This is a genomic window from Ochrobactrum sp. RH2CCR150, assembly GCA_014138095.1.
In the GTDB taxonomy this organism is placed as follows: domain Bacteria; phylum Pseudomonadota; class Alphaproteobacteria; order Rhizobiales; family Rhizobiaceae; genus Brucella; species Brucella gambitense.
In genome coordinates this window covers 1-173940 of record JACGXE010000009.1, presented here as the reverse complement: position 1 = coordinate 173940, position 173940 = coordinate 1, and the positions used below count along the sequence as shown (strand labels likewise).

Genomic DNA, 173940 nt, shown 5'->3' with positions numbered 1-173940 from the left:
CACCGGCAGAGATCTTCCGTCAGAAACTTGTCGCAAACAGACATCGATATGAATAAACTCTAACTCTAAAAGTCGCGGTTCAGCATGAACTCACACCGCAAAGTTGAAGTGTCCTGTTTCTGCAAAGTTGGAATGTCACACTCCCCGGGCCTGAATGATGCCTGGGAGATTGCAGATGGGATTGATAGCGATGAGCGAGCGGGATCTGCAGCGGATCGAGACTTTGTCGAAGGTGGTTGCCGGCCGGATGACCACGGTGTCAGCGGCGCATGTGCTTGACCTGAGCGAGCGCCAGGTGCGCCGGCTGCTGGAGCGTATACGGACTGGCGGCGCGGCTTCGATCCGGCACAAGGCAATCGGTCGGCCGTCGAACAACCGGATCAGCGACGGGGTTCGCGATTATGCAATGACGCTGGTTCGCGAACGTTATGCGGATTTCGGGCCGACGTTGGCCACGGAGAAGTTGGCTGAGCGCGATGGCTTGCGGGTGTCACGCGAGACGGTGCGCGGTTGGATGTCCGAGGCCGGACTGTGGCTGTCGCGCAAGCAGCGTCGGACGTTTCATCAGCCGCGGTTGCGGCGAGAAGCCTATGGCGAACTGGTGCAAATCGACGGCTCGGAACATCGCTGGTTCGAGGATCGCGGACCGTCTTGCTCTCTGCTGGTATTTGTCGACGATGCGACCGGTCGGTTGATGCAGTTGCGCTTCGTGCGTTCCGAAAGTGCCTTCACCTACTTCGAGGCATTGGAGCTTTATCTCAAGTGTCATGGCGCTCCGGTTGCCTTCTATTCGGATAAGCATTCAGTGTTCCGGGTGGCGAAGAAGGATGCCAGAGGTGGTCAGGGCATGACCCAGTTCGGGCGTGCACTCTGCGAGCTAAACATCGAGATTCTCTGTGCAAATTCCAGTCAGGCCAAGGGTCGGGTTGAGCGGATGAACCGGACGCTGCAGGATCGCCTGGTCAAGGAGCTCAGGCTTTCTGGCATCGACAGCATGGAGGCGGGCAATGCGTTCTTGCCGGGCTTCATAGAGGAATACAACGCGCGTTTTGCAATCGTCCCTGCCCGTTCCGACGATCTGCATCGGCCGCTGAATTTGGCGCAGGATCGGTTGACTGACATCCTGTGCAAGCGCGAGCAGCGCTATGTTGGATCGCAGCTTACCTTTTCGTTTGAGCGCAAGCGGATCATGCTGGAGGAGTCCACGGTGACGCGTGGCCTGGTTGGCCGCTATGTCGAGACCTATACCTATGCGGATGGTCGGCTGGATGTGCGATGGAAGGGACATTCCCTGCCCTATCAGGTGTTCGATAAGGACCAGCGGGTGACACATGCGGCGATCACCGAGAACAAGCGGTTGGGTGATGTTCTGGCCTATATCAAGGAGCGCCAGGAGCAGCAGGACAAGCCGAAGGTGAAGAGCAGCAGTGACAAGAATGGCTACGTCAAACGGGCTCGCGGACCGGGCCGGCGGAAGGATTTCATGAACGATCCGGCAGTAATCGCACAGCGCCAGAAAGCACTGTCGCGACGGCAAGCTGCGGAGTGAGGCGTCTCAAAGCTAAAGCCGAAGAGGTGTGTCAGTCACCCGCCCCGGCCAGCCCTTGCAACCCGGACCAGCCGGTCAGGCCGGGGCTGAGCGCCGTGCCAGAAAGCCTCACGCGGACATTTCTACTTTGCAAATCGGCAGACATTCTAACCCTGTCGCCACAATGCGTAGGCTTAGGGTGGGTTCTAGCTTGAAGCTCGACTTGTGGTGGTTTCAACAAGCGAGTAACTGCAAACGACATCGATATGCGACCTACTTCAAATCGGTGTTATCGAACGACGTCGGATCGATCGCATACCAGCGGTTAGCTTGAGCTGTTCTCTCTCATTATGATAAAAGCTCTCCGCCAGCCCTTCTCGCCATCGTTTTGGAAAATTCTGGTCAAAGTGCCTGTCGAACAGCGTTAAAAGCAGTGTTGCCGCCAGAAGGATGCCCAGAATCCAGACATAGGTGTTCAGATGGCCAGCCCGATTGAGACGACCGATTAGGTCATCCCATCCAGTCCCGGCCTTGGTATGCACCAAGATACGCAGACCGGCATCAAACCATGGATAGGTAAAATCGGCGATTTCAGCGCGGTTTTCCGTGATTGTGAGATTGGTGACAGCTGCATCAATCTTGCCTTCCGAAACGGCCTTCATGAGGTCGCTGTAGTTCGGGTATTCCACATAATGCGACGTAATATCGAGACGCGCGGCGATGTTTTGCCAGATATCAATCGCCATGCCGGAATAGCCATTGCCTTCATTATTCACGAAGGGTTCGCTGACATAGACGCCAACTTGCACCGGCTTTGATGGTTCGGTCGGCCCTTGCGCATTAGCGACTCGCGAAAAAGCCGATAGAAACGTAATAAAAATGAGAACGGATAAAATCTTATATTTCAAATTATAAACTAATAACAAAAACATATTCCCATCCGATTATAAATTCGACTGGTAATCGGATAATATGATTACAGATTTACATTTATATATCAACTATACTGTATAAATTTAAGCATTACCTCATAATGCACGTTGAAGAATTGCCGCTGCCTCGGTGTTTTTGGCAACGGAAATGCACCCTGCCCGTATGGCTGCTCATGCAGTCGATCTCATCAACGATTGACAAATTCTGCGCTTGATTAAAATCATTCCCTCATTGCCCGCATCGTGAGAATGACTGAAACGTGTTTGGAGCGTGGAACGGTCTAAGACCAAAGCAGCATGTAATCGTCGTGTACATGTTGTATGACCCAACACGGGTTCCAGCACTCGCGTTTTTGACCAGTTCCTGGTCATAACGCTCATCAAACGGGCATTCCCGGCCCGCTGGCTGGATGGGATAGAAGGTAGAGTATAGATGTTGGAAGCACGCATTCGAAACGCTTCGCTGCGAGACAAGATTATTACCCCGGAACAGGCGGCCAGCCTCATTAAGGATGGCATGATCGTCGGCATGAGTGGCTTTACCCGCGCCGGCGACGCCAAGGCCGTTCCAGTTGCAATGGCGGCTCGTGCGGCAACCGATCCTTTTCAGATCACCCTTATTACCGGGGCTTCGCTGGGACACGACGTCGACAAGATCCTGACGGAAGCCCATGTTCTCGCACGCCGTATGCCGTTTCAGGTTGACCGCACGCTGCGTTCCGCGATCAATCGCGGCGAGGTCATGTTTATCGACCAGCATCTGTCCGAAACGGTCGAGCAGCTGCGTTCCAAACAGATCGGCCCGATCGATTACGCAGTCGTGGAGGCGCTGGCGATCACCGAAAGTGGCGGTATCATCCCAACCACCTCGGTCGGCAATTCGGCAAGCTTTGCTATTCTGGCCGATAAGGTGATCGTCGAGGTCAATCTCAACCACCCGATGGCGCTGGAAGGCCTGCACGACATCTATATTCCAACCAAGCGCCCTACCCGCGATCCGATCCCGGTTACGGCCTGCGACAGCCGTGTTGGCCTGCCTTACATTCCGATCCCGGTCGAAAAGATCGTCGGTATCGTCATCACGCAGGAGAATGACAGCGCTTCGACAGTCGAACCCGCCGATAGCGAAACCATCGCTATTGCTGGCCATCTGATTGATTTCCTGAAGGACGAAGTGGCGCATGGACGCCTCGATCTCACGCTCAATCCTCTTCAGGCCGGTATTGGCACCATCGCAAACGCTGTGCTCAATGGCTTTGCCGATAGCCCCTTCCACAATCTGCGCATGTATAGCGAAGTGCTGCAGGACAGCACTTTTGAGCTTTTCGACGCTGGAAAGCTGGATTACGCCTCTGGCGCTTCGATCACGCTCAGCCCGGCAGTTGGCGAACGCGTCTTCAACAATATCGACCGCTATCGCGACAAGCTGATCCTGCGCCCGCAGGAAATCAGCAATCACCCGGAAGTCATCCGTCGCCTTGGTATCATCGGCATCAACACGGCGCTTGAATTCGACATTTATGGCAATGTGAATTCTACCCATGTCGACGGCACGCATATGATGAACGGTATTGGCGGTTCAGGCGATTTCGCGCGTAATGCTTATATCTCGATCTTCGTCAGCAAATCGGAAGCCAAGAACGGCGCCATTTCGTCTATCGTGCCGATGGTCACTCATGTGGACCACACGGAACACGACGTCGATATTCTGGTGACCGAACAGGGCCTTGCCGATCTGCGCGGCCTCGCCCCGCGGGAACGTGCCCGTGTCATCATCGACAATTGCGCTCATCCGGATTATCGCGACCAGCTTAATGATTATTTCGAGCGCGCCTGTGCGCGTGGCGGTCACACACCGCACCTTCTGGAAGAAGCCTTCAGCTGGCATACACGCCGTCGCGAGAGCGGCAGCATGCTGCAGGGATAATATCCCCGCCTGTGGTGGCTGGCGTTCAAAACCGGCCACCAGTCACCCTGCCCGCTTGCAGATCGAGCGGAACCTTCTCCAAGTCAAAACGTTAATCGGCATATCGTTTTCTAACTGGAAACGATCATGCTGCGGTAGAACTGGGAATCTTGCCCCACGTTTTCCGTATAATGTTAGTCTGGCGTTCTGGAGGAGCGGCCGTCGGACATAAAGAACACCAGTGCCGTTCCTGGAAGGTTCAGAAAAGCTATGTCCATCCTCATCAGCCTTCTGATAACAATTCTTGTTATCTTCCTCGTGCTTTATCTCATCAACATGCTTCCGCTTGATGCGAAGGTGAAGCAGATCGCTCAAGTTATTGTGATCATCATCGGCATCATCTCGCTTTTGAAATATCTCGCCGTTTTCTGACGATCGTCGCGCATCGGTTGCGAGCGGCTTGCGTGAGCGCTCGTAATTGAAAAATATCCAAAAATTATGCACTTGTCGCAAGACAACACTCTCGACGTGAGACGAGTTCTTTCGGAGCGTTATGGCCATCTGCGCGCTTCGAAAAGCTCGTCTCCGTCGCCCATAGGCGGTTGTTTCCGGCTTTCCCTTATGTTAGCCATTGCAACTATCGGTTTGATTATTCGAAAATCCCGATATTCGCCCAATCCCCCCAAAGTATAATTTGCTTGATCAGTCTTAGGCTATAAAACCCTAAATTGTGTCTTTCGGGAAACTGTTCGTGGAAAAGTTGCAATTATACAGTTTGGCACCTTTTCCTTACGGGCGGATGCTTTTATAAGCCCTCCAGTTAATTGCTCCCTTAACGTAAGGTTTCGTGTGACAATTAAATAATCCTGATCCAGGGACGGGGAGTTAGGAAATGAAAGCAGCGCTATGGAAAGCAGGAGTGATAACTCTTTCTGTTGTGTTGTTTTCTGTGTCCCTCACCTGGATGATTGCTGCCCTCTCTGGTGAACGGCCGGGCATTGTCGCGCTGGCGCTGAGTTCCGGCATTCCCATTGCCACGGCCTTCCCGTCGCTCGCCTATATTTTCCGGCAGCATAACAAGCTGAAAGACGCCTATAACCAGCTTGAAAAGGCTCATGTCGAATTGCAGGCTCGGGCGCGCGTGGATCACATGACGGGATTGCTCAATCGCGAAGCGCTGTTCGACGCCATGAAAATCATCAGATCGCGTATTGAAACCGGTGTACTGATGGTCATCGACGCCGACCACTTCAAGGCTATCAACGATACATTCGGCCATAGCGCTGGCGATCGCGCATTGAAGCTGATCGCATTTGCCTTGCAGAATGTGACACGCAAGGGCGATCTGGTCGGGCGTATCGGTGGCGAGGAATTTTGCGTCTTCTTGCCGGGTGCCAGTAGTGAAACGGGTGTGCGCGTAGCGCAGCGCATCCGCACCGAAGTGGAAGGCACGCCCTTTAACTCGACAGAATATCAGGTCTATCCGCTGACGATCAGCATCGGCGTGGCATCTGCTCCAAAGACCGAGAGCAATTCGCAAGTGATGAGCCGTGCCGACCGCTGCCTTTATCAGGCCAAGCAGCGCGGGCGCAATTGCGTGGTTCTGGACGAAGAAAGCGCCCGACTGGCGGGCGCTTCCGTTGTTTCCATCACCAATGGCCGGGAAATGGCACGCGGCTAATTTATGCTGATCGTTAGTCTACCCACGGCGTGACTTCTTCCTCAGACCACCCGACCGGAACAAAGCCCATTTTCTGATAGAGCTGCAATGCGCGCGGACTGTCCAGCGTATTGGTATGGATGGTAACCTTCTGCGGTCCATGAGCCCAGGCGGCGGAAATTGCTTCGCTGAGGAAGAACTTGCCCAGCCCCCGCCCCTGAAAATCGGCCATCAGACCGAAATAGAGGATTTCAGCCGTTTCCGGCATCGCTGTCAGATCCAGTTCCACAAAGCCAGCGGGATTGCCATCCGCGTAAAGCACGTGGATTGCACTCGTATCCGCGTGGATAATGCTGGCCACTTCCGCATCGCTTTGCACCCGGCGCATCATCCAGTGATGCTGCCGACCGACCTGCTCATAAAGATAGCGATAGAAATGCACTGGCATGTCGCTGGCCCGCATGATGGCGAGCCTCACGCCAGACGGAACCGGCACGGAAAGCGACGGTCGCGTCTGCATTTCCAGATGCGTAATGCGGGCTGTAAGTTTGTCGACCATGATCAGTCGGCTTCGCCCGTCACCACCGGCGTATCCTGCCTGCTGCCCCATTCGCTCCAGGAACCGTCATAGAGCCGGTTATCCTTATGGCCGAGCGAGGCCAGCGCAAGCATGATGACCGCCGCTGTGACGCCGGAACCGCAGCTTGTGACGACTGGCTTGGCGAGATCGACGCCTGCCTTGTCGAAAATCGCACGCAGACTATCCAGATCTCTCAGCTCGCCATTCTCCGATAGCGTGCCGACAGGAACGTTGCGCGCGCCCGGCATGTGACCGGAACGCATGCCCGCACGCGGTTCGGCATCCCGTCCGGTAAATCGTCCGGCGGCCCGCGCATCGGCAACCTGCGCGCGACGCTCATCGACGATCTCCCGCATTTCCGGGAAAGCAACAACGCCAGCCTGATCGAAAGCAGGCGTGAATAGCGAGGCTGCAATCTTCGTCGGCTCGCCGGTCACGGGATAACCTGCTGCTTTCCATCCGTCGAAGCCGCCATCAAGAACGAATACATTCTTGGCGCCCATCACGCGGAACATCCACCAGACGCGCGGTGCGGCGAATATGCCGGGGCCGTCATAGACGATGATCGTCTCGTCGGCGGTGATGCCCATCGCGCCGACATGCTGCGCGAAGAGTTCCGGCGATGGCAAAGTGTGAGGGAGACCGGAGTCCTTGTCGGCGATCACATCCTGATCGAAGAAGACCGCGCCCGGAATATGCGCTGCATGATATTCCTCCAGGCCGTTGCGACCCGCGGCGGGCAGATACCAGGACGCATCTACAATCGCTACTCCCGGTTGTCCGACGCGTTCTTTCAGCCAGTCGCGTGAAACGACAAATGCGCTCTTCTCAGCCATGATCATGCTCCTCAAATGCTCAAGCTTCTGGCAAGGCGCCGAAACGAATGCGGAAACGGCGGTTTTCCTTGCCCTTCTTCTCGATCTTGCCAATGTGAATTTCGCCCACTTCCTGCGTTTCGGACACATGGGTGCCGCCGCATGGCTGGGAATCCACCGAACCATTTTCACCAATCGCAACAAGCCGAATGCGGCCAAGCCCGACGGGCGGACGAACATTCTTCGATTTCACAATATCGGGGTTGGCGAGGAATTCTTCATCGCTGATCCAGTTGATCGAAACAGGATCATTGGCTTTGACCAGCTCCATGATCTTTTCGGTCACGAATTCCTTCGTATAGGTCGGATCTGGCAGATCAAAGTCGACACGGCTTTCATCTTCGCCGACTGCCGCACCGGTGATCGGGAACGGACAGGCGACGGACAAAAGATGACAGGCAGTGTGCATACGCATCAGCTTATAGCGGCGCGGCCAATCAATATGCAGAACGAGCGTTTCACCGACTGTTGGTGCTGCCTGCCCTTCGGCTGGCATATGGACGATTTCATTCTTGGTTTCACCGGTAACGGTGGCTGCGATTTCGATCCGCGATCCATCGGCGCGCTCAAAAAAACCGATATCCCCCGGCTGTCCGCCGGAGGTCGCGTAGAAATTTGTCTGGTCGAGAATAATACCGCCAGTCTCGGTAATGGCGAGAACCTTGCCCTCCGCCGTTGAAAGATAGGAATCTTCACGGAAAAGCGCATCGGTCTCATAGGCCATTGTTTTATTCCTCGAATGGGATGTCTATTTCGGTTATGGTTTCCAGCCAGCCCGGCACCGGCAGGTTCTTGCCGCGCAGGAAGGATGGATTGAACATTTTCGACTGGTAACGATTACCATAGTCGCAAAGCACCGTCACAATTGTGTGGCCCGGACCGAGATCTTTTGCAAGCCGGATCGCACCGGCAATATTGATGCCGGAAGAGCCGCCGAGGCAAAGCCCCTCATTCTCCACGAGATCGAACACGACATCGAGCGCATCGGCATCCGCAATGCGATAGGAGAAATCAGGCGTAAACCCTTCCAGATTGGCCGTTATACGCCCCTGCCCGATGCCCTCCGTGATCGAATCGCCTTCCGATTTCAATTCGCCGGTCGTGTAATAGGAATAGAGCGCCGCACCATAGGGGTCAGCGAGCCCGATCTTGATATCAGGATTGTGATCCTTCAGGCCGAAAGCAGTCCCGACGAGTGTGCCGCCTGATCCGACCGCCGCCACGAAACCGTCGACCTTGCCGTTGGTATCGCGCCAGATCTCAGGCGCAGTGGTTTCGATATGCGCCTGACGATTGATCGGGTTATCGAACTGGTTGGCCCAGATCGCGCCATTCGGCTCGGTTTTGGCAAGCTGTTCAGCCAGCCGCCCCGACAGGCGCACATAGTTGTTGGGATTGCGATAAGGCGCAGCCGGAACTTCGATCAGTTCTGCACCCAGCAGACGCAGCGCATCCTTCTTTTCCTGGCTTTGCGTTTCCGGAATGACGATCACCGTGCGATAGCCGAGCGCCTTGGCGACGAGGGTCAGGCCGATGCCGGTATTGCCTGCCGTGCCCTCAACGATGACACCGCCCGGACGAAGCAAGCCGCGTTTCTCTGCATCACGGATAATATAAAGCGCTGCACGATCCTTGACCGACTGTCCCGGATTGAGGAATTCAGCCTTGCCGTAAATCTCGCAACCGGTGATTTCGGAAGCCTTCTTGAGACGAATCAATGGCGTGTTACCAATTGCGTCTAGAACCGATTGGAGCATAGCTTCCATCCTTCATCTTTGGCCGAGCTGTTTGCCCGGAAAGTATGAGGAACTGCCCTGCCCTTCAAGGAAGGATGGAATAATTTTCCACGCCAACCGGCAAACTCAATCCACAAAATGTCTGTTCAAAAGAAAAAGCCGCCCGAAATTGGCGGCTTTTGTAAAAGATGTTCCGAAAACGGTTATGCAGCGCGCTGTCCACCGCCGCCATTACCGTTACGGCGCTTGCGACGAAATGGACGCTTTGCCTTCGGTGCGGCTTCGCCAGTCGCATTGGCATGGCCACTTGCGGAAGCGTGGTTGCCTGCACGATGTTCGCCCGGCTTCTGCGCTGGACGACGATGCTGCTGCGGCGACGGACCCTTGCGATGCTGCGTCTTCTGCGGCTTGTCCTCACCCACAATCGAAATGCGCGGCGCTGCTGCTGGTGCCGGTGCAAGCTTGACCGGAGCATCCTTGATCGGAAGCTTGGTGCGGGTCACGCGTTCCACTGCGCGCAGCTTCGAGTCTTCGGTCGCCTGATCGTACAGGGTGATCGAAGCGCCGCTGGCGCCATTGCGCCCCGTGCGGCCGATACGGTGTACGTAAGTTTCCGGCTCGTCCGGGAGGTCGTAGTTGACCACATGGCTGATGCCGGGAACATCGATACCGCGCGCGGCAATATCGGTTGCAACCAGAATGCGCAACGTGCCATCGCGGAAGCCGTTCAGCGCGCGCTGGCGGGCATTCTGCGACTTGTTGCCGTGAATGGCAGCAACGTCGAACTTGTCACGTTCAAGGTGGCGCACGACCGCATCGGCACCATGCTTGGTGCGGGTGAAGACGATAACCGAACGCATGTTCTTATCCGCCAGCAGAGCCGACAGAAGACGACGCTTTTCCTTGGTCGGCACAGGATGCACAACCTGGGTGATTTCGGCAGCCGTGGTGCCCTGCGGTGCAACTTCCACACGAACCGGATCACGAAGCAGGCTGCCTGCGAGCGCTGCAATTTCCTTCGGCATGGTTGCGGAGAAAAGTGCGGTCTGACGGTCGGCATGGGTTGCCTTCGCAATACGCTTCACATCATTGATGAAACCCATGTCGAGCATGCGATCGGCTTCATCGAGCACCAGCCAGCGGGTCTGCGACAGGTCAACCAGACCGTCTCGCATCAGATCCGTCAGACGGCCCGGCGTTGCAATCAGTACGTCAATGCCGGGCGCGATACGCTTGATCTGCGTCAGCTTCGATACGCCACCAAGCACGAGCGCGGTCGAGATATGCGCGGTCTTGGAAACGTTGCGGATCGTCTGTTCGATCTGGACGGCCAGTTCGCGGGTCGGCGCCAGAACAAGCGCGCGCGCTGTCTTCGGACGGCGCTTGTCGCCAAGACCGATGATCTTTTGCAGGATCGGCAGGCTGAAAGCAGCAGTCTTGCCCGAGCCGGTCTGCGCAATACCGAGAATGTCCTTGCCTTCCAGCTGCGGCGGGATCGCCTGCGTCTGGATCGGCTTCGGTTCGGTCATGCCAGCAGCTTCTACGCCCTTGAGCAAAACGCCGGTGACGCCAAGAGCGGCAAAGCCGCCCGTATTTTCATTTGTCAATTCAATCTCTTTCGGCGGCACCGCACATCTGCGGTCCGCTTTCAATGCCGGGAAAGCGCAACTTGCCCGAGCCAAATCCGTATTTATGATAACGACGGGACGCCGGGAAAACCCCTGGCGACTTGCGCAGCCGTGCCCGAGCAGATCTCAGGTCCCCTCCGCTACCAGACCATTCCGGAAGACAGAGGTGTGACGCAACAAGTCCAATGCCGGGAAAGCCGACATCTAACGTCGGCCCATGCGCCTGCCGCCCATATGGGGTGGTTTTGCCAAAAAAGCAAATGTTTTCGCTTTAGACTTCAGTTCAAATGATGAAATCAGCCAGAACCTGATTGTCTGTAATGTCCTGATAAGCCCAGCCGGCCTCGCCGAACTTCTTTTCCAGAAGTTTGAAGTTGGCGGCATCCTTCGTTTCAATGCCGATCAGCACCGAGCCGAAATTGCGGGCGGATTTCTTCAGATACTCGAAGCGCGCGATGTCATCTTCCGGCCCCAGTAGATCGAGGAACGAGCGCAATGCGCCCGGACGCTGCGGGAAGCGGAAAATGAAGTATTTCTTCAGGCCCTCAAAGCGCAGTGCCCTTTCGCGGACATCCGGCAAACGCTCGAAATCAAAATTGCCGCCCGAAACGACAATCACGATACGCTTGCCCTTGAGTTCGCTTTTCTTGAAATCCTTCAGCGCATCAATGCCCAATGCGCCCGCTGGCTCCAGCACGACGCCTTCAATATTGAGCATTTCAATGATCGTGGCGCAGAGCCGGTTTTCCGGAACCGTTATGACAGACTTTGCGTCAAAGCCTTTGAGAAGCTTGAAGTTTTCCTTGCCAATCTCGGCAACTGCCGCCCCGTCAACGAAATTATCGACATGGGCAAGCTTGATGCGCTTTCCCGCTTCCAGACTGCCTTTCAGGCTGGCCGCACCCTTCGGTTCGACAAAGCGAAACGCGGTTTTCCAGCCAAGATCGGAAATATACTGCGTCACACCGCCGGAAAGCCCGCCGCCGCCAACCGGCAGCAGAACCAGATCCGGCTTCTTGCCCTCCGGCAATTGCCGTTCGATTTCCAGCGCGACAGTCGCCTGACCTTCCACAATACCCGGATGGTCGAAGGGCGGCACCATGACGCCCTTGTTGCTGGCCGCAAATTCCTGCGACGCAGCATAGCAGACGTCAAAAATATCGCCGATGAGCTTGATTTCGATGAATTCACCGCCAAAAGCGCGGGTCTTGTCGATTTTCTGCTGCGGCGTGGTCACCGGCATGAAAACAACGCCCTTGCGACCAAAATGGCGGCAGACGAAAGCAAAACCCTGCGCGTGGTTGCCTGCCGAAGCGCAGACAAACACGACATTCTCGTCGGTTGTCTTGACGGCCTTGGAGATAAAATTGAAAGCGCCACGAATCTTGTAGGACCGCACCGGCGTCAGATCTTCGCGCTTCAACCAAATCTCTGCGCCATATTTGCGGGAGAGATAGTCGTTGAGCTGCAATTGTGTTTCGGGGAAAAGCGCACGCATTGCCTTTTCGGCCTGAGCCACGGATTTGACGAAGGCGGTCATACTGAAACTCTCTTCATTCCTACTCGGTGTTCACATCGCTATACGGATTTGCCAATGCAAACAAGGATGAAGGGAAATGCCAACCTACCCCACGTAGTAAACAGTGACGATCTTGCGGTCTCCGAAGACCACCAGCGGACCGTCATTCAGCAGTTCGAACAGCACGGCTTCGTTCAGTGGAAGCGGGATTGTTATTTCTTCGAGGTAAAGCGCGTGGCACGAAATAGAGCGCTCTCTCTGTAATTCGCGCTGCATCAAACGTAGCGCGGCCTCGGCTTCTGGCCGCTGGTCCTGACGGAAAAATCCGCCGCACCAATCCTGAACATGATCATAGGTGATTGTGTAATAGGTTACAGTGTCTGTCATACCGGTCACCCCCCCCAAAGCACTCTCGCGGTACGCCCCCGCATTGTGCCCTTCGATCTTTGGTGATCAGGGTGTTAGTAACCGCACTGCGACGGCCTCACGACCTTTGGCTTCAGAGAAGCTTGGACATACGTCGCAAGCACCCTGACCATAAAGGACGAAGGTTCGGCGCCTTTCGGTGACGCCAACCACGCAGTGATAAAGGGGTTACTAAGCCCCAGACCGCCGCGTAGCGGTCCAGCTCTAGGCGTAAATCATTCCTGACAGCTTGTCATATCCAAAATTCGTCAGCTGACAGGCTTTTGCGGAAATAGTGGCATCTGGCGCGAACCGATCAAAATCATGGCCGGGAAAACGCGCCGATCATACCGCTTTTCTATTTTAGAACATAAGGATATTCGATAATTCAGCTGTAATTGCTGACAAGCTTTCTGTCTTGAAATCAACGCGCAAATCATGACATAGAAATCCTGTCGCTGCGGTCGTGGCGAAACTGGTATACGCAACGGACTTAAAATCCGTCGCCTTTTAGGCTTGCGGGTTCAAGTCCCGCCGACCGCACCACAATTTTTCATACAAAAGCCGCCGTGTTTTCCCGGCGGCTTTTGTTTTGATGGAATGTCGTCAGCCGTGCAGTTTGGCGGTGATTTCAGCGACACGCTTGCCCTGAAAACGTGCGCCTTCCAGTTCCTGTGCCGATGGCTGGCGTGAACCGTCGCCGTCTGCCGTCGTCGTCATGCCGTAAGGCGCGCCGCCGCGCACCACATCATTGCCCATCTGCCCCTGATAGGCATAGGAAAGCGGCACAATGATCATACCGTGATGCTGCAACTGCCACTGCGCCGAAATCAACGCCAGTTCCGCGCCGCCATGCTGCGTCGCCGTTGAAACCATCACAGAGCCGACCTTGTTGAGCAGCGCACCCTTGGCCCACAGACCACCGGTCTGGTCGAGAAAATTCTTCATCTGCGCGGCCATCATGCCGTAGCGGGTCGCAGTACCCAATATAATAGCATCATATTCGACCAGATCGTTCGGCGATGCGATCGGTGCGTCCTGATCGACCTTATAATGCGAGGCCTTAGCGACATCGAGCGGAACCAGTTCGGGCACCCGCTTGATCGTGACTTCCGTGCCGCCTTCGCGCGCACCTTCTGCCGCAGCCTTGGCCATCTGCTCCATATGCCCGTAGGACGAATAGTACAGCACCAGAACCTTTACCATCTGACGTCTCCGTTTTCGGTTTTGCGGAACCCCTTTTCCGCATTCACTCAACTAGAGAGCATTTTCATTTTGGGAAGATGACCGATCGGAGGAACATTTTGTCTTTTGCGACAAACCGGTTGCGGCGGGGTGCCCCTGAGGCTTAACTGTCGCCAGATTGAAATGGAGTCTGGGCATGACCGACACTTCGCAGCAGGCCGTCAGGGCTGCAATGCTCGCCATTGGCGACGAACTTCTCTCCGGACGCACCAAGGACAAGAACATCGGGCATCTGGCCGATCTGCTGACCGCCGTGGGCATCGATCTCAAGGAAGTACGCATCGTGCCCGACGAGGAAGACGCCATTGTCGCCGCGCTCAATGCCCTGCGTCCGAATTTTGATTATGTCTTTACCTCGGGTGGAATTGGCCCGACCCATGACGACATCACTGCCGACGCCGTATCGAAAGCCTTCGGCGTGCCCTGCATCTATGATGAAAAGGCCATGAAGCTTCTTGGCGACAATTATGCGCGGCGCGGTCTGGAATTTACCGATTCACGCAAGCGCATGGCCCGTATGCCGGAAGGGTCGGAACATATCGACAATCCGGTTTCTTCCGCGCCGGGCTTCCACATCGGCAATGTCTATGTGATGGCGGGCGTTCCGTCCGTTTTTCAGGCCATGCTCGACAATGTGATCCCAACCTTGCGGACCGGCCGCAAGCTCTTGTCGCGCGCTGTGCTCTGTCCGTTCGGTGAAGGCGTGATCGGCGCGCCGCTGGCTGAAATCCAGAAGCAGAACCCCGATACCATTATCGGTTCCTATCCGAAGTTCGAAAGCGGGCGCTTCAGCACCGAGCTTGTGGTGCGCGGCAGCGACCCACAGAAAATTGATGCGGCGGCTGCCGAAATCGAAGCGATGATTGCCAGGCTGGTGGCGTCCGGCGCAAGCTGACCAAACCGACATTTCGAAAACACGTCCTTTAAGTTTTGCAACCTTTTGCCAGCGCAACTCGTTGCATTCTATGCTAAAATGGAAACACAGCTGGAAGGAGATCGGTCATGACCTACAAAACGGTGGTTGCCTATTCCCGGAGCGAGGCCGAGCTGAAGCGGGTTCTGTCCGCCATCGCGCTTTTGATGCGAAAAGTGCCCGATCTTCATGTCATCGGCCTCTACTCCATCCCCTCTCCTATCGTTTATGCCGATCCCAACGGGTTCATTGATCCCGGCATGTTCGAACTGCACGACAAGCAGCACAAGGAACTGTCTGAACGGCTGAAACACGTCTTTGAAGAAGAGATGCGTCGTCAGGATGCGCATTTCGAATTTCGTATCACACGCTCCGAAACCGGCACCGCTGCCGATGGCGTTCTGACCTCGTGCCTTGGTGCGGAATTGCTGGTTGCGGGCCAGCCGGACCCCGACGATCCGGCCACCAATGACGAAACCGCCGACACTATTGTCTTCAATTCAAGCTGCCCGGTTCTGCTCGTGCCTTATGCGCCTGTGATGCGGCCAGTGTCGCTTGACCGGATTGTTGTCGCCTTTAACGGCAAGAGAGAAGCGGCTCGCGCTGCATTCGATGCCTTGCCCCTGATGAAACAGGCCGGCCGTACTGAAATCGTCTGGGTCGATCCGCCAGAAGCCGAAGGCGAGGACGAAGCGCTGGCGGGTACCGAACTGGCTGAATCGATTGCCCGCCACGGCATTGAAGTGAATGTCACGCCGCTCGGCGCGAATGGACGCTATGCGCAGGATGCGCTGCGCGAACATATCATCGCGGAGCGCGCCGATTTGCTTGTCATGGGGGCCTATAGCCATTCGCGTCTGCGCGAGCTGGTTTTCGGCGGCGTGACCCGCTCAATGCTCAATGAACTTCCCGTTCTGACACTATTTTCACGGTGACATGTCCGCTCATTTCGAGCGGACAATTATCCCCAATTCGTCACATCAGGCGTCTTCAAGCCATAACGGACTTGCAAGATCGGTGTTTTTGCGGTTATCAGCACTACCCGGCGCTGACTGTGCCGGGTTGAAGAAACCTTTTCATCGTGTTGCAGCCTCTCTTGTGGTGGCGCAGATGGCGAAACAAAGGTCTACACAGTTCAGCGCGCTTGACGGTGGTCATCGCGCATTTTTGGTTTAGCCAGTCTGTGGGCCACAGCCCACGGACTGTTCCATGGAGCGTTTCGATGTCCTTGCCCGATAAAGCCTTTCCAGTATCCTGGGATCAGTTCCACCGCGATGCCCGCGCGCTTGCCTGGCGCATTTCCGGCATGGGGCACGATTGGCGTGCAATCGTCGCGATTACGCGCGGCGGTCTGGTGCCAGCGGCCATTATTTGCCGTGAACTCGGCATCCGCCTTATCGAAACCGTCTGCATTGCTTCCTATCACGACTACACGTCGCAGGGCGAAATGCAGATCCTCAAGGGCATCGGCGAACAGCTTCTGGAAAATGGCGGCGAAGGCGTGATCGTCGTCGACGACCTCACCGATACCGGCAAGACGGCCGCTATCGTCCGCGAGATGATGCCGAAGGCGCATTTTGCAACGGTTTATGCCAAGCCCAAAGGCCGTCCGCTGGTCGACACCTTTGTGACCGAAGTATCGCAGGACACCTGGATCTATTTCCCCTGGGATATGGGCTACACCTATCTCGAGCCGATTGCAGGCGACAAGCGCGGATAAACTCTACTTCATCGCGCTCCAAGACATTCTCAATGCCAGCCCTAACCGGCTGGCATTTTTATTTGGCGCAATTGTTCTGCGTATGAAGCCAGCAGCAAGGCGAGACTTTCCTCAAAGATGGTGCTGCCCAAACGAGCATTTAAAACGAAAATAAACGAAAATGAAAAAAGGGATATTTCTGCCGTAATCGCGTGCTATAAGAAAATGGTCGAAATGGCGCTCAAAGTGATCAGGTTCGGCGTTAAGAAATGACGCCCTCTCCCTGTATTTGAATAGTTTCTTTAAAATGAAGGACTTTTTTGTCCTTTTGTAAGGTGTGCTGCGCATTTGAGCAGTTGTTATTTTGACGAATCATTCCATTTTAAGGAAAAGAGGGAATTTCGCAGTGAAGACGGCAGCCAAACAACTTATTGCAACGGAAAAGCGTATTCTTACGCCTTCTGGCCGTTTGCAGCAGGTTGCGGCCCTCGTCTATCGTCGCGAAATGGGCGCTCTTCAGGTTCTTGTCATCACGAGCCGTGGTACAGGCCGCTGGATCATCCCCAAGGGTTGGCCGCAAGTCGGTCGCACGCTCGCTGAAACGGCATTGCGCGAAGCCTTCGAAGAAGCAGGCATACGCGGTGATGTCACTCCAGAACCTGTCGGCAACTTCAATTATTGCAAAATGGATATGCCGCCCGAGCGGATCAATCAGTTTTCGGTCGCAGTTTATGCCGTCCGTTTCACCGGCCAGGAAAAGAGCTGGCCGGAGCGGGATCAGCGCATCTGCGAATGGGTATGCCCGGAGGAGGCCGCAAGGCGCGTCGAAGAGACCGAACTGAAGCAGATTCTTCTTCACTTTGGTGATTCGGGTATGAGGGTCGCCGCTGAATAGCGGCACCATTTCTCCATTATCGCTGCATTTCTGCGCTCGCTCGGCTTAACCGTAGCGTTTCCAGCGGCGATTCCGCCTATAGGGCCTCGCAATCGCCGCCACCACTGCTCCCTGAGCGCAATTCAAAGCATCCAGTGCAAGGCTTTGATTGCCCATTGCGGACCGATTTTGTCTGTCATCTCGCGCTTTTTGCTCAGATCTTTCATCAAAACGTGGTTCGATCCCACTGTTTTTGCGCAATAATTGCCCTCAATGAATGGTTAAAAAGGGGTAAAAGCGTTTTAGCCGGCTTCATTCGCAAAAGCGTCTCTTCTCCCCGTTATCCACATTACCCCCCAGCGCCTCACGCACAATATCTAGCGTTAGACGCCTTACAACAAACCAATGCTTGACGCTCGCAGCCGAGTCGTTTTTTATGAACTTATCGTTGCGTAAGTGGCGTGACCGGGCGTCTGAATTGCCGGTCTTTCTTTCAGGTTAGTCAAGTTCTGGAACGGGCGTTGCGCTTACTCAGCGTAGAATTCGCTCCGGGCTTCGTCGTGCCCGATTTCCGGGCCGGACCACCTTCGGAGAAGCAGATGCAGCCACATGACGAAAGAGCGTTAACACTAGATTTAGTATTTGCGCTCATGCTTCTTACAAGATAGAGTATTTTTCGATCTGCTGATTTGTTGGTTTGCAATGCCCCTGACAAGGATAGCTCTGGCTGCCTTGGGGTGTTTTGTTATGCGCCGGATGCAGCAGAAACAGAATTCGGGATCCCGGTTATATGCCGGAATCCTCACCAAGAGGCCCTTCCTCGCAGAAGAGCTTTCAGACAGAGACGCGGTACAGACAGCAAGTGGCGGGCCATGGTGGAAACTCACCCTTGGCGCTACTATATATAGAACGTTTGGATGGAAAAGATGAAGATCGAACGCCGTTTCACGAAAGAGAATCAGTCGGCCTATGCGGACATCGCGTTTCGGACTGCGACCAGCGAGATCAAAAATCCCGATGGATCCATCGTATTCCGCCTGGAAAACATCAATGTACCGGCTCAGTTCAGTCAGGTTGCAGCAGACATTCTTGCGCAGAAATATTTCCGCAAGGCTGGCGTGCCTGCCCATCTGAAGAAAGTCGAAGAAAACAACGTCCCGTCGTGGCTTTGGCGCTCGGTCGCCGATGAAGATGCGCTGGCATCGCTGCCGCAGGACGAGCGTTATGGCTCCGAAATGGATGCCTGTCAGGTTTTTGACCGTCTTGCCGGCACCTGGACCTACTGGGGCTGGAAGGGCGGCTATTTCGGCTCGGAAGACGACGCCCTCGCCTTCCGTGACGAGCTTGCCTATATGCTCGCCACCCAGCGCGTTGCTCCGAACAGCCCACAATGGTTCAACACGGGCCTGCATTGGGCTTATGGCATCGACGGTCCCGGCCAGGGCCATTTCTACGTTGACTGGCAGACCGGCAAGCTGACCAAATCCAAGTCGTCCTACGAACACCCGCAGCCGCATGCCTGCTTCATCCAGTCCGTCGCTGACGATCTGGTCAATGAAGGCGGCATCATGGACCTGTGGGTTCGCGAAGCGCGCCTGTTCAAATACGGCTCCGGCACGGGTTCCAACTTCAGCCATCTGCGCGGCGAAGGCGAAAAGCTTTCCGGCGGCGGCAAGTCTTCTGGCCTGATGAGCTTCCTCAAGATCGGCGACCGCGCTGCGGGTGCCATCAAGTCGGGCGGCACGACCCGTCGCGCTGCAAAGATGGTCGTTGTCGACATCGACCATCCGGATATCGAAGAATATATCGACTGGAAGGTGAAGGAAGAGCAGAAGGTCGCTTCGCTCGTCACCGGTTCCAAGATCGTCAAGCAGCATCTGGCTGCAATCATGAAGGCTTGCGTCAACTGCGAAGCCGACAATGATGATTGCTTCGATCCGTCGAAGAACCCTGCCCTGAAGCGCGAAATCAAGGCAGCCAAGAAGAACCAGGTTCCTGAAAACTACGTCAAGCGTGTGATCCAGTTTGCACGTCAGGGCTATACCGACATTCAGTTCAAGACCTATGACACGGACTGGGATTCGGAAGCCTATCTCACGGTTTCAGGCCAGAACTCGAACAACTCCGTCTCGCTGAAGGACGAATTCCTGCGCGCCGTCGAAAACGACAGCGACTGGAACCTGACCGCACGCAAGGACGGCAAGGTCATGAAGACCTTGAAGGCGCGCGATCTTTGGGAAAAGATCGGTTATGCCGCATGGGCGTCCGCTGATCCGGGTCTGCACTACAACACGACCATGAACGACTGGCACACCTGCCCGGTCGCCGGTCCGATCCGTGCCTCCAACCCGTGCTCGGAATATATGTTCCTTGACGACACGGCTTGTAATCTGGCGTCGATCAACCTGCTCACCTATCGCAACAAGGACGGTTCGTTCGATATTGCGGCTTACGAGCACACGGCACGCCTGTGGACCATCGTTCTCGAAATTTCGGTGATGATGGCGCAGTTCCCATCCAAGGAAATCGCCCGCCTCTCCTACGAATACCGCACGCTCGGCCTTGGCTATGCCAATATTGGCGGCCTGCTGATGACCTCCGGTATCCCATATGACTCGGATGAAGGCCGCGCCATCTGCGGTGCATTGACCGCAATCATGACCGGTATTGCCTACGCAACCTCCGCCGAGATGGCGAAGGAACTGGGCACCTTCCCAAGCTATGAGCCGAATGCGGAACATATGCTGCGCGTCATGCGCAACCATCGTCTGGCCGCCCATGGTGAGACTGAAGGTTATGAAGGCCTCGCCGTCAATCCGGTGGCGCTGATTGCTGAAGACTGCCCGGATCAGGACCTGATCACCCATGCCCGTGCGGCCTGGGACAAGGCGCTGGAACTCGGTGAAAAGCACGGCTACCGCAACGCCCAGTCGACGGTTATCGCGCCAACCGGTACGATCGGCCTCGTCATGGATTGCGACACGACCGGCATCGAGCCTGACTTTGCACTCGTAAAGTTCAAGAAGCTGGCCGGTGGCGGTTACTTCAAGATCATCAACCGCGCCGTGCCGGAAGCACTCCGCACGCTCGGCTACTCGGAAAGCCAGATCGCCGAAATCGAAGCCTATGCTGTCGGTCACGGCAACATCAATCAGGCTCCGGGCGTCAATCCTTCGTCGCTGCGCGGCAAAGGCTTCACCGATGAGAAGATCGAAGCTCTGAATGCAGCGCTCAAGAGCGCCTTCGATATCAAGTTCGCTTTCAACAAGTGGACGCTGGGCGAAGATTTCTGCAAGGACGTGCTGAAGCTCACCGACGAACAGCTGAACGATTTCTCGTTTGAAATGCTGCCAGCACTGGGCTTCTCCAAGAAGGACATCGAAGCTGCCAACATCCATGTTTGCGGCGCGATGACCCTCGAAGGCGCACCATTCCTCAAGGAAGAAGATTACGCAGTGTTCGATTGCGCCAATCCGTGCGGCAAGATCGGCAAGCGTTACCTGTCGGTGGATAGCCACATCCGCATGATGGCTGCTGCACAGCCATTCATTTCGGGCGCGATCTCCAAGACGATCAATATGCCGAACGATGCGACCGTCGAAGACTGCAAAAACGCCTACATGCTGTCCTGGAAGCTGGCTCTGAAGGCCAATGCGCTTTACCGCGACGGTTCCAAGCTTTCGCAGCCGCTCAACGCCGCGCTGATCTCGGACGATGAAGACGAAGATGATGCAATCGAAGCGCTGATCGAAGCACCGGCCGCAGCCCGCGCCGTTCAGGTGACGGAACGCATCGTCGAGAAGGTCATCGAGAAGATCGTGCACGAGCGCGAAAAGCTTCCAAACCGCCGTCAGGGCTACACCCAGAAGGCAGTTGTCGGCGGACACAAGGTCTATCTGCGCACCGGCGAGTTCGGTGACGGACGCCTCGGCGAAATCTTCATCGATATGCACAAGGAAGGCGCCGCTTTCCGTGCGATGATGAACAACTTCGCCATCGCTGTCTCGCTCGGCCTGCAATATGGCGTACCGCTGGAAGAATATGTGGAGGCATTCACCTTCACTAAGTTCGAACCGGCTGGCATCGTCATCGGCAATGACGCAATCAAGACCGCAACGTCGATCATCGACTATGTGTTCCGCGAACTGGCTGTGTCCTATCTGGGCCGCAACGACCTCGCCCATGTCGACACGAGCGATTTCTCGAACACGGCGCTCGGCAAGGGTATCCAGGAAGGCAAGACCAACCTGGTTTCGACCGGCTGGACGCGCGGCTACAAGCCGACGCTGGTGACCAACACGACACCGGGCAGCGAAGCCAAGGGATCGTCGGCATCGGCGCCGCAGGCATCGAATGTCACGACCTTGAAGTCTAGTGCCACTCCGGCTGGCCGCCCGGCGACCATCGGTCTGGTGACGGAAGGTGCAACGGCTTTCAAGCGTGAGTTCGAAGAACAGACCGCTCCGGTTCAGCAGCAGGAAACCTCGGCTGCAACCGAACTGTTCTCCGACAAGGCTGCTGCCGATGCCGCTTCGGCCCGTGCTGAAAGCGCCACCTCGGCAAAGAAGATCGAAGCCGACCGTCGCATCAAGTCGATGATGCAGGGTTACACCGGCGATAGCTGCACGGAGTGCCAGAACTTCACGATGGTGCGTAACGGCACCTGCCTCAAGTGCGACACCTGCGGTGCGACGAGCGGCTGCAGCTGATCGAATGACGGCAAGAAACCGCCGAGCATTGCGAAATGATAAAAGAGCGCCCCTCGGGGCGCTCTTTCTGTTTGTGATGAAGGGAAACTGCCCGTACGTTCTGCTGTAAAAGCAATGCCATATGTTTTGTGAGTTTCGCTGCGGATAAGGGTTTCAAACGCGCGACTTGTGGGCATACTGGTCTTCAATAATTTGTCGGCTCACTTCGCGGGTCGGCCACTCCCAATCCGGCTCTGTGAGGACGCGATGAAAGCGATTGTCATCCACGCTGCAAAGGACTTGCGTATTGACGAGTGTGAGCCAGAGACGCCCGGCCCCGGTGAGGTTGAAATCCGTCTCGCCGTTGGCGGCATTTGCGGCTCGGACCTGCATTACTATAATCATGGCGGCTTCGGCACCGTGCGCGTCAAGGAACCGATGATCCTCGGGCACGAGGTTTCCGGACATATCGCGGCGCTTGGCGAAGGTGTTTCCGGGCTGGCCATCGGCGATCTTGTCGCCATATCACCGTCGCGTCCTTGCGGTCACTGCGAATATTGCCTCAAAGGACTGCCCAATCACTGCTTCAATATGCGCTTTTACGGATCGGCGATGCCCTTTCCGCATATACAAGGCGCGTTCCGGGAGCAGCTCGTCGCACAGGCGAGCCAGTGTGTTAAGGCCGATGGCCTCAACGCGGGTGAAGCGGCAATGGCTGAACCGCTCGCGGTCACGCTGCATGCGACACGCCGCGCAGGCGAGATATTGGGCAAGCGCGTGCTGGTGACCGGATGCGGCCCGATCGGTACGCTGTCGATCCTGTCGGCCCGTCGCGCAGGCGCGGCGGAGATCGTCGCTGCGGATATTTCCGGGCCAGCGCTGGATTTTGCGCGCAAGGTTGGTGCGGATCGCACGATCAATCTTTCGCAGAACCCGGAAGGGTTGGCCGAATTCAGCCAGAACAAAGGTTCGTTCGATATATTGTATGAGTGTTCCGGCGCAGCATCCGCCCTTGTGGCAGGCATTCACGCCGTGAGACCACGCGGTATCATCGTCCAACTCGGCGTTGGCGGCGAGATGAACCTGCCGATCAACACGATAACAGCCAAGGAACTCGATCTGCGTGGTTCCTTCCGCTTTCACGAAGAATTTGCACTGGCCGTAAAGCTCATGCAGGACGGGTTGATCGACGTTAAACCGCTCATCACGCAGACACTACCGCTGGCCGAAGCGCTGAGGGCCTTCGATATTGCGTCGGATAAAACGCAATCTATGAAAACCCAGATCGCATTCAGCTAAGCAATTTCAAGAAAAGTGCGCGGCGGATTCCATCGCTTCGTTCTAACCGAATAGCTCCGGGAGAAGATATGAGCGTCCAACTTTTTGATCTGACAGGCAAACGCGCGCTTGTGACCGGCTCGTCGCAAGGGATCGGCTATGCGTTGGCAAAGGGTCTCGCCAACGCTGGGGCTGACGTCATTCTCAACGGTCGCGATGCGGCCAAGCTGAAGGCGGCAGCCGAAAGCCTCGGCGTGAAGCACACACTGGCCTTCGATGCGACGGACCATGAAGCAGTTCGCGCCGCCATAGACGGGTTCGAAGCGGATTTCGGTCCCATCGACATTCTCGTTAACAATGCGGGCATGCAGCATCGCACCCCGCTGGAAGACTTTCCAGCCGATGCCTTTGAACGCTTATTCAGAGCCAACGTCTCCACAGTGTTCAATGTGGGACAGGCTGTCGCCAGACATATGATCAAACGCGGCACAGGCAAAATCATCAACATTGCCAGCGTCCAGACGGCCCTCGCCAGACCGGGTATAGCTCCCTATACCGCCACCAAAGGCGCGGTTGGCAATCTCACCAAAGGCATGGCCACCGACTGGGCGAAATACGGTTTGCAATGCAACGCCATTGCGCCGGGATATTTCGATACGCCACTGAACGCCGCCCTTGTTTCCGATCCGACTTTTTCGAGCTGGCTTGAAAAGCGGACGCCTGCGGGGCGCTGGGGCAAGGTCGATGAACTTGTCGGCGCCTGCATTTTCCTTGCGTCCAATGCCTCGTCTTTCGTCAACGGCCATGTGCTCTATGTCGATGGCGGCATAACCGCCTCTCTTTGAAGTTCAGCGACTGTAGCAATCCGCATTCAGATGCCAGTCCGTGGACAATTCGACCGGATCGGCATCACCTAAAAATACTCTCAGCGGTTGATTTAAGAGCCACGTCGCCTTATTTCGCAATAGATCTCGATGATACAATCATCAAAACTGTGGCAGTCGTTGAACGGCAACCATCAACACTCGCGAAAACACGTCTCGGGAAAATCTATTGTCGGAATTCTTTATTGCACATCCGTGGGCGGAGACGCTGACGGCTCTTGGGGGATTGTTTCTCTCTGCATTCGTCGCAAATTTTTTGATCAAGGCGATCCTGCTCAAGCTGCTTGACCGGATTGTTCAGAAGACCCCATTCGGTCAGGATGAAGAGCTGAAACAGCACAGCGTCATCAGCCGTCTGGCCAATATCATTCCTGCCTTGATCATTTCTTCCGGCATTGTGGCAATCCCGGGACTGCCGGAGACGGCAATCACCATTATTCGCAATGTTGCAATCGCCTTCATCATTCTGACACTGGCGCTGGCAGTGAACTCGGCATTCGGTGTCGTGGACACGCTTTATCATCGCCGTCCTGAAGCGCGTTATCGGCCCATCAAGGGCTACATTCAGGTTACCAAGCTGGCGGTCTATATCATCGCCGCGGTCCTCATCATCGCAACCCTGCTTGATAAGTCGCCGGTTATTCTGCTTTCCGGTGTCGGTGCAATGGCTGCCGTGCTGATCCTCGTTTTTCAGGACACGCTGCTCTCACTGGTCGCCAGTATGCAGATCGCCTCCTCCAACATGGTTCGCGTGGGAGACTGGATCGAGATGAAGAACCTCGATGCCAATGGCGATGTGACGGAAATCGCGCTTTATACGGTCAAGGTGCAGAACTTCGACAAAACAATCACCACCATTCCGATCCGCAAGCTCATCACCGAACCGATGAAGAACTATCGCGGCATGCAGGAATCAGGTGGCCGACGCATCAAGCGCGCGCTTTACATCGATCAGAACTCAATCCGTTTCCTCTCCGACGATGAGCGTGCAGGCATGGCTTCGGTCGACTGGCTCGCCGATTACCTGCCCAAAAAGGCCAAGGAAATCGCCGAATGGAACAATAGACTGGGCGACCGCGCCAAAAATCCCGTCAACACGCGCCGTTTCACCAATATCGGCACGTTCCGCGCCTATGTGGAGAACTATCTGCGCAATCACTCCGGTGTTCATAAAGGCATGACGCTGCTCGTGCGCCAGATGGACCCGACCCCGGAAGGATTGCCTCTGGAAATCTACTGCTTCGCTAACACCACGGTCTGGGCTTCGTTCGAGCAGATACAGTCCGATATTTTTGACCACCTCTATGCGGTGCTGCCGGAATTCGGCCTGAGCGCCTTCCAGAACCCGAGCGGCAAGGATTTCAGTAAGTTGGTGCTGGCTGACTGACGGCCTAACGAAGCGCTTCTATGATCTGCGCATCGAGGTTTTGAACGCTATAGCCGGAACGGTTAGGTGTCAGCCCGAGACGCACCACAGCCAGATGCATGGACGGGACGATCATGACGGTTTGCCCGTCATGGCCGGACATCCAGAACGCATCATCGGGGATGCCGCCCTCGCCCGCTTTGGCCCCGCTTGCGCGCAACCAGACCTGCGCTGAACCGTAGCGCCCATCAGAGGCTGATGACGGTTTGCGCATAAACGATACGAAATCCGCTGGCAGAAGCTGTTTGCCGTCTATTCTACCTCCGTCCGCCAGAAATGCACCCAGCTTGGCCCAATCGCGTGCGGTGGCATACATATAGGATGAGCCCGCAAAAACCCCGGACGCGTCGGTTTCCAACATGGCGCTGGTCATGCCGAGCGGTTCGAACAGAGCGATGCGCGGATAGACGAGTGCTTCATTGCGATTGTCGAAACTGTACATAAAAAGCTTGGACAGAATATTCGCCGTACCGCTGGAATAGCTGAATTTCGTTCCCGGTTGCGCCTCCAGCGGAAGCGAAGCCGCAAATCCAGCCATATCTTTTTCGAGAAACAGCATACGCGTAACATCCGCCACCGTTCCGTAATTCTCGTTGAACCGCAGCCCGCTTTCCATGGCCATCAGATTGGCAACGGTAATCTTGGTGCGTTCGTCGTCCTGCCATTCCGGCAGAAGATTGCTTTTAGCCAAATCCATCCGACCTTCAGCGATGCGCATCCCGATCAGTGTCGCCATAACGGATTTGGTCATCGACCAGCCAAGGAGCGGTGTATCTGCGCTGAAGCCCTCACCATAGGTTTCGGCGACCAGCTGACCATTATGGATGACGGCAACGGCGCGCATGCCAGAGCCCGTCAGTTCCTTGTCTTCGATAACGTTCTGTACTTTGGTAGAAATTGCGATGTCCAGCGGTGGCATCGCCGCTGATGCGGCTTCATCGCTGGCGATACTGCGACTATCGGTCGATTGAATATTTGCGCATCCCTGACCGGAAAGGAACACGGCCTTGCTTGGCGCGAAGAAACCGAAAATCCGAACTGTTACAGTATGGGAACTGTCGTCCACAGCGACATTGAGGAATTTCAGGAGCGGATTTCCGGGCGCCTGGACGTCATCGGCGAGAACCGCCTCGGCATCTCTTTTGGCGATAAAGACATTGGAGCAGACGATCTTGGCCGCGTAACCCGTGCCGACCCGCAAAAGCTCCGGTGGACTGAAACCGAGCCATACTGCCGCGCCGACAAGCAGCAGAACGACCAAACCAACAGCCGACTGTAGAAATCGCTTTAAAAACTTCGACATGAAATACCGTTTTCTCTCAGAGCAAGCCCCGCATCTGGCTTCGGGAATACGGACTTGCAAAAAATACGTTGGACGACGATATATGTTGCCGCGTAATCAGGATTGCTTCTGATTTTTCTCCAGCAGGATGCCAGACAGAATTTCGATTTGCTGCTGCTGCTTCTCGATCAGCCCTCTGAGTTCGTTTGAGCGCAACTGATCGAATTTTTCATGCAAAGCCATGATTTCAATCTCGGCCTTCAAATTCACTTCATAGTCGTGCGACGCATCCAGCCGGTCTTTAGCCGCCTGCCGGTTCTGGCTCATCATGATGATCGGCGCCTGGACTGCCGCCAGCATGGAAAGGACCAGATTGAGAAAAATATACGGGTAAGGGTCAAACGCTTTCGCAGCCAGCAGGCTGTTGAACGCCACCCAAGCCGCGAGAATGACACCAAAGACAATGATAAACGTCCACGAGCCGCCAAACTCGGCGACCTTATCGGCCAGACGCTGTCCGGTAGTCCGCTTTTCGTCGAAGGATTCGTTGATATCTTGCGCGATTGTCTGCCGATCGGCCAATCGCTTAAGAACGGACTTTTCTCGGGCGGTTAACGTCTCTGGAGACCTTCCCAGATAACGCAACACCCTATCGAGAACTTCCTGACGAAACTTGCTGGCTTTATCGTCGGTTTCCGACATGTCGATCTCCGAGTCTGATCACACTGATCGCATGTTTCAGTGAAACGGAGATACAGTCAATTACCGACGTTTTGCATAATCACGATGTTCGACGGGCCACATAAAAAGGGGCGCTCACGCGCCCCCTATCATTTATCGATTGGAACTGCCCGGGCCGTTCCATCGGCCGCCGTGATGCCGGTAATGCCCGCGATAGTAATCGCGCTTGTAATGACGATGCGATTGCCAGCGGTGATCCCTGTAGTGACGACGATCGGATCGCCAATGGTCCCGCCTGTGGTAATTGCGCTTCTTCCAGTGCTTGTGCGAATGGTAACCGCGATGATCGCGCACCTGTTCCACATTGGAGGTTACGCCGGGCTTTGCGAGATTGGCCACCGGCGCAGCGGAAGCTGCTCCCGCGCCGACCAATAAGCCAACGCCAACAATTCCGGCAACAAGTCCACTAAAGAGCTTCATTTCCTGTACTCCTCTTGATGGAAGTATCATGAAACTTAGCGCATGAACTCAAAATGAACAGATACGACTTTTCAAACATCTGTGATCAACTTAATATATTTGCAAATATTATTCAAAAGATTTTTATTGTTATAATAATTAGTTACCGTGACGGCAAAGCCGGGAAATACCCAGCAAATATTCGTTACAAATCTTCGATTGAGATAAACGTGGCCCACTGTAAATTCATCTTCGGCGGCCCAAGCAACCGCCCGACTGGAAGACACACCAGTCCGTTAAATTGCGTGTTGCCCCAATAGCGCGCAATTGACATGGGAGACGCCACGCTGCCCTTGTTGAGCGTCTCCCACTCCTTCTTCTCGATGCAACCTGAGCGGGTTCATTTTTCTGCCGCCTTTATGCAATCATCTCCATGCGCGCTTCGTTGCATCAGCGGTGAAGCGCACCCCGGCGTCATTATGCACCAAACACAAACGTCGGGGTTTCTCCCTTTGGTTTTCCTCCATTCCAATAGCAGCCCTACAGGTTTCGCCTCGAATGGTGAACTATCCGGCTATTCGCGCGTTACCCCTCTGTCCCCAAAACGTAAAACGGAGGAAATCCCGATGGACTGGAACCGTGTTGAAGGAAACTGGAAACAGGTTAAAGGCAAGATCCAGGAACAATGGGGCAAGCTGACCGACGATGATCTGGATCAGATCAGCGGTCGCCGTGAACAGCTTGAAGGCAAGATTCAAGAACGGTATGGCGTAGCCAAAGACCGTGCCAAATCCGAAATTGACGACTGGTATAGTCGCCAACAATGGTTGTCCTGAACAAAACCCCGCTCTGGCGGGGTTTTTCTTATCTATTCGACACTCTCGAACGTTCATCTTTTCAGCCACTCGACTTGTGCTTGCGACTCAGTTTTTATCCCGCTCAAATTGCTTTAGCTTTTGACTAAGTACGAGGGAAACCATGCGGGGATTTATAGTCGCAGCGCTTTTGCTTGCTTCGGCTTCTGTAGCCAGTGCAGCTGAGAAGCCAATCGATTCATATTATGCGCGCCTCAGCGCTGCCGATCATTTCAACTCTTCCGGTGAGCGGCTGACCACGGCGGCGGCTATCATTCGTCAGGATCGAGCGAATGTTTACGTCTACGGCAAGTGTGATTCCGACGACGATCTGGATGATTATTTCAGCAGCAAAGCCAACCGGGCACGCCTCGAGCGGATGGTTGCCAATGGCAGCTTCTACGGACGTGCCGAGCATGACATTTTGAACGGCACACCTTTGATTTATGTCGAGATTTTTGACGACAGCGTTGTTGTGTCGGTCAAAGGCGACTGACCTTTAACGTCATTGCCGGTCCAAATTGTGCCAGCAACAATTCGTTACAAATCTGCAATTGCGCTCTTTGGCGCGCGGAATATCGTTTCCAACGGGCCGCTCCAAATGGCCCGTTGCGTATTTCGTTGAACTGGTACGCATCTATAGGGAGACGTGGCATGCCCTTGCCGCGCCTCCCTTTTTACACGGTAGCGCGCAATCTGCTCGCGTTAGACGCTTGAGCCCATGCTGCTTTCCCGATATCCAATAGTCCTGACTGTTCCAGTTTGATCTGCTTCGTAGGGGTATGAAATGTCGCGGAAACTGAATGTTGCTTGTGCATTGGCGCTTCCCGCGCTGGCATCCTGCACGGCGTCGCCTTCAGCCAGCGTCAATCCGCCCAAGCCGCCAGTCGACGCCACGCCGATTATCGGCACGTGGTGCAGCAATAATGACAAGCGCTACACGATATCCCGGGAGCGCTTCGACGCCCGTGACATGCAGTGCACGGTGATGAAGCTCGACAACTACAAGGGAACGTTCACGCTCAATCTGGTTTGCGGCGCCGACGCCCAACAGGTCAGCGAGAATGTGACGATCACACCGATCGCCGATGCTCTTGAGATCGTCTTCCTGTCGAAAGGTGTTCGCCACACCCGTGTAAACCGCTGCGGACCTTCACCCTCGGCAGCGGTTGTCGCTCCTGTGCAATCCGATCCGGCTCCAGTCGTTCCACCCGTACAGTAAGCGCACCTCCGGATATATCTCCGGTTTTCTCTATCGCTCTGATGCCCGAAAAGCCTCGTCTGTTGCGTCGGCTTTCCGATTCACTGTGACTGGCACTTTTGGCTTGCGTTTTTGCGCGCATGCACTCCGTAGCCGACATCACCACACCAACACACAAAAAATGTCGGAACGATCCTGAAATCAGACCGTTAGGACTATGAACACTCAATGCAGAAAGGAGAGTAGTTATGTTTAGAACGACACTTCTGACGGCAGCGTGTGCACTGTTGATTAGTGCCCCAGCTCTGGCGCAGACGGCGGCTCCCTCCGCCACCACTCCCGGCACAGACGCACCAGCTCAACAGGACTTGCCTGTTTCTACCAAGAATATGTTCGGTGCTTCTCCCTCGCCTGATACGAGCAAAATCGGTTTTGTTGAGCCGAAGGACGGGGAAGTCCTGGTTTCGAGCTTCATTGGCCGCAGCGTTTATGAAAGTGACGCCAATGACGCCAAATCCATCGGCAAGCTGAACGATCTGATCGTCAGCGCTGACGGTTCTGTTGTGGCCGCAGTGATCGGTGTGGGCGGCTTTCTCGGCGTTGGTGAAAAAGATGTCGCCGTTAGTCCCGACGTGTTGCAACTGGCGACCCGTAGTGACGGAAACACGTGGCTGGTTCTCAGCGCCACCAAGGATGAGCTAACGGCAGCGCCTGCATTTGACCGCTCCAAGATGTTCACCAATGGTGTAGCCGATCCCAATGCGGCTAAGGAAAGCGACGCGCCATCTGGCGGTGAAACCACAGCACCAGCAACGCCCGCCCCGGCACAGTAAACCTACCGGAGCGAATCTCGCCCATAAAGGACGATTCTGATAGTCGCGGTCCCGTTCTCCTGCAGATTCGGGGCCGCATTCTTTGGGCAATGAGCACGCGTTTGCGAAACGTTCCGTAAATTAGCCGGCAATGTATTTATAATGACCTTAAACACGCGTCTTTATAGCTTTGGCCACTCGATACGGCTTGCGTCTGACGACAAACACGCTACCAGTCTCATGATAAGCGAAAGCGACGATAGTTTTCTTCAGGCGAGAGCCGCGCTTTCATCCACTCAGCTCAATCGGAGGCATCGCCAATGAAGAAAGCTATTTTCATCTGTATCGCGGCATTATCAGTCAGTGGCTTCACTGCCACCAGCACAGTTATGGCTGCAACATCCCCCAAACAGCGCGCCGCCGAAATCAAGGCGGTCGTAGACGCGGTCTCTCGCGAATTACCCAAGAACCCGATCAACACGGTCATGTACATCCGTGCAAATAATTTCGAGGTTCTCGCAGGCACCTGCACTGTGCGGGCGCATATCGTCTCGTCCAAAACTACCGATTCAGGCAAGCCAGACAGGATTAAAGTCCGCCTCAACCGGCAACGGTGCGCTCGATAAGGCCGTCCGACTTATCCGCAAGATTGCTTATTGTTAATGCGGCTCATTATGGCGAATTATTCTCATCCGTGAGATAATATCAGCCATGAGAGCAAGAGCGCTGACATGGACCCGGCATACTGCTCTGATTGCGGTCAGGGTTATGTGTCTTATTGTGCCGATTTTGGTCGCCCTCGCCGCGCTAATGCTCATTACCCGATATGATGACGACAGAAATATCGTGACGAATACGGGCGTTCCAGGCGCCACGGCACCGACGGGCAACTAAACGCGTGCAGAAACGTATTGGCGCACCTTTGCGCATGACAACGACATGAATTCAAAAGAGATTTGGAATGGTGGGCGCGACAGGGATTGAACCTGTGACCCCTCCCGTGTGAAGGGAGTGCTCTACCGCTGAGCTACGCGCCCTTAGAGCTGCAATGTGCTCAATCAAGGTGACGCGGATATACGGTCCCGCTCGGGGCAAAGTCAAGCACCCGCCACCTCATTTCCCAAATTGATTTTCGCACGTAAATCGGTTCGGCAAGCATCAACGAAAATGGCCGCTATCGAACGATAACGGCCATGTCCAAGACTTGAAAATCTGTACTGTCACCGAACGCCAGAGGCCGAGCGTCGATCAGAGCGCCGCCAGTCGCGAAGCCGCAGTTTTATCGGAAGCCTTCTGCATGCCTGAGTCGCGGTCATAGACGTCGCCGTAGTAACGAATCTGTCCATTTGCGTCCGGCCATGCCGTGAAGTAGGAAATATAGACCGGCACTGGCTCCGGCACCTTGATGCCGCGCTCGTTCTTGCCGAAATATTTCTCCAGATCGCCGACCGGCTTGCCGAGTACGGCTGCGGCCATGTCGCGCGGACGTTCCAGACGAATACAGCCATGACTCAGCGCGCGCATGTCGCGGCTGAAATAGGACTTTGCCGGTGTGTCATGCATGTAGATATCATGTTCGTTCGGGAACAGGATCTTCAGCTCGCCCAGTGCGTTATCGAGGCTCGGCTTCTGACGGATGCCGACATGTGCCTTGCCCGCAGCCACGGCGCTCCAGTTGACGGCACTTGCCGAAACCTTCTTGCCGCCGACATAGACTTCATAGCCATTTCGGTCGAGATAGCTCGTATCGCGCATGACCTTGGGCAGCATTTCGTTCAGAATAATCGAACGCGGCACACCCCAGGAGGGGTTGAAAACAACCGTCTGCACCTTGTTGTAGAAGAAATAGGTCTGATGGGTCGGCGAGCCGATCACCACATTCATACCCAGCTTTTCCTGACCACCTTCGAAATATTCAGCGCGGTATGCGGGTTGGTTGACCATTACATAGCGCGTGCCGAAATCATGCGGCAGCCAGCGCAGACGTTCCATCGAATAGAGAATGCGGTCACGCTTCACCGATGATTGCTCACCCTGCAACGCAGAAACCGTGTTTCGCCCGATGACACCATCTGGCGCACTGCCCGAGAGCTTCTGGTAGTCCTTGATCGCGGAAACCAGTTCCGGATCGTAAAGGCTCGTATCGGCATGAGCCTGCAAAACGTCGCGGTGCTTTTCCAGATAGTCGGCAGGCGCATGTTTGGTGATCAGCGCCACGATCTTGGCCAGCTGGTCGCTGGTATCGCCCGGACGAATGGCGCCATCGAGAGAGACACGAACGGTTTGACCCGTCGGCGCTTCCGTCTCGGACAAAGCCTGTTTCAAAGCCGTATACTGCGCATTATCCGGCTGGAACCCGTGCAGATAGGCGGACGGATCGGCTTCGCCAGCCAGTCTGGCCAGCACGGCTTTCGGATCGACGCGATCACGCGGCAGATCGTGGAAACCACTCAGACGGTCGGCGATCACGCGCCCCTCGCCCGCATCCATTGCATAGCGCAGCGCGCGAGCCGACATGCGAACTTCAAACTCGGCCAGCTTCTGCTGGCGTTCTTCGTTCTGCGCCGGATCGAAATTGTCCGAGGGGATCGTCACCGCATATTCATCGGCATTGAGACCATCTTCGCCAGCGCGTGCAAAGAAGGCTGCAACGGCCTTGGCCCGATCCAGCACCTTGCCGTCAGCCGACCACATGAAAGAACGGTTGGTCGAATAATAAGAAACAATCGCTTCCGCGATTGGCTTTTCAGCCTTCACATCGACGGACTTCAAATAATCCATCGCGGCGTCGAAAGCACGATTGCCGGCCGTTTCGCTCGCATCAGGCGTCTTATCCACGCGGATCGGGGACATGCCCGATGTCAGCGGATCAACAATGGCGGCTGGCGCGGTTGCAGCCGTAACCTGCATGTCGAGTGCCGTGAAATCGATCTTGATCAGCGCTTCCGGCTTGTAATCATAGATTTCCGGCCCCTTGACCGTCACGCGCTGTGCAGGCGGAACGATGCGTGTTGGTGCCGTTGGCGCTGCCGCAGCTGTACTCGGAGCCACGACGGCAGGCGGAAGCGGAGCGACAGGCTGCGCGGCCTGCTGGCGGCGCTGCTGGAAAAGCTCGAAAAGTGAATTCGCTGCCTGCGCCTGCGTGACCGGGAACAAGGCTGATGCAGCCAGAGCCAGTACCATCGCATTGCGGACATAAGACCCGCTCGTGCGAATTTTCTTTGCATCCATCTGCGCGCGCCGAGAAAACTGCATTTCAACCGCCAAAGTTAGCATGTCCGCCAAAAGGCGAATCCGTCTCAATCATTTCGCGTAGATTTTATGAATCTCGTATAGAAAGTTTTAACGCTAATGCCACTTCTTTCAATTTCTTGCTTTTAATTAATCACAAAACTTTGAGGGAGACGTATTAAAGCAACATGTGGCCTGCAACAGATGGTCCCGTGTTTACCCCATTGCGCAATGTGCCGCAGTGGCTTCCGCCTCTCATCGCGCTAAAAGCCCCTCAGAATTTATCCCGGCTGCTGCCCAGCAATCCGGGTTCTGAGCAACATAACGTGCAGGCTGGCGATCTTGCGATTGCCAACCAGTGCGGCAGGCAAGCAAGCGAGGTACCACGATGGCAGAAGCAAGCGCCGCCGATCTCTTTCCTCTTGGTGAAGACACCACCCCTTACCGCAAACTGACCTCCGACCATGTTTCGGTCGATACGTTCAAAGGTCAGGAAATCCTGACCGTCGAACCGGAAGGGCTCCGTCTTCTTTCCGAAGCGGCGTTTGCCGACATCAACCATTTGCTGCGCCCGGGTCATCTCCAGCAGCTTGCAAAGATCATGGAAGACCCGGAAGCGACCGACAATGATCGCTTTGTGGCCTATGACCTTCTGAAAAACGCCAATATCGCTGCAGGCGGCGTTCTGCCGATGTGTCAGGATACCGGCACTGCGATTATTATGGGCAAGAAGGGCCGTCGCGTCTGGACCGAAGGCGGCGATGCCGATGCGCTCGGCAGCGGTGTGCTCGATGCCTATAACAAAAAGAACCTGCGCTATTCGCAGCTCGCGCCGCTGTCGATGTTCGAGGAAAAGAACACCAAGAACAATCTGCCAGCGCAGATCGACATCTATGAAGAAGGCGAAGACGCCTACAAGTTCCTGTTCGTGGCAAAAGGCGGGGGGTCGGCCAACAAGACGTTCCTGTATCAGGGCACGCCTTCGCTTTTGACCCATGACCGGATGATCGACTTCCTCAAGGACAAGATTCTCAGCCTCGGCACAGCCGCCTGCCCGCCTTACCATCTGGCAATTGTCATCGGCGGCACATCGGCCGAGATGAATCTCAAGACCGTCAAGCTAGCCTCGACGCGCTATCTCGACAGCCTGCCGACGGAAGGTTCGGAAACCGGCCATGCTTTCCGCGATCTGGAAATGGAAGCTGAAATCCACAAGCTGACCCAGTCGCTGGGTGTCGGCGCGCAGTTCGGCGGCAAATATTTCTGCCATGACGTGCGCGTCATCCGTCTGCCGCGCCACGGCGCATCGCTGCCAATCGGAATCGGCGTTTCTTGCTCAGCAGACCGTCAGGCCAAGGGCAAAATCACCAAGGAAGGCATTTTTCTGGAGCAGCTGGAGACCAATCCGGCGCAATACATGCCGGATATCGACGAAGAAAAGCTGTCGTCGCATGTGGTGAAGATTGATCTCAACCAGCCCATGGCCGAGATCCTGAAAGAACTGTCCAAGCACCCCGTCAAGACGCAGCTTTCGCTGACTGGACCGATCATCGTCGCCCGTGATCTCGCGCATGCGAAAATTCGCGAGCGTCTGGAAAACGGCGAATCCATGCCGGATTATTTCAAGGACCATCCGGTCTATTACGCTGGTCCCGCCAAGACGCCTGCCGGTTATGCATCGGGTTCGTTCGGCCCAACCACGGCTGGCCGCATGGATTCCTATGTCGACCAGTTCCAGTCCTTCGGCGGCTCCATGGTGATGCTCGCCAAGGGCAACCGTTCGCGTCAGGTTCGCGAAGCCTGTGGAAGCCATGGCGGTTTCTATCTCGGCTCCATCGGTGGCCCGGCTGCCCGTCTGGCGCAGGACTGCATCAAGAAAGTCGAAGTGGTCGAATATCCGGAACTGGGCATGGAAGCCATCTGGCGGATCGAAGTGGAAGATTTCCCGGCCTTCATCGTCATTGACGACAAGGGCAATGACTTCTTCAAGGAACTCAATCTGGGCTGATCATTGCCCGATTGATACCCGACACGATAAAAGGGCGGCTTTCAAAGCCGCCCTTTCTGTATCAGGCATTTGCTCCGCCGTCGGCGGTCAGCGTGGCACCCGTAACGAAGCGTGACTCAGGCCCGGCCAGCCACGTCACCAGATTTGCAATATCATCCGGCGAGCCATAGCTGCCCGTCGCGATACGCTCCAGCTGCGGACCAGAGTGGTCGCCGCCAGCGGGGTTCATATCCGTATTGGTGGACCCGGGCTGCACGACATTCACCGTAACACCTTTGGGACCGAAATCGCGGGCAAGCCCCTTTGTCAGACCAATCAATGCCGACTTGCTGGCTGCGTAGAGACTGATACCCGGCCAAGCGACAAGGTCTGCCAGATTGGAGCCGATGGTGACAATCCGCCCACCCTCGCCCAGATGCGGTGCAGCAGCCGATATGGCTGCAAACACTGCGCGAAAATTGACCGCCATGACCTCATCGAAATCCGCAAGCGTCACCTGATCCAGCGGAGCGGCTTTCCAGATGCCAGCACTGTTCACTAGAATGTCCAGTCGTCCAAGCTCTTTCACCGTCGCTTCAATCGCGGCGGCAATCTCATCCGCATTGCGATTGTCCGCCTTATACGCGATGGCCCGACCGCCTTCGGCAGTGATCGCCGATACGATTGCGTCGGCTTTTTCCTTTGAGCTTACATAGGTGATTGCAACACTTGCACCGTCTTTTGCCAATCGCCGCGCAATCGCGGCACCGATACCGCGGCTACCACCGGTTACAAAGGCCACTTTCCCATTCAAAGGCTTTCCAGACATGAAGGCATCCTTTCTGTATCGATTGATACATAATAGGTGTCAGGCTTGCCGAATACCGTCAAGAGGTTTATTTAACGATCAATACAAAAAGGAGATTGGCGTGTCGGAACGCGGAAGACCTCGCAACTTTGACCGGGAACAGGCATTGCGCGCAGCAATGTATGTTTTCTGGGAAAAGGGCTTTGACGGCGCATCGCTTTCGGACCTGACAGCCGCGATGGGCATCAACGCGCCCAGCCTTTATGCCGCCTTCGGGAGCAAGGAAGGGCTGTATATGGATGCCCTGTCGCTCTATTCGAACGAAGTGGGCACGGATATCTGGACGCAATTGGAAGAAACGCCAGACGTGAAGCTGGCATTCGAGCGCTTTTTGATGGCGAGCGCCGAGACTTTCTCGGTCACCGACAAGCCGCGTGGATGCCTGATCGCACTGGACGCACTTAACCGCACCCAGTCCAGCCAGAATGTCTGCAATGTTCTGAAAGAGCGCCGCAACAACAATATTGAGGTGCTGCGCACCCGCCTTCAGCGCAGTATCGAGGAAGGTTCCCTGCCCGCAACCATCGACGCAGGTGCTATCGCCACGTTTTACGCGACGGTGCAGAACGGCATGTCCATCCTTGCGCGCGACGGTGGCAGCGCTGAAAGTCTGATCGCCGCAGCGCATGGCGCAATGGCGGCATGGGACAGACTGACTGCCGCCTGACCGGTTGCGGTCCCTATGCCACAGCCCGCAAAGGCACGGGGCCGCTCACATAATCTGCAATTTTGTCGGCCACATCCGTGCTGGCAATGATCCGCCGATGCCCGAGGCCGTCAGCCCAGTGAAGCCGGACATGAGACCCCGCTTTGGCAGCCATTTCTGCACAACACGCTGGAACTTCCTTGTCGTCGCGCGCATGAATAACCAGTGTCGGGATCGCCAGTCGGCGCAGATGCACATCGGTATCGAAATCATGGATCGGACGCGCGGCAATTTGCTGAACAGTGTCCTTCATGGCCTGACGCACATCAGCGTTCAGGCGAAGTACCTTTCCGAACCCTTCGAAAACACCATTCATGGAATGCGGTGACGCAATCGTGACCAGCTTGGCGGGACGTCGCTCGCGATAGCAGCCAAGCGGCCCGGCAGCTGCGTTGACGACAACCGCGCCGCCAAAGGAATGCCCGACCATGGCGTAGAACGGCCCATATTGACGCCATGCGGCATCCACTGCGGCGATCGCCCGGATGAAATCGAGCTCGCGTCCAGCCGAAGCGCCGTGTCCCGGCAAATCAAGGGCGACCACCCGCTCGCCGCGCGCGACCAGCGCACTGATAATGGCCATCATATCCGCGCTACGCGAACCCCAGCCGTGCACCACAAGAGATGTGCGGGCATTGTGCCGGTCCACACGAGCGGGCTCGAAGAGATAGGTTGCCACGACACCTCGATCGATAATCAGATCGAGCCTTTTGGCCTTGAGCAACTCTTCACTCGTCTGCTGCAGCTTTTCCGCATAGGCTTTTGTCCTCGGCTTGCGGCTGGGCGTGCGGCAGAAAATCTTGAATGCCGCGCGACCGGCGCGTTCCGGCGCGATGTGTCCGAGCATAGCCAGACCGAATCGCGTAACCTGAAGAGATAACGTCGCCATAGCGGGGCCTCAATCATGTTCAATCCTGAACAAATAATTGTACAAGAATGAACAAAATGCAAGACAAGATACAAAAGCTGCCGTGGGATAATCCGCGCTTCAAGAACTGGATTGCTGTTGCGAGAGCCGGCAAAGCGGTTGAACGTGCGCTGGCGCAGGGGCTGGCGTCGTTCGATCTGAAGATTGCTGACCTCGATGTGTTGATGAATATTTATCGCCATCCGGGCGAATCGCAGCACGATCTCGCCCGCAGAATTCTCGTTGGACGCTCCAACATCACGATGTTGCTGCCGAAGCTGGAGAATCGCGGATTGCTGATGCGCACCGGCGACGCGACCGACAAGCGCATCATCCGCCTGACCCTCACACAGGATGGCGAGAAACTGCTCAGCGAAGCGCTGGCGGTCTATGGCGAGTTGATCGACCGCGTCATGGCGCATTCCACCACATCGCAATGCAACGCCATGGGCGACATGATGCGGCGCATCGCGGAAATGCTGGAGAAAGAGTGACGCGTGTGATTAGCGGTCGCGCTTGAGCCCTTTTTCGGCCAGTTCATCGAGATAGGTTTGCCAAAGCGTCTCTTTCTCGGTGCCGAGCTTATGCAGATAAGTCCATGAAAACAGGCCGGTATCATGCATATCGTCAAAGGTGATGCGGACCGCGTAATTGCCTACCGGCTCAACCTTGATGATCTCGACATTGCGCTTGCCGCCGACCGTGATGCGCTGTTCGGGCGAATGGCCCTGCACTTCCGCCGATGGAGAAAGTACACGCAATAATTCGGCGGTCAGTTCAAAACGTTCGCCGCTGTCAAAAGCCACCGTCAGCAATTTGCGGTCGCTGGAAACGCGCAGTTCAGTCGGCCAGACGTCGCTCATTGCTGTTCTCCATACAAATATCGCTCCGCAATCGTCGAAGTCTGCTTGTGATAGGCTGCATGACAGAATACCGCAAGTATGTTGAAACTGCTTCAGCGCTGCAAAACTGGACAAGACGAAGCGGAAGTCCTATCTCATATGAGCAGGAGGATACTGCGTCGTACCTTATGGAAACAATGGCTTCACAGATGAGAACCTTGCAGGCACAGTCCTTTGTTTCTCCGACCGGACCGATGATCGATCCTTTCGGGCGGGCGGTCGATTATTTGCGCGTTTCGGTGACAGACCGCTGCGATTTCCGCTGCACCTATTGCATGGCGGAACACATGACCTTTCTTCCCAAGAAGGATCTGCTGACGCTGGAAGAGCTGGAACGGCTCTGCACTGTGTTTATCGACAGGGGCGTGCGCAAGCTGCGCCTGACTGGCGGTGAACCGCTGGTGCGCAAGAACATCATGCATCTGATCCGTGGGCTTTCGCGCCATCTGGTATCCGGTGCGCTGCAAGAACTGACGCTGACCACCAATGGCTCGCAACTTTCGCGTTTTGCCGGAGAGCTGGCCGACTGCGGCATCAAGCGCATCAATGTCTCGCTCGACACACTCAACCCTGACAAGTTTCACGAGATTACACGCTGGGGCGACTTGGCCCGTGTGCTTGAGGGTATAGATGCCGCCCAGAAGGCCGGTATCCGCGTGAAGATCAACGCAGTTGCGCTGAAAGATTTCAACGAATTCGAAATCCCGGACCTCATCCGCTGGGCCCATGGCCGCGATATGGATATGACGCTCATCGAAACCATGCCGATGGGTGAAATTGAATTCGACCGCACTGACCAGTATCTGCCGCTGTCGCAACTGCGCAGCGACCTTTCAAGCCAGTTCACGATGAACGATATCCCGTATCGAACGGGCGGCCCCGCCCGCTATGTGACGATAGAGGAAACCGGTGGACGTCTCGGCTTCATCACACCTTTGACGCATAATTTCTGCGAAAGCTGCAACCGTGTTCGCCTCACCTGTACCGGCATGCTCTATATGTGCCTCGGCCAGAATGATGATGCCGATCTGCGCAAGGCGCTACGCGAGAACGACAGTGATGTTTTCCTGAGCCAGGCTATCGATGAGGCTATTTCTCGCAAGCCCAAGGGCCATGATTTCATCATCGATCGCGATCATAACCGGCCAGCCGTAGCACGTCATATGAGCCTTACGGGCGGATAAAAATCCGTTTATACTTTTGAGTGAAGGCAATCACAAATAATTGTCGCGAAATACACTTGAACACGGTATTGGATTCTAAACTGGATTCTATACCGTGCTGCAGTCAGAGAATTTCCGCGCAAGTATTTATATGCTTCTCGCCATGGGTGTTTTCACCATCGGGGACAGCATCACCAAATTCCTTCTCGCGGAAATGAACAGCGGTCAGTACATGCTGATCCGCGGCGTTTTTGCGACCGTGATGATCGGCTTTCTGGCCTGGCGTCATGGTGCGCTGCGTAAGCTTTCTCTGGAGCGGATGACTGTCCTGCGTGTGCTGGGCGAAGTGGTCGCGACAATTACTTACATTGTCTCGCTGGGACATCTTTCTCAGGCCTTCTGTTCAGCCGTGTTTCAGGCAACACCTTTGGTAGTAACGCTGGGAGCCGCAATATTCCTCAAGGAAAAAGTCGGCTGGCGGCGCTGGGCCTGTATTCTGGTCGGCTTCGTCGGCGTCCTGATTATTATTCGTCCCGGTTCAGCCGGCGCGGCAGGTTTCGGCGCAATCGCCGTATTGCTGGCGAGCGTCGGTTTTGCGGCGATGCGGGACATTGCGACGCGTCGCGTACCGGCCCATGTGCCGACGCTCTATCTCTCCACGCTCACTGCTTGTGCGATTGCAATCACCGGCGGCGTGCTGACTGTCCCCATGGGCGGATGGCAGCCTATCGGGCTTATTCCCGTTGCGGCCATGTTCGTTGCTGCCGTGCTGTTGCTGATCGGATATCACTTCATCATTCTGGCCATGCGTGAGGGCGAAGTGTCCTTCGTCTCTCCATTCCGCTATTCCAGCCTGCTCTGGGCGATAGGATTGAGCATAGCAGTCTTTGGCGAAGCGCCGGATAGCTATACAATCATTGGCTCTGTCATGGTCGTCGGAAGCGGCATCTACATGGTCTATCGCGAAAACGCGCTGAAGAAGCGCGAAAAGAACAAAAGCACCCTTGCTTCAATTCCAACCGGTCTCGGGCCGAAATAATGGTCGATCAGCCAGATATCACCGGTGCTATCATTGCTGGCGGATTGTCGAGCCGGATGCGCGAAGGTGGAATAGCGGGAGACAAGTTCCTGCAGGCTCTGGGTTCCCGTTCCATTATCGCCGAGGTTGCCGAACGCTTGAAACCGCAGGTCGGAGCGCTTTTCATCAACGCCAATGGCGACCCGTCACGGCTGGCCAACCTCGACCTGGACGTCATTGCGGATATCCCCGCAGCACATGGCGGTCCTCTACCCGGCATTCTCACCGCGCTCACGCACGCAAAAAATTCGACATGGCTGCTGACCGCAGCTGCCGACACCCCATTTCTGCCTGCGGATCTCGGCGAGCAGCTCCTCGAACGCCAAAGACAGACCGGCGGCGACATCGTTCTTGCGAGCTCAGCCGGGCATGTTCACCCAATCTTTGGCCTGTGGCGGACGCAACTGGCGGATCGGCTAAAGGACTGGCTTTCGACGGCTGAGAAAGCCAGCGTTCTGGCATTTGCACGCGATGTTGATTTCGAAACAGTAGACTTTCCGCTTGTAACGACGAAGGATCGCTCGGAAACCTATGATCCATTCTTCAACATCAACCGGCCCGACGATCTCGTCGAAGCCCGGCGATTGAGCCGACTGAACGGAGCCATGTCATGACGCACAAGCTTTTTGGCATTACAGGCTGGAAAAACTCCGGCAAGACCACCCTGACCGAAAAGCTCGTGCGCTGCCTGACAGAACGGGGCTTCCGCATCGCGACGATCAAGCATGCGCATCATAATTTTGATATCGATATCGAAGGCACCGACTCCTGGCGGCATCGCAAGGCCGGCGCGGCTGAAGTTGCCATAGTGTCGGAGCGCCGCTTCGCCATCATGCATGAAAATCTCGACGGCCCAGAAATCTCGCTGCAAGACATCGCGGACAAGCTCGCGCCCTGTGATCTGATTCTCGTTGAAGGCTATAAGCGGGAGCCGCACAAGAAAATCGAACTCCGCCGAACAGGCAGTCATGACGGTCCGCCTCTCGCCGAAAACGACCCAAGCATCGTCGCCATTGCAACCGATTATCCCCAACAGGGTTCAAGCCTGCCGGTCTTCGATATCAATATGGTCGATGAAATTGCCGATTTCATCCAAAATGAAATGGCGCTTTGAGCAATTCCCTACCACTTTCCGCCAAAACGTCAGCTTTCACTATTTTGACATAGGTTTCGGCGGAATACGCTGTGAATTCCACAATAATTATACGCAAAATTATTACGCAAGCCATCTTGCCTTCCGGTGAAAAGTGGTGGGAATATCGTCACCGGATTGGAGGGCGGCGGCGAACATGCGAAAATATATTGCGCAGCCTCTGTTGAACCATCTATTGGTAGCGGCGGGAGGATCGACTATCGATCACTAATCCTCAATTTTAAATTGCAATTGCACGACAAATGGCTGACCAGAACAATAATCAGGGAAGCAGCCAGAGTAAACGAGAGGACTAAATATGCGCGTATTGAAGCGTATCGTAGTAGCAGCTTCGGTTGCCACCATTGCAACCGTGGCGGGCGGCCTGGCAATCGGCGCCGCAAATGCCCAGGAGCCTTTAAAGCTCACCATCGCCACTGAAGGCGCATATCCCCCCTTCAATTTCATCAAGCCGGACGGCACCCTTTCGGGCTTTGACGTCGATATCGCGAAAGCGCTTTGCGATGAAATGAAGGCTCAATGTACCTTCATCACCCAGGAATGGGACGGCGCAATTCCGGCGCTTCAGGCTGGCAAGTTCGATGCCTTCATCGCGTCCATGTCCATCACTGATGAACGCAAGAAGCAGGTCGATTTCTCGGGCAAATATTACAATACGCCTCCGGGCATCGTCGCTCCGAAGGATAGCGACATCAAGGGTGTGACCAAGGAAGATCTCGCTGGCAAGACGATCGGCGTTCAGGTTTCCACCACCCACGCGAATTACTCGGAAAAGACTTTTACCGACAGCACCATCAAGGCCTACCCGACGGCTGAGGAATACCGCCTCGATCTGGCCAATGGCCGTCTCGATGCCGCCAATGACGACAGCGTGACGCTGGGCGAATGGCTGAAGACGCCGGATGGCGCATGCTGCAAGATGGTCGGCACTTTCCCGCCGGTTGTTGAAATTCACGGCCCCGGCGCTGGCGTTGCCTTCAAGAAGGGCCGTCCGGAACTGGTTGAAAAGTTCAACGCAGCCATCAAGGCGATCCGTGCGAACGGAAAGTACAAGGAAATCAACGATAAGTACTTTGAGTTCGACGCTTACGGCGCCGAGAACTAAGTTTCCTTGAAGACGTATGCGCCGGTTTGTGACACACAAACCGGCGCACATCATTTATGGCGGACAGTTCGGTAGAAGCGCTCGAAACAGAGACCGCCGGATGAGTATCTGCCCAGAAAAAAGAAAAAGGCGATGGAACATTACGCCACTTTATTGAGTTTCGGCCCCGAAGGTTGGTCGAGAAGTATCGCCTGGGGGCTTCTGGTTACAGTCACCCTTGCAATCGCTACCCTGCCCGTGGGCCTCGTTCTTGGATTTCTGGTTGCTTTGGGGAAGCAATCGACCGAACCGTCAATCAGACTGGCTTCGAATATCTACACGACCATCTTCCGTGGTCTTCCAGAACTTCTGACCCTGTTCCTGGTTTATTTCGGCGCCTCTCTCGGCTTGCAGAAACTCCTGGCACTGTTTGGCATCAATGCCAATGTCGAAATCAATGCCTTCGCCGCGGGTATGGTGGCGCTCGGTTTCGTTTTCTCATCCTATTCGAGTGAGGTCTTCCTCTCCGCTTTCCGCGCCATTCCGCGCGGGCAGTATGAAGGCGGATATGCGGTCGGGCTGTCGCACTGGCAGACCATGCGCAAGGTCATCCTGCCGCAATTGATCCGCATCGCCCTGCCGGGCCTTGCAAATCTGTGGCTGGTGCTGCTGAAAGACACCTCGCTGGTATCGGTGATCACGCTGTCCGACATCATGCGGCAGACATCCATTGCAGCGCGCGTAACCAAGGAGCCTTTCCTGTTCTTTGGCGTTGCCTGCCTGCTCTATCTCGCTCTCGCGATCATCTCGTCCTATTTCATCAACCGTATTGCCCAATGGGCTGATGCGGGCAGCAACCGGTCGCGGGGTGCATGATCATGAGCGAAGCTGTCACACAAAGCAGTGCTGCCGTCATAGCGCCGCCGCCCGTCGTCCGCCAATGGACCCGCGCACGCGTTGCAGGCCATATCTTCGTCGGCATCTGGGCTTTGCTCTTTGCGGGGCTGGCCATTTATCTCTACAATGTCTGGCGGATCGATCTCTTCGAGACTTATGGACCGCGCTATTGGTCCGGCCTTCTGATCACGCTGAAGCTCGTCGTCGTGTCGATCCTTGTCGGCGCTGCGCTTTCGATCCCGATTGCCGCCGCACGCATGTCGAACAACCGCTGGCTGAAAGCCATTGCCTTCGGCTATGTCTATTTCTTCCGCGGCACACCGCTTCTGGCGCAAACCTTCCTGATCTATTACGGTTTCGGCACCTTCCGGCCTTTCCTGGAAAGCATCGGCCTGTGGGTATTTTTCCGTGATGCATGGAATTGCGCCATTCTCGCCTTCTCGCTCAATACGGCTGCCTATCAGGCTGAAATCCTGCGCGGCGCGATCCAGAGCGTTGCCATGGGCCAATGGGAAGGTGCAGCAGCACTTGGCATTTCCAAGCGCGTGACGTTCTGGAAAGTCATTCTTCCACAGGCGCTGATCGTTGCCCTGCGTCCATACGGCAATGAAATCATTCTGATGATTAAGGGTTCGGCCATCGTTGCCATCATCACGGTTCTCGACCTGATGGGTGAAACGCGCCGCGCCTATTCCCGCACCTTCGATTTCCAGACCTATCTCTGGGCGGCAGTGATCTACCTGCTGATCGTGGAAGTGCTACGACACATCTGGGATTATCTCGAACGGAAGCTGACACGGCATCTTGTTCGCTGATTTAACCAGATCGACCTGAATTTAGCCCTCGGCAGCCTTGCAGCTTCCGGGGGCTATCTGTTTAATCAACAAGTGCATTCGCCGCTCGGCGGGATGCATCCAATTCCTGAAGCATAGCAATGGGCAGTATCATGCTGAAAATCTGGGGCCGCACCAATTCCACCAACGTCAAGAAAGCGCTCTGGATAGCGCAGGAACTTGGCCTTGATTACGAACAGTTCGATGTTGGCGGCCAGTTTGGCGGGCTTGACGACCCGGCCTTCCTCGCACGCAATCCCAACGGTCTTATCCCGCTTGTCGAAGACGGCGAGACCGTGCTGTGGGAATCAAATGTCATCACGCGCTATCTGGCCGCCACCTACGGCAAGGACAGCCTCTGGATCGAGAATCCGGCCAGGCGCGCGCAGGCCGAAAAGTGGATGGATTGGGCCTCCACCACGCTCTACACCGACTTCAGCAATGTCATGAAGCATATGATCCGCCTGCCGGAAGACAAGCGTGACCCGGCAATCCTGCAACGCGGTCTCGACGGCCTTGCCCGTTCCATGAAGATTGCCAATGACGGTCTAGGTCAAGCGCCATGGTTCTCCGGAGAAGAGTTTGGTATCGGCGACATTCCGGTTGGCTGCTATGCCTATGCCTGGTTCGAGTTCTCCATCGAACGCCCCTCGCTTCCACAGCTGGAAAACTGGTATGAGCGCCTGAAACTGCGCCCTGCCTACCGTTCGGCTGTGATGACACCCCTCACCTGATCATACGGTCCAAAACTATCCAGAGGAATGAACGAATGACGACCACTGCAAAAGTAGCCTTTCTTGGGCTTGGCGTGATGGGCTATCCAATGGCTGGACACCTGAAGAACAAGGGTGGCCACGACGTTACGGTCTATAATCGCACGACGGCAAAGGCTGAAAAATGGGCGAAGGAATTTGGCGGCAGCTTCGCCGCTACGCCTGCTGAAGCCGTGCGCGATGCCGATTATGTATTCGCCTGTGTCGGCAACGACGACGATCTGCGTTCTGTCACCATCGGTCCGGATGGCGCTTTTTCGACGATGAAAAAGGATGCGATCTTCATCGACAACACGACGGCCTCCGCCGAAGTCGCGCGTGAGCTTTCGGAAGAAGCGCAAAAGCGTGGAATTCATTTCATCGATGCGCCCGTATCCGGCGGTCAGGCCGGAGCGGAAAACGGTGTGCTGACCGTGATGGTCGGTTCCAGCGAACCCGTCTTCGAGCGCGCCAAGCCGATTATCGATGCCTATGCACGCTCCGTCGGCCTTATGGGTCCGGTCGGTTCGGGACAACTTGCCAAGATGGTGAACCAGATTTGCATTGCCGGTCTCGTTCAGGGATTGGCCGAGGGCATTCATTTCGGCAAGAAGGCCGGGCTCGACATTGAAAAGCTCATCGCGGTCATTTCCAAGGGCGCTGCCGGTTCCTGGCAGATGGAAAACCGCTCTGGCACGATGAACCAGGGCAAATATGATTTCGGCTTTGCCGTCGACTGGATGCGCAAGGATTTGGGCATCTGCCTTGACGAAGCAGACCGCAATGGCGCGCTTCTGCCCGTCACGGCGCTTGTCGACCAGTTTTACAAGGAAGTGCAGAAAATCGGCGGCAATCGCTGGGATACGTCCTCTCTGCTGGCGCGGCTGGAACAGAAGTGAACAAAAACTGAGTTATGTTTCAAAAAGAAGCCCGGCATCCGCCGGGCTTTTTGCTGATTTACAGTTTCAGAACTTGACCATCGCCGTGAGCGAGAGACCGCTGACGAAATCGTCGTCGAGCACGCCCTCGGAACCCAGCAGGCTGCGCTCACCATCGGCAAGCGCAGTATCAACCTTTCCTGAGACCAGCCAACCCGCGGCGCCCGCCAGACGAAACTCGACTTGGTCACTTGGCTTGTAACCGGCGCCAAGGCCGAACAGCCAGAGATCCGTCTGCGTGGTGAGGCCCGTGCTGGTGCCGCGATCCCAGGTTAAAGTCCCGTCGAGAGACCAATGGTCATTGAACGTGTGAGCAACACCGCCCCTTAAAGTCCAGCCGTCCTGATAATAAAGGTTCAGGCTGGTAACTCTGGTGCCGATAGGGAGAACTTCACTGTCAGCGGCGACAAAATCAACCGACGTCACGCTTGACCAATCCATCCATTCGACCGAGCCAAAGGCCATCCAGCCGGGTGTTATACCCGTCTGAAACTTGAATTCGACCGATTGAGGCGTTGCAATGTCACTGCTCACATCAATCGGTTCGCCGCGTCCGGTAACCGGATTCAAAGCGAGATTATCAACGATGCCTTCAAGGCCATACCTGACCTCAGATTGATAAACGATGCTCGCGCGGATGGCATATTCAGGAATTTCATAGGCAGCGCCAATGCGCCAGCCAAATGAATGGTCATCTGCATCCAGAGAAGCGGCGCGAAATGGGCTTCCGGGAATGCCGTCAGGATTGCGGGAAAAATGCGGGATCATCCTGGTCTGCTGGCCGCGCAGTTCCTGATAGCTGACGCCACCGAGAATGCGGAAATAGCCCATCGCGCCCGTATCAAACCGATAGGAACAGTTCACACCGTAATCGTTCGACGTGATTTTCTGTTCTATCGAGGTGTAAGAATGAACCGTTTCAATGCCCGCAGATGTGTTGATGCCCCATGGCTGGCGATATTGCGCAGCACAGGCAAGATCGTTGGTCAGATCGAACTTGGCAGAAATCTTTGGCACCCAATAGCCCTTCGCCTCTTGGATACCCTTTTCGAATGGGCGACCTGTCACCGGGTTGATACCGTCATTCGTGCCGTTGGCGGCCGGGCCGCCGATTTTCGTCAATCGACGTTGTGGCGCGACATACATAGCCGAAGTATCGACCGCATTCCCCTGTTCGAACAGAATATCAAAATCCTGCGAACTGGTCTCGAAAGCGCCGGCGTAAGCGACACTTGCGCTCCCGATCAGGACCGCCGCGATACCTCCAATTTTCAAGCCATATCCGCCCATAAATCTCCCCCCAAGATAGCAATGGCATCAACGTTGACGCAAAAGTAAAACGGGAAGAAACAGGCCTGCAATATCCAACCAATTGCGGGTTAATTGTGCGATCAGAGCACTACAGAGCAAGTTGGCTGCGCGACAGAATTCCGATAACTCAGGGTCAGAATTTCGCCAAATCAGCCTTTATAGGCTTGAATTCGCTTGTTGCGAAAACGCGACAGCGTCCTTGAACACCTGCAAGACGAATTCGATTATTTTAGGCACTTCAAGAATTAATATTTACCCGAACACATCACGCAAAAAAGCCCGGCAGCGAGAACTGCCGGGCTGATACATAAAGGGCCGGAGCATTGGTTAAGATGCTCAGGCCCTTGATTTGTATTTGATCAGTTCGATCAGAACTTGACCTTTGCCGTCAGCGAGAGACCGCCGACGAAATCGTTGCCGAAGGTGCCCTTCGAACCAAGCAGGCTACGCTCGCCATTGACGACCGTGTCGTCAATCTCGCCCGAAGTCAGCCAACCAGCAGCGCCAGCCAGACGAACTTCAAACTGATCGTTCGGCTTGTAGTTCGTGCCGAGGCCAAACAGCCAGATGTCGGTCTGCGAGGTCAGGCCCGTGCTCGTACCGCGATCCCAGGTCACAGTTCCAGCAACAGACCACTGGTCGTTGAGCTTGTGGCCAACACCGCCGCTGACAGTCCAGCCATCCTGATAATAAAGGTTCAAACTGGTGACCTTGGTACCGGTTGGAAGAACCTTGCTATCCGAAGCGACGAAATTGACCGCCTCGATGCTGGACCAATCGGTCCACTTGACCGAACCAAAAGCGAGCCAATCTGGCGCGATACCGGTCTGGAACTTGAACTCAACCGATTGCGGGGTCGAAACGTCGCTACCCACATTGATTGGAATGCTCTGTCCAGTGAACGGATTCAGAACCAGATTATCAACCGTGCCTTCCAGCTCGTAGTTGATTTTGGACTGATAAACGACGCTGGCGCGAACAGCGTATTCGGGAATTTCGTAGGCTGCACCAATACGCCAGCCAAAAGCATGGTCGTCTACGTCCAGCGAGCCAACGCGAAATGGACCTGCCGGGATGCCGTAAGGATTACCCTGAGGCAAGCCCGGGATCATCTTGGTCTGTTCGCCGTGCAATTCCTGATAGCTCACGCCACCGAGAAGACGGAAATAGCCCTTTTCGCCTGCTGCAAAACGATAAGAACAGTTCAGGCCGTAGTCGTTCGACGAGATTTTCTGTTCAATAGCGGTGTAAGAACGGACCGTATCGATGCCGACATCCGTGCTGATGCCCCATGGCTGGCGATATTGCGCAGCGCAGGCAAGGTCGGTGGTCAGATCGAACTTCGCCGACAGTTTCGGCACCCAGTAGCTCTTAGCCTCATCAACGCTGGTCTCAAAAGGACGACCAGTCACAGGATTGATACCACCCGTCATACCGCTGATGGCAGAGCCGCGGATATCTTTCAGCTTACGTTGCGGAGCGACAAAGGTGCCGGACGCATCGACAGCATTTCCCTGTTCAAACAGAATATCGAAATCCTGCGAGCTGCGTTCAAAACCACCCGCATGAGCGACAACCGCGCTCCCGAGCAGTACCGCCGCAATTCCCCCTATTTTTAAGCCGCGTCCGCTCATAAATGTCCTCCCAGATAGCAACGGCATTAACGTTGACGCAAACGTAAAACAGGATGAAATAGACCTGCAATATCCAATCATTCGCGGGCCAGTTGCTTGCTCAGAGCAGCCACATCAAAAATGCCTAAAATGCGTTGGGTTTTTATGTCTGCCGGAAATATTCCGACAAAGAACGGCCAGAAATTCGCCCAAATTGCCGCTTTTGGGTCCAGATTTCGGCCTTGTTGCGAATACGCAACAATATCAAAAAACAATCGAAACGCCGGTTCGATTGGCTTCCGGGCCCCTCCAAACACAACTTTTCCGGGATCAATTACAAAAAACACCCGGCAGTGTGCACTGCCGGGTGTATGATTCGCGACGAGCCTTACGTTAAGGAATAGGTCAAATCAACCCGCGTCACGGATACGTGACTCTGCCGTTGCAACGCGCTCCGCAGCTTCCTTCAGCTCTACCAGACGTTCGCGTTCGGCTTCCACGACCTCTTCCTTGGCGTTGGCAACGAACTTCTCGTTCGACAATTTCTTTTCAATCCGGTCGATATCAGCAGCAATCTTGCCAGCTTCCTTGGCCAGACGTGCCGATTCAGCCTTGAGATCGATCAGCTTGCCGAGCGGAATGCAGATCGTCGCCTCGCCGAGCAGCATCTGGGCGGCACCTTTCGGAGCCTGCTCTTCGAAGGCCACGCTTTCGACACGGGCCAGACGCTTGATCGCGGCATCGTGACGTTCAAAGCGCTCAGTGGTCGTTGCATTGGCCTCGAGAACGACGACCGGCGCTACGGCACCAGCCGGAACGTTCATTTCCGCACGCACCGAACGGATGCCCGTAACGAGATCGACCAGCCAGTTGATATCGGCAGCCGCTTCTTCATCCGCGAAAGAAAGCTCCGGCCAATCAGCCAATGCCAGAACCGTGTCGCGCGTCTTGCCTTCGCCAGCCGTCAGTGTCCAGAGTTCTTCCGTCATGAACGGCATGAACGGATGCAGCATCTTGTAGATCTGATCCAGACAATAAGCAGCCGTTGCCTGTGCTTCGGCCTTTGCCGCTTCATCGTCGCCCATGAAGATCGGCTTGAGCAGCTCCAGATACCAGTCGCAGAACTGGTTCCAGACAAAGCGATAGGCTGCGCCCGCCGCTTCATTGAAGCGGTAATTGGCAATGCCCTCAGTAACGGCGCGCGTCGCCTTGGTCAGCTCGGTCAGGATCCAGCGATTAACCGCAAGCTTTGCGTTCTCCGGACGGAAATCCGCATCGAGCTTCACGCCATTCATCTGCGCAAAGCGCGTCGCATTCCAGAGCTTGGTGCCGAAATTTCGATAGCCTGCAATACGCGCCGGGTCGAGCTTAACGTCACGGCCCTGCGCAGCCATGATGGCCAGCGTGAAGCGCAGCGCATCGGCGCCATATTCGTCCATCAGTTCCAGAGGATCGATCACATTGCCCTTGGACTTCGACATTTTCGCGCCGTGCTTGTCACGAACAAGCGCGTGCAGATAGACCGTATGGAACGGGATTTCCTCCATGAAATGGAGGCCCATCATCATCATGCGGGCAACCCAGAAGAACAGAATGTCGAAACCGGTCACCAGAACACTGGTCGGGTAATAGGTTGCTAGTTCCGGGGTCTTGTCAGGCCAGCCGAGCGTCGAGAACGGCCACAGGCCCGACGAGAACCACGTGTCCAGAACGTCGGTATCGCGCTCCAGAGCAACGTCTTCGCCGTAATGCGCCTTGGCTGCTGCCTTGGCTTCAGCTTCGCTCTTTTCGACAAAGCACTTGCCATCCGGGCCGTACCAAGCCGGAATCTGGTGTCCCCACCAGAGCTGACGCGAAACACACCAAGGCTGGATGTTTTCCATCCAGTCGAAATAGGTCTTTTCCCAGTTCTTTGGTACGATCTGCGTGCGACCGTCGCGAACGGCAGCCATGGCAGGCTTCGCCATTTCGGCTGCATTCACATACCACTGGTCGGTTAGATATGGCTCGATCGGCACACCGCCGCGATCACCATGCGGAACGGCATGAGTGTGATCCTCAATCTTTTCCAGATAGCCACGCTCGTCCATCAGCTCTACGATGCGCTTGCGAACGGCGAAACGGTCCTGCCCGTCCAGCTCGGCAATCAGAGCCTTCAATTCCGGCGTCAGCTGGAGGCCTTCAAGGAAGTCGATATTGTCCTTGAGCGTAACAGCCGCTTCCGGCGTCAGAATATTGATCGCGCGCAGATCGTTGCGCTTACCAACTTCAAAGTCGTTGAAGTCATGGGCAGGCGTGATCTTGACCGCACCGGATCCGGCTTCAGGATCAGCGTAATCATCGGCAACAATCGGGATATGACGGCCAACAAGCGGCAGAACGACATCGTTGCCGACCAGAGCGTGATAGCGCTCATCCTTTGGATTGACCGCAACCCCGGTATCGCCCAGCATGGTTTCAGGACGGGTCGTTGCAACAACGATGTAGGTATGCGGGTCTTCTGAATCGAATGGTACGTTTTCCAGCGGATAACGGAAGTGCCAGAGGTGGCCTTTCGTCTCGCGGGATTCGACTTCAATGTCGGAGATTGCCGTCAGCAGCTTCGGATCCCAGTTGACCAGACGCTTGTCGCGATAGATCAAGCCCTGCTTATAAAGAGAGACGAAAACTTCCAGAACGGCGCGCGACAGGCCTTCATCCATGGTGAAGCGCTCGCGCGACCAATCGCACGACGCGCCAAGGCGACGCAGCTGATTAGAGATCATGCCGCCGGATTCGGATTTCCACTGCCAGATGCGCTCGATGAACTTCTCACGGCCCATGACGTGACGGTTCGGCTCCTGTCGTTCAGCAAGCTGACGCTCGACAACCATCTGGGTTGCAATACCGGCATGGTCCATGCCCGGCTGCCACAGCACGTTCTTGCCGCGCATGCGTTCAAAACGAACCATGATGTCCTGGATCGTGTTGTTGAGCGCGTGGCCCATGTGCAGCGATCCGGTGACATTCGGCGGAGGAATGACCACGGCAAAAGGATCGGCTCCTGGCTTCGCTCCTGCTCCCGCTTTAAATGCCCCAGCTTCTTCCCAGCGTTCGGCAATTTTCGGCTCTATGGCCGCGGCGTCATAAGTCTTCTCAAGCATGGAATTATCCGGTCTTTTTGCGCAATGAAAGGATTGAGCGCTCAATAACAACAAACGGGTGATAAATCACTTTAAAAGTGAAAACCCGCCTGCAAGACAGACGGGCTTTTGAACTCAAAGGCCGTTTTATTCAGGCAACACGTCGATTATCGGTCGCCACGCACCACTCGTTCGATTTCTTCACGAACAAGCCGCTCGACGAGTGTCGGCAGATTGTTGTCGAGCCAGTCCTGCAACATGGGACGCAGAATCTCGGCAGCGATATCATCGAACGAACGACGCGGTTCCCCACGCACGACATGGCTCAAATCCTGAAAAGCCGCGGCCACCTGGCGTTCTGCAACCTGTGACAGAATATGGGGAGCCACGGACGCATTTGCCAGTGGTTCAGGCGCAGCCGCTACCGGAGCCGCAGGTTCTGCCGGCGCTTCTAAAGCTGGCTCCACAACCGGTTCAACATGCGCCTCCATAGGTTCGTCCAGATCGGGTTCGAGCAGCTCGTCGATGGCTTCAGCGATTCCGTCCTCAAGCGAACGATCCAGCGCTTCCAGCGAGTTGTCCTCAGCAGCAGCTTCGGGCGCGGTTGCGGCAGGCGCCGCCTGCATCACTTCAGCGGCGCGTCGGTCATCGTTTTGCGCGTCGAGGACGATGTCATCTTCTTCCTCTTCGATTTCCGGTTCCAATGCGGGAGAAGTTTTCACCGGCTCATCAATCGGCCCGCGCAATACTGCTTCATCCTTCAGAATATCGCGCATCATGGCAGGCTTTTCAGCCGGTCTCGATACGGGGGCTTTCGCAGCAGGCTGTTCCTGCGCAGGCTCTGGGCGGCGAAATTCCGCCACCTCGCCGCGCAACGGGAAATTCGCCGTCGTGGACACAGGGTGGCGGCTAACATCGCTGTCTTCGATAATGCGTCGGATGGAAGCGAGAATCTCTTCCATGGACGGTTCGCGTGATGCGCTGGATGTCTGTGCCATAGCTGTCCATCTTCCCTATTTCAGAATAGAGCAATGCGCGCCTGCAAGGTCGCACATAGTTCTCCTTCTCTGTGTGGTGCAGCTGGTTTCGCGCGGAAAACCTTCCGCAACCTCCAACGCTGCATCCCGCAAAGGACAGAGAATCAATGAATTAAGGGTACCGGACGTTCGGTGATTTGAGAATCCCTGCAAGAACGCCGCGCAATTCAACCCACAGCTTTATCATTTTGTTAAGATTTGCGCGCAGCCATCAACGAATCGCCGCCAAACAAAAACGGCGCCCGAAGGCGCCGTTCAAACTGTAATTCTCGTTGTTTAGCGACCATCCGGTGTACGCAGACCGAACCACTTGTCCTTGACGGCATCGTAGTGTTCTTCAGGCTTATATTCAGCAACCTGAAGCCCCATCTGCTTGGAAGTCATGCGACCCGTCGCATTGAGAAGCGCATAGCTGGCGACAACCACATCATGCTCCGACTGGACCAGAGTGATTTCGGCAGCGGTCAGATCGTTCTGCGCGTTCAACACGTCCAGCGTGGTGCGCTGGCCGACCTTGCGCTCTTCGATAACGCCATCCAGTGCGAGCTGGGCCGCGGCGATACCATCGCGATTTGCCTTGACCGATGCGCGGGCAGCTTCAAGCTGCGACCATGCCGAACCAATGGCTTCACGAACCTGATCGCGAACGACATCAACTTCAATGCGGGCCTGACCAAGCTGTTCCTTGGACTGGCGAATCTGCGCAGAGGTACGCCCGCCAGTATAGATCGGAATGGTCACGCCAATACCGACCGATGCGGAATTGCCATCACCAACCGTCGAACCGGCATAGGTATCCAGACGGCTGGCGCCAGCCGACAGGCCAACGGTCGGCAGCATTGCACCTTCCTTAGCCTTCACATTGTAGCCAGCGGCGTTCACAGCATATTGCGTTGCGAGAATGCCCGGATGTCCAGCCTGTGCGACAGCAAAAGCTTCGTTTGGCGACTTGGGCAGGTTCTTCGCGGCAGCAGCAGCGGCAAGCCTGTCTGGCTGTGCACCGACGATGCGAACATAGGTCGCTTCAGCCGACTTGACGTTGGCGCGGGCGCTATTCAGTTCCGCGACAGCCGTGGAACGGCTGGCTTCTGCCTGCGCAACGTCGGTACGTGTACCTTCACCAACATCCAGACGTGCACGGGCTGCGCGAACCTGTTCGTTCATCGCAGCCAGATTCTTCTCGCGAAGAACTGCTATCTGGCGATTCTGATACACGCCCATATAGGCAGCAACAGCGCTATAAAGCGTGTTCTGCTCGTCATTGCGCATATTTTCGCGCTGGGCGTAAACCTGCGTTTCCGCTGCGGCGACATTGTTCTTGGTCTGAAAACCATCGAACAGCATCTGGTTCAGCTGGATACCGACCGTACCGCTGGTGCGGTAGCCGCTTGTTGGCGCGCGGCTGCGGCTTGCATCGTAGCTACCGGTAATCTGCGGACGGTAATTCGACTTGGCGATAGCCACGTTCTCGTCCTGAACGCGCACACCTGCGCGGGAAGAATTAAGCGTGGCGTTATTCTTATAAGCCTTGACCAGAGCACCGGAGAGGTTTTCAGACAAGGCGGACTGCCCCGATAAAACGGTGCCGGCCAACAATGCTGCCGCTGCGACCAGTCCTTTGTACGTTTTGAACACCGGGTACCTCATCTTAAGAACAGCCAAATTCAGTAAATCGAACCAATCAGTTCGGGCAACCTTAAATAACCTTTAAAATCGGTTATTTCCATCGCCCCGCCCAGAGCATGCACAAAGAAATTCCGCAGCGTTGCAGAATTGTACCAATCCCGGAAATTAGAATTCGAACTGCGGAATCCGCTCGAATCCCGGAAGTGGACGCACCGCAGTGTTGAACGCAATTCGTCCCGATGCAACACCATTTTCTTTAAAGTAAATCCGGGCAACAGAGGCGTTTCCGCGACCTTCGACGGCGACAAGGCGTCCGCCTTCCTTCAGCTGTTTGAACAATGCGTCCGGAACGAAATCCACACCACCCTCTATCATGATCACATCGTAAGGTGCTTCCGAAGGATAGCCTGCGTGCATGTCGCCAGAAACAATCACAACATTGTCATAGCCGAGTTCGGCAAGACGCGCGGTTGCAGCGGCAGAAAGCGCAGAATCACTCTCAAGGCCGATCACCGAACCGGCGAGATGCGAGAGGATGGCCGAGGAATAGCCAGTGCCGCAGCCGATATCGAGCACAACATCGTTCTTGTTCACGCGGGCAAGCTGGATAAGCTTTGCGAAAGGCGACGGCTCCATGAGATAGCGCGGAGCGCCACCTTCGGCTTCAAGCGGCTGGTCTTCGTCAATATAGGCAACAGCCTGACGGACGGTCGGTACGAAGGCTTCCCGCGGAACGGCCAGGAAAGCGTCGATAACCGCCAGATCGGTTACGTCCGTCGTACGGATCTGATTGTCGACCATCTTTGTGCGAAGATCCTGGAAATCGGCTGCCATAGCCCTCAACCCTTCATTATCGCGTAACGCGATGTTTCATATCACAAAGCACTCTGCAGCGTTGGTCCAAACCTCGCTGCGAGTGCACCATAAACGAGATTTGCCGTTGATGTGGCAAAAATCGCCGGTCCAGTCAATGAAACAGCTGCGAAACACCCGCATTTGCGGCACTTGAACTCACCGGAAATAAGCTTTGCGACCCGGCTTCCGTTACGGAATGAAAATGCCGGAAAGCTAGGCTTCCCGGCACGTACATCCTGCTTTGCATTGGTGCAAGCACCCGCAAAATCACATTATTGAGCGTTTGCAGCGGGATAACCCGCCGCCGCCAGCGCGGAAACGACCGCATCGCGGGACGCCTTGCCGCCGAACTCGACTTCCTTGGCGTCGAGATCTATTTCAATCGGCGCTGTGGCATCGAGCTTACGCAGAGCAGCAGTCACACTGTCGGCGCAGCCGCCGCATTTCATCTTGGGAATAATCAATTTCATCACGAGTAACGCTCCACACTTGATATGCACATCTTATGCACCTTGCCATCGTGGTAAGGTCAAGCATGAAAACGCGATTGCTGAACAGCGATTGTTATCCCCGTTGTTATGGGGCTTCGCAGGCTTCTGGCACGCTCTTTTCAAGCTCCAGTTCCGATTTGCTCAACGAGCCGGTCATGATCTCAATCGGCTTGAATGGCGGCTCTTCCTGCATGGCGGGATTGGTGAGGTGAATCGTATAGCAACCGCCGAAGACTTCTTTCTTGCCATCATTGCTCTCGGCTTCAATCGCCAGTGGCTGGCTCCAGTAGATCTGGCCAGCGCCCGGATCCGGCTCGGTCTTGCGCAACGCGACTTTTACGCTCTTGGTATTTTCATAGCCCTTCACGAAGGTCTTGAAGTCGGGTTCCCGTCCCTCTTCCGAGTAATAACCGTAAGCGCGCGTATATTCCTTGCGGTTGATCGCATTATAATAGGATTCAATCAGCGCCTGCGGCGAGGATCTGTCATCGCGATATTCCGGGACGGTAACGCCATTGGCGGCATCCTGTGTCTGTTCAGACGGCTTTGTCTCTTCTACAGGCGCTTTTGTTTCCGCAGCCTGATCCTTTTTCTCGGCTTCAGGCTTTTTCTGCGCTGTCGGTTCAGCGCTTTCCTTGGCGGCAGGCTTTGGTGCTTCCTGTGCATAAGCATGCGGGAGGGCAACGGACAGGCCGAGCGCGCCCACCAGAACAGCCAGCCTCAGAGATTTCATCCGATCAGTCGACATTCATACCTCCTCTTTCCCCAATACCTGCCAGCCGGACACTCGGCCTGCGCTCTCGATTTGGTGTCTTGCGGTAATGATGTTACAACACTAACTATAGTGAAAACGTGGCAGCGAGGTTTGAAACTCGCTGGTTTCACACGAGATTGGTTGATTCTCGCCCGTGAAGCCACAGCCTCAAGGCCACTGCATAGCACCGGAAGAGAAGAACCATGGGCCGTTTCGCAGTCATGACGCTAACCGAAGCCGCAGCAAATCGCGTTCGCGAGATTGTTGAGTCGCGCGAAGGCGCACTGGGCATTCGTGTGGGCGTGAAAAAAGGCGGCTGCGCAGGCATGGAATATACCATCGATGTCGCCAGCGAAGCGAAAGCCGGTGATGATGTTGCCGAGAAAGATGGCGCCAAGGTCTTTATCGCCCCGGAAGCTGTTCTTTTCCTGCTCGGAACCCAGATGGATTTCGAAGTGACGACGCTCCGCACCGGTTTCGTGTTCAATAACCCGAACCAGACCTCGGCCTGTGGCTGCGGTGAATCGGTTGAACTAACCCCTGCCTCCGCAGAAAGCCTCCGCCAGATGCAGGGTGCGGCCTGACCTGATCCACGAGGATAGTCTTCCGAAGGAATCTCCCCAATGGATGACGAAACCCTCCGCGATTTGTTGCAGGATTTCGGTCCGATCAGCATCCGCCGCATGTTCGGCGGCAAAGGCATTTATCATCAGGGGGTGATTTTCGCGCTTGTCGTTCGCGACGAACTACTTTTCAAAGCCGACGAAATGACCATTCCGCGTTTTATCGACGCCGGATCGGTGCAATGGACCTATGAAGGGCGCAAAGGCGGCGACCCTATCGGTATGCCCTATTGGAGCGTGCCGAGCGAAGCCTTCGATGATCCTGAGATCATGACCGAATGGGCCCGCCTCGCCTATGAAGCGGCTCTGCGCAGCGGCCAGTCCAAGCCCCAAAAGAAATCGGCCGCGAAGCGTTCCCCCACGGCCGAATCATAATTCTAAAACTGCTTTCCGCTTACATGCCCGTCGGAATGAGCATGAAAGCAGGAATGTCGTTGCCGAAACCAACCGGCGATGGACCATCATCGTCGCGATCACGGCGGCGCTTATGCTGGTCGTGCTGCGGCTTGCCACGACGTTCGTCGTTGGAAGCACGGATCGCATCGCGGCGGTCGTGGGTTTCAATAACGGGCTGCGGCTGTTCCGCCGGATCGAGCGCTTCGGTCGAAGCTACCTTTTCCTTTGGCTTATCCATGCTCTTGTCCCGCCCCTTGTCTTTGCCCTTGCTATCTCTCTGCGATTCCTTGCCCTTGCCCCGCGCATTCTTGCCCTTACGTGGCTGATCGTCAGCCTCGTCGGACGGTGCCAGCGTGGACAGATCGCCATCGACCCATTCAATCTTCTCGCCGATCATGTTTTCAATCGCGGCAAGATATTTTGTGTCCGATGGCGTGACGATGGTGAACGCCTTGCCGGAGCGGCCAGCGCGACCCGTACGGCCAATGCGGTGGACATAGTCTTCCGAATGGATCGGAACATCGAAATTGAAGACATGGCTGACGTCAGGAATGTCGAGACCGCGTGCTGCCACGTCAGAAGCGACCAGCAGTTGCAGCTTGCCTTCCTTGAAGTTGGCCAACATCGTCATGCGGGCGCGCTGATCCATATCGCCGTGCAAAGCACCGGCGTTGAACTCATGGCGCACCAGCGAACGGAACAGTTCCGACACATCCTTCTTGCGATTGCAGAAGATGATTGCGTTCTTGAGCGTGTCGCCTTCAGCGCGGATGAGATCGCGCAGTGCAGCGCGCTTGTCCCAATCCTTCTTGCTCGACTTAACCAGTCGCTGCGTCACGGTCTTGGCCGTGGACGAAGCCTTGGCCACTTCGATACGCGCTGGCGAATGCAGGAACTGCTCAGTGAGCTTGGTGATTTCCGGCGGCATGGTCGCCGAGAAGAACAGCGTCTGGCGGGTGAACGGGATCAGCTTGCAGATGCGTTCGATATCCGGAATGAAGCCCATATCGAGCATACGGTCGGCTTCATCGATAACCAGAATTTCAACGCCGGTCAAAAGCAGCTTGCCGCGTTCGAAATGGTCGAGAAGACGGCCCGGCGTGGCGATCAGAACGTCAGCGCCGCGCTCCAGCTTGCGCTCCTGTTCGTCGAACGAAACGCCACCGATCAGCAGAGCGACATTGAGGCGATGATTAACGCCGTATTTGACGAAATTCTCTTCGACCTGCGCTGCAAGTTCACGCGTCGGCTCAAGAATGAGCGTGCGCGGCATGCGGGCGCGAGCCCGGCCCTTTTCCAGCAGCGTCAGCATCGGCAGAACGAAAGAAGCCGTCTTGCCCGTTCCCGTCTGGGCGATACCAAGCACATCCTTGCGCTCGAGCGCGGGCGGAATGGCGCCTGCCTGAATGGGTGTAGGCGCGGTGTATCCTGCCGCTTCTACAGCAGCAAGCACTTTCGGGGAAAGACCGAGTTCGGCAAATGTCGTCAATGGAGGCGCAGCTCTCTGGTTCGGAAACGTGTTCCGCCCATCCTGTCATTGCAGCCGCGTCATCGGGCGCAGGGACCAAAGCAGAAAAGGCGTCTGCAACGCATCTAGCGTTTTCTTGCAGCATCGCCTACGTCCGCAGCGTGCAAAAGTCAACCAAAATACCAACATCCGATATCAAATTGCTTTGATAATCCTGATCAAAACGACAAACCGCTCCAATCAACGTCTTTTCTAGTCGAATTAAATCAAATTGATGACAATTAGAGAAGTGTCGCGCACGATAGTTTGACAACTTTGCTTACGCGTAATCTTACCCGAAAACCTGTCAAGTTTTCAGATCAATGGCGGAATTGTTCTGTCAGAATTCTTTCGTCCCAGGAGTGGTTCTTGTCGAACAGAATAGCCACCTGGCTATTCGGTGCCTCACGCACCGTAACCGACGTCACGGATTTGACCTCGTTATTATCGGCAACGGCATTGACCGGGCGCTTTTCGGTTTCAAGCAGATCCATGCGAACCGTCACGTGCTTGGGTAACAATGCGCCACCCCAGCGCCGCGGACGGAAGGGACTGACCGGCGTCAGTGCCAGAAGCGGCGCTTCCAGCGGCAGGATCGGCCCCTGCGCCGAGAGATTATAAGCTGTCGAACCGGCAGGCGTCGCGACCATCACGCCGTCGCAGACCAATTCTTCCAGCCGGACTTTACCATCGATGGTTATGCGCACCTTCGCCGCCTGATAGGACTGGCGGAACAATGAGACTTCATTGATTGCAAGCGCTTCGACCGGAACCGAATTTTCGGTCTCCGCGATCATGACGAGCGGGCGGATCGTCTCCATTTGCGCTGCCAGAATGCGTTCGGGCAGATTCTCGACGCTGAACTCGTTCATCAAAAAGCCCACGGACCCGCGATTCATGCCATAGATCGGCGTGCCGGTATTCATAAAGTCGCGCAACGCCTGCAGCATCGTGCCATCACCGCCGAGCGCAACGATGATGTCGGCATCTTCGCCCGAGACGTGCCCATAGCGGTTCACAAGTTCTTTCTGGGCCGCAAGTGATTCTTCGGTCCCGGATGAAAGAAAATGAAGCGCGAGTGATTTCTCGTTCATGTCTACCGTCTCGCTCCCCAGCCCAACCCTGATAAGTTTGCCACGTCTCATCGCGGTCTATTGGCTATCACATGAAAAACCCTGTTGCCATGACCTGTTTGCGAAGAATTTTCGTTTTACAGACGCGTCATTTATGCTAATCGAGCGCTAGCCGCACAGCGGAAGCGATTTGCAACCAAAAGCGGTTCGATACACACTGTATCGGGAGTGCCCTTATAGCTCAGTTGGTAGAGCACCTGATTTGTAATCAGGGGGTCGGGAGTTCGAGTCTCTCTGGGGGCACCACAAATTCAATGGCTGGAGCGATATCGCTCGCCGCTTTCACTTTCTAGATCCCTGCTTTTCCAGTAGTTCAAAAACTGTTCCCGGTTGATATATCTGATATTTGTTCGAATTGATGGACAAGGGAAATACGCACACTTTTGAAGCAACACTTAGTTTATTTATCGAATTTCAAAATTCTCGAAATATCCATCCAGAAACATTCATTTACAATTCAGCCCTAAACGGGACAATCTATAGATGTATTATTGATTTACTGAAATCAATGAGGATACTGATTATGAAGAAACTCTTTGCCGCAGCAATCACACTTTCCTTTCTTTCCGCTCCCACTGCATTTGCTGCCCAAAGCCACATTTCCCCGGACCTCGTCCATCAGGTCAAGGTGATCAAAAAAGCCAAGGCAAAGAAGCCAGCCCCCAAAAGACACGTGAAGAAGCCTGTCAGAAAGCCCGTTAAGAAACCGATCCGGCATTAAAACACGCGCTTTCTGAATGGAAATGAAAGTTTCCAGCGTGTTTTGCAGCAAAATCTCATCGATTCCTTTCGGGTCGATGAGATTTTGCATCCGTCGCTTCCGCATGAGCAAATGACGAAGAAAACTGTGGCGTAAGCCCCGGTGAACCGACTTAGTTTCCCTTGCCGCCGCGATAGATATTTACGCCGAGTTCGCGGATTTTCTTGCGCAGTGTATTGCGGTTGAGGCCAAGCAGGTCGGCGGCCTTGATCTGGTTGCCGCGCGTTGCTGTCAGGCAGGCCAGGATCAGCGGATATTCAAGCTCAGCCAGCACGCGATGATAAAGCCCCGGAGGCGGCAGATCAGCACCGAACGAAGCGAAATAACGCTGCATGTTCTGCTCAACCGCTTGCGAGATCGTGATGTTTTCCGCATCGCCCGTCACCGCCGGAATGCTGTCGGGCTTCGACATTTCCGCCTTCAGCTCGGTTTCGATGATTTCCGGCGAAATCTCTTCCTGCGGATAAAGCGCGGCCAGCCTGCGCACCAGATTTTCAAGTTCGCGCACATTGCCCGGCCACGGATAGCGGCGCATCATGTCGAGACCGGCATTGGTGATGCGCTTTTCCGGCAAGCCCTCTTCAGCGGCGCGCTTGAAGAAATGACGCACCAGATCGGGTACATCCTCGCTGCGTTCACGTAGCGGCGGCAGGCGCAACGGCACCACATTCAGGCGATAATAAAGGTCTTCGCGGAACAGACCCTGCGCGATCAGCTGACGCAAATCCTTGTTGGTCGCCGCCACAATGCGCACGTCCGTCTTGATGGGTGTGCGTCCGCCAACCGTCATATATTCGCCCTGCTGCAACACGCGAAGCAGGCGGGTTTGCGCTTCCATCGGCATATCGCCGATTTCATCGAGGAAAAGCGTGCCGCCATTGGCCTGCTCGAAACGACCGCTCGAGCGATTCTGCGCGCCGGTGAAAGCGCCCTTCTCGTGACCGAACAGCTCCGATTCGATCAGATCACGCGGAATGGCGGCCATATTGATCGCAACAAACGGTCCCTTACGGCGGCGGCCATATTCATGCAGCGCGCGTGCGACCAGCTCCTTGCCGGTGCCGGATTCGCCCGTCACCATCATGGTGAGGTCCGTCTGCATCATGCGCGCTAGAACGCGGTAGATTTCCTGCATGGCAGGCGACCGACCGACAAGCGGCATATTCTCGCCGGGTTCGTCGTGAAGCGTGGCAATCGGCTTATGTTTCGGTTCTGACAAAGCGCGACCGACAATATTGATCAGTTCCGTCAGATCGAACGGTTTCGGCAGATATTCATAAGCGCCCGCTTCCGAAGCGCGAATGGCCGTCATGAAAGTGTTTTGTGCGCTCATCACCACGATGGGCAGATCGGGCCGCATTTTCTTGATGCGTGGCAGAAGGTCAAAGGCGTTTTCATCCGGCATCATGACGTCAGTGATCACCAGGTCGCCATCGCCAGCCGCCACCCAACGCCACAAGGACGCGGCATTCGACGTCACCCGCACATCATAACCGGCCCGGGAGAGTGCCTGATTGAGCACAGTGCGGATCGCCGCATCGTCATCCGCCACCAATACGGTTCCCGTCGGGCGTCCTGCTATCATGCGTCGTCTCCGGTATAATCAGTCGTGAATTTGCTTGCCCGGGAAGCAACATCCGAGCTTTTCCAGGCAGGCATCAGAATGCGGAAAGTAGTGCGCGACGGATGGCTGTCGCATTCGATGATGCCGCCATGATCGCCGATGATTTTTGCCACCAGTGCCAGTCCAAGGCCTGAGCCGTTGGTTTTGGTCGTCACAAACGGATCGAAGAGATGCGGCAGCATATCCTGTGGCACGCCCGGCCCATTGTCGTGTACGCAGAATTCCAGCGGCAGCGCCACACGGTCGCGCGCACCGGGCACCTGAAGACGGATACCCGGACGGTAAGCCGTCGAGAGAAGGATTTCTCCGTGATCGCGGTCGCCAATGGCTTCCGCTGCGTTCTTCACCAGATTGAGAAACACCTGCACAAGCTGATCGCGATTGGCGAAAACCGGCGGCAGCGATGGATCATAATCTTCCGAGAAGCGGATATGCCGGGCAAAGCCATTACGGGCAACGGCCTTCACATGGTCCAGAACCGCGTGAATATTCACGGCTGTGCGTTCAATGGGGCGCTCGTCAGAAAAAACCTCCATCCGGTCTACGAGAGACACGATACGGTCGGTTTCATCGGTGATGAGCCGCGCCAGTGCGCGATCCTCATCGCCAACCACCTGTTCGAGCAATTGCGCTGCGCCGCGAATACCCGATAGCGGGTTCTTGATCTCGTGTGCGAGCATCGAGGCAAGGCCGGTAACAGAACGCGCAGCACCGCGATGGGTCATCTGGCGGTCAATCTTTTCCGCCATGGTCTTTTCCTTGAAGAGGATGACCACAGCACCCGGCATTTCAACGACGGGCGCGACATATAGATCGACGATGCGTTCAGCACCAAGACGCGGTGAGGAAATATCAACGCGATATTCATTGACCGGCATTTGGCTGGCACGAACCTGATCGATGAGAGCCAGAAGCGGGCTGCCAAATGGCAGAAAACTCTCCAGCCGGTTGCGCGCCAATATGGATGAACCCGAGCGGAAAAACTGCTCGCCGTCCAGATTGGCATAGACAATGTGATTGTCAGGCCCCACCATAATGACCGGCTGGCTGATCGCATCCAGAATAACTGAAGGGATGCTGCCCTTTTCTTCTCTTTCGCGCATCAGGCGACCTTTCTGAACGCCGATTTCAACTCTGGCGCATCCGTCGTCCGTGCCGCGAAAATCCGGCGCAGCGCTTCAACAACCTTTGTGGGATCGGTCAGCGTCATCACTTCCGCCTTATCCGCAGAGGTCAAAGCCTCTCCGGCATGACGATCCAGATACCAGCCAAGATGCTTGCGCGCATGGCGAATACCCGTTTTGCTACCATAATGGTTGAGCATGTCTTCGTAATGCATTATAATATAATCGATAATCTTTGTTTCGGATTGCGATGACAGCGCACTGCCCGCAATCACTCCCGGCAGCCATGGCTGTCCATAGGTGGCCCGTCCGACCATCACCGCATCAGCACCGGACCGGCGACAAATCTCTTCGGCGTCTTCACGCGATGTCACATCGCCATTGGCGACGAGCGGAATTTTCACTGCATCGCGCACGGCGCGAATGGCGTCCCAGTCGGCATGGCCTTCATAGAATTGGCAGCGTGTGCGCCCATGCACGGTGACCATTGCAATACCGGCATCTTCGGCACGCTTGGCCAGTTCCGGCGCATTGATGCTGTTTTCGTCCCAGCCAAGCCGCATCTTCAGTGTGACCGGCACCTTGACGGCAGCCACTGTCGCCTCGACAAGCGTCATGGCATGATCCAGATCGCGCATCAACGCAGACCCGGAATAGCCTCCCGTCACCTTCTTGGCGGGGCAACCCATATTGATATCGATGATATCCGCACCCTCGCCTTCAGCGATCCTGGCCGCCTCGCCCATCCAGTGCGCTTCACGCCCGGCAAGCTGAACAACATGCGTTCCCAGACCTTCGCCCGACAGGCGCAGCAGACTTTCCTTGTGACGATTGCAGAGTTCTGCGCTGGCGACCATTTCCGAAACGACCATTCCCGCTCCGGCAGCAGCAGCGCGCTTGCGAAACGGCAAATCGGAGACGCCAGACATCGGCGCCAGAAAAACGCGATTCTTGAGCACCACGCCACGGATATCCAAGGGCTGATCGATAGAAGTCACAAACAAATGCCTATTTCATGTGCATGATGCATAACGCACACACTTTAATCAGTTCGTCTTTTGAACGCAAGGAAAAGCACGCAGATAGCATTGCATTTTGCGCCATTTGAGGAATACGCTTTAACTTATTGTTTTTATGCGTATCTTTACTCCGAAAGCGGTCTTCGCTTTTGGGAAGCATGCTTCTGGAATATGCAATAAATCAATTGCCGTCTGGCATTTGTCGATGCAAGGCATTATTCGGCTTCCAAGCGACCAACTTTGGCAAAGGCGAAGATCATTTCGAAAACAGCAGCGGTCATTGTGGCAGCCGGCCGGGGCGAACGGGCGGGGCAAAGCGTCGAAGGGCCGAAGCAATATCGGCGCATCGGCGGCGAAGCCGTGCTCGCGCGGACGTTGCGCGCCTTTATCGACTGCACTCTGGTCGACAAGATCGTCGTCGTCATTCATCCGGATGATCACCTGCTTTATGAACGCGCAGTTCCAGAAAGCAACGAAGATATAATCGTCGTGACGGGCGGCCCGACACGGCAGGAATCCACACGGCTGGGGCTACTCGCCCTCAAGGACCACGCGCCGCATTATGTGATGATCCATGACGGTGTGCGCCCTTTCATCACGCAGGGACTGCTTGAACGGATCGTCGGTAATCTGACACCGGAGGAAGGCGTCCTTCCCGCGCTGGCCGTTTCAGATACGTTGAAGCAATCGGCCATTGACGGAACGGTCAAAACCACAGTTCCTCGCGCTGGCCTGTTCGCGGCACAAACTCCGCAGACATTTCCCTATGCGCCGATTCTCGACGCACATGAGAAAGCCTTCGCCATCCGTCGCACGGATTTCACCGACGATGCCGCCATCGCCGAATGGCAGGGCCTCGCCGTGCGCATCATCGAAGGCTCAGCCGACAACACAAAGCTTACCTGGGCAAAGGACATCGAAATGGCAGACAAGCGCCTGCGGCAGGACCATGCCGCCTTTCCGGATATTCGCACGGGCAATGGCTATGATGTACATTCCTTCGAGCCGGGCGATCACGTCACGCTCTGCGGCGTGAAAATCCCGCATGAAGCAAAGCTCAATGGCCATTCAGACGCCGATGTGGCGCTTCACGCCCTCACCGACGCTCTGCTCGCCACGCGCGGCGCTGGCGATATTGGCACGCATTTCCCGCCATCGGACCCGCAATGGAAGGGCGCAGCCTCGCGCATCTTCATCGAGCACGCAGCCAAGATCGTTCGCGAGGCTGGCGGGCGCATCGCCAATGTGGATGTGACGCTGATCAGCGAAGCGCCGAAAGTCGGGCCACATCGCGCCGCCATGACGGAAGCGCTCTGCGATATGCTCGGCATTGCCGCCGACCGTGTGTCGATCAAGGCCACGACCAACGAAAAGCTCGGTTTTGTCGGTCGCCGCGAAGGCATCGCCGCCATTGCGACGGCGACCGTCATTTATCCCGGTGAGGTGCCGGAATGAGCGAACTCGTCGCAGAGAAAGAAGCAATCGCAGTGCTGGAAGCCTGCCGCAAGGCTGGTCTGATGATTGCGACCGCGGAATCCTGCACTGGCGGCCTGATTGCCGGCGCTTTGACCGACATTGCCGGTTCGTCCGATGTCGTGGATCGCGGCTTCGTCACCTATTCCAATGAGTCCAAGAACGAAATGATCGGCGTGCCGATGGATCTGATCGGTCAGGTCGGCGCTGTATCGAAGGAAGTGGCGATTGCCATGGCCGAAGGCGCGCTGAAGCATTCGCGTGCAGGCATCAGCATTGCGGTGACCGGTGTTGCGGGACCCGGCGGCGGCTCGGACGAAAAGCCTGTTGGACTTGTCCATATCGCCTCCGCGCGCAACGGCCATCCAACCCTGCACCGCGAATGCCGTTTCGGCCCAAAAAGCCGGGCGCAAATTCGCCATGAGACGGTTCTTGCCGCGCTGGAACTGGTGCTGACAAATTTGCGGGAAGCATAACGCCAACGCATGTACTTTCCGCACTGCCGCCCTATCCTCTGCTTATCAGTTCAAGATGAGGAACATGGGCAATGCGTTTCAAAGGCAAGGTGGCTATCGTAACGGGCGGGGCAAGCGGTATTGGGGAAGCGACGGTCCGGGCTTTTATACGTGAAGGCGCGAATGTCGTCATTGCCGATTATGCCGATCACGGCCAGCAACTGGCCGACGAGCTCGCCGGAGCACACCAGCAGGCCATTTTCATCAAGACAGACGTGACAAAAACCAAAGCTGTTCAGGAACTAATTGCCCGAACAGTGGAAAATTACGGTCGTCTCGACATCATGTTCGCCAATGCGGGTATTGCAGCGGATGGACCGATCGATGAGCTTGACGAAAGCAGCTGGCAAAAGACCATCGACATCAATCTGACGGGCGTTTACCTATGCGATAAATACGCAATCGACCAGATGCGTTCGCAAGGCGGCGGCGTTATCGTCAATTGCGGATCGATCCACAGCCATGTCGGCAAGTCGGGCGTGACGGCCTATGCAGCGGCAAAAGGCGGCGTGAAGCTGCTCACCCAGACGCTGGCTATCGATTACGGCACACAGAATATCCGCGTGAATGCCGTCTGCCCCGGCTATATCGATACGCCGCTTCTGAAAGATGTTCCCGATGACAAAAAGGACGCTCTGGTTGCCCTGCACCCGATGGGTCGCCTTGGCCGTGCTGAGGAAGTGGCAAGCGCCGTTCTGTTCCTCGCCAGCGACGAGGCCTCATTCATCACCGGATCGTCATTGATGGTGGATGGAGGCTATACGGCGCAGTAAGCGCCGTTTGATTACAGACCGTAAATTTTGTCGGCGCGTTTTTCGAAGGCTTCAGAGAATTTCTTGAAGGCCAGATCAAACATCGTGCCCATCAGCAGGCCGAGTGTGCGACTTTTGAATTCATAATCGATGAAGAATTCGACGTCGCAATAGGCCGCGTCCTCGACAGGTTTGAACGTCCAGCGATTATCGAGATAGCGGAACGGGCCGTCGAGATACTTGACGTCGATGACGTTCTCGTCCGGCTTCAGCAGCACCTGACTCGTGAAAGTCTCGCGGATCAGCTTGTAGCCGACCGTCATGTCGGCAATCAGCAAGGCCTTGCCGTCGCGCTCCTTGCGGGAGCGGATCGACAAGGCTTCGCACATTGGCAGAAATTCCGGATATTTCTCGACATCCGCCACGAGCGCGAACATCTGATCGGCCCGGTGATGCACCCGTCTGACGGTCGTAAACTGCGGCATGTTTTACGATGCCCGGTTGGCAATCTGCGCTTCGCGGGCCGACTTCAGCTTTGCAAAATCGTCGCCAGCATGATGCGAAGAACGCGTCAGAGGGCTGGAGGCAACCAGCAGGAAGCCCTTGGTCTTGCCGATGGTTTCGAACGACTTGAATTCGTCCGGCGTCACGAAGCGAATGACCGGATGGTGCTTGCGGGTCGGCTGCAGATACTGACCGATGGTCATGAAATCCACGTCAGCCGAACGAAGATCGTCCATCAGCTGCAAGATTTCATTCCGCTCTTCGCCAAGGCCAACCATGATACCGGACTTAGTGAAAATGGTCGGATCGAGTTCCTTGACACGCTGCAACAGGCGGATCGAGTGGAAATAACGTGCACCGGGACGAACCTTAAGGTAGCGCGACGGCACAGTTTCCAGATTGTGATTGAACACGTCCGGGCGAGCCTTGACCACAACTTCCAGCGCGCCTTCCTTGCGCAGGAAGTCCGGCGTCAGAATTTCGATGGTCGTTGCAGGCGCAGCCGCACGGATAGCAAGAATGACGTCGGCAAAATGCTGTGCGCCGCCATCAGCCAGATCGTCGCGATCCACCGAGGTGATAACCACATGGGTCAGACCCATCTGTTTGACAGCCTTGGCGACATTTTCCGGCTCATTTGGATCAAGCGGCGTCGGGATGCCGGTCGAGACGTTGCAGAACGCGCAGGCGCGCGTGCAGATTTCGCCCATGATCATGAAAGTGGCGTGCTTCTTTTCCCAGCACTCGCCGATATTGGGGCAGCCAGCTTCTTCACAGACGGTCACGAGCTTGTTGGAACGCACGATTTCGCGCGTTTCATTATAGCCGCGCGAGACCGGAGCCTTGACGCGAATCCAGTCGGGCTTCTTCAGGACTTCATTGTCCGGGCGGTGCGCCTTTTCCGGGTGCCGCAGACGTCCGCTCTGGTTGACCGTATTGAGAACTGTAACCATGCTGTTTCCTGCCTATCCGGAGCATGTTCCCGAAAGAATGTGGAACGCTCCTTAATTCGGTCCGGTCCTAAGCCCTGACCAAAGACCTGTCAACTTGGACCATTTGCTACTCATCGCCGCGCGGCCATGCCAAGAGCCCTGAAAACCAGAGCCCAGATCAGGCCAAAGACCAAGCCGCCGACGCCAAGCGCCAAAGTGAGCGTCCAGACACCGTACCAGCCAGCGAGAGCCAATCCGTTGACCGATATGGTGTTACCGCCGAGAAGACTCAAGACGCCGGCTACAAATCCCAGCGCCAGACCGATAACGGTACACCATTTTATGATCGGCCAGGCGGCACGCCGCCATGGCCCTCCATTTTCGATCAGCGGAATAGGCGTCTCCTATTTGCTTTAAGGGTATTCCCCGCATAACCTTATTCGAAAAGTCTGCAACTTTTCGGGATTATGCGTTCAGCACACGTCCATAAGCGTCGAGTACGCTTTCCTTCATCATCTCCGAAAGGGTCGGATGAGGGAAGACCGAATGCATCAGCTCTTCTTCGGTAGTCTCAAGGTTCATGGCAATCACGAAGCCCTGGATAAGCTCGGTGACTTCCGCGCCAACCATATGCGCACCCAGAAGCTGGCCGGTCTTCTTGTCGAAGATCGTCTTGACCAGACCCTGATCCTCACCGAGAGCAATCGCCTTGCCGTTGGCCGTGAAGGAATAACGACCGACACGAATGTCGAAACCCTGTTCCTTGGCCTTGGCTTCCGTCAGGCCAACCGAAGCAACCTGCGGATTGCAATAGGTGCAGCCCGGAATCTTGCCCTTGTCGAGCGAATGTACATTCGGGAGGCCTGCGATCTTTTCAACGCAGATCGTGCCTTCATGCTCGGCTTTGTGGGCCAGCATTGGCGGACCGGCGACGTCGCCAATAGCGTAGATGCCTTCGACATTGGTCTTGCCATAACCGTCGATGACGATGCAGCCGCGATCCGTCTTCACGCCGAGCGCTTCAAGGCCGAGATTCTCAATATTGCCCTGAACGCCGACAGCTGAAATCATCCGGTCGACAGTCAGCTTTTGCACCTTGCCGTCCTTGGTTTCGATAGAAGCCGTGACGTTGTTGCCGCCCTTCTCCACTTTCGCAACCTTGGCGTCGGTGATGATCTTGAGGCCGCGCTTTTCAAGCTGCTTGCGGGCGATGGCGGAGATTTCTGCATCTTCCACCGGCATGATCTGCGGCATCACTTCCACAACCGTCACATCGACGCCCATGTCGTGATAGAACGATGCAAATTCGATGCCGATTGCGCCCGAACCCATGACCAGCATCGACTTTGGAAGGTCTTGCGGCACCATGGCTTCGAAATAGGTCCAGATCAGCTTGCCGTCTGGCTCGATACCCGGCAGCGCACGCGGACGCGCACCGGTCGCGACGATAATGTGTTTGGCCTTGTAGCTGCCCTCGCCCAGCACGCCCTTCGGCACCGGATTCTGCGGCAGCATTGGCTGCTTCGACGTCTTGCCGACGGTGATTTCGGCGGGATTGGAGCCAGAAGCGCCCTTAACAAGCTTGGCTTCGCCCCAGATCACGTCGATCTTGTTCTTCTTCATAAGGAAGGCGACGCCGCCGTTGAGACGCGCCGAAACGCCGCGCGAACGCTGCACTACAGCTTTCACGTCCGGCGTGATGGTGCCTTCCAGCTTCAGACCGTAGTCCTTGGCATGTTCACCGAAATGCAGGATTTCCGCCGAACGCAGCAGCGCCTTGGTCGGAATGCAGCCCCAGTTGAGGCAGATGCCGCCCAGATGCTCGCGCTCGACGATTGCCGTCTTGAGGCCCAGCTGTGCAGCACGGATCGCGGTTACGTAACCGCCCGGTCCCGATCCAATAACAATAACGTCGTAAATGTCGGCCATAGTTCTTGCCCTTATTCCTGAAAGCGGAAAGGCCGCGCCTGTCTTCGTATCTTCTGCAAAGACAGGCGCGGCTTCAATTCCATCAGACCAGCATGCCCATCGGATTTTCGATGTGGCGCTTGAAGGCCTGCGCCAGTTCGGCGGCAAGAGCGCCATCGACTGCGCGGTGATCGGTGGAAAGCGTGACCGACATGACTGTCGCCACTTTCATCTCGCCCTTCTTCACCACGACGCGTTCTTCACCTGCGCCGATTGCGAAAATGGTCGCATGCGGCGGGTTGATGATGGCGGCAAAATCCTTGACGCCGAACATGCCGAGGTTGGAAACCGAGGTCGAACCACCCTGATATTCCTCTGGCTTCAGCTTGCGATCACGCGCGCGTTTGGCCAGATCTTTCATCTCGTTGGAGATGGCGGAAAGCGTCTTGTTTTCCGCATGGCGGACGATTGGCGTAATCAGGCCGCCCGAAATGGAGACGGCAACGCCGACATCCGAACGCTTGTGCTTGATCATGCCGCCTTCGGTCCAGGAAACATTGGCTTCCGGAATATCGCGAAGCGCCAGAGCTGTCGCCTTGATGATCATGTCGTTGACAGAGAGCTTGTAGGCCGGAACCTCGCCCTTCTCGGTCTTGACCAGCGGCGAAGCCGCATTGATCTGCGCGCGAAGCGCCAGAAGCGCATCGAGTTCGCAATCGATCGTCAGGTAGAAATGCGGAACGGTCTGCTTCGATTCCACCAGACGGCGAGCAATGGTCTTGCGCATGCCGTCATGCGGCACGATTTCGTAAGAACCTTCCTCGAACAGCTTGAGAACGGCATCGTCCGACATCGGCTTGGCAGCGGGAGCGCTGGCAGCAGCCTGCGGCGCAGCAGCAGCTGCTTTAGCACCGCCCGACTGAATAGCGGATTCCACATCGCGCTGAACGACACGTCCATGAGGACCGGTACCCTTCACGGCAGCGATATCGACGCCGGCGTCCTTGGCGATACGGCGGGCCAGCGGCGAAGCGAAAACGCGTTCGCCCTTCGCAGGTGCCTGTGCGGGCGCAGCGGCTGCCGGAGCAGGCGCTGCAGCAGGTGCAGCGTCCTTCTTGGCCTCGGCCTTTGGCTCTTCCTTCGGAGCCTCGGCTTTTGCTTCCGCCTTGGGTGCGGCAACGCCGCCGCCCTTTGCTGCTTCCGCGACGTCTTCGCCATCAGCGGCCAGAATAGCGATCAGCGCGTTGACCTTGACGCCTTCGGTGCCAGCCGGAACAACCAGCTTTGCAACGGTGCCTTCGTCAACAGCCTCGACTTCCATCGTGGCCTTGTCGGTTTCGATCTCGGCAATCACATCGCCGGACGTAACCTTGTCGCCTTCCTTAACCAGCCATTTCGACAGGTTGCCTTCTTCCATCGTGGGAGAAAGCGCTGGCATGGTGATATTGATCGGCATGTCCAGACCCTTTCGTTAAGCGGAGTAGGTCACGGCTTTCACCGCTTCCACGACTTCGGCCACATTCGGCAGCGCCAGCTTTTCGAGATTTGCGGCGTAAGGCATCGGAACGTCCTTGCCCGCAATGGTCAGGATCGGCGCATCGAGATAATCGAAGGCCTGCTGCATCACGCGGGTGGCGATTTCGGTACCAACGGACGACTGCGGATAGCCTTCTTCAACGGTGACGAGGCGACCGGTCTTCTTGACCGATTCCACAACCGTCGGAATATCCATTGGACGAATGGTGCGCAGATCGATGACTTCAACATCGATGCCCTGTGCAGCAAGCTCTTCAGCAGCCTTGACCGCATAGGTCATGCCGATGCCGAACGAAACGATGGTCGCGTCCTTGCCCTGCTTGTGAATGCGGGCCTTGCCAATCGGCAGAACGAAATCATCCAGCTTCGGCACTTCGAAATGATGACCGTAGAGGATTTCGTTTTCGAGGAAGATGACCGGGTTCGGATCGCGGATTGCAGCCTTGAGAAGCCCCTTCGCATCGGCAGCCGAGTAAGGCATGACGACCTTGAGGCCCGGAATCTGGCTGTACCATGCGGCATAGCACTGCGAATGCTGCGCAGCGACGCGTGCAGCAGCGCCCGAAGGACCGCGGAACACCATCGGAGCGCCCATCTGGCCGCCCGACATGTAAAGCGTCTTGGCAGCCGAATTCACGATCTGGTCAATCGCCTGCATGGCGAAGTTGAAGGTCATGAATTCAACGATTGGCTTGAGGCCAGCCATAGCAGCGCCGACGCCCACACCGGCAAAGCCATGCTCGGTAATCGGCGTATCGACAACACGGCGCGGGCCGAATTCGTCGAGAAGACCCTGGGTGATCTTGTAAGCGCCCTGATATTCGGCAACTTCTTCACCCATGATGAAGACGTTTTCGTCACGGCGCATTTCTTCGGCCATGGCGTCGCGCAGTGCTTCACGCACGGTCATCGAAACCATTTCCGTGCCAGCCGGAATATCCGGATCGGACGCGACTTCAACCTTCGGCGCAGCAGGAACGCTGGCAGCTGGCTTGTCTTCAGCCTTCGGAGCTTCCTTGACTTCTTCTTTCGGCGCTTCAGCCTTGGCAGCCGGAGCCGAACCGATATCGGAAGCGCTTTCACCGTCGCCGAGTAGCACAGCAATCGGCGTATTGACCTTCACGCCTTCGGTGCCTTCTGCGATCAGGATCTTGCCGATGACGCCTTCATCAACGGCTTCGACTTCCATCGTCGCCTTGTCGGTCTCGATCTCGGCAATCACGTCACCGGACGTAACCTTGTCGCCTTCCTTTTTCACCCACTTGGAAAGCGTGCCTTCTTCCATGGTCGGAGAAAGGGCGGGCATGAGAATTTCTACGGGCATGACAACACCTTTCCCGAATTAGAGCAGAATATCCGTGTAGAGCTCGGAAACATCCGGCTCCGGATCGTTTTGAGCGAAATCGGCCGAATCAGCGACGATGTCGCGGACTTCCTTGTCGATTTCCTTCAGCTCTTCTTCGGTGGCCCAGTTCTTTTCAATCAGGCGCTGTTTGACCTGCTCGATTGGATCATGCTCCGAACGCATCTTCTGCACTTCGTCCTTCGAGCGATACTTCGCAGGATCGGACATGGAGTGACCGCGATAGCGATAGGTTTCCATTTCGAGAATCAGCGGACCCTTGCCGGAACGCGTCCATTCGGCAGCAAGTGCGGCAGCCGCAGCAACGGCGCGAACATCCATGCCGTCGACCTTGATGCCCGGAACGTTGAACGAAACGCCGCGCTTGGAGAAATCCGTTTCAGCGGAAGAACGCGAAACCGAGGTGCCCATGGCGTAACGGTTGTTTTCGATGACGTAGATCACCGGAAGCTTCCACAGCGATGCCATGTTGAAGGCTTCATAGACCTGGCCCTGATTGGCAGCGCCATCGCCGAAATAGGTGACGGAGATGTTGTCATTGCCGCGATACTTGTTCGCAAAGGCAAGACCGGTACCAAGTGGAACCTGAGCGCCGACGATACCGTGACCGCCGTAAAAGCCCTTTTCCTTGGAGAACATGTGCATGGAGCCGCCCTTGCCCTTGGAGTAGCCTCCACGGCGTCCGGTCAGCTCGGCCATAACGCCGCGCGCTTCCATGCCTGTTGCCAGCATGTGACCATGATCGCGATAGGACGTGATGATCTGATCACCTTCCTTCAGCGCGGTCTGCATACCAACGACGACAGCTTCCTGTCCGATATAGAGATGGCAGAAGCCACCAATGAAGCCCATGCCATAAAGCTGACCGGCTTTTTCTTCGAAACGCCGGATCATCAGCATCTCGCGATAGGCGTGCAGCTCCTGCTCCTTGGTGAAATTTACAGGCGCAGGTGCCTTGGGGGTAGTGACGGAAGACGTCTGCGTTTTGCCAGCAGGCGCCCTTTTAGCCCTCGGTGCCATATCTCGCTCCCTAAGATTGTCGTTATATTGTGACGTTATACGGGCATATTACAAGATACAATATGCACCCAGAGCATAGCTGCTATGCTACCAAGCCCTTAAAAACATATCACAAAAAGACAATTAACCGGAATTCAGTTAATTCGATCTGTCTTCCCGAGAGGTAATAATTGTCACTTCATCGGGATGGGAGAGATTAAGCGCCCTGCGCGCCTGCTCGTCAAGCATATCCTTTTCAATGGATCCGTCACGCAGAAGCCCGACGCGCTTTTCGAGTGCGGCGCGTTCACCGCTGATTTTTTCCAGTTGCTTGGTGAGGGATGCTTTTTGCTCTTCGAGCTGGATGCGGGAGTACAGGCCAAATTCGCCATGATAGGCGTGGAAGCCGAAATAGCTGAGATACGCAGCCGTCAGGATGGGCAGAATAAAGCGCCCACGGATCGATTTACGTTTCTGCTTGGTCCACATTGCGGCTTCCTTCCCGGATGTTTTTGACGGTAGCGAATCTCAAGCTGTAACCGCCAATCCGAATTCCACCATGAAGCATTATTTTGCTTAACAGAGCTTTACCGCAGCCATATGTCAGGGAAAGATTAACCCTATTTTTGTGAAACTGATTGGGTGTTCACAAGGCGGTGTATTTCTAGAATTTCACCCTTAAAAAGAGAAATCGGCAATCATGATCAATCCCTGATTGCCGATTTGTTCGTTGTCGGACGTTCAAACGATCACACGTCGAGAATCGTTGAGAACCCACCCATGATCATCCGCTTGCCGTCAAAGGGCATCTCGCTGCCCATCGCAGCCATACGCGGATCGCTCATCATCTTCTGATTGGCAGCATCCCGCGTGGCCTTGTCGGGATATTCGAACCAGGAGAAAACCACCTCCTCGTCGTCCGTCGCCTGCACGGCGCGGCGGAAGTCGGTCACCTTGCCATCGGGGACATCGTCACCCCACGCCTCGACCATACGCGTGACACCAAACTCTTTGAACAGTTCGGCAGCAGTCGCCGCATGTTTGCGATAGATTTCCTTATTCGCCTTCGGAACGGCAACGACGAAACCTTCAATATAAGCCATTTTCTCTCTCCCTTTGATTTCCCCCCTACGGCTCGGGTCAATACGGGATTGAGCCGCTCCATGTTCGCCATATTGCTCCCCATTCAGGGCCAGCGCATGGCAAAGACAATAACATTGATATCAATATAATTGGGCAGAGTCAAAACCGGGACTGGATGACATGTCGATACGGCCTCAAGGGCAACGAAAAAAGGCGGGCACAGGGCCCGCCTTTCATCAAAAGCTTGCGTTCGATTAAAGGAACTTCAGCGCGCTGCGGCCTGCATAACGAGCCTGCTTGCCGAGTTCTTCTTCAATGCGGATAAGCTGGTTGTACTTTGCCGTACGGTCCGAACGGGCCAGCGAGCCGGTCTTGATCTGGCCGCAATTCGTGGCAACTGCGAGATCGGCAATGGTCGAATCTTCGGTTTCGCCCGAACGGTGCGACATGACGGCAGTGTAGCCAGCCTTATGTGCGGTTTCGACGGCATCGAGCGTTTCCGACAGCGAGCCGATCTGGTTGACCTTCACGAGGATCGAATTGGCAACGCCCATGCGGATACCGTCGCGCAGACGGGCCGAGTTGGTGACGAACAGATCGTCGCCAACCAGCTGGCACTTATTGCCAACGAGGTCGGTCAGGTACTTCCAGCCTTCCCAGTCGTCTTCAGCCATGCCGTCTTCAATGCTCACGATCGGATAATCGGCAACGAGCTTGGCCAGATACTTGGCCTGCGCCTTCGGATCGCGGGTCTTGCGTTCGCCTTCATAGACGTAATTGCCGTCCTTGAAGAATTCGGTCGATGCACAATCGAGGCCGATGGCAATGTCTTCACCCGGCTTGAAACCGGCCTTCTCAATCGATTCCATAACGAAATCGAGTGCAGCCTGGGCGCTCTTGAGATTCGGAGCAAAGCCGCCTTCATCGCCGACATTGGTGTTGTGGCCAGCGTCCTTAAGGCGCTTCTTCAGCGTGTGGAAGACTTCCGAGCCATAACGCACGGCTTCACGGATCGACGATGCGCCAACCGGCAGAATCATGAATTCCTGAAAGTCGATTGGATTGTCGGCATGTGCGCCGCCATTGATGATGTTCATCATCGGCACTGGCAGAACATGCGCATTCGCACCGCCAACATAGCGATAAAGCGGCAGGCCGGTTGCCTGAGCGGCAGCCTTCGCAACAGCCAGCGACACGCCGAGAATGGCGTTGGCGCCAAGATTACCCTTGTTGGCAGTGCCGTCGAGGTCAATCAGCGTCTGGTCGATGAGCAGCTGGCTTTCAGCGTCGAGGCCTGCAATAGCGTCGAATATCTTGCCATTCACGGCTTCAACAGCCTTTTCTACGCCCTTGCCAAGATAGCGGCTGCCGCCATCGCGCAGCTCTACGGCCTCATGGGCGCCGGTCGATGCGCCGGATGGAACAGCGGCACGGCCAAAAGAGCCATCTTCAAGCACTACGTCCACTTCGACGGTCGGGTTGCCGCGGCTGTCAAGAATTTCGCGGCCGACGATGTCGATAATTGCAGTCATAGGAGCCAGTCCTTCCCTATAGATCGCTCCGCTTATCCGCGAAGCTGCTGAACAAATCCGATGTGGGCACATCCTTAGCGAAACAAAAGGCGGAGGAAAATCCCCCGCCTTTCACAATTCGCCAGGTATTTTAATGACCCTTGGCAATCCGGTCGAACGCCACAAGCTTTTCCAGCAATGCCGGCATCTTGTCGATCGGCACCATGTTGGGGCCGTCCGACGGTGCATTGTCGGGGTCCTGATGGGTTTCGATGAAGAGACCGGCCACGCCGACAGCCACTGCTGCGCGGGCCAGTGTTTCAACGAATTCGCGCTGTCCGCCTGACGAACCGCCCTGCCCGCCCGGCTGCTGCACCGAATGGGTCGCATCAAACACCACAGGCGCGCCAAGGCCAGCCATGATCGGCAGCGAACGCATGTCGGAAACCAGCGTATTATAGCCGAAAGACGCGCCACGCTCGGTTGCGAGCACATTTGGATTGCCGCTTTCAGTGATCTTGGCCAGAACATTCTTCATGTCCCAGGGCGCCAGAAACTGGCCCTTCTTGACATTGACCACGCGGCCAGTCTTCGCGGCAGCGATCAGCAGATCGGTCTGGCGGCAAAGGAAGGCTGGGATCTGGAGCACATCAACAACCGGTGCGACGGCAGCGCATTGTTCTTCGGTGTGAATATCGGTCAAAACCGGAAAGCCGAATTCCTTCTTCAGATCGGTAAAGACTTCCAGCGCCTTTTCGAGACCGATACCGCGCTCTGCTTTCAGCGAGGTGCGGTTGGCCTTGTCGAAGCTGGACTTGTAGACGAGACCGATACCCAGCTTGTCGGTGATTTCCTTCAGGCGGCCTGCCATGTCGAAGGCATGCTCCCGCGTTTCCATCTGGCATGGGCCAGCGATCAGTGCGAAACGCGCGCTGTTGGAGAAGGTAACATTACCGACTTTGACAGAGGAATTGGCGGTCGTCATTTACTCAACACCTTCAAATACGAACAACGTACCCTGGCCTTTAGCCGGAGAAACGATGATACGGCCATCTCTTTTCAGAAACGTGACACCATTGCGGTCAAGAAGCTGCTCAGCTGAGACAAGCGAAGCAACCGTGAATACCAGTCCTGCAAGCCGCAAGCCGCGGCCATGAAGTTCTGGCAACCATCCAAAGCTCTGTTCAAACTGTTTGGAGGGAACAATCTCTATATCGGCATTACCGGCAGTGATTTCCAGAGAACCACCGTCATGCTTGCGCGCAGGCGCATGAAACACACCTTGCAGCAATTCCGAAAATTCTGCCGGATTTTCCTCGCAGATCAGGATTTTGCGCAGGCCGGTGACGCCATTCTCATGCGCAATCAGATGCGACCGATCCGTTTTCGGATAGGCCAACCGCTGGCAGCAGAAGAAAAATGCATCGGGAGCGCGCAAATCCGCAGCAAAAGCCAGACGGAAACTCGCGATCTCGCGCTTGCCTTCGCGGCTGAGAAACGCGCGGGAAAACTCGACCATACGGCCACCGGAAACGCCACGCCGTTTGAACTCGGCATGGTCGGCACGTGCATCATCGGTCTTGAAGGCTATTCCTGAAAAGCCGTCCTGTCCGCTACGGAAGCGGTAGGCCTGATCGCGGAGAATGAAACTATTCGAGCGACGGGCGGCGGCCACATAAAGCGGCTCGCGGTCGACGGCCAGCATTTCCAGATAGGTGTCGTCAGCAAAAAAGCTGCACACATTGGCGGTACCGAATGGATGCTGGGCATTCGGGGCCACGGTAAATCCCAAAAGGGAAAGTCTCGCGCGCGCTTCGTCCAATTGTTCAACCGGCAGAACCAGATGGTCAACCGAACGAGCGTTGCGCGCGAGATCACTATTCATGCATCAAACCAGACGGCTTTGTTCAATCGCCGCTTCGATGAACGAAGCGAAGAGCGGATGCGGTTCGAACGGACGGGACTTCAGTTCCGGATGGTACTGAACGCCGATGAACCATGGATGGTCCGGATATTCGACGGTTTCAGGCAGCACGCCATCCGGCGACATGCCTGCGAAATTCAGGCCAGCCTCTTCGAGACGCGCCTTATAGTCGACATTGACTTCGTAGCGGTGACGATGACGCTCGAAAATATCAGTCGAACCGTAGATTTCCGCAATCTTGGAACCCGGAGCAAGAGCCGCCTCATACGCGCCAAGACGCATCGTGCCACCAAGATCGCCCGCTGCTGCGCGCTTCTCGAGCATGTTGCCCTTGAGCCATTCGGTCATCAGACCGACAACCGGCTCCTTGGTCGGGCCGAATTCGGTCGAAGACGCGTTTTCGATGCCAACCAGATTACGCGCTGCCTCGATGCAGGCCATCTGCATGCCGAAGCAAATGCCGAAATACGGAACCTTCCGCTCACGAGCAAACTTCGCCGCGAGAATCTTGCCCTCTGCGCCACGCTCGCCAAAGCCACCCGGCACCAGAATGCCGTGTACCTTTTCAAGATGCGGAGCCGGATCTTCACTTTCAAAGACTTCGGCTTCGATCCAGTCGAGATTGACCTTCACCTTATTGGCGAGGCCACCGTGATAAAGTGCTTCGATCAGCGACTTATACGCGTCCTTCAGACCCGTATACTTGCCGACGATAGCGATGGTGACTTCGCCTTCCGGATTGTGCAGGCGATGGGAAACTTCTTCCCAGCGATCCATACGCGGCTTTGGAGCCGGGTCGATACCGAATGCCGAAAGGACTTCCGAATCGAGACCTTCCTTGTGGTAAGCAATCGGCACATCATAGATCGTTGCCACGTCGAGCGCCTGGATAACGGCGCTTTCACGCACATTACAGAACAGCGACAGCTTGCGACGTTCGGATTCCGGAATTTCACGATCCGCACGCACCAGAAGAATATCCGGAGCAATACCGATGGACCGCAGTTCCTTGACCGAATGCTGCGTCGGCTTGGTCTTGAGTTCGCCCGCCGCCGGAATATACGGCATCAGCGTGAGATGGATGTAAACCGCTGCTCCGCGCGGCAATTCATTGCCTAGCTGACGGATCGCTTCGAGGAACGGCATGGCTTCGATATCGCCAACAGTGCCGCCGATTTCGCACAGAACGAAATCATAATCCTCGTTGCCTTCAAGAACAAAGTTCTTGATCTCGTCGGTAACGTGCGGAATGACCTGAACCGTCGCGCCGAGATAGTCGCCGCGGCGTTCTTTTTCGATGATGTTACGGTAGATGCGACCGGTGGTGATATTGTCCTGCTTGTTGGCAGGACGACCGGTGAACCGCTCGTAATGACCGAGATCGAGGTCGGTTTCGGCACCATCGTCAGTGACGAACACCTCACCATGCTGGTAAGGCGACATCGTGCCGGGATCGACGTTCAAATAAGGGTCGAGTTTACGGATACGCACGCGGTAACCGCGTGCCTGAAGGAGTGCAGCCAGTGCTGCAGCAGCTATGCCTTTTCCAAGGGAAGAAACCACGCCGCCAGTGATGAAAACATATCGCGCCATGGGCTTATCTCGTTAGACTTTCTTAATTGATTCCGCCACAAAAAAATGCGCCTCAAAGTGATTTTTCACCGAAGCGATGCGGTAATCGTTGTTGAACACAGACATGTCACCCCAAAACGGAACGTTTGGAGAGCGACACGAGACCCTCAGCGTATTCCACGAATGTGAACGCCATACGCTGAACATGACCGGAGCACGACCTCCGGAGCGAATACGTAGTAACGTCTTAATGGCCCCTGCCCGACATTTCCATGCCGAAGCCCGAAATCCACAGATAAGGCCTCAACTGAGACGCAGCCATGGATAGAATGGCCAAAGAAAAGCCGGGCCCAAAAGCCCGGCCATTTTTCAGATCGTCAATATGGATCAGAGAACGACGACTTCGGTGCCGAGACCGACGCGCTCATAAAGATCCATGACGTCTTCATTGATCATGCGGAAGCAGCCGTTCGAAGCGGAGCTGCCGATAGTCCATGGCTGAACCGTGCCGTGAATACGGATATAGGTGTCCTTGTTACCCTGGAACAGATACATGGCGCGCGAACCCAGCGGATTGCCCGGGCCGCCATCCATGCCGTTCTTGAAGCGACCGTAATGGCCCGGATCACGCTCGACCATTTCCTTGGTCGGGATCCAGCGCGGCCATTCACGCTTGGCGTTGACGGTAGCGGAGCCCTTGAATTCCAGACCCTGCTTGCCGACTGCAATGCCATAGCGGCGCGCTGTCGTGGAAGTTTCCACATAATAGAGGAAGCGCTGCTTCGGGTCGATCACGATTGTGCCCGGCTTGTAGCCCGTGAAGGCCACTTCCTGCGCGCGGAACTTGGGATCGATATTGTACTTGTTGGCCTTTACACCGGCATTGCCGTTGGAAGCGCTCTTTTTCTTCTTCTTCGGCTTGTCCGGATTGGCCTTGGCGTCGCTGGAAAGCGCAACCTGCTGCACGTTAGCGGCAGCGGCTTCATTCAACTGCGCCTCGGCACCGACCGGCGAAGCGGCAAAAGCCGGCGCGGAAACTCCAACGCAAAGGCTCGCAATGCCAGCCATAAGAATACGACGTGAAAACATGATCAGTTCCCGAAAATCCAAGCACAAGCGGAAAATAGCCACCGCAGCTTTGCGGCCAAGCTTTCGCTTTCCATACTGTAAACGCAGGTCCGACTCAATTCGTTGCAACGGTTGTGCAATGCGATTCGTGAAAGCCTATTGCCTGCTTGCAACACTTTGCAATTTGACGGTTAACAAAAAGAAAACCGGCCCAGTGGGCCGGCTTCACAATCACTTGAATAGAAAGCTCTTTTTACTGTGAGCTCGGAACCGGGTTGGCCGGAGCTTCCGGCGTAGCCGGTGCCTGCGGTGCGGTGGTTCCCGTCGGAGCAGCTGGAGCAGCGCCCGGTGCAGCAGGTGCAGTCCCATTCGTGTCGGTGCGCGAAGACTCACCACCAAGCTGATTGAGAATGCCGCCGCCAGCGCCGTTGCCGCCTGCCGGAGCAGTCTGGCTGCCGGATGCAGCGGGAATACGGTTCAGAATGTCGGTCGGGCGTTCGCCGTAACGCGCCATGATGCCGAGAACCAGCGACGTCGCGAAAAAGCCGATTGCCAGAATGGCAGTCGTACGGGTGAGCGCATTGGCGGCACCCCGCGCCGTCATGAAGCCAGAACCGCCGCCGATGCCAAGGCCGCCGCCTTCAGAGCGCTGGATAAGCACAACGCCGACAAGCGCCAGCACGATCAACAAATGAATGACAATGAGTACGGTTTGCATGGGTAACGGTCTTTACGTCCCTGAACTAAAGCAGTTCCAGGACACATCACATGACCATGTCCAGACTGCACGATAGAATAGATGCGGCTCTTTACACGCTATTGCGTGATAATCCAAGCCCCGCCGCCCAAGTTAGAAGCACGGCAGGGCAAGGCACCGCTTAAAGGTTGCGATAGGTCTCGCATATGGCGAGGAAGTCGGTCGCCTTCAAGCTCGCACCGCCAACAAGCGCACCGTCGACATCGGCGATCCCGAGCAGTTCGGTGGAGTTGGAAGGCTTGACCGAGCCGCCATACAGAAGACGCAGATGTGCACCCTTTGCGCCGAAACGCTCGGTCAGTTGCTCGCGCATGAAGGCATGGGCGGCGCGGACATCCTGCACCGTCGGTGTCAGGCCCGTGCCGATCGCCCATACAGGCTCATAAGCAATAATGGTGTTTTCGGCGGTCAGACCATCCGGCAGGGAACTTGCAAGCTGCGAGCCGATGACTTCCAGTGTGCGTTCCGACTTGCGTTCATCAGCAGTTTCGCCGACGCAAACGATCGTTATAAGACCGGCTGCCCAAGCGGCTTCGGTCTTTGCCTTCACAACATTGTTGGTTTCGCTGTGATCGGTGCGGCGTTCTGAGTGGCCGATAATGACATGGGTTGCGCCTGCTTCCTTCAGCATTTCAGCCGAAATATCACCGGTATGTGCGCCGGAAACCTTGAAGTGGCTGTCCTGTCCGCCGAGGCCGACCGTGGTTTCGCCAGAGAGTGTTTCGGCAGCGCGTGACAACAAAGTGGCAGGTACGCAGATCACCGCATCGAGTTTTCTGCCGAAATCGGAGCTCAAACCGGCTGCAATCGCGCGCAGTTCGGTGAGAGATTCTCCCGTGCCATTCATCTTCCAGTTGCCAGCGACCAACGGACGGATACCCGGAGTCATTGCGTTCTCCTCGCCTTTCATGAGCATAATCCGACCGGAGTGAAACGAGGATCGATAAGATTATGCGTCGAACTGAACATTCAGAGCGTCGATCCGATCTATTCGGATCGAAACACGCTCTAAACGGCAGGCGCTTCCAGCGAATAACGCATGGCTGCGCCGAATTTTGCCACTGACTAAGCATATTCGTGTCGCAATGCAAATGTTCTTGGTTGCAGAGCCTCAATGAGACCTTGCATATGGGGCTTGCTTGGGGTTATCCCCTGAACGGTTCAATTCAATGACTGGCTCAACTCAACCAAAGCCGAGCTTTATTTCATAATCGAAGGGTTTCCCATGCTCGACAGCCTGCGCTCTGCCTCTCGCTCCTGGATCTCCAAGCTTCTGCTTGGTGTGCTCGTCCTGAGCTTCGGCGTCTGGGGTATTGCGGATGTTTTCCGCGGTGGCATGACAGGTAACGCCGCGCTGACAGCAGGCGACTCCGAAGTCAGTGCAACTGACTACCGCTTCGCTTATGAACAGCAGGTGATGCGTCTTTCGCAGCAGTTCCGCCAGCGGCTGACGCGTGAACAGGCGAAATCCATCGGCGTTGAAAATCAGGTTCTGGCGCAGCTCGCAGCCGGCGTTGTGCTCGACGAAGGCGCACGCAACATGCAGCTCGGCCTGTCGAAGGACGGTATCGCCCGTCTGACGGCGGAAGACCCGGCATTCCAGGACGCCAGCGGCAACTTCAACCGCGCGCAGTTTGATGCGGTTTTGCGCCAGTCCGGCATTCGCGCGCAGGATTATCTCGATAATCGCGCTAAGGTTGCCCGTCGCCAGCAGATGGTCGAAGCAGCGACCGACGGCATCAAGATGCCTGACGCCATGCTCAAGGCACTGGCGCTTTATCAGGGCGAAAGCCGCAGCGTCGACTACATCACCATTCCTGTGGAAAAAGCGGACGCGATCCCTGCCCCGTCGGATGACGCCCTCAAGGCCTATTTCGATGCGCATAAGGATGAGTACAAGGCGCCTGAGTACCGCAAGATCAGCTACGTCAAGCTGGAGCCTGCCGACATTGCCGATCCGGCAGCCGTGACGCAGGAAGAAATCAACGAATATTACGAGAAGAACAAGGCGCGCTACGGCACGATCGAACAGCGCACCATCGAGCAACTGAGCTTTGCGGATGAAGCCGCGGCCAATGCAGCGCAGGAAAAGATTGCCGCTGGCGCAAGCTTCCTCGACATCGGCAAGGAACAGGGCAAGACCGAAGACGATCTCAAGCTCGGCACTTTCGAGAAAAGCGCTATTCCTGACCAGACCATCGCCGACGCAGCCTTTGCGCTCGCCGAAAACGGCGTAAGCCCTGTCGTCAAGGGTGGTTTTGGCCCGGTCATTCTGCGCGTTACCAAGATCGACCCGGCACATGTCAAGCCGCTCTCGGAAGTCGAAGCAGAAATCCGTACGACCCTTGCCAACAACATCGCGGCAAGCAGCATCAGCGGCATCCACGATTCCTACGAGCAGCAGCGCTCCGATGGTGCGTCGATGGCCGATGTCGCCAAGGGCCTCAGCCTCAAGACCGTCACCGTCGATGCAGTCGATGCCGAAGGCAATGATCCATCTGGCAACCCGGTTGAATTGCCGAACGGACAGGCGCTTCTGGCCGCCGCTTTCCAGGCGGAACAGGGCTTTGACAATGACGCACTGACCATGGGCAATGTCGGCTATCTCTGGTACCAGATCGACGGCACGACCCCTGCCCGCGACCGCACCCTCGACGAAGTCAAGGACAAGGTTGTGGCCGCCTGGAAGGGTGAGGAAGCTGTCAAGCGCCTCAATCAGCGTCTGGAAGACCTGAAGAAGCGTCTCGATGGCGGTGCGACGCTTGATGCGATTGCATCTGAGCTTGGCCTTGAAAAGCAGACCAAGCGTGGCGTCACCCGCTCGACAAACGACGCCGATATCGGCTCGGCTGCGGCAGCGCAGATTTTCCGTGGTCCGGACGGTTTCACCGGCACGGCGGCAGCGCCTTCCGATGATGCACAGATTCTCTTCAAGGTGACGGAAGTGACCGAGCCTGCAAGTGCTGGTCCGGACGCGATTCCTGAACAGCAGCGCAACTATCTGGCAACCGCCCTTTCCGACGATGTGCTGGAACAGATGGTTGGCGAGCTGCAGAAGCAGTATCCGGTTAAGATCAACCAGACCGTCATCAACAATGCACTTGCGTTCTAGGTTCTGCTGAACAGCTGAACGCGAGAATTCACATAAACAAGCGGCAGAAAGAAAATGGCTGATCTGAAACCATACATCGCGAAAGCGGCCTCCGGCGAACCACTGAGCCAAGAGGATTCCAAGGCCGCGTTCGACATCATGATGTCCGGTCAGGCAACGCCTTCGCAGATCGGCGGCTTTCTGATGGCTTTGCGCGTGCGCGGCGAAACCGTGCCGGAAATTGTCGGCGCGGTCGCTTCCATGCGGTCGCGCATGCTGCCTGTCGTCGCCCCGGCGAACGCCATCGACATTGTCGGCACCGGTGGCGATCAGTCCGGTTCCTATAATGTTTCGTCCTGCTCAGCCTTCGTCGTGGCTGGCGCTGGCGTTCCGGTTGCCAAGCATGGCAACCGCGCGCTTTCCTCACGCTCTGGTGCTGCAGACACGTTGGCGGCACTTGGTGTCAATATTGAAGCCGATGCGGAAACAATCGGCCGTAGCGCCCGTGAAGCCGGTCTCGGCTTCATGTTCGCGCCGATGCACCATTCCGCCATGCGCCATGTTGGCCCTTCCCGCGTGGAACTTGGAACCCGCACGATCTTCAACATACTCGGCCCGCTCGCCAATCCGGCAAGCGTGAAGCGCCAGCTTTTGGGCGTATTCGCGGCCCAATGGGTTGAGCCTCTGGCGCATGTGCTCAATGAACTCGGCATGGAGGCTGTCTGGGTCGTCTACGGCGACGGCCTTGATGAGATGACCACCGCTGGCACCACGCAGATCGCTGCGCTTGAAAACGGCACCGTCCGCACATTCACGATCACGCCTGAGGAAGTCGGTTTGCGCCGTTGCAAGCCGGAAGAGCTGAAGGGTGGCGATGCTGCGGAGAACGCCAAGGCGCTGATCGCCGTTCTGGAAGGGGCCAAGAACGCCTATCGAGATATCGTTCTTCTCAATTCCGCTGCCGCGCTTGTGATCGCGGGCAAGGCCGAGGATCTGAAGGATGGCATCGCACAGGCTGCCCATTCCATCGATAGCGGCGCGGCATTGGCCGTTTTGCAAAAAGTAATCGCTGTCTCAAACGACAAGACAGTTTAGAGGGAAGCGCACCATGTCCACCGACATTCTCCGTAAGATCGAAGTCTATAAGCGCGAGGAAATCGCTGCTGCCAAGGCGCGTCACACGGTTGAAGACCTGAAGGCGCGCGCCAAGGATCAGGCCGCACCACGCGGTTTTCTCAAGGCGCTGGAAGCCAAGCGCGCAGCCGATAAATTCGCACTGATTGCTGAAATTAAGAAAGCCAGCCCGTCCAAGGGTCTGATCCGCCCGGATTTCGACCCGCCAGCGCTGGCAAAGGCTTATGAAGATGGCGGCGCTGCATGCCTTTCAGTTCTGACCGACACGCCATCCTTTCAGGGTGCGCCGGAATTCCTGATGGCAGCGCGTGCTGCGTGCGACCTGCCCGCTTTGCGCAAGGATTTCCTGTTCGATACCTATCAGGTCTATGAAGCGCGCAGCTGGGGTGCAGACTGCATTCTGATTATCCTCGCAAGCGTCGACGACGATCTGGCCAAGGCGCTGGAAGAAACCGCGTTCGAACTCGGCATGGATGCGCTCATTGAAGTGCACGACGAAGCCGAAATGGAACGCGCGCTCAAGCTTTCCTCGCGCCTGTTGGGCGTCAACAATCGCAATCTGCGCACGTTTGAGGTCAGCCTGACCGTTTCCGAACGTCTGTCGAAAATGGCCCCTGCCGACCGTCTGCTGGTTGGTGAAAGCGGCATCTTTACCCACGATGACTGCCTGCGTCTGGAAAAATCCGGCATCGGCACGTTCCTCATCGGCGAAAGCCTGATGCGCAAGGACGATGTGGCCGCTGCCACGCGCGAGCTTCTGACCGGCAAGGCGTAATGTCATGACCTCGGACGCGGCCAAGCTCACCCATCTCGATCAGTCTGGCGCTGCCAATATGGTGGATGTCGGCTCCAAGGACGAGACGGAGCGGCAGGCCGTTGCCGAAGGCAGCGTGACCATGAAACCGGAAACGCTGGCGCTCATTCTGGCGGGTGATGCAGCCAAAGGCGATGTAATCGGCACGGCGCGTCTTGCAGGCATCATGGCTGCGAAAAAGACCGCCGACCTCATCCCGCTTTGCCACCCGCTGATGCTGACGAAGGTTGCGGTGGATATTGCACCGGACCACGCGCTGCCGGGCTTGCGCGTTCGTGCGCTTGCCAAGTTGAAAGGCCGCACCGGCGTTGAAATGGAAGCGCTGACGGCTGTTTCCGTGACGTGCCTGACGATCTATGACATGGCCAAGGCTGTCGATCGCCATATGGAAATCGGCAATATTCGCGTTGTGGAAAAGAGCGGTGGCAAGTCTGGCGACTGGAAGGCCTGAAGCGGCCTCACAAAACTGAGTTCGAGAGGAAATACGATGTCCCTTCTCCCGGTCGAAGATGCTCTGGCGCGTATACTCTCCTCCGCAGAACCCCATGGCCTTGAAACTCTTACGCTGAATGAAGCTGGCGGGCGCGTCGTTGCCCACGCCGTCGAGGCCCGTTTCCTGCAGCCGCCTTTCGACTGCTCGGCCATGGATGGCTATGCTCTGATTGTGCCGGCGGAAATCGCCTATCCCCTGCAATTGAGCATTATCGGTGAATCCGCTGCTGGCAAGCGTTTCGAAGGCTCCCTGCTATCCGGACAGGCCGTGCGCATTTTCACCGGCGCGCCGATACCTGAAGCCGCTGATACGATTGTCATTCAGGAACATACCGAACGTTCCGGCGATCAACTCACCATTCTGGAAGGCATAGAACCCGGACGTCATATCCGCCGAGCCGGTCTCGATTTTGCTCCGGGCAAGACTGTCATACCGGTCGGTCGCGAACTGGACGCACCCGCCCTGTCACTGGCTGCTGCAAGCGGCAACCCAACGCTCGACGTGTTTTGCAAGCCGCGTGTCTCCATATTGGCGACCGGCGACGAGCTCGTGCCACCCGGAGTCGAGCCCGGACCGGACCAGATTGTCGCCTCAAACAGCGTCGGCATTGCCGACATCGTGCGCCGCGCTGGCGGCCACTCCGAAGATATGGGCATCATTCCGGACGATCCAGCACAGATTGAATCGGCTATTGCCAACGCTTTGAACAGTGGAATCGATGTACTGGTGACCATCGGCGGCGCATCGGTCGGTGATCGCGATTACGTGCATGGCGCTTTACGCAATTGCGGCGTCGATCTGGATTTCTGGAAAATCGCCATGCGTCCCGGAAAGCCACTCATGTACGGGCGTAAGACGGTCGACGGTAAAACCGTTCACGTGATCGGGCTGCCGGGAAACCCGGTTTCAAGCCTTGTCTGCAGCCTTGTTTTTCTCCGCCCGCTCATCGCGAAGCTTGCAGGTACCGATCTGACGGCGGATATCCGCCCTGCAAAGCTCGGTCAGCCGATGCCTGCCAATGACCATCGGCGCGATTTTGTGCGTGCCACAGTCGAATCACAAAGCGATGGAACACTGCTGGCGACACCGTTTCCAGTACAGGATTCGTCCATGCTGACAGCCCTCGTCGGCTCCAATGCATTGCTCATTCGTGACGAAAATGCCCCGGCAGCAGATGAAGGTAGTTCGTGTCGCGTACTCATGCTACGTTAAAACCGAGCTGTGTGAACGCTTGTGCTTCTTAGAATCGGCACGAAGCAAGCGCTGTAATGAATTGAAATAAAAACACTTCATTGAATGGTAGGCGACGCGTTAGCCCGCCCTGTGAACATTCCGGCAACAAGCTGCCAGCCCGTTAATCATTTTAAAACCATTGCAGAACAAGACTGGAACATATAGTGTTCGTTCTGGTTTTGTTTTTCTCGATTCTTATCTGGCCGGAGGGTGTCGCGCATGTTGACCCGTAAGCAGCACGAGCTTCTGCTGTTCATTCATGACCGTCTGAAAGAAACAGGTATTCCGCCCTCTTTTGACGAAATGAAGGAAGCGCTCGACCTTGCTTCCAAGTCGGGCATTCATCGACTGATTACCGCTCTGGAAGAACGCGGCTTTATTCGCAGGCTGCCGAACCGTGCACGCGCGCTGGAAGTACTGCGTCTGCCGGATTCAATTGCACCAGGACTGAACGCGCAGAAGAAATTTGCGCCGAGCGTCATCGAAGGCAGTCTGGGCAAAGCGCCTCCTGCACCCATACAGCCATTACGCTCTGCGCCTGTTGCGACCAATGATGATGTGTCTGCAACCGTATCGGTTCCGGTCATGGGGCGCATCGCCGCCGGTGTGCCGATCTCAGCCATCCAGAGCCAGACGCATTCGCTCAGCCTCCCCCCGGAGATGATCGGTGCTGGCGAACATTATGCGCTCGAGGTCAAGGGCGACTCGATGATCGAAGCCGGGATTTTCGACGGCGATACAGTGATCATCAAACGCGGTGATATTGCCAATCCGGGTGAAATCGTCGTCGCACTGGTTGATGATGAAGAAGCGACCTTGAAGCGTTTCCGCCGCAAGGGCGCATCAATTGCACTTGAAGCCGCAAATCCCGCCTATGAAACACGTATTTTTGGCCCAGACCGCGTTCGCGTGCAGGGCAAGCTGGTCGGACTGATCCGCCGGTATTGACCGTTAGGCCAGAAAAGGATGCCGCTTTCGGGCTGAATGCTTGAGCTGTCGGCTTCCACCGCCGACTGACCGGATCGCAAAGCGCTCAGCTCAATATCGTCATTCACATTTGCCCGGCTCCTGAGCGTCAGCAGCCGGGCATTGTGTTTCTGGCTTTTGCGCAGGTTGTTTCTTCTTATATTCCCGGTCGCGCAAGCCACGTGCCGCGCGTGAATAGAGCCGGAACAGATGCCACGGACGCCGTGGCTCGTTGATGGCGAAGGCTAGCCTGTCGTCATAACGGGGATCGGCAAAATTGTGCCGCTGAGGCGTGCTGTCGTTTGCCGACGTCAGACCGCCAGCGAGAGCCGTGACGGAAGTGCTGGCCGGGTCTTTCTTATCGCCCAGCCTCATTTCAACGGTGCCCCGCAATGCCAGATCACGGCGGTTGATGACGATCTTCTTCTGATGCGCACATCCCGGTGTTTTTCCGGCTATCGCGAGGATAACGATATCGCCGACATCGCAGGCGACATCCTGAACGGCAGGATCAGCCGTATAGGCGAGTACACGCCCATCACGCAGCGTGATCGTGCATATTTCGTCTTCGCAGATAAAGCCGTCTGTCGCGATTTCCCGCATCCTGTCTTTTGCATGCTGCGGTATCAGAAATTGCGTTGCGAGATAGGCGGTTTTCCAGTTGTCGACTGTGAACTTCGACGGTCTGTCGCGGTTCATAGCAAAACGCCCATCGGTCAGACGAACGCCAACCAGCTTTGCATCTTCCGAGATCACCACATCCGGGAATGGCTCATGCAGGAAAGCGATAAATCCCGCTAAAACAAATGGTAGTGCCAGAATCTTGAGTCGCGTTGTGAACAATACCGCGATCACGAGTGCTATGGTCCAGAGGGCTAGAGCCACGACCGGCATTGCTCCGGGGTTACCATCAGGCGACCAGGACGCGATGACGCCCGCAAGAGCGCGGACGATCCAGATACCGGCTCCGGCGATTGTCAGAGGCAGCCAGTCAAGGCCGAGCGGCATCAGCACGAGGCCCAGAACCGAGAATGGCATCACCAAAGTTGCGATTACCGGATCGGCCAGCACATTGCCCATGAGCCCGAACGGTGCGGTATTGTTGAAATGATAGGCGGCGAATATACCGCTCGAAATTCCGGCTACCAATGATGTTCCGGCAGCAGCAACGGCTGATTTGACGAACTTCGTTGGCAAACCACCCGTTGGCGAAGCCGCGCGCCGATCCACGCCCTGCGATTGTTTGGGCTTACGCATCCCCCACCAGGCATAACCGGCAATCAGCGCGGCCGTTGCCGAATAGGACATCTGAAAACTCGGCCCGAGTATTTCATGCGGCGAAATCGCTATGGTCACCATGCCCGCGATTGCCACATTGCGCATGCTGAGTGCCGCGCGGTCGAACAGCAAAGCGCTGAGCATGACGGCAATCATCATAAAGCTGCGCTGCGCTGCAACATCCGCGCCAGACATGGCGAGATAGAATGCGCAAGCCAGCAAGGACAGGAAGGCGGCGTATTTCTTGACCGGGTGCCGAACACTGAAAGCCGGGAAGAGCGCAAAGGCAGACCGAAGCGCAAACATGACGACACCTGCCGCCAGCGCCATATGCAGGCCAGAGATGGAGAGAATATGCGCCAGACCCGCCTTGCGCAGGTCGTCATTGGTTTCCTCGCTGATGCCGCCGCGCGTACCGGCAATCAATGCGGCAGTGACATTGCCGTCTTCCCCGCCGATCACTTCTTCGACCCGTTCCGAAACACGCACACGGAGCAAGGCAATCCATTCGCTGATTTCGGCCACAAGGCTTGTCAGTGGCAGAACGTTTGTTGTCTTTGGGTTCCCCAGAAAAAAGCCGTTTGCTCCAATACCGTTGAAATAGGCATGAAAGGAGAAGTCATAATTGCCGGGGCGAACCGGGCCTGACGGCACCCGCAGCCGCGCAAAACCGGTTAAACCACCGCCAATCGATGTATCCGCTGGTATATCGCGGGCATTAATCCGAATGCGTGTCGGTGAAAAGCGCAGTGTTGGGCGTTCTGTTGTCAGCAAATCAAGTGTGATGCGCCAGCTTCCATTATCCTGCGCATCCAGCGCGACAACCCGGCCAGTAACACGCGTTGATACATCGGAACCGAGCATTGGTGTCGCCATGCGTTCGGTTTCCCACTTTCCGCTGGCAAGCCCCAATTGGAAAGCAAGCGCGAGCGTCAGCACCTGCCCGGCAAAAAAGTGCTTCCGCGCCAGTATGCGAACAATTGCCAGCCCAGCCAGCAGGGCCAGAATGGGCGTCCAATCCGGCTCGAAGGAGAAGGTGAAATAGACCACTGCGCCCAAGCCGCTGAAAATCGGAATGAGCAGGAAGAAAATTCCACGCGCCGTTTCGAGTTGGATAGCTTCCGCGAAAGCCGCGGGAGTGTTTCTCGCAGCATCGGCGACGGTGTCGCGCCAACCGGTTGGTTTAGCGTCAGGCGGTTGGTCCTCATTATCATGATCGGCAGGAACGGTTGCAGGTTCGGGCCAAGGTTCGGGGAGATAAGAGCGCGTCAGGCCATCGGGCAGGCTTTTGACAAGCGCCCGCTCATTGGCCTCATCCGAGGCCTTGGCCATATCACCTAAGCGCGTCATGCCCCCGCCTGACTGCAAAAAAGGTCTTTTTGTCGAAATACCCCAAAAGAACAATGCCGCAAGGAGCCGAAACAAACGCGAAGCCCTTGCGCGTACTGCTGCCTATGCTACATGAACGCCAGTCGAAATCGAGAGGCTTTCGTTATAGAAATCCTCGTTCTCGCTCTTTGGAAGCGAGTATCAGAATTCAGTTTTGCGCCCCTGCCCCGGCAATTGCCGCTGTCTTGACGGGCGCGCAATAAAGTGGAGCTACCATGTCGAAACCGGTCGTCACCCGTTTTGCCCCTTCGCCCACGGGTTATCTTCATATCGGCGGTGCCCGTACGGCCCTGTTCAACTGGCTCTATGCCAAGCACACGGGCGGCAAGATGCTGCTGCGTATCGAAGACACCGACCGTGAACGTTCCACCGATGCCGCCACCGCCGCCATTCTTGACGGCCTGACATGGCTTGGCCTCGACTGGGAAGGCGATGCGATCTCGCAGTTCGAGCGCGCACCGCGTCACCGCGAAGTCGCCGAAGAACTCGTCGCTCTAGGCAAAGCCTATTACTGCTACACGACGCCGGAAGAGCTGGAAGAAATGCGCGAAAAGGCACGTGCCGAAGGCCGCCCGCCGCGTTATGATGGTCGCTGGCGCGACCGCGATCCGTCCGAAGCGCCTGCAGGCGTAAAGCCGGTCATTCGCATCAAGGCGCCGCAGGAAGGCGAAACCCTCGTGCGCGACGCCGTACAGGGCGATGTGCGCTTCCCCAACAAGGATCTCGATGATTTCATCATTCTGCGCTCCGACGGCACACCGACCTACATGCACGCGGTTGTCGTTGACGATCACGACATGGGCGTCACGCACATTATTCGCGGTGACGATCATTTGACGAATGCAGCCCGCCAGACCGTGATCTATGACGCCATGGGCTGGGATGTGCCGCAGATGTCGCATATCCCGCTGATCCATGGTGCGGATGGTGCAAAGCTTTCCAAGCGTCATGGCGCTCTCGGCGTGGATGCCTATCGCGCTATGGGCTACCTACCCGCAGCGCTCCGCAATTATCTCGTGCGCCTTGGCTGGAGCCATGGCGACGACGAAATCATGTCGACTGAGCAGATGATCGAATGGTTCGACGTGACGGACATCAACAAAGGCGCTGCCCGTTTCGACTTCCAGAAGCTCGAAGCGATCAACGGCCTTTACATGCGTGGCAGCGACGACAAAGCCCTGTTCGACGCTTTGATTGCAGTTCTGCCGGAAATCGAAGGCGGCAAGGAACTGGCTGCAGCGCTTGATGACAAGCGCAGCGCTCAGCTCCTCGCGGCAATGTCCGGTCTGAAGGACCGCGCCAAAACGCTCGTTGAACTTGCAGATGGCGCGAAATTTATATTTGCTGCCCGCCCACTCGATCTCGACGAAAAAGCCGCCTCGCTGCTTAACGAAGAAGGCCGTGCCGTTTTGAAGTCCGTGCTGCCGGATCTGGAAGCTGCCGAAGAGTGGACCATTGAATCACTGGATGCGGTGGTTCGCGCCCATGCAGAGAAAACCGGACTGAAACTGGGTAAGATCGCGCAACCACTGCGTGCCGCCCTGACCGGTCGCGCTACCTCGCCGGGCGTCTTTGATGTGCTTTTTGTACTGGGTCGCGACGAGTCTTTGGGCCGTATTCGCGATCAAATCGGTTAAGGTGCTATCATTCACGCTGACGTGACATAGCTCGCTTAAATAGTTCAAATTTCGCATTGCATCGCGGACGGTTTGGGATAGTTTGGCGATCAAAATCGTAGCCGTAATGCGTTGAAAATCGGGCATCCCGACATTTTGGGACGCCCGCCAAGAGATACAGACAAGTTATAGCAGCGAATGCAATACTGCCGCCAACGGCGGCAAAGTGGACATGAAAGGAAACATGATGTCAGCTAAGACAGCCAGCTTTACTCTCGACGGCAATACGTTCGATCTGCCTGTGCGACAAGGCACTGTCGGGCCGGACGTCGTCGACATCGGTCCGCTTTACAAGAATTCGCATGCGTTCACTTACGATCCGGGTTTCACGTCGACTGCTTCTTGCGAATCCAAGATCACCTATATCGATGGCGACGAAGGCACCCTGCTCTATCGCGGCTATCCGATCGACCAGCTTGCCGAGCACGGCGATTTCCTCGAAACCTGTTATCTGCTGCTTTACGGTGAACTGCCGACTGCAACCCAGAAGTCCGATTTCGATTATCGCGTGACCCGTCACACGATGATCCACGAACAGATGACGAAGTTCTTCACCGGCTTCCGTCGCGATGCGCATCCAATGGCCGTTATGGTCGGTTGCGTTGGCGCCATGTCCGCCTTCTACCACGACTCGACCGACATCACCGATCCGCATCAGCGCATGGTCGCCTCGATCCGCCTGATCGCCAAGGTGCCGACGCTTGCTGCAATGGCCTATAAGTACCATATCGGCCAGCCGTTCATGTACCCGAAGAACGATCTCGATTTCGCATCGAACTTCCTGCACATGTGCTTTGGCGTTCCTTGCGAAGATTATAAGGTCAATCCGGTTTTGGCCCGCGCCATGGACCGCATCTTCATCCTGCACGCTGATCACGAACAGAATGCCTCGACCTCGACCGTGCGTCTTGCCGGTTCGTCGGGCGCCAACCCGTTCGCTTGTATCGCAGCTGGTGTTGCCTGCCTCTGGGGTCCTGCCCATGGCGGCGCAAACGAAGCAGCGCTCAACATGCTGGCCGAAATCGGCTCGGTGGATCGCATTCCTGAGTTTGTCGCTCGCGCCAAGGACAAGAATGATCCGTTCCGTCTGATGGGCTTCGGTCACCGCGTCTACAAGAACTACGATCCGCGCGCCAAGATCATGCAGAAGACCTGCCATGAAGTTCTGGGCGAACTGGGCATCAAGGACGATCCGTTGCTCGACGTTGCAATGGAACTGGAAAAGATCGCCCTGACGGATGAGTACTTCATCGAGAAGAAGCTCTATCCGAATATCGACTTCTACTCCGGTATCACGCTGAAGGCTCTCGGCTTCCCGACCGAAATGTTCACCGTTCTCTTTGCACTCGCCCGCACCGTCGGCTGGGTCGCACAGTGGAAGGAAATGATCGAAGATCCGCAGCAGAAGATCGGCCGTCCGCGCCAGCTCTACACGGGCGCGACGGAACGCGACTACGTGCCGGTTGCAAAGCGCAAGTAAGCGCTGCAAAGGCTGAAAACAAAAACCCCGGTTGCCAATGGCGACCGGGGTTTCTTTTTGATCTCGGAACAGTTCTGTTTCAACGGAACCGCCATAACGGCTCCAGTCGAACAGTTTAGCCCTTGCGGCCTTTCTCAATGACATCCAGCAGAACGCGCGCGCCGATCTCGCCGGAAGGTCGCTCCGTCGACATGACCGAAGCCACGGCGTCAAAGCCGTCCAGCTGCGCCTGACGCGCCGAGCCGGGATGCATCAGACGCTCCAGACTACGGGCCAGCATTCCAGGGCGCACAAATTCATTGAAGAACTCCGGCACCACCGGTTCATCAGCGATGATATTGGGCAGCGCAGCGCTCCAAATGGTGATCTTCGGCATCAGGAACTTACGCGCAAACCAATCCGCCTTGTAGGAAAGCACACTTGGAATGCGCGATAGCGCCAGTTCCAGCGACACCGTTCCGGAAGCGGCAAGCGCGGCATCAGCTCGCGCAAAGGCCTTCCACTTCTCTTCGTCTCCGACGACGATCAGCGGCTTTACCGTCCAGTCGCGCGAAAGATCGCGCACCATGGCCTCGATACGCGGCAAGGTCGGCAGTATGACCTCGAGCTTTTCCACACGCGATGCAAGTTGGTCGACCGCTTTACCGAAGGGTTCCATCAGCATCTGGATCTCGGTGCGGCGCGAGCCGGGCAGTAAAAGCAAAGTATGTTTGCCGGCTTCCGACCTTCTCGGTTCCAGCGCCAGCTGTGCAGCGCGCGTATCGAGTATCGGCGCATAGCTCGACAGGCGATGCCCGACATAGGTCGACTGAGGGCCGTTCAGCCGCTCCATCACGTCAACCTCGAACGGCAACACCGTGAGCACATGGTCGATATAGGCGCGCATCGCACGAGCACGCTGCGGACGCCACGCCCAGACACTTGGGGCGATATATTTGACAATCGGGATGGAAGGATCGGCTGCCCTGATCTTTTTCGCCACCCGATGGGTGAAATCCGGACTGTCGATCAGAAGAACGCAATCCGGCTTCTCCGCCACGATCTGACGCGCTGTCTGACGGATGCGCAATACCAGTCCCGGCAGGTTCTTGATGATAGCGCCCAGCCCCATCAAAGCAATTTCATGCGGATCGAAAAAGGTCTTCAGGCCACGCGTGGCCAGATGGTCGCCGCCCACCCCGACAAGATCAACCAGCCTGTCAGTCTGCTGACGCAGGGCGTCAATCAGATCTGCCCCCAGAAGATCGCCGGATTCTTCACCGGCCACGATTGCTATTTTCAATGGCCGGCTGGTGTTGCTCACCCTTAAGTGTCCTTCCCGTCCCGACTGATCGTCTCTATGAAGAGGCCGCATTCATTGGCGGCCGCTATTGTCTCGCCGAAGCCTAGAATAAATGTACGTCCTGCCTCAACCGCAATTCCTGCGAGACCGGCGCGTTTGGCCTTGTTCACGGTGGAAATACCAATGGCTGGCAAATCCGCCCGTTCGTCCTGTCGAGGTTTGGCCATTTTCACAAGGACGCCGCCGCGTTTGGGAATACGCCCAGCTTCCCGCAGCTCTCCGACACGCTCGATCATCTGGTCGGTGCCTTCCGCGCCTTCCAGCGCCACGACACGACCGCCAACGGCTATTGCACCCTGCCCGACATCGAGATCACCGAGTCGCAAAGCTGACTCCATAGCCAGCTTAATATTTGCGGCTTCGCGCGCGTCCGGTTCAGCTTTGGTGATAATGCGAGCAGGCGAAGGAGACAGGAGATCGGGCACCACTTCATGCGCGCCGACCACCTTGAAGCCAAATGATTCGAGAAGACCGATGAAAGCGCGCAGCAGCGCATCGTCGCCCTGCCCGAGCGCCCGAAATACATGCGGAACGGCCCGCAACGTCGGCCAGTCGAGCTTCAGGTCACTGAGATGCGGTCTACTCCGCACACCGCCCGCAAGAACGACCCGCGAAACGCCAGCCGCCTTCATAGACCGAATCAACTTTGCAAACTCGACAACCGAAATTTCCTGGTGCTCGTAATTATAGAGCGCCCGGTCTGCTTCTTCACGCAGAGGAACTAGAAATGGCGGAGTGCCTGCTGATTGTAGCGCTTCGGCCACGACAACGGGCAACAAGCCGTTGCCCGCAATAATGCCGACACGCCCGCCCGCCAGAGACGGACGCAATAGTGTGTCAGCTTTCGTCGCTGTCATGCCCGGCCCCGCCATGAACCGCATCAAGCGGCGGCGTGCAATAGGCGCGCTTTGTATCGACATTGATGAAGTCGATCATGTCGATGACAGCCGGAGAGTTTGGAATTGCTTCCAGCACATCGATAGCGCGTTCACGAATCGGCTTGGTACGATCAAACAGCATGCGCACGGCATGACGCAGATTGTGGATTTCCTTACGCTCCATGCCAGAACGCTTCATGCCGATAATGTTGAGACCGCCCAGATGTGCGTGAACGCCGATGGCCATGCCGTAAGGTATCAAATCGCTCACCACCGCAGCCATGCCGCCAACAAAAGCATGATGGCCAACGCGGACAAACTGGTGCACGGCCGCACCGCCGCCCAGAATGGCGTGGTGTCCGATGGTCGTATGACCGCCGATCATAACATTGTTCGAAAAGGTGACGTAATCGCCGATATCGCAATCATGCGCCACGTGGGCATAAGCGAGGAAGGAACAGTTATCGCCAACCGTGGTATAGCCGCGTGCGCTGTCGGATCCGCGATGCATGGTGACACCTTCGCGGATGAGGCAATTCGTGCCGATCGTCAGCGTGGTGGGGCCACCCTTGTGCTTATTGTTCTGCGGGTCACAACCGAGAACAGCGTGCGGATAGACCTTCGCGCCCGCGCCAAGCGTGGTCGCGTCCGTGACAACCACATGGCTCATCAGAACGGAATTGTCGCCAATGACGGCGCCCGATTGAATATGACAGAAGGGGCCGACAGACACACCCTGGCCCAGTTCCACACCCGGCTCAACAAGAGCGGTGGGGTGAATGATTGTTTCTTTCATTGTAATGCTCACTGGCTTTCTTCACCGGCATTAATCATTGCCGCGACTTCCGCTTCAGCAACTTTCACACCATCAACCTCAGCCACGCATTCATATTTCGAAATATTGGCGCGCTGTTTGACTTTCTTGACATGCAAAAGAAGACGGTCCCCCGGAACGACCGGGCGGCGGAACTTCGCATTGTCGATGGTCATGAAATAGACAACGCCCGGGCGACCGGTTTTGCGCTGAAGCAACGAAATAGCACCGGCAGTCTGGGCCATAGCCTCAATGATCAATACACCTGGCATGATCGGCTTTTCCGGAAAATGTCCGGCAAAATGCGGCTCATTGATCGTGACATTCTTGATGCCTGTCGCCGAACGATCACCGTCGATATCAACGATTCGATCAATCAGCAGAAAAGGATATCGATGCGGCAGTACAGCCAAAAGATCCTGAATATCCGCCGCTTCGAGCTTCGTCTGTTCCGTATCACTCATCTGAGGATTGCTCCTTTCTTGATTGCCCGATGCTGCGAATGTTCGCGATATCGCGGAACCACTGCTTGATAGGACGTGCGGGAAGCCCCCCCCAACGCTCTCCATCGGGTATATCGTTCATAACGCCGCTCGCAGCTGCAATCTGCACGCCCGAGCCGATGATCAGGTGATCCGCAAGACCGACGCGACCACCAAGCATGGTCCCGTCGCCGATCACACAGCTTCCGGAAATGCCGCAATGCGCGGCAATAAGACAAAAACGACCGATGCGCACATTATGCGCAATCTGGACGAGATTATCGATCTTGGAGCCCTCGCCGATGACCGTGTCGCTCAGCGATCCACGATCAACGGTGGTATTGGCTCCAATTTCCACATTGTCCTGTATAATGACACGGCCAATCTGCGGGACTTTCTCAAGTCCGGCAGCGCCGGGCACATAACCGAATCCGTCCTGTCCGATGCGAACACCTGGATGCAACAACACACGATTGCCGATAAAGGCGCATTGGATCGTCACGCCAGGCGCGACATAGCTGTCGCGTCCAATCTGGCAGTTTTCACCGATCACAGCCGTCGCGGCAATCAACGTACCCGAACCGACAGTAACGCCCTTGCCTACAACGGCACCCGCTTCAATCGTTGCGCCATCTTCGATATGCGCCGATGGATGAATGAACGCTTGCGGAGAAACGCCCGTTTCGCCGAACCAGCTTTCAAGCTTGGCTGACGTTGGAAACAACATGCGTCCGACAGCGGAAAAATCGCGATGCGGGTTACGGGTAATCAGGGCAGCCATATGCGAAGGCACGCTTGGAGCAACGTCTTCCTTGCAAAAAACACCAGCAGCCTTGATTCCGGCCAACGCCTCGGCGTTCTTCTTACCTTCCACGAAGATAAGCGCCCCCTCTCCGGCATCCTTCATGGAAGCCAGGCGCTCAACAGAACGCGGTGCAAGCTTCGGGTCACGAAGTCTTGCACCGGTGAAATCAGCCACGTCGCCAATCGTGAGTTCACGAGAAGGCGAGAAAAAGACAGGATCTGCCATCAGTACACTTTCTCTCCCGGGGCGTAGCCGCCCCGGGGAAAGGCAAATCGGTTAGAACTTGGTCGAAACACCGAAGTTGAAGTTCTGAACCTTATCGGTATCAGCCTTCGCGACCGGGAATGCGTAGTCGAAGCGGAGCGGACCAAACGGCGAAGCCCACATCAGGCTGAGACCGACCGAAGCGCGAAGCTTCTTGTCGTCGCCGAGGACAGGCTGGCCACCCAACTCATCCGCACCGCCGTAGAGCATTGCCGCATCCGCGAAGAATGCACCACGAATGCCAAGGCTTTCAGGCACGACAGGCATCGGGAACTGCACTTCGGCAGTACCGTTGATATAGGTCGTACCACCCATCCAGTAACGCTGACCGCTAGCCGAATCCTGGTAACGACCAATGCCGTTGAACTTGAAGCCGCGAATGATGTCCGAATTGTTCTTGAACAGATCGAAAATACGGACGCCGTCGCTACCAAATTCATGGATATAACCACCGCCGAGACCCAGCATACCGACGATATCGGCTTCTTGAGCAAGCGTCTTATAGTAGTTACCCTTGAAGGTCGTCTTCATGAACTTCGCATCGCCGCCAAGGCCTGCGAATTCCTGCGTGAACTTGCCGTAGAGGCCGTCATGCGGGTTCTTCATGTCGTCAATGGAGTTATATGTCAGCGAGTAGCTGACAGACGAACGAAGCCATGGGCTATTCTCGGACGCTTCAACCAGAGCCGGAGCGTAGTAACCATCGATGTTATCGCGGAACAGGTCATACTTTTCCTGAACCAGGTTATACGCGAGGCCGACCGAGAAATTCTCGGTAATCGGAAGACCGAAACGAATCGTTCCACCGGTCTGCTCGACATCGTAGTCGTCGTTCACGCGATAGCTGCGACGGAAAATATCGAAGCCCGCCGACATACGGTAACCGAGGAAATAAGGTTCCGTGAAGGACAATCCGTAGTTACGCATATCGTCCTGACCGGCGCCGGCGCTAAGACGAATATACTGGCCGCGACCGAGGAAGTTACGCTCAGTGATCGCACCTTCAACAGACGCGCCCGGCGTTTCGCCGCCCGTGGTGTAGCCACCACCGATGGAGAATTCACCCGTCGATTTTTCAACAACGTCGACAACCAGAATCACCTGATCCGGCTCGGAGCCCGGCGCCGTCGAGATATTTACGGTCTGGAAGAAGTCCAGAGCTTCAAGGCGACGCTTGGCGCGCTGCACCATGACCTGATTGAAGGCATCGCCTTCGTTCATGTCGAACTCGCGACGGATCACGTAATCGCGGGTCTTGTCGTTGCCGCGGATTTCAATGCGCTGAATGTAAGCGCGCGGACCCTGATCAACGCTATAGACAACCGAAATCGTGCGATTTTCGAAGTTACGATCGCCGCGCGGCTCAACCTTGGCAAAAGCATAACCGCTACCGGCAACGCTTTCGGTTACAGCCAGAACGGAATCTTCAACTTCCTTGGCGCTGTAGGCGCGACCCGAACGGGTCTTCACAAGACCGCCGAGCGCGTTGGTATCAACGCCGTCAACGGTGCTTTCGACGCTCACATCACCGAAGGTATAACGCTGACCTTCATCGACCGTAATCGTGATCGTGTATTCGTTGGTGGACGGATCGAGAACCGCATTCGACGAAACGACGCGGAAATCGGCATAGCCACGATTGTAATAGAAGCGACGCAGCGATTCTTCGTCAGCCTGCAAACGACCTTCGTCGTAAACGTCGTTACGGGTCAGCCACGACAGCGGGTTCGAACGCTTGGTGGAAATGACATCGCGCAGACGACGACCGCTATAGGCCTGATTGCCGACGAATTCGATATTTTCAATCTTGGTGCGCGAGCCTTCGTTGACTTCATAGACAACGTTGACGCGACCCTGACCGAGATCGACGGTGCGTGCATTCACGGTCGCATCGCTGCGTCCGATATGCGCATAGGCAGCCTTAATAGCTTCCTTATCCGATTCCATCGTCGCCGCATCGTAAGGAGAACGCGGCTTGAGCTGAACGGCGCGCGTCAGGTCAGGATCCTTGATCTTCTTATTGCCCTGGAACAGGACATTGTTGACCACGGAACGCTCGCTCACGGTCACGACAAGCGTGCTGCCGGACTGATTGATGCGAACATCCGAAAACAGGCCCATGGCGAACAGACGCTTCACCGCGGCATCGATATCAGCGCTGGTGAAGGCTTTGCCTGGACGAATGTCGATGTTGTCACGAATGGACTGTGCATCAACACGCGTATTGCCGCGAACGTCGATACGGCTCACAACGGCAGCTTCCGCGACATTCACGGATGCCAGCGAGAGCGCTGCAGTACCCGAAGCCACTAGAGCCACCGACATGGCGAGCGCGGACGCGGCGCCAAAGAATTTAGAACTTGCCGTCATAGGCTTTCCGAACCTTCGTTTTCTGTCCCCGGGACGATTAACCCAGAAAAATGCGTACAGATACAACCGTATTATCCGGTTTTTCCATACAAGCAAGCGTTGCGGTTAAATTCTGTTTACTTAGGCAACAAGCGTGGCATCCGTGCCACGCGAATTGTGAGTTATGGTAAACAGATTGCTTAGCTTTTCCGGTCGTCGCTCCCAATGTTCACTTCTGTTTAACACCTTGCCCGGCCTCCGTCGGACAAAGCGTCGCCTCACTGCAGTCAGCTTAACCGGACAAGCCGGTCTAGCCAATAAACCCCAAGATCGTCATCCCCCAAGATTTCAATTCCTAGGACCGCTGCCTGAGACAGTCGGCAATTGATCTAGCAGGCAAAGAGGTCGTTGAAAAGTACGAACCCCATAAATCCCATCACAAGAAGGAATCCGATGCGGTAGAAAATCTCCTGCGCTCCCGGTGACACCGGGCTCCCCTTGATTGCTTCCACAGCGTAGAAAACCAGGTGCCCGCCATCCAGCGGCGGCAGGGGAAACAGGTTCAAAAGCCCGATCCCGATGGAGAGCATAGCCGTCAATTGTATCAACCAGTCGAAGCCGGCACTTGCCGCCTTGCTCGCCATATTGGCGATTTTGACCGGTCCACCCAGTTGGCACTTATCCTCTCGGCCAAAAGCGAAACGTGTGAAAAACTCACCCGTACGGCTGATGATGAAGCCGGTCTCCATCACCGCCTGCCCCACTGATTCGAGCGGGCCGTATTCAATACGGCGGAAATTGCCGACCGCTTCCGTGGTTTCCACGCCAATCGCGCCGAGCTTCACCTTGTTGCCGAGCGGATCTACGCGCTCGACCGTCGCGGGCGTTGCCTTGAGATCAACCATCTTGCCGCCGCGCTCAACGGTGAAGTCGAGCGTATCGCCTGCCCGGCCCGAAACGATGCGCTGCACATCGGCAAAAGTGGTGATCTTCTCTCCCTCGACGCTGATAAAGCGATCACCGGGTTCGAAACCCGCTGCGGCTGCGGGGCTGTTAGGCTGTACGCCAGCAATCAGCGGATCAGCGATCTGGCGTCCGTAGAGTGCAAAGAAAACGCTGAAAATGACAATCGTCAGAATAATATTGAAGGCAGGACCGGCGAAAACCGTTGCCGCACGCTTCCACACTGGTTGCGTATGAAACGCACGCTTGCGGTCTTCTTCGCTCAGCGCATTGTTATCCACACCGACAGGCGAACTGGTTTCGCTTTCATCGCCGATGAACTTCACATAGCCGCCAAGCGGAATCGCAGAAAGCTTCCAGCGCGTGCCACGACGATCCGTAAAGCCGAGCAGTTCCGGCCCGAAGCCGATTGAAAAGGCCTGTGCACCGATGCCGCACCATCGTGCGACAAGATAATGCCCCATCTCATGCACGAAAACGACGACTGTAAGAACGAAAAGGAACGGTACGATTGTCCCGACAAGCAGGCTTTCACCGCCGAAGAAAAAGGCCAGAGCCTCCTGCAAATCACTACTCCTTACAAATCACCCGTTGATCGACTGCGCCCTCAACCGGCGCGTCGATCCTCGTACTCTACGAATCGTTGGCCGCTTAGAAACTGAAGAAGATTGCAGATGGCACATCCGGCTCTGCAATCACGGCACCAAAGAGGTATAGAAGTGCAGCGGCGGCGACAAGCCCGTCGACGCGATCAAGCACCCCGCCATGACCCGGCAGAAGACGCCCCGAATCTTTCGCACCGAACTGACGCTTCACCCAGGATTCGGCCAGATCGCCGATTTGGGAAACGATGGAAAGCAACAAAGCCAGAAGCGGGACAATCAGGCTGCCCGGTGTTGCCACCAGTGAAGCGACCAGAATGCCGCCTGCAACAGCCGCCGCAGCACCGCCAATGGCGCCAGACCACGTCTTGTTAGGGGAAAAACGCGGCGCCAGCTTCGGGCCGCCCAAGGCGCGGCCATTGAAATAGGCCGCAATGTCCGTGGACCACACGACGGCGAACAGAAAGACGATGGCCGTGAAGCCAAAAGGCTCGTCACCACGCAGCAGCGACAGCGATATTGCCGAAAACCCGGCATAGAAAAGCCCGGCTGCGGGCCAGGCCCGACCGGTTTTCCACTGGGTGGCAAGAAGAATCAGTGTTCCAAGTAGAAGCGTACCGATGGTCAGCAGGGCACTGCGATCCAGAATCAAAAGAACGCTCGTCAGAACCAGCCAAGCCCAACCGAACATCCGGGAAAACGAGCTTTGACGCGGAGCACTCAGTGCTGTCCATTCGTAGAACATCGCCAGACCGATAGCGATTGCGAAAAGCGTGAAACCCAACCCGCCTAGCCAGGTCAGCCATAAGGCCGCTGCGCCGAGTACGATGGCGGTGAGAATACGGGTTTGCAGATTGGACATTGAGACCTTTCGGCTTGCGCTGCGTCAGGGCATGCGATGCGATGGAACACGGCAACAGAGAAGCATGGCAGCAAAACGATCAGTCATGACATCTATTGCCCGATAGCCCGGCTGCCCTCTTCACAATCTTCGAGGCTGGTTTCAAGATTGCTCCGCGCCTCGACACCACCAAAGCGACGTTCGCGCTGGCGGAACACTTCATAGGCAGCATCAAGATCCGCGGGACGGAAATCCGGCCAGTGCCCCGGCGTAAACAGGAATTCCGCATAGGCAGCCTGCCAAAGCAGAAAATTCGACAGGCGCATCTCACCGCTGGTACGGATGATAAGGTCCGGGTCGGGCATGGAAGCCGTATCGAGATTGGCTGAGATCAGCTCGGCGGAAATCGACGACGGATCCAGAAGACCGGCAGCGACATCGCGCGCCAGGCTCTTGACTGCGCGGACGATCTCGTCGCGTGAACCGTAATTGAAGGCAATCACCAGATTGAGGCCGGTGTTGCGGCGGGTCAGGGCTTCCGCCTCGGTAAGAAGACCACGAATATCGTCGGTCAGCCCTTCCCGCTCACCAATAATGCTGACCTTCACATTATTCCGATGAAGGTCGGCAAGGTCGCGGCGAATGAACAGCTTGAGCAGACCGAGCAGGTCATTGACCTCACCGCTCGGCCGCGACCAGTTTTCGGAAGAAAACGCAAAAAGCGTGAGATAGCCAAGACCGCGGTCACCTGCCGCCCGCACCGTTTCGCGCAAAGCCTCAACGCCAGCACGATGCCCGGCGCTGCGTGGCAGGCCACGCGCCTTCGCCCAACGGCCATTGCCATCCATAATAATGGCGATGTGGCGCGGATCGGACATTCCTGGCTCTCCCTATACGATAATCACACAGGTCCTAGACCTGCATGATTTCGCCTTCCTTGACGGCAACGACCTTATCCATTTCAGCAATGGTGTCGTCGGTCAGCTTCTGCACTTTTTCGGACAGAACGCGGCTGTCATCCTGACTGATGTCGCCGTCCTTCTCCAGCTTTTTCAGCGTGTCCATGCCATCGCGGCGCACGTGACGTGCGGCGATACGGCCCTGCTCGGCATATTGATGCGCGATCTTGACCAGTTCCTTACGGCGCTGTTCGTTCAGCTCCGGAAGCGGAATACGCAGCGTCATGCCGTCGGTAATCGGGTTGAGGCCCAGACCGGAATCACGGATAGCGCGTTCGACAGCGCCAACCATGCTTTTGTCCCAGACGGAAACCGAAAGCATGCGCGATTCAGGAACAGTGATATTGGCAACCTGATTGATCGGCATCGTCGCGCCATAGGCTTCGATGGTGATCGGCTCAAGCAGGCTTGCGGAAGCACGACCGGTGCGAAGACCGTTCAGATCGTGCTTCAAAGAATTGACTGCGCCTTCCATGCGGCGTTTCAGGTCGTTGATGTCAAAAGCATCACTCATGCATATTCTCCTTCGATACGCAGCAAGACATGTGAACGATCATCGTTGATCAATTGTCGGAAACGATCGTGCAACGTCCCTTGCCTTGCAGAATTTCGGCCAAGCCGCCGTTTTCATGGATGGAATAGACTATTATCGGAATGTTGTTCTCGCGCGCAAGGGCGACGGCAGCCGTATCCATGACAGCCAGGCCGCGATCGAGAACTTCCTTGTGGGTGAGTGTGTCGAAACGTGTCGCGGTCGGGTCCTTTTTCGGATCAGCCGAATAGATGCCGTCAACCTGCGTGCCCTTCAACAGCGCATCTGCTTCGATTTCCGCCGCGCGCAACGCAGCAGCAGAGTCGGTCGTGAAGAACGGATTACCGGTACCGCCCGCGAAAATCACCACTTTGCCCTCGTCCATATAGGCCGTAGCCTGACGCTGCGAGAAGCTCTCGCAGATTTCAGGCATTGCTATGGCGGAGAGAACAACGGCATCGACGCCGATCTTGTGCAGCGAGGTGCGCAGCGCCAGTGAATTGATCACTGTCGCCAACATGCCCATATGGTCGCCGGTCACGCGGTCGCCGCCCTTGGAAGCCACCGCTACGCCGCGAAAAATATTTCCGCCGCCGATCACCACGCCGACTTCGATGCCCAGCAGGCGCGCCTGCTTGATATCGTTAGCGATCCGGTCTGCAACGGATACATCAATGCCGAAACCCTGACTGCCCATCAATGCCTCGCCCGAGGCTTTCAAAAGGACACGCTTGTAGGCGGGCTTGCCGGACATGGAATGCTCTCCGCTGATCGAAATAAAGTGATTGTGTTGGGTTCCGATACACGAAGGGCACCGCGTTGTCACGCGATGCCCTTCATAATCAAAAGCCTTTTCAGGCTAAAGCCTGTTCTGAAAGCAGAAAGTCGCTTTCAGAGGAAGAAAGAGCTGATTAGCCCTTGGCAGCAGCAGCGACTTCAGCAGCGAAATCGCTTTCTTCCTTTTCGATGCCTTCGCCGAGAGCGACGCGGGCAAAGCCGACGATCTTAGCCGGTGCGCCAATGGTCTTTTCAGCTTCCTTGAGGGCAGCTGCAACCGTCAGGTCCGGATTGATGACGAAAGCCTGCGAAAGAAGAACAACTTCTTCGTAGAACTTGCGCATACGGCCTTCGATCATCTTTTCGATGATGTTGTCCGGCTTGCCGGATTCACGAGCCTGCTCGATGAAGATCGACTTTTCGCGTTCAGCGGCAGCCGGATCAACGTCTTCAGCGGTCAGCGCGAGCGGGTTGATAGCGGCAACGTGCATGGCAACCTGACGGCCGAATGCGTTTGCAGCTTCTGCATCGCCAGCGGTTTCGATAGCAACCAGAACGCCGAGCTTGCCGAGACCGTCAGCAACGCCGTTGTGGATGTAGGTTGCAACGGTACCCTGCGAAACGCTGAGGGCAGCCGAACGACGGAAGCTGATGTTTTCGCCGATGGTTGCAACTGCGTCCTTGGCAGTTTCGGTGACGGACTTGCCGTCGACATTGGCGTTGGCCACAGCTTCGGTCGAACCGTCGGTTGCCAGAGCAGCCTGGGCGATCTTGCGAACCAGATCCTGGAAAGCGTCGTTGCGGGCAACGAAGTCGGTTTCGGAGTTGACTTCAACGACAACAGCCTTGTTGCCGGAAGATGCAACGCCAACCAGACCTTCAGCAGCCGTACGGCCAGCCTTCTTGTCGGCCTTTGCAATGCCCTTGGCGCGCAGCCAATCGACAGCGGCTTCGATGTCGCCATTGGTTTCTGCAAGAGCTGCCTTGCAGTCCATCATGCCAGCGCCGGTCAGTTCGCGGAGTTCTTTAACCTGAGATGCGGAAATGCTCATTGTGTCGCCTTTCACGAAAGCGAAGGCACACCGAATGGGTGTGCCAACTTTGAACCGGCGCCATTTTGACGTAGCGTGTTTTGCCCGAAAATCGTTAAACGTGCTTCGGAATCACGCATCTGCGCCGGAATGAAACGAGATTATCCATCCGCCTCTATCAGAGATATGACGGATGGATGAAATCATGCGCTGATTAAGCGCCTTCAGCCGGAGCTTCGAGAGCTGGCTCAACCGGAGCTTCAGCCTGCGCACCGATGTCGATGCCCATTGCGCCCTGCTGGCGAGCAATACCGTCGAGAGCAGCGCGTGCAATCAAATCGCAATAGAGCGAGATAGCGCGTGCGGCGTCGTCGTTGCCCGGGATCGGGTAGTCGATCTGGTCCGGATCGCAGTTCGAATCGATCACGGCAACAACCGGAATGCCAAGACGCTTGGCTTCCTGGATAGCAATTGCTTCCTTGTTGGTGTCGATGATGAAGATCAGGTCAGGAACCGAACCCATATCCTTGATGCCGCCGAGTGCGCGGTCAAGCTTTTCACGCTCACGCTGAAGGTTCAGAAGTTCCTTCTTGGTGAAGCCCTGGCCTTCGCCGGCCAGAAGTTCGTCGAGCTTGCGCAGACGCTGGATCGAGTTGGAGATCGTCTTCCAGTTGGTCATCATGCCGCCGAGCCAGCGGGCGTTGACGTAGTACTGAGCCGAACGGTTTGCTGCATCGGCGATGATGTCCGAAGCCTGACGCTTCGTGCCGACGAACAGAACGCGACCGCCGCGAGCAACGGTGTCCGAAACGATCTTCAGCGCGTTGTGCAGCAGAGGAACGGTCTGGGACAGGTCCATGATGTGGATGTTGTTACGAGCGCCATAGATGAAAGGCGCCATCTTCGGGTTCCAGCGGTGGGTCTGGTGGCCGAAGTGAACACCAGCTTCCAGAAGCTGGCGCATGCTGAAATCAGGCAATGCCATCTTTATTTTCCTTTTCCGGTTTAACCTCCACGGGCTGAGGCGATTGCTCGCCACCGGAGGTTCTTGCCGGATTTCTCCCGACAAAAGCCCAATCCCGTGTGTGGAATAGGCGCGCTGTTAACCGATCGCGCCATGAATTGCAAGTCGTTTGGCCAATATACCTCAATCCGTCCGCAGGGTGAAAGCGTTTCAGCGCCCGCGCCCGATTACAGGCTTATATAAGCATCCGAAGGCAGAAATTCTACGGAAAAGAAACGCCGAGTAAAGACATCAGCAATGCAAAGAATATCTTTTTCATATAAAACCCAAAAAGAATAATAAAAAAGGCTACAATGCTGAGCATTGTAGCCTCAATATAAATATATGTCAATTTACATTTATTATTTGCAGCTGGCCTTCTGATCAGCTTTGTCGAATACATCGAGTTTTACAAGCTTGCCGCGCATGGCAAAGTCACCATAGTCCATAGTGAGATCGCGCGTGATACCATTGCGGTAAAGCTTGAAGTTGATGCGGTAGATTGGCAGTCCGTCCTGCTTTTCCTTGTCATCGAAATAGGCAATCGTCACAGGCCAGACCGGATCCTTGGAAAATTTGCCCATGAACTTGGTTTCGTCATCGGCTGGATTCTGCCCTTTGCCGACGACTACCGTGGTGGCGACCACGCGGTCGGCATCTTCAGACGCATCGAAAAGTGATGTCTGATAGAACTTCGCGCCTGCTTCCGCCTTGCCGATCAGCTCTTCCATATGCTGGGTCGGAAACTGCGTTGCACGCAGATCGATCTTGTTTTCCTTGGGCTTCGAAAGCTCTACAACTGTCTTGCCGCCTTCAAGCTTGGCATCGCCGCGCACTTCCTTGACAAGATCCTTGTCAACGAAGGTCTTGTTGACGAAACGAAAGCTTTTGCCGTCATTACCTTCAAACGTTGTCGTCTGCTGATCGGTCACGCGCTGCGGTTGTTCTTCCATGTCGATCCGGGTCACGAAACGGAAGTTGGTCGTATAGCCTTCGCAGGCTGAGCCGTTGAACTCGTAAACCATGCGCCCGGTCAGGCCGCTGATTCCGGACTTTTCGTCGGCGCGGTCCAGCGTCAGATCGTAAACGGCGCGGTGTGGCACCAGCGTTACCGTCGAAGCCGCTTGGGCTACGCTCGCAAGTCCAGCCCACAAACAGGCAGCGGTTCCACTTGCAGCTACAGCAACCTTAAAACCCGGCTTCAAAAAACGCATACATGAATCTCCCGATGAGTTGACAAGCATGATAAAAAAACTCGTGGCGGAAGCGAGGCAAAAAACGCACCCTTCCCAAAAGCTTCACCGATTCTGCCTATAGGTTGACGGAGAAGTCCCTTTGCAAGCAAGGATTAATGCAATGACCGACACGATCGAAAGCCGCCTGAAAAATCTGGGTATATCCCTGCCGGTAGCGGCTGCACCTGCCGCAAACTATGTCCCCTTTGCTGAAACAGGCTCGCTTTTGCTCACTTCGGGCCAGTTGCCGCTGGAAAATGGCAAGCTTGTGCACACTGGTCAGGTTGGCGACAAACTGACGGTTGCCCATGGTCAGGTCGCAGCGCGCGCTTGCGCCGTGAACATTCTCGCACAGGCCAAGGCCGCACTCGGTGATCTCGAGAAGATCAAGCGGATCGTGAAGATCACCGTTTTCGTCTCGTCGACGGCCGATTTCGTTGAACAGCATCTCGTCGCCAATGGCGCGTCGGATCTGCTCGTCGCCGTTCTGGGCGATGCAGGCAAACATGCGCGCTCCGCTGTCGGCGTCGCCAGCCTGCCGCTCAACGCACCGGTTGAAGTCGAAGCGATTATCGAGGTTGCATAATGTCCTCCATCGAATGGCTCGCAAAGCGCCCAATAGCGCATCGCGGATTGCATGATCAGAACAAGACCCGTTGGGAAAACACGCTCGCTGCCTTTGAAGCTGCCGCCAAAGCTGGCTTTGCGATCGAATGCGACGTGCATCTGACGAAAGACGGCGGTGTGGTCGTTTTCCATGACGACGACCTGCAACGCCTTGCTGGTCGCGAGGGCCGCATTAGCGACCTTACGCTGGCGGAAGCAACCGCGCTTCATGTCGGCGGCACCGAGGAGCAAGTTCCGACGCTTCGGCAAATGCTTGATCTGGTCGATGGCCGTGTTCCACTGGTGATCGAGCTGAAAGGCATCGAAGGTCGTGACGATGGGCTGGTCGCAGCCGTTGCGCGTGAACTCGCCGGATACAAGGGCGAAGCCGCCATCATGTCGTTCGACCATCACCTGATCCGCCGCTTTGCAAGCGATGCGCCGGGCATTCCGGGCGGATTGACTGCGGAAGGCACGCGCATACAGGATTTCGAAGCGCATTTCTCCATGCTCGCGCATGGCATTTCCTTCGTGTCCTATAATGTGCACCATCTGCCGAACCCGTTTGTCACCTTCGTGCGGGAAAAGCTGCACATGCCGGTGATCAGCTGGACCGTCCGTGACCGCGAAATGCAGAAGCACAGCGAACTCAATGTCGAGCAGATAACGTTCGAAGGGTTCGATCCCCGCGCACTGGTCGCCTGACAACAAAGGAATTGCGGTGAACGACGAAGATCCGCACAGTGAAGAAAGCTTTGTTCTTCGCATCGTTGAAAATATCAGCGAATTTACAGAAGACGAGTGGAGCAGTCTTGCCGGGGCTTCCCGGCAGGATGCGCACTATAATCCTTTTACCACCCGCGCTTTTCTGTCCGCGCTGGAAGAGTCGGGTTCCGTTTCTCGAAAATCGGGCTGGCTACCGCGCCATCTACGCCTCGAAAACAATCGGGGCGAATTGCTCGGCGTCGTGCCGAACTATCTCAAGGGCCACAGCCAGGGCGAATATGTGTTCGATCACGGCTGGGCTGATGCATTTGAACGCGCAGGCGGGCGTTACTACCCGAAGTTTCAAGCCGCAATCCCCTTCACGCCTGCAACCGGGCCCCGTCTGCTCAACCACATCGCCTATGACGGCGAAGCTGTGCGGCTGGCGCTGGCAGGCGGTTTACGGGAGCTGACGGATCAGGCAGGCGTATCTTCAGCCCATGTGACCTTTGCCCTGCCCGACGAAATTGCAGCGCTTGAACGCGCAGGCTTCCTCCATCGGACCGATCAGCAGTTTCATTTTATAAACAATGGCTTTGCCAATTATGATGACTTCCTGAGTGAGCTTGTTTCGCGCAAACGCAAAGCGCTCAAAAAGGAACGTCGCGAAGCGCTGTCAGACGGCATTGAAATAGAGTGGCTGACCGGAAGCGATCTGACGGAAGCAGTCTGGGACGATTTCTTTGCTTTCTATATGGATACAGGCAGCCGCAAATGGGGCCGCCCCTATCTCAACCGCAAGTTCTATTCGCTGATCGGCCAGACCATGGCCGAGGATATTCTGCTGGTCATGGCAAAGCGTGCTGGCCGCTATATCGCAGGGGCCATCAATTTCATCGGTGGCGACAGGCTGTTCGGCAGGCACTGGGGCTGTATCGAGGATCATCCCTTCCTGCATTTCGAGGTCTGCTACCATCAGGCCATCGATTTCGCCATTGAGCGCAAGCTGCGCGTGGTGGAAGCAGGCGCGCAAGGCGAACACAAGCTCGCGCGCGGCTATGTACCTGTCACCACCCATTCCGCGCATTATATCGCCAATGAAAGTTTTAGGGATGCCGTGAGTGACTATCTCGACCGGGAACGGCGCGAGGTTGAACAAATTCACGAGGCGCTGGAGGAACACACACCTTATCGCCACGAAGACTGACCCAACGAAGCTTGCCTAAATGCGCTCCATGCGGTCAGATTTGGCAAATTCCAGCATTGGAGAGAATCGCATGTCTGCCACCTATGACGACAACAACATCTTCGCAAAAATCCTGCGCGGTGAAATTCCGTCCACCCGCGTCTACGAAACCGACGATGTCGTCGCCTTCATGGATGTCATGCCGCAGGGCACCGGCCATACGCTGGTCGTGCCGAAAGCACCGTCGCGCAATCTGCTCGACGCCAAGCCCGAGACGCTGGCTGTTGTCATCGGAACGGTGCAGAAAATCGCTCAGGCTGTGAAGAAGGCCTTCAATGCCGATGGCGTCACTGTCATGCAGTTCAACGAACCGGCTTCCGGCCAAACCGTCTACCATCTGCATTTTCATGTCATTCCGCGTTTTGAAGGCGTCGCTCTCAAGCCACATACCGGTCAGATGGAAGACCCCGCCGTTCTTTCAGCAAATGCTGAGAAAATCCGCGCAGCGCTCTGATAAGACTCTTTTTAAAGCGTGAGCAACCCGGTAACCAGCAGGATTTCCGCGACCGCGATACCGACGAGCAACCGCTTGCCGGCCATCAGATAAGCGGCAAATCCTGCACCAGCGGCTCCAACCCGTAACCAGATCGGCGAATCAGCAAGAGCGCCGTTCGGATAAAGAATAAGCTGCGCAATCACGCCTGCGACCAGCGCCGTTGCAACACAGCGCACCAGTACGAGAAGCTCGGAATCCTCGCGCACCCGCCCGCCAACGATCACGCCCATGACCCGAAAGATATAGGTTGGCAGCGATCCCGCCAGAATGATGAAGACGAACGGCCACCACCAGCTGTCGAAACTGTTCCAGTTCATCGTGCCTCCTCCTTCGCCAAGCTGCGCTTCCTATGGAAGCCGAAGGCGATCAGGCCACCGACAATGCCCGTGCACAGCAAATCATATCCAGGCGCAATCTGGTGAAAGACCGGAAACAACAGCAGACCGGACGCCATCGCGACCTGTCCTGCCCGTTCGCGCGCCGACCGCCAGAGCGAGGTCAGAAAATACATCGGCGTGAGCAGGAAAAGTGCAGCAAACACAACCGGCGGAAACGAAGACGACAGCATATAGACAATCGCCACCACCAGTGCGTTGGTTCCAACCAGAACCGAGCCGATCCCGGCGAAATAGCTGGTGCGCATGTCGCGCGGGATGTTGCGCAACTCTTCCATTGCCATGACCCATGCCGTGACCGCCACGAAATGGCACAGCGCCGCCAATGTCAGCTTGCGCGTCTTCGGTCCTTTGAGTTCAGGCAGGAGCGCCACCACCATCGGCATAAGCCGCACCGACGACAGGCCGACTGCAAGCGCGGCGGCGGGTAGCGACACGCCTGCACTGATGGCGCCGATCAGCACGACCTTGGCCGGAAGCGCCCAGATGGTCAGTGTCATGAACACCGCCTGCCCGACGGAGATACCGCTTTCAATGGCAAGTCCCGCAAAGCCGACGAACGAACTCATCAGCAATATGGCAGGAATACTGAAAATGCGCCCGCAACCACGCAAGAACCAGCGCAGATGCTGGCCGCTATGCGCTGAAATCACGTCCTGTTGGGGAGATTGATCGGGAAGTTGAGTCGCTGGCATGAAGTCACGTTAGAATGCATACCGAAAAGTGTGAAATGGTTTTCGGGTAACAAGGTGCGTTAAAACAAAATTCTAACGCGATAAGCGCCACTTCAAGAAAGACCACCTTCAGACGCCTGCCGCTTTTCGAGACGAATGTAATCCGGCCCAACGGTCTTATCGTTCCCCCACCCCATGCTCCGATAGAAGCCGGCTGCTCGCGTTGACGCTCCTGTCTCAAGCCAAATCAGTGCGTGACGCTTGAACAGTTCTTGCTCTGCGATTTGCACCAACCGCTTTCCGATGCCTTTACCTTCATGGCCCGGAAGAACGAATGCCGCAAAAAGCGAACCTTCAGCGTTATCAATCATCGAAAAACCGACAATCTCATTGTCGTATAGAGCGACCCAACAGCAAAGAGACGCCAGAATCATTTCTGAGACGCTTGCTTCCGTAATCCCCATACCGGCCATTTGCTCTACAGACAGATGGTTTTCTCTTACCGAAGTTCTGACATGCGTTATGCGCGGCATATCAGACGGCGTGGCCGGTCGAATTATGAACTGCATATTCCCCCCATAAACAAAAACGGCCCCTCCGAAGAGGGGCCGTTTATCAGGCTTTACTTCTTGCGCGGTACTTTCGGTACCGAGGACTTGGCAGCCGAAGCTTTCGGCGCCGCCTTGGCGGCTGACTTAGGAGCTGGTTCGTCCTTACCGGCGAGAACCTTTTCCTTTTCAGCCTTCTTCGGAGCGGCCTTCCGACGAGGAGAAATCTTCTTCTCCGCCGGAATGTCCTTCTTCGGCTTCACAGGCTGCTCGGCAACTGATTCCAGCGACAGGTCGGTCTTGCCGTCTGCCTTGGTGATCACATCGACGCGCACTGTACCGCCATGCTTGAGCTTTCCGAACAGAACTTCATCGGCCAATGGCTTCTTGATGTGCTCCTGAATAACACGTCCAAGCGGACGGGCACCCATGCGCTCATCATAGCCCTTGTCGGCAAGCCATGCGATTGCGCCTTCGGTCAGTTCGAAGGTGACGCCGCGTTCGGCAAGCTGTGCTTCGAGTTGAAGAACGAACTTCTGCACAACCTGATGAATAACCGGAACCGGCAGCGGACCGAACGGAATGATCGCATCGAGACGGTTGCGGAATTCCGGCGTAAACAGCCGGTTGATCGCTTCCATATCGTCGCCTTCACGCCGCGTGGAGCCGAAACCAATTGCCGCCCTGGCCATATCCGACGCACCGGCATTGGTGGTCATGATCAGGATCACATTGCGGAAATCGATCTTCTTACCGTTATGGTCAGTCAGCGAGCCATGATCCATGACCTGCAAGAGAATGTTGTAGAGGTCCGGATGCGCCTTCTCGATTTCATCAAGCAGCAGCACGCAATGCGGATGCTGGTCGACGCCATCGGTCAGAAGACCGCCCTGGTCGAAACCGACATAGCCGGGAGGCGCGCCGATGAGCCGCGAAACCGTATGGCGCTCCATATATTCCGACATGTCGAAACGCAGAAGCTCCACACCGAGCGAAGCGGCAAGCTGCTTGGCAACTTCCGTCTTACCGACGCCGGTTGGGCCGGAAAACAGATAGGAGCCGATTGGCTTGTCCGGTTCGCGCAGACCCGCACGGGCCAGCTTGATCGAGGCCGACAGCGCTTCGATAGCAAGATCCTGACCATAGACGACACGCTTCAGTTCCGCATCGAGATGCGACAGGACCAGTTCGTCATCCTTCGAGACAGACTTCGGCGGAATGCGGGCCATCGTCGCGATGGTCGCTTCGATTTCCTTCACACCGATGGTCTTCTTGCGCTTGTTCTCCGGCAACAGCATCTGGCTGGCACCGGTTTCGTCGATCACATCGATTGCCTTATCGGGCAGCTTGCGATCCGAAATATAGCGCGCGGACAATTCCACCGCCGACTTGATGGCGTCGACCGTGTATTTGACCTTGTGGAAATCCTCGAAGTAAGGCTTCAGCCCCTTCATGATTTCAATCGCATCCGGGATCGACGGTTCATTGACGTCGATCTTCTGGAAGCGACGTACAAGGGCCCGATCCTTCTCGAAGAACTGGCGATATTCCTTATAAGTCGTCGACCCGATGCAACGGATCGCGCCGGAAGAAAGCGCAGGCTTGAGCAGGTTTGATGCATCCATCGCACCGCCCGAAGTCGCACCGGCTCCGATGACCGTATGAATTTCGTCGATGAACAGAACCGCGCCCGGAAACTCTTCGAGTTCCTTCACGACCTGCTTCAGACGTTCTTCAAAGTCACCGCGATAACGCGTTCCGGCCAGAAGCGTGCCCATGTCGAGCGAGAAAATCGTCGCATCGGCGAGTGCTTCGGGAACCTGTCCTTCCACGATACGCTTTGCGAGACCCTCGGCAATGGCCGTCTTGCCGACGCCGGGATCACCCACATAAAGCGGGTTGTTCTTCGAGCGGCGGCACAGGACCTGAATCGTCCGGCTGATTTCGCTGTCGCGACCGATCAGCGGATCGATACGACCGGCCTTGGCTTTATCATTGAGGTTGACGCAGTAAGCGGACAAGGCGTCCTGCTTCTTCTTCGGTCCCTCTTCCTGCTCCACGCCGGGGCGTTGCTCTTCGCTCGGATTTTCAGCGCCCCGTGGCGAACGGGTTTCGCCGCTCTGAGGACGTTTGGAAATGCCATGCGAAATATAGTTCACGGCGTCGTAACGGGTCATCTGCTGTTCCTGAAGGAAGTAGGCAGCATGGCTTTCCCGTTCCGCAAAGATGGCGACGAGCACATTAGCACCCGTGACTTCTTCGCGATTCGAAGATTGGACGTGAATAACGGCGCGCTGGATTACGCGCTGGAAGGCGGCCGTCGGTTTGGAATCCTCGTCATAGCCGGTGACGAGATTATCGAGTTCGCGGTCGATATAATCGGTAACGACGCGCTTGAGGTGGTCCAGATCGACGTTGCAGGCGCGCATCACTGCGCCCGCATCCTGATCGTCGATCAGGGCAAGCAAAAGATGTTCGAGCGTAGCATATTCGTGATGCCGCTCGTTTGCGATTGTCAGGGCTTGATGCAGTGCCCTTTCAAGGCTGGGAGAGAACGATGGCATATGACCTCACTTTTTCTCCATCACGCATTGCAGCGGATGCTGATTCTGGCGGGCAAAATCCATGACCTGGCTCACTTTGGTCTCGGCGACTTCGTATGTAAATACACCGCATTCACCAACACCGTGATTGTGAACATGCAGCATGATACGCGTGGCATCATCAAGGCTTTTTTGGAAAAAACGCTGCAGGACATGTACGACGAACTCCATGGGGGTGTAGTCGTCGTTTAGAAGCAGGACACGGTAGAGGCTGGGCTTCTTGGTTTTAGGCTGCGTGCGCGTGACCACAACGGTGCCGTTGTCCGGCCCGTTCCCGCCATCGGTCTTGCTTTGCATGATTGTATTGAAATGCCTCATGAAACCTGTACCCAAATGCCCATCTGCCGACCCCGCCCTGCGTCAATATGTAGGTCTTTTCCTGCTGATTTTAAGCCCTTCAGTAGCACTTGCAACCGAGACTTATTACCAGCGACCCCCTTGACACAACTAATATAGGTCAAGGCCCGGATTGCTAACGCTTTCTGCAAAAAACCGCTCCCGCATTTTGTCCGAACGGGTTCCTTTCAGACGCACAACCGTCTTCATAAATGCGTGATCAAAGGTGGGACCGAGACCGGGCGACCAAAAAATTTTCGGATAATTATGAACGACACACTTACCATAAACGGATTAGTAACGCTGATGACATTAGGGTGGATGAATTAGATCGCTGTGTGCCTTTTGTGCCGCAGCATAAAAGTTCCGGCAAGGCCAGCTCATAGGCCAGCATTCAGATAGGTCATCATCGTGCGTTTGGCATTCAGTAAAGTCGCATATGCCCTGAAAAAAGCGGCGCAAGCTACGCTCCTTCTCGCGACCGTGACGGGCTGTTCGACAGCCTCCACCACGATACCGGCTATTGCCGCAAGCGACAGGTATGCTGCAATCGTCGTCGATGCGAACACGGGCAAGACGCTTTTTGCCGCGAATGCCGATGCGCAGCGTTATCCCGCTTCGCTTACCAAGATGATGACGCTTTATATGCTGTTTGAGGCCATGCAGGCCGGGCGCATCAACCGCGATACGCCGATTCCCGTGTCAGCCTATGCCCGCGCGCGTCCACCAACAAAGATCGGCTTCCGCCCCGGCCAGACCATTCGCGCCGAAGATGCGGCGCTCGCCATGGTCACCAAATCCGCCAATGACGCGGCCACCGCAGTCGGCGAATATATCGGCGGCTCTGAAGAGCGCTTTGCCCAGATGATGACCGCCAAGGCGCGTCGTCTCGGCATGCGCAACACCACATTCCGCAACGCATCCGGCCTTCCGAACATGGCGCAGCATTCCACTGCTCGCGACATGGCGATTCTCGGCATCGCGCTTCGTCAGCATTTCCCGCGTGAATTCGGCTATTTCTCGCGTCGCAGCTTCGTTTACCGCGGTCAGACCATCAACGGTCACAACCGCCTGCTCGGTCGCATTGAAGGCGTGGACGGTATCAAGACCGGCTATACCAATGCTTCCGGCTACAACCTCGTTTCGTCGGTCAATCTTGATGGCCGCCGCATCGTCGCCGTTGTCATGGGCGGCAATACCGGTGCAAGCCGTGATGCCCACATGGCGCAGCTGATCAACAAATATCTGCCGCAGGCCAAACGTGGCCGCAGCACCGACGCCCTCATTGCCGCGACGAATGACGTGCCGCAAACCGTTGCCGCCGTCGATCTGCCAAAGGCGAGACATGCGCCTGTCCCAGTTGCACGCGTAGAAACGGTCAATGACACGATCAATAACGAATCCGGTGAAGGCGATGCGGATCAGCCGCAGGTGCTGGCTCTGGCCGCTCCGACCGCCCGTCCGGCAGCTCTTGCCGCACAGGCAGCCGTTCGCCCGACGCCAAAGGCCTCTATCCCATCGGGAACGTTGCAGGCCCAAGCGCAGGCTCAGGCATCGCAGCAGGATGTTGACCCGGTTACGACCGCTTCGGCGCCATCCGCTGGCGGCTGGGCCATCCAGATTGGTTCGCTGCCGAGCGAAGGTCAGGCCCGCGACATGCTTGCCAAGGCTTCCTCGTCTGTCGGTGGCGCGCTGCGCAGTGCATCGCCCTACACGGAAACCTTCAGCAAGGGTAACGCCACCTACTACCGTGCCCGTTTCGTCGGCTTCAATTCGAAGCAGGCCGCTTGGGATGCTTGCGCATCTCTCAAGAAGAAGAGCTTCGGCTGCTATGCCGTCGCTAACTGATCAAGCGCGAGGGGACTTTCGCCCCTCGCAACAGCTTCAAACCCGAATTTTGTAAAGCGTAGAGGGTTTCGAGATGTCCAATATGAAAGACACTTACGTACAACCGCCGCTGAAGACCGTCTGGTCTCATGAAGAAAACCGTGCGCCTGCACTGGGCGGGCTGTTCTCGGTGCAGACACTCAAGCAAGCCGCATTGCGGATTGCCGATGTGCGCCGCGGCACCGGGTTTCAAACCCGCGATCTCGTCGGCCTGCTGGTCAGCCACGCAGCCCGCAACAAACGCCTTTCCCAGCCACGCGCACGGATGCGCATGACGCTGCCTGTCAATTCCAACACGATCACCGTTCGCGTGACGATCGAGAACTGACTAGAACCGAGCTGCACAACAAAAAACCCGCCGATTGGCGGGCTTTTTGTTTTAAAAGACATTCAAATCAGAGAAGTCCAAGCGCGGCCAGTTCCTGACGCAGCTCTGCGGGGAGTGCCGCCCTGCCCGATTTTCCGGCTGCTTCATCACGCGGCACTTCATTGTCGCTCAGATAACGCCAACCCTGAAAGGCGCGGCGCGGTTGCCATTCCGTCGGAACGATCTTCGATTCCAGCACGAAATGGCAGCGGCTGATGCCTGCTTCATCCGTAAAGGGTCGGACATCCAGCAGTCTCTGGCGGCACTGGATATTGCCCTTGATGACCCAATAGAGCGAACCGCCTTCAAGCAGTTCATCAATGCGCTTCGGCACCATCCGCGTCGTGTGGGTCTGTTCGGGCACGAGCCCAGCGCCCCGCTGTTCAGCGAGGCGGAAATCGATCCAGGCTGCGAGATCTTCGATACTATCGCAACCAACACAAAGCTTGACGAGATTGAGAGCCATGGAAGCGGTTTAGCCAAGGGACGCGACCGCTTCAAGCAAGAAGAATCGTGTTCTCCTAAAGTTGAGTACTCAGCAGGCCACCACATTGACGGCAAGACCGCCCTGACTGGTTTCCTTATAGCGCTCGCTCATGTCATGGCCGGTCTGGCGCATGGTTTCGATGCAGGCATCCAGCGGCACAAAATGCTTGCCGTCACCCTTTACTGCCAGCGACGCGGCGGTCACGGCCTTCACGGCGCCCAGCGCATTGCGTTCGATGCAAGGCACCTGAACCAGCCCGGCGACCGGATCGCAGGTCATGCCAAGATGATGCTCCAGCGCGATTTCAGCGGCATTTTCGATCTGTTCAGGCGAACCACCGAGAACAGCGGCAAATCCGGCTGCTGCCATTGCCGATGCCGAACCCACCTCGCCCTGACACCCGACCTCCGCGCCGGAAATTGATGCATTGTGCTTGATGACGCCGCCAATAGCTGCCGATGTCAGCAGAAAATCGCGAATACCCTTCTGGTCGGCATCGTCGTGGAAATGCAGATAATAGCGCAGCACTGCCGGGACCACGCCCGCAGCACCATTGGTCGGCGCCGTCACCACTCTGCCGCCCGAGGCGTTTTCCTCGTTGACCGCCATGGCATAAACCGACAGCCAGTCATTGGCGAGCAGCGGATTGCTGCGATTGTTGCGCCAGTCATCCTGGAGCTTGTCGTGGATATGCCGAGCACGACGACGAACGCCGAGCCCGCCGGGCATAATGCCTTCACGACTCAGGCCGCGCTCGATGCAGCCGCGCATGGCACCCCAGACGCGATCCAGACCTGCGTCGAGTTCATCGCGCGACATATGCACTTCTTCATTTGCGCGCTTCATTTCAGCAATCGACAGCCCGCTATCATGGGCCATGACCAGCATCTCGGCGGCATTGCGGAAAGGATAAGGCACATCAGCCTTGTCATCCTGCTTCGCTCCGCTGCGCTGGACGCGGCTCAGCTCTTCCTCGGTGACGACGAAACCGCCGCCAATGGAAAAGTAAGCACGGCGTAACAGGAGATTGTCATCGCGGTCATAGGCGGAGAATGCCATGCCATTGGCATGACCGGGAAGCGGTGTCTTGCGATCGAGAACAAGATCGACCGCTGGATCGAACTGATAGGCCGGATGGCCTTCCGGCTGCACTTGCTTGCTCGCCAGAACCTTCTCGACTTCCGTATCCATGATATCGGGGTCAATCGTGTCGGGCAGAAAGCCACAAAGGCCAAGAATGACTGCGCGGTCGGTCGCATGACCAACGCCGGTATAGGCCAGCGAACCGTGCAGGCTCGCTTTCAGGCGAACGATCCTGGAATGCGCAGGCCGAGGCCAGTTGCCGTTGATGATCTCATTGAGAAACATCCGGGCGGCCGTCATGGGCCCCATCGTATGGGAACTGGAAGGCCCAATACCAATCTTGAAGAGATCGAAAACCGACAGAAACATTCCACACCTTCTACAGCCCGCCGACATTCGAGGACTGACCAAGCTTTGACCGTAACACTGGCCCTGTCAGGACTGCTGTATGCGCAAACGAATACAGCACGCGTTTCGGTACATTCATATCAGATAGTGTAGGAAAGGAATAACGCAAACCGATTGCCGAAATGCGGCATCAATTTTCCGGAATGCGTAGCTCTGTTTCCGCGCTGCTTACAGATCTTTCGGATCCGCAGCGCCTTATCGATCAGACAGAGAAGAGGTAGGCCATGAGAATGATAGCGGCGAGCCCAATGACTGCCCAGAGCGTAACGCCCCAGCAGGATTTTTGAACGGTTTCGTCCATGGAACTTTTCATAACCCTATTGTGTAACGGTCCGGATAACAGTGGTTTTGATCACGGCACTGTTACCAATCATATAGCTACGTGAAGCGCGAAAAGCAACGGCGAAAAGCGGCTGAAATGAGGCAGCCTGTTCAAACTGCCAGCCCCGCACTTCCAAAATATATTTTCAATCAAAAGCTTACCAAATTTTTTCGTTAACAAAACCTTTATAGTGGCGGCAGAATTGCGGCATCAGGGTTGCGGCAGCAACATATCTGTCTTCCCTGTAAAACGATAAGCGGCCAGCCCCACCCACTCCCGCATCGCCACGCTGAAGCGCGACAGGGCATCATTGGGTGACTCCAGATAGATGGAGAACTTCTCGTTGAGGCGCGTCTTGTAATCGACCGGCCATGCGATCACGTCGAAACCGGCCTTGCGAAAACAGCCGACAGAACGCGGCATGTGATAAGCGGAGGTCACCAGCAACCACTTTTCACCCGGCTTGGGCTGGGCCAGCTCTTTCGAAAACACCGCATTTTCAACTGTGTTGCGCGACTTGTTCTCGTAAATATAGCGATCCCCGAAGAAACTAAGATCATTCAAAAGCGCGCGAGTCGTGTCGGCTTCGCTGCTGGATTCTTCGAAAAATGCGCCCTCGCCGCCAGAAACAATAACCTTTGCATTCGGATAAAGCCGCGCAAGCCGCATGGTCTCGACGATACGGTCGGCGGCGCTGTTCAACTCAAATCCCGGTCGTCCCGCATTGATGTCACCGTTCATGTAACCGCCCAGAACGACAATGCCGTCGACATGCTCTGGCAAAGCAGCTTTGGGGAAACGATCTTCCAGCGGCGCGAGAAACAAAGCGCCGAGCGTCGTGAAAGCGCTGACAAACAAAATGAGCGCAGCCGCTCCCAACGCAGCCAGGCCGGTTTTGCGAAAACCGACCAGAACAGTCACCACGCCAAGCAAAACGAACAAGAAAATGATCGTAAGTGGTTGAAAGAAAAGCCAGAAAAGTTTTGAAAAACTATAGAACACTATGAAGCCCCAAGCGAACCAATCAACACGGGATCGAATCCCGCCTATCGCAATACTATAGAATTGGGCTCAGGCTGTGTTAGAGATTTGCGAGGAATCGGAGCCGGAAAGCACCATGCAGAACACTGCCGAAGCAGAAACCACACCTGCCAGCCCTCGCGCCTCGCTGGGGCGTCTCGGACGCATCGATATAGCGCGCGGCATCGCGCTGATCGCCATGGCGATCTATCATTTTGGCTGGGATCTGGAGTTTTTCGGCTATATGGCCCCGGCAACCACCGCACAAGGTGGCTGGAAACTGTTTGCGCGCTGCATTGCCTCCAGCTTCCTGTTTCTTGTCGGTTTCAGCCTCGTTCTGGCCCACGGTCGCGGCATACGCTGGCGTTCGATGGGCATACGCCTGGCGCAGATCGTGGTCGCCGCGGCGGCTATTACCGGCGTCACCTATCTGATGTCGCCGGAGAGCTTCATCTTTTTCGGCATTCTTCACCAGATCGCATTGGCAAGCGTTCTCGGCCTGCTTTTCCTGCGTCTGCCGTGGATTGTGACACTGATCGCGGCGGCCTTGGTCATCGCAGCGCCCTATTTTGCCCGCGCCGATATCTTCAATCATCCCGCACTGGCTTTTGTCGGACTTTCGACTGTCACAGTGCGCTCCAACGACTATGTGCCGCTGTTTCCGTGGTTTGGCGCTGTGCTGGTGGGGATCGCGGCGGCGCGTATTGCAGAGCGCTACAATTTGCTGGCGTTGCTTGCCGGAGGTATCAAGCCCGTTTTCCTGCAAAAGCCGCTCACCTTTATCGGCAGGCACAGCCTTGCATTCTACCTCATTCACCAGCCGGTGCTCATTTCACTGGTTTACGTGTTTGTGCAGATTGCGCCGCCTGCCCGACCAGCGCCCAGAGAAGCCTTCACGCAGTCCTGCGTGGCAGCCTGTTCGCAAACAGGCAGCGAAGCACTTTGCAAGGAATTCTGCGGCTGCGTTGTAAGTGAACTCGACAAGGCGCAATTGTTCGACGATGTGTTTACCGGCAAGGCCGATCAGCAGAACAACAGCACGGTGCGGGAAATCGCGAATATGTGTTCACCGGTTCCCGATACGCAACCAGAATAAGCGGCGTCAGTGTCTGAATCCAAAAGCGGCAGGCCGTGGCGAAAATGGTGATTTCGAGAACCGGAGCGCAGCGTACTTTTGGGTATGTGAGCACCGGGAGCGCAGAAATTGCCATTTGCAGACCGGCATGGCGACTTTTGGATCAGACACGTCAGGTGCTGACGCCGAGTTCCGCTAGCCGCTCGATGCAAGCTTCTTCGATCTGATCCAGTTCGCCGACCGTCTCGTCGATATCGCGGCGCTTCTGGCGCAGGTCGTCGCGCTTTTCTTCAACGCGCTTCATCAAAAGCTTGAGCTGGCCCGTTTCGCCGGGCGGCTCGCGATACATCTGGATGATCTCGTGAATCTCGGCGATGGAGAAACCCAGACGCTTGCCACGCAAAATCTGCTTGAGAAGGTGGCGGTCCGACGGGCGGAACAAGCGGGTACGGCCACGCCGAACAGGCGCAATCAGTCCTTCGTCCTCATAAAAACGCAGGGTGCGGGTCGATATCCCGAATTCCCGCGTCAGCTCCGTAATCGTATAATATTCGCGCACCACAGCAATCACGCCTCAACCTTAAGTGATTGAATGTTGTGCAACTGCATTTACGTAAAAGTCAACATCAATCCGTCACATACTAAAATATTGGCATTCTTTTAGGAGCCGCAAACTTGGGCTTATAAAAGACGGAAATCAGTGAGAACACGCGAAAATTGACAGAAAAGGCGCATTAAAACAGCAATATAGCGCTGTATCGGTTGGGCGATCTTGCCATGATATTGCCGATTATGCGTTATAGCGACATCACGAAACAAGTATGACGGCAATTTATGCGGCGCTCGGTAAAATACACATTAATCGGACTCATCGTCATCGCAATCGGCGGTGCGGTTCCATTTGCGGTCGAGCCGATCGTCGTCAAGATCGGCGAAGGGTCGATTCGCCAACTCGCGCAGGATGGCAAATTCTGCAAAACAGACACGTGCGACGACGGCATCCAATATGTGACGGGCTTTCTGGAAACCAATTATGGCCTCTCGCCGCACGATGTTAAATGGTGTATGGGCGTCGATGTCATCGCGCATTACGAATTGCCGTTCGGCAACGGTCTCAAAAAATCCGTTACAGACCGTATGTATGCCCGATGCGGAGATCCCAAGCAGGACGAACCTGATGAGGGAGATCACAGCGAAGAATAGAGCCGGATAGAGGACATAGTTTCATGAAGCGTCTGTTGCGCATTGTTGCCTGGCTTGTCCTCGTCTTCATCCTCATTGTCACGGTCGGCCCAATCAACTTGCGCCCGATCAGTGGTGAGCCCGCGAATGTGGAGCGGTTCGGAGCATTCTTTGTCGTGGGTGCACTTTTTTCCCTCGCCTACCCCCGTCATTGGCTATCGGTCCTGTTACTGACCGTTGGCTGCGCAGGCGCATTCGAGCTTTTGCAGCGTCTGGCGCCCGGGCGTCACGGGGAAATTGCGGATTTTCTGTTCAAGGCTGCCGGCGCCGTCTGCGGAACGACTGTAGGCTATTTTCTAAGCCTGCTTATCCCATCCCGCAAATCGTAATCGATCAGGCAACCGACATCAGGCTCAGCCGGTCGCGCGCGGTCTGGCGCATGAATTCCTGATGGATTGAACGCAGCAACGCGAACAGATCGTCATTTGCTGCCAATTGTCTGCTTTTACCAGCGGTTTCAAGCATCAGGGCGGAGACTTCCACTGGGCCAAACTTGCTGCGTCCGCTGGCAACAGCGCGCCACGCCTCTATGGCTGCGATCAGCGCGGCGTGGGTCGCATCACCCAGCCCGGCTGAACGCAACAGCGCAACCAGCGCCGCAGGGCGTCCATGCGAAATGATCGAGCAGATACGGTCTTCATCCAAATCAGACAGCGATGCCATCAGAGCCGCGAACAGGTCGATACGACCGCCCGCGACAACGCGAATGATGAAAGTGGTCGTCACCTCGCCGCGCAGACGCAGATGCTCCACCACGGCAGGTAACTCCTGTTGCGAGCAGGCTTCGGCAATGTCGATGGAGGCACGCATGGCGGCATCGCCAACCAGCTTCGCAGCGCGGCGCTCGCCCAGAAGACGATTGACCAGCGGCATTTCTTTCAAGGCATCGCCAACCTTCACCACCAGCAAGTGACGGCAATCGGCGGGCAGTTGCGGATGCGCCAGTAGCGCCTCACGCACATGGGGTTCATGTCCGCAACGCTCTGCGATCCGACGAAACGACAGCGGCACAATCCGCGCGCAACCGTTGCGAAGCAGTTCGGCAACCGATTCGAATGTGCCGACTTCGGCAATGGCAGCGGCAAGTGCGATGGAAACATGCGGGCGGGCAGCGACCAGCAACTGGATCAGCGGCGCACCGAAGGAAACACGGTCGATAAGGTCCGCCTCGCTCAAAAGCGGCGAGCGGGCGATTATATAGCCCGCCACTTCCGGCTGATCGGCAGCGAGCGCCGTAACGATGTGCAACGGGGAATGCGCACTGGTGGACAGAACATCGGCCATGGCGATACGCACTTTGGGCGACGGGTCATCCAGCATCAGCGTCAGGCTTGCTTCGGCAAAAGCGCGTGATTGCGGCGGTTCCTGCTGGTCAATGCAGCATTGCGCAAGCGCTGCGGCTTTGACGATACGTGCTGAAACCGGCTCGCTTCGGCTGATAGGCGCACCATTCTCGATATACATTCTGGCCCCGCTCCAGACAGTTCATGTATTCGAAATTGGTAAATTAAAATGGTTTATGATCCGTTTACCATAAGCCCCCCACAGCTCTGAAATGGAATGGAACCGAACGGCCTTCCGCACGTTTTCCTTGCATCAATCAACGGAGACGACAAATGGCCGAAGACAAGACCACCAACGATGTCCAGCAGGCTTTGGAAAAGCAGATCGCCGATATGCGCGGTGAGTTGAAACGTCTTTCCCGTACGCTTGCCTCCCAATCCGGAGAATTCCGGGAGCGTGCGGAAGACGCAATGGATGACGTATCGGGTCGGCTGCGGCACACGGCGCAGGCTGTTCGTGACCGCGGACAAGTTGTGGCGGAAACGATACGTGAGAACCCCGGAACGGCGACCACGCTGTTCGGGACAGCCGGCATTCTCGGCATTCTGATCGGCGTGGCCATCGGATGTGCGATTTCGGATCGCCGCTGAGTATATTCTGAGACGTTTGGAACGGTTTTCGGAATATGCGTTAAAGCAAGCCGATTGAAGCCGGTTTAAGGAAGGCCCGCGCCGCCCCCTCGCGCGGGCCTTCTTGTATCTATTTCCCTTTACGCCTGCTCGGCTGGCTGGTAGTGCAGCCGCATCGGCAATCTTGCCACCGGTCGCAGCCTACCCGGTCAAAACAAGGACAAGAGCCAAGCAGCAATGCTTGAGCTGCGCGCATAAGCGCGAAACTGGCTGCGCCGTAACCTGACGAAAGGCGCTTAAATGTCAGAAAATACAATATATTCCGGCCTTACCCAGCTGGGTTCGACCACCGGCGTACCAACCTCGCCCGAAGAAGCAGTTCTCGAGAAAGTCGCCAATTCGCAGCATGGCACGCGCTATTGCGTGCGCTTTACCGCGCCGGAATTCACCTCGCTCTGCCCCATGACCGGCCAACCGGATTTCGCCCATCTGATGATCGACTATGTGCCGGACCGCTGGCTGGTGGAAAGCAAATCGCTCAAGCTCTTCCTGTTTTCATTCCGCAATCACGGTGCTTTCCATGAAGATTGCACTGTGACCATCGGCAAGCGTCTGGTCGATCTGCTACAACCGGAATGGCTGCGCATCGGCGGATACTGGTATCCGCGCGGCGGTATCCCGATTGACGTGTTTTACCAGACCGGCGCAGCACCGCAGGATGTGTGGATCCCGGAACAGAATGTGCCAAATTATCGAGGAAGGGGATAATGGAGGCCTCGCCCTGGGTTTGAACCAAGGACAGGGGAGTTTGCAGGCTCCCTGCGTTGCATTCCGCCACGAGGCCATTACCGATCGCTACTAGAAGATAGAACTTGCTGACCGGTTAATAGTTGCAACCATACCCGATTAATCTCGCGAGAATGTGAAACCCTTGGGTGTACGCAAGGACAACAGCCGGTAACCGCTCTATTGTTCTGCGTTGCGCCCGTACCTATTATCTTGTCAGCCTACAGCGCCTGTCCAATTTCGGGAAAACACCATGAAACGACCCGGTATCTTCATCTCCCTCACACTGCTATCCGGCATCATCCTTACGGGCTGCGGCGGCGCGGGGAAAGCCGCCATGGATACGGGCAAGAGTTTTGATCGATTCGCCTGTATGTCTCGCAACTTCAAGGGAGAGCCGCCCTGCCCGCAGCCGGATCAGGCTCCGCCCAAGGCTCAATAGTTCCTGAGCCTGAAACAAAAGACGAAAAACCAGAAAAGGAGGCCCCCAATGGCTATTGAACCGCAAGATGTGCTCAAATTCTGGTTTTCAGCCAAGATGCGTGAAAACTGGTTCACGAAAAGCGATGCTATCGACGAAGAGATTCGCGAGAAATTTGCGGCAGCCTATGAAGACGCACGTGCTGGCAAGCTCGAATCCTGGAAACAACAGCCGGAAAGCGCACTGGCCCTGACCATTCTGTTCGACCAGTTCCCGCGCAATATGTTCCGCGGTTCGTCCCGCTCCTTCGAGAGCGACGGTCTGGCGCTGGATGTGGCCATGCAGGCGCTTGACCACGATTTCGACCGGCAGCTTTCCGCCGATGAGCGGCAGTTCTTCTACCTGCCCTTCATGCACAGCGAAAATCTGGACAACCAGCGCCGCTGCGTGGATCTTTATGAAAAGCTCGGCGACCAATATTCGCTCGGCTTTGCCCGCGAACACCACAATATCATCGAGCAGTTCGGACGTTTCCCGCACCGCAACAAGGTGCTAGGTCGCAGCACGACGGAAGACGAAGCCGATTTCCTCAAGAAACATACCGGTTTCTAAAGCACATCCCGAAAAGTGTGAAACGGTTTTCGGATAAGATGTGCGTTAAAACAAATGGATAGGGTATTTCTGGTTTCAATTGAAACCAGAAATACCCTATCTACATCAGCCGGTAAGGCAGGATACCACGGCGGTCGTGATCGACCGCCAACCTGCTTTTGAGCGGCGGCACGGCGCGCTGCACACATTCCGCACGGTCGCAAATCCGGCATGAAACGCCAATGGGGTCGAAGGCTGACCGCGCCGTGATATCAAGACCATCCGCATAGACGAAATCATGCGCATAGCCCACTTCGCAGCCAAGCGCGATGGCATAGCGCCGCTGCGGGGCGTTGAAACCACCCTCGCTCTTCGTCAGTTCCGTCGCCACGCAGAGATAGCGTGCGCCATCTGGTGTTTCGGCCAACTGGCGGATAATCCGTCCCGGCATTTCAAAGGCCTGATGCACATTCCAGAGCGGACAGGCAGCACCATAGCGCGCAAACTGCAGCTTGGCGGCACTGTGCCGCTTGGTGATATTGCCTGCGCGGTCGATGCGGGCGAAAAACACAGGAATGCCGCGCTGGCCCGAGCGCTGCAAAGTGCTGAGACGATGCGCGACCTGCTCCAGACTGGTCCCAAAACGCGACGCCAGCAGTTCAAGATCGTGGCGCAGCTCTTTCGCTGCCGCGAGGAAAGTCTGGTAAGGCATGACCAGCGCGCCCGCGAAATAATTCCGCAGGCCGATTTTGCAGATCTCGACCGCTTCGACCGAGCGGAAATCGGCGCGTCGTGCTATCGCATTGACCAGATCTTCCATTTCAAGTTCGGCAATCTGAAACGCAATCTGGAAATGCCGTGTGGAAGCTGGCGAATAGGGATTGAGATAGAGAACCCGCGCCACCGGATCGAAGCGGCGCAGAACCGCCTCGTCGGAGCCAGCTCTCGCCAGCCGCACCCGATGCCGTTCTTCCATATATTGCGGTAGGGCTACGCCGATATCCCGTCCGGGAATATCCAGCTGTTCTGCAAGCTTTTCTGCTGCAACATCAATCTCATGCACATAATTGTCGATAAAATGAAAGAAGTCGCGCACTTCCTCATAAGGCGCAGGCTCCGCTATCGATGGCGCGCGCCCCAGCTGATGATCAAGGCTGGCAAGCTGCTCGCTATTGCGCCGATAAGCCTGATGGCACGCGATCAGAGCATGGGCCAGACCCGGCGCATTCTGGGTGATGAGCTTCAGCTCCTGAAGGTTCGGCTTGTAGTTGTCGAATACAGGATCGGCCAGCGCCTCGGAAACCGCCGATAACAGCCGGTCATCATCGCCAAGCGAAATCGCGCCGATATCAATCTGGTAGTTTTCTGCCAGCGCCAGCAGGACAGCCGCCGAAACCGGACGCTGGTTATTCTCGATCTGGTTCAGATAACTCGTTGAAATACCGAGACGTTCAGCAAAAGCCGACTGGGTCGCCTTATGCTGCTCGCGGATTTCGCGTATCTTCCTGCCGACATAGAGCTTCTTAGGTGCCATTTTCGCAATTTCGCATTTTGCTATTTGCAAATTTATAACTTACACAATCGCACCTTTTCAAGCTTTTCTCGACGGCTCACAAGCGCTTTAAGCATTTCAGAAAACGCATATAAAAATGCCTGTCATTTCAGTTTCATAACCGACTTTCGAAGGCCGCAATAATGCAGGAACTCCTAGAACAGCTCGAAGCCCGCCGCGCCGAAGCGCGTCTTGGCGGTGGCCAGCGCCGTATCGACGCCCAGCACGCCAAAGGCAAACTGACCGCACGTGAACGCATCGACGTGCTTCTCGACGAAGGATCGTTCGAGGAGTTCGACATGTATGTCACACATCGCTGTACCGATTTCGGCATGGCGGAGCAGAAAGTGGCAGGCGATGGCGTTGTCACCGGCTGGGGTACAATCAATGGCCGTCAGGTCTACGTGTTCAGTCAGGATTTCACCGTTCTCGGCGGCTCGCTGTCGGAAACCCATGCCCAGAAGATCTGCAAGATCATGGATATGGCGATGAAGAACGGCGCACCAGTCATCGGCCTCAACGATTCCGGCGGTGCACGCATTCAGGAAGGCGTCGCTTCGCTGGCCGGTTATGCCGATGTGTTCAAGCGCAATGCCGATGCTTCCGGCGTCATTCCGCAGATTTCGGTCATCATGGGCCCGTGCGCTGGCGGCGCGGTCTATTCCCCGGCCATGACGGACTTCATCTTCATGGTGCGCGACTCTTCCTACATGTTCGTCACCGGCCCGGATGTGGTGAAGACCGTCACGAACGAGATCGTCACGGCGGAAGAACTGGGCGGCGCGCGCACGCATACTGCCAAGTCGTCGGTCGCTGACGGCGCTTATGAGAATGACATCGAAGCGCTGGAACAGGTGCGCATCCTGTTCGACTTCCTGCCGCTCAACAATCGCGACAAGCCGCCGGTTCGCCCGGTCCATGACGATCCGTCGCGGCTGGAAATGCGGCTCGATACGCTGATCCCCGACAGCGCGACCAAGCCTTACGACATGAAGGAACTGATCCTCGCTCTGGCCGACGAAGGCGAGTTCTTCGAAATTCAGGAAGCCTTCGCCAAGAATATCATTACCGGCTTCCTGCGTATTGAGGGCCAGACTGTCGGCGTCGTCGCCAACCAGCCCATGGTGCTGGCAGGCTGCCTCGACATCGATTCCTCGCGCAAGGCAGCGCGCTTCGTGCGCTTCTGCGATGCTTTCTCAATACCGCTCCTGACCCTTGTGGACGTACCGGGCTTTCTGCCGGGCACGGCGCAGGAATATGGCGGCGTCATCAAGCACGGCGCAAAACTGCTGTTCGCCTATAGCCAGGCGACGGTGCCGATGGTCACGCTCATCACGCGCAAGGCCTATGGCGGCGCTTATGACGTGATGGCCTCCAAACATATCGGCGCGGATATCAACTATGCCTGGCCGACGGCGGAAATCGCCGTGATGGGCGCCAAGGGCGCAACGGAAATTCTCTACCGTTCGGAGTTGAGCGACCCGGAAAAGATCGCCGCGCGCACGAAGGAATATGAGGCGCGTTTCGCCAATCCGTTCGTGGCTGCCGAACGCGGCTTCATCGACGAGGTGATCATGCCGCATTCCTCGCGCCGCCGCATTGCACGCGCTTTTGCCAGCCTGCGCAACAAGCAGCAGAGCACGCCTTGGAAAAAGCACGACACCATTCCGCTGTGATCCGGTTCAGTTGAGTAGATAAAATGATCAAGAAAATCCTCATTGCCAATCGCGGCGAAATTGCCTGCCGTGTGATCAAGACCGCAAAGAAGATGGGCATTGCGACCGTGGCGGTTTATTCCGATGCCGACCGCAATGCGCTGCATGTGAAAATGGCCGACGAGGCCGTTCATATCGGCCCGGCACCTTCCAACCAGTCTTATATCGTCATCGACAAGATTCTGGATGCGATCAAGGCGACCGGTGCGGATGCCGTGCATCCGGGCTACGGCTTTCTGTCGGAAAACCCACGCTTTGCCGAAGCGCTGAAGGCAGCCAATGTCACCTTCATTGGACCGCCGGTGAACGCCATCGACGCGATGGGCGACAAGATCACCTCCAAGAAACTGGCCGCCGAAGCGGGCGTATCCACCGTGCCGGGCCATATGGGTCTGATCGAGAATGCCGATGAAGCGGTGAAGATCGCAAGCATGATCGGCTATCCGGTGATGATCAAGGCCTCTGCCGGTGGTGGCGGCAAGGGTATGCGTATTGCGTGGAACGACGAGGAAGCCCGCGAAGGCTTTCAACTGTCGCGCAACGAAGCCAAAGCCTCCTTCGGCGACGACCGCATTTTCATCGAAAAATTCGTCACCCAGCCGCGCCATATCGAAATTCAGGTGCTCGGCGACCAGCACGGCAACGTCGTCTATCTTGGCGAACGCGAATGCTCGATCCAACGCCGAAATCAGAAGGTGATCGAGGAAGCGCCCTCACCTTTTCTCGACGAAGCCACCCGCAAGGCCATGGGTGAACAAGCCGTCGCGCTTGCCAAGGCAGTTGGATATTACTCCGCCGGTACGGTTGAGTTCATCGTCGATGGCAGCCGCAATTTCTATTTCCTTGAAATGAATACCCGTTTGCAGGTGGAGCATCCGGTGACGGAACTCATCACCGGCATCGATCTCGTGGAAGAAATGATCCGCGTCGCCGCAGGCGAAAAACTGCGCTTCGGTCAGGCCGATGTGAAGCTCAATGGCTGGGCCATGGAAAGCCGTCTCTATGCGGAAGACCCGTATCGCAACTTCCTGCCATCGATCGGTCGCCTGACGCGCTACCGGCCGCCTGTGGAAGGTCGTCGCGAAGACGGAACGGTTATCCGCAACGATACCGGCGTATTCGAGGGCGGCGAAATCTCGATGTACTACGATCCGATGATCGCCAAGCTTTGCAGCTGGGGTCCGGATCGCCTTGCCGCAATCGACGCCATGGGCAATGCGCTCGACGCATTTGAAGTTGAAGGTATCGGCCATAATCTGCCGTTCCTGTCTGCCGTCATGGATCACCAGCGCTTTAGAGCCGGTGCGCTGACCACGGCTTTCATCGCCGAAGAATATCCAGATGGCTTCGCTGGCGTTACACCGTCGGAAGACGACGCACGCCTGCTGGCTGCTGTTGCGGCCCATATCAACCGCACCGTCGTCACCCGTGATGCACAGATTTCCGGTCGTATTTCCGGTCAGGACGTTAAGCCGGGTAATGACTGGGTTGTGAAGATTGGTGATCATCTGGTGCCCGTCCGCCTTGCGGATGGCGAAGGCGGCGCAACGGTGAACTTCGCCGATGGCGGCGACCTCACCATTGCCAGCGACTGGCACCCCGGCAGCCAGCTGGCCACATTCACGGTCGGCGGCAAGCCGGTCAGCGTGAAGGTTGCTCGTGCGGGTTCCGGCTGGCGTCTGCGCTGGCGCGGCATGGACCTGACAGCGCATGTGCGCAAGCCCCGCGTCGCCGAGTTGGCAAAGCTGATGCCGGTCAAGCTGCCGCCGGATACGTCGAAAATGCTGCTCTGCCCGATGCCGGGCGTCATTACCTCGATTCTGGCCGAGGAAGGCGCTACGGTGGAAGCCGGGCAGCCGCTTGCAACAGTCGAAGCCATGAAGATGGAAAACGTGCTGCGCGCAGAGCGCCGCGCCACCGTCAAGCGCATTGCCGTCAAGGCTGGAGAGAGCCTTGCCGTCGATGAACTGATCATGGAATTCGAGTGATTTTGGAGATGGCGCTTCGCGCCTCCTCAAGCCGTAGTTTCCTCATCCAGAGGAGCGCCCGCAGGGTGCGTCTCGAAGGATGGGGAAGCCGGACAGGATCAATATACTGACGAACTGGACCCTCGCCCTTCGAGGGTCGCTACGCTCCCACTTCAGGGTGAGGGCAGGATGGGATGGAGAATAAGCCAATGACGCAGAAAACCCGCGCGGATTGGGAAGCGTTGGCCGAGAAGGAACTGAAGCGTCCGACGAATAGCCTTGTCTGGCATACGCCGGAAGGCATTGACGTGAAGCCGCTCTACACGGCGGACGATCTGCAAAATGTCGACCATCTGGACAGCCTGCCGGGCATCGAGCCTTTCGTTCGTGGCCCCCGCGCCACCATGTATGCAGGGCGTCCGTGGACCATCCGCCAATATGCAGGTTTCTCCACCGCCGAAGCATCCAACGCCTTTTACCGCAAGGCGCTTGCCGCCGGGCAGCAAGGCGTTTCGGTTGCCTTCGACCTTGCCACCCATCGCGGCTATGACAGCGACCATCCGCGTGTGGTGGGCGATGTTGGCAAGGCGGGCGTAGCCATCGACTCGGTCGAGGACATGAAAATCCTCTTCGATGGCATTCCGCTTGAAAAAGTTTCGGTGTCGATGACCATGAATGGCGCGGTTATTCCTATCCTCGCCAATTTCATTGTCGCTGGCGAAGAACAGGGTGTGTCGCGCGATCTGCTTTCCGGCACCATCCAGAACGATATTCTCAAGGAGTTCATGGTCCGCAATACCTATATTTATCCGCCGGAACCCTCCATGCGGATTATTGCGGACATCATCGCCTATACCGCGACGGAAATGCCGAAATTCAATTCGATTTCCATCTCCGGCTATCACATGCAGGAAGCTGGTGCGACGTTGGTGCAGGAGCTGGCCTTCACGCTGGCCGACGGGCGCGAATATGTGCGTGCCGCGCTGCAAAAGGGCTTGAATGTCGACGACTTCGCGGGCCGCCTGTCGTTCTTCTTTGCCATTGGCATGAACTTCTTCATGGAAATCGCCAAGCTGCGTGCAGCCCGCCTGCTCTGGACGCGCATCATGAAGGAGTTCGAGCCGAGAAAGCCGGGCTCACTGATGCTGCGCACCCATTGCCAGACGTCCGGTGTATCGTTGCAGGAACAGGACCCCTACAACAATGTCGTGCGCACGGCATTCGAGGCTATGTCGGCAGCGCTGGGCGGCACGCAGTCACTGCACACCAACGCCTTCGACGAAGCCATTGCCTTGCCTACGGAGTTTTCGGCACGTATCGCCCGCAACACGCAGCTCATTCTCCAGAATGAGACCGGTGTGACGAAAGTGGTCGATCCGCTGGCGGGCTCCTACTACATCGAAAGCCTGACCAATGAACTGGCGGAAAAGGCCTGGGCGTTGATTGAGGAAGTTGAAGCTCTGGGTGGCATGACCAAGGCCGTTGAAAGTGGCCTGCCGAAGCGCCTGATCGAAGAAGCTGCCACCCGGCGGCAGGCGGCAGTCGACAAGGGCGAGGAAGTGATCGTCGGCGTCAACAAGTTCCGACTGGAACAGGAAGACGAGATCGACATTCTGGAAATCGACAATACCGCCGTGCGCCAGTCGCAGATTGCCCGCATCGAGCGTATCCGCCAGACCCGTGACAAGGCCAAGGTGGAAGCCGCTCTTGCCGAACTCGAGAAAATCGCGACCAGCGGTGAAGGCAATCTTCTTGCCGCTGCTGTGGAAGCTTCCCGCGCTCGCGCCACGGTCGGAGAAATCTCCGACGCCATGCGTCGCGCCTTTGGCGATCATGCCGCCGAGCCGAAAGTCATCCGCAAGGTCTATGGCGACGCCTATAAGGACGAGCCGGAATATCAGACGCTGGTATCGCGGCTGGAAGAATTCTCCCAGCATAGCGGTGCAAAGCCCAAGGTGATGGTCGCCAAGCTTGGACAGGACGGACATGACCGCGGCGCGAAGATCATCGCCTCGGCCTTCGGCGATATCGGTTTCGACGTTTTGGCCGGGCCCTTGTTCCAGACACCCGATGAAGCAGCCGACATGGCGATCAAGTCGAAGGTGCATGTCATTGGCGTGTCGTCTCTTGCCGCTGGTCACAAAACCCTGCTGCCGCAGCTTGTCGAAACGCTGAAGGCAAAGGGCGCTGAAAATATCGTCGTGGTCTGCGGAGGCGTGGTGCCACGTCAGGATTATCAGTATCTTTTCGACCACGGTGTGGCCGCTGTATTCGGCCCCGGCTCGAATGTGCTGGACTGCGCCCGCGCTGTTCTGGACATTCTGGAAGGCAAGCGTCGTAATCTCTGATTTTTTCAATAATTCAAAGAGTTATAAAAAAGAAGAGATTCAATTTCTCAACACGAAAAGCCGGAGCAAATGCTTCGGCTTTTCTGTTTTCATCATCTCAGGATTTCGGATCGGCGGATGCGGGTATTGCGGAACTGGTCACGGATACCGGATCGCTCGCGGGGAACGTATCCTCCAGCCCTTCGTCCAACTGGCGTTCCAGTTCCGCCCGGTCACCTGCACGCCTTGCGCTTGGGCGCGTCAGCAACCGGTCCGGCTCGATCCCGCACTCCATGGCTGCCACGCCAAGCGCCGCCCCAAGCCTGACCGCTGCACGACGAATGGCATCGTCACGCCTCAATTCTGCCCCGGTTTCATTCTCGAAAATCACGGACACTTTTTCATCACCCTCAGCGATAAACTCGACTGTGTAGAGCTTAAAACCACCAATCGAACCGATACGAGTTTCAACGATTTCCATGTGCTGATCTCCGCGCTTATCTCCAGAAGAGATAACGGGAAGTCATCGTGATAGTTCCATGGCTGAGAATGGAGCGGGCATTGTAAAAAGAACGACATAAAAACTTAAATCACGCTCTTTCCGGTCCAGAAGGCAGGCCTATATCCCTATTGGGATTTTACGGGAACTGCTCTTTTAAGGAAAGGATATCCCATGGCCGTCAGCAGAAAGGATCAGGCGCGTGCGCTCAATGCAGACGAGAAGGAGCTGGTGGAAAAAACCCAGCATCCGCATTTGCAGGAAGTGTCTGATGAAGAACTGGCGCAGCTGGCAAAACTGATCCGCGAACGCCGCCAGAAGGCACGCGATCAGGCCAACCAGCGCCGCCGCGAAATGCGCGGCAAATCGGCCGCCCGCGGCGCTACCGCTTCAAAGCGTGATGATGGCTCCCACCTCAAGGTCGCCGTTCTCGCAACGGCTGTGGCCCGTATCAATGGCGAAGTCGAACGCCGTGAACAGATGGCCGCTGCTGACGATCTGATCGCTAACGCCCAGAAGGCGCTTGCAGCAAAGCTCGCCAGCGAAAGAAAGGGCAAGACCTTCAATACGCGTCACGCACATCTGGGCATGCGCAATGTTCCGAACGAAAAATCCAGCACTTTCACACGAACTGCGGATCGCGGACGCAACCGCAAGACTGCCAGCGTGCGGCAGGCGAAGAAAGACGCCCGCTAACGCGCCGCACATGAAATCACGCGCGCCTGAAACACAGAAAATTCGTTAAAACAAACAGTTATAGCGAAAACCTGATTCAATCTGACAAGATATTATCAGAGCATTTCCAGCGCCACTTTTCGTGAAGGTGGTGCAAAAGCCTGATCAAGACGCGTCAATTGCTCTCCGGAAAGCCGCAGATCTGCGGCTTTTCTATTGTCCTGAATGTGGTGCAGGTTCGACGATTTCGGAATGGCTATGACATTGCCTTTGCGCATAGTCCACGCCAGCGCGACAGCTGCAGGGGTAACACCGCATTCGGCAGCAATCTCCGCCAAAATGCGATTGCCGAGCAGCCGACCCTGCTCAATAGGCGAATAGGCCATCAGCGGAATATGATGCGGATCGCACCAAGGCATGAGGTCGAATTCCGGTCCGCGCCGTGTGAGATTATAGAGGATCTGGTTGGTCGCGACAGCCTGACCACCCGCAACACCGGACAGCTCTTTCAGATCAGCCGTATCGAAATTGCTGACACCCCAGGCAACGATCTTGCCTGCCTGCTGCAACTCATCGAAAGCGGCCACTGTTTCCGCTAACGGATGACGTCCACGCCAGTGCAGCAGATAGAGATCGATACGATCCGTGCCAAGGCGTTTCAGACTACGCTCGCACGCCTCAATCGTGCCACGACGCGACGCATTATAGGGCAGAACCTTGCTCACCAGAAACACATCGTCGCGGCGATCCGTTATGGCCTCGCCCACAACGTCCTCGGCCTCGCCATCGGCGTACAATTCGGCAGTGTCGATCAATGTCATGCCAAGATCGATACCATGTCGAAGCGCCTCGACCTCATGGTGACGCTCTCCGGCATTCTCCCCCATATACCAGGTGCCTTGTCCCAAAGCGGGAACGGTCTGACCTGAAGGAAGGTTGATCTGTGGTATCGTGCCGGTCATCGCTTTTTCCTTATCGACGGATCACAAACATGATCGCGTAAGATCAGGAAAATTCAAGGCCTTAAGAGCAAGACTTACGCGAATTGCAGTCCAAAGCCCTGCATCAGCCTGCGGACAGCATAATCCGGCTTCTGCGAGGTGAATACCGCCAAATCGTCGTGATGATGCAGCTCCAAATCGCCCTTGCGCGGCGGCAGCAGCGATACGGTTCGGCGCGCAATCGCTTCCGCCGGATCGAGCCAGTCAACCGGCCACGGCGCCAGACGGCGGAAAACATTGGCAAGGAACGGATAGTGGGTGCAGGCGAGCACAACAATATCGGTACGTCTGCCATCCTTCTCGATAAAGCACGGCGCGATCTGCTCTACGACAAGCGCCTCGTCGATCTCTTCGCCGCGAATATGCGCCTCGGCAACACCTGCCAACCGGTCGGCACCGACCAGCCGGACATGACATTGCGAAGCGAAAGACTGGATGAGATCGCGCGTATAAGCACGCTTCACCGTGCCGGGTGTCGCCAGCACGGAAACAAGTCCCGAAGATGTACGCTCGGCAGCAGGTTTGATCGCGGGCACCGTTCCCACGAAAGGCACCGAGGGATAAGCGCGGCGCAAATCGTCCAGCACCAGCGTCGAAGCCGTATTGCAGGCAATAACCGCAATTTCTGGATTGTGCGTTGCGATGAAACCGCCAAACAGCTCGACGATGCGCGCCCGCAGCGCCTCTTCTTCCCAACCGCCATAAGGGAAACCAGCATCGTCGGCGATATAGACGAAACGCCGGTCCGGCATGATCACCCGCGCCTCGCGCAATACCGTCAAACCGCCAATACCGCTGTCGAAGACCAGTATTGGCCTTTCCTTGTCGGTTGTTACGGATGCGGAAAAGCTGGCGACGGGCGCGTCTTTCATTCTGGCTTGTCCTCTGGTGCGGGCTTGCGGGCACGACCTTCCGGCGCACCTGAGCCACGCGGCTTCTTCGGCGTGAATACATCAAGCGAGGTGACCACCCCGCGCAGGAGTTTCAATTCTGCAGAGGCGAAACCGGCGCGCGTCAGAACGGCACGCAGATTATTGACCATGATTTCCTTGCGCGCTTCCGGCCGGAAATAACCTCTGACATCAAGAGCTTCTTCCAGATGGTTGAACAAGCCCTGCAATTCCTGCTTCGGTGCAAGTTCCATCTCCGGCCCACGGAAAACCGTTTCGGTCTCGGTTTCCAGACCAGACTTCATCCACTCATAAGACATGAGCAGTACGGCTTGCGCGATGTTCAGCGAAGCGAAGGCGGGGTTGACCGGAAAAGTCACCAGCTCGTCGGCAAGACCCACTTCCTCATTGCTGAGGCCGAAACGTTCACGACCGAAAAGAATACCAGTCTTTTCGCCGGTCTTGAAACGCCTGCGCAACTCGTTGCCAGCCTCGACGGCGCTGCGCACCTGCTTGAAGCCATCGCGTTCGCGGGCTGTAGTGGCATAAACGAAATTCAGATCGGCAATGGCCGACGGCAGATCGTCATATACGATCGCATTGTCGATAACATGGTCGGCCTTGCTGGCAGCGGCCCTCGCCTTTTCGCTTGGAAACTCCTCACGCGGATTGACGAGACGCAGTTCAGCCAGACCGAAATTCGCCATGGCGCGCGCCACCATGCCGATATTTTCCGGCAATTGCGGCTCCACCAGCACGATTGCCGGTCCTTCCGCGATAAAGGGGCGCTGTTTGTCGGTTCCTGCCATGATGTGTTCCGTCATAGATATAATCGTGGCGTTTCCCTGACATAATTGACGCGAAATCGCAAAGATTCCCCTTAGAGCCTGAAACAAAAAGCGGCATGTGTGTGCGAAAATGGTGATTTTCGAGTACCGGAGCGGAGCGTACTTTTGGGTACGTGAGCACCGGAATGCAGAAAATTGCCATTTGCAGCCACACAGGGCGACTTTTGGAACAGGCTCTTACGTTCATGGGAAAAAGCCGTGTGTAGTATCCGAATAACACCAGCCCTCACCTCATCCATGCCAGATTGACCGCACGGAAAAACAGGATTCAGGGAGGAAGCCATGTCCGGTAAAAAAATTCTCATGCTGTGCGGTGATTTCGGCGAAGACTATGAAACCATGGTCCCGTTCCAGACCCTGCTTGCGGTTGGCCACACGGTTCACGCTGTTTGCCCCGGCAAGAAAGCGGGCGATCATGTCGCCACTGCTATTCACGACTTCGAAGGTCATCAGACTTATACTGAAAAGCCTGGGCATAACTTCGCGCTCAACGCCACCTTCGCAGATGTGAAGGCTGAAAGCTACGATGCATTGGTCATTCCCGGCGGTCGCGGACCGGAATATCTGCGCCTCGACGGCAAGGTCATCGCCGTGGTGAAGCATTTCTTCGAAGCGAACAAGCCAGTCGCAGCTGTCTGCCACGGCGCTCAGCTGCTCGCTGCCGCCCGCGTGCTGGAAGGCCGCACCTGCTCGGCCTACCCGGCCTGCCGTCCGGAAGTTGAGCTTGCCGGCGGCACCTATGCCGATATTCCGGTTGATCAGGCAGTAACGGACGGAAACCTCGTCACCGCACCGGCCTGGCCTGCTCATCCGGCATGGCTGTCGCAGTTCCTTGGCGTTCTCGGCACCAAGATCACGCACGCTTGAGCCGACTTGATCTTGCCTGCAACCATCATCCGGTTGCAGGCAGCTTCATATTGCGCAAAACTATCCGGAGAGCTTCATCCGGGAGAAAATCATGTGCAGATTGTTCATCGGTGCCAATCCAGAACTCTGGCAGAGCGTGACGCGCTCTCTGCGCATTGATGGCGTTGTCACCAGCGTCCGGCTGGAAAACTTCTTCTGGTGGACACTGGAAGATGTCGCTTCCCACGATGGCCTCAGCGTAAGCCGCCTTATCGGCAAACTCTACGGTGAATCCCGCGAGGAAGGCCACGACCTCGACAATTTTGCATCGTTCCTGCGCGTCTGCTGTGGGCGCTATTTGTCGCTGCAACTGAGCGGCCTTGTGCCGACCGACAAGGCGGCCGCCATTTCTGCGCTCGATGCCGATGCCATTCTGGCGCGCGAACAGGACAATTACCGCCAGCAGCAGGAAAGCTGGAAGAAGCCACGCAATGGCGAGGCGGCAACGCATCGCGCGGCCTGACCCAAATCAGCACCCTTCCCAATTTTTTGACTGCCAATTTCACCTATAGGCCAAAGAATAAGGCTTGAGAGCTTTGCCTTATTCCCTACGGGTGCTATAGGGGCCCATGCATTCAAGGCGCATTTAAAAAGAGGCTTCATCCATGGCAAAAATCAAGGTTGCGAACCCAGTCGTTGAACTCGACGGCGACGAGATGACCCGCATCATCTGGCAGTTCATCAAGGACAAGCTGATCCATCCCTATCTCGACGTCGATCTGAAATATTACGATCTGTCGGTTGAAAACCGCGATGCGACCAACGATCAGGTCACCATCGATGCAGCCAACGCAATCAAGGAACATGGCGTCGGCGTAAAGTGCGCGACCATCACCCCTGACGAAGCGCGCGTTGAAGAATTCAAGCTCAAGAAGATGTGGAAGTCGCCTAACGGCACCATCCGCAACATTCTCGGCGGCGTGATTTTCCGCGAGCCGATCATCTGCAAGAACGTTCCGCGCCTCGTGCCGGGCTGGACCCAGCCGATCATCGTTGGCCGTCATGCTTTCGGCGATCAGTACCGCGCGACCGATTTCAAGTTCCCGGGCAAGGGCACGCTTTCGATCAAGTTCGTCGGTGAAGACGGCGAAACCATCGAACACGAAGTCTATCAGGCTCCGGCGGCTGGCGTGGCAATGGCCATGTACAACCTCGACGAATCGATTCGCGAATTTGCCCGCGCTTCGCTGAACTACGGCCTGCAGCGCAACTACCCGGTCTATCTCTCGACGAAGAACACCATCCTGAAGGCCTATGACGGTCGCTTCAAGGATATCTTCGAAGAAGTCTACCAGGCCGAATTCGCCGACAAGTTCAAGGCAGCCAAGATCTGGTACGAACATCGCCTCATCGACGACATGGTCGCTTCGGCGCTCAAGTGGTCCGGCGGCTATGTCTGGGCTTGTAAGAACTACGACGGCGACGTTCAGTCGGACATCGTGGCTCAGGGCTTCGGCTCGCTCGGCCTGATGACCTCGGTTCTGATGACGCCAGATGGCAAGACCGTTGAAGCTGAAGCTGCACACGGCACCGTGACCCGTCACTACCGCCAGCATCAGAAGGGCGAGGAAACCTCGACCAACTCGATCGCTTCGATCTTCGCATGGACCCGTGGCCTCGCACATCGCGCCAAGCTCGACGACAATGCCGAGCTGAAGCGCTTTGCTGACACGCTGGAAAAGGTCTGCGTCGACACCGTCGAAAGCGGCTTCATGACCAAGGATCTGGCGCTGCTCATCGGCCCGGATCAGCCTTGGCTCTCCACCACCGGCTTCCTCGACAAGATCGACGAAAACCTCAAGAAGGCCATGGCTGCTTAATCAGCACCAGCTTTCATAAGAATGCAGAACGGTGGGTTCATCCCGCCGTTTTCTTTTTGATTTGCTTCATAGGGGAAAACGCGCATCCTGTGCCAACCAGGTTCAGGAGGAAAAAATGGCTGACCTCACGCTTTTCACCAATCCTATGTCGCGTGGACGTATCGCACGCTGGATGCTGGAGGAAACGGGCAAGCCCTACGACGTACAAATTCTCGACTTTGGCCCTCCGATGAAGGGCCCTGAATTTTGTGCTGTGAACCCCATGGGTAAGGTTCCGGCACTGCGCCATGGCGAAGCCGTCGTCACCGAAGCTGCAGCCATCTGCGCTTATCTGGCCGTTACTTTTCCGGAAGCAGGACTTGCGCCCCACCCGGATGAACGCGCCGATTTCTATCGTTGGATGTTCTTCGCCGCCGGTCCGCTGGAAGCAGCCCTTTCAAACCGCTCCATGGGCTTCGAAGTCCCGCCGGACCGCGAGCGCATGATGGGGTATGGCAATTACGACAGCGTGGTCGACACACTGGAAAAGGCGATATCGCGCCATCCCTATATCACCGGCAATCGCTTTACTGCCGCCGATGTCTATGTCGGCTCCCATATTGGCTGGGGCATGATGTTCGGCAGTCTGCCGCATCGGCCGGCCTTCGACACCTATTGGGAGCGACTGCAAGCCCGCCTGGCATGGAAACGCGCATCCGAACTGGATGACGCTGCCGTTAAAGCTGCAAGCTAAAGCGCCAGTTTCAGCTCGGCTGTGCTTCAATAGAGAAAGCGCTTTTAAAGGCCTGCGCGCCGGTGGGTGAAAATGCGATCACCCGCCCCTCAGCGCGCCGGGCCCAACCGCGTGCGATAAAATTATTCAGAAGCGCTGCACCAAGTGCGCCACCCAGATGATTGCGCCGTTCGCTCCAGTCAAGACAATGGCGGCACACAGGCCTCTTGCCGTGTTCCAGTGCTGACACATCAACACCAAGACAGGTGAAAAACGATTTGCCTTCGTCCGTCAGCACCGGCTCATCAGCATCATCGATCAGGCGGAGCTTATGTGCCGCCTCAAGCATCTCAACCCCGCGCTCGCCCGCCAGATGGTCGTAGCATATGCGCGCTTTGCGCAATGCTTCGTCCTTCGGCCCCGTGCGCACGCGTACCGCACCCGTTCGCTGGGCAAGGCCCATTAGCCCTTCCAGCACCTGCGCCACATCCGTGCCCGACAGGCGAAAATAACGATGGCGTCCCTGCTTTTCCGCAACCAGCAGATTGGCGGCATCAAGCTTCGACAAATGCCCGCTTGCTGTTTGCAGGGTGACACCCGCCGCAGCCGCCAGTTCGCTGACGGTCAGGGCACGCCCATCCATCAGCGCAGTCAGCATGTTTGCGCGTGCCGGATCACCGAGAAGAGCGGCGACGGAAGCTATGATCGGTCCATCTTTCATACTTCGATGGTAACCGAAGTGTCGTTGTCGTTCAAGCGCTACAGTATCTCCATCGAAAGCATGCCTATCAAGGAGACCCCGCATGATCACCTGTTTCATCCGCTACCAGATCGACCCGTTCAAAGCGGATGCCTTTGCCGAATATGCGCGCAATTGGGGACAAGCCATTCCACGTTGCGGTGCGCAACTGATCGGCTATTTCGGCCCGCATGAAGGTTCGGCCACGACAGCCTATGGGGTCTATTCGCTGGAGCACCTGGCCGCTTATGAGGCCTATCGAGCGCGGCTGGCAGCCGACCCGCTGGGGCGCGAGAATTATGAATTTGCGCGTCGGGAACAATTCATCCGGTCCGAGGATCGCATCTTTCTCAAGTTGCAATCGGGACCCCATGCGGAGTTGATCAAGCCATGATTGCAGTGATCTTCGAAGTCTGGCCCGCAGATGACGAGCGGCGCGAACAATATCTGGATATTGCGGCAAGCCTGCGAGACGATCTCAGCCGCATCGACGGCTTCATCTCAATCGAGCGCTTTCAAAGCCTTGTGGAACCCGACAAGCTGCTATCTCTATCCTTCTGGCGTGACGAGGAGGCGGTACGTGCCTGGCGCAACCTTCCCTCACACCGTATTGCCCAGACCAAAGGACGGAGCGGTGTCTTTGAAGATTATCGCCTGCGGGTTGCCAGTGTCGTTCGCGACTACGGGCTGGATGAGCGCCGCGAAGCGCCCGACGACAGCCGCACGGCGCACGCAGCCTGAGCCACAAAGAAGAAGGCCGGGTTGCCCCGGCCTTTCCAGATCACATTAGGCAATCAGGGCCTTGACCGCTGCTATAGCAGCATCGGCCTTATCGCCATCCGGTCCACCGGCCTGCGCCATGTCCGGGCGACCGCCGCCACCGGCGCCGCCGAGTGCTGCCGAAGCGGCACGGACCAGATCCACAGCGCTGAAACGGCCAACCATGTCTTCCGTCACGGCTGCAACTGCACTGGCCTTGCCATCTTCACCAACACCGATGAACAGAACCACGCCGGAACCGACCTGCTTCTTGCCTTCGTCAGCCAGCGGCTTCAGATCGCGTGGCGACACGCCGGTCACGACCTTGCCAAGGAAGTTGACGCCGTTCACAGCTTCAACCGCACTGCCGCCTTCCGACGAACCGCCGCCGAGCGCCAGCTTCTTGCGTGCATCCGACAATTCGCGCTCAAGCTTCTTGCGCTCGTCCATAAGGGCGTTGACACGCTCCAATGCCTCGGCAGGCGTAGTCTTCAGCGCGTTGGCGATTGCTTTCACGCGTTCATCCTGCTCTTCGAGATAAAGGCGCGCAGCCTCGCCCGTCAGCGCTTCCATACGACGAACACCGGCTGCAACCGCACCTTCGGAAACGATGCGAACAAGACCGATATCGCCTGTCTGGCGCACATGGGTACCGCCGCAAAGCTCTACCGAATAGGCCTTGCCCGACTTTGGACCATGCTTGGCAGTGCCCATCGAAACGACGCGCACCTCGTCGCCGTATTTTTCACCGAACAGCGCCATTGCACCTTCGGCAATCGCATCGTCCACAGCCATCAGGCGCGTGGAAACCGGCGCGTTCTGAAGGATAATCTCATTGGCCATGTTTTCAACTTTGGCCAGTTCCTCAGCCGAAATCGGCTTCGGGTGCGAGAAGTCGAAGCGCAGACGGTCAGGCGCAACAAGCGAACCCTTCTGCGCCACATGGCTACCGAGTGTTTCGCGCAGGGCTTCATGCAGAAGATGGGTGGCCGAGTGGTTGGAGCGGATGCGCGTACGGCGATCCGAGTCGACTTTCAGTTCGACAGCTTCGCCGGTCTTCGCAGTGCCCTTGGTAACTTCGCCGATATGAACGAAGACGCCCTCGCCCTTCTTCTGCGTATCCTTAACGGTGATGGCGAAGCCTTCGCCGGAAATCGTTCCGGTATCGCCCTGCTGGCCGCCCGATTCACCATAGAAAGGCGTCTGATTAACCACGACCGCAACGGTCTCGCCTTCAGAAGCCGACTGCACTTCCGCGCCGTCGCGCACCAGAGCGGCGATAACGCCTTCAGCGCTTTCCGTTTCGTAACCGAGGAATTCCGTCGCGCCGACCTTGTCCTTGATGCCAAACCAGATCGTCTCGGTTGCAGCTTCGCCGGAGCCTGCCCAATTGGCGCGAGCCTCGGCCTTCTGGCGTTCCATGGCGGTCGAGAAGCCATCCGTATCGACGGTGATGCCGCGCTGGCGCAGAGCATCCTGCGTCAGATCGAGTGGAAAGCCATAGGTGTCATAAAGCTTGAACGCGGTTTCGCCATCAAGACGGTCACCTTCAACCAGCTTTCCCGATGCATCGGACAACAGGCCAAGACCGCGCTCCAGCGTCTTGCGGAAACGGGTTTCTTCCAGCTTCAGCGTTTCGGAAATCAGCGCTTCGGCGCGGATCAGCTCCGGATAGGCCTGGCCCATTTCGCGAATGAGCGCTGGCAGCAGACGCCACATCAACGGTTCCTTCGCGCCCAGAAGCTGGGCATGACGCATCGCGCGACGCATGATGCGGCGCAGTACATAACCGCGACCTTCATTCGACGGCAGAACGCCATCGGCAATGAGGAAGCTCGACGCGCGCAGATGGTCGGCAATCACACGATGGCTGGCGCGGAAATCGCCTTCAGCCTTGACGCCGGTTGCTTCTTCCGAAGCCCGGATCAGCGCCTTGAACAGATCGATGTCGTAATTGTCATGCACGCCCTGCAGCACTGCCGCAACGCGTTCCAGACCCATGCCGGTATCGATAGACGGACGCGGCAGATCAATGCGCTGATCCGGCGTCACCTGTTCGAACTGCATGAAAACGAGATTCCAGATCTCGATGAAGCGGTCGCCGTCTTCATCTGGCGATCCGGGAGGTCCACCCCAGATGTGATCGCCGTGATCGAAGAAAATTTCCGAGCACGGACCGCACGGACCCGTATCACCCATCGCCCAGAAGTTGTCGCTGGTGGCAATACGGATGATGCGGTCGTCGCTCAGACCGGCAATCTTCTTCCAGTAATTCGCGGCATCCTCATCCGTATGATAGACGGTGACGAGCAGCTTGTCCTTCGGCAGACCGAATTCCTTGGTGATCAGGTTCCAAGCGAAGCTGATGGCGTCTTCCTTGAAATAATCGCCGAACGAGAAATTGCCCAGCATTTCAAAGAAAGTGTGATGGCGCGCCGTGTAGCCCACATTGTCAAGATCGTTATGCTTGCCGCCTGCACGCACGCATTTCTGCGAGGTGGTCGCGCGATTGTAGGCGCGGTGTTCCAACCCCGTGAACACGTTCTTGAACTGCACCATGCCCGCATTCGTAAACATGAGCGTCGGGTCATTGCGCGGTACGAGCGGACTCGACGGAACGATTTCGTGTCCGTTCTTGCGGTAGTAATCGAGGAATGTGGACCTAATCTCGTTGACGCCAGCCATAATTCACCCTTGGGCTTTTCGTGCCCTGCATTGATGCACCCTGTTTCAGAGGCCGCATCGATTGTCTTTTGCACCTGCAAACCGCCAACAAATAACGGAGACCGCAGGCTTTACTCCCTTCCCGCGCTACTAAGACGTGAAGTGGAGTTCTTCGGTTGACCGCTTTTAACGATGTGCTGCTTTTCTGTCCAGATAAGCCGCGTGCGCCATAAAGGCAAATTCTGCCTGTAAAAGCACCTTTTGCCAGTGCTTTTGAATTCACATCAAGCCACGACTGAAAAAAGAGAAGCCCCGCGCAACAGCACAGGGCTTCCAACTTCTAATCAGTAAAGAGGTTCGAGAAGAACCTCTTGCGGAAATTACATCTCCGCTGCGTCGGACCCGCTATCTTCTTCCGGGCCGCCATCATCGAGGAACTGTTCAGCGATCAAACCGGCATTCTGACGAAGTGTCGTTTCGATTTCGCGAGCGACCTCCGGATTCTCCTTGAGATATAGCTTCGCGTTTTCACGGCCCTGACCAAGACGCTGCGAATTATAGGAGAACCAAGCGCCGGACTTTTCGACAACGCCTGCCTTCACGCCAAGATCGACCAGTTCGCCCATCTTGGAAACACCGGCACCATACATGATGTCGAATTCAACCTGCTTGAAGGGAGGAGCCAGCTTGTTCTTCACGACCTTCACGCGGGTCTGGTTGCCGACGACTTCATCACGCTCCTTGATGGAACCGATGCGACGGATATCGAGGCGAACCGAAGCGTAGAACTTCAGCGCATTACCGCCGGTCGTCGTTTCAGGCGAACCGAACATGACGCCGATCTTCATACGGATCTGGTTGATGAAGATGACCATGCAGTTGGAACGCGAAATGGAAGCGGTGAGCTTGCGCAGCGCCTGGCTCATCAGACGAGCCTGAAGGCCCGGCAGCGAATCGCCCATTTCACCTTCGATTTCCGCACGCGGTGTCAGCGCGGCCACAGAATCGATGACCAGAACATCGATAGCACCAGAGCGCACGAGCGTGTCGGTAATTTCAAGTGCCTGCTCGCCGGTATCCGGCTGCGAAATCAGCAGGTTTTCCAGATCCACGCCGAGCTTGCGTGCATAGACCGGATCGAGCGCATGTTCCGCATCAACGAATGCGCAGATGCCACCCTTCTTCTGAGCTTCGGCAATCGTGTGCAGCGCGAGCGTGGTCTTACCCGAGCTTTCCGGTCCGTAAATTTCGACGATGCGGCCCTTGGGCAAGCCGCCTACACCCAGCGCGATGTCCAGAGAGAGTGAGCCGGTCGATACGGTCTCGATTTCGACCGCCTTGTCGTTTTGACCGAGGCGCATGATCGAGCCTTTGCCGAACGCTCTTTCGATCTGTGACAGCGCCGCATCAAGTGCCTTAGTCTTGTCCACTGAATTATCCTCAACAAGTCGCAATGAATTCTGAGACATCTTACACCATCCTCTTGTCCCGCTAGAAGCCCGGCAGGCTCATCGCTCATATCTATTTGTATCTGTTTTGTTCTCATTTGGCAATACAGATAACATATGGAAATTATTAGATAATATTATTTTGTTCCATTATTGTTCTCTACAATTAGAGATAGGTAAAATAAAAAGCCTATCCACGCTTTAGAGCCCACGGCAGCATCCAGCGAAGTAACGATTCGGCCAAAACAGACAAAAGCGCAGCCCTTCTTGCGAAGAACTGCGCTCGATATGGCGGGCCTTGGCAGCCCGATTCTGTCTATTGAAACGTTAGCTTGCGCCCCGCAGCGGCGAAATCTGAATTTCGACGCGCCGGTTCTGTGCGCGGCCTTCAGGCGTGGCGTTGGTGGCCACTGGCTGGCTTGCGCCATAACCGATGATCGCAAAGCGACGCGGATCGATGCCCTGTGAACCGAGATAGCTTGCCACCGATCCGGCACGACGCTGCGACAGGTCCTGATTGTGGCTGGCGCTGCCCGTCGAGTCGGTGTGCCCCAGAACGTCAACAAGGGTCTGGTTGAACTTGCGCAGCACGATGGCCACCGAGTTCAGCGTCGGGTAGAACTGGCTCTTCACCTGATCCTGATCGGTATCGAAGGTGATGCTGGACGGCATGTTCAGGATGATCTGATCGCCATTACGCGTCACGGAAACGCCGGTGCCCTGCAGCTGCGCACGCAGTTCGCTTTCCTGACGATCCATGTAGTTGCCGATGGCGCCGCCGCCGAGTGCGCCAATACCCGCGCCGATCAGCACGGCATTGCGCTGTGCGCGGCTGGAACCGCCAACCATAAGGCCGCCCAAAGCACCGACAGCAGCACCGATTGCCGCGCCGCCTGCCGTGTTCGACATCTTCTGTTCGCCCGTATATGGGTCAGTGGTGCAGCCCGCCAGCAAAGTGGCTCCAATCAGGGCGATACCGATTCTTTTCAACATGCAAAGGTCATCCTCAATTTGCGATTCCGCGCGCATGATAATTGCGATTAAGGCCGGATGGTGTTCCAAATCTCGTATTTGAAACCCCAATCCTCACCTTTTAGCCAATACCGCCGCAAGAACGCAACTGCGCCGCGTAACGATTGGCCATCGCCTGTGCCCGCTTCGCGCCATTGAGCGCCGTTGAATTGCCGCGCCACGCTCCACGTGCGTAACCGCCATGACCGCTGTAATAGGCCAGATAGAGGCTATAGGTGTCGGCGCGGTTGATGCCGTTCTTCTGATAGCTTTGATAATGATACCAGCCGATGAAATGGATAGCGTCGGCAAAGTTGGTGCGTGAAGCGGTCCAGCGTCCGGTCTCACGTTTATAACGATCCCAGGTGCCGCTCAGCGCCTGTGAATAGCCATAAGCGCTGGATGCGCGCTTCCACGGAATGATCCAGAGAATCTTGGTGCGAGGCGGTCTCGCATAGGGCTGAAAGCCCGATTCTGCATAGATCGTCGCCATCAAAACCGGAACCGGCACGCCGAACTCACGCGATACACGCGTCGCGGCAGTCTGCCAATTATTGAACCAACCGTCACGCTGATCGAAGACTGCGCATACATTGCTGACCTGCCGTGGGGCGGTCGCGCAGCCTCCAAGGATCACGAGCGCTACGAGACACAAAACGCGCATCATGGGGAACCTCATCAAATTACAAAGATTGATAAAATGTAAAAGTAAACTTCCCATTAACCTGAATGCACAGCACAACGCGCGGAGCGTCCGTTTCGGAAGTTCAATGTCATTGAATGGGGCAATATTTTCTCAGCAATAAATAATATTATCAAATAAATGAATTGATGGCTGACTTAATAAACATAAAATCAAGCTAGTAATATTTTATATAAATTTTGGAATTTCTAGAAATTATCCATTCGATTATTGTTTTAATGAATATTTGGAGAGTGAATTATGGGCTATATGCAATATTTTATTCCCTATGGATTTACCTATATATTTCTAGCTGCATCTGTCATCGCCGTCGTAACAAGACATGACATTGTTGCCCTCGCTCTCCTGATCGCCGTGTTCATCGCGGCATTGCTCGGAGAGTCCATCTCTCCGGTGGGCCTGTTGTCGCTGGCGGTGTTCTCCATCCTAACACATTGGCGGTTCAACATTCTCCGCGAAAGCATGTATCGCCGCTTTCCCTGGACTGAACCAACAACGGACCTGCTCGTGGTCGCTGTGTGCGTCACATTCTTCCTTCATGTTGTGTGGGGCTTTCACAACACGAAAATCATCGACACAGCGGTCGTGTCCACTGGCGGCGTGCCATTGTCCATGTACTTGAATCTGGACAAGACGGCAGCTGCAATCATCCTTGCACTCAGCGGGCGATTTTTCACCTCGGGGACTGAGTTTGACGCGCCGATAAAACGCGCTGGAACAACCGAAACTTTGAAGATCATAGGACTGATGTGGGGTGGTTGTCTTATCACCCTGATCCCCGTCGCACTGGCCATCGGCTATATCAAGTTCGATCCGAAGATCATGCCCCATTTCGGTATCTGGGCCGTCAACAATCTCGTCTTCGTCGCATTTGCGGAAGAAGTGCTGTTTCGCGGGATGATACAGGGACGCCTGCTCGCTTATTCGTACTATCGGGGCTGGCACCCGGCCTTTGCGATCACAATCAGTGCGATCCTGTTCGGGCTTCTGCACTATCAGGGCGGCGTGAGTTATGTCGTTCTGGCAACCGTTGCCGGGATTTTTTACGGCATGGCCTATTACAAGTCAGGCCGGTTGATCTCGTCGATCGCGGTGCATTTTCTGCTGAATCTGACCCATGCGCTATTCTTCACCTACCCCGCACTGATGCATTGAGCGACAAGCGGGCAGGTTCTTACCGGTTCCTGCCCTGACGCTCCTGACGCAACCGTGCCCAATAGTCGAGCCGCTTGCGGATATCGCGTTCAAAACCGCGTTCCGGAGGATCGTAGAACTTCTGCCGTCCCAAGCTTTCCGGGAAATAATCCTGTCCCGAAAAAGCATCCGGCTGATCGTGATCATAGGCGTAACCGTCGCCATAACCCTCATTTTTCATCAGCTTTGTGGGAGCGTTGAGAATATGCTTTGGCGGCACCAGAGAACCATGTTCCTTGGCGGCGCGCATAGAGGCCTTATAAGCCATGTAAACGGCATTCGACTTGGGTGCTGTTGCCAGATAAACGCAAGCTTGCGCCAGCGCCAGCTCACCTTCCGGCGATCCCAGATAATCATAGGCGTCCTTGGCGGCGTTGCAGATGACAAGCGCCTGCGGATCGGCGAGGCCGATATCTTCAACCGCCATGCGCACAAGACGACGTCCGAGATAAAGCGGATCTTCCCCCGCATCGAACATACGCGACAGATAATAGAGCGCCGCGTCTGGATCCGAACCGCGCACCGATTTATGCAGCGCCGAGATCAGATTGTAGTGTCCGTCCTGGCTCTTGTCGTAAACCGGCGCACGACGCTGCACCACGTCCTGAAGTTTCTCGGCGGTAAAGACCTCTTCCGGGCGCGCCGCACGCCAGACTTCTTCAGCCAGCGTCAATGCAGCACGACCATCGCCATCGGCCATACGAATCAGGCTGGCTCTCGCCTCCTCATCCAATGGCAGCGAGCGATCTTCCTGTTCCTCAGCCCGGATCAACAGCGTAGCGATGCTCTCTGCATCATGCGGATGAAAGGTCAGTACACGCGCGCGTGAAAGAAGAGCAGCGTTGAGTTCAAATGACGGGTTTTCAGTGGTCGCGCCAATCAGGATGACCGTGCCGTCTTCCATCACTGGCAGGAACGAATCCTGCTGCGCGCGGTTGAAACGATGGATCTCGTCCACGAAAAGCAAGGTCTGACGCCCTGACATGCGCCTTGCACGAGCGGTCTCGAAGACTTTCTTGAGGTCGGCCACGCCGGAGAAGATTGCGGAAATCTGCTCGAAGGCCAGATCGGTCTCGCCCGCCAGCAGGCGCGCGACCGTCGTTTTACCGGTTCCGGGCGGGCCCCAGAAAATCATCGAACCGAGCGAACCGGATTCGATCATACGCGTCAGCACGCCTTCCGGCCCGGTCAGATGTTCCTGACCGGTCACCTCCGACAAGTGCCGGGGGCGCAGGCGGTCCGCCAGCGGACGGTTACGGTCCGCATTCGGGTCTGAGGCCGATGAAAAAAGATCGCTCATTCGATAACTCGGTCGATAAATAAAATGCCGCTTCAGGCATAATCTTACCTGAAGCGGCATGCAACTTTTCGTGACGGGTTTATCGAACGAACTGGCGCAGAAGCGTACCGTTGCGTTCGATTTCCATCCGCCATGCCAGACCACGGCCCGCATTGAGGACCGAAGAAAGATCGGTCACGCTGCGGATCACATTGCCGTTCAGATTGCGAATGATATCGCCCGGGCGCAGTCCCAGCCTTGCAGCGGGCGAGCCCGAATAGACATCCATCACGGCTACACCATTTACATCGCTCTTCAGACGCAGTTTGGTCGCTGTGGAGGGCGTCAGTTCCTGCACCGCAGCGCCGGCGAAAGGATTATCGCCCTCGATAACGAGTGGCGCTGTCTGCTTCACCTCAGGCGCTTTGGTCAGCTTGACTGGCACCGTGACATTTTCGCCGCCGCGCAGGATTGCAACAGAGATCGTGCTGTCGATCCCTGCGGTTGAAAGACGGTAGCCAAGCACATCCTGATTATCCACGCGAGCGCCCTGCACCGAGAGGACAACATCGCCGACCTTCAGACCTGCGGCTTCCGCCGGTCCACCCTTGGCAACGGCGGTAATCAAAGCGCCATAGGGCTTTTCCATACCGAGGCCTTCGGCCAGGTCAGCCGTGACACCCTGGAAAGTCGCGCCGATATAAGGACGTTCAAAACTGGAACTGCCCCGCTGCGCCGCATCGATAACCGCGCGCACCATATTGGACGGAATGGCGAAGCCAATGCCGACAGAGCCTCCGGAGCGTGAATAGATCGCCGTATTAATACCAATCAGTCGCCCGCGCATGTCCACCAAAGCACCGCCGGAATTACCCGGATTGATGGCTGCGTCGGTCTGGATGAAGAAGTCGAAATCGGAAATTCCAACCTGCGTGCGCGATTGCGCCGAGACAATGCCGCTCGTCACCGTCTGGCCGACACCGAACGGGTTGCCGACAGCAAGCACCAGATCGCCCACTTCCACCTCGTCGGAATTGCCAAGCGACAGGACTGGAAACTTTTCCTTGGAATCGATCTTCAAGACGGCAAGATCGGTGGTCTCGTCACGCAGCAGCAGCTTGCTTTCGAATTCGCGACCATCGGAAAGAGCGACCTTGATTTCATCCGCATCCTTGATGACGTGATTGTTGGTCACGACAATGCCCGATGAATCGACGATAACACCGGAACCGAGCGACTGCTGGATACGGGGTTTGCTATCGCCAAACTGTTTGCCGAAAAACTGTTCGAAGAACGGATCACCTGCAAATGGCGATCGTGCCTGTGCCTGCACCTGTCGCGCAGCATAGACATTAACGACGGCGGGCGTGGTTTCCTTCACCAATGGCGCGAAGGAAAGCTGCATATCTCCGCGACTGAGTGGTATCTGCTTTGCTGGAGCCGCAGGTGCATCCTGCGCTGAAGCTGGCAGGCTTGCCATGCCAATCGATGCCAGAATGATGCCCGTAATCCCGAAACGTCGCCAATTCATGCACAAACTCCGCGCTTTCCCAGCCTGCCCGCAAGACTTCCGGCGGAAGCATACGAGACTCGTTGTCCATATGTAATCAACTGAGGCCAAGGATAAAGGGCCACATTGTGACCACGGATGAAAAGCTGGTGTAATTTTCCCTCAATTCAATGTGTGGGCTCATATGTCAGCAATAACGCAAACAAAAAGGGCCGCACGAGGCGGCCCTTTTCAATCTCTACTCATAATCGTGCATTATCCGACGCAAAGACGCTTCGCGCTTTTGCTGGAAATGCTTTGATTACGCTGCGTCGGCTTCAGCAGCAGCTTCAGCTTCTACGCGAGCGCGGTCAGCCTTGCCCTTTGCATCGACATCGCGTTCCACGAATTCAACAACAGCCAGAGGCGCGTTGTCGCCAGCGCGGAAGCCAGCCTTCATGATGCGGATGTAGCCGCCGTTGCGGGTTGCATAGCGCGTAGCCAGCGTATCGAACAGCTTAGCCACGACCTTAACGTCGCGGATAGCCGAGATAGCCTGACGGCGTGCATGCAGGTCGCCGCGCTTGCCGAGCGTGACAAGCTTTTCTACGATCGGACGGATTTCCTTAGCCTTAGGAAGCGTGGTCACAATCTGTTCATGCTCGATGAGCGAAGCCGCCATGTTGGCGAACATTGCCTTGCGATGCGAGGCAGTGCGGTTCAGCTTACGCTGTCCATTACCGTGGCGCATGGCCTTCTCCTTTAATTCGTAACGTACCGGGATATGCCGGTCTTATCTTCGTTTTACGCATTTTCCGACGCGAAACCGCTTCGCACTTTCGCTGGAAATGCTTAGTATTGGTCTTCGTAACGCTTTGCGAGATCTTCGATATTTTCCGGCGGCCAGGACGGGATTTCCATACCAAGATGGAGACCCATCGACGCGAGAACTTCCTTGATCTCGTTGAGCGACTTGCGGCCGAAATTCGGAGTCCGCAGCATCTCGGCTTCCGTCTTCTGGATCAGATCGCCGATGTAGACGATGTTGTCGTTCTTCAGGCAGTTTGCCGAACGGACAGACAGTTCGAGTTCGTCCACCTTCTTGAGCAGAGCCGGGTTGAAAGCCAGTTCCGCAACCTGTTCCTGCGGGGCTTCCTTCTGTGGCTCTTCGAAGTTGACGAAGATCGCCAGCTGGTCCTGGAGAATACGAGCAGCGTAAGCCACCGCGTCTTCGCCCGTAACCGAACCGTTGGTCTCGATGTTCAGCGTCAGCTTGTCATAATCGAGAACCTGACCTTCACGGGTGTTCTCAATCTTGTACGACACCTTGCGAACCGGGGAATACAGGCTGTCGACCGGGATAAGCCCGATCGGAGCGTCTTCCGCACGGTTGCGGTCGGCAGGCACATAGCCCTTGCCGGTGTTGACGGTGAATTCCATGCGGATTTCAGCGCCTTCATCCAGCGTGCAGATGACGTGATCCGGGTTAAGGATTTCGACATCGCCGACAGTCTGAATGTCGCCAGCCGTAACGGCGCCTGGGCCTTCCTTGCGGACGACCATGCGCTTCGGGCCCTCGCCTTCCATACGGATGGCGATTTCCTTGACGTTCAGAACGATATCCGTAACGTCTTCGCGGACGCCCGGAATAGAAGAGAATTCATGCAGAACGCCGTCGATCTGTACGGCGGTCACGGCAGCGCCGCGCAGCGACGACAGAAGCACGCGACGCAGAGCATTACCGAGCGTCAGACCGAAGCCGCGTTCCAGCGGTTCAGCAACGACGGTTGCATGCGTGCGGGAGCCGTGGGTGAAGAATTCCACCTTGTTCGGCTTGATCAGTTCCTGCCAGTTCTTCTGGATCATGTGAGTATCCCTCTATCAATCGTCGCTACCATCCTATCGTAGCGATCAAGTGAAGAAACCGCAGAGGAGCCCCGGATGAAATCCGAGGCTCTTGCAGCATGTGAACGAGGATTAGACCCGGCGCTTCTTGCGCGGACGGCAACCGTTGTGCGGGATCGGCGTAACATCGCGGATCGACGTGATCACAAAGCCAGCAGCCTGAAGGGCGCGCAGCGCGGATTCACGGCCAGAACCCGGTCCGCAAACCTCGACTTCGAGGGAGCGCATGCCGTGTTCCTGAGCCTTCTTGGCGCAATCTTCGGCAGCGATCTGTGCGGCGAACGGGGTCGACTTACGCGAACCCTTGAAACCCTGTGCACCTGCGGAAGACCAGGCAATAGCATTGCCCTGTGCGTCCGTGATGGTGATCATGGTGTTGTTGAACGTCGAATTTACGTGGGCAACGCCCGACGAGATGTTTTTACGCTCGCGACGGCGAACGCGGGTGGCTTCCTTGGCCATGATAGTCCTTTCAATCGATCTCTACACCGCCGTAATTCCAGCGGCTACACCGGTCCTCTAGAAAGGACCAGTATCAAACCCAACCGGCGCACCGGAAAGGCCCGACGGAACGAAAACGTTCCGTCGAAATTACTTCTTCTTGCCTGCGATAGCCTTCGCCGGACCCTTACGGGTGCGTGCGTTGGTGTGCGTGCGCTGGCCGCGAACCGGCAGCGAACGACGATGACGCAGGCCGCGGTAGCAACCCAGGTCCATCAGGCGCTTGATGTTCATCGAAACTTCACGACGCAGGTCACCTTCGACCTGGTAGTCAGCATCGATTGCTTCACGGATCTGAAGGACTTCAGCATCCGTCAGCTGGTTAACGCGACGATCGTCGGCAATGCCAACCTTCGTTACGATTTCCCGAGCAAATTTCGGTCCAATCCCGTGGATGTACTGAAGCGCAATAACAACGCGCTTGTTCGTCGGGATGTTGACGCCAGCGATACGTGCCACGTCTGTTCTCCTTAATGTTAATCACTTCCGCCTGAAAGACTAATCCCTCAGACAGCATAAAATGACCGGTATCGGCCTCTTTTCGATTTCCGCCGCTACCTGCCATTCAAAACCAAATGAAGTGGCGCAGTCTTTGACGGAATCGCCCGAAAAAGTCAACTCTTAACTGTCCGTAAAGCCATCAAACCGGCCCGACAGACAATCAAAGCGACTTCTGGAAGCAATAAACGGGCAGAGAATCGCAAAGCGTTTCTCTGCCCGTGTTTGTATCTGCGCATCCTGCTTTACAAAAACCGATCCCGGTATCTGTGCCGATGCGATAGTCCAAGGCTTTGAAAAGCCTTATGCCGGAACGAGAATTCTCTCGATCTCAGCGGTAACTTCTTCAACCGGAGCCATACCGTTGAGGACACGCAATTCGCCAGTCCCGGCATAGTAGGTCGAAAGCGGCGCGGTCTTTTCGCGATATTCGACAAGACGCTTGCGGAAAGCTTCCGGATTGTCATCCGAACGCACCTGACCGCCCTTGGCGATCGTTTCGGCCACGCGGCTCTCCATCCGCTTGACCAGGGCATTCTCGTCAACCTTCAGCTCGATGACTGCATCAAGCTTCAGGCCTTTATTCGCGAGCATTCCGCCAAGAGCTTCAGCTTGCGGAACGGTACGCGGGTAGCCGTCGAGAATGAAACCGTTCGCGCAATCCGGAGCATCAATGCGCTCCGACACGATCTGGTTGACGATCTCGTCGGATACCAGCTGACCGGCGTCCATGACTGCTTTGGCGCGCTTTCCGACTTCGCTCTGTTGAGCGACTGCCGAACGCAGCATATCGCCAGTCGAAAGCTGCGGAATTCCATGCTTCTTGGTAAGAAGTCCAGCCTGCGTCCCCTTACCTGCTCCGGGCGGCCCAAGAAGTATCAGTCTCATTTATTGCGTTTCCCACCTCTGAGTTTGGACTTCTTGATCAGCCCTTCATACTGATGGGCGATAAGATGTCCCTGAACTTGCGCAACCGTATCGAGCGTCACGCTCACAACGATCAGCAGCGATGTACCACCAAGATAGAATGGCACGCCGGTCGCGGAAATCAGGAATTCCGGCAGAAGACAGACAAGCATAATATAGATGGCGCCGACAACCGTTATGCGGGTCAACACATAGTCTATATATTCGGCAGTCCGTTCACCGGGGCGAATGCCCGGGATGAAGCCGGAATGCTTCTTGAGCTGGTCAGCCGTGTCCTTGGGATTGAACACGATGGCCGTATAGAAGAAGCAGAAGAACGCCATCAAGCCAGCGTAGAACAGCATGTAAAGAGGCTGTCCATGGCCCAACGCATTGAGAATCGTGGTTGCCCAACCAGGCATCTCCGTCGTGTTGGCGAAGCCCGCAACAGTCGCAGGCAGAAGCAGCAGCGACGATGCGAAGATCGGCGGAATCACGCCAGCTGTATTCAGCTTCAGCGGCAGGTGCGAAGTATCGCCCTGGAACATGCGGTTGCCAACCTGACGCTTCGGATACTGAATCAGCAGGCGACGCTGTGCACGCTCGACGAACACGATGACCGCAATCAGGGCGATTGCGAGCACGATGACGCCCAGAATAAGACCCGTGGACAGAGCACCGGTACGGCCCAGTTCCAGCGTGCCGGAAATGGCATGCGGAAGGTTTGCAACGATACCCGAGAAGATGATCAGCGAAATACCGTTACCGATACCGCGCGCCGTGATCTGCTCGCCGAGCCACATCAGGAACATGGTGCCGCCAACGAGCGTAATCACCGATGAAACAATGAAGAACGGTCCCGGGCTCACCACAATACCGTTACCCGACTGCAAGCCAACCGAAATGGCATAGGCCTGCACGAGCGCCAGAAGCACTGTACCGTAACGCGTATACTGATTGATGATCTTGCGGCCCGCTTCGCCTTCCTTCTTCAGCGCTTCAAGCGACGGAACAACCGACGTCATGAGCTGCACGATGATGGAGGCAGAGATGTAAGGCATGATGCCAAGCGCGAAAATGGCCATACGACCAACGGCGCCACCGGCGAACATGTTGAAAAGTCCGAGCACACCCTGGCTATGCTGCTGGAAAGCCTGCGCAAGAGCGTCAGGATTGATTCCTGGAAGCGGAATATAGGTGCCGAACCGATATACGAGCAAAGCGCCCAGCGTAAACCAGATGCGCTTCTTGAGTTCATCAGCTTTCGAAAAAGCCGAGAAATTGAGATTGGAAACTAGCTGTTCAGCAGCCGATGCCATTAAATTTCTCCGGTGAAAAGTCTCCGGTCCCCTACCCCCATCGACACGCGTTTATTCAACCCGCGTCCTCACGGACAAGAAGACCCAACCCAGATATGCGCATTGGCATAAATGTGCAAGCGGCGGCCCAGTTTTTATCGCAATTCCAAATAGAAAAATGCGTTGCATTTTTCCGGAATCGCTCTGGGCCGCCGCTTATAATTTTATTGCAGAAGCCTTATTCGGCAGCTGCGGCTTCCGGAAGCTTGATGCTGCCGCCAGCCTTTTCGATCTTCTCGACTGCCGACTTGGAAGCGCCAGCAACCTCAAAGGTTACCTTAGCCTTCAGCTCGCCATCCGAAAGAATGCGAACACCGTCCTTGGCGCGACGAATCACACCAGCAGCCTTCAGCGCTTCGAGGTTCACAACAGCCTTGGCATCCAGCTTGCCGGCGTCGATAGCGGCCTGAACACGGCCGAGCGACACAACGTTGAAGCTCTTTGCGAAGATGTTGGTGAAGCCGCGCTTTGGTAGACGGCGGTAGATTGGCATCTGGCCGCCTTCGAAGCCATTGATCGCGACGCCCGAACGGGACTTCTGGCCCTTGACGCCGCGGCCAGCGGTTTTGCCGGTGCCCGAGCCGATACCACGGCCAACGCGCTTACGAGCCTTGACGGAACCTGGCTTATCACGCAGATCGTTGAGTTTCATGTCTCTATCCCCTGCGTTATCAGGCCTCGTCCACGATGCGGACGAGATGCTGAACCTTGGCGATCATGCCACGAACCGAAGGAGTATCCTCCAGCGTGCGGCGGCGGTGCATTTTGTTAAGTCCGAGACCGATCAGCGTTGCACGCTGCTCGGCTGGACGACGGATAGGGCTTCCGATCTGTTCGACCGTAACCGTCTTACCCTTCTTCTCAGCCATCACTCAAATCCTTTGTCTATGGCGTATCCGGTGGCCTGTTTCAGTATCGAATGCAACTTCTTGCAGAAACTGCCAGGCCCCGGACTAACACAAACTATCGGCTATTCTTCCGAACCGACCACATCATGGCGGCGAGCCTGAAGGGTCGAGTACTTGATGCCGCGCTGTGCCGCGATATCCTTCGGATGCATCTGATGCTTGAGGGCATCAAACGTCGCGCGAACCATGTTGTATGGGTTCGACGAACCGAGCGACTTGGCAACAACGTCCTGAACGCCGAGCGTTTCGAACACTGCACGCATCGGACCACCGGCGATGATACCCTTACCGGCAGGAGCTGCACGGAGCAGAACCTTGCCAGCGCCATGACGGCCTTCGACGTCATGATGCAGAGTACGACCCGAACGCAGCGGAACGAAGATCATGTCGCGCTTGGCAGCTTCGGTAGCCTTACGGATAGCTTCCGGCACTTCACGTGCCTTGCCATGACCGAAGCCTACGCGGCCCTTCTGATCGCCAACGACGACGAGAGCAGCAAAACCGAAGCGACGGCCGCCCTTGACGACCTTGGCTACGCGGTTGATGTGAACGAGCTTGTCAACGAACTCGCTGTCGCGCTCCTCGCGACCGCGGTCTTCGCGGTTACGTTCTCTCTGTGCCATATCCTGATTTCCTTTTTTCTTTTCCGGAAGCACAAACTTCTATTAGAAGCTGAGGCCGCTTTCGCGGGCAGCTTCGGCGAGAGCCTTCACGCGGCCGTGGAAAATGAAAGCTCCACGGTCGAACACTACGTTCTTGACGCCAGCCTTGGCGGCACGCTCAGCAACCAGCTTGCCAACAGCAGCTGCTGCTGCCTGGTCCGCACCGGTCTTGAGCTTGCCCTTGAGGTCGCCATCGAGGGTCGAAGCGGCCGCGAGCGTAACGCCGCGGACGTCGTCGATGATCTGGGCGTAGATGTTCTTGGAAGAACGGTGCACGCTGAGGCGTGGCTGGCCGTTGGCGACAGACTTGAGCTGACGGCGCACGCGAGCAGCGCGACGCTGCAAAGTTTCTTTTGGCGATGCCATGACGCGCTTCCCTTACTTCTTCTTGCCTTCTTTGCGAACGATCTTCTCGCCCGCATACTTGACGCCCTTGCCCTTGTAAGGCTCGGGGCCGCGATATTCGCGGATCTCAGCCGCGACCTGACCGACCTGCTGCTTGTCGATACCGTTGATGACGATTTCCGTCGGCTTCGGTACAGCAACAGTAATACCAGCAGGCACGTCATAAACCACTTCGTGGCTGAAGCCGAGCGAAAGCTGCAAGTTCTTGCCCTGCATGGCAGCGCGGTAACCAACGCCGCTGATTTCGAGCTTCTTTTCGAAGCCGTCCTTCACGCCAACAAAAATGTTGGAGATCATCGTGCGGGACATGCCCCACTTCGAACGAGCTTCCTTAGACTGATCACGCGGATCGACGCTGACAGCGCCGTCTTCCAGCTTAACCAGAACTTCATCGTGCACGACGAAGGAGAGTTCCCCCTTCGCGCCCTTGGCCTTGACGATCTGCCCATCAACACTGGCGGTCACGCCTGCCGGGACCGGCACGGGTTTTTTACCGATACGAGACATTTTTATACCTGTCTTTTATCTGTTCGCTGTCAACCGCATCAGAAGATGCGGCAGAGCAGCTCACCACCAACGTTTTGTTCACGGGCTTCATGATCCGCCATAACGCCCTTCGGCGTGGAGAGGATCGAGATGCCGAGGCCGTTCGCGACCTGCGGGATCGACTTGACCGACACGTAAACGCGACGACCAGGCTTCGATACGCGGCTAATCTCGCGGATAACCGGAACACCTTCATAATACTTCAGCTCGATTTCGATCTCGGCTTTGCCGTTCACGAATTCGCTCTGCGAGTAACCGCGGATGTAACCTTCAGACTGAAGAACATCGAGAACGCGAGCGCGCAGCTTCGAAGCCGGGGTCGTAACCTTGGTCTTCTTGCGGCCTACTGCGTTGCGGATACGGGTCAGCATATCGCCGAGAGGATCTGACACAGACATATGCTACTCCTTACCAGCTCGACTTGACGATGCCCGGGATCTGACCGAGCGAACCCAACTGACGGAGCGCAATACGCGACATCTTCAGTTTACGGTAATAACCACGCGGACGGCCCGATACTTCGCAACGATTGCGAATACGAACCTTCGATGAATTGCGCGGCAGTTCGGCAAGCCGGATAGTGGCGCGGAAGCGCTCCTCCAGCGGAAGGCCCTGATCCATTACGATCGCCTTCAGGCGTGCACGCTTTTCAGCATGACGCTTAACCAACTTTTCGCGGCGCTTGTTTTTTTCGACTGCGCTAGTCTTGGCCATGTTATCTATACCTCGCTACGCTTGCCGTTACTGCCGAAACGGGAAGTTGAATGCACGCAGAAGAGAGCGCGCTTCATCATCCGTCTTGGCGGTCGTGCAAACGATGATGTCCATGCCCCAGATCTGATCAACTTTATCGTAGTTGATTTCGGGGAACACGATGTGCTCCTTGATGCCCATGGCAAAGTTGCCACGTCCGTCAAAGCTCTTCGGGTTCAGGCCGCGGAAGTCGCGAACGCGAGGAAGAGCAATCGTAACCAGACGATCAAGGAATTCATACATGCGGTCCTGGCGAAGGGTAACCTTCGTGCCGATCGGCATGTCTTCACGCAACTTGAAGGTTGCGATCGAGTTACGGGCGCGCGTGATGACGGCCTTCTGGCCAGCAATCTGGCTGAGGTCTTCTGCGGCTACCGACGGCTTCTTCGAATCGCCGGTGGCTTCGCCAACGCCCATATTGAGGACAACCTTGGTGATGCGTGGAATCTGCATCTCGTTGTCGTATTTGAACTCTTCAAGCAGAGCCTTACGGATATTATCCTGATAAAGCTTCTTGAAGCGTGGAAGTGCCTTAGCTTCAGCCATCGATCAGCGCTCCAGAACGTTTTGCGACACGAACCTTCTTGCCGTCCTCAACGCGGAAACCGACGCGGGTCGGCTTGCCATCCTTGGGATCAACAATTGCCAGGTTGGACAGGTGGATCGGCGCTTCCTTGGAGATAATGCCGGCTTCCTGGGTCTGGGTCTGGCGCTGATGACGCTTCACAATATTAATGCCGCGTACGAGCGCCTGCTCGTCCTTAGGCATAACCTTAAGGACCTCGCCCTTACGGCCCTTGTCCTTACCGGACAGCACGACAACGCTGTCGCCTTTGCGAATCTTTTGCATCGTTGTGCTTCCTTACAGAACTTCCGGAGCCAGCGAGATGATCTTCATGTGGTTCTTTGCGCGAAGTTCGCGCGGAACCGGTCCGAAGATACGCGTGCCGATAGGCTCTTTCTTGTTATCGATGAGAACAGCTGCGTTGTTATCAAAACGAATTACGCTGCCGTCCGGACGACGGATGTCCTTGGCGGTGCGTACAACAACCGCCTTCATCACGTCACCCTTCTTGACGCGGCCGCGCGGAATAGCTTCCTTGATCGACACCACAATGATGTCGCCAACGGAAGCATAACGCCGCTTCGAGCCGCCCAGCACCTTGATGCACATGACACGACGTGCGCCGGAGTTATCCGCCACGTCGAGGTTTGTTTGCATCTGAATCATGACTGGCCGCCTTCTTTTCCTTCAGCTGGTTAAGGGCTCCTGCCCTACCTAAGCTGCGTGTTTGTAATTTAGCCCGCTGCTTCGTTCGTCAGAACGACCCAGCGTTTGTCCTTCGAGATCGGAGCCGATTCCTGAATGGAAACGGAATCACCAACCTTGAACTGGTTGTTTTCGTCATGCGCCTTGTACTTCTTCGACTGACGCACGGTCTTCTGGAGGAGCGGATGCGAATAGCGACGCTCAACCTTAACCACAACAGTCTTATCGTTTTTGTCGCTGACGACAACGCCCTGCAGAACGCGTTTAGGCATTATACTTGTTCCTTATGCCTTGCTTTCGGCCGCCTTCTGGCGGGCGATGGTCTTAATACGCGCAATGTCGCGGCGAACCTGCTTCACGCGCGCGGTTTTTTCGAGCTGGCCAGTAGCCTTCTGAAAGCGCAGATTAAACTGTTCTTTCTTCAGTGCGGCCAACTCGTCGTTCATCTGATCGGTGCTTTTCGCCCGAACGTCTGCGGCTTTCATAGTTGCCTCTCCTTATTCAGCAATGCGCTGGATAAAGCGCGTCTTGATCGGCAACTTTGCTGCGCCGAGTCTGAGGGCTTCGCGTGCCACATCTTCGGGTACGCCGTCAAGCTCAAACATTACGCGACCTGGTGCCACACGGCATGCCCAGTAGTCAACCGAACCCTTACCTTTACCCATACGGACTTCGGTAGGCTTCGAAGTAACCGGCAGGTCAGGGAAGATGCGGATCCACACGCGACCGGCACGTTTCATGTGACGGGTGATCGCGCGGCGAGCCGCTTCGATCTGACGTGCGGTGACGCGTTCCGGCTCGAGAGCCTTCAGACCGAAAGCACCGAAATTCAGATCCGTGCCGCCCTTCGAGTTGCCGTGGATACGGCCCTTGAACTGCTTGCGGAACTTGGTGCGCTTAGGCTGCATCATTGTTCTCTACTCCAAATTTCTCGCCCGCGGCCCGCTTTTTAAGCGTTTTCGCGGCGGCGGTTCGACGAGGAACCCTGATTGTCACCCTCGACCGCACGACGTTCGGAAGCCATCGGATCATGTTCAAGGATCTCGCCCTTGAAGACCCAGACCTTCACGCCGCAGATACCATAAGCGGTCTTCGCTTCTGCTGTGCCGTAGTCAATATCGGCGCGCAGAGTGTGAAGCGGAACGCGACCTTCACGGTACCATTCCATGCGAGCGATTTCCGCGCCACCCAGACGACCCGAGCAGTTGATACGGATACCTTCGGCTCCAAGACGCATTGCCGACTGAACGGCACGCTTCATGGCGCGACGGAATGCCACACGGCGTTCGAGCTGCTGAGCGATCGACTGAGCGATCAGCGTAGCATCGATTTCCGGCTTGCGAACTTCAACGATGTTGAGCGAAGTATCGGCATTGGTCATCTCGGAAAGCTTCTTGCGGAGCTTTTCGATGTCTGCACCCTTCTTGCCGATGATGATGCCCGGACGAGCCGAGTGAATCGTCACGCGGCACTTCTTGTGCGGACGCTCAATTACGATCTTCGAAATCGCAGCCTGCTTGAGTTCTTCAGTGAGGAACTCACGGATCTTGACATCTTCATGCAGCAGCTTGCCGTATTCACCGGTATTTGCGTACCAACGCGAATCCCAGGTGCGGTTGATGCCGAGACGAAGACCGATCGGATTAATCTTCTGACCCATTATGCGGCCTCCCCTTTTTCCGCGACTTCGCGGACAACAATGGTGAGATGCGAAAACGGCTTCTCGATACGGCTTGCCTTACCACGTCCGCGGACATGGAAGCGCTTCATGACGATCGACTTACCGACATAGGCTTCGGCGACGATCAGAGCATCGACGTCGAGGTCGTGATTGTTTTCAGCGTTTGCAATCGCCGACTCAAGCGTCTTCTTAACCGTATCGGCGATCCGCTTGCGCGAGAACGTCAGATCGGCAAGTGCCGCATTCACTTTCTTGCCGCGAATCAAGCTCGCGACAAGGTTAAGCTTCTGCGGGCTGACGCGGAGCGTACGGGCGACGGCTTTCGCCTCGTTATCCTTAAGCTGGCGGGGAGCCTTGGCCTTGCCCATCGTTACTTCCTCTTTGCCTTCTTGTCCGCGCCGTGACCGTAGTAGGTACGCGTAGGCGCGAATTCACCGAACTTGTGTCCGACCATTTCTTCCGAAATCGACACCGGCACATGCTTGTTGCCGTTGTAGACGCCGAAAGTCAGACCGACAAACTGCGGCAGGATGGTGGAGCGGCGGCTCCACATCTTGATAACTTCGTTACGACCGCCTTCGCGTACCTTCTCAGCCTTGTTGAGAAGATAGCCGTCGACAAACGGACCTTTCCAAACTGAACGAGCCACTTTAGACTACCTCTCTTACTTCTTGCGCTGATGGCGCGAACGCATGATGAACTTGTCGGTCGCCTTGTTCGAGCGCGTCTTCTTGCCCTTCGTAGGCTTGCCCCACGGAGTGACAGGGTGACGACCACCCGAGGTACGACCTTCACCACCACCATGCGGGTGATCGACCGGGTTCATTGCAACACCGCGAACGTGCGGACGCTTGCCACGCCATACCGAACGACCGGCCTTGCCGTCGTTGATATTGCCGTGATCCGGGTTCGACACTGCACCAACCGAAGCGAAGCAGGCGCCGGAAACCAGACGCTGTTCACCAGAGTTGAGGCGCAGGATCGCCATGCCCTGGTCGCGACCGACGAGCTGGGCGTAGGTGCCAGCCGAACGTGCGATCTGACCGCCCTTACCAGGCTTCAGTTCGACGTTGTGGACGATCGTGCCAACAGGCATCGAAGCGAGCGCCATTGCATTGCCCGGCTTCACGTCAACAGAGTTACCAGCAACAACCTTGTCGCCAACAGCAAGACGCTGCGGAGCCAGGATGTATGCGAGTTCGCCGTCTTCGTAACGGATCAGCGCGATGAACGCGGTGCGGTTCGGATCGTATTCCAGGCGTTCGACGGTGCCGACGACGTCAAGCTTGCGACGCTTGAAGTCGATGAAGCGGTACGAACGCTTGTGACCACCGCCCTGAAAGCGAACAGTGATACGACCAGTGTTGTTACGGCCACCCTTCTTGGACAGACCTTCGGTCAGGGACTTGACCGGCTTGCCCTTGTAGAGTTCCGAGCGATCCACGATGACCAGCTGACGCTGGCTCGGCGTGGTCGGATTAAAATGCTTGAGTGCCATTGTCTCTTACTCCAAGGCCTCTCAGAGACCGGTCGAAACGTCGATGCTCTGGCCTTCGGCCAAAGTAACGATCGCTTTCTTGACGTCGCTCTGGCGCCCGATAATGCCGCGGAACCGCTTGACCTTACCCTTGCGCACTGCAGTGTTGACTGCGGTAACCTTGACGCCGAACAGCGCTTCGACTGCAGCCTTGATTTCCGGCTTCGTTGCCTTGCGGGCTACGTTGAAGACGACCTGGTTGTGTTCAGAAACCAGAGTAGACTTCTCGGTGATAACCGGGCTGACGATCACGTCGTAATGGCGAAGATCAGTCATTTGAAACGCTCCTCGAGGGCTTCGACAGCCGCCTTGGAAAGCACGAGCTTGCCACGGCGAAGAATGTCGTAAACATTGATGCCCTGCACTGGCAGAACGTCGATGTTCGGGATGTTCGAAGCCGCACGCTGGAAGTTCACGTCGATCTCTGCACCACCGATGAGGAGTGCATTTTCCAGACCGAGCTTGGCGAACTGAGAAACAAGCTGCTTCGTCTTGGCTTCGGAAGCCGCCAGATCATCGATGATGATCAGGTCGGACGCCTTCGCCTTGGCGGAAAGAGCATGACGCAGGCCAAGAGCGCGAACCTTCTTCGGCAGGTCGTGTTCATGGCTACGGACAACTGGTCCGTGTGCCTGACCACCACCGCGGAACTGCGGAGCGCGAGCCGAATGGTGACGAGCGCGACCCGTACCCTTCTGCTTGTACATCTTCGCGCCGGTGCGGCTTACGTCGCCACGGCCCTGAGCCTGATGGGAGCCCTGCTGGCGGCGAGCCAGCTGCCAGCGCACGACGCGCTGAAGAATGTCGTCACGCGGGTCGAGGCCGAAGATATCTTCGTTCAGCTTGACCTTGCCGGCATCCTTGCCTTCAAGAGTTGTAATCGTGAGATCCATTATTCGGCTCCCTCAGTCGCGGCGACTTCAGCCTTGGCGGCACCTGCACGCAGAGCGGCCGGCCTCGGCGCGCTTTCTGGCAGCGAGACCTTGACTGCGTCGCGGACGATGATCCAGGCGCCCTTGGAGCCCGGAACCGCGCCGCGGACCAGAATGAGGCCACGATCAGTGTCCGTCGAGACAACTTCAATATTCTGCGTGGTCACGCGGGTCTGGCCCATATGACCAGCCATCTTCTTGCCCTTGAACACCTTACCCGGGTCCTGACGCTGACCGGTCGAGCCGTGAGCGCGGTGGGTAATGGAGTTACCGTGGGAGGCACGATGACCAGCAAAATTGTGACGCTTCATAACACCGGCAAAACCTTTACCGATCGAAGTACCCGTCACGTCGACCTTCTGGCCGGCGACGAAGTGTTCGGCGGTGATTTCCGCGCCGACTTCGAGGAGGTTGTCCGGAGAAACGCGGAATTCCGCAAGCTTCGCCTTGGGCTCGACCTCGGCCTTCGCGAAATGACCGCGCATAGCCTTAGACGTGTTCTTTACTTTGGCGATACCAACGCCAAGCTGAACAGCCGTGTAACCATTCTTTTCAACTGTACGCTGAGCTACCACGTGGCAATTCTCCATGCGGAGAACCGTCACCGGCACATGCTCGCCGGCGTCGTTATAGACGCGGGTCATGCCCAGCTTCTGTGCAATAACACCTGAACGCATCGGGTTCGTTCCTTCCGTCCTCAAGCCGATTAAAGCTTGATCTCGACATCGACACCTGCGGACAGATCGAGCTTCATCAGCGCGTCAACAGTCTGCGGGGTCGGGTCAACGATATCGAGAAGACGCTTGTGCGTGCGCATCTCGAACTGCTCGCGGCTCTTCTTGTCGATGTGCGGCGACCGGTTAACTGTGAACTTCTCGATCCGCGTAGGAAGCGGGATCGGTCCGCGCACATTTGCACCGGTACGCTTGGCAGTCGACACGATTTCCCGCGTCGAAGCGTCAAGGATCCGATGATCAAACGCCTTAAGGCGAATGCGGATGTTTTGACCGTTCATTTCATCTGTTCCTTGTTACGCGGAGCGTCTCCGGAGAGACGCTCCTGCACAAACCTTAATTACTCGATGATCGAAGCGACGATGCCTGCACCGACGGTGCGGCCACCTTCACGGATAGCGAAGCGGAGCTTCTCTTCCATGGCGATCGGGACGATCAGCGTAACGTCAACGGTGACGTTGTCGCCTGGCATAACCATTTCCGTGCCTTCCGGCAGGGTCACAACACCGGTCACGTCAGTCGTACGGAAGTAGAACTGCGGGCGGTAGTTGGTGAAGAACGGCGTATGACGGCCACCTTCGTCCTTGGTCAGAATGTATGCTTCTGCCTTGAACTTGGTGTGCGGCTTAACCGAACCTGGCTTGCAGAGAACCTGACCGCGCTCAACGTCGTCACGGCCAACGCCGCGAACCAGTGCGCCGATGTTGTCGCCAGCCTGGCCCTGATCGAGCAGCTTGCGGAACATTTCAACGCCGGTAACCGTCGTCTTGCCGGTTGCCTTGATGCCGACGATTTCAACTTCTTCGCCAACCTTGACGATACCGCGCTCAACGCGACCCGTCACAACCGTACCGCGACCCGAGATCGAGAACACGTCTTCGATTGGCATCAGGAACGGCTGGTCGATCGGACGTTCCGGGGTCGGAATGTAGCTGTCGACTGCGTCCATCAGGTTGCGAATGGCGTCTTCGCCGAGTTCCTTCGAGGAATCTTCGAGAGCTGCCAGAGCCGAACCCTTGACGATCGGAACTTCGTCGCCCGGGAAGTC

178 protein-coding genes and 3 tRNA genes are annotated in these 173940 nt (G+C 56.3%); 68 read left to right on the top strand and 113 right to left on the bottom strand.

Annotated features, from left to right (window positions below):
- The first annotated feature begins 175 nt into the window (after window positions 1-175).
- On the top strand, window positions 176-1549 hold the full coding sequence (locus FHW03_RS18375) for an ISNCY family transposase (protein WP_182521918.1): 1374 nt from the start codon (window positions 176-178) through the stop codon (window positions 1547-1549).
- A 257-nt stretch (window positions 1550-1806) separates the two neighbouring features.
- On the opposite strand, the gene FHW03_RS18370 is transcribed toward FHW03_RS18375, so the two are convergent.
- The gene (locus FHW03_RS18370; protein WP_182521917.1) at window positions 1807-2460 is read right to left on the bottom strand and encodes a transporter substrate-binding domain-containing protein; all 654 of its coding nucleotides are present in this window, start codon (window positions 2458-2460) and stop codon (window positions 1807-1809) included.
- 433 nt (window positions 2461-2893) lie between these two features.
- Between FHW03_RS18370 and FHW03_RS18365 the strand changes: the two genes are divergently transcribed.
- The 3 genes from FHW03_RS18365 to FHW03_RS18355 all read left to right on the top strand — a co-directional run bounded on the left by FHW03_RS18365 (window position 2894) and on the right by FHW03_RS18355 (window position 6047).
- Complete coding sequence (locus tag FHW03_RS18365; protein WP_182521916.1) at window positions 2894-4387, top strand: acetyl-CoA hydrolase/transferase family protein; 1494 nt, start codon at window positions 2894-2896, stop codon at window positions 4385-4387.
- A 249-nt stretch (window positions 4388-4636) separates the two neighbouring features.
- Window positions 4637-4798 carry a Thivi_2564 family membrane protein gene (locus tag FHW03_RS18360; RefSeq protein ID WP_010660091.1) on the top strand — a complete coding sequence of 54 codons (162 nt, stop codon included), beginning with the start codon at window positions 4637-4639 and terminating at the stop codon, window positions 4796-4798.
- 460 nt (window positions 4799-5258) lie between these two features.
- A complete protein-coding gene (locus tag FHW03_RS18355) occupies window positions 5259-6047 on the top strand; it encodes a GGDEF domain-containing protein (RefSeq protein WP_182521915.1) in 789 nt (262 codons plus the stop codon).
- 13 nt (window positions 6048-6060) lie between these two features.
- Here the strand turns inward: FHW03_RS18355 and FHW03_RS18350 are convergent, their stop codons facing one another.
- The 7 genes from FHW03_RS18350 to FHW03_RS18320 all read right to left on the bottom strand — a co-directional run bounded on the left by FHW03_RS18350 (window position 6061) and on the right by FHW03_RS18320 (window position 12751).
- The gene (locus FHW03_RS18350) at window positions 6061-6585 is read right to left on the bottom strand and encodes a GNAT family N-acetyltransferase (RefSeq protein ID WP_182521914.1); all 525 of its coding nucleotides are present in this window, start codon (window positions 6583-6585) and stop codon (window positions 6061-6063) included.
- Between the two features lie 2 nt (window positions 6586-6587).
- On the bottom strand, window positions 6588-7442 hold the full coding sequence (gene sseA, locus FHW03_RS18345) for a 3-mercaptopyruvate sulfurtransferase (RefSeq protein WP_182521913.1): 855 nt from the start codon (window positions 7440-7442) through the stop codon (window positions 6588-6590).
- Window positions 7443-7461: 19 nt separating this feature from the next.
- A complete protein-coding gene (locus tag FHW03_RS18340) occupies window positions 7462-8205 on the bottom strand; it encodes an alanyl-tRNA editing protein (protein ID WP_182521912.1) in 744 nt (247 codons plus the stop codon).
- Between the two features lie 4 nt (window positions 8206-8209).
- Window positions 8210-9238, bottom strand: coding sequence for a cysteine synthase A (locus FHW03_RS18335; RefSeq protein ID WP_182521911.1), 1029 nt, complete (start codon window positions 9236-9238; stop codon window positions 8210-8212).
- A gap of 182 nt (window positions 9239-9420) precedes the next feature.
- Window positions 9421-10824 (bottom strand): DEAD/DEAH box helicase, encoded by a 1404-nt coding sequence (locus FHW03_RS18330; RefSeq protein WP_377515151.1) that lies wholly within the window; start codon window positions 10822-10824, stop codon window positions 9421-9423.
- A 304-nt stretch (window positions 10825-11128) separates the two neighbouring features.
- A complete protein-coding gene (ilvA, locus tag FHW03_RS18325) occupies window positions 11129-12385 on the bottom strand; it encodes a threonine ammonia-lyase IlvA (protein WP_151591475.1) in 1257 nt (418 codons plus the stop codon).
- 84 nt (window positions 12386-12469) lie between these two features.
- Window positions 12470-12751: a hypothetical protein gene (locus FHW03_RS18320; RefSeq protein WP_182521910.1), complete on the bottom strand. Its 282-nt coding sequence runs from the start codon at window positions 12749-12751 to the stop codon at window positions 12470-12472.
- A gap of 478 nt (window positions 12752-13229) precedes the next feature.
- On the opposite strand from FHW03_RS18320, the gene FHW03_RS18315 reads away from it, so the two are divergent.
- Window positions 13230-13315: transfer RNA gene (locus FHW03_RS18315), tRNA-Leu, on the top strand.
- 60 nt (window positions 13316-13375) lie between these two features.
- Here the strand turns inward: FHW03_RS18315 and wrbA are convergent.
- Window positions 13376-13975, bottom strand: coding sequence for an NAD(P)H:quinone oxidoreductase type IV (gene wrbA / locus FHW03_RS18310; protein WP_182521909.1), 600 nt, complete (start codon window positions 13973-13975; stop codon window positions 13376-13378).
- 175 nt (window positions 13976-14150) lie between these two features.
- On the opposite strand from wrbA, the gene FHW03_RS18305 reads away from it, so the two are divergent.
- From FHW03_RS18305 to FHW03_RS18270, 8 genes are all read left to right on the top strand, one after another.
- Window positions 14151-14909: a competence/damage-inducible protein A gene (locus FHW03_RS18305; protein WP_182521908.1), complete on the top strand. Its 759-nt coding sequence runs from the start codon at window positions 14151-14153 to the stop codon at window positions 14907-14909.
- 107 nt (window positions 14910-15016) lie between these two features.
- On the top strand, window positions 15017-15862 hold the full coding sequence (locus FHW03_RS18300; RefSeq protein WP_182521907.1) for a universal stress protein: 846 nt from the start codon (window positions 15017-15019) through the stop codon (window positions 15860-15862).
- A 287-nt stretch (window positions 15863-16149) separates the two neighbouring features.
- Complete coding sequence (gene gpt / locus FHW03_RS18295) at window positions 16150-16647, top strand: xanthine phosphoribosyltransferase (RefSeq protein WP_182521906.1); 498 nt, start codon at window positions 16150-16152, stop codon at window positions 16645-16647.
- 385 nt (window positions 16648-17032) lie between these two features.
- On the top strand, window positions 17033-17521 hold the full coding sequence (locus tag FHW03_RS18290) for an NUDIX hydrolase (RefSeq protein ID WP_182521905.1): 489 nt from the start codon (window positions 17033-17035) through the stop codon (window positions 17519-17521).
- A gap of 905 nt (window positions 17522-18426) precedes the next feature.
- Window positions 18427-22209: a vitamin B12-dependent ribonucleotide reductase gene (locus tag FHW03_RS18285; RefSeq protein WP_182521904.1), complete on the top strand. Its 3783-nt coding sequence runs from the start codon at window positions 18427-18429 to the stop codon at window positions 22207-22209.
- A gap of 246 nt (window positions 22210-22455) precedes the next feature.
- On the top strand, window positions 22456-23487 hold the full coding sequence (locus FHW03_RS18280) for an L-idonate 5-dehydrogenase (RefSeq protein ID WP_182521903.1): 1032 nt from the start codon (window positions 22456-22458) through the stop codon (window positions 23485-23487).
- 68 nt (window positions 23488-23555) lie between these two features.
- Complete coding sequence (locus FHW03_RS18275) at window positions 23556-24311, top strand: SDR family oxidoreductase (protein ID WP_182521902.1); 756 nt, start codon at window positions 23556-23558, stop codon at window positions 24309-24311.
- A gap of 208 nt (window positions 24312-24519) precedes the next feature.
- Complete coding sequence (locus tag FHW03_RS18270; RefSeq protein ID WP_182521901.1) at window positions 24520-25737, top strand: mechanosensitive ion channel family protein; 1218 nt, start codon at window positions 24520-24522, stop codon at window positions 25735-25737.
- Between the two features lie 4 nt (window positions 25738-25741).
- On the opposite strand, the gene FHW03_RS18265 is transcribed toward FHW03_RS18270, so the two are convergent.
- The 3 genes from FHW03_RS18265 to FHW03_RS18255 form a co-directional block, all read right to left on the bottom strand.
- A complete protein-coding gene (locus tag FHW03_RS18265; RefSeq protein ID WP_182521900.1) occupies window positions 25742-27079 on the bottom strand; it encodes a serine hydrolase in 1338 nt (445 codons plus the stop codon).
- Window positions 27080-27175: 96 nt separating this feature from the next.
- Window positions 27176-27760 carry a DUF1003 domain-containing protein gene (locus tag FHW03_RS18260; RefSeq protein WP_182521899.1) on the bottom strand — a complete coding sequence of 195 codons (585 nt, stop codon included), beginning with the start codon at window positions 27758-27760 and terminating at the stop codon, window positions 27176-27178.
- 132 nt (window positions 27761-27892) lie between these two features.
- Entirely contained in the window at window positions 27893-28219 is a 327-nt protein-coding gene (locus tag FHW03_RS18255) for a hypothetical protein (RefSeq protein WP_182521898.1), read from the bottom strand.
- Window positions 28220-28824: 605 nt separating this feature from the next.
- Here FHW03_RS18255 and FHW03_RS18250 point away from each other — a divergent pair.
- From FHW03_RS18250 to FHW03_RS18230, 5 genes are all read left to right on the top strand, one after another.
- Window positions 28825-29034: a CsbD family protein gene (locus FHW03_RS18250; protein ID WP_182521923.1), complete on the top strand. Its 210-nt coding sequence runs from the start codon at window positions 28825-28827 to the stop codon at window positions 29032-29034.
- Between the two features lie 142 nt (window positions 29035-29176).
- Complete coding sequence (locus FHW03_RS18245) at window positions 29177-29548, top strand: hypothetical protein (protein WP_182521897.1); 372 nt, start codon at window positions 29177-29179, stop codon at window positions 29546-29548.
- 291 nt (window positions 29549-29839) lie between these two features.
- A complete protein-coding gene (locus tag FHW03_RS18240) occupies window positions 29840-30274 on the top strand; it encodes a hypothetical protein (RefSeq protein ID WP_182521896.1) in 435 nt (144 codons plus the stop codon).
- 227 nt (window positions 30275-30501) lie between these two features.
- A complete protein-coding gene (locus FHW03_RS18235) occupies window positions 30502-31086 on the top strand; it encodes a PRC-barrel domain-containing protein (protein WP_182521895.1) in 585 nt (194 codons plus the stop codon).
- A 299-nt stretch (window positions 31087-31385) separates the two neighbouring features.
- Complete coding sequence (locus tag FHW03_RS18230; RefSeq protein ID WP_182521894.1) at window positions 31386-31691, top strand: hypothetical protein; 306 nt, start codon at window positions 31386-31388, stop codon at window positions 31689-31691.
- A gap of 336 nt (window positions 31692-32027) precedes the next feature.
- On the opposite strand, the gene FHW03_RS18225 is transcribed toward FHW03_RS18230, so the two are convergent.
- Both FHW03_RS18225 and FHW03_RS18220 read right to left on the bottom strand, forming a co-directional pair.
- Window positions 32028-32102 (bottom strand) — tRNA-Val (locus FHW03_RS18225).
- 211 nt (window positions 32103-32313) lie between these two features.
- Window positions 32314-34296, bottom strand: coding sequence for a murein L,D-transpeptidase (locus FHW03_RS18220; RefSeq protein WP_377515163.1), 1983 nt, complete (start codon window positions 34294-34296; stop codon window positions 32314-32316).
- Between the two features lie 388 nt (window positions 34297-34684).
- Here FHW03_RS18220 and FHW03_RS18215 point away from each other — a divergent pair, with 388 nt between their 5' ends.
- Window positions 34685-36304 carry a fumarate hydratase gene (locus FHW03_RS18215; RefSeq protein WP_182521892.1) on the top strand — a complete coding sequence of 540 codons (1620 nt, stop codon included), beginning with the start codon at window positions 34685-34687 and terminating at the stop codon, window positions 36302-36304.
- Between the two features lie 61 nt (window positions 36305-36365).
- On the opposite strand, the gene FHW03_RS18210 is transcribed toward FHW03_RS18215, so the two are convergent.
- Window positions 36366-37112, bottom strand: a complete 747-nt coding sequence (locus tag FHW03_RS18210) for an SDR family oxidoreductase (RefSeq protein WP_182521891.1) — start codon at window positions 37110-37112, stop codon at window positions 36366-36368.
- 100 nt (window positions 37113-37212) lie between these two features.
- Between FHW03_RS18210 and FHW03_RS18205 the strand changes: the two genes are divergently transcribed.
- The gene (locus FHW03_RS18205; RefSeq protein ID WP_182521890.1) at window positions 37213-37818 is read left to right on the top strand and encodes a TetR/AcrR family transcriptional regulator; all 606 of its coding nucleotides are present in this window, start codon (window positions 37213-37215) and stop codon (window positions 37816-37818) included.
- Between the two features lie 13 nt (window positions 37819-37831).
- On the opposite strand, the gene FHW03_RS18200 is transcribed toward FHW03_RS18205, so the two are convergent.
- Complete coding sequence (locus FHW03_RS18200) at window positions 37832-38746, bottom strand: alpha/beta fold hydrolase (protein ID WP_182521889.1); 915 nt, start codon at window positions 38744-38746, stop codon at window positions 37832-37834.
- 47 nt (window positions 38747-38793) lie between these two features.
- Here FHW03_RS18200 and FHW03_RS18195 point away from each other — a divergent pair, with 47 nt between their 5' ends.
- Entirely contained in the window at window positions 38794-39258 is a 465-nt protein-coding gene (locus tag FHW03_RS18195; protein WP_182521888.1) for a MarR family transcriptional regulator, read from the top strand.
- 9 nt (window positions 39259-39267) lie between these two features.
- Here the strand turns inward: FHW03_RS18195 and FHW03_RS18190 are convergent, their stop codons facing one another.
- Window positions 39268-39627, bottom strand: coding sequence for a gamma-butyrobetaine hydroxylase-like domain-containing protein (locus FHW03_RS18190; protein ID WP_078340433.1), 360 nt, complete (start codon window positions 39625-39627; stop codon window positions 39268-39270).
- A 188-nt stretch (window positions 39628-39815) separates the two neighbouring features.
- Here FHW03_RS18190 and moaA point away from each other — a divergent pair, with 188 nt between their 5' ends.
- From moaA to FHW03_RS18145, 9 genes are all read left to right on the top strand, one after another.
- On the top strand, window positions 39816-40850 hold the full coding sequence (moaA, locus tag FHW03_RS18185; RefSeq protein ID WP_182521887.1) for a GTP 3',8-cyclase MoaA: 1035 nt from the start codon (window positions 39816-39818) through the stop codon (window positions 40848-40850).
- Window positions 40851-40980: 130 nt separating this feature from the next.
- The gene (locus FHW03_RS18180; RefSeq protein WP_182521922.1) at window positions 40981-41868 is read left to right on the top strand and encodes a DMT family transporter; all 888 of its coding nucleotides are present in this window, start codon (window positions 40981-40983) and stop codon (window positions 41866-41868) included.
- Window positions 41868-42521, top strand: coding sequence for a molybdenum cofactor guanylyltransferase MobA (mobA, locus tag FHW03_RS18175; RefSeq protein ID WP_182521886.1), 654 nt, complete (start codon window positions 41868-41870; stop codon window positions 42519-42521). The genes FHW03_RS18180 and mobA overlap by 1 nt, the downstream gene beginning before the upstream one ends.
- Entirely contained in the window at window positions 42518-43021 is a 504-nt protein-coding gene (gene mobB / locus FHW03_RS18170) for a molybdopterin-guanine dinucleotide biosynthesis protein B (RefSeq protein WP_182521885.1), read from the top strand. Before mobA ends, mobB begins: the two co-directional genes overlap by 4 nt.
- Before the next feature lie 337 nt (window positions 43022-43358).
- Window positions 43359-44165 carry an ABC transporter substrate-binding protein gene (locus tag FHW03_RS18165; protein WP_182521884.1) on the top strand — a complete coding sequence of 269 codons (807 nt, stop codon included), beginning with the start codon at window positions 43359-43361 and terminating at the stop codon, window positions 44163-44165.
- A 132-nt stretch (window positions 44166-44297) separates the two neighbouring features.
- The gene (locus FHW03_RS18160) at window positions 44298-45020 is read left to right on the top strand and encodes an ABC transporter permease (protein WP_138785175.1); all 723 of its coding nucleotides are present in this window, start codon (window positions 44298-44300) and stop codon (window positions 45018-45020) included.
- Window positions 45021-45022: 2 nt separating this feature from the next.
- A complete protein-coding gene (locus tag FHW03_RS18155) occupies window positions 45023-45856 on the top strand; it encodes an ABC transporter permease (protein ID WP_182521883.1) in 834 nt (277 codons plus the stop codon).
- A gap of 131 nt (window positions 45857-45987) precedes the next feature.
- Window positions 45988-46608 carry a glutathione S-transferase gene (locus FHW03_RS18150; protein ID WP_182521921.1) on the top strand — a complete coding sequence of 207 codons (621 nt, stop codon included), beginning with the start codon at window positions 45988-45990 and terminating at the stop codon, window positions 46606-46608.
- A gap of 35 nt (window positions 46609-46643) precedes the next feature.
- Window positions 46644-47525, top strand: a complete 882-nt coding sequence (locus FHW03_RS18145) for an NAD(P)-dependent oxidoreductase (RefSeq protein ID WP_182521882.1) — start codon at window positions 46644-46646, stop codon at window positions 47523-47525.
- 66 nt (window positions 47526-47591) lie between these two features.
- On the opposite strand, the gene FHW03_RS18140 is transcribed toward FHW03_RS18145, so the two are convergent.
- The 9 genes from FHW03_RS18140 to FHW03_RS18100 form a co-directional block, all read right to left on the bottom strand.
- Window positions 47592-48710 (bottom strand): OmpP1/FadL family transporter, encoded by a 1119-nt coding sequence (locus tag FHW03_RS18140; protein ID WP_377515160.1) that lies wholly within the window; start codon window positions 48708-48710, stop codon window positions 47592-47594.
- 533 nt (window positions 48711-49243) lie between these two features.
- On the bottom strand, window positions 49244-50308 hold the full coding sequence (locus tag FHW03_RS18135; RefSeq protein WP_377515158.1) for an OmpP1/FadL family transporter: 1065 nt from the start codon (window positions 50306-50308) through the stop codon (window positions 49244-49246).
- 278 nt (window positions 50309-50586) lie between these two features.
- The gene (locus FHW03_RS18130; protein WP_182521880.1) at window positions 50587-50763 is read right to left on the bottom strand and encodes a hypothetical protein; all 177 of its coding nucleotides are present in this window, start codon (window positions 50761-50763) and stop codon (window positions 50587-50589) included.
- Window positions 50764-50898: 135 nt separating this feature from the next.
- Window positions 50899-53631, bottom strand: a complete 2733-nt coding sequence (locus FHW03_RS18125) for a valine--tRNA ligase (protein WP_182521879.1) — start codon at window positions 53629-53631, stop codon at window positions 50899-50901.
- A gap of 146 nt (window positions 53632-53777) precedes the next feature.
- Window positions 53778-54608 (bottom strand): PopZ family protein, encoded by an 831-nt coding sequence (locus tag FHW03_RS18120; RefSeq protein ID WP_182521878.1) that lies wholly within the window; start codon window positions 54606-54608, stop codon window positions 53778-53780.
- Window positions 54609-54923: 315 nt separating this feature from the next.
- Entirely contained in the window at window positions 54924-56294 is a 1371-nt protein-coding gene (locus FHW03_RS18115) for a TolC family outer membrane protein (RefSeq protein WP_182521877.1), read from the bottom strand.
- A 144-nt stretch (window positions 56295-56438) separates the two neighbouring features.
- Window positions 56439-57107: a protein-L-isoaspartate O-methyltransferase gene (locus tag FHW03_RS18110; RefSeq protein WP_182521876.1), complete on the bottom strand. Its 669-nt coding sequence runs from the start codon at window positions 57105-57107 to the stop codon at window positions 56439-56441.
- A gap of 293 nt (window positions 57108-57400) precedes the next feature.
- Window positions 57401-57601, bottom strand: coding sequence for a heavy-metal-associated domain-containing protein (locus FHW03_RS18105; RefSeq protein WP_182521875.1), 201 nt, complete (start codon window positions 57599-57601; stop codon window positions 57401-57403).
- A gap of 103 nt (window positions 57602-57704) precedes the next feature.
- A complete protein-coding gene (locus tag FHW03_RS18100; protein WP_182521874.1) occupies window positions 57705-58367 on the bottom strand; it encodes a hypothetical protein in 663 nt (220 codons plus the stop codon).
- Between the two features lie 209 nt (window positions 58368-58576).
- On the opposite strand from FHW03_RS18100, the gene sufA reads away from it, so the two are divergent.
- Window positions 58577-58957: a Fe-S cluster assembly scaffold SufA gene (gene sufA, locus FHW03_RS18095; protein ID WP_078340420.1), complete on the top strand. Its 381-nt coding sequence runs from the start codon at window positions 58577-58579 to the stop codon at window positions 58955-58957.
- Window positions 58958-58996: 39 nt separating this feature from the next.
- Entirely contained in the window at window positions 58997-59371 is a 375-nt protein-coding gene (locus tag FHW03_RS18090) for a TfoX/Sxy family protein (RefSeq protein WP_182521873.1), read from the top strand.
- A gap of 19 nt (window positions 59372-59390) precedes the next feature.
- On the opposite strand, the gene FHW03_RS18085 is transcribed toward FHW03_RS18090, so the two are convergent.
- Both FHW03_RS18085 and FHW03_RS18080 read right to left on the bottom strand, forming a co-directional pair.
- Window positions 59391-60881, bottom strand: coding sequence for a DEAD/DEAH box helicase (locus FHW03_RS18085; RefSeq protein ID WP_182521872.1), 1491 nt, complete (start codon window positions 60879-60881; stop codon window positions 59391-59393).
- 338 nt (window positions 60882-61219) lie between these two features.
- Window positions 61220-61993: an NAD kinase gene (locus FHW03_RS18080; RefSeq protein WP_182521871.1), complete on the bottom strand. Its 774-nt coding sequence runs from the start codon at window positions 61991-61993 to the stop codon at window positions 61220-61222.
- Window positions 61994-62202: 209 nt separating this feature from the next.
- On the opposite strand from FHW03_RS18080, the gene FHW03_RS18075 reads away from it, so the two are divergent.
- Window positions 62203-62278: transfer RNA gene (locus FHW03_RS18075), tRNA-Thr, on the top strand.
- Window positions 62279-62537: 259 nt separating this feature from the next.
- Here the strand turns inward: FHW03_RS18075 and FHW03_RS18070 are convergent.
- From FHW03_RS18070 to dusB, 4 genes are all read right to left on the bottom strand, one after another.
- The gene (locus FHW03_RS18070; RefSeq protein WP_182521870.1) at window positions 62538-62843 is read right to left on the bottom strand and encodes a hypothetical protein; all 306 of its coding nucleotides are present in this window, start codon (window positions 62841-62843) and stop codon (window positions 62538-62540) included.
- A 61-nt stretch (window positions 62844-62904) separates the two neighbouring features.
- Window positions 62905-64377 (bottom strand): nitrogen regulation protein NR(I), encoded by a 1473-nt coding sequence (ntrC, locus tag FHW03_RS18065; protein WP_182521869.1) that lies wholly within the window; start codon window positions 64375-64377, stop codon window positions 62905-62907.
- On the bottom strand, window positions 64374-65519 hold the full coding sequence (locus tag FHW03_RS18060; protein ID WP_182521868.1) for a nitrogen regulation protein NR(II): 1146 nt from the start codon (window positions 65517-65519) through the stop codon (window positions 64374-64376). Before FHW03_RS18060 ends, ntrC begins: the two co-directional genes overlap by 4 nt.
- Window positions 65519-66538, bottom strand: coding sequence for a tRNA dihydrouridine synthase DusB (gene dusB / locus FHW03_RS18055; RefSeq protein WP_182521867.1), 1020 nt, complete (start codon window positions 66536-66538; stop codon window positions 65519-65521). The genes FHW03_RS18060 and dusB overlap by 1 nt, the downstream gene beginning before the upstream one ends.
- A gap of 261 nt (window positions 66539-66799) precedes the next feature.
- Between dusB and FHW03_RS18050 the strand changes: the two genes are divergently transcribed.
- The 3 genes from FHW03_RS18050 to FHW03_RS18040 all read left to right on the top strand — a co-directional run bounded on the left by FHW03_RS18050 (window position 66800) and on the right by FHW03_RS18040 (window position 69320).
- Window positions 66800-68014 (top strand): bifunctional 2-C-methyl-D-erythritol 4-phosphate cytidylyltransferase/2-C-methyl-D-erythritol 2,4-cyclodiphosphate synthase, encoded by a 1215-nt coding sequence (locus tag FHW03_RS18050; protein ID WP_182521866.1) that lies wholly within the window; start codon window positions 66800-66802, stop codon window positions 68012-68014.
- The gene (locus tag FHW03_RS18045) at window positions 68011-68508 is read left to right on the top strand and encodes a CinA family protein (RefSeq protein ID WP_182521865.1); all 498 of its coding nucleotides are present in this window, start codon (window positions 68011-68013) and stop codon (window positions 68506-68508) included. Before FHW03_RS18050 ends, FHW03_RS18045 begins: the two co-directional genes overlap by 4 nt.
- Window positions 68509-68579: 71 nt before the next feature.
- Complete coding sequence (locus FHW03_RS18040; RefSeq protein WP_182521864.1) at window positions 68580-69320, top strand: glucose 1-dehydrogenase; 741 nt, start codon at window positions 68580-68582, stop codon at window positions 69318-69320.
- 11 nt (window positions 69321-69331) lie between these two features.
- Here the strand turns inward: FHW03_RS18040 and FHW03_RS18035 are convergent, their stop codons facing one another.
- From FHW03_RS18035 to tpiA, 16 genes are all read right to left on the bottom strand, one after another.
- A complete protein-coding gene (locus tag FHW03_RS18035; RefSeq protein WP_182521863.1) occupies window positions 69332-69784 on the bottom strand; it encodes a type II toxin-antitoxin system RatA family toxin in 453 nt (150 codons plus the stop codon).
- 3 nt (window positions 69785-69787) lie between these two features.
- The gene (gene lipA / locus FHW03_RS18030; protein ID WP_182521862.1) at window positions 69788-70756 is read right to left on the bottom strand and encodes a lipoyl synthase; all 969 of its coding nucleotides are present in this window, start codon (window positions 70754-70756) and stop codon (window positions 69788-69790) included.
- Between the two features lie 110 nt (window positions 70757-70866).
- Complete coding sequence (locus FHW03_RS18025) at window positions 70867-71028, bottom strand: hypothetical protein (RefSeq protein WP_176168365.1); 162 nt, start codon at window positions 71026-71028, stop codon at window positions 70867-70869.
- 172 nt (window positions 71029-71200) lie between these two features.
- Window positions 71201-72664, bottom strand: coding sequence for a dihydrolipoyl dehydrogenase (gene lpdA, locus FHW03_RS18020; protein WP_182521861.1), 1464 nt, complete (start codon window positions 72662-72664; stop codon window positions 71201-71203).
- An 82-nt stretch (window positions 72665-72746) separates the two neighbouring features.
- Window positions 72747-74081, bottom strand: a complete 1335-nt coding sequence (locus tag FHW03_RS18015) for a pyruvate dehydrogenase complex dihydrolipoamide acetyltransferase (protein ID WP_377515156.1) — start codon at window positions 74079-74081, stop codon at window positions 72747-72749.
- A gap of 33 nt (window positions 74082-74114) precedes the next feature.
- Window positions 74115-75503 (bottom strand): pyruvate dehydrogenase complex E1 component subunit beta, encoded by a 1389-nt coding sequence (locus FHW03_RS18010; protein WP_182521859.1) that lies wholly within the window; start codon window positions 75501-75503, stop codon window positions 74115-74117.
- Between the two features lie 18 nt (window positions 75504-75521).
- A complete protein-coding gene (pdhA, locus tag FHW03_RS18005) occupies window positions 75522-76562 on the bottom strand; it encodes a pyruvate dehydrogenase (acetyl-transferring) E1 component subunit alpha (RefSeq protein ID WP_078340403.1) in 1041 nt (346 codons plus the stop codon).
- A 138-nt stretch (window positions 76563-76700) separates the two neighbouring features.
- Complete coding sequence (locus FHW03_RS18000; RefSeq protein ID WP_182521858.1) at window positions 76701-77030, bottom strand: septum formation initiator family protein; 330 nt, start codon at window positions 77028-77030, stop codon at window positions 76701-76703.
- A gap of 260 nt (window positions 77031-77290) precedes the next feature.
- Window positions 77291-77644, bottom strand: coding sequence for a DUF1428 domain-containing protein (locus FHW03_RS17995; protein ID WP_078340401.1), 354 nt, complete (start codon window positions 77642-77644; stop codon window positions 77291-77293).
- 234 nt (window positions 77645-77878) lie between these two features.
- Window positions 77879-79156: a phosphopyruvate hydratase gene (gene eno / locus FHW03_RS17990; protein WP_182521857.1), complete on the bottom strand. Its 1278-nt coding sequence runs from the start codon at window positions 79154-79156 to the stop codon at window positions 77879-77881.
- 130 nt (window positions 79157-79286) lie between these two features.
- A complete protein-coding gene (gene kdsA, locus FHW03_RS17985) occupies window positions 79287-80120 on the bottom strand; it encodes a 3-deoxy-8-phosphooctulonate synthase (protein ID WP_182521856.1) in 834 nt (277 codons plus the stop codon).
- Complete coding sequence (locus FHW03_RS17980; RefSeq protein WP_182521855.1) at window positions 80121-81020, bottom strand: VOC family protein; 900 nt, start codon at window positions 81018-81020, stop codon at window positions 80121-80123. It abuts the gene before it with no gap.
- A gap of 3 nt (window positions 81021-81023) precedes the next feature.
- Entirely contained in the window at window positions 81024-82652 is a 1629-nt protein-coding gene (locus FHW03_RS17975; protein WP_078340397.1) for a CTP synthase, read from the bottom strand.
- Between the two features lie 366 nt (window positions 82653-83018).
- Window positions 83019-83720, bottom strand: coding sequence for a L,D-transpeptidase (locus FHW03_RS17970; RefSeq protein WP_182521854.1), 702 nt, complete (start codon window positions 83718-83720; stop codon window positions 83019-83021).
- Window positions 83721-83952: 232 nt separating this feature from the next.
- On the bottom strand, window positions 83953-84417 hold the full coding sequence (secG, locus tag FHW03_RS17965) for a preprotein translocase subunit SecG (RefSeq protein ID WP_182521853.1): 465 nt from the start codon (window positions 84415-84417) through the stop codon (window positions 83953-83955).
- A 160-nt stretch (window positions 84418-84577) separates the two neighbouring features.
- A complete protein-coding gene (gene tpiA, locus FHW03_RS17960; RefSeq protein ID WP_182521852.1) occupies window positions 84578-85345 on the bottom strand; it encodes a triose-phosphate isomerase in 768 nt (255 codons plus the stop codon).
- Window positions 85346-85681: 336 nt separating this feature from the next.
- Between tpiA and FHW03_RS17955 the strand changes: the two genes are divergently transcribed.
- The 6 genes from FHW03_RS17955 to lexA all read left to right on the top strand — a co-directional run bounded on the left by FHW03_RS17955 (window position 85682) and on the right by lexA (window position 92169).
- A complete protein-coding gene (locus FHW03_RS17955; protein ID WP_182521851.1) occupies window positions 85682-87568 on the top strand; it encodes a peptidyl-prolyl cis-trans isomerase in 1887 nt (628 codons plus the stop codon).
- A gap of 54 nt (window positions 87569-87622) precedes the next feature.
- Complete coding sequence (gene trpD / locus FHW03_RS17950; RefSeq protein WP_151589505.1) at window positions 87623-88642, top strand: anthranilate phosphoribosyltransferase; 1020 nt, start codon at window positions 87623-87625, stop codon at window positions 88640-88642.
- A gap of 13 nt (window positions 88643-88655) precedes the next feature.
- Window positions 88656-89456 (top strand): indole-3-glycerol phosphate synthase TrpC, encoded by an 801-nt coding sequence (gene trpC, locus FHW03_RS17945; RefSeq protein ID WP_182521850.1) that lies wholly within the window; start codon window positions 88656-88658, stop codon window positions 89454-89456.
- A gap of 4 nt (window positions 89457-89460) precedes the next feature.
- On the top strand, window positions 89461-89946 hold the full coding sequence (moaC, locus tag FHW03_RS17940) for a cyclic pyranopterin monophosphate synthase MoaC (protein WP_182521849.1): 486 nt from the start codon (window positions 89461-89463) through the stop codon (window positions 89944-89946).
- Between the two features lie 36 nt (window positions 89947-89982).
- Window positions 89983-91200, top strand: coding sequence for a gephyrin-like molybdotransferase Glp (gene glp / locus FHW03_RS17935; RefSeq protein WP_182521848.1), 1218 nt, complete (start codon window positions 89983-89985; stop codon window positions 91198-91200).
- Between the two features lie 240 nt (window positions 91201-91440).
- Entirely contained in the window at window positions 91441-92169 is a 729-nt protein-coding gene (lexA, locus tag FHW03_RS17930) for a transcriptional repressor LexA (RefSeq protein WP_182521847.1), read from the top strand.
- Window positions 92170-92268: 99 nt separating this feature from the next.
- Here lexA and FHW03_RS17925 read toward each other — a convergent pair whose 3' ends face one another.
- Entirely contained in the window at window positions 92269-94815 is a 2547-nt protein-coding gene (locus FHW03_RS17925) for a ComEC/Rec2 family competence protein (RefSeq protein ID WP_182521846.1), read from the bottom strand.
- A gap of 254 nt (window positions 94816-95069) precedes the next feature.
- On the opposite strand from FHW03_RS17925, the gene gltX reads away from it, so the two are divergent.
- Window positions 95070-96491, top strand: a complete 1422-nt coding sequence (gltX, locus tag FHW03_RS17920) for a glutamate--tRNA ligase (protein WP_182521845.1) — start codon at window positions 95070-95072, stop codon at window positions 96489-96491.
- Window positions 96492-96717: 226 nt separating this feature from the next.
- Window positions 96718-98010 carry a citrate synthase gene (gene gltA / locus FHW03_RS17915; RefSeq protein ID WP_182521919.1) on the top strand — a complete coding sequence of 431 codons (1293 nt, stop codon included), beginning with the start codon at window positions 96718-96720 and terminating at the stop codon, window positions 98008-98010.
- 115 nt (window positions 98011-98125) lie between these two features.
- Here the strand turns inward: gltA and lpxB are convergent, their stop codons facing one another.
- The 14 genes from lpxB to eipB form a co-directional block, all read right to left on the bottom strand.
- A complete protein-coding gene (gene lpxB / locus FHW03_RS17910) occupies window positions 98126-99313 on the bottom strand; it encodes a lipid-A-disaccharide synthase (protein ID WP_182521844.1) in 1188 nt (395 codons plus the stop codon).
- A 2-nt stretch (window positions 99314-99315) separates the two neighbouring features.
- Window positions 99316-100209: an LpxI family protein gene (locus tag FHW03_RS17905; RefSeq protein WP_182521843.1), complete on the bottom strand. Its 894-nt coding sequence runs from the start codon at window positions 100207-100209 to the stop codon at window positions 99316-99318.
- Window positions 100190-101026 carry an acyl-ACP--UDP-N-acetylglucosamine O-acyltransferase gene (lpxA, locus tag FHW03_RS17900; RefSeq protein ID WP_182521842.1) on the bottom strand — a complete coding sequence of 279 codons (837 nt, stop codon included), beginning with the start codon at window positions 101024-101026 and terminating at the stop codon, window positions 100190-100192. The genes FHW03_RS17905 and lpxA overlap by 20 nt, the downstream gene beginning before the upstream one ends.
- A gap of 8 nt (window positions 101027-101034) precedes the next feature.
- Window positions 101035-101508 (bottom strand): 3-hydroxyacyl-ACP dehydratase FabZ, encoded by a 474-nt coding sequence (gene fabZ / locus FHW03_RS17895; RefSeq protein ID WP_182521841.1) that lies wholly within the window; start codon window positions 101506-101508, stop codon window positions 101035-101037.
- Window positions 101501-102556 (bottom strand): UDP-3-O-(3-hydroxymyristoyl)glucosamine N-acyltransferase, encoded by a 1056-nt coding sequence (gene lpxD / locus FHW03_RS17890; RefSeq protein ID WP_182521840.1) that lies wholly within the window; start codon window positions 102554-102556, stop codon window positions 101501-101503. The genes fabZ and lpxD overlap by 8 nt, the downstream gene beginning before the upstream one ends.
- 51 nt (window positions 102557-102607) lie before the next feature.
- Window positions 102608-104965: an outer membrane protein assembly factor BamA gene (bamA, locus tag FHW03_RS17885; RefSeq protein ID WP_182521839.1), complete on the bottom strand. Its 2358-nt coding sequence runs from the start codon at window positions 104963-104965 to the stop codon at window positions 102608-102610.
- A 368-nt stretch (window positions 104966-105333) separates the two neighbouring features.
- On the bottom strand, window positions 105334-106473 hold the full coding sequence (gene rseP / locus FHW03_RS17880; protein WP_182521838.1) for an RIP metalloprotease RseP: 1140 nt from the start codon (window positions 106471-106473) through the stop codon (window positions 105334-105336).
- An 85-nt stretch (window positions 106474-106558) separates the two neighbouring features.
- Entirely contained in the window at window positions 106559-107371 is an 813-nt protein-coding gene (locus FHW03_RS17875) for a phosphatidate cytidylyltransferase (protein WP_182521837.1), read from the bottom strand.
- 92 nt (window positions 107372-107463) lie between these two features.
- The gene (locus FHW03_RS17870) at window positions 107464-108228 is read right to left on the bottom strand and encodes an isoprenyl transferase (protein WP_182521836.1); all 765 of its coding nucleotides are present in this window, start codon (window positions 108226-108228) and stop codon (window positions 107464-107466) included.
- A 34-nt stretch (window positions 108229-108262) separates the two neighbouring features.
- Window positions 108263-108823: a ribosome recycling factor gene (gene frr, locus FHW03_RS17865; protein ID WP_078340836.1), complete on the bottom strand. Its 561-nt coding sequence runs from the start codon at window positions 108821-108823 to the stop codon at window positions 108263-108265.
- 49 nt (window positions 108824-108872) lie between these two features.
- Window positions 108873-109595, bottom strand: coding sequence for a UMP kinase (pyrH, locus tag FHW03_RS17860; protein WP_078340835.1), 723 nt, complete (start codon window positions 109593-109595; stop codon window positions 108873-108875).
- A gap of 157 nt (window positions 109596-109752) precedes the next feature.
- The gene (gene tsf / locus FHW03_RS17855; protein WP_182521835.1) at window positions 109753-110670 is read right to left on the bottom strand and encodes a translation elongation factor Ts; all 918 of its coding nucleotides are present in this window, start codon (window positions 110668-110670) and stop codon (window positions 109753-109755) included.
- Between the two features lie 193 nt (window positions 110671-110863).
- A complete protein-coding gene (rpsB, locus tag FHW03_RS17850) occupies window positions 110864-111634 on the bottom strand; it encodes a 30S ribosomal protein S2 (RefSeq protein ID WP_113533587.1) in 771 nt (256 codons plus the stop codon).
- A 380-nt stretch (window positions 111635-112014) separates the two neighbouring features.
- Window positions 112015-112866: a cell envelope integrity protein EipB gene (eipB, locus tag FHW03_RS17845; RefSeq protein ID WP_182521834.1), complete on the bottom strand. Its 852-nt coding sequence runs from the start codon at window positions 112864-112866 to the stop codon at window positions 112015-112017.
- A 142-nt stretch (window positions 112867-113008) separates the two neighbouring features.
- Here eipB and FHW03_RS17840 point away from each other — a divergent pair, with 142 nt between their 5' ends.
- From FHW03_RS17840 to FHW03_RS17825, 4 genes are all read left to right on the top strand, one after another.
- Window positions 113009-113473, top strand: coding sequence for a RidA family protein (locus tag FHW03_RS17840; protein ID WP_109369174.1), 465 nt, complete (start codon window positions 113009-113011; stop codon window positions 113471-113473).
- The gene (locus FHW03_RS17835) at window positions 113473-114198 is read left to right on the top strand and encodes a glycerophosphodiester phosphodiesterase (protein WP_182521833.1); all 726 of its coding nucleotides are present in this window, start codon (window positions 113473-113475) and stop codon (window positions 114196-114198) included. The genes FHW03_RS17840 and FHW03_RS17835 overlap by 1 nt, the downstream gene beginning before the upstream one ends.
- A 16-nt stretch (window positions 114199-114214) precedes the next feature.
- Window positions 114215-115405 carry a GNAT family N-acetyltransferase gene (locus tag FHW03_RS17830; protein ID WP_182521832.1) on the top strand — a complete coding sequence of 397 codons (1191 nt, stop codon included), beginning with the start codon at window positions 114215-114217 and terminating at the stop codon, window positions 115403-115405.
- A gap of 70 nt (window positions 115406-115475) precedes the next feature.
- A complete protein-coding gene (locus FHW03_RS17825; protein WP_182521831.1) occupies window positions 115476-115898 on the top strand; it encodes an HIT family protein in 423 nt (140 codons plus the stop codon).
- Between the two features lie 11 nt (window positions 115899-115909).
- Here FHW03_RS17825 and FHW03_RS17820 read toward each other — a convergent pair whose 3' ends face one another.
- The 5 genes from FHW03_RS17820 to clpS form a co-directional block, all read right to left on the bottom strand.
- Window positions 115910-116257, bottom strand: a complete 348-nt coding sequence (locus FHW03_RS17820; RefSeq protein WP_182521830.1) for an AzlD domain-containing protein — start codon at window positions 116255-116257, stop codon at window positions 115910-115912.
- Complete coding sequence (locus FHW03_RS17815; RefSeq protein WP_182521829.1) at window positions 116254-117030, bottom strand: AzlC family ABC transporter permease; 777 nt, start codon at window positions 117028-117030, stop codon at window positions 116254-116256. The genes FHW03_RS17820 and FHW03_RS17815 overlap by 4 nt, the downstream gene beginning before the upstream one ends.
- 92 nt (window positions 117031-117122) lie before the next feature.
- Window positions 117123-117578, bottom strand: a complete 456-nt coding sequence (locus FHW03_RS17810; protein WP_182521828.1) for a GNAT family N-acetyltransferase — start codon at window positions 117576-117578, stop codon at window positions 117123-117125.
- A 53-nt stretch (window positions 117579-117631) separates the two neighbouring features.
- Window positions 117632-120121: an ATP-dependent Clp protease ATP-binding subunit ClpA gene (gene clpA / locus FHW03_RS17805; RefSeq protein WP_182521827.1), complete on the bottom strand. Its 2490-nt coding sequence runs from the start codon at window positions 120119-120121 to the stop codon at window positions 117632-117634.
- A gap of 6 nt (window positions 120122-120127) precedes the next feature.
- Window positions 120128-120478: an ATP-dependent Clp protease adapter ClpS gene (gene clpS / locus FHW03_RS17800; RefSeq protein ID WP_078340823.1), complete on the bottom strand. Its 351-nt coding sequence runs from the start codon at window positions 120476-120478 to the stop codon at window positions 120128-120130.
- 429 nt (window positions 120479-120907) lie between these two features.
- On the opposite strand from clpS, the gene FHW03_RS17795 reads away from it, so the two are divergent.
- Together FHW03_RS17795 and FHW03_RS17790 are read left to right on the top strand one after the other, a co-directional pair.
- Window positions 120908-122344, top strand: coding sequence for a D-alanyl-D-alanine carboxypeptidase (locus tag FHW03_RS17795; protein ID WP_182521826.1), 1437 nt, complete (start codon window positions 120908-120910; stop codon window positions 122342-122344).
- Window positions 122345-122417: 73 nt separating this feature from the next.
- Window positions 122418-122711 carry a hypothetical protein gene (locus FHW03_RS17790; protein ID WP_078340821.1) on the top strand — a complete coding sequence of 98 codons (294 nt, stop codon included), beginning with the start codon at window positions 122418-122420 and terminating at the stop codon, window positions 122709-122711.
- Between the two features lie 67 nt (window positions 122712-122778).
- Here FHW03_RS17790 and FHW03_RS17785 read toward each other — a convergent pair whose 3' ends face one another.
- The 3 genes from FHW03_RS17785 to FHW03_RS17775 all read right to left on the bottom strand — a co-directional run bounded on the left by FHW03_RS17785 (window position 122779) and on the right by FHW03_RS17775 (window position 126052).
- Window positions 122779-123216: a DUF1489 family protein gene (locus tag FHW03_RS17785; protein WP_182521825.1), complete on the bottom strand. Its 438-nt coding sequence runs from the start codon at window positions 123214-123216 to the stop codon at window positions 122779-122781.
- A gap of 69 nt (window positions 123217-123285) precedes the next feature.
- Window positions 123286-124689: an L-serine ammonia-lyase gene (locus FHW03_RS17780; RefSeq protein ID WP_182521824.1), complete on the bottom strand. Its 1404-nt coding sequence runs from the start codon at window positions 124687-124689 to the stop codon at window positions 123286-123288.
- Window positions 124690-125260: 571 nt separating this feature from the next.
- Window positions 125261-126052: a YdcF family protein gene (locus FHW03_RS17775; protein WP_182521823.1), complete on the bottom strand. Its 792-nt coding sequence runs from the start codon at window positions 126050-126052 to the stop codon at window positions 125261-125263.
- A gap of 115 nt (window positions 126053-126167) precedes the next feature.
- Between FHW03_RS17775 and FHW03_RS17770 the strand changes: the two genes are divergently transcribed.
- Window positions 126168-127166: a DUF1624 domain-containing protein gene (locus tag FHW03_RS17770; RefSeq protein WP_182521822.1), complete on the top strand. Its 999-nt coding sequence runs from the start codon at window positions 126168-126170 to the stop codon at window positions 127164-127166.
- A gap of 151 nt (window positions 127167-127317) precedes the next feature.
- Here the strand turns inward: FHW03_RS17770 and FHW03_RS17765 are convergent, their stop codons facing one another.
- Complete coding sequence (locus tag FHW03_RS17765) at window positions 127318-127704, bottom strand: MerR family DNA-binding transcriptional regulator (RefSeq protein ID WP_078340841.1); 387 nt, start codon at window positions 127702-127704, stop codon at window positions 127318-127320.
- A 275-nt stretch (window positions 127705-127979) separates the two neighbouring features.
- Between FHW03_RS17765 and FHW03_RS17760 the strand changes: the two genes are divergently transcribed.
- Both FHW03_RS17760 and FHW03_RS17755 read left to right on the top strand, forming a co-directional pair.
- On the top strand, window positions 127980-128348 hold the full coding sequence (locus tag FHW03_RS17760) for a hypothetical protein (protein WP_182521821.1): 369 nt from the start codon (window positions 127980-127982) through the stop codon (window positions 128346-128348).
- Window positions 128349-128371: 23 nt separating this feature from the next.
- Entirely contained in the window at window positions 128372-128716 is a 345-nt protein-coding gene (locus FHW03_RS17755) for a VanZ family protein (RefSeq protein ID WP_182521820.1), read from the top strand.
- A 4-nt stretch (window positions 128717-128720) separates the two neighbouring features.
- Here the strand turns inward: FHW03_RS17755 and FHW03_RS17750 are convergent, their stop codons facing one another.
- On the bottom strand, window positions 128721-129851 hold the full coding sequence (locus tag FHW03_RS17750) for a DUF2336 domain-containing protein (protein ID WP_182521819.1): 1131 nt from the start codon (window positions 129849-129851) through the stop codon (window positions 128721-128723).
- A 152-nt stretch (window positions 129852-130003) separates the two neighbouring features.
- Here FHW03_RS17750 and FHW03_RS17745 point away from each other — a divergent pair, with 152 nt between their 5' ends.
- The 4 genes from FHW03_RS17745 (at window position 130004) to FHW03_RS17730 (ending at window position 132119) form a co-directional block, all read left to right on the top strand.
- The gene (locus tag FHW03_RS17745; protein ID WP_182521818.1) at window positions 130004-130321 is read left to right on the top strand and encodes a YqjD family protein; all 318 of its coding nucleotides are present in this window, start codon (window positions 130004-130006) and stop codon (window positions 130319-130321) included.
- A 279-nt stretch (window positions 130322-130600) separates the two neighbouring features.
- The gene (gene queF / locus FHW03_RS17740; protein WP_182521817.1) at window positions 130601-131068 is read left to right on the top strand and encodes a preQ(1) synthase; all 468 of its coding nucleotides are present in this window, start codon (window positions 130601-130603) and stop codon (window positions 131066-131068) included.
- A 271-nt stretch (window positions 131069-131339) separates the two neighbouring features.
- Window positions 131340-131528 (top strand): hypothetical protein, encoded by a 189-nt coding sequence (locus FHW03_RS17735; protein WP_078340813.1) that lies wholly within the window; start codon window positions 131340-131342, stop codon window positions 131526-131528.
- A gap of 48 nt (window positions 131529-131576) precedes the next feature.
- Entirely contained in the window at window positions 131577-132119 is a 543-nt protein-coding gene (locus FHW03_RS17730) for a DUF924 family protein (RefSeq protein ID WP_182521816.1), read from the top strand.
- 100 nt (window positions 132120-132219) lie between these two features.
- Here the strand turns inward: FHW03_RS17730 and FHW03_RS17725 are convergent, their stop codons facing one another.
- A complete protein-coding gene (locus tag FHW03_RS17725) occupies window positions 132220-133632 on the bottom strand; it encodes an XRE family transcriptional regulator (RefSeq protein ID WP_182521815.1) in 1413 nt (470 codons plus the stop codon).
- A 161-nt stretch (window positions 133633-133793) separates the two neighbouring features.
- Between FHW03_RS17725 and FHW03_RS17720 the strand changes: the two genes are divergently transcribed.
- The 3 genes from FHW03_RS17720 (at window position 133794) to scpA (ending at window position 139680) form a co-directional block, all read left to right on the top strand.
- Window positions 133794-135326 (top strand): acyl-CoA carboxylase subunit beta, encoded by a 1533-nt coding sequence (locus tag FHW03_RS17720; protein WP_182521814.1) that lies wholly within the window; start codon window positions 133794-133796, stop codon window positions 135324-135326.
- A 23-nt stretch (window positions 135327-135349) separates the two neighbouring features.
- On the top strand, window positions 135350-137353 hold the full coding sequence (locus FHW03_RS17715) for an acetyl/propionyl/methylcrotonyl-CoA carboxylase subunit alpha (RefSeq protein ID WP_182521813.1): 2004 nt from the start codon (window positions 135350-135352) through the stop codon (window positions 137351-137353).
- Between the two features lie 188 nt (window positions 137354-137541).
- Window positions 137542-139680, top strand: a complete 2139-nt coding sequence (gene scpA, locus FHW03_RS17710) for a methylmalonyl-CoA mutase (protein ID WP_182521812.1) — start codon at window positions 137542-137544, stop codon at window positions 139678-139680.
- 97 nt (window positions 139681-139777) lie between these two features.
- On the opposite strand, the gene FHW03_RS17705 is transcribed toward scpA, so the two are convergent.
- Entirely contained in the window at window positions 139778-140140 is a 363-nt protein-coding gene (locus FHW03_RS17705; protein WP_182521811.1) for a hypothetical protein, read from the bottom strand.
- Window positions 140141-140332: 192 nt separating this feature from the next.
- On the opposite strand from FHW03_RS17705, the gene FHW03_RS17700 reads away from it, so the two are divergent.
- Window positions 140333-140854: a hypothetical protein gene (locus tag FHW03_RS17700; protein ID WP_182521810.1), complete on the top strand. Its 522-nt coding sequence runs from the start codon at window positions 140333-140335 to the stop codon at window positions 140852-140854.
- Window positions 140855-140949: 95 nt separating this feature from the next.
- Here FHW03_RS17700 and FHW03_RS17695 read toward each other — a convergent pair whose 3' ends face one another.
- The 3 genes from FHW03_RS17695 to FHW03_RS17685 form a co-directional block, all read right to left on the bottom strand.
- Complete coding sequence (locus FHW03_RS17695) at window positions 140950-141795, bottom strand: aldo/keto reductase (protein ID WP_182521809.1); 846 nt, start codon at window positions 141793-141795, stop codon at window positions 140950-140952.
- A 74-nt stretch (window positions 141796-141869) separates the two neighbouring features.
- The gene (murI, locus tag FHW03_RS17690) at window positions 141870-142706 is read right to left on the bottom strand and encodes a glutamate racemase (protein ID WP_138786838.1); all 837 of its coding nucleotides are present in this window, start codon (window positions 142704-142706) and stop codon (window positions 141870-141872) included.
- The gene (locus tag FHW03_RS17685; protein ID WP_182521808.1) at window positions 142703-143533 is read right to left on the bottom strand and encodes an RNA methyltransferase; all 831 of its coding nucleotides are present in this window, start codon (window positions 143531-143533) and stop codon (window positions 142703-142705) included. The genes murI and FHW03_RS17685 overlap by 4 nt, the downstream gene beginning before the upstream one ends.
- 321 nt (window positions 143534-143854) lie before the next feature.
- Here FHW03_RS17685 and FHW03_RS17680 point away from each other — a divergent pair, with 321 nt between their 5' ends.
- From FHW03_RS17680 to FHW03_RS17665, 4 genes are all read left to right on the top strand, one after another.
- A complete protein-coding gene (locus FHW03_RS17680; protein WP_182521807.1) occupies window positions 143855-144439 on the top strand; it encodes a DJ-1/PfpI family protein in 585 nt (194 codons plus the stop codon).
- A 91-nt stretch (window positions 144440-144530) separates the two neighbouring features.
- Window positions 144531-144941, top strand: a complete 411-nt coding sequence (locus tag FHW03_RS17675; RefSeq protein ID WP_182521806.1) for a ribbon-helix-helix domain-containing protein — start codon at window positions 144531-144533, stop codon at window positions 144939-144941.
- A 142-nt stretch (window positions 144942-145083) separates the two neighbouring features.
- A complete protein-coding gene (locus FHW03_RS17670; RefSeq protein WP_182521805.1) occupies window positions 145084-146298 on the top strand; it encodes an NADP-dependent isocitrate dehydrogenase in 1215 nt (404 codons plus the stop codon).
- A 115-nt stretch (window positions 146299-146413) separates the two neighbouring features.
- On the top strand, window positions 146414-147031 hold the full coding sequence (locus FHW03_RS17665) for a glutathione S-transferase family protein (RefSeq protein WP_182521804.1): 618 nt from the start codon (window positions 146414-146416) through the stop codon (window positions 147029-147031).
- 10 nt (window positions 147032-147041) lie between these two features.
- On the opposite strand, the gene FHW03_RS17660 is transcribed toward FHW03_RS17665, so the two are convergent.
- Window positions 147042-147731, bottom strand: a complete 690-nt coding sequence (locus FHW03_RS17660) for a winged helix-turn-helix domain-containing protein (protein ID WP_182521803.1) — start codon at window positions 147729-147731, stop codon at window positions 147042-147044.
- Between the two features lie 82 nt (window positions 147732-147813).
- Between FHW03_RS17660 and FHW03_RS17655 the strand changes: the two genes are divergently transcribed.
- Entirely contained in the window at window positions 147814-148143 is a 330-nt protein-coding gene (locus FHW03_RS17655; RefSeq protein ID WP_182521802.1) for an NIPSNAP family protein, read from the top strand.
- A complete protein-coding gene (locus FHW03_RS17650) occupies window positions 148140-148490 on the top strand; it encodes an antibiotic biosynthesis monooxygenase (RefSeq protein ID WP_182521801.1) in 351 nt (116 codons plus the stop codon). The genes FHW03_RS17655 and FHW03_RS17650 overlap by 4 nt, the downstream gene beginning before the upstream one ends.
- Before the next feature lie 45 nt (window positions 148491-148535).
- Here FHW03_RS17650 and alaS read toward each other — a convergent pair whose 3' ends face one another.
- The 4 genes from alaS to FHW03_RS17630 all read right to left on the bottom strand — a co-directional run bounded on the left by alaS (window position 148536) and on the right by FHW03_RS17630 (window position 154298).
- Window positions 148536-151193, bottom strand: a complete 2658-nt coding sequence (gene alaS / locus FHW03_RS17645; protein WP_182521800.1) for an alanine--tRNA ligase — start codon at window positions 151191-151193, stop codon at window positions 148536-148538.
- Window positions 151194-151552: 359 nt separating this feature from the next.
- Window positions 151553-152641, bottom strand: a complete 1089-nt coding sequence (gene recA, locus FHW03_RS17640) for a recombinase RecA (protein WP_182521799.1) — start codon at window positions 152639-152641, stop codon at window positions 151553-151555.
- A 306-nt stretch (window positions 152642-152947) separates the two neighbouring features.
- Window positions 152948-153613 (bottom strand): OmpA family protein, encoded by a 666-nt coding sequence (locus FHW03_RS17635; protein WP_138786846.1) that lies wholly within the window; start codon window positions 153611-153613, stop codon window positions 152948-152950.
- Between the two features lie 100 nt (window positions 153614-153713).
- Window positions 153714-154298 (bottom strand): transglycosylase SLT domain-containing protein, encoded by a 585-nt coding sequence (locus FHW03_RS17630; protein WP_182521798.1) that lies wholly within the window; start codon window positions 154296-154298, stop codon window positions 153714-153716.
- Between the two features lie 276 nt (window positions 154299-154574).
- Here FHW03_RS17630 and FHW03_RS17625 point away from each other — a divergent pair, with 276 nt between their 5' ends.
- Window positions 154575-155489 carry a CPBP family intramembrane glutamic endopeptidase gene (locus FHW03_RS17625; RefSeq protein ID WP_182521797.1) on the top strand — a complete coding sequence of 305 codons (915 nt, stop codon included), beginning with the start codon at window positions 154575-154577 and terminating at the stop codon, window positions 155487-155489.
- A gap of 19 nt (window positions 155490-155508) precedes the next feature.
- Here FHW03_RS17625 and FHW03_RS17620 read toward each other — a convergent pair whose 3' ends face one another.
- The 30 genes from FHW03_RS17620 to FHW03_RS17475 all read right to left on the bottom strand — a co-directional run.
- Entirely contained in the window at window positions 155509-156828 is a 1320-nt protein-coding gene (locus FHW03_RS17620) for a replication-associated recombination protein A (RefSeq protein ID WP_182521796.1), read from the bottom strand.
- A gap of 79 nt (window positions 156829-156907) precedes the next feature.
- The gene (locus tag FHW03_RS17615; RefSeq protein ID WP_182521795.1) at window positions 156908-158338 is read right to left on the bottom strand and encodes a DegQ family serine endoprotease; all 1431 of its coding nucleotides are present in this window, start codon (window positions 158336-158338) and stop codon (window positions 156908-156910) included.
- 280 nt (window positions 158339-158618) lie between these two features.
- The gene (gene rplQ / locus FHW03_RS17610; protein ID WP_078340790.1) at window positions 158619-159047 is read right to left on the bottom strand and encodes a 50S ribosomal protein L17; all 429 of its coding nucleotides are present in this window, start codon (window positions 159045-159047) and stop codon (window positions 158619-158621) included.
- A gap of 101 nt (window positions 159048-159148) precedes the next feature.
- Entirely contained in the window at window positions 159149-160162 is a 1014-nt protein-coding gene (locus FHW03_RS17605) for a DNA-directed RNA polymerase subunit alpha (protein ID WP_078340789.1), read from the bottom strand.
- Between the two features lie 111 nt (window positions 160163-160273).
- Complete coding sequence (rpsK, locus tag FHW03_RS17600; RefSeq protein WP_002964339.1) at window positions 160274-160663, bottom strand: 30S ribosomal protein S11; 390 nt, start codon at window positions 160661-160663, stop codon at window positions 160274-160276.
- A 129-nt stretch (window positions 160664-160792) separates the two neighbouring features.
- Window positions 160793-161161 carry a 30S ribosomal protein S13 gene (rpsM, locus tag FHW03_RS17595; RefSeq protein WP_078340788.1) on the bottom strand — a complete coding sequence of 123 codons (369 nt, stop codon included), beginning with the start codon at window positions 161159-161161 and terminating at the stop codon, window positions 160793-160795.
- Between the two features lie 342 nt (window positions 161162-161503).
- Window positions 161504-162088: an adenylate kinase gene (locus FHW03_RS17590; protein WP_078340787.1), complete on the bottom strand. Its 585-nt coding sequence runs from the start codon at window positions 162086-162088 to the stop codon at window positions 161504-161506.
- The gene (secY, locus tag FHW03_RS17585; protein WP_182521794.1) at window positions 162085-163425 is read right to left on the bottom strand and encodes a preprotein translocase subunit SecY; all 1341 of its coding nucleotides are present in this window, start codon (window positions 163423-163425) and stop codon (window positions 162085-162087) included. The genes FHW03_RS17590 and secY overlap by 4 nt, the downstream gene beginning before the upstream one ends.
- Before the next feature lie 217 nt (window positions 163426-163642).
- Window positions 163643-164116: a 50S ribosomal protein L15 gene (gene rplO, locus FHW03_RS17580; protein ID WP_078340785.1), complete on the bottom strand. Its 474-nt coding sequence runs from the start codon at window positions 164114-164116 to the stop codon at window positions 163643-163645.
- Between the two features lie 19 nt (window positions 164117-164135).
- Window positions 164136-164333, bottom strand: a complete 198-nt coding sequence (gene rpmD / locus FHW03_RS17575; RefSeq protein WP_078340784.1) for a 50S ribosomal protein L30 — start codon at window positions 164331-164333, stop codon at window positions 164136-164138.
- A 101-nt stretch (window positions 164334-164434) separates the two neighbouring features.
- Window positions 164435-164995, bottom strand: a complete 561-nt coding sequence (rpsE, locus tag FHW03_RS17570; RefSeq protein ID WP_006467009.1) for a 30S ribosomal protein S5 — start codon at window positions 164993-164995, stop codon at window positions 164435-164437.
- A gap of 42 nt (window positions 164996-165037) precedes the next feature.
- On the bottom strand, window positions 165038-165400 hold the full coding sequence (rplR, locus tag FHW03_RS17565; RefSeq protein WP_182521793.1) for a 50S ribosomal protein L18: 363 nt from the start codon (window positions 165398-165400) through the stop codon (window positions 165038-165040).
- A 12-nt stretch (window positions 165401-165412) separates the two neighbouring features.
- Window positions 165413-165946, bottom strand: a complete 534-nt coding sequence (rplF, locus tag FHW03_RS17560; protein WP_078340782.1) for a 50S ribosomal protein L6 — start codon at window positions 165944-165946, stop codon at window positions 165413-165415.
- 38 nt (window positions 165947-165984) lie between these two features.
- A complete protein-coding gene (gene rpsH / locus FHW03_RS17555) occupies window positions 165985-166383 on the bottom strand; it encodes a 30S ribosomal protein S8 (RefSeq protein WP_078340781.1) in 399 nt (132 codons plus the stop codon).
- Window positions 166384-166393: 10 nt separating this feature from the next.
- Window positions 166394-166699 carry a 30S ribosomal protein S14 gene (gene rpsN / locus FHW03_RS17550; RefSeq protein ID WP_078340780.1) on the bottom strand — a complete coding sequence of 102 codons (306 nt, stop codon included), beginning with the start codon at window positions 166697-166699 and terminating at the stop codon, window positions 166394-166396.
- A 27-nt stretch (window positions 166700-166726) separates the two neighbouring features.
- Window positions 166727-167284 carry a 50S ribosomal protein L5 gene (rplE, locus tag FHW03_RS17545; protein ID WP_078340779.1) on the bottom strand — a complete coding sequence of 186 codons (558 nt, stop codon included), beginning with the start codon at window positions 167282-167284 and terminating at the stop codon, window positions 166727-166729.
- Window positions 167277-167588 carry a 50S ribosomal protein L24 gene (rplX, locus tag FHW03_RS17540; protein WP_078340778.1) on the bottom strand — a complete coding sequence of 104 codons (312 nt, stop codon included), beginning with the start codon at window positions 167586-167588 and terminating at the stop codon, window positions 167277-167279. The genes rplE and rplX overlap by 8 nt, the downstream gene beginning before the upstream one ends.
- A gap of 12 nt (window positions 167589-167600) precedes the next feature.
- Window positions 167601-167969, bottom strand: a complete 369-nt coding sequence (gene rplN / locus FHW03_RS17535; protein WP_004683923.1) for a 50S ribosomal protein L14 — start codon at window positions 167967-167969, stop codon at window positions 167601-167603.
- 68 nt (window positions 167970-168037) lie between these two features.
- The gene (gene rpsQ / locus FHW03_RS17530; protein WP_109369223.1) at window positions 168038-168280 is read right to left on the bottom strand and encodes a 30S ribosomal protein S17; all 243 of its coding nucleotides are present in this window, start codon (window positions 168278-168280) and stop codon (window positions 168038-168040) included.
- A 12-nt stretch (window positions 168281-168292) separates the two neighbouring features.
- Window positions 168293-168493 (bottom strand): 50S ribosomal protein L29, encoded by a 201-nt coding sequence (rpmC, locus tag FHW03_RS17525; protein WP_078340776.1) that lies wholly within the window; start codon window positions 168491-168493, stop codon window positions 168293-168295.
- 12 nt (window positions 168494-168505) lie between these two features.
- Entirely contained in the window at window positions 168506-168919 is a 414-nt protein-coding gene (rplP, locus tag FHW03_RS17520; protein WP_002964355.1) for a 50S ribosomal protein L16, read from the bottom strand.
- Window positions 168920-168957: 38 nt separating this feature from the next.
- Entirely contained in the window at window positions 168958-169668 is a 711-nt protein-coding gene (gene rpsC, locus FHW03_RS17515) for a 30S ribosomal protein S3 (RefSeq protein WP_006467024.1), read from the bottom strand.
- Window positions 169668-170057, bottom strand: a complete 390-nt coding sequence (rplV, locus tag FHW03_RS17510; protein ID WP_182521792.1) for a 50S ribosomal protein L22 — start codon at window positions 170055-170057, stop codon at window positions 169668-169670. Before rplV ends, rpsC begins: the two co-directional genes overlap by 1 nt.
- A 2-nt stretch (window positions 170058-170059) precedes the next feature.
- Complete coding sequence (rpsS, locus tag FHW03_RS17505) at window positions 170060-170338, bottom strand: 30S ribosomal protein S19 (protein ID WP_109369226.1); 279 nt, start codon at window positions 170336-170338, stop codon at window positions 170060-170062.
- 15 nt (window positions 170339-170353) lie between these two features.
- Window positions 170354-171187 carry a 50S ribosomal protein L2 gene (gene rplB, locus FHW03_RS17500; RefSeq protein ID WP_182521791.1) on the bottom strand — a complete coding sequence of 278 codons (834 nt, stop codon included), beginning with the start codon at window positions 171185-171187 and terminating at the stop codon, window positions 170354-170356.
- Window positions 171188-171208: 21 nt separating this feature from the next.
- Window positions 171209-171502, bottom strand: a complete 294-nt coding sequence (locus tag FHW03_RS17495) for a 50S ribosomal protein L23 (protein ID WP_078340773.1) — start codon at window positions 171500-171502, stop codon at window positions 171209-171211.
- Complete coding sequence (gene rplD / locus FHW03_RS17490) at window positions 171499-172119, bottom strand: 50S ribosomal protein L4 (protein ID WP_078340772.1); 621 nt, start codon at window positions 172117-172119, stop codon at window positions 171499-171501. Before rplD ends, FHW03_RS17495 begins: the two co-directional genes overlap by 4 nt.
- Window positions 172119-172835, bottom strand: coding sequence for a 50S ribosomal protein L3 (gene rplC, locus FHW03_RS17485; RefSeq protein ID WP_182521790.1), 717 nt, complete (start codon window positions 172833-172835; stop codon window positions 172119-172121). Before rplC ends, rplD begins: the two co-directional genes overlap by 1 nt.
- 29 nt (window positions 172836-172864) lie before the next feature.
- Window positions 172865-173173 carry a 30S ribosomal protein S10 gene (gene rpsJ / locus FHW03_RS17480; protein WP_002964363.1) on the bottom strand — a complete coding sequence of 103 codons (309 nt, stop codon included), beginning with the start codon at window positions 173171-173173 and terminating at the stop codon, window positions 172865-172867.
- A gap of 59 nt (window positions 173174-173232) precedes the next feature.
- Window positions 173233-173940, bottom strand: a 708-nt coding sequence (locus FHW03_RS17475; protein WP_377515104.1) for an EF-Tu/IF-2/RF-3 family GTPase, incomplete at its 5' end; no start/stop codon positions are given.

Excerpts from the sequence above, each read along its gene's own strand:
- FHW03_RS18070 (WP_182521870.1), bottom strand. The coding sequence starts at position 62,843 with ATGCAAAATCTCATCGACCCGAAAGGAATCGATGAGATTTTGCTGCAA.
- eipB (WP_182521834.1), bottom strand. The coding sequence starts at position 112,866 with ATGCGTTTTTTGAAGCCGGGTTTTAAGGTTGCTGTAGCTGCAAGTGGA.
- FHW03_RS18155 (WP_182521883.1), top strand. The coding sequence starts at position 45,023 with ATGAGCGAAGCTGTCACACAAAGCAGTGCTGCCGTCATAGCGCCGCCG.
- FHW03_RS18210 (WP_182521891.1), bottom strand. The coding sequence starts at position 37,112 with ATGTCTGGAAAGCCTTTGAATGGGAAAGTGGCCTTTGTAACCGGTGGT.
- rplP (WP_002964355.1), bottom strand. The coding sequence starts at position 168,919 with ATGATGCAGCCTAAGCGCACCAAGTTCCGCAAGCAGTTCAAGGGCCGT.
- bamA (WP_182521839.1), bottom strand. The coding sequence starts at position 104,965 with ATGACGGCAAGTTCTAAATTCTTTGGCGCCGCGTCCGCGCTCGCCATG.
- FHW03_RS18160 (WP_138785175.1), top strand. The coding sequence starts at position 44,298 with ATGGAACATTACGCCACTTTATTGAGTTTCGGCCCCGAAGGTTGGTCG.
- FHW03_RS17700 (WP_182521810.1), top strand. The coding sequence starts at position 140,333 with ATGGCCGTCAGCAGAAAGGATCAGGCGCGTGCGCTCAATGCAGACGAG.
- FHW03_RS17975 (WP_078340397.1), bottom strand. The coding sequence starts at position 82,652 with ATGGCGCGATATGTTTTCATCACTGGCGGCGTGGTTTCTTCCCTTGGA.
- mobB (WP_182521885.1), top strand. The coding sequence starts at position 42,518 with ATGACGCACAAGCTTTTTGGCATTACAGGCTGGAAAAACTCCGGCAAG.
- FHW03_RS18040 (WP_182521864.1), top strand. The coding sequence starts at position 68,580 with ATGCGTTTCAAAGGCAAGGTGGCTATCGTAACGGGCGGGGCAAGCGGT.
- FHW03_RS17675 (WP_182521806.1), top strand. The coding sequence starts at position 144,531 with ATGTGCAGATTGTTCATCGGTGCCAATCCAGAACTCTGGCAGAGCGTG.
- FHW03_RS18305 (WP_182521908.1), top strand. The coding sequence starts at position 14,151 with ATGACCGACACTTCGCAGCAGGCCGTCAGGGCTGCAATGCTCGCCATT.
- FHW03_RS18240 (WP_182521896.1), top strand. The coding sequence starts at position 29,840 with ATGTCGCGGAAACTGAATGTTGCTTGTGCATTGGCGCTTCCCGCGCTG.
- rpmD (WP_078340784.1), bottom strand. The coding sequence starts at position 164,333 with ATGGCTGAGAAGAAGGGTAAGACGGTTACGGTCGAACAGATCGGAAGC.
- FHW03_RS17995 (WP_078340401.1), bottom strand. The coding sequence starts at position 77,644 with ATGGCTTATATTGAAGGTTTCGTCGTTGCCGTTCCGAAGGCGAATAAG.
- sufA (WP_078340420.1), top strand. The coding sequence starts at position 58,577 with ATGGGCCGTTTCGCAGTCATGACGCTAACCGAAGCCGCAGCAAATCGC.
- FHW03_RS17790 (WP_078340821.1), top strand. The coding sequence starts at position 122,418 with ATGTCCAATATGAAAGACACTTACGTACAACCGCCGCTGAAGACCGTC.
- FHW03_RS17750 (WP_182521819.1), bottom strand. The coding sequence starts at position 129,851 with ATGTATATCGAGAATGGTGCGCCTATCAGCCGAAGCGAGCCGGTTTCA.
- FHW03_RS18230 (WP_182521894.1), top strand. The coding sequence starts at position 31,386 with ATGAAGAAAGCTATTTTCATCTGTATCGCGGCATTATCAGTCAGTGGC.
- wrbA (WP_182521909.1), bottom strand. The coding sequence starts at position 13,975 with ATGGTAAAGGTTCTGGTGCTGTACTATTCGTCCTACGGGCATATGGAG.
- gpt (WP_182521906.1), top strand. The coding sequence starts at position 16,150 with ATGTCCTTGCCCGATAAAGCCTTTCCAGTATCCTGGGATCAGTTCCAC.
- queF (WP_182521817.1), top strand. The coding sequence starts at position 130,601 with ATGTCAGAAAATACAATATATTCCGGCCTTACCCAGCTGGGTTCGACC.
- moaC (WP_182521849.1), top strand. The coding sequence starts at position 89,461 with ATGACCTCGGACGCGGCCAAGCTCACCCATCTCGATCAGTCTGGCGCT.
- rplD (WP_078340772.1), bottom strand. The coding sequence starts at position 172,119 with ATGGATCTCACGATTACAACTCTTGAAGGCAAGGATGCCGGCAAGGTC.
- FHW03_RS18250 (WP_182521923.1), top strand. The coding sequence starts at position 28,825 with ATGGACTGGAACCGTGTTGAAGGAAACTGGAAACAGGTTAAAGGCAAG.
- sseA (WP_182521913.1), bottom strand. The coding sequence starts at position 7,442 with ATGGCTGAGAAGAGCGCATTTGTCGTTTCACGCGACTGGCTGAAAGAA.
- moaA (WP_182521887.1), top strand. The coding sequence starts at position 39,816 with ATGAGAACCTTGCAGGCACAGTCCTTTGTTTCTCCGACCGGACCGATG.
- ntrC (WP_182521869.1), bottom strand. The coding sequence starts at position 64,377 with ATGATAGCAGGACGCCCGACGGGAACCGTATTGGTGGCGGATGACGAT.
- FHW03_RS18015 (WP_377515156.1), bottom strand. The coding sequence starts at position 74,081 with ATGCCAGCGCTTTCTCCCACGATGGAAGAAGGCAACCTGTCGAAATGG.
- FHW03_RS18300 (WP_182521907.1), top strand. The coding sequence starts at position 15,017 with ATGACCTACAAAACGGTGGTTGCCTATTCCCGGAGCGAGGCCGAGCTG.
- FHW03_RS17695 (WP_182521809.1), bottom strand. The coding sequence starts at position 141,795 with ATGACCGGCACGATACCACAGATCAACCTTCCTTCAGGTCAGACCGTT.
- FHW03_RS18045 (WP_182521865.1), top strand. The coding sequence starts at position 68,011 with ATGAGCGAACTCGTCGCAGAGAAAGAAGCAATCGCAGTGCTGGAAGCC.
- rplF (WP_078340782.1), bottom strand. The coding sequence starts at position 165,946 with ATGTCTCGTATCGGTAAAAAACCCGTGCCGGTCCCGGCAGGCGTGACC.
- FHW03_RS18220 (WP_377515163.1), bottom strand. The coding sequence starts at position 34,296 with ATGGATGCAAAGAAAATTCGCACGAGCGGGTCTTATGTCCGCAATGCG.
- ilvA (WP_151591475.1), bottom strand. The coding sequence starts at position 12,385 with ATGACCGCCTTCGTCAAATCCGTGGCTCAGGCCGAAAAGGCAATGCGT.
- FHW03_RS17590 (WP_078340787.1), bottom strand. The coding sequence starts at position 162,088 with ATGAGACTGATACTTCTTGGGCCGCCCGGAGCAGGTAAGGGGACGCAG.
- FHW03_RS18190 (WP_078340433.1), bottom strand. The coding sequence starts at position 39,627 with ATGAGCGACGTCTGGCCGACTGAACTGCGCGTTTCCAGCGACCGCAAA.
- FHW03_RS18125 (WP_182521879.1), bottom strand. The coding sequence starts at position 53,631 with ATGCTTGAGAAGACTTATGACGCCGCGGCCATAGAGCCGAAAATTGCC.
- FHW03_RS17735 (WP_078340813.1), top strand. The coding sequence starts at position 131,340 with ATGAAACGACCCGGTATCTTCATCTCCCTCACACTGCTATCCGGCATC.
- FHW03_RS18140 (WP_377515160.1), bottom strand. The coding sequence starts at position 48,710 with ATGTATGTCGCGCCACAACGTCGATTGACGAAAATCGGCGGCCCGGCC.
- kdsA (WP_182521856.1), bottom strand. The coding sequence starts at position 80,120 with ATGACGACCGCCAATTCCTCTGTCAAAGTCGGTAATGTTACCTTCTCC.
- FHW03_RS17780 (WP_182521824.1), bottom strand. The coding sequence starts at position 124,689 with ATGTTTCTGTCGGTTTTCGATCTCTTCAAGATTGGTATTGGGCCTTCC.
- FHW03_RS18145 (WP_182521882.1), top strand. The coding sequence starts at position 46,644 with ATGACGACCACTGCAAAAGTAGCCTTTCTTGGGCTTGGCGTGATGGGC.
- FHW03_RS18335 (WP_182521911.1), bottom strand. The coding sequence starts at position 9,238 with ATGCTCCAATCGGTTCTAGACGCAATTGGTAACACGCCATTGATTCGT.
- rpmC (WP_078340776.1), bottom strand. The coding sequence starts at position 168,493 with ATGAAAGCCGCAGACGTTCGGGCGAAAAGCACCGATCAGATGAACGAC.
- secG (WP_182521853.1), bottom strand. The coding sequence starts at position 84,417 with ATGCAAACCGTACTCATTGTCATTCATTTGTTGATCGTGCTGGCGCTT.
- FHW03_RS18080 (WP_182521871.1), bottom strand. The coding sequence starts at position 61,993 with ATGAACGAGAAATCACTCGCGCTTCATTTTCTTTCATCCGGGACCGAA.
- FHW03_RS17665 (WP_182521804.1), top strand. The coding sequence starts at position 146,414 with ATGGCTGACCTCACGCTTTTCACCAATCCTATGTCGCGTGGACGTATC.
- pyrH (WP_078340835.1), bottom strand. The coding sequence starts at position 109,595 with ATGTCCGGCAAGCCCGCCTACAAGCGTGTCCTTTTGAAAGCCTCGGGC.
- rplQ (WP_078340790.1), bottom strand. The coding sequence starts at position 159,047 with ATGCGCCACGGTAATGGACAGCGTAAGCTGAACCGCACTGCCTCGCAT.
- FHW03_RS17785 (WP_182521825.1), bottom strand. The coding sequence starts at position 123,216 with ATGGCTCTCAATCTCGTCAAGCTTTGTGTTGGTTGCGATAGTATCGAA.
- FHW03_RS17670 (WP_182521805.1), top strand. The coding sequence starts at position 145,084 with ATGGCAAAAATCAAGGTTGCGAACCCAGTCGTTGAACTCGACGGCGAC.
- rplC (WP_182521790.1), bottom strand. The coding sequence starts at position 172,835 with ATGCGTTCAGGTGTTATTGCACAGAAGCTGGGCATGACCCGCGTCTAT.
- FHW03_RS17650 (WP_182521801.1), top strand. The coding sequence starts at position 148,140 with ATGATTGCAGTGATCTTCGAAGTCTGGCCCGCAGATGACGAGCGGCGC.
- tsf (WP_182521835.1), bottom strand. The coding sequence starts at position 110,670 with ATGAGCATTTCCGCATCTCAGGTTAAAGAACTCCGCGAACTGACCGGC.
- FHW03_RS17685 (WP_182521808.1), bottom strand. The coding sequence starts at position 143,533 with ATGGCAGGAACCGACAAACAGCGCCCCTTTATCGCGGAAGGACCGGCA.
- FHW03_RS18340 (WP_182521912.1), bottom strand. The coding sequence starts at position 8,205 with ATGGCCTATGAGACCGATGCGCTTTTCCGTGAAGATTCCTATCTTTCA.
- FHW03_RS18280 (WP_182521903.1), top strand. The coding sequence starts at position 22,456 with ATGAAAGCGATTGTCATCCACGCTGCAAAGGACTTGCGTATTGACGAG.
- lpxD (WP_182521840.1), bottom strand. The coding sequence starts at position 102,556 with ATGGCAGATCCTGTCTTTTTCTCGCCTTCTCGTGAACTCACGATTGGC.
- gltA (WP_182521919.1), top strand. The coding sequence starts at position 96,718 with ATGTCAGCTAAGACAGCCAGCTTTACTCTCGACGGCAATACGTTCGAT.
- FHW03_RS18350 (WP_182521914.1), bottom strand. The coding sequence starts at position 6,585 with ATGGTCGACAAACTTACAGCCCGCATTACGCATCTGGAAATGCAGACG.
- FHW03_RS17625 (WP_182521797.1), top strand. The coding sequence starts at position 154,575 with ATGGGCTATATGCAATATTTTATTCCCTATGGATTTACCTATATATTT.
- fabZ (WP_182521841.1), bottom strand. The coding sequence starts at position 101,508 with ATGAGTGATACGGAACAGACGAAGCTCGAAGCGGCGGATATTCAGGAT.
- FHW03_RS18000 (WP_182521858.1), bottom strand. The coding sequence starts at position 77,030 with ATGTGGACCAAGCAGAAACGTAAATCGATCCGTGGGCGCTTTATTCTG.
- FHW03_RS17495 (WP_078340773.1), bottom strand. The coding sequence starts at position 171,502 with ATGACTGATCTTCGCCATTACGACGTGATCGTCAGCCCGGTTATCACC.
- frr (WP_078340836.1), bottom strand. The coding sequence starts at position 108,823 with ATGAGTGATGCTTTTGACATCAACGACCTGAAACGCCGCATGGAAGGC.
- rplO (WP_078340785.1), bottom strand. The coding sequence starts at position 164,116 with ATGAAACTCAACGATCTGCGTGATAAGCCAGGTTCCGTCAAGGCTCGT.
- rplE (WP_078340779.1), bottom strand. The coding sequence starts at position 167,284 with ATGGCTGAAGCTAAGGCACTTCCACGCTTCAAGAAGCTTTATCAGGAT.
- rplX (WP_078340778.1), bottom strand. The coding sequence starts at position 167,588 with ATGCAAAAGATTCGCAAAGGCGACAGCGTTGTCGTGCTGTCCGGTAAG.
- FHW03_RS17615 (WP_182521795.1), bottom strand. The coding sequence starts at position 158,338 with ATGAATTGGCGACGTTTCGGGATTACGGGCATCATTCTGGCATCGATT.
- FHW03_RS17755 (WP_182521820.1), top strand. The coding sequence starts at position 128,372 with ATGAAGCGTCTGTTGCGCATTGTTGCCTGGCTTGTCCTCGTCTTCATC.
- tpiA (WP_182521852.1), bottom strand. The coding sequence starts at position 85,345 with ATGACTCCGGGTATCCGTCCGTTGGTCGCTGGCAACTGGAAGATGAAT.
- scpA (WP_182521812.1), top strand. The coding sequence starts at position 137,542 with ATGACGCAGAAAACCCGCGCGGATTGGGAAGCGTTGGCCGAGAAGGAA.
- FHW03_RS17835 (WP_182521833.1), top strand. The coding sequence starts at position 113,473 with ATGTCCTCCATCGAATGGCTCGCAAAGCGCCCAATAGCGCATCGCGGA.
- FHW03_RS18200 (WP_182521889.1), bottom strand. The coding sequence starts at position 38,746 with ATGGCGACGTTATCTCTTCAGGTTACGCGATTCGGTCTGGCTATGCTC.
- rpsE (WP_006467009.1), bottom strand. The coding sequence starts at position 164,995 with ATGGCACAGAGAGAACGTAACCGCGAAGACCGCGGTCGCGAGGAGCGC.
- FHW03_RS17605 (WP_078340789.1), bottom strand. The coding sequence starts at position 160,162 with ATGATCCAGAAGAACTGGCAGGAACTGATCAAGCCGAACAAGGTGGAA.
- FHW03_RS18120 (WP_182521878.1), bottom strand. The coding sequence starts at position 54,608 with ATGGCACAGACATCCAGCGCATCACGCGAACCGTCCATGGAAGAGATT.
- FHW03_RS17715 (WP_182521813.1), top strand. The coding sequence starts at position 135,350 with ATGATCAAGAAAATCCTCATTGCCAATCGCGGCGAAATTGCCTGCCGT.
- glp (WP_182521848.1), top strand. The coding sequence starts at position 89,983 with ATGTCCCTTCTCCCGGTCGAAGATGCTCTGGCGCGTATACTCTCCTCC.
- FHW03_RS18370 (WP_182521917.1), bottom strand. The coding sequence starts at position 2,460 with ATGTTTTTGTTATTAGTTTATAATTTGAAATATAAGATTTTATCCGTT.
- FHW03_RS18100 (WP_182521874.1), bottom strand. The coding sequence starts at position 58,367 with ATGTCGACTGATCGGATGAAATCTCTGAGGCTGGCTGTTCTGGTGGGC.
- lipA (WP_182521862.1), bottom strand. The coding sequence starts at position 70,756 with ATGGTTACAGTTCTCAATACGGTCAACCAGAGCGGACGTCTGCGGCAC.
- rplV (WP_182521792.1), bottom strand. The coding sequence starts at position 170,057 with ATGGGCAAGGCCAAGGCTCCCCGCCAGCTTAAGGATAACGAGGCGAAA.
- FHW03_RS17705 (WP_182521811.1), bottom strand. The coding sequence starts at position 140,140 with ATGGAAATCGTTGAAACTCGTATCGGTTCGATTGGTGGTTTTAAGCTC.
- FHW03_RS18365 (WP_182521916.1), top strand. The coding sequence starts at position 2,894 with ATGTTGGAAGCACGCATTCGAAACGCTTCGCTGCGAGACAAGATTATT.
- trpD (WP_151589505.1), top strand. The coding sequence starts at position 87,623 with ATGGCTGATCTGAAACCATACATCGCGAAAGCGGCCTCCGGCGAACCA.
- secY (WP_182521794.1), bottom strand. The coding sequence starts at position 163,425 with ATGGCATCGGCTGCTGAACAGCTAGTTTCCAATCTCAATTTCTCGGCT.
- FHW03_RS18110 (WP_182521876.1), bottom strand. The coding sequence starts at position 57,107 with ATGGCAGCCGATTTCCAGGATCTTCGCACAAAGATGGTCGACAATCAG.
- FHW03_RS18245 (WP_182521897.1), top strand. The coding sequence starts at position 29,177 with ATGCGGGGATTTATAGTCGCAGCGCTTTTGCTTGCTTCGGCTTCTGTA.
- FHW03_RS17820 (WP_182521830.1), bottom strand. The coding sequence starts at position 116,257 with ATGAACTGGAACAGTTTCGACAGCTGGTGGTGGCCGTTCGTCTTCATC.
- FHW03_RS17745 (WP_182521818.1), top strand. The coding sequence starts at position 130,004 with ATGGCCGAAGACAAGACCACCAACGATGTCCAGCAGGCTTTGGAAAAG.
- rpsB (WP_113533587.1), bottom strand. The coding sequence starts at position 111,634 with ATGGCATTGCCTGATTTCAGCATGCGCCAGCTTCTGGAAGCTGGTGTT.
- FHW03_RS17905 (WP_182521843.1), bottom strand. The coding sequence starts at position 100,209 with ATGACAGCGACGAAAGCTGACACACTATTGCGTCCGTCTCTGGCGGGC.
- FHW03_RS17635 (WP_138786846.1), bottom strand. The coding sequence starts at position 153,613 with ATGTTGAAAAGAATCGGTATCGCCCTGATTGGAGCCACTTTGCTGGCG.
- rplB (WP_182521791.1), bottom strand. The coding sequence starts at position 171,187 with ATGGCACTCAAGCATTTTAATCCGACCACGCCGAGCCAGCGTCAGCTG.
- FHW03_RS17760 (WP_182521821.1), top strand. The coding sequence starts at position 127,980 with ATGCGGCGCTCGGTAAAATACACATTAATCGGACTCATCGTCATCGCA.
- rpsK (WP_002964339.1), bottom strand. The coding sequence starts at position 160,663 with ATGGCCAAGGAAGCCACCCGCGTTCGCCGTCGCGAGCGTAAAAACATC.
- FHW03_RS17655 (WP_182521802.1), top strand. The coding sequence starts at position 147,814 with ATGATCACCTGTTTCATCCGCTACCAGATCGACCCGTTCAAAGCGGAT.
- FHW03_RS17620 (WP_182521796.1), bottom strand. The coding sequence starts at position 156,828 with ATGAGCGATCTTTTTTCATCGGCCTCAGACCCGAATGCGGACCGTAAC.
- lpxA (WP_182521842.1), bottom strand. The coding sequence starts at position 101,026 with ATGAAAGAAACAATCATTCACCCCACCGCTCTTGTTGAGCCGGGTGTG.
- rpsC (WP_006467024.1), bottom strand. The coding sequence starts at position 169,668 with ATGGGTCAGAAGATTAATCCGATCGGTCTTCGTCTCGGCATCAACCGC.
- FHW03_RS17825 (WP_182521831.1), top strand. The coding sequence starts at position 115,476 with ATGTCTGCCACCTATGACGACAACAACATCTTCGCAAAAATCCTGCGC.
- FHW03_RS17630 (WP_182521798.1), bottom strand. The coding sequence starts at position 154,298 with ATGATGCGCGTTTTGTGTCTCGTAGCGCTCGTGATCCTTGGAGGCTGC.
- FHW03_RS17840 (WP_109369174.1), top strand. The coding sequence starts at position 113,009 with ATGACCGACACGATCGAAAGCCGCCTGAAAAATCTGGGTATATCCCTG.
- FHW03_RS18235 (WP_182521895.1), top strand. The coding sequence starts at position 30,502 with ATGTTTAGAACGACACTTCTGACGGCAGCGTGTGCACTGTTGATTAGT.
- FHW03_RS17725 (WP_182521815.1), bottom strand. The coding sequence starts at position 133,632 with ATGGCACCTAAGAAGCTCTATGTCGGCAGGAAGATACGCGAAATCCGC.
- FHW03_RS18150 (WP_182521921.1), top strand. The coding sequence starts at position 45,988 with ATGCTGAAAATCTGGGGCCGCACCAATTCCACCAACGTCAAGAAAGCG.
- pdhA (WP_078340403.1), bottom strand. The coding sequence starts at position 76,562 with ATGGCACCGAGGGCTAAAAGGGCGCCTGCTGGCAAAACGCAGACGTCT.
- lpdA (WP_182521861.1), bottom strand. The coding sequence starts at position 72,664 with ATGGCCGACATTTACGACGTTATTGTTATTGGATCGGGACCGGGCGGT.
- FHW03_RS17770 (WP_182521822.1), top strand. The coding sequence starts at position 126,168 with ATGCAGAACACTGCCGAAGCAGAAACCACACCTGCCAGCCCTCGCGCC.
- FHW03_RS18320 (WP_182521910.1), bottom strand. The coding sequence starts at position 12,751 with ATGACAGACACTGTAACCTATTACACAATCACCTATGATCATGTTCAG.
- rpsJ (WP_002964363.1), bottom strand. The coding sequence starts at position 173,173 with ATGAACGGTCAAAACATCCGCATTCGCCTTAAGGCGTTTGATCATCGG.
- clpA (WP_182521827.1), bottom strand. The coding sequence starts at position 120,121 with ATGCCATCGTTCTCTCCCAGCCTTGAAAGGGCACTGCATCAAGCCCTG.
- FHW03_RS17680 (WP_182521807.1), top strand. The coding sequence starts at position 143,855 with ATGTCCGGTAAAAAAATTCTCATGCTGTGCGGTGATTTCGGCGAAGAC.
- rpsN (WP_078340780.1), bottom strand. The coding sequence starts at position 166,699 with ATGGCCAAGACTAGCGCAGTCGAAAAAAACAAGCGCCGCGAAAAGTTG.
- FHW03_RS18285 (WP_182521904.1), top strand. The coding sequence starts at position 18,427 with ATGAAGATCGAACGCCGTTTCACGAAAGAGAATCAGTCGGCCTATGCG.
- FHW03_RS17810 (WP_182521828.1), bottom strand. The coding sequence starts at position 117,578 with ATGCAGTTCATAATTCGACCGGCCACGCCGTCTGATATGCCGCGCATA.
- FHW03_RS18195 (WP_182521888.1), top strand. The coding sequence starts at position 38,794 with ATGAACAAAATGCAAGACAAGATACAAAAGCTGCCGTGGGATAATCCG.
- FHW03_RS18255 (WP_182521898.1), bottom strand. The coding sequence starts at position 28,219 with ATGAAGCTCTTTAGTGGACTTGTTGCCGGAATTGTTGGCGTTGGCTTA.
- FHW03_RS17970 (WP_182521854.1), bottom strand. The coding sequence starts at position 83,720 with ATGTTTTCACGTCGTATTCTTATGGCTGGCATTGCGAGCCTTTGCGTT.
- clpS (WP_078340823.1), bottom strand. The coding sequence starts at position 120,478 with ATGAGGCATTTCAATACAATCATGCAAAGCAAGACCGATGGCGGGAAC.
- rplR (WP_182521793.1), bottom strand. The coding sequence starts at position 165,400 with ATGGCATCGCCAAAAGAAACTTTGCAGCGTCGCGCTGCTCGCGTGCGC.
- mobA (WP_182521886.1), top strand. The coding sequence starts at position 41,868 with ATGGTCGATCAGCCAGATATCACCGGTGCTATCATTGCTGGCGGATTG.
- FHW03_RS18115 (WP_182521877.1), bottom strand. The coding sequence starts at position 56,294 with ATGAGGTACCCGGTGTTCAAAACGTACAAAGGACTGGTCGCAGCGGCA.
- rpsH (WP_078340781.1), bottom strand. The coding sequence starts at position 166,383 with ATGTCTGTGTCAGATCCTCTCGGCGATATGCTGACCCGTATCCGCAAC.
- FHW03_RS17720 (WP_182521814.1), top strand. The coding sequence starts at position 133,794 with ATGCAGGAACTCCTAGAACAGCTCGAAGCCCGCCGCGCCGAAGCGCGT.
- eno (WP_182521857.1), bottom strand. The coding sequence starts at position 79,156 with ATGACTGCAATTATCGACATCGTCGGCCGCGAAATTCTTGACAGCCGC.
- FHW03_RS17980 (WP_182521855.1), bottom strand. The coding sequence starts at position 81,020 with ATGAATAGTGATCTCGCGCGCAACGCTCGTTCGGTTGACCATCTGGTT.
- FHW03_RS17870 (WP_182521836.1), bottom strand. The coding sequence starts at position 108,228 with ATGTCCGATCCGCGCCACATCGCCATTATTATGGATGGCAATGGCCGT.
- FHW03_RS18375 (WP_182521918.1), top strand. The coding sequence starts at position 176 with ATGGGATTGATAGCGATGAGCGAGCGGGATCTGCAGCGGATCGAGACT.
- FHW03_RS18010 (WP_182521859.1), bottom strand. The coding sequence starts at position 75,503 with ATGCCCGTAGAAATTCTCATGCCCGCCCTTTCTCCGACCATGGAAGAA.
- FHW03_RS18260 (WP_182521899.1), bottom strand. The coding sequence starts at position 27,760 with ATGTCGGAAACCGACGATAAAGCCAGCAAGTTTCGTCAGGAAGTTCTC.
- FHW03_RS18090 (WP_182521873.1), top strand. The coding sequence starts at position 58,997 with ATGGATGACGAAACCCTCCGCGATTTGTTGCAGGATTTCGGTCCGATC.
- FHW03_RS18355 (WP_182521915.1), top strand. The coding sequence starts at position 5,259 with ATGAAAGCAGCGCTATGGAAAGCAGGAGTGATAACTCTTTCTGTTGTG.
- alaS (WP_182521800.1), bottom strand. The coding sequence starts at position 151,193 with ATGGCTGGCGTCAACGAGATTAGGTCCACATTCCTCGATTACTACCGC.
- gltX (WP_182521845.1), top strand. The coding sequence starts at position 95,070 with ATGTCGAAACCGGTCGTCACCCGTTTTGCCCCTTCGCCCACGGGTTAT.
- FHW03_RS18135 (WP_377515158.1), bottom strand. The coding sequence starts at position 50,308 with ATGACGGGTGGTATCAATCCTGTGACTGGTCGTCCTTTTGAGACCAGC.
- FHW03_RS17955 (WP_182521851.1), top strand. The coding sequence starts at position 85,682 with ATGCTCGACAGCCTGCGCTCTGCCTCTCGCTCCTGGATCTCCAAGCTT.
- FHW03_RS17925 (WP_182521846.1), bottom strand. The coding sequence starts at position 94,815 with ATGACGCGCTTAGGTGATATGGCCAAGGCCTCGGATGAGGCCAATGAG.
- rpsQ (WP_109369223.1), bottom strand. The coding sequence starts at position 168,280 with ATGCCTAAACGCGTTCTGCAGGGCGTTGTCGTCAGCGACAAAAACGAT.
- murI (WP_138786838.1), bottom strand. The coding sequence starts at position 142,706 with ATGAAAGACGCGCCCGTCGCCAGCTTTTCCGCATCCGTAACAACCGAC.
- recA (WP_182521799.1), bottom strand. The coding sequence starts at position 152,641 with ATGTCTCAGAATTCATTGCGACTTGTTGAGGATAATTCAGTGGACAAG.
- FHW03_RS18035 (WP_182521863.1), bottom strand. The coding sequence starts at position 69,784 with ATGCCGCAGTTTACGACCGTCAGACGGGTGCATCACCGGGCCGATCAG.
- FHW03_RS17815 (WP_182521829.1), bottom strand. The coding sequence starts at position 117,030 with ATGCCAGCGACTCAACTTCCCGATCAATCTCCCCAACAGGACGTGATT.
- FHW03_RS17730 (WP_182521816.1), top strand. The coding sequence starts at position 131,577 with ATGGCTATTGAACCGCAAGATGTGCTCAAATTCTGGTTTTCAGCCAAG.
- FHW03_RS18180 (WP_182521922.1), top strand. The coding sequence starts at position 40,981 with ATGCTTCTCGCCATGGGTGTTTTCACCATCGGGGACAGCATCACCAAA.
- lexA (WP_182521847.1), top strand. The coding sequence starts at position 91,441 with ATGTTGACCCGTAAGCAGCACGAGCTTCTGCTGTTCATTCATGACCGT.
- trpC (WP_182521850.1), top strand. The coding sequence starts at position 88,656 with ATGTCCACCGACATTCTCCGTAAGATCGAAGTCTATAAGCGCGAGGAA.
- FHW03_RS18275 (WP_182521902.1), top strand. The coding sequence starts at position 23,556 with ATGAGCGTCCAACTTTTTGATCTGACAGGCAAACGCGCGCTTGTGACC.
- FHW03_RS18360 (WP_010660091.1), top strand. The coding sequence starts at position 4,637 with ATGTCCATCCTCATCAGCCTTCTGATAACAATTCTTGTTATCTTCCTC.
- FHW03_RS18165 (WP_182521884.1), top strand. The coding sequence starts at position 43,359 with ATGCGCGTATTGAAGCGTATCGTAGTAGCAGCTTCGGTTGCCACCATT.
- FHW03_RS17875 (WP_182521837.1), bottom strand. The coding sequence starts at position 107,371 with ATGTCCAATCTGCAAACCCGTATTCTCACCGCCATCGTACTCGGCGCA.
- FHW03_RS17660 (WP_182521803.1), bottom strand. The coding sequence starts at position 147,731 with ATGAAAGATGGACCGATCATAGCTTCCGTCGCCGCTCTTCTCGGTGAT.
- FHW03_RS18265 (WP_182521900.1), bottom strand. The coding sequence starts at position 27,079 with ATGTCGAAGTTTTTAAAGCGATTTCTACAGTCGGCTGTTGGTTTGGTC.
- rplN (WP_004683923.1), bottom strand. The coding sequence starts at position 167,969 with ATGATTCAGATGCAAACAAACCTCGACGTGGCGGATAACTCCGGCGCA.
- FHW03_RS18060 (WP_182521868.1), bottom strand. The coding sequence starts at position 65,519 with ATGCGCGAAAGAGAAGAAAAGGGCAGCATCCCTTCAGTTATTCTGGAT.
- FHW03_RS18215 (WP_182521892.1), top strand. The coding sequence starts at position 34,685 with ATGGCAGAAGCAAGCGCCGCCGATCTCTTTCCTCTTGGTGAAGACACC.